203 protein-coding genes, 3 tRNA genes, 1 pseudogene and 1 riboswitch (2 of these 208 only partly in view) are annotated in these 229,571 nt (G+C 66.5%); of the genes and pseudogenes, 114 read left to right on the top strand and 93 right to left on the bottom strand.

Annotated elements, in window-relative coordinates; translation table 11 throughout:
- The 5 genes from LQF09_RS09620 to azu form a co-directional block, all read right to left on the bottom strand.
- Positions 1-1,138, bottom strand: the 5' portion of a protein-coding gene (locus LQF09_RS09620; RefSeq protein WP_270069822.1) for a PepSY-associated TM helix domain-containing protein. 467 nt of this gene lie to the left of the window's left edge; only the first 1,138 of its 1,605 coding nucleotides appear in the window; it begins with the start codon at positions 1,136-1,138; the stop codon falls past the left edge of the window.
- A 256-nt stretch (positions 1,139-1,394) separates the two neighbouring features.
- Positions 1,395-3,803: a TonB-dependent receptor gene (locus tag LQF09_RS09615; protein ID WP_270069821.1), complete on the bottom strand. Its 2,409-nt coding sequence runs from the start codon at positions 3,801-3,803 to the stop codon at positions 1,395-1,397.
- A 114-nt stretch (positions 3,804-3,917) separates the two neighbouring features.
- Entirely contained in the window at positions 3,918-4,976 is a 1,059-nt protein-coding gene (locus LQF09_RS09610; RefSeq protein WP_270069820.1) for a FecR domain-containing protein, read from the bottom strand.
- Positions 4,969-5,514: a sigma-70 family RNA polymerase sigma factor gene (locus LQF09_RS09605; RefSeq protein ID WP_270069819.1), complete on the bottom strand. Its 546-nt coding sequence runs from the start codon at positions 5,512-5,514 to the stop codon at positions 4,969-4,971. The genes LQF09_RS09610 and LQF09_RS09605 overlap by 8 nt, the downstream gene beginning before the upstream one ends.
- Before the next feature lie 173 nt (positions 5,515-5,687).
- A complete protein-coding gene (azu, locus tag LQF09_RS09600) occupies positions 5,688-6,131 on the bottom strand; it encodes an azurin (protein WP_270069818.1) in 444 nt (147 codons plus the stop codon).
- A gap of 152 nt (positions 6,132-6,283) precedes the next feature.
- On the opposite strand from azu, the gene LQF09_RS09595 reads away from it, so the two are divergent.
- The 26 genes and pseudogenes from LQF09_RS09595 to LQF09_RS09470 all read left to right on the top strand — a co-directional run bounded on the left by LQF09_RS09595 (position 6,284) and on the right by LQF09_RS09470 (position 33,270).
- Positions 6,284-6,676, top strand: coding sequence for a DUF423 domain-containing protein (locus LQF09_RS09595; protein ID WP_270069817.1), 393 nt, complete (start codon positions 6,284-6,286; stop codon positions 6,674-6,676).
- Between the two features lie 187 nt (positions 6,677-6,863).
- Positions 6,864-7,361, top strand: coding sequence for a sigma-70 family RNA polymerase sigma factor (locus LQF09_RS09590; protein ID WP_270069816.1), 498 nt, complete (start codon positions 6,864-6,866; stop codon positions 7,359-7,361).
- Positions 7,362-8,411: a FecR domain-containing protein gene (locus LQF09_RS09585; RefSeq protein WP_270069815.1), complete on the top strand. Its 1,050-nt coding sequence runs from the start codon at positions 7,362-7,364 to the stop codon at positions 8,409-8,411.
- Between the two features lie 91 nt (positions 8,412-8,502).
- Positions 8,503-10,764, top strand: a complete 2,262-nt coding sequence (locus LQF09_RS09580; protein WP_270069814.1) for a TonB-dependent receptor — start codon at positions 8,503-8,505, stop codon at positions 10,762-10,764.
- A 224-nt stretch (positions 10,765-10,988) separates the two neighbouring features.
- Entirely contained in the window at positions 10,989-11,498 is a 510-nt protein-coding gene (locus tag LQF09_RS09575) for a sigma-70 family RNA polymerase sigma factor (protein ID WP_270069813.1), read from the top strand.
- Positions 11,495-12,520, top strand: coding sequence for a FecR domain-containing protein (locus tag LQF09_RS09570; protein WP_270069812.1), 1,026 nt, complete (start codon positions 11,495-11,497; stop codon positions 12,518-12,520). Before LQF09_RS09575 ends, LQF09_RS09570 begins: the two co-directional genes overlap by 4 nt.
- A 116-nt stretch (positions 12,521-12,636) precedes the next feature.
- Positions 12,637-15,063, top strand: a complete 2,427-nt coding sequence (locus LQF09_RS09565; RefSeq protein ID WP_270069811.1) for a TonB-dependent siderophore receptor — start codon at positions 12,637-12,639, stop codon at positions 15,061-15,063.
- Between the two features lie 195 nt (positions 15,064-15,258).
- Positions 15,259-15,801, top strand: coding sequence for a sigma-70 family RNA polymerase sigma factor (locus LQF09_RS09560; RefSeq protein ID WP_270069810.1), 543 nt, complete (start codon positions 15,259-15,261; stop codon positions 15,799-15,801).
- Positions 15,798-16,799 (top strand): FecR domain-containing protein, encoded by a 1,002-nt coding sequence (locus LQF09_RS09555; RefSeq protein ID WP_270069809.1) that lies wholly within the window; start codon positions 15,798-15,800, stop codon positions 16,797-16,799. The genes LQF09_RS09560 and LQF09_RS09555 overlap by 4 nt, the downstream gene beginning before the upstream one ends.
- 292 nt (positions 16,800-17,091) lie before the next feature.
- Entirely contained in the window at positions 17,092-18,513 is a 1,422-nt protein-coding gene (locus LQF09_RS09550; protein WP_270069808.1) for a secretin and TonB N-terminal domain-containing protein, read from the top strand.
- Positions 18,514-18,593: 80 nt separating this feature from the next.
- Positions 18,594-19,724 (top strand): ISAs1 family transposase, encoded by a 1,131-nt coding sequence (locus LQF09_RS09545; RefSeq protein ID WP_270068686.1) that lies wholly within the window; start codon positions 18,594-18,596, stop codon positions 19,722-19,724.
- 121 nt (positions 19,725-19,845) lie between these two features.
- Positions 19,846-20,154, top strand: coding sequence for an IS66 family insertion sequence element accessory protein TnpA (gene tnpA / locus LQF09_RS09540; RefSeq protein ID WP_333482882.1), 309 nt, complete (start codon positions 19,846-19,848; stop codon positions 20,152-20,154).
- Positions 20,154-20,513, top strand: a complete 360-nt coding sequence (gene tnpB, locus LQF09_RS09535) for an IS66 family insertion sequence element accessory protein TnpB (RefSeq protein ID WP_270068870.1) — start codon at positions 20,154-20,156, stop codon at positions 20,511-20,513. Before tnpA ends, tnpB (LQF09_RS09535) begins: the two co-directional genes overlap by 1 nt.
- Positions 20,514-20,542: 29 nt before the next feature.
- Positions 20,543-22,159 (top strand): IS66 family transposase, encoded by a 1,617-nt coding sequence (gene tnpC, locus LQF09_RS09530; protein WP_270069126.1) that lies wholly within the window; start codon positions 20,543-20,545, stop codon positions 22,157-22,159.
- Positions 22,160-22,220: 61 nt separating this feature from the next.
- On the top strand, positions 22,221-22,796 hold the full coding sequence (locus LQF09_RS09525) for a TonB-dependent receptor (protein ID WP_270069807.1): 576 nt from the start codon (positions 22,221-22,223) through the stop codon (positions 22,794-22,796).
- 153 nt (positions 22,797-22,949) lie between these two features.
- Positions 22,950-23,237, top strand: a pseudogene (locus LQF09_RS09520) (transposase); the annotation flags it as partial.
- On the top strand, positions 23,234-23,578 hold the full coding sequence (gene tnpB / locus LQF09_RS09515; RefSeq protein WP_270068977.1) for an IS66 family insertion sequence element accessory protein TnpB: 345 nt from the start codon (positions 23,234-23,236) through the stop codon (positions 23,576-23,578). The pseudogene LQF09_RS09520 and the gene tnpB (LQF09_RS09515), both read left to right, overlap by 4 nt.
- Before the next feature lie 66 nt (positions 23,579-23,644).
- Positions 23,645-25,165, top strand: a complete 1,521-nt coding sequence (gene tnpC, locus LQF09_RS09510) for an IS66 family transposase (RefSeq protein WP_270069806.1) — start codon at positions 23,645-23,647, stop codon at positions 25,163-25,165.
- On the top strand, positions 25,165-25,422 hold the full coding sequence (locus LQF09_RS09505; RefSeq protein WP_270069805.1) for a hypothetical protein: 258 nt from the start codon (positions 25,165-25,167) through the stop codon (positions 25,420-25,422). The genes tnpC (LQF09_RS09510) and LQF09_RS09505 overlap by 1 nt, the downstream gene beginning before the upstream one ends.
- A gap of 56 nt (positions 25,423-25,478) precedes the next feature.
- The gene (locus tag LQF09_RS09500) at positions 25,479-25,937 is read left to right on the top strand and encodes a TonB-dependent receptor domain-containing protein (protein WP_270069804.1); all 459 of its coding nucleotides are present in this window, start codon (positions 25,479-25,481) and stop codon (positions 25,935-25,937) included.
- Positions 25,938-26,630: 693 nt separating this feature from the next.
- Positions 26,631-27,152 carry a sigma-70 family RNA polymerase sigma factor gene (locus LQF09_RS09495; protein WP_270069803.1) on the top strand — a complete coding sequence of 174 codons (522 nt, stop codon included), beginning with the start codon at positions 26,631-26,633 and terminating at the stop codon, positions 27,150-27,152.
- Positions 27,153-27,156: 4 nt separating this feature from the next.
- Complete coding sequence (locus LQF09_RS09490) at positions 27,157-28,179, top strand: FecR domain-containing protein (RefSeq protein ID WP_270069802.1); 1,023 nt, start codon at positions 27,157-27,159, stop codon at positions 28,177-28,179.
- Between the two features lie 144 nt (positions 28,180-28,323).
- Positions 28,324-30,717 (top strand): TonB-dependent siderophore receptor, encoded by a 2,394-nt coding sequence (locus LQF09_RS09485; protein WP_270069801.1) that lies wholly within the window; start codon positions 28,324-28,326, stop codon positions 30,715-30,717.
- 474 nt (positions 30,718-31,191) lie between these two features.
- On the top strand, positions 31,192-31,902 hold the full coding sequence (locus LQF09_RS09480) for an energy transducer TonB (RefSeq protein ID WP_270069800.1): 711 nt from the start codon (positions 31,192-31,194) through the stop codon (positions 31,900-31,902).
- Between the two features lie 55 nt (positions 31,903-31,957).
- On the top strand, positions 31,958-32,854 hold the full coding sequence (locus LQF09_RS09475; protein WP_270069799.1) for a MotA/TolQ/ExbB proton channel family protein: 897 nt from the start codon (positions 31,958-31,960) through the stop codon (positions 32,852-32,854).
- A complete protein-coding gene (locus LQF09_RS09470; protein ID WP_270069798.1) occupies positions 32,854-33,270 on the top strand; it encodes an ExbD/TolR family protein in 417 nt (138 codons plus the stop codon). The genes LQF09_RS09475 and LQF09_RS09470 overlap by 1 nt, the downstream gene beginning before the upstream one ends.
- A 65-nt stretch (positions 33,271-33,335) precedes the next feature.
- Here the strand turns inward: LQF09_RS09470 and LQF09_RS09465 are convergent, their stop codons facing one another.
- From LQF09_RS09465 to LQF09_RS09430, 8 genes are all read right to left on the bottom strand, one after another.
- Positions 33,336-34,223: a metal ABC transporter solute-binding protein, Zn/Mn family gene (locus tag LQF09_RS09465; RefSeq protein WP_270069797.1), complete on the bottom strand. Its 888-nt coding sequence runs from the start codon at positions 34,221-34,223 to the stop codon at positions 33,336-33,338.
- Positions 34,220-35,119 carry a metal ABC transporter permease gene (locus tag LQF09_RS09460; protein ID WP_270069796.1) on the bottom strand — a complete coding sequence of 300 codons (900 nt, stop codon included), beginning with the start codon at positions 35,117-35,119 and terminating at the stop codon, positions 34,220-34,222. The genes LQF09_RS09465 and LQF09_RS09460 overlap by 4 nt, the downstream gene beginning before the upstream one ends.
- Entirely contained in the window at positions 35,116-35,868 is a 753-nt protein-coding gene (locus tag LQF09_RS09455) for a metal ABC transporter ATP-binding protein (RefSeq protein ID WP_270069795.1), read from the bottom strand. The genes LQF09_RS09460 and LQF09_RS09455 overlap by 4 nt, the downstream gene beginning before the upstream one ends.
- Entirely contained in the window at positions 35,865-36,809 is a 945-nt protein-coding gene (locus tag LQF09_RS09450; protein WP_270069794.1) for a metal ABC transporter solute-binding protein, Zn/Mn family, read from the bottom strand. Before LQF09_RS09450 ends, LQF09_RS09455 begins: the two co-directional genes overlap by 4 nt.
- A gap of 76 nt (positions 36,810-36,885) precedes the next feature.
- Entirely contained in the window at positions 36,886-37,455 is a 570-nt protein-coding gene (locus tag LQF09_RS09445; protein WP_270069793.1) for a DUF6162 family protein, read from the bottom strand.
- Positions 37,455-37,781 (bottom strand): hypothetical protein, encoded by a 327-nt coding sequence (locus LQF09_RS09440; RefSeq protein ID WP_002938719.1) that lies wholly within the window; start codon positions 37,779-37,781, stop codon positions 37,455-37,457. Before LQF09_RS09440 ends, LQF09_RS09445 begins: the two co-directional genes overlap by 1 nt.
- Positions 37,778-38,332 carry a thiamine pyrophosphate-binding protein gene (locus LQF09_RS09435; RefSeq protein ID WP_270069792.1) on the bottom strand — a complete coding sequence of 185 codons (555 nt, stop codon included), beginning with the start codon at positions 38,330-38,332 and terminating at the stop codon, positions 37,778-37,780. The genes LQF09_RS09440 and LQF09_RS09435 overlap by 4 nt, the downstream gene beginning before the upstream one ends.
- On the bottom strand, positions 38,329-39,531 hold the full coding sequence (locus LQF09_RS09430) for a PepSY-associated TM helix domain-containing protein (RefSeq protein WP_270069791.1): 1,203 nt from the start codon (positions 39,529-39,531) through the stop codon (positions 38,329-38,331). The genes LQF09_RS09435 and LQF09_RS09430 overlap by 4 nt, the downstream gene beginning before the upstream one ends.
- A gap of 336 nt (positions 39,532-39,867) precedes the next feature.
- Between LQF09_RS09430 and LQF09_RS09425 the strand changes: the two genes are divergently transcribed.
- The gene (locus LQF09_RS09425; RefSeq protein ID WP_270069790.1) at positions 39,868-40,866 is read left to right on the top strand and encodes an SGNH/GDSL hydrolase family protein; all 999 of its coding nucleotides are present in this window, start codon (positions 39,868-39,870) and stop codon (positions 40,864-40,866) included.
- Between the two features lie 47 nt (positions 40,867-40,913).
- Here the strand turns inward: LQF09_RS09425 and LQF09_RS09420 are convergent, their stop codons facing one another.
- Positions 40,914-41,426 carry an RES family NAD+ phosphorylase gene (locus tag LQF09_RS09420; protein WP_270069789.1) on the bottom strand — a complete coding sequence of 171 codons (513 nt, stop codon included), beginning with the start codon at positions 41,424-41,426 and terminating at the stop codon, positions 40,914-40,916.
- Complete coding sequence (gene parS, locus LQF09_RS09415) at positions 41,426-41,896, bottom strand: type II RES/Xre toxin-antitoxin system antitoxin (protein WP_270069788.1); 471 nt, start codon at positions 41,894-41,896, stop codon at positions 41,426-41,428. Before parS ends, LQF09_RS09420 begins: the two co-directional genes overlap by 1 nt.
- 163 nt (positions 41,897-42,059) lie before the next feature.
- Between parS and LQF09_RS09410 the strand changes: the two genes are divergently transcribed.
- The 5 genes from LQF09_RS09410 to LQF09_RS09390 all read left to right on the top strand — a co-directional run bounded on the left by LQF09_RS09410 (position 42,060) and on the right by LQF09_RS09390 (position 48,245).
- Positions 42,060-43,136 carry a hypothetical protein gene (locus LQF09_RS09410; protein WP_270069787.1) on the top strand — a complete coding sequence of 359 codons (1,077 nt, stop codon included), beginning with the start codon at positions 42,060-42,062 and terminating at the stop codon, positions 43,134-43,136.
- Positions 43,133-44,824, top strand: coding sequence for a single-stranded-DNA-specific exonuclease RecJ (gene recJ, locus LQF09_RS09405; protein WP_270069786.1), 1,692 nt, complete (start codon positions 43,133-43,135; stop codon positions 44,822-44,824). The genes LQF09_RS09410 and recJ overlap by 4 nt, the downstream gene beginning before the upstream one ends.
- 244 nt (positions 44,825-45,068) lie before the next feature.
- The gene (gene pdhA, locus LQF09_RS09400; RefSeq protein WP_270069785.1) at positions 45,069-46,172 is read left to right on the top strand and encodes a pyruvate dehydrogenase (acetyl-transferring) E1 component subunit alpha; all 1,104 of its coding nucleotides are present in this window, start codon (positions 45,069-45,071) and stop codon (positions 46,170-46,172) included.
- Positions 46,165-47,145, top strand: a complete 981-nt coding sequence (locus LQF09_RS09395) for an alpha-ketoacid dehydrogenase subunit beta (protein ID WP_270069784.1) — start codon at positions 46,165-46,167, stop codon at positions 47,143-47,145. Before pdhA ends, LQF09_RS09395 begins: the two co-directional genes overlap by 8 nt.
- Complete coding sequence (locus tag LQF09_RS09390; protein WP_270069783.1) at positions 47,142-48,245, top strand: dihydrolipoamide acetyltransferase family protein; 1,104 nt, start codon at positions 47,142-47,144, stop codon at positions 48,243-48,245. The genes LQF09_RS09395 and LQF09_RS09390 overlap by 4 nt, the downstream gene beginning before the upstream one ends.
- On the opposite strand, the gene LQF09_RS09385 is transcribed toward LQF09_RS09390, so the two are convergent.
- The gene (locus LQF09_RS09385) at positions 48,230-50,896 is read right to left on the bottom strand and encodes a bifunctional diguanylate cyclase/phosphodiesterase (RefSeq protein WP_270069782.1); all 2,667 of its coding nucleotides are present in this window, start codon (positions 50,894-50,896) and stop codon (positions 48,230-48,232) included. The two genes, LQF09_RS09390 and LQF09_RS09385, sit on opposite strands and share 16 nt — an antisense overlap.
- Positions 50,897-51,160: 264 nt before the next feature.
- Between LQF09_RS09385 and prfB the strand changes: the two genes are divergently transcribed.
- From prfB to LQF09_RS09360, 5 genes are all read left to right on the top strand, one after another.
- A protein-coding gene (gene prfB, locus LQF09_RS09380) for a peptide chain release factor 2 (protein ID WP_157354493.1) occupies positions 51,161-52,265 on the top strand; the annotation gives its coding sequence in 2 pieces (ribosomal slippage) (positions 51,161-51,241 and positions 51,243-52,265; 1,104 coding nt in all).
- Between the two features lie 3 nt (positions 52,266-52,268).
- Positions 52,269-53,540, top strand: a complete 1,272-nt coding sequence (locus tag LQF09_RS09375; protein ID WP_270069781.1) for a hypothetical protein — start codon at positions 52,269-52,271, stop codon at positions 53,538-53,540.
- Positions 53,541-53,555: 15 nt separating this feature from the next.
- Positions 53,556-54,275, top strand: coding sequence for a hypothetical protein (locus tag LQF09_RS09370; RefSeq protein WP_002927874.1), 720 nt, complete (start codon positions 53,556-53,558; stop codon positions 54,273-54,275).
- Between the two features lie 4 nt (positions 54,276-54,279).
- Positions 54,280-55,368, top strand: coding sequence for a tRNA (uridine(54)-C5)-methyltransferase TrmA (trmA, locus tag LQF09_RS09365; protein ID WP_270069780.1), 1,089 nt, complete (start codon positions 54,280-54,282; stop codon positions 55,366-55,368).
- Between the two features lie 21 nt (positions 55,369-55,389).
- A complete protein-coding gene (locus tag LQF09_RS09360) occupies positions 55,390-58,182 on the top strand; it encodes an AAA family ATPase (RefSeq protein WP_002927868.1) in 2,793 nt (930 codons plus the stop codon).
- An 80-nt stretch (positions 58,183-58,262) separates the two neighbouring features.
- Here the strand turns inward: LQF09_RS09360 and LQF09_RS09355 are convergent, their stop codons facing one another.
- From LQF09_RS09355 to cbiE, 5 genes are all read right to left on the bottom strand, one after another.
- A complete protein-coding gene (locus LQF09_RS09355; protein WP_157354507.1) occupies positions 58,263-59,363 on the bottom strand; it encodes an MBL fold metallo-hydrolase in 1,101 nt (366 codons plus the stop codon).
- A gap of 196 nt (positions 59,364-59,559) precedes the next feature.
- Positions 59,560-60,345, bottom strand: coding sequence for a precorrin-6A synthase (deacetylating) (gene cobF / locus LQF09_RS09350; protein ID WP_270069779.1), 786 nt, complete (start codon positions 60,343-60,345; stop codon positions 59,560-59,562).
- A complete protein-coding gene (gene cobM, locus LQF09_RS09345) occupies positions 60,332-61,156 on the bottom strand; it encodes a precorrin-4 C(11)-methyltransferase (protein ID WP_002927859.1) in 825 nt (274 codons plus the stop codon). The genes cobF and cobM overlap by 14 nt, the downstream gene beginning before the upstream one ends.
- Complete coding sequence (locus LQF09_RS09340; protein ID WP_270069778.1) at positions 61,153-61,539, bottom strand: cobalamin biosynthesis protein; 387 nt, start codon at positions 61,537-61,539, stop codon at positions 61,153-61,155. The genes cobM and LQF09_RS09340 overlap by 4 nt, the downstream gene beginning before the upstream one ends.
- Positions 61,536-62,756: a precorrin-6y C5,15-methyltransferase (decarboxylating) subunit CbiE gene (cbiE, locus tag LQF09_RS09335; RefSeq protein WP_270069777.1), complete on the bottom strand. Its 1,221-nt coding sequence runs from the start codon at positions 62,754-62,756 to the stop codon at positions 61,536-61,538. The genes LQF09_RS09340 and cbiE overlap by 4 nt, the downstream gene beginning before the upstream one ends.
- On the opposite strand from cbiE, the gene LQF09_RS09330 reads away from it, so the two are divergent.
- Positions 62,755-63,564 carry a cobalt-precorrin-6A reductase gene (locus LQF09_RS09330; protein ID WP_270069776.1) on the top strand — a complete coding sequence of 270 codons (810 nt, stop codon included), beginning with the start codon at positions 62,755-62,757 and terminating at the stop codon, positions 63,562-63,564. The genes cbiE and LQF09_RS09330 overlap by 2 nt on opposite strands.
- On the opposite strand, the gene cobJ is transcribed toward LQF09_RS09330, so the two are convergent.
- The 11 genes from cobJ to LQF09_RS09275 form a co-directional block, all read right to left on the bottom strand.
- Positions 63,528-64,289: a precorrin-3B C(17)-methyltransferase gene (gene cobJ, locus LQF09_RS09325; protein ID WP_270069775.1), complete on the bottom strand. Its 762-nt coding sequence runs from the start codon at positions 64,287-64,289 to the stop codon at positions 63,528-63,530. The genes LQF09_RS09330 and cobJ overlap by 37 nt on opposite strands.
- Entirely contained in the window at positions 64,286-65,083 is a 798-nt protein-coding gene (gene cobI / locus LQF09_RS09320; RefSeq protein WP_002938647.1) for a precorrin-2 C(20)-methyltransferase, read from the bottom strand. Before cobI ends, cobJ begins: the two co-directional genes overlap by 4 nt.
- Before the next feature lie 2 nt (positions 65,084-65,085).
- A complete protein-coding gene (locus LQF09_RS09315; protein WP_002938645.1) occupies positions 65,086-65,715 on the bottom strand; it encodes a precorrin-8X methylmutase in 630 nt (209 codons plus the stop codon).
- Complete coding sequence (locus tag LQF09_RS09310) at positions 65,715-66,950, bottom strand: cobalamin biosynthesis protein CobG (protein WP_270069774.1); 1,236 nt, start codon at positions 66,948-66,950, stop codon at positions 65,715-65,717. Before LQF09_RS09310 ends, LQF09_RS09315 begins: the two co-directional genes overlap by 1 nt.
- A gap of 73 nt (positions 66,951-67,023) precedes the next feature.
- Positions 67,024-67,704 carry an energy-coupling factor ABC transporter permease gene (locus LQF09_RS09305; RefSeq protein WP_002938641.1) on the bottom strand — a complete coding sequence of 227 codons (681 nt, stop codon included), beginning with the start codon at positions 67,702-67,704 and terminating at the stop codon, positions 67,024-67,026.
- A gap of 42 nt (positions 67,705-67,746) precedes the next feature.
- Positions 67,747-68,244 (bottom strand): vWA domain-containing protein, encoded by a 498-nt coding sequence (locus tag LQF09_RS09300; protein ID WP_270069773.1) that lies wholly within the window; start codon positions 68,242-68,244, stop codon positions 67,747-67,749.
- A gap of 167 nt (positions 68,245-68,411) precedes the next feature.
- Positions 68,412-69,431 carry an ATP-binding protein gene (locus LQF09_RS09295; RefSeq protein WP_270069772.1) on the bottom strand — a complete coding sequence of 340 codons (1,020 nt, stop codon included), beginning with the start codon at positions 69,429-69,431 and terminating at the stop codon, positions 68,412-68,414.
- A complete protein-coding gene (gene cobN, locus LQF09_RS09290) occupies positions 69,428-73,198 on the bottom strand; it encodes a cobaltochelatase subunit CobN (protein ID WP_270069771.1) in 3,771 nt (1,256 codons plus the stop codon). The genes LQF09_RS09295 and cobN overlap by 4 nt, the downstream gene beginning before the upstream one ends.
- A 1-nt stretch (position 73,199) precedes the next feature.
- On the bottom strand, positions 73,200-74,276 hold the full coding sequence (gene cobW, locus LQF09_RS09285) for a cobalamin biosynthesis protein CobW (protein WP_270069770.1): 1,077 nt from the start codon (positions 74,274-74,276) through the stop codon (positions 73,200-73,202).
- 64 nt (positions 74,277-74,340) lie between these two features.
- A complete protein-coding gene (cobO, locus tag LQF09_RS09280; protein ID WP_002927840.1) occupies positions 74,341-74,952 on the bottom strand; it encodes a cob(I)yrinic acid a,c-diamide adenosyltransferase in 612 nt (203 codons plus the stop codon).
- A gap of 157 nt (positions 74,953-75,109) precedes the next feature.
- Positions 75,110-75,330, bottom strand: a riboswitch (cobalamin riboswitch).
- 68 nt (positions 75,331-75,398) lie between these two features.
- Entirely contained in the window at positions 75,399-77,186 is a 1,788-nt protein-coding gene (locus LQF09_RS09275) for a methyl-accepting chemotaxis protein (RefSeq protein ID WP_002927838.1), read from the bottom strand.
- A gap of 273 nt (positions 77,187-77,459) precedes the next feature.
- On the opposite strand from LQF09_RS09275, the gene lysS reads away from it, so the two are divergent.
- The 3 genes from lysS (at position 77,460) to LQF09_RS09260 (ending at position 80,730) form a co-directional block, all read left to right on the top strand.
- Positions 77,460-78,959, top strand: coding sequence for a lysine--tRNA ligase (lysS, locus tag LQF09_RS09270; RefSeq protein WP_002927836.1), 1,500 nt, complete (start codon positions 77,460-77,462; stop codon positions 78,957-78,959).
- Between the two features lie 96 nt (positions 78,960-79,055).
- The gene (locus LQF09_RS09265) at positions 79,056-79,868 is read left to right on the top strand and encodes an undecaprenyl-diphosphate phosphatase (RefSeq protein WP_002927834.1); all 813 of its coding nucleotides are present in this window, start codon (positions 79,056-79,058) and stop codon (positions 79,866-79,868) included.
- A 1-nt stretch (position 79,869) separates the two neighbouring features.
- The gene (locus LQF09_RS09260) at positions 79,870-80,730 is read left to right on the top strand and encodes a putative RNA methyltransferase (RefSeq protein ID WP_270069769.1); all 861 of its coding nucleotides are present in this window, start codon (positions 79,870-79,872) and stop codon (positions 80,728-80,730) included.
- On the opposite strand, the gene LQF09_RS09255 is transcribed toward LQF09_RS09260, so the two are convergent.
- On the bottom strand, positions 80,706-81,536 hold the full coding sequence (locus LQF09_RS09255; RefSeq protein ID WP_270069768.1) for an ion transporter: 831 nt from the start codon (positions 81,534-81,536) through the stop codon (positions 80,706-80,708). The genes LQF09_RS09260 and LQF09_RS09255 overlap by 25 nt on opposite strands.
- A 107-nt stretch (positions 81,537-81,643) precedes the next feature.
- On the opposite strand from LQF09_RS09255, the gene mnmC reads away from it, so the two are divergent.
- From mnmC to LQF09_RS09220, 7 genes are all read left to right on the top strand, one after another.
- On the top strand, positions 81,644-83,566 hold the full coding sequence (gene mnmC, locus LQF09_RS09250; RefSeq protein ID WP_002927826.1) for a bifunctional tRNA (5-methylaminomethyl-2-thiouridine)(34)-methyltransferase MnmD/FAD-dependent 5-carboxymethylaminomethyl-2-thiouridine(34) oxidoreductase MnmC: 1,923 nt from the start codon (positions 81,644-81,646) through the stop codon (positions 83,564-83,566).
- Positions 83,563-84,666: a PAS domain-containing sensor histidine kinase gene (locus LQF09_RS09245; protein WP_270069767.1), complete on the top strand. Its 1,104-nt coding sequence runs from the start codon at positions 83,563-83,565 to the stop codon at positions 84,664-84,666. The genes mnmC and LQF09_RS09245 overlap by 4 nt, the downstream gene beginning before the upstream one ends.
- Before the next feature lie 13 nt (positions 84,667-84,679).
- Positions 84,680-85,348, top strand: a complete 669-nt coding sequence (locus LQF09_RS09240; protein WP_002938624.1) for a response regulator — start codon at positions 84,680-84,682, stop codon at positions 85,346-85,348.
- Positions 85,349-85,490: 142 nt separating this feature from the next.
- Positions 85,491-85,931, top strand: coding sequence for a phasin family protein (locus tag LQF09_RS09235; protein WP_270069766.1), 441 nt, complete (start codon positions 85,491-85,493; stop codon positions 85,929-85,931).
- A gap of 208 nt (positions 85,932-86,139) precedes the next feature.
- Positions 86,140-87,867, top strand: a complete 1,728-nt coding sequence (locus tag LQF09_RS09230; RefSeq protein WP_002927815.1) for a nitrite reductase — start codon at positions 86,140-86,142, stop codon at positions 87,865-87,867.
- Between the two features lie 204 nt (positions 87,868-88,071).
- Positions 88,072-89,442, top strand: a complete 1,371-nt coding sequence (locus tag LQF09_RS09225; protein ID WP_270069765.1) for a type IV pili methyl-accepting chemotaxis transducer N-terminal domain-containing protein — start codon at positions 88,072-88,074, stop codon at positions 89,440-89,442.
- A gap of 79 nt (positions 89,443-89,521) precedes the next feature.
- The gene (locus tag LQF09_RS09220; protein ID WP_002927811.1) at positions 89,522-90,436 is read left to right on the top strand and encodes an HPP family protein; all 915 of its coding nucleotides are present in this window, start codon (positions 89,522-89,524) and stop codon (positions 90,434-90,436) included.
- A gap of 33 nt (positions 90,437-90,469) precedes the next feature.
- Here LQF09_RS09220 and gltX read toward each other — a convergent pair whose 3' ends face one another.
- From gltX to LQF09_RS09200, 4 genes are all read right to left on the bottom strand, one after another.
- The gene (gene gltX / locus LQF09_RS09215; RefSeq protein ID WP_270069764.1) at positions 90,470-91,882 is read right to left on the bottom strand and encodes a glutamate--tRNA ligase; all 1,413 of its coding nucleotides are present in this window, start codon (positions 91,880-91,882) and stop codon (positions 90,470-90,472) included.
- 1,363 nt (positions 91,883-93,245) lie between these two features.
- Entirely contained in the window at positions 93,246-94,040 is a 795-nt protein-coding gene (locus tag LQF09_RS09210; protein WP_270069763.1) for an ABC transporter ATP-binding protein, read from the bottom strand.
- Position 94,041: 1 nt separating this feature from the next.
- Positions 94,042-94,932 (bottom strand): ABC transporter permease, encoded by an 891-nt coding sequence (locus LQF09_RS09205; protein WP_002927806.1) that lies wholly within the window; start codon positions 94,930-94,932, stop codon positions 94,042-94,044.
- A gap of 96 nt (positions 94,933-95,028) precedes the next feature.
- On the bottom strand, positions 95,029-96,021 hold the full coding sequence (locus LQF09_RS09200) for an ABC transporter substrate-binding protein (protein WP_002927800.1): 993 nt from the start codon (positions 96,019-96,021) through the stop codon (positions 95,029-95,031).
- A gap of 172 nt (positions 96,022-96,193) precedes the next feature.
- Here LQF09_RS09200 and LQF09_RS09195 point away from each other — a divergent pair, with 172 nt between their 5' ends.
- The gene (locus tag LQF09_RS09195) at positions 96,194-99,442 is read left to right on the top strand and encodes an error-prone DNA polymerase (RefSeq protein WP_270069762.1); all 3,249 of its coding nucleotides are present in this window, start codon (positions 96,194-96,196) and stop codon (positions 99,440-99,442) included.
- 11 nt (positions 99,443-99,453) lie between these two features.
- Here LQF09_RS09195 and LQF09_RS09190 read toward each other — a convergent pair whose 3' ends face one another.
- On the bottom strand, positions 99,454-100,632 hold the full coding sequence (locus tag LQF09_RS09190) for an MFS transporter (protein WP_270069761.1): 1,179 nt from the start codon (positions 100,630-100,632) through the stop codon (positions 99,454-99,456).
- A gap of 125 nt (positions 100,633-100,757) precedes the next feature.
- Between LQF09_RS09190 and LQF09_RS09185 the strand changes: the two genes are divergently transcribed.
- The 3 genes from LQF09_RS09185 to LQF09_RS09175 all read left to right on the top strand — a co-directional run bounded on the left by LQF09_RS09185 (position 100,758) and on the right by LQF09_RS09175 (position 103,746).
- Positions 100,758-101,345: a TetR/AcrR family transcriptional regulator gene (locus LQF09_RS09185; protein WP_002928341.1), complete on the top strand. Its 588-nt coding sequence runs from the start codon at positions 100,758-100,760 to the stop codon at positions 101,343-101,345.
- A gap of 91 nt (positions 101,346-101,436) precedes the next feature.
- Entirely contained in the window at positions 101,437-102,594 is a 1,158-nt protein-coding gene (locus LQF09_RS09180; RefSeq protein WP_270069760.1) for an iron-containing alcohol dehydrogenase, read from the top strand.
- A gap of 54 nt (positions 102,595-102,648) precedes the next feature.
- Positions 102,649-103,746 (top strand): NADH:flavin oxidoreductase/NADH oxidase, encoded by a 1,098-nt coding sequence (locus LQF09_RS09175; RefSeq protein ID WP_270069759.1) that lies wholly within the window; start codon positions 102,649-102,651, stop codon positions 103,744-103,746.
- A gap of 34 nt (positions 103,747-103,780) precedes the next feature.
- Here LQF09_RS09175 and pdxR read toward each other — a convergent pair whose 3' ends face one another.
- On the bottom strand, positions 103,781-105,268 hold the full coding sequence (gene pdxR / locus LQF09_RS09170) for a MocR-like pyridoxine biosynthesis transcription factor PdxR (protein ID WP_270069758.1): 1,488 nt from the start codon (positions 105,266-105,268) through the stop codon (positions 103,781-103,783).
- A gap of 93 nt (positions 105,269-105,361) precedes the next feature.
- Here pdxR and LQF09_RS09165 point away from each other — a divergent pair, with 93 nt between their 5' ends.
- The gene (locus tag LQF09_RS09165; protein ID WP_002928334.1) at positions 105,362-106,009 is read left to right on the top strand and encodes a pyridoxamine 5'-phosphate oxidase family protein; all 648 of its coding nucleotides are present in this window, start codon (positions 105,362-105,364) and stop codon (positions 106,007-106,009) included.
- A 14-nt stretch (positions 106,010-106,023) separates the two neighbouring features.
- On the opposite strand, the gene LQF09_RS09160 is transcribed toward LQF09_RS09165, so the two are convergent.
- Together LQF09_RS09160 and LQF09_RS09155 are read right to left on the bottom strand one after the other, a co-directional pair.
- Positions 106,024-106,512, bottom strand: a complete 489-nt coding sequence (locus LQF09_RS09160) for a hypothetical protein (protein WP_002928332.1) — start codon at positions 106,510-106,512, stop codon at positions 106,024-106,026.
- Between the two features lie 138 nt (positions 106,513-106,650).
- Positions 106,651-107,841, bottom strand: coding sequence for a class I SAM-dependent rRNA methyltransferase (locus tag LQF09_RS09155; RefSeq protein WP_002937210.1), 1,191 nt, complete (start codon positions 107,839-107,841; stop codon positions 106,651-106,653).
- Positions 107,842-108,013: 172 nt separating this feature from the next.
- On the opposite strand from LQF09_RS09155, the gene LQF09_RS09150 reads away from it, so the two are divergent.
- Positions 108,014-109,285, top strand: coding sequence for a bifunctional O-acetylhomoserine aminocarboxypropyltransferase/cysteine synthase (locus LQF09_RS09150; protein WP_002937206.1), 1,272 nt, complete (start codon positions 108,014-108,016; stop codon positions 109,283-109,285).
- A gap of 83 nt (positions 109,286-109,368) precedes the next feature.
- Positions 109,369-109,818 carry a D-aminoacyl-tRNA deacylase gene (dtd, locus tag LQF09_RS09145; protein ID WP_270069757.1) on the top strand — a complete coding sequence of 150 codons (450 nt, stop codon included), beginning with the start codon at positions 109,369-109,371 and terminating at the stop codon, positions 109,816-109,818.
- A gap of 17 nt (positions 109,819-109,835) precedes the next feature.
- Here the strand turns inward: dtd and LQF09_RS09140 are convergent, their stop codons facing one another.
- The gene (locus LQF09_RS09140; protein ID WP_270069756.1) at positions 109,836-111,278 is read right to left on the bottom strand and encodes an MATE family efflux transporter; all 1,443 of its coding nucleotides are present in this window, start codon (positions 111,276-111,278) and stop codon (positions 109,836-109,838) included.
- 225 nt (positions 111,279-111,503) lie between these two features.
- Here LQF09_RS09140 and gstA point away from each other — a divergent pair, with 225 nt between their 5' ends.
- Positions 111,504-112,109: a glutathione transferase GstA gene (gene gstA, locus LQF09_RS09135; RefSeq protein ID WP_270069755.1), complete on the top strand. Its 606-nt coding sequence runs from the start codon at positions 111,504-111,506 to the stop codon at positions 112,107-112,109.
- A gap of 37 nt (positions 112,110-112,146) precedes the next feature.
- Here gstA and LQF09_RS09130 read toward each other — a convergent pair whose 3' ends face one another.
- A complete protein-coding gene (locus LQF09_RS09130) occupies positions 112,147-112,683 on the bottom strand; it encodes a sterol desaturase family protein (RefSeq protein ID WP_270069754.1) in 537 nt (178 codons plus the stop codon).
- A 125-nt stretch (positions 112,684-112,808) separates the two neighbouring features.
- Here LQF09_RS09130 and LQF09_RS09125 point away from each other — a divergent pair, with 125 nt between their 5' ends.
- From LQF09_RS09125 to LQF09_RS09090, 8 genes are all read left to right on the top strand, one after another.
- Positions 112,809-113,291 (top strand): SUF system Fe-S cluster assembly regulator, encoded by a 483-nt coding sequence (locus LQF09_RS09125; protein ID WP_270069753.1) that lies wholly within the window; start codon positions 112,809-112,811, stop codon positions 113,289-113,291.
- Positions 113,288-114,742, top strand: a complete 1,455-nt coding sequence (sufB, locus tag LQF09_RS09120; RefSeq protein WP_270069752.1) for a Fe-S cluster assembly protein SufB — start codon at positions 113,288-113,290, stop codon at positions 114,740-114,742. The genes LQF09_RS09125 and sufB overlap by 4 nt, the downstream gene beginning before the upstream one ends.
- A gap of 195 nt (positions 114,743-114,937) precedes the next feature.
- Positions 114,938-115,717, top strand: a complete 780-nt coding sequence (gene sufC / locus LQF09_RS09115; protein WP_002937180.1) for a Fe-S cluster assembly ATPase SufC — start codon at positions 114,938-114,940, stop codon at positions 115,715-115,717.
- Complete coding sequence (gene sufD, locus LQF09_RS09110; RefSeq protein ID WP_270069751.1) at positions 115,714-117,024, top strand: Fe-S cluster assembly protein SufD; 1,311 nt, start codon at positions 115,714-115,716, stop codon at positions 117,022-117,024. The genes sufC and sufD overlap by 4 nt, the downstream gene beginning before the upstream one ends.
- 2 nt (positions 117,025-117,026) lie before the next feature.
- Positions 117,027-118,286 (top strand): cysteine desulfurase, encoded by a 1,260-nt coding sequence (locus tag LQF09_RS09105; protein ID WP_270069871.1) that lies wholly within the window; start codon positions 117,027-117,029, stop codon positions 118,284-118,286.
- Positions 118,286-118,750 (top strand): Fe-S cluster assembly sulfur transfer protein SufU, encoded by a 465-nt coding sequence (sufU, locus tag LQF09_RS09100; protein WP_002937177.1) that lies wholly within the window; start codon positions 118,286-118,288, stop codon positions 118,748-118,750. Before LQF09_RS09105 ends, sufU begins: the two co-directional genes overlap by 1 nt.
- 40 nt (positions 118,751-118,790) lie before the next feature.
- On the top strand, positions 118,791-119,360 hold the full coding sequence (gene sufT, locus LQF09_RS09095; RefSeq protein WP_270069750.1) for a putative Fe-S cluster assembly protein SufT: 570 nt from the start codon (positions 118,791-118,793) through the stop codon (positions 119,358-119,360).
- A gap of 156 nt (positions 119,361-119,516) precedes the next feature.
- Positions 119,517-120,026 (top strand): DUF3617 domain-containing protein, encoded by a 510-nt coding sequence (locus LQF09_RS09090; protein ID WP_002928295.1) that lies wholly within the window; start codon positions 119,517-119,519, stop codon positions 120,024-120,026.
- 20 nt (positions 120,027-120,046) lie between these two features.
- On the opposite strand, the gene LQF09_RS09085 is transcribed toward LQF09_RS09090, so the two are convergent.
- On the bottom strand, positions 120,047-123,727 hold the full coding sequence (locus LQF09_RS09085) for a DUF748 domain-containing protein (protein ID WP_270069749.1): 3,681 nt from the start codon (positions 123,725-123,727) through the stop codon (positions 120,047-120,049).
- Positions 123,728-123,876: 149 nt separating this feature from the next.
- On the opposite strand from LQF09_RS09085, the gene LQF09_RS09080 reads away from it, so the two are divergent.
- Positions 123,877-125,115, top strand: a complete 1,239-nt coding sequence (locus tag LQF09_RS09080) for an NAD(P)/FAD-dependent oxidoreductase (RefSeq protein WP_002928284.1) — start codon at positions 123,877-123,879, stop codon at positions 125,113-125,115.
- Between the two features lie 15 nt (positions 125,116-125,130).
- Here LQF09_RS09080 and LQF09_RS09075 read toward each other — a convergent pair whose 3' ends face one another.
- On the bottom strand, positions 125,131-126,351 hold the full coding sequence (locus tag LQF09_RS09075; protein WP_270069748.1) for an MFS transporter: 1,221 nt from the start codon (positions 126,349-126,351) through the stop codon (positions 125,131-125,133).
- A 172-nt stretch (positions 126,352-126,523) separates the two neighbouring features.
- On the opposite strand from LQF09_RS09075, the gene LQF09_RS09070 reads away from it, so the two are divergent.
- The 6 genes from LQF09_RS09070 (at position 126,524) to LQF09_RS09045 (ending at position 128,819) form a co-directional block, all read left to right on the top strand.
- Positions 126,524-126,979, top strand: a complete 456-nt coding sequence (locus LQF09_RS09070; protein WP_002928281.1) for a hemerythrin domain-containing protein — start codon at positions 126,524-126,526, stop codon at positions 126,977-126,979.
- Entirely contained in the window at positions 126,976-127,194 is a 219-nt protein-coding gene (locus LQF09_RS09065; protein WP_002928280.1) for a DUF2249 domain-containing protein, read from the top strand. Before LQF09_RS09070 ends, LQF09_RS09065 begins: the two co-directional genes overlap by 4 nt.
- Entirely contained in the window at positions 127,191-128,462 is a 1,272-nt protein-coding gene (locus LQF09_RS09060) for a hypothetical protein (RefSeq protein ID WP_270069747.1), read from the top strand. Before LQF09_RS09065 ends, LQF09_RS09060 begins: the two co-directional genes overlap by 4 nt.
- A 57-nt stretch (positions 128,463-128,519) precedes the next feature.
- Positions 128,520-128,596, top strand: a tRNA-Pro gene (locus LQF09_RS09055).
- A gap of 27 nt (positions 128,597-128,623) precedes the next feature.
- Positions 128,624-128,700: transfer RNA gene (locus LQF09_RS09050), tRNA-Arg, on the top strand.
- Between the two features lie 43 nt (positions 128,701-128,743).
- Positions 128,744-128,819, top strand: a tRNA-His gene (locus tag LQF09_RS09045).
- Positions 128,820-128,861: 42 nt separating this feature from the next.
- Here LQF09_RS09045 and LQF09_RS09040 read toward each other — a convergent pair.
- From LQF09_RS09040 to LQF09_RS09030, 3 genes are all read right to left on the bottom strand, one after another.
- Positions 128,862-129,320, bottom strand: a complete 459-nt coding sequence (locus LQF09_RS09040; RefSeq protein WP_270069746.1) for a hypothetical protein — start codon at positions 129,318-129,320, stop codon at positions 128,862-128,864.
- Positions 129,321-129,414: 94 nt separating this feature from the next.
- Positions 129,415-130,905 carry a Fic family protein gene (locus tag LQF09_RS09035; RefSeq protein WP_270069745.1) on the bottom strand — a complete coding sequence of 497 codons (1,491 nt, stop codon included), beginning with the start codon at positions 130,903-130,905 and terminating at the stop codon, positions 129,415-129,417.
- Positions 130,906-131,001: 96 nt separating this feature from the next.
- On the bottom strand, positions 131,002-131,622 hold the full coding sequence (locus LQF09_RS09030) for an HD domain-containing protein (RefSeq protein WP_270069744.1): 621 nt from the start codon (positions 131,620-131,622) through the stop codon (positions 131,002-131,004).
- A gap of 111 nt (positions 131,623-131,733) precedes the next feature.
- On the opposite strand from LQF09_RS09030, the gene LQF09_RS09025 reads away from it, so the two are divergent.
- A complete protein-coding gene (locus LQF09_RS09025) occupies positions 131,734-132,399 on the top strand; it encodes a helix-turn-helix transcriptional regulator (protein WP_270069743.1) in 666 nt (221 codons plus the stop codon).
- Here LQF09_RS09025 and LQF09_RS09020 read toward each other — a convergent pair.
- Entirely contained in the window at positions 132,374-133,801 is a 1,428-nt protein-coding gene (locus tag LQF09_RS09020) for a DUF6880 family protein (protein ID WP_270069742.1), read from the bottom strand. The genes LQF09_RS09025 and LQF09_RS09020 overlap by 26 nt on opposite strands.
- Before the next feature lie 259 nt (positions 133,802-134,060).
- Here LQF09_RS09020 and LQF09_RS09015 point away from each other — a divergent pair, with 259 nt between their 5' ends.
- A complete protein-coding gene (locus LQF09_RS09015; protein ID WP_270069741.1) occupies positions 134,061-134,456 on the top strand; it encodes a hypothetical protein in 396 nt (131 codons plus the stop codon).
- A 64-nt stretch (positions 134,457-134,520) separates the two neighbouring features.
- Here LQF09_RS09015 and LQF09_RS09010 read toward each other — a convergent pair whose 3' ends face one another.
- The 10 genes from LQF09_RS09010 to LQF09_RS08965 all read right to left on the bottom strand — a co-directional run bounded on the left by LQF09_RS09010 (position 134,521) and on the right by LQF09_RS08965 (position 144,310).
- Positions 134,521-135,939 carry a hypothetical protein gene (locus LQF09_RS09010; RefSeq protein WP_270069740.1) on the bottom strand — a complete coding sequence of 473 codons (1,419 nt, stop codon included), beginning with the start codon at positions 135,937-135,939 and terminating at the stop codon, positions 134,521-134,523.
- Positions 135,940-136,049: 110 nt separating this feature from the next.
- On the bottom strand, positions 136,050-137,462 hold the full coding sequence (locus LQF09_RS09005) for a YdgA family protein (protein ID WP_270069739.1): 1,413 nt from the start codon (positions 137,460-137,462) through the stop codon (positions 136,050-136,052).
- 153 nt (positions 137,463-137,615) lie between these two features.
- A complete protein-coding gene (locus tag LQF09_RS09000; RefSeq protein ID WP_002928273.1) occupies positions 137,616-137,837 on the bottom strand; it encodes a VF530 family DNA-binding protein in 222 nt (73 codons plus the stop codon).
- Complete coding sequence (locus tag LQF09_RS08995; protein WP_270069738.1) at positions 137,837-139,153, bottom strand: enoyl ACP reductase FabMG family protein; 1,317 nt, start codon at positions 139,151-139,153, stop codon at positions 137,837-137,839. Before LQF09_RS08995 ends, LQF09_RS09000 begins: the two co-directional genes overlap by 1 nt.
- 115 nt (positions 139,154-139,268) lie before the next feature.
- Positions 139,269-140,021, bottom strand: coding sequence for an arsenical resistance protein ArsH (gene arsH, locus LQF09_RS08990; RefSeq protein ID WP_002928264.1), 753 nt, complete (start codon positions 140,019-140,021; stop codon positions 139,269-139,271).
- Complete coding sequence (gene arsC / locus LQF09_RS08985; RefSeq protein ID WP_270069737.1) at positions 139,999-140,421, bottom strand: arsenate reductase (glutaredoxin); 423 nt, start codon at positions 140,419-140,421, stop codon at positions 139,999-140,001. The genes arsH and arsC overlap by 23 nt, the downstream gene beginning before the upstream one ends.
- Positions 140,421-141,482 carry an ACR3 family arsenite efflux transporter gene (gene arsB / locus LQF09_RS08980; RefSeq protein ID WP_270069736.1) on the bottom strand — a complete coding sequence of 354 codons (1,062 nt, stop codon included), beginning with the start codon at positions 141,480-141,482 and terminating at the stop codon, positions 140,421-140,423. The genes arsC and arsB overlap by 1 nt, the downstream gene beginning before the upstream one ends.
- A gap of 164 nt (positions 141,483-141,646) precedes the next feature.
- On the bottom strand, positions 141,647-141,979 hold the full coding sequence (locus LQF09_RS08975) for an ArsR/SmtB family transcription factor (protein WP_002928258.1): 333 nt from the start codon (positions 141,977-141,979) through the stop codon (positions 141,647-141,649).
- A 22-nt stretch (positions 141,980-142,001) separates the two neighbouring features.
- Positions 142,002-143,261 (bottom strand): organoarsenical effux MFS transporter ArsJ, encoded by a 1,260-nt coding sequence (gene arsJ, locus LQF09_RS08970; protein WP_270069735.1) that lies wholly within the window; start codon positions 143,259-143,261, stop codon positions 142,002-142,004.
- Between the two features lie 5 nt (positions 143,262-143,266).
- Positions 143,267-144,310 carry an ArsJ-associated glyceraldehyde-3-phosphate dehydrogenase gene (locus LQF09_RS08965; RefSeq protein ID WP_270069734.1) on the bottom strand — a complete coding sequence of 348 codons (1,044 nt, stop codon included), beginning with the start codon at positions 144,308-144,310 and terminating at the stop codon, positions 143,267-143,269.
- A 243-nt stretch (positions 144,311-144,553) separates the two neighbouring features.
- Between LQF09_RS08965 and LQF09_RS08960 the strand changes: the two genes are divergently transcribed.
- Both LQF09_RS08960 and LQF09_RS08955 read left to right on the top strand, forming a co-directional pair.
- Positions 144,554-145,897 (top strand): hypothetical protein, encoded by a 1,344-nt coding sequence (locus LQF09_RS08960; RefSeq protein ID WP_270069733.1) that lies wholly within the window; start codon positions 144,554-144,556, stop codon positions 145,895-145,897.
- Positions 145,894-146,124, top strand: a complete 231-nt coding sequence (locus tag LQF09_RS08955) for a thioredoxin family protein (RefSeq protein WP_002936953.1) — start codon at positions 145,894-145,896, stop codon at positions 146,122-146,124. The genes LQF09_RS08960 and LQF09_RS08955 overlap by 4 nt, the downstream gene beginning before the upstream one ends.
- Positions 146,125-146,142: 18 nt before the next feature.
- Here the strand turns inward: LQF09_RS08955 and LQF09_RS08950 are convergent, their stop codons facing one another.
- Complete coding sequence (locus LQF09_RS08950) at positions 146,143-147,498, bottom strand: permease (protein WP_002928248.1); 1,356 nt, start codon at positions 147,496-147,498, stop codon at positions 146,143-146,145.
- 511 nt (positions 147,499-148,009) lie between these two features.
- Between LQF09_RS08950 and LQF09_RS08945 the strand changes: the two genes are divergently transcribed.
- The 8 genes from LQF09_RS08945 to LQF09_RS08910 all read left to right on the top strand — a co-directional run bounded on the left by LQF09_RS08945 (position 148,010) and on the right by LQF09_RS08910 (position 157,047).
- A complete protein-coding gene (locus LQF09_RS08945) occupies positions 148,010-149,485 on the top strand; it encodes a SulP family inorganic anion transporter (protein ID WP_270069732.1) in 1,476 nt (491 codons plus the stop codon).
- Between the two features lie 10 nt (positions 149,486-149,495).
- Entirely contained in the window at positions 149,496-150,374 is an 879-nt protein-coding gene (locus LQF09_RS08940) for a universal stress protein (RefSeq protein WP_270069731.1), read from the top strand.
- 153 nt (positions 150,375-150,527) lie between these two features.
- Complete coding sequence (gene arsS / locus LQF09_RS08935) at positions 150,528-151,490, top strand: arsenosugar biosynthesis radical SAM (seleno)protein ArsS (RefSeq protein WP_270069730.1); 963 nt, start codon at positions 150,528-150,530, stop codon at positions 151,488-151,490.
- A gap of 20 nt (positions 151,491-151,510) precedes the next feature.
- On the top strand, positions 151,511-153,655 hold the full coding sequence (locus tag LQF09_RS08930) for an FAD-dependent oxidoreductase (protein ID WP_270069729.1): 2,145 nt from the start codon (positions 151,511-151,513) through the stop codon (positions 153,653-153,655).
- Between the two features lie 97 nt (positions 153,656-153,752).
- Positions 153,753-154,523 carry a DUF3047 domain-containing protein gene (locus LQF09_RS08925; protein ID WP_270069728.1) on the top strand — a complete coding sequence of 257 codons (771 nt, stop codon included), beginning with the start codon at positions 153,753-153,755 and terminating at the stop codon, positions 154,521-154,523.
- Positions 154,524-154,568: 45 nt separating this feature from the next.
- On the top strand, positions 154,569-155,270 hold the full coding sequence (locus LQF09_RS08920; protein ID WP_270069727.1) for a TIGR04283 family arsenosugar biosynthesis glycosyltransferase: 702 nt from the start codon (positions 154,569-154,571) through the stop codon (positions 155,268-155,270).
- A complete protein-coding gene (locus LQF09_RS08915; protein WP_270069726.1) occupies positions 155,267-155,923 on the top strand; it encodes a TIGR04282 family arsenosugar biosynthesis glycosyltransferase in 657 nt (218 codons plus the stop codon). Before LQF09_RS08920 ends, LQF09_RS08915 begins: the two co-directional genes overlap by 4 nt.
- The gene (locus LQF09_RS08910; protein WP_270069725.1) at positions 155,920-157,047 is read left to right on the top strand and encodes an FAD-dependent oxidoreductase; all 1,128 of its coding nucleotides are present in this window, start codon (positions 155,920-155,922) and stop codon (positions 157,045-157,047) included. Before LQF09_RS08915 ends, LQF09_RS08910 begins: the two co-directional genes overlap by 4 nt.
- Here the strand turns inward: LQF09_RS08910 and LQF09_RS08905 are convergent.
- The 3 genes from LQF09_RS08905 to LQF09_RS08895 form a co-directional block, all read right to left on the bottom strand.
- On the bottom strand, positions 157,044-157,241 hold the full coding sequence (locus LQF09_RS08905; RefSeq protein ID WP_270069724.1) for a zf-HC2 domain-containing protein: 198 nt from the start codon (positions 157,239-157,241) through the stop codon (positions 157,044-157,046). The genes LQF09_RS08910 and LQF09_RS08905 overlap by 4 nt on opposite strands.
- Positions 157,238-157,849, bottom strand: a complete 612-nt coding sequence (locus LQF09_RS08900) for a sigma-70 family RNA polymerase sigma factor (RefSeq protein ID WP_270069723.1) — start codon at positions 157,847-157,849, stop codon at positions 157,238-157,240. The genes LQF09_RS08905 and LQF09_RS08900 overlap by 4 nt, the downstream gene beginning before the upstream one ends.
- A gap of 95 nt (positions 157,850-157,944) precedes the next feature.
- Positions 157,945-159,129, bottom strand: a complete 1,185-nt coding sequence (locus LQF09_RS08895; RefSeq protein ID WP_270069722.1) for an aminotransferase-like domain-containing protein — start codon at positions 159,127-159,129, stop codon at positions 157,945-157,947.
- A gap of 61 nt (positions 159,130-159,190) precedes the next feature.
- On the opposite strand from LQF09_RS08895, the gene LQF09_RS08890 reads away from it, so the two are divergent.
- The 8 genes from LQF09_RS08890 to LQF09_RS08855 all read left to right on the top strand — a co-directional run bounded on the left by LQF09_RS08890 (position 159,191) and on the right by LQF09_RS08855 (position 165,743).
- Positions 159,191-159,637 carry a MarR family winged helix-turn-helix transcriptional regulator gene (locus LQF09_RS08890; RefSeq protein WP_002928192.1) on the top strand — a complete coding sequence of 149 codons (447 nt, stop codon included), beginning with the start codon at positions 159,191-159,193 and terminating at the stop codon, positions 159,635-159,637.
- A 129-nt stretch (positions 159,638-159,766) separates the two neighbouring features.
- Positions 159,767-160,471: a hypothetical protein gene (locus LQF09_RS08885; protein WP_002928189.1), complete on the top strand. Its 705-nt coding sequence runs from the start codon at positions 159,767-159,769 to the stop codon at positions 160,469-160,471.
- A 51-nt stretch (positions 160,472-160,522) separates the two neighbouring features.
- Complete coding sequence (locus LQF09_RS08880) at positions 160,523-160,807, top strand: thioredoxin family protein (RefSeq protein WP_333482878.1); 285 nt, start codon at positions 160,523-160,525, stop codon at positions 160,805-160,807.
- Entirely contained in the window at positions 160,704-160,982 is a 279-nt protein-coding gene (locus tag LQF09_RS08875) for a DUF2789 domain-containing protein (RefSeq protein WP_332306956.1), read from the top strand. The genes LQF09_RS08880 and LQF09_RS08875 overlap by 104 nt, the downstream gene beginning before the upstream one ends.
- A gap of 89 nt (positions 160,983-161,071) precedes the next feature.
- Entirely contained in the window at positions 161,072-161,986 is a 915-nt protein-coding gene (yghU, locus tag LQF09_RS08870) for a glutathione-dependent disulfide-bond oxidoreductase (protein ID WP_270069721.1), read from the top strand.
- Positions 161,987-162,107: 121 nt separating this feature from the next.
- Entirely contained in the window at positions 162,108-163,793 is a 1,686-nt protein-coding gene (gene pgi, locus LQF09_RS08865; protein WP_270069720.1) for a glucose-6-phosphate isomerase, read from the top strand.
- Positions 163,786-164,529, top strand: a complete 744-nt coding sequence (locus tag LQF09_RS08860) for a response regulator (RefSeq protein WP_270069719.1) — start codon at positions 163,786-163,788, stop codon at positions 164,527-164,529. The genes pgi and LQF09_RS08860 overlap by 8 nt, the downstream gene beginning before the upstream one ends.
- A 251-nt stretch (positions 164,530-164,780) precedes the next feature.
- On the top strand, positions 164,781-165,743 hold the full coding sequence (locus tag LQF09_RS08855; RefSeq protein ID WP_002928176.1) for a TerC family protein: 963 nt from the start codon (positions 164,781-164,783) through the stop codon (positions 165,741-165,743).
- 144 nt (positions 165,744-165,887) lie between these two features.
- On the opposite strand, the gene LQF09_RS08850 is transcribed toward LQF09_RS08855, so the two are convergent.
- Positions 165,888-168,881, bottom strand: coding sequence for an ATP-binding protein (locus tag LQF09_RS08850; protein WP_270069718.1), 2,994 nt, complete (start codon positions 168,879-168,881; stop codon positions 165,888-165,890).
- 154 nt (positions 168,882-169,035) lie between these two features.
- Here LQF09_RS08850 and torT point away from each other — a divergent pair, with 154 nt between their 5' ends.
- Positions 169,036-170,175, top strand: a complete 1,140-nt coding sequence (gene torT, locus LQF09_RS08845) for a TMAO reductase system periplasmic protein TorT (protein ID WP_270069717.1) — start codon at positions 169,036-169,038, stop codon at positions 170,173-170,175.
- A gap of 68 nt (positions 170,176-170,243) precedes the next feature.
- Here torT and LQF09_RS08840 read toward each other — a convergent pair whose 3' ends face one another.
- Complete coding sequence (locus tag LQF09_RS08840) at positions 170,244-172,892, bottom strand: molybdopterin-dependent oxidoreductase (RefSeq protein ID WP_002928168.1); 2,649 nt, start codon at positions 172,890-172,892, stop codon at positions 170,244-170,246.
- Between the two features lie 244 nt (positions 172,893-173,136).
- Here LQF09_RS08840 and LQF09_RS08835 point away from each other — a divergent pair, with 244 nt between their 5' ends.
- Complete coding sequence (locus LQF09_RS08835) at positions 173,137-173,976, top strand: aldo/keto reductase (protein ID WP_002928166.1); 840 nt, start codon at positions 173,137-173,139, stop codon at positions 173,974-173,976.
- Between the two features lie 84 nt (positions 173,977-174,060).
- Here the strand turns inward: LQF09_RS08835 and LQF09_RS08830 are convergent, their stop codons facing one another.
- From LQF09_RS08830 to LQF09_RS08790, 9 genes are all read right to left on the bottom strand, one after another.
- Positions 174,061-174,606, bottom strand: a complete 546-nt coding sequence (locus tag LQF09_RS08830) for an arsenate reductase ArsC (protein ID WP_002928163.1) — start codon at positions 174,604-174,606, stop codon at positions 174,061-174,063.
- A 28-nt stretch (positions 174,607-174,634) separates the two neighbouring features.
- Entirely contained in the window at positions 174,635-175,468 is an 834-nt protein-coding gene (gene pstB, locus LQF09_RS08825) for a phosphate ABC transporter ATP-binding protein PstB (protein WP_002928155.1), read from the bottom strand.
- The gene (pstA, locus tag LQF09_RS08820; protein WP_083485751.1) at positions 175,468-176,856 is read right to left on the bottom strand and encodes a phosphate ABC transporter permease PstA; all 1,389 of its coding nucleotides are present in this window, start codon (positions 176,854-176,856) and stop codon (positions 175,468-175,470) included. The genes pstB and pstA overlap by 1 nt, the downstream gene beginning before the upstream one ends.
- The gene (gene pstC / locus LQF09_RS08815) at positions 176,853-178,229 is read right to left on the bottom strand and encodes a phosphate ABC transporter permease subunit PstC (protein ID WP_270069716.1); all 1,377 of its coding nucleotides are present in this window, start codon (positions 178,227-178,229) and stop codon (positions 176,853-176,855) included. Before pstC ends, pstA begins: the two co-directional genes overlap by 4 nt.
- A 119-nt stretch (positions 178,230-178,348) precedes the next feature.
- The gene (locus LQF09_RS08810) at positions 178,349-179,374 is read right to left on the bottom strand and encodes a substrate-binding domain-containing protein (protein ID WP_002928149.1); all 1,026 of its coding nucleotides are present in this window, start codon (positions 179,372-179,374) and stop codon (positions 178,349-178,351) included.
- Between the two features lie 274 nt (positions 179,375-179,648).
- Positions 179,649-181,001: a phosphoglucosamine mutase gene (gene glmM, locus LQF09_RS08805; RefSeq protein WP_002928147.1), complete on the bottom strand. Its 1,353-nt coding sequence runs from the start codon at positions 180,999-181,001 to the stop codon at positions 179,649-179,651.
- Positions 181,002-181,032: 31 nt separating this feature from the next.
- Positions 181,033-181,863, bottom strand: a complete 831-nt coding sequence (gene folP, locus LQF09_RS08800) for a dihydropteroate synthase (RefSeq protein WP_270069715.1) — start codon at positions 181,861-181,863, stop codon at positions 181,033-181,035.
- Positions 181,864-181,993: 130 nt separating this feature from the next.
- On the bottom strand, positions 181,994-183,886 hold the full coding sequence (gene ftsH / locus LQF09_RS08795) for an ATP-dependent zinc metalloprotease FtsH (RefSeq protein ID WP_002943801.1): 1,893 nt from the start codon (positions 183,884-183,886) through the stop codon (positions 181,994-181,996).
- 122 nt (positions 183,887-184,008) lie between these two features.
- Positions 184,009-184,632 (bottom strand): RlmE family RNA methyltransferase, encoded by a 624-nt coding sequence (locus LQF09_RS08790; protein ID WP_002928141.1) that lies wholly within the window; start codon positions 184,630-184,632, stop codon positions 184,009-184,011.
- A 97-nt stretch (positions 184,633-184,729) separates the two neighbouring features.
- Here LQF09_RS08790 and yhbY point away from each other — a divergent pair, with 97 nt between their 5' ends.
- Positions 184,730-185,185, top strand: coding sequence for a ribosome assembly RNA-binding protein YhbY (yhbY, locus tag LQF09_RS08785; protein ID WP_002928139.1), 456 nt, complete (start codon positions 184,730-184,732; stop codon positions 185,183-185,185).
- Positions 185,186-185,291: 106 nt separating this feature from the next.
- On the opposite strand, the gene greA is transcribed toward yhbY, so the two are convergent.
- From greA to LQF09_RS08755, 6 genes are all read right to left on the bottom strand, one after another.
- Positions 185,292-185,768, bottom strand: a complete 477-nt coding sequence (gene greA, locus LQF09_RS08780) for a transcription elongation factor GreA (RefSeq protein WP_002928138.1) — start codon at positions 185,766-185,768, stop codon at positions 185,292-185,294.
- Positions 185,765-188,995: a carbamoyl-phosphate synthase large subunit gene (gene carB / locus LQF09_RS08775; protein ID WP_002928135.1), complete on the bottom strand. Its 3,231-nt coding sequence runs from the start codon at positions 188,993-188,995 to the stop codon at positions 185,765-185,767. Before carB ends, greA begins: the two co-directional genes overlap by 4 nt.
- Before the next feature lie 88 nt (positions 188,996-189,083).
- The gene (gene carA, locus LQF09_RS08770; protein ID WP_002928134.1) at positions 189,084-190,226 is read right to left on the bottom strand and encodes a glutamine-hydrolyzing carbamoyl-phosphate synthase small subunit; all 1,143 of its coding nucleotides are present in this window, start codon (positions 190,224-190,226) and stop codon (positions 189,084-189,086) included.
- 345 nt (positions 190,227-190,571) lie between these two features.
- Positions 190,572-193,025 carry a response regulator gene (locus LQF09_RS08765; RefSeq protein ID WP_270069714.1) on the bottom strand — a complete coding sequence of 818 codons (2,454 nt, stop codon included), beginning with the start codon at positions 193,023-193,025 and terminating at the stop codon, positions 190,572-190,574.
- Positions 193,026-193,040: 15 nt separating this feature from the next.
- Positions 193,041-193,847, bottom strand: a complete 807-nt coding sequence (gene dapB, locus LQF09_RS08760; protein WP_270069713.1) for a 4-hydroxy-tetrahydrodipicolinate reductase — start codon at positions 193,845-193,847, stop codon at positions 193,041-193,043.
- Positions 193,848-193,924: 77 nt separating this feature from the next.
- Positions 193,925-194,338 (bottom strand): outer membrane protein assembly factor BamE, encoded by a 414-nt coding sequence (locus tag LQF09_RS08755; RefSeq protein ID WP_002928127.1) that lies wholly within the window; start codon positions 194,336-194,338, stop codon positions 193,925-193,927.
- A 225-nt stretch (positions 194,339-194,563) separates the two neighbouring features.
- Here LQF09_RS08755 and fur point away from each other — a divergent pair, with 225 nt between their 5' ends.
- A complete protein-coding gene (fur, locus tag LQF09_RS08750) occupies positions 194,564-194,995 on the top strand; it encodes a ferric iron uptake transcriptional regulator (RefSeq protein WP_002928122.1) in 432 nt (143 codons plus the stop codon).
- A 20-nt stretch (positions 194,996-195,015) separates the two neighbouring features.
- Here the strand turns inward: fur and LQF09_RS08745 are convergent, their stop codons facing one another.
- The 3 genes from LQF09_RS08745 to LQF09_RS08735 all read right to left on the bottom strand — a co-directional run bounded on the left by LQF09_RS08745 (position 195,016) and on the right by LQF09_RS08735 (position 198,830).
- Positions 195,016-196,101: an IS630 family transposase gene (locus LQF09_RS08745; protein WP_270069586.1), complete on the bottom strand. Its 1,086-nt coding sequence runs from the start codon at positions 196,099-196,101 to the stop codon at positions 195,016-195,018.
- A 77-nt stretch (positions 196,102-196,178) separates the two neighbouring features.
- Positions 196,179-197,834: a DNA repair protein RecN gene (gene recN / locus LQF09_RS08740; protein ID WP_270069712.1), complete on the bottom strand. Its 1,656-nt coding sequence runs from the start codon at positions 197,832-197,834 to the stop codon at positions 196,179-196,181.
- Between the two features lie 111 nt (positions 197,835-197,945).
- Positions 197,946-198,830, bottom strand: coding sequence for an NAD kinase (locus tag LQF09_RS08735; protein WP_002928116.1), 885 nt, complete (start codon positions 198,828-198,830; stop codon positions 197,946-197,948).
- Between the two features lie 119 nt (positions 198,831-198,949).
- Here LQF09_RS08735 and hrcA point away from each other — a divergent pair, with 119 nt between their 5' ends.
- Positions 198,950-199,978 carry a heat-inducible transcriptional repressor HrcA gene (gene hrcA, locus LQF09_RS08730; RefSeq protein WP_002928114.1) on the top strand — a complete coding sequence of 343 codons (1,029 nt, stop codon included), beginning with the start codon at positions 198,950-198,952 and terminating at the stop codon, positions 199,976-199,978.
- A gap of 53 nt (positions 199,979-200,031) precedes the next feature.
- Entirely contained in the window at positions 200,032-201,129 is a 1,098-nt protein-coding gene (hemH, locus tag LQF09_RS08725) for a ferrochelatase (protein ID WP_002928106.1), read from the top strand.
- A gap of 34 nt (positions 201,130-201,163) precedes the next feature.
- On the opposite strand, the gene LQF09_RS08720 is transcribed toward hemH, so the two are convergent.
- Positions 201,164-202,525 carry a serine/threonine protein kinase gene (locus LQF09_RS08720; protein ID WP_002928104.1) on the bottom strand — a complete coding sequence of 454 codons (1,362 nt, stop codon included), beginning with the start codon at positions 202,523-202,525 and terminating at the stop codon, positions 201,164-201,166.
- 242 nt (positions 202,526-202,767) lie between these two features.
- Here LQF09_RS08720 and LQF09_RS08715 point away from each other — a divergent pair, with 242 nt between their 5' ends.
- From LQF09_RS08715 to ubiG, 3 genes are all read left to right on the top strand, one after another.
- Entirely contained in the window at positions 202,768-204,087 is a 1,320-nt protein-coding gene (locus LQF09_RS08715; protein ID WP_270069711.1) for a TRZ/ATZ family hydrolase, read from the top strand.
- 99 nt (positions 204,088-204,186) lie between these two features.
- Complete coding sequence (locus tag LQF09_RS08710; protein WP_270069710.1) at positions 204,187-204,891, top strand: OmpA family protein; 705 nt, start codon at positions 204,187-204,189, stop codon at positions 204,889-204,891.
- Between the two features lie 120 nt (positions 204,892-205,011).
- Positions 205,012-205,716: a bifunctional 2-polyprenyl-6-hydroxyphenol methylase/3-demethylubiquinol 3-O-methyltransferase UbiG gene (gene ubiG / locus LQF09_RS08705; protein ID WP_002943823.1), complete on the top strand. Its 705-nt coding sequence runs from the start codon at positions 205,012-205,014 to the stop codon at positions 205,714-205,716.
- Positions 205,717-205,815: 99 nt separating this feature from the next.
- On the opposite strand, the gene LQF09_RS08700 is transcribed toward ubiG, so the two are convergent.
- The 4 genes from LQF09_RS08700 to LQF09_RS08685 all read right to left on the bottom strand — a co-directional run bounded on the left by LQF09_RS08700 (position 205,816) and on the right by LQF09_RS08685 (position 210,536).
- A complete protein-coding gene (locus tag LQF09_RS08700) occupies positions 205,816-206,487 on the bottom strand; it encodes a LutC/YkgG family protein (RefSeq protein ID WP_002943828.1) in 672 nt (223 codons plus the stop codon).
- Positions 206,488-207,927 (bottom strand): LutB/LldF family L-lactate oxidation iron-sulfur protein, encoded by a 1,440-nt coding sequence (locus LQF09_RS08695; protein WP_270069709.1) that lies wholly within the window; start codon positions 207,925-207,927, stop codon positions 206,488-206,490. It abuts the gene before it with no gap.
- Positions 207,924-208,754, bottom strand: a complete 831-nt coding sequence (locus LQF09_RS08690; RefSeq protein WP_002928086.1) for a (Fe-S)-binding protein — start codon at positions 208,752-208,754, stop codon at positions 207,924-207,926. Before LQF09_RS08690 ends, LQF09_RS08695 begins: the two co-directional genes overlap by 4 nt.
- Before the next feature lie 84 nt (positions 208,755-208,838).
- Positions 208,839-210,536, bottom strand: coding sequence for an L-lactate permease (locus LQF09_RS08685; protein ID WP_270069708.1), 1,698 nt, complete (start codon positions 210,534-210,536; stop codon positions 208,839-208,841).
- 334 nt (positions 210,537-210,870) lie between these two features.
- On the opposite strand from LQF09_RS08685, the gene LQF09_RS08680 reads away from it, so the two are divergent.
- Positions 210,871-211,641 (top strand): GntR family transcriptional regulator, encoded by a 771-nt coding sequence (locus tag LQF09_RS08680; protein ID WP_002928083.1) that lies wholly within the window; start codon positions 210,871-210,873, stop codon positions 211,639-211,641.
- A gap of 113 nt (positions 211,642-211,754) precedes the next feature.
- Here the strand turns inward: LQF09_RS08680 and LQF09_RS08675 are convergent, their stop codons facing one another.
- The 5 genes from LQF09_RS08675 to LQF09_RS08655 form a co-directional block, all read right to left on the bottom strand.
- Positions 211,755-212,969, bottom strand: a complete 1,215-nt coding sequence (locus tag LQF09_RS08675) for a lytic murein transglycosylase (RefSeq protein WP_270069707.1) — start codon at positions 212,967-212,969, stop codon at positions 211,755-211,757.
- A 106-nt stretch (positions 212,970-213,075) separates the two neighbouring features.
- On the bottom strand, positions 213,076-215,214 hold the full coding sequence (locus tag LQF09_RS08670; protein ID WP_270069706.1) for a M1 family metallopeptidase: 2,139 nt from the start codon (positions 215,212-215,214) through the stop codon (positions 213,076-213,078).
- A 4-nt stretch (positions 215,215-215,218) separates the two neighbouring features.
- The gene (locus tag LQF09_RS08665) at positions 215,219-216,430 is read right to left on the bottom strand and encodes a ChaN family lipoprotein (RefSeq protein ID WP_270069705.1); all 1,212 of its coding nucleotides are present in this window, start codon (positions 216,428-216,430) and stop codon (positions 215,219-215,221) included.
- 214 nt (positions 216,431-216,644) lie between these two features.
- Complete coding sequence (gene ugpQ / locus LQF09_RS08660; protein WP_270069869.1) at positions 216,645-217,445, bottom strand: glycerophosphodiester phosphodiesterase; 801 nt, start codon at positions 217,443-217,445, stop codon at positions 216,645-216,647.
- A 78-nt stretch (positions 217,446-217,523) separates the two neighbouring features.
- Positions 217,524-219,149 carry an NYN domain-containing protein gene (locus LQF09_RS08655; protein WP_270069704.1) on the bottom strand — a complete coding sequence of 542 codons (1,626 nt, stop codon included), beginning with the start codon at positions 219,147-219,149 and terminating at the stop codon, positions 217,524-217,526.
- Positions 219,150-219,287: 138 nt separating this feature from the next.
- Between LQF09_RS08655 and LQF09_RS08650 the strand changes: the two genes are divergently transcribed.
- From LQF09_RS08650 to LQF09_RS08590, 13 genes are all read left to right on the top strand, one after another.
- Complete coding sequence (locus LQF09_RS08650; protein WP_270069703.1) at positions 219,288-219,839, top strand: superoxide dismutase family protein; 552 nt, start codon at positions 219,288-219,290, stop codon at positions 219,837-219,839.
- The gene (locus tag LQF09_RS08645; RefSeq protein WP_270069702.1) at positions 219,836-220,426 is read left to right on the top strand and encodes a hypothetical protein; all 591 of its coding nucleotides are present in this window, start codon (positions 219,836-219,838) and stop codon (positions 220,424-220,426) included. Before LQF09_RS08650 ends, LQF09_RS08645 begins: the two co-directional genes overlap by 4 nt.
- Positions 220,427-220,511: 85 nt before the next feature.
- Positions 220,512-221,048: a Na+/H+ antiporter subunit E gene (locus LQF09_RS08640; RefSeq protein ID WP_270069701.1), complete on the top strand. Its 537-nt coding sequence runs from the start codon at positions 220,512-220,514 to the stop codon at positions 221,046-221,048.
- A 14-nt stretch (positions 221,049-221,062) separates the two neighbouring features.
- A complete protein-coding gene (locus LQF09_RS08635; RefSeq protein WP_270069700.1) occupies positions 221,063-221,422 on the top strand; it encodes a monovalent cation/H+ antiporter complex subunit F in 360 nt (119 codons plus the stop codon).
- Positions 221,419-221,760, top strand: a complete 342-nt coding sequence (mnhG, locus tag LQF09_RS08630; protein WP_002933590.1) for a monovalent cation/H(+) antiporter subunit G — start codon at positions 221,419-221,421, stop codon at positions 221,758-221,760. Before LQF09_RS08635 ends, mnhG begins: the two co-directional genes overlap by 4 nt.
- Positions 221,757-222,077 carry a Na(+)/H(+) antiporter subunit B gene (locus LQF09_RS08625; RefSeq protein ID WP_002933588.1) on the top strand — a complete coding sequence of 107 codons (321 nt, stop codon included), beginning with the start codon at positions 221,757-221,759 and terminating at the stop codon, positions 222,075-222,077. The genes mnhG and LQF09_RS08625 overlap by 4 nt, the downstream gene beginning before the upstream one ends.
- Positions 222,074-222,790, top strand: coding sequence for a hydrogen gas-evolving membrane-bound hydrogenase subunit E (gene mbhE, locus LQF09_RS08620; protein ID WP_270069699.1), 717 nt, complete (start codon positions 222,074-222,076; stop codon positions 222,788-222,790). Before LQF09_RS08625 ends, mbhE begins: the two co-directional genes overlap by 4 nt.
- Positions 222,787-223,098 (top strand): Na+/H+ antiporter subunit C, encoded by a 312-nt coding sequence (locus tag LQF09_RS08615; protein ID WP_002933572.1) that lies wholly within the window; start codon positions 222,787-222,789, stop codon positions 223,096-223,098. The genes mbhE and LQF09_RS08615 overlap by 4 nt, the downstream gene beginning before the upstream one ends.
- Complete coding sequence (locus tag LQF09_RS08610) at positions 223,095-224,570, top strand: complex I subunit 5 family protein (RefSeq protein ID WP_270069698.1); 1,476 nt, start codon at positions 223,095-223,097, stop codon at positions 224,568-224,570. The genes LQF09_RS08615 and LQF09_RS08610 overlap by 4 nt, the downstream gene beginning before the upstream one ends.
- Complete coding sequence (locus tag LQF09_RS08605) at positions 224,567-226,078, top strand: proton-conducting transporter transmembrane domain-containing protein (protein WP_270069697.1); 1,512 nt, start codon at positions 224,567-224,569, stop codon at positions 226,076-226,078. The genes LQF09_RS08610 and LQF09_RS08605 overlap by 4 nt, the downstream gene beginning before the upstream one ends.
- Positions 226,079-226,175: 97 nt before the next feature.
- Positions 226,176-227,969 (top strand): complex I subunit 5 family protein, encoded by a 1,794-nt coding sequence (locus LQF09_RS08600; protein ID WP_270069696.1) that lies wholly within the window; start codon positions 226,176-226,178, stop codon positions 227,967-227,969.
- A 318-nt stretch (positions 227,970-228,287) separates the two neighbouring features.
- The gene (locus LQF09_RS08595; RefSeq protein ID WP_270069695.1) at positions 228,288-229,259 is read left to right on the top strand and encodes a WD40 repeat domain-containing protein; all 972 of its coding nucleotides are present in this window, start codon (positions 228,288-228,290) and stop codon (positions 229,257-229,259) included.
- 292 nt (positions 229,260-229,551) lie between these two features.
- Positions 229,552-229,571, top strand: partial view of a flagellin gene (locus LQF09_RS08590; protein WP_270069694.1) — the beginning only. Its footprint extends 1,462 nt past the window's final position; only the first 20 of its 1,482 coding nucleotides appear in the window; the start codon lies at positions 229,552-229,554; its stop codon lies beyond the right edge, outside the window.

The following is a 229,571-nucleotide window of genomic DNA, read 5'->3' as shown; positions in this document are numbered from 1 at the left end:
TCCACAACACCAGTCCGGTCGCGATCATGGCGCAACCCAGCAAGCCCGACCCGAAGTAGACCCAACGCAACCAGGGGCCGGCAAACAGTCCCTCGTGCAAGGCATAGAGAACGTTGCGTGTCTGTCCGACCGCATGTCTGGGCTCGAGTGCTGCCAAGGGCTCTCCAGTGTGGGCGGCGAAACGGAGCGACTCCGGCTCTCGGAAATCGATCTTACTGCCATGCCGCCGTTGCGCGGTCACCGTCGCAACCGCATCGACCGGGTGACTCAACTCCAGCGCCGCAACCTGTCCGTCCCCCCACTGGGCTTCGGCCTGGGCAACGATCGCGTCCAAGGCGACGAGCGGGCGCTGCAGAGGCTCGTAGGATCGGTCGCGCTCGACCTCGAAGAACTGATCGGAGAACGCCCTCACCCCCTGCTCGGAACCGCCGTAGACGGTGTAGATCGCGCCGGGCATGTATTGCACCGGGAACAGGATGAGACCGCTGTAAGTAATCATGAGAAAGAACGGCAAGGCCATCACGCTCACCACGTTGTGCGCGTCGAGCCAGGAACGCTGCCCCTTGCCAGGCCGGAAAGTGAAGAAATCCTTGAAGATCTGCTTGTGGGTGACCACCCCCGACAGGATCGCGATCAGCATCATCATCGTGCACACGCCAACCAGCAGGATTCCCGCAGTGGTCGGCATGTAGTGCAGCAGGTAATGCATGCGGTACAGCAGTTGCCCTCCCCTGGTCGCACGCGGCTCCACATCGGGTACAGGCTCCCCGCTCCCGGCGTCGAGTCCTTCGCTGCCACGGCGCCCCTGGTCGCGACCGAACTCGGGCATTTCCTCCCAGCGCACGGCAAGTCCGCGCGCCCCACGCGGCACGACGGCTTCGCCCGGAAGGAGGATCGTCCACTCCTTCGCGCCTGGCGCCACGGACTCAAGGCGGTCAAGCGCACGCTCGAGCATTGCGGCGCGATCACCCACCTCCACCCTCGCCGACAGCGGCAGTTCGGGCTTCATCCAGCGGTCAATCTCGTCGTCGAAGTATCCGGCCGTGCCGGTCACGAACACAAAGAACAACACCCAGCCGGCAACCAGGCCAACCCAGGTGTGGAGCCAGGCCATGCACTGGCGAAATCCATCCTTCATCAATTCCTCTCGGGGAGCGTCGTTTGTTGTCGCACCGTGGCAACCACGCTGGCGACCGATGACTTCATGGCGAAGGCATCGGCTTCAGGTGCGCCAACGGTTTGCTGTGCCTTACTGTCGATGTCGTTCAAGCGCCCCAAAACGGTCACTAATTCACACTTAGTTACATTTAACCCAGACTCGACCATGACGTGCCCTTGACCCAGCGCGTCATGGTCAGCGTCGCTACGGCAGCGGAGCCTCGCGCCCCATTCGCTCAGAACCGACTCGTCAAGCTCAGGTAAGCATTCCGGCCTTTGCCGACGCGTGTGGTCGTTTCCACGTTCAAGGCGTTGATGTAAGGCTGGTCGAACAGATTGTTGACGCCGGCCGAGATCTCTATCTCCTTGCCCAATAGTGACCCATCAGCCAGTCTTGGCGCCCACCGCACACCGACATTCACCTGAGTGAAGTCATCGCGCACATACCAGAGCGTCCGCCCCCCGGACACCACGGTCTCGGGATTCTGGTCCGGCTTGCGCCAATGGCTGACGTCCACGTTCACCCGCATGCGTTCGAACGGGCTGAAATGGACGCCTACACGCACACGGTCTGCATAGGCCTGAGGCGTGAAGCGCCCGGTCGCCTTGTCGCGCTGCTTCAGGTGCTCGTAGGACAGATCGACTCCGGCACGGCGGGTGCTGTAGGCCGTCGTCAGCTCGTAGCCGCGACGCTCCACCTTGTCTACGTTCTCGTAGGTCGCGTAGTGATTGCTCTCCGGTGGCTTGGGCCCGGCGAGGTCGGGCTGCAGCTTGATCAGGTTGTCGATGGTGCCGTCGAAGTACGTCGATTTCATGCGCAGCCGGTCACCGTCAACGAACATGGATCGACGGTCAAAGGACACGCCCCACTCGAACTCCCGCACGGTCTCCGGCTTGAGATCGGGGTTCGGAAGGTAGTAGTAGTGCGGATTGAGTGGTCCGCTCGAGGAGGTCTCGTGCGGCGTCGGCGCGCGGAAGGATTCCGAATAGTTTCCCAACAGATGCCAGCCCTGCCCCACGGCCGCGCTGACGCCCACGCGCGGCGAGAAGTGACTGTTGCTGTACTCCCCTTCGTTCGCATTCACCTTGCGCTGAAAGCGGTCGTAGCGACCACCTAGATGCACGACCAACCTGTCATCGAGGAAGCTTGCCTCTTCCTGCAGGAAGAGGCCCAGATCGTTGTAGGTATTCGGAATCGAGCCGAACACCGTCGCCACGCCATCGAGCACATAGCTGGCATCCTCGTTACGGCGCTCGTAATCGACACCCACGATCAGGCGATGACGAGCGCCCAGGGCATCGAAGTACATCTGGTTGTTCAGGCGCAATCCACGGCGTGTGTCCTTGTTCTCATAGTCGAGCTTGCGTTGAGCGCCGCTGCTCAGGACATACTCGTAGCCGCGGTCATAACTGCCAACCGCGTGGTACGCCATCGCCGAGACATTCAGCCACGGCGATCCCGGCTGCAGGGTGTAGCTCGCCACCATGTCGCGCTGGCGCAGGGTTCCTCGCACCGGTCCCGTTGTCGTACTGTAGCCCGAGTGGAAAAGCGTCTGCCAAGTCACTTCGGTGTCCTCGGCAAAGTCGTAGTAGGAAAGCTCAGCGCGCTGGCCATGGGGGAGGTTCCATGCAGCCTTGATGAAGCCGACCTCGAGATCCTCGTGATTATCGACGTCACGGTTGAACACGCCGCTACCCTTGTCCACCGTGCGCGAAAGCCGCAGATCGCCAACCCGCCCCCGCTTGCCGTAGGCCAGCAGTTCGTAAGGCTTATCGGCCGGAGCGAGCGCGCCTGCCAGGTACACCTCACGATAGTTGTTGGTCTGATAAGCAAGCTTGGCGGCCACACCCCGCTCCTCGCCAGCAGCGAGGAAGTCACCGGCATCCTTGGTGGTCATCCCGATAACCCCCCCGATCGCCCCGCCGCCGTGCGAGACCGACGATGCGCCCTTCACCACTTCAACGCGCTTGAGCAGGTCGTTGTCCGACCGGAAGGTCGAAACATGGTTGGAATAAAGCGAGGACGACCGTCTCACGCCGTCCTGCAACACGATCACACGGTCCTCGGAACCATAGCCGAACCCTCGCACCGTGAACTGCGAACCAATGCTGCGCCCACTGTCGCTGCCCGAAGCGACGCCGGGCACACGGCCAAGGGCCTCGATCACATTGACCGTACCATCGAGCGCGGTGTCATCTAGCACTGCAACCGAGCCTGGGTACTTCATTACGTCCAGCGCCAGCCTGGTCCCTAGAACGGTCACCTCGGACAGCGTGGCATGTTCAGCCGCAGCCACAGATGCTGCATCTGGCACCTGGGGGCGCCTGCGCACGATGCGCCCCTCTGGCACCACCAGCACCTCGAACCCGGTACCGGCGAGCAGCATAGCCAAGCCTTCGTCGAGACTGAACTCGCCATCAAGTCCGCGAGCCGGCTTGGCGATGGCTTCGAGTTGCCCGTCATAGGCGATTGACACCCTGGCCTGGCGAGCCAGCGAGTCGAGTGCCTGCGCCAGCGTGCCCGGAGGCTCCAGGAAACGCTGGACGGGGCCCTGGGCCACCTCAACCGCAGGCGCTGCGACGGCCGGCGACCCTGTCAGCACCAGCCCGGCACCCAACAAGGCTCGGTACAGAGCCTGCTTCAACGGATTCGTGGGTGGAACGAACCCGGGCATATATACGGGGGACATACTAATGACTCCTCAGTTGGACAGGAAAAACTCGCTTTCCCTGTTTGCCGGACGAGCCGAAAAAATCCCTCACATTTTTATCCTTCTTGGCGGCGCGCCGGTATCGCGGGCCAGCAGGCGCACCGGCATTCGCGACCAGGAGGCCAAACCGGCGACGCGCACCGGGAGCATGCGGGTGAGCAGTTTCAGCGCCGCCGCCACATCGCCAACCTGAAACACACCGGAGACGGCGAGGTCGCGGATCTCGGGCGCCACGCTCACCGATGCGTGGCGGTAGCGGGACAACTCCGCGGCGAAGCTCTCCAGGCTCATGTCGCGTGCCGCCAGCACGCGATCGACCCACCCAAGCGGATCAAGCCGGGCAGATTGCGGCGCAGGCACGACACCACCACTGGCGAGTTCGTAGCAGCCCCCTGCAGGAGCAGCCAACCCATCAACATACGGACCGGCAGCCATCCCGTGCAAACGGACCTCGCCCGCCTCGACATGCACCAGGGCTCGCCCAGTGTCGAGCCGGACTGCGAAGACGGCAGCGCCCTCGCAAGCCACAGAGCCGAAGGGGCACAACACCTGCAGGGCAAGCATGTTCGCCGCGCCCCGCAGCGTCGTATCGACGTAAATTTCTCCACGTAGGAGTTCGACATGCTCCGTCCGGTCCTCAAGACTCAACCTGACGGCCGTATTGGTATTCAGCCGCAAGGTGCCTCCGCCGCCGAGAGACACCGCCCGATAGCCACCCGGTGCAGTGCTTGCATACACGGCCTGGCTGCCTGCCTCATCGCCCCAGCGGCGTCCCACAAACACGGGCAGCACAGCGGCAACCGCAAGCATGGCGACAACCTGGCGCCGACGCCTACGGCGGCCACCCGCGACGGCGAACGCATCGGCAACACCCGTCGAGGCCTCGCCCGGCGGCAAGGCGCATAGTGCGCCACACATCCACTGCACACGCTGCCATGCCAATTCATGACTGGGGTGGACCGCACGCCACCGTTCGCAGGCGGCACTGTCCGCATCACCCGAGCGCATGCGAATCGACCACTGGATGGCCGACTCGACCACCTCGGCGCTCGGCTCCGCCGCCGCGAGGGGATTGACGACACCAAGCCCCACCGTCATCTCAGCCATGAACCGGTTCGCCAAGCGGCACGTTTTCGAACACCTGCTGATAACAATGGCGCATCGCCGCCGCGAGGTCGCGCTCCACGGTCGCCCTCGACAACGAGAGTCGCTCGGCGACCTCAGCCAGGGTGCAGTTGTCGATATGGACCAGGATGAACACCTCGCGCATCCGCGGCTTGAGTCGTCCGAGCAAGGCATCGAGCCGCAAGAGCACCTCAAGCACCATAAGGCGATGCTCCGGGGACGGCTCGAAATCCTCCGGGCGCGACGCCAGGGCCTCGGCGTAAGCGCGCTCCAGATCCGCACGCCGCCAGTGATCCACCATCAAACCATGCGCAATCACTCTCAGATAGGCGCGCGGTGCCTTGAGCTTGACCGCCTCGGTCGCGCCCTGCCTCGCCTGAATCAAACGCACGAAGGTGTCTTGCGCCAGATCAGCGGCATACTGGGGGCAACCCAGCCGTACGCGAAGCCAGTCCTTCAACCAGACTCTGTGTTCTCGATACAGCAGTTCTATCGATTTCTGACGGGGAAGAGAGAGCATCGAAACAGTCAATCAAACGTGATAGGGCCAATTCTGACCAACTTGCCAGAAAGGCCTCGTCCACTCGCAAGGTGCCCTGGCGGCTCGCAGAAGCGTCCGGCGCAAGCTGCCAACATCGGGGGCCTTCAACGAGCACAGGTCGAAGACGGCACCCCGGCGCCAGCAAGGAGCGCTCAGAACTTCACCACCCCCTTCATGACGCCCCAATGCCCGGGGAAGGAGCAGAAGAAGCTGTAATCTCCCCCGTCACCTAGCCGTTCGACATCGAAGGTCACGGAGTCCGACTCGCCGCCGCCGATCATGGCGGTATGCGCAATCACCCGAGGATCGTCGGGAACCAGATAGCCATTCGCCGGCCCAGCCTTGGCGCCATCGGTGGCGACCGCCTGGAGATCGGCAGTCTTCGCCAGTACCCAGTTGTGCCCCATCGACACCTTGGCAAGCTTGCCGACGTGCTTGAGATGAACCGTGAACTGCATGCAACTGCGATCGATCGTGATTTCCTTCAGATTGAACTGCATCGCATCGTTGCTTTCGACCGTCACTTCGCAGGTCGCAGCAGACAACGGGGCCGCGCCGGCCAACAAGGCGAGCGCTAGCATCAGGTGTCGCTTCATCGAGTATCTCCTTATCAGGAATTCGGACAGGGCAGACGAGCCATGCTGAGCCGCCAAAATCGTAATGATTCTCAATCGTAACAAATTACGGTAAAACGGTGTCGACCTACGCTCTCCTGCCCGCCACACACCATCGTCTGACGAGGAAGAACATGTACCGCCTTTGGATCACCCTGACTGGGCTACTCGGCGCCATCGGCGTCGCCGTCGCCGCCTGGAGCACGCACGGCCTGCCGGCCTATGTCATGGCGGAAGACCTACCGCTTGCGCTGGAACGCGCCCGCAGCGCCAGCCTTCATCACATGCTGCACACCCTCGCCCTCTTTGGTGTTGCCCTTTGGTACCGCTGGCAACCCAGCCTGTGGCTGAACGTTGCAGGTGCCCTGTTCGCCGTCGGCATCGCAGGCTTCGCTGGTGGCATCTACCTCATCCGCATCATCGGCGGCATCGACTACGGGGCACTTGCCGAGGTCATCCCCTTGGGAGGCTTCTGCCTGATCTTTGGCTGGCTGGCGCTGGCGGCAGCGGGGTGGCGAAGGGGGTAAAGACTGTACTCTTGGGGCGGCACGGGACCTAGATGAGAGCGCTCTGGAACACGCCAGTCTCGCGGGCGGGCCGTAACGCGAATTGACGCCCTCCGAGGAAACCTACAAAATAAGAACCATTCTCGATAGCCAGCCACCCTGACCTCAGGCAGCCAGCCAGCGCTTTCCTCCCCGCCCGGAGTCGCCCGTGCCCGCTGCCCACCCCATCACCGACCTGTATGCAGACCACCACCGGTGGCTGCATGCCTGGTTGCGCAAGAAGCTCGGTTGCACGCACCGCGCGGCGGATCTCGTGCACGATACCTACATGCGCCTGCTCAACCGCGAGGAGATGCCCGTCCTCGACGAGCCCCGTGCATTCCTGGTCACCGTTGCTCAGCGAGTGCTCTCCAACCACTGGCGCCATGAACGCGTGGAACGCGCCTTCCTGGAGACGCTGGCGCAGTGGCCCGAGGCGGTAGCGCCTTCGGCAGAGGAAAAGGCCTGCCTGCTGGAGACGCTGATGGAAATCGACCGCCTGCTCGACGGCCTGCCCGCCGTCGTCAAGCGCGCCTTTCTGCATGCGCAGCTCGACGGCATGAGCCACACCGAGATCGCGGCAACGCTGGGCATCTCGATCAGCTCGGTCAAGCGCTACCTGATCAAGGCCGGTACGCAATGCTACTTTGCCCTGGCGCTGGACTGAATGTCCGGCCTGTCACCCACCTCGCCGGCCGACATGGACAACTCGCCACCGCTGGCAGGGAGTGAGGGCCGGCTTGACGGCGTTTCCGCCGATGTCGCCCGCCAGGCGGTCACCTGGCTGGTCGAACTGCAATCCGCCAAGCCTGGATCGGGCATCGAACGGGCAATCCTGGACTGGCGGGCGCGCGATCCAGCGCATGAGCGCGCCTGGCAGCGCATCGAGGCGGTCAATGCCCGGCTGGGCGGGCTCGCCTCACCGCTCGGTTCGGCGCTGGCGCAGGCGGCGCTGACGCGACCGGCCTCGCGCGGACGGCGCCAGGCCGTCAAGCTGCTGGCCGCGGCCCTGTTCGTCGGCGGTGCGACGCTGGCAACGCACGACCATGCACCTTGGCGCCCCTGGATCGCCGACGCGCGCAGCAGGACAGGAGAACGGCGTACGCTGCAACTGGCCGATGGCAGCCGCGTGCTGTTGAACAGCGACAGCGCGCTCAACATCGCCTTTTCGGATCACGCCCGCAGGCTGCAACTGGTGCGCGGCGAGATCCTCATCGACACCGGGCGTGATGAAGCCTTCCCAAGGCCCCGTCCGTTCCAGGTGCTAACCCCGCACGGCATGTTGCAGCCACTGGGCACGCGTTTTTCCGTTCGCCTGTACGACGACAGGACGCGACTTGACGTTTTCGCGGGCGCGGTCGAAATCCGTCCTGCGGGTACCGCCGCCCCCAACCTCACGGTCGGTGCGGGGAACAGCGCGGAGTTCACCGGGCACACCATTCTTGCCAGCGGCACTGCCGACGATGACCGCATTGCCTGGCAGGACGGCATGATCGTCGCCAGCCGCATGCGTCTGGCCGACTTCCTGGCCGAACTCGACCGCCATCGCCCTGGCCGCCTGAACTGCGATCCGGCCGTGGCGGCGCTGCGCCTGTCGGGCTCCTACCCCCTGGCCGAACCGGACAAAATCCTCGATGCGCTACGCAGCACGCTGCCGGTCGAGATTCACTACCTCACCCGCTACTGGGCAACGGTGCGGGCAGCACGCCGCGGTTGATCTATTTTCGATCAGGCTGAGCTGTTTTCAAATCTCGCGAGACATGGAAGGCAAGCCTCGACGCTTGCCCACCCTTCTCAAGGATTCGATGATGCGCCCACGACACAGCAACACCCCCATAGTCCAACGCACCCTGCTCAGCCTCGCCGTTGCAGTGGTCGTCACCGGAGTCTTCCCGGAGCCCGTTCACGCCGACGTGACGGCCAGCAGTGCCGCCACGGCCCGAAAGAAGTATGACATCGGCCCCGGCTCGCTCGAGAGCACGCTCAACCGCTTCGGGCGGGAAGCCGGCATCCTGCTGGCCTTTCCGAGCGACCTCGTCGCCGACCTGAACAGCGCCGGGCTGCGCGGCACCTACTCCCCGCAAGAGGGCCTCGACCGCCTGCTGGAAGGCAGCGGACTGGAGGGTTTTCGCGACAGTGGCGGCAAGTACGGGCTTCGCCGTGCAGCCCGCGCGCAGCGAGCGGGCAGCACCGAGGCCACGCTGGAGGCCGTGCGTGTAACCGCCGGGTTAGCAGACAGCACGGCCACCCCTGGACGGGTCAGCGCCCGTACGCTTGAGCGTTATGCGGCAAACGACCTGGAAGACATCCTGGCCGGCCAGCCTGAGGTCTCCGTCGGCGGTGGACATGGAATCGCACAAAAGATCTTCGTGCGCGGGGTCGAGGACACTCTGGTCAGTGTCTCGATCGACGGCACCGTGCAAGGCAACCGCGCCTTTCATCACGCTGGCCGCCTGCAGCTCGAACCCGAGCTGATCAGCCGTGTCGAGATCATGCCCGGTGTAGTGGACGCCACGGCCGGCCCGGGCGCCCTAGGTGGCGCCATCCGTTTCATCACCAAGGACCCGGAGGAGCTGCTGCGCCGGGACGAAAAAGCCGGTGCGCTCGTGAAGGGCGAATACACCAGCAACGCCGAAGGCTACAAGGCCCACACCACGGTCTTCGGCCGCCTCGGCGGCAACTGGTCGGCCATGGCCTCGATGACCCGCCTGGACCAGAGTGACTACGAGGACGGTAGCGGCGAACGCGTCCATAGCACCGGCTCACAGCAAGAGTCGAGCTTCTTCAAGGTGGTCGGCAAGCTAACCCCCGAGCAGACCCTGCGCCTGACCTACGACCGGCATGACAACGAGGGCATGCGCAACCAGCGCCCGCAATGGATCCGCAGTTCATGGAACCCGGCCTATCCGATGAGCAGCGAGCGCAGGACCTGGAATGCGGGCTACACCTGGAAGTCCGACAACCCGCTGCTCGATCTCGCGGCCAACCTTTACCAGACGCAAACCGACTTCGAGCAGAATGTGATCGACCGCTGGGGCGTCTATGTCGCACAGATGGCGTCGACAGGCTTCGATATGCGCAACACCAGTGTCCTTGGCCGGCATCGCGTAACCTATGGCTTCGACTACCGCCGCGACAAGGTCAACGCAGGCTCGCTCTCCAACCTCAATGAGGAAACCGGAAACGGCGATGTCCGCGGTTTCTTCGTGCAGGACCGTATCCAACTGGCTGCCCCTCTGCATATGGACATCGGCGTCCGTCACGACCGCTACGAGGTCACCGACGACAGCGGCACTACCATGAAGGCCAGCGGGTTCAGCCCGAACGTCGGCTTCACCTACGCTCTGACGCCGGAACTCATTCTGCTCGCGGCTCACTCACGCGCGCTACGCGGCCCGGGCAACATGGACGCCTTCAAGATGTCGGTGGCCACCAACGCTCCCGGACTCAAGGCGGAAAAGGCCCGCTCGTCCGAGCTTGGGGCCGAATACGAGCGTGATCGACTTCGGCTCGGCGCCAAGGTGTATGAGACCCTCATCGACAACGCCATTGCCGACCCTCTCGGCCGCCCCAACCGCTACGAGAACGTCGGCCAACTGAAATCGCGCGGGCTCCTGCTGACGGCAGGCTACCAGTGGAGTCGCCTGACCATGGCGGTTAACTTCCATCGCAACCTGCTTACGCTGAACGACGAAGTACCCAACGGTTACGCCCACAACGGACTCGGCATCAGCCAGGGCAACACCGTGACCGCAAGCCTCGACTACACGCCCAACGACCGCCTCGAAATGGGCTGGCAAGGCCGTTTCGTGCGCGGCATCGACAGTCAATCCACCGTCGTCGGCACGATTGACAAACCGGGCTACGGCATCCATGACCTCTATGCACGCTGGCACCCGAGCGGTCGCGACAACTACACGGTGAGCCTGAGTATCAGGAACGTGTTCGACAAGAGCTACCTCGACCACGCCACCACGGAGGACTTCCAGCACATTCCGGGCTACGAAGGCGTTGTCGGCTCGCGTGAACCGGGGCGCGAACTGCGCATCGGCCTGAGCGCACGCTTCTGACCATCCGGTACGAGCCAGCCCCTGCTCCTGGCGATGGTTCAAGTGCGGAACATCGCCAGGAGCGCAGACGACGTGCATCGAGCGCAGCGACTTGGGCGCTCCGCACCTCCCATGACCGCTTGAGCAGCGACGACACAAGTGCAATAATGAGAACCATTCGCAAAACAGATTAGCCAGCCAACCCACTCCGGGCCAGCCAGCAAGACCGCCTCCCGGAGACCCACGTGAGTACCGCTGCGACTTGTCGGGCAGCCATCGGCAGCCTCTATCGCGAACACCATGGCTGGCTGCACGGCTGGCTGCGGCGTCGCCTCAACTGCAACCAACAGGCGGCGGACCTTGCGCAGGACACCTTCTTGCGGCTGCTTGCCAAGGACGAGATGGTCGATCTTCGCGAGCCGCGTGCCTACCTCACCACCATCGCGCACGGGCTCGTCGTAAACCACTGGCGTCGCAAGGCGCTCGAGCAGGCCTACCTCGAAGAGCTGGCTAGCCGCCCCGAAGCCTTCGCACCGTCGCCCGAAGAGCGTGCCCTGGCAATTGAAGCGCTGGTCGAGATCGCCCGCGTGCTCGATGGCCTGCCGCCCCGCGTGCGGGATATCTTCCTGCTGTCGCAGATCGAAGGCCTCACCTATAGCGCCATCGGCAGCCAGCTCGGCGTCAGCGTCAACGTGGTCCAGAAGGCCATGATCCGAGCCATGGCGCATTGTTACAAAGCGCTCTACCCCGCATGACCCATTCCTTGGACCATCTGCACGATCTCCGTACGCCACCGGCTGACGATGGCCGCCCGATCGCTGAGGCAGTCGTCGATCGGGCCATACACTGGTTCGTGCTGCAGTCCTCCGGCCACACATCCGCTGCCGACCGACGTGCACTCCAGGCCTGGCGCGAGGCGCATCCCGACCACGCCCACGCCCTCGCACGGCTGGAGCACATGGGACAGATCATGCTGGGCCACAACGCCGGAGCTCCGGACCTGGCGCGCGCGACACTGACACGTGCCGGGCGCATGGGGCGGCGACGCATGCTCGGCCACCTGCTCTGCGCCGGCGCAGCGGGCGCGCTACTGTGGTACGGCCGTGACGAACTCCACGCGCTTGCTGCACCCGCGGACCTCAGCACCGCGGCCGGTGAGCTTCGCCGCATAACCCTCGCGGACGGCACTCAGTTGCGCCTTAACAGTGCGACCGCGGTCGATCTTCGTTACGACGACAAGGCAAGGCGCATCGTGCTGCGCGAGGGCGAGATCGAGGTGGTCACCGCCCCCGACCCCGCAGGCCGGCCACTGTCGATCGACACCAGGGATGCACGCCTTGTGCCGGTCGGCACCCGCTTCCATGTCCTGCAACTGGCAGACCATAGCCGACTCGGCGTAAGTGAAGGCGCTGTAGACATCGTCTTTCGCAACCGCGGCTCAACCGCACGCATCGAAGCCGGTCAGCAGGCACAGTTCGACCACGATCGGCTGCTCGCCCGCACTGGGCTCGATGAAAGCAAGCATGCGTGGACCGAAGGCATGCTGGTAGCGGCCAACCGCCGCCTCGATGACTTCCTCGCAGAGATCGCACGCCATCGCGCTGGACACCTCCAGTGGAGCCCGGAGGTCTCTGCCCTGCGCATCACCGGCAGCTGGCCACTGCACGGCGACCAGCCCACCGATACCGTGCTCGCCTCGCTCGAAAGACGGCTGCCGGTGCGCATCCAGACCCTCACTCGCTACTGGGTGCGCGTGCTACCTCGTGCCGAAGGCTGACCCCAAGCATCAAAAAAGTTGGCAGGTTCTTCGGTCTCGTTGGGCATACCAGGCTGAGGCCTCGCGGAAATCGCGTCCGCACCGGCCCGATCACTGTTCGACCACAGGAAATTTCGATGAACCAGAACCGCAGTCACCAGCCAACCCACCATCGTATGGCTCCAATTGCACGTGCGCTGTTGCTCACCTTCCTGGGCAGCGGCATTGCACTAACCTCTGCATCGGCGCTGGCGCAATCGGGCGCCGAGCATACCGTACGCCAGTTCGATGTCCCCGCGGGCAGCCTGGACCAAGCCCTGAGCCGCTTCGGGCAGCAGGCGGGCGTACAGCTCGCAGTCGATGCGCAACTCACCGCCGGTCTGTCCACCCCCGGCGTCAGCGGCCAACTGTCTGCCACCGACGCGCTGCAACGCCTGCTGCGCGGGACAGGCCTCGAGGCGGTACGCGACAGCAGCGGTGAGATCACCCTCCGCAAGCGGCCCATCGGCCCGACCACGCTGCAGGCGGTTCAGGTCAGCGCCAACCAGCTCGGCGAGATCACCGAAGGCACTGCCACCTATTCTCCCGGAGCCATCGCCACTGCCACCCGTCTGGTGCTCTCGCCCCGCGAGACGCCGCAGTCGATCAGCGTGATCACGCGCAATGAGATGGATGACTTCCAACTCACCAACATCGACAAGGTCATGCATCATACGCCGGGCATCAGCATCCTGACCTATGACAGCGAGCGCACCGTGTATTACGCGCGCGGCTTCGCGATCAACAATTTCCAGTACGACGGCATTCCGATGGAGCGCAACTCCGGCTACTCAGCCGGCAATACACTCAGCGACATGGCGATCTACGACCGTGTCGAGGTGCTCAAGGGCGCCACAGGCCTGCTCACCGGCAGCGGTGACCCAGGCGCCACCATCAATCTGGTTCGCAAGAAGCCGACGCGCGAGTTTCAGGGCCACGCAAGCCTCGGCGCGGGCTCGTGGAACAGCTACCGCACCGAGGTCGATCTGTCCGGCCCGCTCAATGCAGAGGGTACGGTGCGCGGACGTGCCGTCGCCGCCTATCAGGACCGCGAATCGCACCTGGATGGCTACCGCCGCAAGACACCGGTGTTCTACGCCATCCTCGAGGCCGATCTCGGCACCAGCACGCTGCTGACTGTCGGCGCCGACTACCAGGACAACAAGCCAACGCGCTCGACCTGGGGCGGCATCCCGATCTACGACACCACGGGCAACTTCAACAAGCGCCCGCGCTCTTTCAACAACGGCGCCACCTGGAGCAGTTGGGAACAGTACACGCGTACAGTGTTCGCCACACTCGAACATTACTTCGACAACGACTGGGTGGTGAAGCTTCAGCTCAATCACCAGATCAACGGCTACGACGCGCCGTTGGGCGCGGTCGGTGGCGGCAACCCGAACCCAGCAGACGGCTCCGGTACGCGCATGTGGGTCGGTCGGTACGTTGGCAAGACACGTGCAGACGCCGCCGACTTCTACGCCAGCGGCCCGTTTGAGCTGTTCGGCCGCAAACACGAGTTGGTGCTTGGCGGCGGCGCCAGCGACCGCCGCTGGACCAACAAGGGCGACGGACCGCAGGTCGGCTACCCAACCAGCGTAGCCGACTATTACGGTTGGAACGGCAGGGTGCCGGAACCCAACTGGAACGACCCCGCAGCATGGCATGGTCAGAACGACGAGACCACGCGCGAGAAGGGGCTCTACAGCACCGTGCGCTGGAACCTGCGCGACGACCTCAAGCTCATCACCGGCGCACGCGTTTCCAGCTACGACCGCGGCAGCATGAACGAGTCTGGTGTCGTCGTCCCCTACCTCGGCGTCGTGTACGACCTGAACGGCACCCACTCCGTATATGCCAGCCACACCGGCATCTTCAAACCGCAATCGCGGCGCGACGAGTCCGGCAACGCCCTCGATCCTCTTGAAGGCACCAACCTCGAACTCGGTCTCAAGAGTGCGTTCCTGGGCGGTCGGCTCAACACCAGCGCAGCCATCTTCCAGCTCGAACAAGACAACTTCGCACAAGCCACGGGCGGTCTGACACCCGACGGCGGCACCGCTTACCGCGCTATCAGCGGCGTCAAGACCAAGGGTTACGAACTGGAACTGTCCGGCCGGCTCGATGCGCACTGGAATCTCCACGCTGGCTACAGCCACAGTGTGTCGCGTCGGCAGGGTGAGAAGGTGTCCACCCTGGCGCCAGCCAACCAACTCTCGATCTTCGCAACCTACAAACCGGGAGGCGAAGATGGCCGTCTGACGCTCGGCGGTGGCGCACGTTGGCAGGATGAGACCTGGGGCGACGTGTTCAACCCCGCGGCCGGCGGCATGGTCAAGCACACGGTGGCCGACTACTGGGTCGTCGACGCGATGGCCAGCTATCGCTTCAACAAGCAGCTGACCGGCACCCTCAACGTCAGCAACCTGCTCGACAAGAAGTACTACACGATCTTCAATGCATACAGCACCTACACTTGGGGCGAGCCACGCAGCGTGAACGTGTCGATGAAGTACGCCTTCTGACAAGCGCGTAACCCGACGCCACCCGGCTCGCCCTGACGTGCCGGGTGGCAACGCGGCCGACGGTCCTCGCCGCTCCCGACTGCCTGACCGACTTGGCCGAGCGTACTCGGTGCTGCATTTGCGCCTCCCCACCGTCGCATGGATAATTGCGAATCATTGCTATTACGCACTCTATCCATACACTCCGGGCCGGTTGTGAGTTCATCTGCTTATGCATCATCCTCATCGGTAGAGCTTGTCTACCGCGACAACCACAACTGGCTGCAAGGCTGGTTGCGTCGGCGCCTCGGCAATGCGTCGGAGGCGGCCGACCTGGCCCACGACACCTTCATCCGGCTGCTCCGCTCACCGCAGCAGTTCGACAGCCAGCCGGCGGCACGTGCCTACCTGCGGGTCGTCGCAAATGGCCTGTGCATCGACTTGTGGCGCCACCGGGAAATCGAACGCGCCTGGCTCGACACCCTGGCAGTGTTGCCCGAGGCCCAGGCGCCGTCGCCCGAGGATCAGCACATCGTCCTGCAGGCCCTGCGCGAGATCGACACCATGCTGCGCAGTCTTTCGGCCAAGGCTGCCCGGGCCTTCGTGCTGTCCGCCGCCTGCGGCATGACGCACCAGGAGATTGCGTGCGAACTGGGTGTCAGCTCGCGCACGGTGCGTACCTACATCACCCAGGCCATGCTGCACTGCATGAAGTTGGAGGCCGCCAGTGTGGTCGGCGGGGGCGTCGAGCAAGAATGAGCGCCCTCCCGCCCGGCCTGCGTGCGCCCAGCCACGAGGCCATGGAACAGGCCGCCACCTGGTTCTCACTGCTTAACTCGGGTCATGCCACACCCGCGGACCGCGAGCGCTGGCAGGTCTGGCTCGCTAGCGGCGGCGAAAACCATGCCGCCTGGACCTTCGTCGAGCGCGTCAGCCAACGCTTCGCCCCCTTGCAAACCACCCCCACACCACGCCTGGCCGCCGATGTCCTGCAGACGGCCAACCAACGGCTGGTCAAGCGCCGCGTACTGCTGGGCGTCGCCGCCATGGCAGGCACCGGCGGCCTGCTCGGCTGGGCCGCCTGGCGGCAGGCCGGCTGGGTCGATCCGCTGCTCGCCCATTTTGCCGATCACCACACCGCCACCGGAGAACGGCGCGACGTCGTCCTTGCCGACGGCACCCAGGTCTGGCTCGCCAGCGCCAGCGCCTTTGACCAGGACTACCGCGCCGACCTGCGCCGCCTGCGCCTGCGCAGCGGCGAAATCCTGATCCAGACCGCTGCCGACACCGGCCGACCCTTCGTCGTCGACACCGCCCACGGGCGCCTGCGCGCCCTCGGCACCCGCTTCAACGTCCGTCTGGACGAAGCCGGCGGCACCCAGCTTGCCGTCTATGAAGGCGCGGTGGAAATCACGCTCGCCCACAGCGGGCAAAGCACCGTCGTCGCCGCCGGGCAACAGGTCCGCTTCACCGCCGACCGCTGGGACGACACTACGGTAGCCGACCCCGCCCGCGAAGCCTGGTCGCGCGGCATCCTGCTGGCGCAGGACATGCCCCTGGCGCAAGTCGTCGCCGAACTTGGCCGCTATCGTCGCGGTCACATCACCGTGGCGCCGGAAGTGGCTGGTCTCACTGTGCTCGGCAGCTATCCGCTGGACGATTTCAACGGCACCCTGACCATGCTCCAGAAAGCCTTGCCCATCCAGGTGCGCCAGCCGCTGCCCTGGTGGACCACCATCGAAGCCCGCGCCCGCTGAACACCCTGGCGGGCGTTCGAAGAAATTTCGCCGAAAACTTCCACATTTTTTGCCCTCATCCGGTTTACCCGATAAGGACACACAAGTCGCCATGTGCGCCGCCCCGTTTTTGCGGGGAGCAAACATGTAGCCACTGCCACCCGCCCTAGCATCCAGCCCGCCAGGGCAGCCAGGCACCCGCCAAACCCGTGACGAGACCTGCACCGCCGCTGGCGGGCAGGTTCCGGCATGCGGGCGCTGACGCGTTCCGGTCCGCTATTTGAACCAATCCGACCGAAAAGGGGTAAACCACATGTCTCGTCACCCAACACCGCAAGCCACGCGTAGCAACTCCTCGCTGCGCTTCGCCCTGCGCCCCACGGCTATCGCCGTCCACCTGCTGCTGGCCGGTGTAGCCGTCGGCGGCTGGGTCGGCGCCGCACAAGCGCAAACAGCCACTGCCGCCAGCACCCGCAGCTACAACATCCCCGCCGGCCCGCTGAACGTGGTGCTGACCCGCTTCCTCGGCGAGTCGGGCGTGCTGCTGTCCGGCAGCACCGAGCAGGCCCAGGGCAAGCAAAGCCGCGGCGTCCAGGGCAATCTGACGCCCGACGCGGCGCTGGCGGCGCTGCTGGCCGGCACTGGTTTGCAGGCGGTGGCGGATGCGCAGGGGCGGTATGTGTTGCGGGTTGCGCCGGAGAGTAACAGCCGGGGGGAGTCGACGCTGCCGACGGTAACAGTCAAGAGTGACATCCCCACCCAACAGTCTCGCCTTGCCTACTTGTCCAAACGTGCTGCGACGGGCGCATTGGGTACCAAGTCCGTTCTTGACACGCCTTTCTCCATCACAGTTGTGGACAGCTCCGACATAGTCGAGCGCGGAGCCAAGTCAATTGGCCAGATCTTCTTCAACGATCCGTCGGTCTACACGCCTACTCCCTCTTTCAACGTTGACTGGTGGGGAACACGGATACGCGGGTTGCCAGTACGCAATACCTACGTGGACGACATTTCCATGGTGCTGTCCTGGGGAGGCGACTTTCCCACAGAGGTGGTTGATAGCGTTTCGGCACTCAAGGGTTTGACTGGATTCATGTACGGTTTCGGCACCCCAGGCGGTGCATTGAGCTACCAGTTGAAGCGCCCGACTCAAACACCCGAAACCTCGTTGAGCGTCGGTTACCGCAACCCCAAGCTATTCACTGCACACGTAGACACCAGTCATAACATAGATGGTGATCTCGCCATACGCGCGAACTTTGCAACCGAACAGGGTACGGCCTATAACGCCAGCGAAATCAACCGTAACGTGGCATCGCTAGCCGTGGATAAACAGCTCGGAGGCTCACTGCTATGGCAGACCACACTGGTTTATGAGGACAGCGAGATCAAGGGAGAGCCATTCCAGTTTTACCTGAGCGAGTACGATGTCGCCGGAAGTGGCGGTCGCATGCCGACCCCGACCTACGAATATGACAATATCAACATTCACAATGCTTACTATAAGACCGACACACTGCTGGCTTCGACCGGTGTGAAATGGCAGATTGACGATCAATGGGAGTTGGATTACCAACTCGGCTTCTCGCGCAAGAATCACCGCTCGAACAAGGCATTTGCCGATCTGTTGAACGCGGCAGGCGACTACAGCGGGGGGATCTACAACTTCGCGGGCCGGCACGACACATTATTCACCAGGGCAATCGCACCGACTTCGCATAGCCCCAATCAATAACTCTTTAACTTTCATGACCTTGCGAGACCTCTGTTCACATTGTCATAAAGTGTGTAGTTTCCTACCTTTTTGGGCATCCCATGAAGGCAGGAAACATCATGCCGCTGACGCAGGTGTTCGTCTCGATTTCCGACCCGCGCAGCGCGCGGCATGCGCGCCACGACCTGGCCGAGTTGCTGACGGTGGCGGTGTGCGCGGTGCTCTCGGGTGTCGACGACTTCGTCGACATCGAGTTGTGGGCCGAGGCCAAGATCGACTGGTTGCGAGGCTTCATGAAGCTTGAGCATGGCATCCCGTCTCACGACACGATCGGACGCGTGTTCGGCCTGATCGCGCCCGACGAGTTCGAGTCCGCGTTCCGGCGCTGGGTGGGCATGGTGGTGCCGGCGCTGGCCGGGGATACGGTCGTGGCGATCGACGGCAAGACGAGCCGGCGCTCGGGCGGCAAGGGCAGGACCGACGCCAGCCCGTTGCACCTGGTGAGCGCGTTTGCGGCGGGCATGGGCGTCGTGCTGGGCCAGACGGCGACCGCCGAGAAGTCGAACGAGATCACCGCGATTCCCGAACTGCTTGCCAAGTTGGCGATCGAGGGCTGCGTGGTGACGATCGACGCGATGGGCACCCAGACGAAGATCGCCCGCACGATCCGCGAGCGCGGCGCGCATTACGTGCTGTGCGTGAAGGAGAACCATCCGAACCTGCACGACTCGATCTTGTTCGCCGACATCGATCCGCGAGGGCCGCTGACGCCGAGTTCGACCCACGAGACCATGATCAAGGACCACGGCCGCATCGAAATCCGCCGATGCCGCGCCTACGCCGCGATCGACCGCCTCTACAAGTCCGAGGACTGGCTGGATATGGCCAGTTTCGCGGTGGTCGAGCGCATTCGCACCGTGGGCGATCACACCAGCACCGAGCGCGTCTTCTACATCAGCAGCCTGCCCGCCGACGCCGAGCGCATCGCTCGGGCCGTGCGCAGTCACTGGGAGGTGGAGAATCGGCTTCACTGGTGTCTGGATGTGCAGTTTAACGAGGATCAATCACGGGTGCGCAGCGGCTACGCCGCCAACAATTTCGCCATCGTTCGTCACATCGCGATGAACCTGCTGCGGCTCAACACGACGCGCAAGGCGAGCATCAAGTCCAAGCGCATGCTGGCGGCGACGATTGACGAATTTCGCGCCGAGCTGCTTGGGGTTATGACATGAAGGTGCGATTGCCCTGCATTATTCACCCAGGCGATGTGTAACCGGTCACTGAGCGGCGTTCTTTTTCCGCTCGCGCCCACGCGGAACAATCCCTCCCATGTTCATGAGGGAGGAGCCGGCAGTGACTAGGGCGACAGCGACCAACAACAAGTGGCGGCGGCGTAGCCGTCAGGAATGGCAAGCAGTCATCGCGCGGTTTGCCGAGAGTGGCCTGGGGATCGAGCCGTTCTGCACCCGCGAGGGGCTCAGCGAGTCGAGCTTCCGGCGCTGGCGTAGCCTGCTGGGCGAGCCCAGTACGCAGTCCGCCGCGCCGGCGATGGAGCGGATCGGCTTCGTCGACGCCGGCACGCTCAAACTCGGCGGCACGGGTCGCCTCGAGCTCCGACTCGATCTGGGCGAGGGCGTGATCCTTCACCTGTCGCGCGGCTGATGTTCTTCCCCGAAGGCGCGGTCCGGGTCCATGTTTATGGCCAGCCGGTCGACATGCGCAAATCCTTCGATGGCCTGTACGCGCTCACCCGCCAGGCGCTCGGCTGCGATCCGCTGTCGGGCGAGCTGTTCGTGTTCATCAACCGGCGCGGCACGCAGATGAAGGTGCTGTACTGGGACCGCACTGGGTTCTGCGTATGGGCCAAGCGCCTCGAGCAGGGGCGCTTCGTGTCGAACTGGACGCATGTGAGCACGCGTCAGACGGACTGGACCGGGCTCAAGCTGCTGCTCGAAGGCATCGAGCCGGTCCGCTACAAGCGCCGGTTCCGACTGTCCGCAAACGCCGTGCAACCCGCATGAATGCTGGGCTCTACGGTAAAATGTGCGCTATGTCCGCACCGCACTGCACCCCTGTTCCGACCCTTGCCGAGGCCGCCCAGTGGGCGCCCGAGCAGATCGTCGAACTGGCCCAGGCGAACATCGCCTTGCAGCGCGACATGGATGCGATGCGGCTTGAGTTTGCGGCGCTCAAGCATCAGCTCGAGTGGTTCCGCCGCCAGCTCTTCGGCCAGAAGAGCGAGAAACGCGTGGTTTCACCCGACCCGGCGCAGTTGCATCTGGGCGAGCTACCGATCCCCGACACGCAGCCCGATGTCCCCGGCAAGACCGTGGCGGGACACACCCGCCGTGCGTCGCGCACCGACTACGCACAGGACAAGGACGAATCGGCGCTGTTCTTCGACGAGACGCGCGTCCCGGTCGAGACCATCACGCTCGCCAACCCCGAGACCGAGGGGCTTGCCGCCGACCAGTTCGAGGTGATCGGCGAGAAGGTCAGCCATCGCCTGGCGCAGCGCCCGGGCAGCTACGTGATCCTCAAGTACGTGCGCCCGGTCATCAAGCGCCGCGACACGCAGACGATCCACTGCCCAGCGGCGCCCGTCGGGGTGATCGAGGGCAGCCGCGCCGACGTGAGTTTCCTGGTCGGGCTGCTGCTCGACAAGTTCGCCTGGCACCTGCCGCTGTACCGCCAGCATCAGCGCCTGGCTGACGCTGGCATCACGGTCAGCCGCGCCTGGCTCACGCAACTGGCTGCGCAGGCGGCCGCGCTGCTCACGCCGATCTACGAGGCGCAGCTCGCGTCGATCCGTGCCAGTCGCGTCAAGGCCATGGACGAAACCCCGATCAAGGCCGGCCGTGCCGGCCCGGGCAAGATGAAGGCCTGCTACTTCTGGCCGGTGTATGGCGAACTGCACGAGATCTGCTTCCCGTTCTTCGACAGCCGCGCCCACAGCAACGTCGAGAAGGTGCTCGGGCTCAAGCCCACCGAAGGGGGTGTGCTGCTCTCGGACGGCTACGGCGCCTACGAGACCTACGCGAGCAAGACCGGGCTCACGCACGCGCAGTGCTGGACGCACTGCCGGCGCGAATTCATCCACGCAGAAGCGGCCGAGCCAGCGCTGGCGGCCAAGGCGCTCGAGTTCATCGGCGCGCTCTACGCGGTCGAAGCGAAGATCCGCGACGACAAGCTCAAGGGCGAGGCCAAGCGCGAGTACCGGCTCGATCACGCCCGCCCGATCGTGGCGGCCTTCTTCACCTGGGTACAGGAGCGCCTGGACGCGCAGGGGCTGCTGCCGAGCAGCCCGCTGACCAAGGCGCTGATCTACGCGCACAAGCGACGGGCGGCACTGGAAGTGTTCCTGGCCGACCCGGATGTGCCGATCGATACCAACCACCTCGAACGGGCGCTAAGGCCGATTCCGCTGGGTCGCAAAAACTGGATGTTCAGCTGGACCGAGCTCGGCGCCCAGCACGTTGGCGTCGTCCAGAGCCTGATTGCGACCTGTCGGCTGCATGAGCTCGATCCCTACGACTATCTCGTCGACGTACTGCAGCGCGTCGCCCAGCACCCGGCCGCCGACGTCGCGCAGCTCACGCCCAGACTGTGGAAGCAGCACTTCGGGAAAGCGCCGTTGCGCTCGGATATCTCAAGCCGCGCTGCGTAGCAACGACGCCGCTGGGTGAGCGCTTACGGCGATGTTGCAGGGCACAGTATCAGCGTTTGGTATGAAGCATGAGCTGGTTGCGGGCCTTGGTTTGCAGAAGACCGAAACGAGCTACAGCAACTTCAGATATCCGGACAATGATTTCCAAGGCAACATCCATGGGTCCCAGCCCTACCGAGTGAGCCACACACCTGATTTTTCGCTGAATCCCGCAAGACCCGAAGTCGTCCAGAAGAGTGTTTTCCTCAGTGACACCGTCCATTTCAACGAGCGCTGGCAAGCAATTGCGGGTCTGCGCTTCACCGATTATCACAACAAGGCCGGCTACCGAACTCGCGAGACGACGCCAACACTGGCCTTGATCTACAAGCCCGATGCTCAAACCAGTCTCTACGGTAGCTATGTCGAGGGCCTTGAGCCCGGCAGCCGTGTGGGTGACATTTACGCCAATGCTGGAGAGTTGCTGCCTGCGACGATTTCCAAGCAAGCCGAGATCGGCATCAAGGGCCAGGCAAACACGTTTGACTACAGTGCAGCGATCTTCCGGATCGAAAGAGCCAATCAAATTGATGTAGTCAGGAGTGGTGAGCGCTATCGAAGTAAGCGTCCGCCCAATGCCGTCTTCCCTTCAGCGTAGCTGTCGCTGACGATCACCCCCTCGGAGGGGGCACCCAACTTTGTGCCCACAATGGATTTCATGGACACAAATTTGGACCAACGCCCGCATCGCGGCCCGCGCGGCCCATACCGCCGCCATTCGATCGATTTCAAGCGCACCGTCGTCGAACAGTCGCTGCAGCCGGGCGCCTCCGTGTCGCGTCTCGCGCGCCAACACGACGTCAACGCCAACCAGATCTTCGCGTGGCGCAAGGCCTACCAGGAAGGTCGCCTGGGGGTGGCTGCGTTCGTGCCGATCATCCTCGCCGACACCGACGATGAGGACGCGCCCGAGATGCTCGATACCCCAGCGGCCGCGTTCGGTCGGCTGACGATCGAGCGCAAGGGCGCACGGCTGACTGTCGAAGGACGTCCCGACGCCCAGGTGCTCGCGCAGGTTCTCGCGGTGCTGCTGCGGTGATCGTCCCGCCTGCGGGCACGCGGATCTGGATCGCAGCCGGGATCACCGACATGCGGCGCGGCTTCGACGGCCTGGCCGCGCTCGTTCACACCCAACTCCAAGCCGATCCCTTCAGCGGACAGATCTTCGTGTTCCGGGGCCGGCGTGGAGATCGGATCAAGGTGCTGTGGTGGGACGGCGACGGGCTGTGCCTGTTCGCCAAGCGGCTCGAGAACGGTAAATTCGTCTGGCCGCAGGTGACTCATGGGACCGTGGCGCTGACGCCGGCCCAGTTGTCGATGCTGCTCGAGGGCATCGACTGGCGGCGTCCGGTCAGAACGGCGCCGAATCGCGCTGCATAGCGGCTTATAGGAGCTTTTTAGCGTCATTTGGCGGCGTTTGGCGGCATGCTCCGGTATCATGTCGCCATGTCGAACACCCCTGTTTCCTCTCCTGACGAAGTCATCGCCCTGCGGGCGAAGGTGAGCGAACAGGCCGCCGAGATCGAGCACCTGAAGCTGGTGATCGCCAAGCTGCGCCGCATGCAGTTCGGCCGCAGCTCGGAGCAGATGAACGAGATGCTCGGCCAGTTGGAGCTCTCGCTCGAGGAGCTCGAGACCCTGCGTGCCGAGACCCCGGCCGAACCGCCCGCGCCAGCCGATATGCGCGAGGTGCCCCCGCCCCGCAAACCGCTCCCCGATCATCTGCCACGCGACATTGAGGAGCACCTGCCTTCGGCGTGCGACTGCCCAGCCTGTGGCGCCTCGCTCAAGAAGCTGGGCGAGACCGTCAGCGAGATGCTCGAGTACGTGCCGGCGAGCTTCCGGGTGATCCGTCATGTGCGCCCGAAGTTCGCCTGCAGCCGCTGCGACACGATCGTGCAGGCGAACGCGCCCGCGCGACCGATCGCCCGGGGGCTGGCCGGCGCGGGGCTCCTGGCCCATGTGCTGGTCGCGAAGTATTGCGATCACCTGCCGCTGTACCGCCAGAGCACCATCTACGCTCGGGAGGGTGTCGAACTCGAGCGCTCCACGCTGGCCGACTGGGTGGGGCAATGCAATGCGCTGCTGCGCCCGTTGGTCGAGGCGCTGCGCAAGCATGTGCTCTCGGCCACCAAGCTGCATGCCGACGACACCCCGGTGCCGGTGCTCTCGCCGGGTGAAGGCCAGACCCGGACCGGTCGGTTGTGGACCTACGTGCGCGATGACCGCCCTGCAGGCGATGAGACACCCCCTGCCGTGTGGTTCGCCTACTCGCCCAATCGCCGGGGCGAGCACCCGCAACGCCACCTCGCGCGCTTCAAGGGCGTGCTGCAGGCAGATGCCTTTGCCGGATTCGCGCCGCTCTATCTGGGCGGGGCCATCCAGGAGGCCGCCTGCTGGGCGCATGTGCGGCGCAAGTTCTACGATCTGCACAAGGCGCAGGCCTCGCCCCTGGCGGCCGAGGCGCTCAAGCAGATCGGCCTGCTGTACGCGGTTGAAGAGGCGATTCGCGGCAAACCGCCCGAACTGCGCCGGGCCGAGCGGCAGGCGCGCGCTGGCCCCGTGCTGGTCGCGCTACGCGCCTGGTTCGACGCCACGCTCAAACAACTCTCGCAGAAATCGGCATTGGCCGAGGCGATCCGCTATGCGCTCGCCCGCTGGGACGCGCTCGTGCGCTACAGCACCGACGGGCGCATCGAGATCGACAACAACGCCGCCGAACGGGCGCTGCGCACGGTCGCCCTGGGTCGGAAGAATTTCCTCTTCGCGGGCTCCGACGCCGGGGGCGAGCGTGCGGCGGCGATCTACAGCCTGATCGGCTCGGCCAAGCTCAACGGCCTCGACCCCGAGGCCTACCTGCGTCATGTGATCGGCCGCATCGCCGAGCATCCGGTCAATCGTGTCGATGAGCTGTTGCCGTGGAAGGTCGAGCTGAAGGTGCCGGCTCCCGAACAGAAGGCCGCCTGATGAAGTATCCCGCCGCCGACCCGCTGGCAGCGCTCAAGAACGTGGACTGGCTGATCTCAAATGGGGGCCAGATCTCGCTCGGCGCTGTCGGCCCGGTTGAGTGTGCCGCAGTGGCAAGTGACGAGAGTGAATGCCTGGCGATGCTACAGCGCCGCGATGGTGAATCCCTCCACCAGCTTCTGACCCGCCTCGATGCCGCCATCGCCCGCGCATGGAATGAGGGCGAGTTCACCGACGAGATCAACCCGGACTGCTGAATAACTGGCAAGACGGCGATCGTCGGACGCTTACCTATCGAACACAGGATGGGCTGGTGCTGTATCAAGGCGCTGAACTGTCAGGCGCCTATCAATTCACCAGGAGCCTGAGTCTGGGCATGGGCGCAACCTATCTCGATGCCACGATTGATAAAGTCTCCGCTGCCAGTGCCGCGATTGAAGGGAATACGCCCGCGAATGCACCCAAATGGCAGGTCGTCGGCCATGCTCAGTATAAGGTGCCGAACATCTCGGGCCTGTCTATCCACGGTGCAGCGCGCTACTTTGGCGCCACCTACAACGACAACAAGAATCTACTGACAGTACCAAGTCGTACCATAGTCAACGCTGGTTTTAGCTACGATTTCGACGTGCAAGGCCATGCCTTGACACTGATCGGCAACATCAACAACGTGTTCAACAAGAAGTACTGGGCCAGCGGCGGATCGGAGGAGGGATCAAGCAATATCGGCGAGGCACGCAACGTTTCGTTAATGCTGAGGGCGCAGTTTTGAACCTCGTCGAGGACAAAGGACGGATATGGGCAGGGCTCCCGCAGCTACGCATTCATCATTCATCATTCATCGTCATCCTCGTCAGGCGCTTCGAAGCCCAGCAAAGGCGCACGGCTTAGAGATGAGGCCACGGGCCGCGTTGGCTCAGATACCAATCTCACAGCTGGCCTCACCTCGCTTCAGCTGAAGGGATCGGACAGCCGAAACATCTAGGAGTGGGTACCACGCCGTACGCTGAAACTGCGCGCCGACACGCACGTACCGATGTTGCCGAAGCTGCAGGTTGGTACGGGTGTGCGCCGCCAGTCCGACGTTTCGAAAAGCGGCGGTGCGTGGCAAGACGTGTATCTCCTGGCTGACCTCATTGCAGCTTATGAGCTTTCCGAGGCAGCCACCATACGGCTGAACGTCAGCAACATGTTCGAGAAGAAGTACCTGCGGACAGTCGAGTACGGAGCCATCTACGTTACCCCCGCACCGCTTCGATCACGCTGGAATATAAGCTGTGAAGGCTGTAGCAGAGTCATCGTGAGACTTCCGCACGGCATGGCTGGGCACCCCACCCAGCCATGCCGTTCTACATAGTTTGACGGCGCAACCTACGATCCGCGACAATGCGAACAATTCTTACTCTGAAATAAGCCAGCCAACCCTACCCGGGCCAGCCAGCGCTCCCGCATTCCGGAGACACACGTGAGCACCGCTGCCCGCCGCGCCGACCCCATCGCCAACCTTTACAGCGATCACCACGGCTGGCTGCAGGGATGGTTGCGCGGCAAGCTCGGCTGCTCGCAACAGGCTGCCGACCTCGCCCAGGACACCTTCGTGCGACTGCTCGCCGGGCGACGCGAACAGGTGGAAGGACTGCGCGAACCGCGCGCCTATCTCACCACCGTCGCCCGCGGCCTGCTCATCGACCACTACCGCCGACGCGAACTGGAACGCGCCTGGCTGGAAGCACTTGCACATATGCCGGAAGCCGAGACGCCCTCGCCCGAGGCGCGTCATCTCGTCATCGAGTCACTGCTGGAAGTCGACCGCATGCTAGACGGGCTGGCGCCCAGGATGCGGGCCGCCTGGCTGTACAGCCGGCTCGACGGCCTGCCCCACGCCGAGATCGCCGCACGGCTCGGCGTATCGGTTTCCAGCGTGCGCCAATACCTTGCCGAGGCGGCGCGGCATTGCTACCGGCTGCGTTTCGGTAGCCCTGCGTAAAGCCATGCCAAGCAACGTGAGCGCCCGTTCGACGGACGACCGCCCGGTCTCCGACCGGGTGCTGGACGAAGCCATTGCCTGGCAAGTCCTGCTCGACTCGGGCGACGCCTCAGACGAACACCGCGCCTGCCTCATCCGCTGGCTGGAGGCCGATACCGACCACGCCCGCGCCTGGCGCCAGCTCGGCCTGCTGGACCATGGCCTGCACGACCTGCCACGAGACGCTGCGGCACCGCTGCGCGAAACATTGATCACACCGCGCCGTCGCGGCGGTACGCGAGCGGCCGCCGGTCTGCTGTCGCTGGCGCTGCTGGTTGCCGTTGCGGCGGGTGTGCTCGACCGCCACCACCCGCTCGCCGGCTTGCTCGCTGACCACCGCAGCGGCACGGGCGAGCAGCGCAGCGTCGTGCTCCCGGACGGCACCGTCGTCGTCCTCAATACCCGCAGCGCGATCGACCTCGCCTTCGACGCCGATCGGCGTGCCATCGTCCTGCGCCAAGGCGAGATCCATGTGCGCAGCGCACCGGCGAGAGAGGCGGAGTTGCGCCCGCTGATGGTGCTGACGCCGCAAGGCAGTCTGCGCGCACTCGGCACCCGCTTCATCGTCCGCCACGAAGCCGACCTGACCACGCTTACCGTCACCGAATCCGCGGTAATGGCACGCCCCACCGCATGCGACCCTACACCCGCTCAGGCCTGCCCGGCCGAGCGCCGGGTCTCGGCCGGCCACGGCGTTTGGCTGCGCGCCGACGCAGTCGGCGAACCCACGGCCATGCGGCCGGACGCCGACGCCTGGATCGACGGCATGCTGGTGGTCGAGAACGCCGCGCTCGGCGAAGTCGTCGCCGAACTCGCCCGCCATCGAGCTGCACCGCTCACCATCGCGGCCGACGCGGCCGGGCTGCGCGTCACCGGCACCGTTCCGCAGGCCGATACCGAACGCGCCCTGACCGCACTCACTCACGCCCTGCCAGTGCGTCTGGTGAAGCGCGGCGGCGTGTGGCTGCACGTCGAGCGCGAGCGCTGAAGCCGGACGTGCCACGCCGGCGACACGAAACCTGCACCTGCCAGAAAAATTCTTCCGATTCGACTGTCACTTTCGCAACTTCGTCCGGCAGACGGGGAAAGCATCTCGCTCTCCCTTTTCAACGTCTTCGCTGGAGCTTCGCCCGTGCCCCCCCATTCCCCTGTCCTTCACCTTCGCCCCCTCGCCCTGGCCATTGCGTTCGCATTGTTGGGCACCGTACCGACCGCGGTCGTGGCCCAGAGCCAGACCGCATCACCGCATGTCGCGCAGACGGTGCGCGACTACGACCTGCCCGCCGGCCCGCTCGCTGCCACCCTCAACCGCATCAGTCGCGAAGCCGGCATCGCCCTCACCGCAGGCGCCGCAACACTCGAAAACCGCAACGCCGCCGCGGTCCGTGGCCGCATGCGTACCGAACAGGCACTGGAGCGTGCGCTGACCGGCAGCGGCCTGGAACTGGTACCCACTGGACCGGGCAGTTACACCTTGCGGCTAGCCGCGCCGTCGCCCGACGCTGCCATGCTGTCGGCGGTCACCGTCTCGGCCGCGATCGGTACTGCGACTGAGCGCACCGGCAGCTATGTCGCACGTTCAACCTCCACCGCCACGAGACTGGAGCTCTCCCAACGCGACACACCGCAGTCGGTCAGCGTCGTCACCCGCGCGATGATGGACGACTTCAGCTTGACCAATGTGAACGACATGCTCGCCTCGGTAACAGGCGTGAATGTCGAACTGGTGGAGTCCGACCGCACCTACTTTTCGATCCGCGGCTTCGAAGTCAGCAACTTCCTGGTCGACGGCATCGGCCTGCCCTTCGCCACCGGCGATCAACTCGGCGACATCGACACCGCCCCGTACGACCGCGTCGAGGTCCTGCGCGGCGCCAACGGGCTGCTTGCCTCCATCGGCAATCCCGCGGGTACCGTCAACTTCGTGCGCAAGCGCCCCACCCGCGAACTGCAGGCCTCGGCGGCCGTAACGTTTGGCTCTTGGCAGAACCGCCGCATTGACGGTGACTTCTCCTCTGCACTCGATGAGGATGGGCGCTGGCGAGGCCGGCTGATCGTCGCCGCGCAAGAGAAGGACTCACATCTGGACCGCTACTCCCTCGACAAAAAGCTGTTCTCTGCGATCGTCGAGCACGATATCGGCACTGACACGCTGCTGGCCATCGGCCACTCACAACAGCGCAACCGGCCGAAGGGTACGCTGTGGGGCGCCCTGCCACTCAGATACAGTGACGGCACACCCACCCACTACGAACGCTCGGCCAGCAGCGCAGCAAAATGGGCCTACTGGAACAGCGACGACACCCAGACCTTCGCCGAACTGAACCACCGCCTGAACGACCGCTGGCAGGCCAAGGCCACGCTGCTGCGCCGCAGCCTTGAATCGGACGGCGAACTCTTCTATGTGTATGGCACACCCGATCGCGAGACCGGCACCGGCTTGTTCAGTTGGCCTTCGAAGTACGGCCATACCGAACGCCAATGGACAGCTGACGTGAACCTCACCGGCACCGTGGCCCTGGGCGGACACGAACACGAGCTGGTGTTCGGCATCAGCCGCAGCAAGAGCGATAACTGGCTGCATTCGCGCGACGACGATACACATCTGCCACTGACCGAGAGCGAAGTGCTCGCCGGTAGCTTTCCCCGCCCCGCGTTCGACGTCGGATTGAGCGACCATGCCGACTTCGTCAACCGCCGCGACAGCATCTACGCAGCCGGACGCTTCAGCCTCACCTCCGATCTCAAGCTGCTCGCCGGCGCCAACCTGAGCCGCGTCACCAGTTCGGGCGTTCAGTACGGCGCAATACACGACTACCGCGAGACGCGCACCACTCCCTACCTCGGTGTCGTGTACGACATCGACCGCCATCACAGCGCCTACGCGAGCTATGCCGAGATCTTCAACCCCCAGCACCAGATCACCCAGTCGGGCAGCGTACTCGAACCGATCGAAGGCAGGAACCTCGAAGCAGGCATAAAGGGCGAATGGTTCGAGCGCAGACTGAACGGTAGCTTGGCGGTGTTCCGTACCGACCAGAAGAACACGGCGGAATATGATGGTTTCAGTGCCGGACGCTCCTATTACCGCGGCGTAAACGCCAGCTCCCAGGGCTTCGAGATCGATATGGCTGGACGCATCGGATCGACTTGGGACATCAATGCGGGTTACACCCAGTTCAGCCTGAAAGATGAAGACAGCCGCGACGTACGTACCCATGTCCCGCGCGGAACCTTGCGCCTGAGCGCCGTGGCCCGTGTGCCGGGCCTGCATGGATTCAAGGTTGGAGCAACAGTCAAGTGGCAGAGCGAGATCCACCGTACAGAAGCAAGCGCCATCACCAGCCGTCAGGACGCCTACGCGCTGCTCGACTTGATGGCCAGCTACGACATCTCTCCAACGCTTAACGTTACCGCCAAACTCAACAACGCCACGGACCGCAAGTACCTCAGCAGCCTGTTCTGGTCCCAGAGCTTCTACGGCGCGCCACGCAACGCCAGCTTGACCCTGAACTGGAAGTACTGATCGCAATGGGGGTTGTTGCGTCACTCAAAAGCGCCACCCATGGCTGACCTTGACGTCCACCCTATGGCGACCGAGCCAAAGCCTCGCCTGCGGCGGCCTGCAATATGTAACGCCATGTATCAAGTTGCACTTTTTGGGCATGTCAAACGACATGGCTAATAGAGACGTCCGCTCCGCGGAGCGTCATCGGGCACATGCCGCAAGCGCTTCGAACGCGCTCACATAGGGGCCACTGCGACCGACACAAGTGATCCAGCCAAGCGAACCGAAACCGGTTTTGCGCCTTCCCGCTGGTTCGATTGGATGTTCGCCGGAGGCAAGGTCCCACGAGGCAGTTTTTCGCAGCGCCTGCGGGCGCTGCATTTTTTTCGACAGGATTACAGAACCAGCAATGCGATATGGCTGCTCCCTTTTCCGCAGGAACTCTTTGGTGCCCTCCCCAAGGCAGGGGAGCCGGCGCTCAGGCGCACCGCGATGAAGACCGCCGAACGCGGGTCAACCTTCGTTCTGGTCTTGGCGCTGCATGTCGGCGCCGTGGCGTGGGCAACGCACGCCCTCGATCAGAGCCGCTCCGAACTCGTGCAGCCAACCATGCAGGGCGTGCTCGTACCGTCTGACGCCGTCGTACCCCCAACACCGGCCCCCCTCGCACCGCCGCCTCCCGCGCCCGATCCGGAGCCACCAAAGCCTGAACCGCCGAAGCCCAAGCCCGAGACGAAGCGCAAGCCGCTTCCACCGCCACCACCGCTGCCGCCATCGGAGACTGCCATCGAGATTCCGATGGACGAAGCCGAGCCGCCGCCAACGCCGCAGGCGAGCAAAGCGCCGTCGGAGGACGCGTCGACACAGCAGCATCGCCCTCCTCCGACTGGGCAGGCAGGCCCAACGACCGAAACGCCGCTTACGCCTCCACGCGTCGATGCCTCGCATCTGAACAACCCTGCTCCGACCTACCCTCCGCTATCGCGGCGCATGCGGGAAGAGGGGCGAGTGCTACTCGACGTACACATCATGCCGGACGGCTCCGTGGCGGAGGTGAAGCTGCGTGAATCCAGCGGCCACCGCCGGCTGGACGACTCCGCGATTGCGGCAGTGGAACGCTGGCGCTACGTCCCGGCAACACGGGGCGGCAAGCCGATCGCATTCTGGTATGTGCAGCCGGTCATCTTCTCATTGCTCAACTGAATCCAGGCCCAACTCTCACGCCTCCCGGGCGCACCCTTCAAGCAAGGAAACACAGATGGAAAACGAATCCGAGAACCTCCGTTCCATACCGGCTTCCGCTGACGTAGCAGACAGCGCATCGAATGCCGGCGTGGAGACCGGCACCACGCCGGCGACCGACGCCCTGCCTACTGCGGGCGAAGCGCTCGGTACAGCCACACCACCGATACCGGATACCGGCGCCGTGGATACGCTGGCCAACCCCTACGGCATCGAGGCGCTCTGGGCCCAGGGCGATCTCGTCATCAAATCCGTGGCAATCATGCTCTTCATTATGTCCATCGCATCCTGGTATGTGATCGCCACTCGCGGTATCCAGGCCATGCGCCTCAGACGCGCTGCCCGGCGCGCGCAGCTGTTCTGGCACGCGCAGAGCATCGAAGAGGGATTGAATCTGATAGGTGGCGAAACAGCCACGAACCCGTTTCGCCGTCTGGTGGACGAGGGTGGGCGGGCCTGCGACCATCACGCCGCACATCGCGAGGAGCTCCACGGACAATTGAGCCTGGCCGACTGGCTGACCGCATGCCTGCGCACCGCCATCGACGAGAGCGCAGAACGCATGCAGAGCGGCCTCTCCGTGCTCGCCTCGGTTGGCTCCGTGGCCCCCTTCGTCGGCCTGTTCGGCACGGTTTGGGGGATCTACCACGCGCTCGTCGGTATCGGCGTATCGGGCAACGCCGGAATCGACAAGGTCGCCGGCCCCGTCGGCGAAGCATTGATCATGACCGCATTCGGCCTCGCCGTTGCGATCCCCGCCGTGCTCGGCTACAACGCGCTGGTACGCACCAACAAGGGCGTCCTCGGACAACTCAACCGCTTCGCCCATCACCTTCACGCATTCCTCGTCACCGGGGCGCCTGTGAAGGTCGCCAAGCTGCATGTCGCCAACAAGACGCGTGAGGCCTCCTGATGGCTTTCGGCAACGGACTGGAGGACACGGGCGACACCGAGATGAGCGAGATCAACATGATCCCCTTGGTCGACATCATGCTGGTGCTGCTCATCATCTTCATCATCACGGTGCCGGTGATGACCCACTCGGTGAAGCTCGATCTGCCCCGCGCGGCCAACCAGCCGAACGTCGTCGAACCGCGTACGGTGACGATCGCCGTTACTGCCGCGGGCGACCTGCACTGGAACGAAGACCGGATCGACTACGAGACACTCGAGGCGCGTCTCATCCAGATCGCCAGTGAAGAACCACAACCCGAGATCCACGTTCATGGCGATCGCAGCGTCGAGTACGAGCAGGTAGTCAAGGTCATGGCCGCGGCGCAACGCGCTGGCATGCAGAAGCTGGGCTTTGTGACCGACCCCCAGCCGTAACCCTCGTTCTGGCCGCGGCGAACAAGCCCGCCCCGGAAAGGGGCGGGCGCTCGACCTGCCGGACTTCAGTTCGCGCCCAGAACGGCGGTAACGTTGTCGCGCAAGGCCTGCAAGGGATCGTTGCCTGCGCTTTCCAGCACCGCGACACGCACGCCACCCCGCTGCAGCGCCAGGGCCAACGCCTCGGGCGGCGCACGATGATGCAGTACGATGCCGACGTCGGCCGCGTGCAGGCGCTCAAGCAGGGCGGATACGGCTTGCGGCGTCCACTCGTCATCGGCGCGCAGGTCGCGCCCTTCCAGATCGAGGTTGAAGCCGGTGATGAAGTAGTCGAGCCGATCGGACAGGCTGAACACCACCGGATTGTCGAGCGCCGCGAAGCGCTGACCGGCCTCGGCCGCGAGGCGCACCACTTCGCGCTTGTACGCTGCCAGACGCTGTGCCACGGCTGCGGCATCGGCCGGTGCAAGACGTGCGAGGTCATGCGCCACGATGTCCGCCATGCGACCGAGATTGGTCGGATCGAGCCAGGCGTTCAGCCCATCCGCATCACCGGCCCGCAGCGCCACGCCGGGCAGCGTGCCATCGATCGGGCGAGCTGCATCGATCTCGACGATCCGCAGGTTGGCGCGCCGGGCATGGGGGTAGAGCACGTCATCGGCCCACACGGCACGCAGCCCCACCACGGCATCGGCCTCGCGCGCGGCGCGTTCCAGCGCCGCAGCACCGCGTCCGTTGAAGTATGCCGCATGACGCGTGGGCGGCAAGGTATCCGGCACCACGCGGCTGACGTCGATGCGCGTGCCTTCGGCCAACTGGCGCGTCAGCGCGTACACAACGGGGTGTGCCACCAGCACGGTAGCGGCAGGTTTCGCCTGCGGGGTCTCGCCGGCCCAGACAGGCGTGCTGCACGCGAGCGCGCAGGCGACGACAAGCGTCTTCAAGGTCGTCATGCAACTTGCCCTTTGAGTGCAGGTACGATGCCGCGCGCAATGGCCGCGAGCGCAAACAGCGCACCGGAGAACAGGATGATTGCGGCACCCGAGGGCACCGGTAGTTCGAGCTCGATCGGTACCAGGATGCCGGCCAGCGTGCTGAGCGTGGCAAACAGCACCGACAACCAGAAGAAGCCACGCAGCGAGCGGCTCAACAGACGCGCAGCGGCCGCCGGGATGACCAGCAAGGCCCCCACCAGGATGGCGCCGATGACCTTCACGGAGGCCACCGTAACCACCGTCACCAGCGCAACGAAGAGATAGTCCAGCAGCTTCACGCGCACACCGCGTACGGTGGCGAGCTGTGGATTGAAGCTTGCCAGCATCATGTGGTTGTAGAGCGGCAGCGCCAGCACCACCACCAGCACGGCCACCACCGCCAGGACTGCGAGGTCCTGGCCGTTGACCGTGAGCACCGAGCCGAACAGCACGTTCTCGAGGATGTGGACGTTCACCTTTCCGGACAACAGCAACAGCAGGCTGCCGCCAAGCGCCAGAGATACCGAGAGGAACACGCCGATCAGCGTATCGGGTGTGAGCCCGGTACGGTTGCGCAGGAAATTCAGCAGAATGCCAAACAGCAGGCAGTAGCCGAACAGGCTGCCATATGGGCCCGTGTAGGGTTCACCCAGCAGAATGCCGATGGCAACGCCGGTAAGCGCCGCATGGCCGACCGCCTCGGAAAAGAAGGCGAAGCGCTTGACCACCACCAGGGTACCCAGCCCGCCGAGTACGGGGCCGATGATGAGCCCGGCGAGCAAGGCACTGACGACGAAACCATAGGTCAGCGACGGCGGCAGCCACCCCGCCTCGGCCCAACCCTGCACCAGTTGGCGAAAGGATTCGTAGCTCACGCGGCCGCCTCCAGCCGGACGGCCGTCGGCGCGATGCGCGGGCGTGCCGAGAACAGCGCGAGCAGTCGCTCGGGCGCCAGCATTTCGAGCGGCGCACCGTCGAACAGCAGGCTGCGGTTGAGCCCGCTCACGCGGTCGGCAAGCCGGGCGACGGCGTCGATGTCGTGCTCGATCCACAGCACCGTGACACCGTCGCGCCGCCAGTCGGCAAGCAGATGTTCGAACACTGCAATGCCGGCTTCGTCGAGCGCGGCCATCGGCTCATCGAGCACGAGCAGACCCGGTTGTGGAATCAGGCTCTGCGCCAGCAGCACGCGCTGGCGCTCACCGCCGGACAACGCCCCCATGCAGCGCAGGCGCTTGTCGCCCATGTCCACGCGATCGAGCGCGGCATCGACAGTCGCCATCTGGCCGCGTGCACGGCCCAGGAAGGCCGGTCGGCGCTGGGTGGTGGCGCGCATGAAGTCTTCCACCGTCATCGGCAGGCCACGGTCGAACTCCAGCGCCTGCGGGACATAGCCGATGGTGCCAGGCTGCCCGGGCCAAGTGATCGACAGGCGGCCACGATGGGGCATCTGCCCGAGCAGGGTCTTCACCAGCGAGCTCTTGCCGCCGCCGTTGGGGCCGACCAGCGCGTGCACACTGCCCGCCACGACGCGCAGTGACACATCGCGCAGGATATCGGTGCGCCCGAGCGTCAGCCCGACCGACTCGAGGCGGATCTCCGGACCTGCAGGTAAGTGCGTCATTGCGCGGCCTCGCGGATCGCACGCACGACGGTAGCAAGGTTGCGGGCCGTCTCGCGCTCGAACTTGTCAATCTCGTACTCGCCATAGGAGATGTGGGTGAGCGCGTACAGGCGCACGCCAGTTTCACGCTGGATGGTGTCGACATAGGCCGAGGGGAAGTCCATTTCCGAGAAGATGACCTTCACGTCCAGTCCGCGCAAACGGTCGATGGTGCCCTTGAGTTGCGCAGGACTTGGCTCGATGCCATGCGCCGGCTCCACCACCGCCGTGACTTCGATACCGAACTCGCGCAGCAGGTAGTCGTAGGCGCCGTGTATGGTCGCCACCCGGAACTCTGCGCCCGACATGTCGGCCAGTTCGGCCAGCGCATCGGCACGAAGCTGGCGCAGACGACGGGCAAAGCCACGCGCGTTGGCCTGGAAAGTCGCGGCATTGGTGGGATCGAAACGCGCCAGCTCACGCGCAATGGTGTTGACCTGCGCGATCGATGCGGTCACCGACAGGAAGGTATGCGGATTAACAACCGAGCCCGACCCGGCACGGCCCGCCATGCCGGTGGCAGCCAGCAAGGGCACGTCGGCGTTGGCCTCGATCACGGGCAGGTCGGGCTTCTCGCTGGCAGCGATCATGCGCTCGGCGAAGTCATCGTGACCAACGCCATTGACCACCATCAGGTCGAGCGACCCGATGCGCTTGATGTCCTCGGCGCGCGGCTCGTAGGCGTGTGGATTGAAGCCGGCGGGAATCACCGGCACGACCTCGGCAAGGTCGCCGACGATGTTCTTCACATAGCTGTAGTAAGGGTGCAGCGTGACACCGATTCGCAGCGGGCGACTGCGCGCAGGCGCGCCTGCATGCGCAGCAGCGGGCAGCGCGCAGAGCGCCGCCAGCCCTGCAAGCAGACGTCGGCGCGAACGCGAGAAACAATAGGTATCGGACATGGAAACTCCATGAAGAAACAGTCGCGAACGGCTGCGGGATTGGACATCGGCGCGGGCGCCAGGCCCCGCGCTCAATTCAGTGCTTGTGGCGCGTCACACCCGCATCGAAACGGCTCACGATCTCGCGCCACCCTGCCTCGACAAGAAAGCCAGCATCGAACCGGGCAGGCGCTGCTGCATCGGACTCGCGGTGCAGCCAGATCTTTGGCGGCGAGTCAGCCTCTCCCACAAGTGGCAGCACCAGCAGGAACGAACCGGCCACTGCCGGCTCAGCACTCAGGCCCAGATAGGCGCTCATCCCCGCGTGCTCGATCAGGGACCAACTGTGTGCTCCACGCCATGCCATGCCAAGGTCGGCGACGAAGGGCGGAACGAGCGCCGCGGCCAACTCAGCCACTGCAGGTGGCACGCCCCCCCACGCCGTCAGTTCTATGGGCACGAGGCGCAGATCGGCATACAGCCCCTGTTCGGCCGCACTCAGTCCGTCACGCGCGTCAAGCTGATGCGCCTCCACAATGGTCACGCCGACGTGCGCGGCACGCACCCCGACCACCGCCCCCGCCGCTGCCAGGATCACGCAGCAGGCCAGCGCCACGAACAAGGACTCGTGACCCGCACCAGCGGGTCGAACAAGGACAGCAGCCATCAGCGGATCTCGGTGTGATCGATCTCGACCACATGTCCCGGACCTGCATCGAAGAGCACGTAGAACTCACCTTCGGGCCGCTTGAAGCGCAGCGTGGAATCGTCGCCAAGCTTGCCCTGTATGAGGATGGTCTCATCGTAGGCGACGACATCGATGGTGACACCGGGCGCCTTGCTGCCATCCGAGAATCCGCCGGTGCAGACAACGGTATCGCCATCGGGTACGCAGACGCAAACCGGGTTGTGGGCGACGGCAAGGCCCGCAAGCCCTGAAAGCAGGCCCGCCAGAATGAGGTGCAGCGGTTTGCGTGGGAAGTCGAGACTCATGTGGGGTTTCCTTTCTTTACTAGCCATCCGGCAGTGACTGGCGAGACCTCGGCAAGCGGCAGCGCCACTTGGTGCGTGGAACCGTCCCAGCCCTCCAGCGTGATCCACACCTCGGAATCCGGGGTTGCTCTATCGGGAACATGCAGGTTCGCAAACTGGCGGTAGGGCGAGCCGAAGAAGATCGCGCCTGCCGCACGCAGACTGCGCGGCTTGCCGACGCGGATGTAGACCGCCTTCACCTGCGCCGTACACTGCTCACAAAGCGCCAGGCTGAAGGTCTTCATGTACCCTGCCTCACCATCGAGCGCGGGTGGCATGAGGTTCCACTCGGCAAGGCGGATCGACCAAGGGCCGACGGCGAACTCGCCCACCATCCGTTCGCCAAGGCCCTTGGCGCCGCGGTTCATCTCGATGCGATCGAAGTAGCCTGGAAGATAGAAGAGGGGCAGCAACACCATCACGACGCTGATGCGGAACAGCCAGCGCTTGCGCGAGACGTTTTCGGGCTTCTTGCCCAGCTTGGGCGCCGCCAAGGTACTGGTCAGACTCATTCGCTCACCTCCTGCGCCATAACCGGCTGCGGTTGCCGGCGCAGCGCAGCGATGGTGGCCTGCGCCGTGCGTTTGGTCCAGATCATCATGCCGCTCAGCACCATCATGGTGAGCAGCACACCGAACAGGAAGTACACCAGCTTCAGCCACAGACCGGCGAAGTCACCGGTATGCAGCGGCCGCATCGACTCGGTGAATAATTCCAGGCCGGAGCGGTCCGAGACGCGACGCACATACACCACGTCGCCATCGTAAGGGTTGATGTGGAGACGCTCGAACAGCAGCGGATAGCCCCCGCGCCCCAGCACCATGATCGGATCGTAGGCAGTACCCGGCAGTCGCACGAACATCGGCTCCAAGCCAGGCAGATGCTCGCTCGCCTTGGCTGCGGCCCCATCGAGCGAGATCATCGGTGCGCGCAGTCCATCTGCGGTATACGGCGCATCCTCGCGCGCCACCACGGGTGGAACGCCTTCGGTCGAGATCGAGATCGACAGGTCCGAAAGCGTTGCCTGCACCAGAAACCACAGCCCGGTCACCGACATGATGAGGATGAACGGGATAGACCAGATGCCAGCCAGTCGGTGGAAATCGCCCCAGAAGACGCGCGCGCCCTGCGCGAACCGCAAGCGCGGTCGCAGGAAGCCACGCCAGAACTTCTTGTAAACCACCAACCCAGTGACTAGCGATACCAGCATCGGCAAGGCAAGGGCGGAGACCGCATACCATCCGAGATTGAAGCCGTTGTCGAACGGCATCAACAGCCAGCCGTGCAGCGCACGGATGAACTGACGGAAATCGAACCCCGAGTGCGCGCCCTGTATCTCCCCAGTGTAGGGATTCACATGCAGCGTGCCACTGGTTCCATCGGCGTAGCCTACGCGCACGCTGAGCGCGAACTGCGACTTCACCGGTCGAGAGATGGACTGCACTACGGCGTCGGGCTGCGCCCCGTTGACTGCAGCCAGGATCTCGTCGTACCCAAGCACTTGCGCATCGTGTGCCGGAGCACGAGCGCGTACCGCCGGATCCGCCAACCACACGATCTCCTGGCTTACCGTCGCTATCGACCCGGTCAGACAGACGAAGAACATGAACATCCACAGCGGCAGTGCAGCCCAACCATGGACAAGGAACCAGACGCGTGCGCCACTCCTCCGTCCCTGCACACCATCGACCATAGGGACTGTGGACTTCATCGGCGCCACTCCCATCCATGCAGGGCTCTCCAGTTCCGAACCATGAAAACTCCACTGTGCAGGCAACGCACCAATCCAGAAAACAACAAAACCCGCGCCTCGCAATCGACAGGAACGGGACTCAAAGCAAATCAGGTGCTTTCATAGGACATGTCGTTTGAACGCGCAAAATGGGCTAATTTGTTACACATAGTTACATTCAAGCCTTCAAACTGATTGATGCTTCTCCGAAGCAGGGAATCCCCTCGCTTGCCCGCGCCCCGGCGCTGGGTTAAAAGTGCCGCAGCCGGGCACGCCACCCGTGTCGGCTGACAAACAACAAAAGGAGACATCAAGATGCGCGCGTTCCTGTTGTCCTGCCTGCTCCTGGCCGGCCTGCCGGCCCAGGCTGCCTATAACGCCATGTTCGTGTTTGGTGACAGTCTCTCCGACGGCGGCAATGCCTATGCCCTGTCGTCCGCCGCCGGGGCGCCGTTCGCCCCTTGGCCGCCATCGCCGCCCTACGCCGAGCGATTCACGGATGGCCCGACAGCGGCCGAACACCTCGCGGCACAACTGGGCATTGCGCTTGCCCCATCGACCAGCGGCGGCAGCAACTTTGCGGTGGGCGGCGCGATGACCGGCCTGGGCAATTTCAACTACCTCACCGGCTCACCCTTCCCCCTGCCGCCCAGCCTTGAGCTGACCGGCGCCCAGGCGCAGGTGCTTCAGTTCATGGGCAGCCCGGCGGCGAGCTTCGACCCGGCCAGCAGCTTGTTCATGCTGTGGGCAGCGCCCAACGACTTCTTCTTCACGCTCGCAACCGGCGGCAACCTGCTTGCCGCCGCCGAGACGGCAGTGACCAATCTGGTAAGTTCGATCGGTCTGCTGGCGAGCATCGGCGCCACCGACTTCCTCATCCCCAACATGCCCAACCTGGCGAGCACCCCTCTGGGCCTGGGGCAGACCGACGAGGCACGCCAAGGCCTGGACCTCATCTCGACCGGCTTCAATAACGCGCTCGCCAGCACCTTGGCGCACATCCGTGCCGGGAGCATTCCGGGCCTCCCCGGCGGGCTCCGCCTGATGGAGTTCGACACCGCAGCCTTCCTAGATGAGGTCATCGGCGATCCCGGCACCTATGGCTTCACCAACGTGAGTGACGGGTGCATCTTCAGTGCAGTGTCGAACTGCGACGAGTATCTCTTCTTCGACGGCGTCCACCCGACAAGTGCAGCGCACCGGCTGCTCGGCGAGCGTTTCCATGCCACCGTTCCCGAGCCCGCGGTGCCGACCCTGCTCGCCATCGGGCTACTGAGCCTGCTCGGCGTACGCCGCTACACAAGGCACGCCTGAGGCAGCCACTCCGGCAGCGGCGCCTGCCCATGCGGGCAGCGCCGCCGTCACCACAAGCGTGCGTCGGGCCGATAAGGCAGGCGCCGTGTGCGCAGCCGGCGCGCATCGGGGTGAGACGGGTTGAGCAGATAGTTCCAGCCCACAGGCACAACAACCGACGGCACACGCAGCAGCAGGTTGTCATTGCGCTCAACCCAGTCATCACCCAGGTGCTGCGATGGCGTACGGCCCACCGACCAATCCACGTTGTCCATGTTCCAGCCCACGGGCGGGACAAGCGTCTCGGCCTCGAGCACGGCTGCCGCCGGAAGCGTCACCTCGACAGCCACCAGCTCCCGCGGCGGGCGCAGCGGCGTGTGCACCCGCTTCTCCAGCTGCGCAAGCGCGAGACTATCGGCGAGATAGATCACCGGTCTGCCGACACTGTTCCAGCGCCCCCCGACCGCAGCCGCACCATTGCCTGCGCAGGCGAGATCCTCGGCCGCACAGAGCAGCGCACCCGTATCGAGATCGATCCAGTCCTGCGCCAGCCGCCACAATGTCGCCGTGCGCGCCGCCATCAGGCGACGGTACCGGCCATGATTCGGCGCAGGGCGTTCATCACCGCCTGGTGCCCCGGGGTGGTGACGAGCAGTTCGATCGGTATGGCGCCACCCAGCACGGGGACGGGAGCAGCCAACCACTCGCGTGCAGCGGCCTCGTCGCCAAACACCCGGGTCGCCGCACGCTCGACGTCGATCAACCGCGCGACGCGGTCGGAATCGTCCTGCGACAGAGGCTTGCCCTCGCGCACGCGGCGGTCATAGGTTGCAGGTGCCACACCCAGCAACTGCGCCAAGCTGCGCCCGCTGCGTCCGAAGCGATGTGCGAAGGCCTCGAGCGAGCCGGTCTCGAAGCCTTCGCGCACCATGTGGTCACGCTCGAGCGCGGACGCTGCATGAAGGTAACGATCAATGTCTGCCCCGCTCAGGGTGGCGCGTGCGGCGTAGGCCGCTGAGGGCGCTCGAACCGGGGTGGGCGTGGGCTTCATGCTGGGTTCCTGCAATCATCTGATTGATATCGATAGATCAATTGAAGACCCTTCAGCATCTCGTGTCAAGCCTGATCGCGGCTGCGCCACCGCCATGACCACACAGGCAAGCAGTGCCCATCACGCGTGCTAGACTCGCGCGGCTTCCAAAGTGACGTCTCCGATGCATATCCAGCTCTTGATCCCCGGCCTGCTGTGGCCTACCGCAACCCTGCTCGGACCGGCCTCGGGCCTGACGCTCGACGGGCTGGCCGGCCTGCTTGGCCGAGGTTCGCGCTCGGTGCTCGCGTTCGAGCCCTACGACCGCCAGCTGGCGCGGCTGTTCGGACTCGAAGGCGGACCGCTGCCGCTGGCCGCATTGCGCCGCAGTGGCGAGCCCGATGCCCCGCCCCCGGCGGAGGGTGGCCACTGGCTGTGCGCTGACCCGGTCAACCTCTCCTTCGCCCGCGAGCATCTCCTGCTGCAAAGCTTCGACGACAGCCAGCTTGATGCGGAGGAAGCCGCTGAACTGGTCGCTGCGCTCAACGAGGTCTTCACCGACCTCGGCCAGTTCGAGGCCTGCACGCCGACACGCTGGTACCTCAGGCTGGCACAAGCCTCCAAGGCCACGCTATACCCACTGGACGACGTTGTAGGCCGCCCGGTGAAGCACTTCCTTCCCGAAGGCGAGGACGCCCGCCTGTGGCAGCGCACCATGAATGAAGCGCAGATCGTGTTGCACAATCATCCGCGCAGCCGCGCCCGCGAGGCATCCGGCCTGCGCGCGGTAAATAGTATCTGGCTGTGGGGCGCCGGCGCACTCGAACACGCACCACAGGCACCGGCGGCGCTGGTGCAGGCCACCGACCCGCTCAGCGTCGGCCTGGCACGCAACTGCGGCCTCCCCGTCGCCATGCCCGATGTCTCCGCCGCACTTCGACAGGACACGCTGGTCGTACTCGACGGCTTGCGACTCCCCGCCCAAGCGCTGGATCTCGATGCATGGCGCACTGGTCTCGAAGCACTGGAACGCGACTGGTTCGCGCCACTCGCCACTGCACTGAAACGCGGCCGCATCGACAGCCTGCACATCTCCGCCCCCGGCGACCGCGCTACGCTGCTCGTCGCCAACCAGCGTAACGAGCGCTGGAAGTTCTGGCGCAAGCCCTACGCACTCGACGACCTGCTGAAGTCGCTCGCCCCAGCTCCCCTGCCGCTGCCTGAGGCAACGCCGCCACCGCCCCCCCACGAAGCCCGATGACTCGCATCCAGCCCCGCCCCGTCCCCCAGCAGGCCTTCGCCCGCCTTGCCGATGCCGGCCTGCACCCCCTGCTCGCCCGCCTTTACGCCGCGCGCGGGATCAGCCGCGCCGACGAACTCGACACCAGCCTGAAGAACCTGCTGCCGCCCGAGGCGCTCACCGGCACGGCAGAGGCAGCGCAGTTGCTGGCCGACGCCATCGAAGCTGGCGCGCGCATGGTCATCGTCGCCGATTACGACTGCGACGGCGCCACCGCTTGCGCCGTTGGCATGCGTGCGCTGCGCGCCTTTGGCGCCGACGTGCATTACCTGGTGCCTGATCGCGTGACCCTGGGATACGGCCTCACGCCTGCGATGGTCGACATCGCCGCACGCCTCGAGCCAGACGTGCTGATCACCGTCGACAACGGCATCGCCAGCGTCGAGGGCATCGCCGCAGCGCGTGCCCACGGCATGGCCACCGTGATCACCGACCACCACCTGCCCGGCGACGTGCTGCCCGAAGCCGACGTCATCGTGAACCCCAACCAGCCCGGCTGCGATTTCCCGAGCAAGGCACTGGCCGGCGTGGGCGCGATGTTCTACACCATGCTCGCACTGCGCGCCGAGCTGCGCGAGCGCGGCACCTTCGCCGGTGGCAAGGAGCCCAACCTCGCCGAGTTGCTCGACCTGGTCGCGCTCGGCACCGTCGCCGACGTGGTCAAGCTCGACCGCAACAACCGCATCCTGGTCGCACAGGGTCTGGCACGCATGCGCGCCGGGCGCATGCAGGCGGGCATACGCGCCCTGTTCGCACTCGCCGGGCGCGATCCGGCTCGCGCCAGCACGATGGATCTCGGCTTCATGATCGGTCCGCGCCTGAACGCCGCGGGGCGGCTCTCCGACATGAGCCTTGGCATCGAGTGCCTGATCACCGACGACCCCGGCCGCGCGATGAACATCGCCCAGGAACTCGACAAGCTCAACCGTGAGCGGCGCGGCATCGAGGCCGGCATGCAGGAGGAGGCACTCGCCCGGCTCTCCGGTTTCGAGGCAGGCAACCGCGCCACCGTGGCGCTGTTCGAACCCGACTGGCACCAGGGCGTGATCGGCATCGTCGCCGGCCGCATCAAGGAGCGCCTGCACCGCCCGACCATCGCCTTTGCGCGCGCCAACGACGGTGAGCTCAAGGGCTCCGGGCGGTCGATTCCGGGCCTGCACCTGCGCGACGCGCTCGACCTCGTCACCAAGCGCCACCCGGAACTCATCGTGCGCTTCGGCGGCCACGCCATGGCCGCGGGCCTGACCATCCGCGAATCCGAACTCGCACGTTTCGACGCTGCTTTCGAAGAGGTCGTCAGCGAACTGCTCGAACCCGCGCAGCTCGAGCGTCGCATCGAGACGGACGGCAGCCTCGAATCCGGCTATTTCGCACTCGACGCCGCCCGCATGCTCGACAACGAGATCTGGGGCCAGGGCTTTGCGGCGCCGGTGTTCGACGACGTCTTCCGTGTCGAGCGCCAGCGCCTGCTGAAGGACAAGCACCTCAAGCTCGAGCTGTCGCGCAGCGGTACGCGCTACGAGGCGATCCGCTTCAACCACGCCGACGGTGCTGCCGCCCAGATCCATGCGGCCTTCCGTCTCGGCGTCAACGAGTACAACGGCGTCGCCAGCGTGCAATTGATGCTGGAGCATTTCGAGGCGGCCTGAGCGCGCACCAGCCGGTCATTGGCTGCTGGCGTGACACCGGTCACGGCCCGACATCGTTCGGCCCGCGGGCATGCGGGAACATCCATGCCCGCGGGCGCTCCAACCCGGCAAACGGACCAGGTCGCGGCACCGCAAACCGGTAGCCGCCGACACTCGCCCCCGGATGCGGAAGGCAGCCCAAGGAGACACCCCCCGACGGGCACAGGTGCATGCGGGATCGACCGAGACCGAAGGGGAGCGCGCCATGAGCACTGTTACCCGGTTCCAGATCGACCATCGCCGTTTCCTCGACCCGCAGGGCGAGGCGCTCGGGCCGCTGCCCGACTTCGCGCGCGATCCGGCGCAACTCGTGCCGATGTACCGCGCGATGTACCTTACCCGGACCTTCGACGCCAAGGCCATCGCATTGCAACGGACCGGCAAGCTGGGCACCTTCGCCTCGGCGCTCGGCCAGGAGGCCATCGGCGTCGGGGTGGCCAGCGCGATGCGCAGCGAAGACGTGCTCTTCCCGTCCTACCGCGAACACGCCGCACAGCTCGTGCGCGGCGTGCGCATCGACGAAAGCCTGCGCTACTGGGGCGGCGATGAGCGCGGCAGCGACTTCGCCGCGGCACGCCTGGATTTTCCCAACTGTGTGCCGATCGCCACCCAGGTGTGCCATGCCGCGGGGGCAGCCTACGCCTTCAAGCTGCGCAACGAGGCCCGTGCCGCGGTGAGCTTCCTGGGCGACGGCGCCAGCTCCAAGGGCGATTTCTACGAAGCGCTCAACTTCGCCGCCGTATGGCGAGCGCCACTGGTGGTGGTGCTCAGCAACAACCAGTGGGCGATCTCGGTACCGCGCAGCGCACAGAGCGCCACCGCCACGCTGGCGCAAAAAGCCATCGCTGCCGGTATCGAAGGCGTACAGGTCGATGGCAACGATCTGGTGGCGGTGCACCACTGCGCCCGCGAAGCACTCGCCAAGGCGCGGGCGGGTGGTGGGCCGACCCTGATCGAGGCCGTCACCTACCGCCTCGGCGACCACACCACCGCCGACGACGCCTCGCGCTACCGCGACCCGGCCGTGGTGCAGGAACAATGGTCCTTCGAGCCGCTCACCCGCCTGCGCAACCATCTGCTCAAGCTTGGTGCCTGGGGGCCGGACAAGGAAGAAGCGCTCGCACGCGAATGCGCCGATACCGTCAATGCCGCCGTCGAGGCCTATCTCTCGACCCCACCGCCTGTGACCACAGCAATGTTCGAGCACCTGTTCGCAACACTGCCCGCCGCGCTCGCAGCCCAGCGCGACGAGGCGCTGCGCTTCGCACCTGGCAGCGCGGGCAGAAACACGGGAGGCGATCATGGCTGAGATCAACCTTGTCGAGGCGGTCAACCTCGCCCTCGCCCACGAACTGGCACGCGACGAAGCGGTCGTGCTGCTCGGCGAGGACATCGGTGCCAACGGCGGCGTGTTCCGCGCCACGGTCGGGCTGCAGCAACGCTTCGGCGCCGGCAGAGTGATCGACACCCCGCTCGCCGAGACCGCAATCGTCGGCACCGCGATCGGCATGGCGGCGATGGGCCTCAGACCGGTGGCCGAGATCCAGTTCTCCGGCTTTCTTTACCCGGCGCTCGACCACCTGATCAACCACGCCGCACGCCTGCGCAACCGCACGCGCGGCCGGCTCGCCTGTCCGCTGGTCGTGCGCACGCCCTGCGGCGGCGGCATCCATGCGCCCGAACACCATTCCGAGAGCCCCGAGGCGATGCTGGCCCACACGCCCGGCCTGCGCGTGGTGATGCCCTCGTCACCCGTGCGTGCCTACGGCCTGCTGCTTGCGGCCATCCGCGACCCCGATCCGGTGATGTTCCTTGAACCGACGCGGATGTACCGCCTGTTCCGCCAGGAGGTCGCCGACGACGGCGAGGCGCTGCCGCTCGACGTCTGTTTCACCCTGCGCAGCGGCAGCGACCTGACCCTGGTGAGCTGGGGCGCGATGCTGCACGAAACCCAGGCCGCCGCCGACGCGCTCGCCGCCGAGGGCGTATCGGCCGAGGTCATCGACGTCGCCACGCTGAAGCCGCTCGACACCGCCACCATCCTCGAGTCGGTGGCACGCACCGGGCGCTGCGTGATCGTGCACGAGGCTGCGCGCACAGCAGGCCTGGGTGCAGAGATCGCCGCCTGCCTCGCAGACGAGGGCCTGTACTCGCTGCTGGCGCCGGTACAGCGCGTCACCGGCTACGACACCGTGATGCCGCTGTCGCGGCTCGAGAACCAGTACCTGCCCAGCGTCGAGCGCATCGTCGCAGCGGCGCGCAAGACCCTGGAGGCATCATGAAGATCTTCAAGCTGCCCGACCTCGGCGAAGGCCTGCAGGAAGCCGAGGTCGTCGAATGGCACGTCAGTGTCGGTGACGAGATCGCCGCAGACCAGCCCCTGGTCTCGGTCGAGACCGCCAAGGCCATCGTCGACATCCCCTCGCCTTTCGCCGGGCGCGTGCAGAAGCTCTACTGCGAGGCCGGCAAGGTCGTGCATGTGGGCGCACCGCTCGTCGGCTTCGAGGGCGCAGCCGAGGAAGAGGACGCTGGTACGGTGGTGGGCGAAGTGCAGGTCGGCCGCGAGGTCAGGGCCGAAGCACCCGCCCCCGTCGCCCACGCGGGCGGGGCCATCCGGGCCACACCCGCGGTGCGCGCGCTCGCCCGCCAGCTCAAGGTCGAACTCGAGATGGTCACGCCGTCCGGGCCCGACGGGGTCATCACCACTGCAGACGTGCAGCGCGTGGCGAAGATCCTCGCCGAGGTCGGCCCTGCCGAGCCCCTGCGCGGCGTACGGCGCGCAATGGCGCAGAACATGGCGCTGGCCCAGAGCGAGGTGGCCGCCGCCACCGTCATCGACGATGCCAACATCCACGCCTGGGCTGCGGACGCCGATGTCACCGTACGCCTGCTTCGCGCACTGGTTGCCGGCTGCCGGGCCGAGCCCGCGCTGAACGCATGGTACGAAAGCCACACCATGGCCCGCCGTCTGGTGAGCAGGATCGACGTCGGCATCGCGCTCGACTTGCCCGAGGGCCTGTTCGTGCCGGTGATGCGCGACGTCGCCAACCGTGACCCGGCCGACCTGCGCGCCGGGCTGGACCGCATGCGGGCGGACGTGCAGGCGCGCCGGATCCCGGCCGAGGAGTTGCGCGGCAACACCATCACGCTGTCCAACTTCGGCATGATCGGCGGCAAGTACGCCTCGCCGATCGTACTGCCGCCCACCGTAGCCATCCTGGGCGCCGGACGGGTGCACGAACAGCTGCGCCCGGTCGATGGCAAGCCTGCGGTGCGCCGCGTGCTACCGCTCAGCCTGTCCTTCGACCACCGGGTGGTCACCGGCGGGGAAGCGGCGCGCTTCCTGAGGGCAGTGATCGACGATCTTCAACGTGGGGACTGAGCCGCCGCCTGTGGTGACATCGCGTCCAGGAACGCCTCCAGCTGCACCGCGCCAAGCGGACGGCTGAACAGGAAACCTTGATAGGCCCGGCAACCGATCTGCAGCAGGCAGTCGCGCTGGGCTTCGGTCTCGACACCTTCGGCGACCACCACGAGGCCCAGTGTCTCGCCCAGCACCGTGATCATGGTCGCAATGGCTGCATCGTTCGGATCGACCAGGATGTCACGTACGAAACTGCGGTCGATCTTGACCTGATCCAGCGGCAAGCGCTTGAGGTAGGCCAACGAAGAGTAGCCCGTGCCGAAATCGTCGAGGGAAAAGCGCAGCCCATGCGCTCTCAGCACCTCCATGCGGGCGATGATCTGCTCGATGTCAGTGATCAGCGTGCTTTCGGTCAGTTCGATCTCCAGCCGCTGCGCGCAAGCGCCGCTGCGTTCCAGGGCTCCGAGCACATCGGCCACGAAATCCGGCTGCAGGAACTGACGCGCACTCACATTCACTGCGATCGACAATTCCGCGCGCCCGGGCACCGATGCCCACGCCGCGAGTTGGACACACGCAGTCTCGATGACCCAGCGACCGAGCGGCACGATCAGGCCGTTCTCCTCAGCGATCGGGATGAACTCGGCCGGCGACACCAGACCACGCTCGGGATGCCGCCAACGCACCAGCGCCTCCACCCCGATCACCTTTGCGCTGCCCCTCACCTGGGGCTGATACTCGAGCACGAACTGCCCCTTCTCGAGCGCGCTCCACAGCCCGGCCTCGAGCTCTGCACGGATCTGGGCGTCGGCCTGCATCTGCGGGTTGAAGAAGCGCATCGCATCACGGCCGGCATACTTGGCCTGGTACATGGCGAGGTCGGCCCGCATCAACGGCTCCTCCAACGCCTCGCCGGCCTCACCGCCAAACAGCGTGACGCCGATGCTGGCCGACACACGGCGTTCGCAGTTGCCCACCGCGAAGGTCTTGCGCAACGCCTGCAGGATCTTGCCACCAATGGCCTCTGCGACGCGGGCCGCCGCGTCCTCGCGTTCGTCGAGGTTCTCCAGCATGACCACGAACTCGTCTCCGCCGAGCCGAGCCACCGTATCCTCCTTGCGCACGCATCGACCCAGTACGCTCGCCACCTCCTTCAACAGGGCATCGCCCTGCTGGTGCCCGACCGTGTCGTTGATCGTCTTGAAGTTGTCGAGGTCGATGAACAACAGGGCACCACGGCTGCCGAGCTTCGCACCGGCCGCCTGGGCTGCCTCCAGCCGTTCGAGCAGCAGGCGCCGGTTGGGCAGTCCGGTGAGTGCATCGTAATAGGCAAGCTGCCGCACTTCGGCCTCGGCCGACTTGCGCGCGCTGATGTCCCGCGCGGAACAGAACAGCACCCGCCGACCGTCAACCTCGAGCGCAAACGCGGTGATCTCCACGGGAAACGTGCCGCCATCGCGACGGCGGTGAACGGTCTCGAAGGTCAGCACCTCCGACGACTCCAGCAAGCGCTCGGTGATCTCCCGCAACCCATCTGCCGAGAAACCTGCATCCCACTGCGTCACGTTCATCCCGATCACGTCGGCACGGGGGTGCCCGATCATGCGGCAAAAGGCATCGCTGGCCTCCACCACGGTGCCCGCGGCATCGGTGATGTGAATGCCATCGCTCGCGTTCTGCAACAGAATGCGGCTGCGCTGATTGGCGCGCTCGGTGGCCCTGACCAAGCGCCACAACAAGCCGCCTGCGACCAGCGTCACGGCGCAGAACGTCAGAAAGAACACGATCGCCTTCCAGCGGTCGTAATGCCACTGGGCAAGGTAGTCGTCCTCGCCCCAGCCCACGACCACGAAGGCCGGCATGGAGGCGAGCTTGCGGTAGGCATTGATGCGGTTGATGCCGTCTGCGGTCTGCGCACTGTAAAAGGATTGTGCCTGCACGCCCGCCGCGACGATGTCGCGCAGTTCCAGCGAACCGCCACGCGAGCCTACTCCGCCGGCATCGGTCTCAAGGGGAGGAAAGCGCGCGATCAGGCTCATGTCCAGGTCGCGCATCAGCGCAATGCCTCGGCTGCCGAGGCTGAGGCCGGACAGCAAGCGCTCGAAGTACGCCACCGGCACCACCGCGGTCACCACCCCCGCAAACTGCCCCGAGGCGTCGTTGTAGCGCCGCGAGAAGACATTGCCCCAGGTGCCCGCAACACGGTCATAGACGAGCTTGCTGGCGCGTGTGACGCCATCATCCGCGCTCCGATGCTCGTAAAAATAGCTGCGGTCGGCATAGCTGACCCGGGTATCGGACGTCACCGCGTGCCCGAGGATCACCCTGCCCTCGGCGTCGGTGACCTTGAACTCGGCAATCGGCGCCAGCCAGTCGTGGAAACGCGCGATACGCTCGCTCAGCAGTGCGTGGTCAAGCCTGCCGTGTTCGAGCAGCGAACGTTCGAGATCACCCTGCACTTCGCGCAGGCTGAGGTCGATCTCGCGGATGGACGAACTTACGCTCTGGTCAAGGAGCAGCGACAGATTCTCCACGGTCACCCGGACTTCTTCCTCCTTGCGCTCCTTCGCCACCTCAAGGGTGTATGCAAGCAAGCCGGCAATGAACAGGTTCAGCGCCAGCACCGTCGCAACCAGTGCGATATGGATCGTTCTCTTGTTCCGCTGCATGGCACCCAGTTGCAAGTAAAGGAGGCGCCCGGCCAGGACAGGGCCGCAGCACACCTGAGCGCATGTTATCGGGCAGGCGCTGCGGGTTCCAGTCCGGCTTGGCGGCGAGCGTCGGAGGAACCCGGTGCCTGACCGCCGGTCCCCGCGCTGCGCCAGGTTCATGACACGTCGTTCGAGGGTCATGGCCGTGACAGCGAGGCCTGCAGGCAGGCGCGCGCTCCGGCTATAATGCGCGGTTTCCCAGATTGAGCCGGAGCCGCAGCCATGGAAGCCGAACGCCAGAACGCCATCGCCGAAAAACTCGCCGACCTCGCCGCCCGCGGTCGCGAACTACGGAGGTATCTTTGACTACGATGTGAAAGCATCGAAGCTCGAAGAAGTTAACCGCGCGCTGGAAGACCCTGCCGTCTGGAACAACGCCGAGCGCGCGCAGGAGCTCGGCAAGGAAAAGCGCCAGCTCGAAGACGTGGTACTGACGCTGCAGAAGATCGACGCGCAGTCGCGCGACCTCAAGGATCTCTTCGAACTCGCCGAGGCCGAGGACGACGACGACACCTTCGAGGCGGTCGAGACCGATCTCGGCGAGCTGCAAGGCGAGATCGAGAAGCTCGAATTCCGTCGCATGTTCAGCAACCCGATGGACCCCAACAACTGCTTCATCGAAATCCAGGCCGGCGCCGGTGGCACCGAGGCCCAGGACTGGGCGGGCATGCTCGAACGCATGTACCTGCGCTACGGCGAGAAGAAGGGCTTCAGCGTCGAGCTGATGGAAGAGACCGAGGGCGAAGTCGCCGGCATCAAGAACTGCACGATCAAGCTCTCGGGCGAATACGCCTACGGCTATCTGCGCACCGAGACCGGCATCCACCGCCTGGTGCGCAAATCGCCGTTCGACTCCAACGCCCGTCGCCACACCAGCTTCACCTCGGTGTTCGTGTTTCCGGAAGTCGACGACTCGATCGAGATCGAGATCAACCCCGCCGATCTGCGCATCGACACCTACCGCGCCTCGGGCGCCGGCGGCCAGCACATCAACAAGACCGACTCCGCAGTGCGTATCACCCACGAGCCGACCGGCATCGTCGTGCAGTGCCAGAACGACCGCTCTCAGCACAAGAACAAGGCCGAGGCCATGTCGATGCTCAAAGCGCGCCTGTACGAGGCCGAACTGCGCAAGCGCCAGTCCGAGCAGCAGAAGCTGGAGGACTCCAAGAGCGACATCGGCTGGGGCCACCAGATCCGCAGCTACGTTCTCGACCAGTCGCGCATCAAGGATCTGCGTACCAACTACGAGGTCGGCAACACCCAGGCCGTGCTCGACGGTGACCTGGACGACTTCATCGCCGCCAGCCTCAAGCAGGGCGTCTAAGGTTTGACCGAAGCGCCCCTCACCGACTTTCTCGCTGCAGGCGTGGACGCCGACGAAGTGCCCGAACTGGCGGCACTGGCGTCGGCACGCCCATTGCTGGAGGCCTTCATCACGCTCTTCCGCGGCACCGAGGCCGAGGTGCTCATGCGCCTGCTCGTGCTGCGCGGGATCGGCCGCGAGGCCGACAGTCCGCGCTGGTCGCCCGAGGCGCTGCGTGCGCGCTTCACCTATCTCGACCCGGTCAAGCTCGAGACGGTGTTGAAGCGCCTGCGCGACAATGCACTGCTGGCCATCGGCGAGGACGGCCACTACGCCCTCTCCGACATCGGTCGCAATGCGGTGGCAGCGATCGCCATGTTGCTGCGCTTCGGCGAGGAGGAAGACGCCGAACTCGGCTTCCTCACCGCCCAGCTCGCCGGCCTGCAGGCGGTGGGCAGCATCACCCCCGAGGCGCTCGGCCACCTGCTGTCCAAGCTCAACGACCTCTCCTGGCACTTCGAGGAGGCTATCGCCTCCGGCTCGGAGTTCCGCATCCTGGACGCCCGCCGCCGCCTGTCTGCCAACGGGCGCTGGCTCGACCGCGGCACCGACATCCTCAACAAACTGCTCGCCGACCCCGAGGTCGACTTCGACATCGCCCGCATCGCGCAGCGCATCGGCCTGGCGCAGTCGCGCCTGGCGCGGGTGGACGCCTCCTTCCAGCGCGCACTCAACAAGATCGAAGCCCAGCGCGTCACCCTGGGTGGCTCGGGCATCTCGTCCTCCGATGTCGCCGCCTGGCTACGCAGCCTGGATGCCCACCGCATTGCCGGGCTCGCAGCCGACGCCTGCGCGACCGTGCCCGAACTCGCCCTGCTGGCGGGTGGCCACGAGCTGCTCGACCGCGCCGAGGCCATGCTCGAAGGCGAGTCCGCCGCGACCGATACGCAAGCGGCACTGCCGCCGCCCGATGCCGAGCCCGCAGGCGTCACGCTGCAAGCCGAAGACCTGCGCCTGCTCGAGCACTTCACCCACCGCCTCGGCACCCTGCCAGTGCCGCAGCCGCTGCATCAGGTCATCGCCGGCGGCGGCTTCGCGCCGGCGAGCTATCGCCTGTCGCTGCTTGCCCTGCTGGCCGACGGCGCCGAGGCCGGCCCGGAAGACGGCCCGGTCGGCAGCTTCATGCGCCTGCCGATCGAGGTCGCATTCAGCGACACCCTGACTGCAGTCGGTGAAGACGAAATCGCGGCGATGACGCTCGGCGAGGTGCGTCCGCGCGCCACCACCCCAGCCTGAGCCCCCAGGATTTCCATGGAACACGAACTCAAGACCCTCACCACGCGGCTGCTCGCGCAGCGCTGGCTTCCGCGCAACGACAAGCTGGTGCGGCGCGCCCTGGTCGATGAGACCTTCCGCCATGAACTCGACCGCCGCCTCGCCGATGTCGGCCTGCGCCTGCTCGACAACCCCTATGCCGCCCACGTCGGTGTTGCCCTGCAACCCGAACTCGCCGAACCGGTGTTCGGCGCCGGCCGCGAGTACGCCGCCAGCAACATGGGCCTCACGCGCGACGAGATCGCCCTGCTCGTCATCATCTGGTCGCTGATCGTGCTGCCCAAGCGCGAGCGCCAGGTCACCCGCCGCGAGCGGGTGGACGACGGCCAGACCGACATGTTCGGCGGCGACAAACCGGTCGCGCATGGAGACGCCGTCTCGGGCACGCTCACAGAGGCCTCGCTGATCGCCGACTTCGGCCCCCGCCTCGGCGGACGCACCAAGGTGCGCAACTTCATGCTCGGCAAACTCGCCCGCCTCGGCTTCATCGAACGCCGCAACGGCCTCATCAGCGAAGGTCCGCTGCTCGACCTCGCGCTCGACTACCGCGTGATGGCCGATCGCATCATCCACGGCACGCTCGGCGAGGTACTCGCCGCCGCCGGCCATCCCATGCCCGAGGCCAACGCCTTCGCCCATGCCGATCGCCTCGCCGACGCCCTGCCCGACGACGAGGTTGCCGAGGAGGCGCGCTGAACCCATGCCCCTGCCCGTCATCGACCCCGCGCACTACGAAGCGCAGCTCGCCGCCAAGCTCGCGCGCTACAGCGCCGACTTCGCCGAGTTTGCACTGCCCGAACCCACCGTCTTCCGCTCAGCGCCGCTGCACTATCGCCTGCGTGCCGAATTCCGCCTGTGGCACCACGACGGCCGCATCGACTATGCGATGTTCGACAGCGCCGATCCTAAGCAGCCCATCCTGATCGACAGCTTTCCTGCTGCCGCCGAACCCATCGCCGGCCTCATGCCGCGCCTGCGCGACGCCATCCAGGCCAGCGAGGCCTTGCGCCGCAAGATCTTCCAGGTCGAGTTCCTCGCCACCCTGAGCGGTGAATGCCTGGTGAGCCTTGTCTATCACCGTCCGCTCGACGAGGCCTGGGAGGCCGCTGCGCGCACGCTCGCCGCCGCGCTGGGCATTCAGGTGATCGGCCGCAGCCGCAAGCAGAAGATCGTGCTCGAGCGCGACTGGGTTCAGGAAGCGCTCGTTGTCGACGGCCTGCGCCTGCGCTACCAGCAGTTCGAGGGCAGCTTCACCCAGCCGAACGCTGGGGTTAACCAGCACATGCTGTCATGGGCGCGTGCGCAGGCCAGGGGCCTGGGTGGCGACCTGCTCGAACTGTACTGCGGCAACGGCAACTTCACCGTGGCGCTGGCGCCGCTGTTCGACCGCGTGCTCGCCACCGAGATGAGCAAGACTTCGGTGCGCGCCGCCCACACCAACCTCGCCGACAATGACATCGGCAACGTCACCATGGTGCGCATGGCGAGCGAGGAGATCAGCGACGCGCTGGCCGGTGGCCGCGAATACCGCCGCATGCAGGGCGTCGATCTCGCCGGCTACCGCTTCTCCACCCTTTTCGTCGACCCGCCGCGTGCCGGCCTCGATGACGGCACGATCGCGCTGGCGAAGCGTTTCGACAGCATCCTCTACATCTCCTGCAACCCCGAGACGCTGCGCGCCAACGTGGCTGCGCTCGCCGCCACCCACCGCATCGCGGCGGCGGCGGCATTCGACCAGTTCCCCTACACCCACCACCTCGAGTGCGGGCTGCTGCTGCAGCGGCGCTGAACCTCACCGCGACCCAGGCCCATGTTCCACATCAAGACCCTCGAGCTCGTCCACTGGGACTTCTGGCGGCGCTTCACCCTGCCGCTGGACGCCCAGATCATCACCATCGTCGGCCCCAACGGCTCGGGCAAGACCACGCTGCTCGACGCCCTGCGCACCCTGTTCGCACTGCGCTGCTCGGGCAAGCGCGACTTCCGCCGCTATGTGCGCCGCGCCGACCGCAGCTTCGCCTGGATCCGCGCCGTGGTCGCAAACCAGCCCGGCCACAGCGGCAAGCGCCCCTTCTTTCCCTGCCTGGCCGACGAGGTCACGCTCGCCTGCCGCATCCGCAAGGCTGGCGGCGAATGGATCCGCGACTACACGATCGTCGATGGCAACGTGCCCATCGAGGCGCTCGAACAGACCAATGACTGGGTCGGCCTGCGCGACTACCAGAACCGGCTGGCCTGGGGCGGCCTGACACCGGCCATCACCAAGGTGCTGGCGCTCGAACAGGGCGACACCGACAAGCTGTGCGAATACTCGCCCAAGGCGTTGCTGGAGCTCGTCTTCGACGTCTTCGGCGACAAGGAGGTGCTGGACAACTACCAGGCCGCACGCGAGGAGCAGAAGTCGGCCGAACGCGAACTCGACGAGCTCGGCATCGACCTCGACCGACTCAAGACCCAGGCTGAGGAGAAAAAGGCAGAGGCCAACCGCTTCCTGGAATGGAAGCAGCTCGCCGACGAAGTGCAGGCGCTGGAAGCCGAGATCGTCCCCCGACTCGAGATTGCCGAACTCGAGCGCGAGATCGCCAGCGAACGCGAAGCCCTGCAGCGCGTTGGCCGCGAGCGCGCCGAGAAGCTCGTCGAGCAGCGCGAATCGCGCCAGCGCCTCGAACTGGTGCGGTCCGAGCAGGAAGCCGTGCAGGCCGAGCGCAAGCGCCTCAGGGAGGCGGACAGCGCATCCGAGCAGCACTATCTCGCCGCCCACGACCGCGTGCGCGACCTGGAGAAACTGCTCGCCGAGCGCGACGTGCTGCGCGCCCAGCTCGCCAGCGAGCATGGCGCCGACGCGCTCGCGCTCGAGAAGGAGCACGAGGACGCCGACGCCGCGCTCGCCGGCCTGCGCCGCAAGGAACGCGAACTGCTCGCCGCCTTCGAGGACAAGACCGACACCCTGCGCGGCGAGCGCAACCGCGCCGGCCCGCCGGGCGACGCCGAGGTCGCGCGCTTCCGCGTCAAGCTGACAGCCGAAGGCATCGCCCATCGCAGCCTCGCCGAAGTGGTCGAAGTGACCGACCCGGCCTGGCAGGCTGCGCTCGAAGCCATCCTGCGTCCATACCGCCACCTCATCCTGCTCGAGCGCGAAGGCGACCGCCATGCCGCCTGGGCGATCGGCGAGCGCGAACGCTTCCGCCACTTCATCGTCGCCGAACGCGAGCACGCACCACCGCCGCGCGGCATGAGCTTGGCCGAAGTGGTCGAATTCAGCGCCGCGGTGCCGCGCTGGCTCACCGATCTGCTCAACCGCATCCGCCGCGTCGACAATGCCGAGGCGGCACGCGACCTGCCGCGCGAGCAGGAATGGATCACCCGCGACGGCTACCACCGCGAGCGCCGCGGCGCCCGCCATCTCGGCCGGCCGCAGGAGTTCCACTTCGGCGAGCTCGCCCGCCAGTCGCGCATCGCCGCGCTGCAGGACGAAATCAGCGCGCTCGACAAACAGCTCCAGGCCCTGCGCCCCAAGCTCGACGCCGCCGCCGCGCGCCTCACCACCATCCGCCAGGGCCTGCTCGGCCTGCAGTCGGCACAACTGCTCGCCGCACGCAGCGAGGCCTACGCCAGCGCCGAGGCCGAGCTGCCTGCCGCACGCAAGGCGCTCACCGAAGCCATCGCCGCACGCAGCGACACACGCGGCGAGATGGACCGTCTCTCGGACAAGCTCAACGGCATCCAGATCGAGCTCGAACGCCGCACCCGCGAGCTCAAGGCAGTCGATCTGCGCCTGGCGGACATCGCCCGCGAGCACGGCCCGCGCCGCCACGCCCAGGCCGAGCGCATCGTCAAGCTGCGCCACCGCCGGCACGGTATGGCCGCACACTGGTTGGAGCCCAACGAACTCGCCCTGCTTGCCGACAAGTACGGCGACGCACGCGGCGCGCGACTCCAGCTCGATCGCCTGCGCCGCCACCTCGACGAAGGCGACTGGATCACCGACCCTGCCGTACTGGTCGTGCGCGACCGCCTAGGCGCCGACGTCGCACTGCGCGAGCGCGACTACCTCAACCGCCAGGGCTACTGCACCACCGCACGCCTGCACACCGACAATGCGCGCGCCGCCTACATCGCCAAACTGCGCGCCACGGTGCGCCAGTACGCGAAGAACCTGAAGGCGCTCGGCGAACTCGCCAACGTCAACGTCGACTGCCCCACGCCGCACCTGGAAAACGACGACCTCTCGCTCGCCCAGGCCGGCCTGGAGGTGCGTTTCGACTTCGACCGCAAGGGCGCAGTGGGCCTCAACGACGGCGAGGCCTCGGGTGGCCAGCAGGTCATGAAGTCGCTGATCCTGCTCATCGGCCTGCTCATGGACGAAGCGCGCCCTGGCGGCTTCGTGTTCATCGACGAACCCTTCGCGCATCTGGACGTCGCCAACATCGACCGCGTCGGCACCTTCCTGCGTGCCACCCGTGCGCAGTACCTGATCACGACGCCGGTGACCCACAACGCCAACGTGTTCGCACCCGCGCAGCTCACGCTGGTGACGCGCAAGAAACAGCCGGCGAGCGACTGGGCGCCGCCGATCGGAATCCTGCAGCGCGCAGTAAACTAAGGAGCCTCCCTTACTGCCCGGTCGCCCAAACCCGAAGCCAGCAGAGCAGCCCTCATAGCGGGGAGCTCTGCTGGATGTGCTCAGCGCGTATCGCGGATCGGCCCGAACTCCGCCGGCACCCAGGCGAACCCTTCGGCCTCCGCGCGCATACGCCCCAACCCCGGGAATGGCAGATGCGCCCCGGCAATGCGCCAGCCCTCTTCGACCGCTCGGGCAAACACCGCACGCCGGGTACTGATCGCCGCGTCCTGGTCGGTGTCGAACTCCAGCGCCACTTCCGGATGGCGGAACTGCACCGAGTGGCTGTGCACGACGTCGCCCCACACCAGCAGCTTCTGACCGCCCGAATCGAATAGGTACGAGGTATGCCCCGGCGTATGCCCGGGGGTCGGTATCACCGTCACACCCGGCAACAGCGCGTCATTCCGCCCAAAGCTACGAAAGCGACCAGCGGCCTGGTAAGGCTCGACCGCCTGTCGTGCCATGGTAAAGAATGGTCGGTTGCCCTCCGGCGCCGCCTCCGCGACGGCTTCGCTCAGCCAGTAGTCGACATCCTCCTGTGCAGCCCACACGGTCGCATTCGGGAAGGCGACGCTGCCATCGGCACTCAGCAGGCCACACACATGGTCGGGATGGAGGTGGGTAAGCAGGACGGTATCCACCGCCTCCGGGGCGTAACCGGCGGCACGTATGTTGGCGACGACCTGTCCCAGGGTGGGACCGAAGCAGGCCGCCGAACCTGCATCGACCAGGATCAGACGCTCGCCGGTATGCACCAGGTAAGCGTTGACGGCCGTCTGCACGCCGTCAGTGTGTTCAAGGAACATGCGCGCCAGCAAGGACTGGATCTGCTCGACCCCCATGCCCTTGAGCAATCCGACATGCAGATCGACGAAGCCGTCGTACAAGGCGGTGACTTCGAAGCTGCCAAGCCCAAGGCGATAGTAGCCGGGCACCTGTGTCTTGATCTGGGCTGGAGGCGCGGCAAGAGCGCTCGCCCCGCCAAGCGGAACGCCGCTCAGCGGCGCAGCTGCGAACAAGGCGACGCCGAGTGCGATGCTGGCTGCCGCGCGGGCCAAGGTACCGCGTTGCGACCGCGCCGGTGCCGCTGCGCGGGCGAGGAAGAGGTGTTGAGGCCGCGGCGTACTGCCGTGCCGTGTTGCGGAGGGGGGTAAGACCATTCTTAGCTCCTTTGCATATCCTGGCGGGATTGGAAGCGTAACCCAGTCTCCATCTATTTGGGGACACGACAGACGGCAACCGGGCCGTAGTCGGCGCCGATGTCTGGGCTCCCCATTCGCCACGAGCCCACTCGTTCCCGCGAAGTCGAAAGAAGCAAGCCTCCCACACAGCACCGGCGTGCCGAAGGCTGGGCGCTCAGCCCCGGCTGCGGCGGCGCAGCAGGTAAATATCCATGATCCAGCCGTGGCGGGCGCGCAGCTGCGCACGCAGGCGCACGATCTGGTCCGCGACCTCGCCGAGCGGGCCCGCGACCAGGGCCTGCTGCGCCATGCCGACGTAGGCACCCCACCAGATCTCGATGCCAGCGCCCTCCAGGGTCGTGAAGGCACAGTTGCCATCGAGCATCACCGCCACGGTATCGACGCCGACCGGCCAGCCCTGTTCGCGCAGGCGGCGGCCGGTTGTGATCATGACCGGGGCAGCGACGTCATTGAGCGGGATACGATGCGCCGCGGTGAGCACCTGAAGGCTGGTGATGCCGGGCACCACCGACACGTGCAGCGGGCGCTCGTGCTGCACGTGAGCGGCGATGCGCAGCGTGCTGTCGTAGAGCGAGGGGTCGCCCCATACCAGCAGCGCCACCTTGCCGCCGCCGGTTGGCAGGTGCACATCGATCTGACGCAGCCACTCTGCGGCGATCGCCTCGTGCCAGTCCGCCACCGCTGCCAGGTAATCGCCGTCTGCAGCGCGCTGCGGCAGGTCGAACTCGACGATCCGCACCGGCCCGTCGAGCACGCGGGCGCAGATATGGCGACGCAGGTCGAGCAGTTCGAGCTTGTCCTCGCCCTTGCGCGGCAGCAGGATCAACGCGGCCTGGTTGAGCGCCTCGATCGCCGCCAGTGTCAGGTGTGCCGGATTGCCGGTCCCGATGCCGACCAGCTGCAGCTCGAGCGCCGCGTCAACGTCCTCAACAGCCCGCATGCTGCCTCTCGCCCCGGCCTTCATCCGCCGGCGCTGCCGTCGGGCTGTTGGCAAGCGCCGACTGCGGCCGGAAGCGGCGTTCGTAGTCCGGCGCGTACAGCCGGCTCTCGTCGAAGCCCTCGGCTGCCAGCGCGGGGCCGACCAGGATCAGCGCGGTACGCTCCATGCCCTCATCCACGGCAGCAGCGATGCTCTCCAGCGTCGCACGCACGATACGCTGCTCCGGCCAGCTCGCCCGCCACACCACCGCCACCGGGCAGGCCGGGCCGTAGTGCGGCAGCAAGCTGGCGACGACCCCCGCCAGGTTGTGGATCGAGAGGTGGATGGCCAGCGTGGCGCCGGTGGCGGCGAAATGGCCAAGGCTCTCGCTGGCCGGCATCGCGCTCGCGCGCCCGGGCGTGCGCGTGAGCACGACCGACTGCGCAATCCCCGGCAGGGTCAGCTCGGTCCCCAGGCTGGCAGCCGCAGCCGCAAACGAAGGCACGCCTGGCGTCACCGTGTACGGGATGCCGAGCGCACGCAGCCTGCGCAACTGCTCGCCCATCGCCGACCACACCGACAGATCGCCAGAATGCAGGCGGGCAACGTCCTGCCCGCGCGCATGCGCGGCCTGCATCTCGGCCACGATGTCGTCGAGCGACAGCGGGGCGGTATTGATGATGCGCGCGCCCGGCGGGCAATGGCCGAGCACGGCCTCGGGAATCAGCGAGCCGGCGTACAGGCAGACCGGACATGCGGCAATGAGGTCGCGTCCGCGCAGGGTAAGCAGGTCGGGGGCGCCGGGTCCGGCGCCGATGAAGTGAATGGTCATGTCTGGGATCCTTGGGCGAGCGCACATGTGGCGCTGCGGTCGGGGGAAATGTGCCGCGCGACAAGCAAGCGCGATAGCGGTCCGGCCGTGGCCAGCGCCGCGGCCTCGGCGACACTGCCACAGCCGCGTACGGCGAGGATGCGAAGCGAGCGCGTCGGAGTATGCTGCCCGCGCAAGGCAACTTCATCGACACCGACGAGTCGGGCCCCGAGCGCATCAGCCAGCGGCTCGAGCATGGCAAGGCGGTCGAGCGGCGCCGCCAGCACATCGGGGCCCGGCAGACCGGGGCAGCGTGCACGCACCGTGACCAGTGCCGCGTCGAGCGCGGCCTGCAAGGCGGCAGCAGACGCCCCTGCCCGGCAGCCGAAGCCAGCGACGATCATCGGCAGGTGCTCCACTGCACGACCGGGTAGGCCGACTTCCAGCCCCGGCGACTGCCGAGCGCCGCCGCCTCGGCCAGCTCGATGCGCAGCAGCGTACCGCCATGGACAGCCTGCCACTGTGCGAGCAAGGCCTCCGACTCCAGGGTCACCGCGTTGCAGACCACGCGCGTGCCCGGCCGTAGCCTGGCCCACAAGGCCTCGAGCAACGCCGCCGACAGCCCGCCGCCAACGAATACGGCATCGGGCAAGGGCTGGCCATCGAGCACGGCCGGCGCGCGCCCCTCGATGACCTGCAGGCAGTCGACGCCAAGCGCGCATGCATTGCTGCGCGCGCGCTGCGCACGCCGCGGGTCGGCCTCGAAGGCTGTGGCCGCATTCGCAGGGTGGGCAAGCAGCCACTCGATCGCGATCGATCCCGACCCGGTGCCGATGTCCCACAAATGCTCGCCGGGCCGCGGCGCCAAGGCCGACAGGGTGAGCGCGCGCATCGGCCGCTTGGTGATCTGGCCGTCATGCTCGAACAAGCCATCAGGCAGGCCGCACGCGCGCGGCACCACAGCGTGCGCCTCGGCCGCGGCCTCGATGCCCACCACCACGGGATGCGCCACATCGGCGAATGCGTAGCCTGCGGCAAGGGTGGTACGCGTGCGCTCACGCACGCCGCCGAGGGCTTCGAGCACATGCAGCGTGCTGGCACCAAAGCCTTGCGCCACCAGCCAGTGCGCCAGGCTGGCGACGGCCGCGCCATCGCGCAGGGTGACGAGCATGCGCAGCCTCGGCGCCAACTGCGCGCGCAGCCGGCCGAGCGGCGCCGCATGCAGGCCCACGCAGACGGTGCGCTCCAACGGCCAGCCCAGGCGAGCCGCAGCAAGGCTGAACACCGAGGGCGCAGGCAGCGCGGTCCACTCGCCAACGGCGAGATGGCGCGCAACCACGCTGCCGCCACCCAGGCAGAAGGGGTCGCCCGAGGCCAGCATCACCACCCGCCGGCCACGCAGCGCGAGCAGCCGCTCGATGCCGTCAGCAAACGGCACCGGCCACTCGATGCGTTCGGCATCGGGGCTGGCGACCGCGGGCACGAGGCCGAGATGGCGCTGCGCCCCGATCACGAACTCGGCACCGGCGAGCGCAGCGCGGCTTGCCTCGGCCAGCCCCGCCATGCCATCCTCGCCGACTCCGACGATGGTCAGCCACGCAGGGCTGCGCGATTCATCCATGCCCGATCTCCACCACAAGCCCCTCCCCAGAGTCTCCCCCAAGCACGCTCCCAATGTCCTTGTCCTCGGCGGTACCACCGAGGCCGGCGCGCTCGCTCAAGCGCTTGCCGCAAGCGGCATACGGGCCTGCTACAGCTACGCCGGGCGCGTGCAGACGCCCCGCCCGCAGCCCTTGCCGACGCGCGTCGGCGGCTTCGGTGGCGTCGCCGGCCTGGTGCGCTACCTGGCGGACGAACGCATCACCCATCTCATTGACGCCACCCACCCCTTCGCCGCGCGCATGAGCGCCAATGCGATCGTTGCAGCCCGCCAGGCGGGCGTGCCGCTGATCGTCCTCACCCGCCCGGCATGGACCGCGCAGGCTGGAGACCGCTGGCAAACGGTCGCCGACATGCCGTCCGCCGTCGCTGCGCTTGGCGGTGCACCCCGCCGGGTGCTGCTCGCGCTCGGCCGCATGCACCTGGCCGAATTCGCCGCGCAGCCCCAGCATCATTACGTGCTGCGCCTGGTCGACCCGCCGGCCGCACCGATCCCGCTGCCCGACCACCACGTGGTGGTCGACCGCGGTCCCTTCGATGTCGCCGGCGACCTCGCGCTGCTGCAGCGCCACCGTATCGAACTCGTCGTCAGCAAGAACGCCGGCGGCGAGGGCGCGAGCGCCAAGCTCGCTGCGGCGCGCCAACTCGGCGTGCCGGTGCTGATGGTGCAGCGCCCCATCCTGCCCGCGCGCGCAGAGGTGCACGAGGTGGACGCGGTACTCGCCTGGCTGGGTCACGGCGCTACCCTCGGGGTGGCGCGCGGGGTGTAGAGCAAGGCGCCGGCCGGACGCTGCAGCAGCCGCGTCAGGCTGGAGCCGATGATCACCACGGTGCGCATGTCGGCCATCTCGGCGTGCGCAGCGCCGAGCGGGACCACCTCGAGGTGCTCGTCCGGTGTGCTCACCGCGCGCGCGAAGAGAATCAGGCGATCGTCCGTGCACACCTCGCGCAACACCGCGAGCGTGCGCGCGAAGCCCTCGGGCCTCGACCGCGAGCGCGGGTTGTAGAGCGCGATGGCAAAGTCGGCCTCGACCGCAAGGCGCAGGCGGCGCTCGATCAGCGTCCACGGCTTGAGGTTGTCGGACAGGTTGATGGCGCAGAAGTCATGCCCAAGCGGGGCGCCAGCACGCGCACTGGCAGCCAGCATCGCAGTGATGCCGGGCAGCACCTGTACCTCGACATCGCCCCAGGCGGCCGGCCCATGCTCGAGCGCCTCGCACACCGCGGACGCCATGGCGAACACGCCAGGGTCGCCCGAGGACACGACCACCACCCCACGACCGGATGCGGCCAAGGCCAGCGCGTGCCGGGCGCGCGCCAGCTCCTCGCGATTGTCCGAGGCATGGCGGGCCTGGCCGGCGCGCACCGGCACCCGCTCCACATAGGGGAAGTAGCCCACCACGTCGCTGGCGGCCTCGAGGGCGGCGGCCACCTGCGGTGTCACCAGCGCCTGCCCGCCCGGGCCGAGCCCGGCGATTGCCAGCCAGCCGCTCATGGACGCCGCCCCTGGCCGTGGATGAGCAGGATCGAGAAATACGGCGTGGCATCGCTGGCGTCGCGCAGGCGCGTCACGCGCTCCTCGGGCATGGTCGCGTACTCGACCAGCCAGGCCTCGTCCTCGCGCCCGGCCGCAGCCACTGCGCGGCGCAGCTTGGGCAGGTTGCGTCCGACCTTCATCACCGCGAGCGCATCGGTGTCGCGGATACGGCGCGCGAGATCCTCCTCCGGCAGCGTGGCCATCAGCACGGTGAGCATGTCGTCGCCCCAGGTGATCGGCGTGCCACTCACCGTCCATGCCCCCGACATGCCGGTGATGCCCGGCACCACGCGCACCGGCACCACGCCCTGCAGACGTGCGTACAGGTGCATGAAGGAGCCGTAGAAGAAGGGATCGCCTTCGCACAGCACGACCACGTCCTCGCCGCTGCGGGCAATGGCGTGCAGGCGCTCGATGCATGCCGCGTAGAACTCGGCGAGCAAGGCGTTGTAGCGCGGGTCGCTGAAGGGGATCTCGGTGGTGACCGGGTACTCCATCGCAAACTCGACCACGTCGTCACGCAGCATACCCTCGACGATGCGCCGCGCACGCCCGGCACGCCCGGCCTTGCGGAAATACGCTACATGCCGAGTGCCGCGCACGAGACGGTCGGCGCGGACGCTCAGCAGGTCCTGCGCACCAGGCCCGAGGCCAACGCCATGGATGGTGCCTAGCGCGGTGGCCGCAGCCTGCGCGCCGCCCAGGGTGTCGGCCGGCACGCGTTCCATCACGGAAGGGGTGATCTTCAACATTGTCATTCCTTGCGACTCGCGAGCGCATTGACGGCCGCGACGGTGATCGCGCTGCCGCCCAGCCGGCCACGCACGATGCAGCTCGGCACTGGCAGTGCATCCCACAGCGCATCCTTGGACTCGACCGCGCCGACGAAGCCGACCGGACAGCCGATGATGGCCGCCGGGCGCGGGCAGGCGGTGTCCTCGAGCATGTTGAGCAGATGGAAGAGCGCGGTGGGCGCGTTACCGATGGCCACCACGGCGCCTTCCAGATGAGGCCGCCACAACTCCAGCGCAGCGGCCGAGCGGGTTGTTCTCATGGCCTGCGCCATGCCGGCCACGGCCGGATCGGACAGCGTGCACAGCACGACGTTGTCCGCCGGCAGGCGCGCACGGGTGATGCCCTCCGACACCATGCGCGCATCGCACAGGATCGGTGCTCCGGCGGCGAGTGCGGCCCGCGCACGGACGGCGAAGCCGGGCGAGAACTCGATGAACGGCGCGAGCCCGACCATGCCCGCAGCGTGGATCATGCGCACGGCCACCGGCTCCTCATCGGCATCGAACCGGCCGAGCTCGGCCTCGGCGCGGATCATGGCGAAGGACTGGCGGTAGATCGCCGCACCGTCGGTTTCGAATACATGGGGCATCAATGAACTCCAAGACGCTCGAGCACGGCAGCCGGGCTCAGCCCCGCCGCGTGCACGGGCTCGCCCGGACGGGCATCGAAGGCAAGATCGAAGGCCGTGCCGCGACCGGTCAGGCAGATGGCTGCAGGGCCCGCGTGTGCGCACCCCTTGGCGCAGCCGGAGACGTGGATCAGGCGCGGCGCATCCGCCAGTGCCGCAGGCAGAGACAGGCCACCCTGCGCAGCTGCTGCCGCCAGGCGCAGCGCGAGCGCGCGGGTGTCGACGCCCGCCTGCACGCAATACGGCGCGCCTGCGCAGGCTTCGACCTGCCAGCCGGCTGCCGCCAACGCGTCGCTGTCGGTACAGGCGCTGTCGAGCTTGTGAGAAACACCGGACCGGGCCGCCTCGAGCAGCAGCTGCCGCCAAGGCGTGATCCGCACGGCCTTGGCGCCGCTCGCGACCACGGCATCGGCCAGCGCAGCCGCATCGGCCTGGCCGAACGGCAGGCTGCATACCCACCCCAGCGGATGCGCGCCCGGGGCAAGGCGGGCTGCCGCAGCAGCAGGCAACAGCGCTCCGCAGGCCCAGGCTGGCAGGGGTGCCCGGTGGCGTACCATGCGCCCGGCGGCAGCGCCGCCACTTGCCGCGAACCAGTTAGTGAGGGCGATAAGTGCGTCAACCGCCGCATCGGCAGTGACCTCAACGCCTTGCACCCTCCCTGCGGCGCGCAGGATCAAGCCACCCTGTTCGCCACGCTCGATGCGGAAGTCGCCCGGGTCGCCGAGCAGCCGGGGCGCGTCGCCGGCATCGATCACGAAGCCGACCTTGGCCGGCAGGTCGGGGAGTTCATCCAGGCGCCCCGCCAACTCGATGGCAAGGCGCTCGGTGTCGTCGCCCGCCACCCAATCGGGCGCCACCAGCAGGTTCCGCCGCCCCTCCAGGCGAGCATCGGCGTCGAGCAGGCCGAGCTCGCCGAAGGCGTCGAGCAGCTGAGGCCAGGCCGCTTCGGGCACGCCGCGTACCTGCAGGTTGGCGCGGCTGGTAAGGTCAACCAGGCCGGCGCCATGCCTGCGAGCTGCCGCGCAGATGCCCAGGATCTGGTCGCGGGTGAAGCGGGCGAGCCGCGGACGCAGCCGCAGTACCAGGCCATCGCCCGACATCATCGGCCGCAGCGCGCCCGGGCACCAGCCCTGCACGCGCGGCGCAGCCATCGTCCCGACGCGGGCTCCTGCCAGCGCGGTCGCGTTATCTGTCATCTTCAGTCTGCCAGTTCAGAGGCGGCACGCCTCCAGCGCCGAATCGTCACGCCGCCGGAGGCTGTGCCCGAGCTCAGCGCGCGCCTTCGTACAGGCGCTTGTCGACAGCCATGCTGCCCTTGAGCTGATGAAGCGCCTTCGCCGCGGCGAGCACGCCAAGGTCAACGAGCGGCTCGAGCACGACCACCAGCATGTAGGCAGCACCAAAGCTGAACACATTGCTCAGGTTGTCCGCGCCCACGCCCTGGCCATAGAGCGCCCAGAACGCCACCCAGGCGACGATGCCGCCCTGGTAGGCCAGCGACAGCCTGAACACCTGGCCATAGCTCAGGTCCACGTAGGGCGTGTTCGCTGGGATGATGCGGCGTGCGAGCGCAGCGATGGCAAACAGCGGCACCAGCAAGGTGGTGACGTTCATCGTGTACTGCGGCAGGTCGTCGGGAGCGAAGAACAGCCCCTGGGCGAGTAGCCCGAGCGCCAGGCCGATCGCCGTGGGCGCCGCGCCGAAGAGCAGCAGCAGCGTAGAGCCAAGGATGAGGTGGACCTCGGAAACGCCGACTTCCTGCGTGGGCAGGATCTCGAAGAAGGCGAAGACCAGGGCGGTGGCAAGCACGGCGCGCAGCATGATTGCCGCTGCCCCGTCGCGCTTGACGGCATCCACGACGAGCTTGCCGGCAAAACCGATGGCCGCCGCAGCGGTGCCATAACTGAGCAGGATCTTGCTGCCCTCGACGATACCCGGTTCGATATGCATGATGTTTTCTCCTGATTCAGGCACGGGTGGTGGAACGAAACGTCAGCCGAGGGCCGACGCGAAAGCGGATGCGGACAGATGCTCCGCACCCCAAAGCTGCGCGAGCTGGCGCGCACGACCGAGGGCGAACGGCCCCTCGTCGAAATCGATGACGCTGCAGTGCGTGGCATGTAGCGGGCGCGGCGGCAGGCTGGCAAAACGCACGTCCGACAGCAGCCAGAGATGGACTGTCTCGCCTGCCTGTGCGCCCCGACGCCTGGCGAGCATGCGATCGGCGAGCACCACCGCCGAAGCGGCGGGTGAGCCACCGCCGCCGGCGACGGGCGCGATCCAGCGCGTGTTGAAGGCGACCGCCTTGCGCGGCGGCTGCAGCACGCGCGCCGCAGTGCCCGAGAAGCCGATCACAGCGAGCGACTCGCGCCGCCGGTAGAGCTGAGCGGTCCACGCCAGCAGCAAACCCTTGGCGAGCGCCAGACGGCGCCCCTTCAGCATCGAGCCCGAGCAATCGAGCACCAGGCAGTGCAGGCACGCGCTGCCCACGGGGCGCGGTCGACGACGCAGGTGGGCAGGCTCGAGCGCGCCGACCCCCTTGGCGGCAAGGCTGCGCGGCCAGTCGATGCGGCCACCGGCAACGCGCCACCCGCGTGCACGCCGCGGCGCGTTCGGCGCGCGTCCCGCAGCCCCCTTGCCGGGCGCTGCGAGACGCGTCAGGGCTTTTTTGCATTGAGCGGCCTCACGTTCTTGACTGCAGCAATGGGTACGTCCTGCGCAGGCAGCACCCCCCAGTCCTCGCCGCTGGCGGGCGGCGGCTGATCAGTGGCCGGTGCAGGCGCCGGCGGCTGTGCTGCGCGCTCGGCGTCGTCCTGGCGTCGGTGGGCGAGCACCAGTTCGGCGACCGCATCGACATCGGCGACCTCGATGCGCGTGCGACCCTCGAGCGCGGCGTGGGCGCGGGCCGCACGCAACATCACCAGGTCGGCGCGGACCCCCTCCACTGCCGCGGCATGGCAGCGTGCCGCCACGGCAGCATGGGTCTGGTCGTCGAAGCCGATGGCCGACAGCGCGGCACGCGCCGCGACGATACGTGCGCCGAGCATGCGCTGGGCTTCGTCGTGGCTGGCGACGAAGCCCGCCGGATCGGCGTCGAAGGCGAGGCGGGCACGCACGATGGCCTCGCGCGCAGCCGGCGCCAGGGCGTTGCCGATACGCACGAAGAGGCCGAAGCGGTCGAGCAGTTGCGGCCTCAGCTCGCCCTCCTCCGGGTTCATCGTGCCAACGAGCGTGATGCGCGCCGGATGCACGTGGCTGATGCCGTCGCGCTCGACGTGATTGATGCCGCTCGCGCACACGTCGAGCAGCAGATCCACCAAACCGTCGGCGAGCAGATTGACCTCGTCTACATAGAGCACGCCCTCGTGTGCGCGCGCCAGCAGGCCGGGACGGAAGCGTACGTCACCGGCCTTGAGGGCAGCCTCGAGGTCGAGCGTACCCACCAGCTGTTCCTCACTGGCCGACAGTGGCAGATTGACGAAGCGCCCGCCCGGCAGCAGGGCTGCCAGCGCGCGTGCGGCGGTCGACTTGGCGGTGCCGCGCGGCCCCTCCACCAGCACGCCGCCGATCAGCGGATCGACTGTAGACAGCAGCAAGGCCGTCTGCAGCGCAGACTGGCCATGCAGGGCGACGAAGGGAAAGGCCGGCGGCAGGCCGACGCTGGCACCAGGGCTCATCGTTCCTCCACACGCTGTTCGGCAGCGAGCAAGTGCTGCTCGACACGCCCACGGTAGTCGCCGGGCGACTGCCACAGGCCTCGGTCCATGGCTTCGAGCAGGCGCTCGCAGATGCCGGCGAGCGCCTCGGGGTTGTGGCGCTGGAGGAAGTCGCGGGCAGCGGCATCCTCCAGATAGGCGTCGGTGACACGGGCGTACTGGTCGTCGCGGACGACACGCGCGGTGGCATCGAAGGCAAACAGAAAGTCCACCGTCGCCGCCATCTCGAACGCGCCCTTGTAGCCGTGGCGCATCACGCCCTCGATCCACTTCGGGTTGGTCGCGCGACTGCGCACGACGCGGCTGATCTCCTCGGCAAGCGAGCGGATCGCCGGCGAGCCGGGGTTGCTGTGGTCGCCGAAGTACAGTGCCGGCTGCTTGCCCGAGAGGTGGCGTACCGCCGCGCTCATGCCGCCCTGGAACTGGTAGTAGTCATCGGAATCGAGCAGGTCATGCTCGCGGTTGTCCTGGTTCTGCATGACCAGGTCGATTCCGGCCAGCCGCTTCGCAAAGCTGTCGCTTGCGGGGGTGCCATAGTCGTCCTGGCCGTAGGCGTGCCCACCCCAGGTGAGGTAGGCGGCGGCCAGGTCGGCATCGCTATCCCAGTTACGGCCTTCGATCAGGCCCTGAAGTCCCGCACCATAGGCCCCGGGCTTGGCACCGAAGACACGGTGACCAGCCTGACGGCGAGCCTCGGCGGAGGCAAAACCGCGCCCCTCGAGCGCGCTCGCCTCGCCCTGGATGCGGGCGCGGATCGGGTTCACATCGGCGGGTTCGTCGAGCGCGGCGACCGCCTGCACCGCGGCATCGAACAGGCGGATGACGTTGGCAAAGGCGTCGCGGAAGAAGCCCGACACGCGCAGCGTGACGTCGATGCGCGGGCGGTCGAACAGCGACATCGGCAGGATCTCGAAGTCGCTCACGCGATGGCTGCCGTCGGCCCATTTCGGACGCACGCCGATGAGGGCGAAGGCCTGGGCAATGTCGTCACCACCGGTGCGCATGGTTGCCGTGCCCCACACCGACAGCCCGATGGCACGCGGGAAATCGCCATGCTCCTGCACATGGCGCTCGACCAGGCGCTCGGCCGAGCGCAGGCCCAGGGTCCAGCTTGTCTGGGTGGGTACGGCGCGGGTATCGACCGAATAGAAGTTTCGCCCGGTGGGCAACACGTCGGGCCGGCCGCGGGTCGGTGCCCCGCTCGGCCCGGCCGGCACGAAGCGCCCGCACAGGCCGCGCATGAGCTGGTACAGCTCCTGCTCGCCGCAGGCATCGAGACGCGGCTTGAGCTCGGCGTCGATGCGCGCAAGCACGGCACGCGTCGCCGGCCAGGCCATGTCGTCTGCAGCGGGCAGGCCGTGATCGAGCACCTGCAAGGCCAGCAATTCGAGACGTTCGCGCGTATCGCCGGTGGTGCGCCATGCGCCTGCATCCACTTGCGCCAGCGCCGCCGGGCGCGGCCCCTCCCAGGCTGCGGCCCAGTCGGCATCGAGCGGATCAAAGCCCGTACCGAGTTCGAGATCGGCGGCGAGCGCGCGCGTCAGCCCCTGGCGCGCGCCCTGCCCGTCGCCAGCGGGATGGCGTGCCAGGGCGAGCAGCGTGTCGCGGCGAAGGCGGCCGGTGGGCGATTGGCCGAACACGTGCAGGCCGTCGCGGATCTGCGCCTCCTTGAGTTCGCACAGGTAGGCGTCGGTGCGGTTGAGCAGCAGTTGCTCGTCCTCGGTCGTGGCCGGCGCGGCCAGGCCGAGGTCGCGGTGCAAGTCGTGGCGCAGGATGTGGTCGAGGATCTGGCGGCGCAGCAGGTCGGCGCGGCTGCGGTCGAGCATGACCGCCTCGTAGTACTCGTCGACCATGCGCTCGAGGTCGCGCGTCGGGCCGTAGCTCTCGGCACGCGTCAGCGGCGGCATCAGGTGGTCGATGATGACCGCCTGCGCACGGCGCTTGGCCTGAGTGCCCTCACCCGGATCATTGACGATGAAGGGATACAGGTGCGGCATCGGCCCGAACACCAGATCCGGCCAGCACGTCTCGGACAGCGCAACGCTCTTGCCCGGCAGCCATTCCAGGTTGCCGTGCTTGCCCACGTGCACGATGGCATCGCAGCGCCAGTGCGCGCGCAGCCACAGGTAGAAGGCAAGGTAATGATGCGGCGGCACGAGGTCGGGATCGTGGTAGCTCGCCATCGGGTCGAGCTGGTAACCGCGCGCGGGCTGGATGCCAACGAAGACCTGGCCGCAGCGCAGGCCGGCGATCAGGAAGCGCCCTTGACGCAGCATCGGGTCGGTTTCGGGCGCCCCCCAGCGCTGGACGATGGCCTCACGGCAGGCCGCCGGCAGGCACTTGAGGAAGCTCAGGTAGTCGGCCAGCGCCAGGCTCTGCTGCGCCGGTCGCAGCGTCCAGTTGTCGGGGTCGTTGGTGATGCCCGCGCGCAGCTGCGCCATCAGCGCCTCGCCGTCGGCAGGACGGTCGGACACCGCGTAGCCCTCGGCCTGCAGGCGATCGAGAATGGCGAGCACCGAGGCCGGGGTATCGAGGCCGACGCCGTTGCCCAGCCGGCCGTCGCGCACCGGGTAGTTGGCGAGGATGAGGGCAAGGCGCTTGTCAGCGTTGGCCAGGGTGCGCAACCGGCACCAGCGCTGCGCCAGTTCGGCCACGAAATCCATGCGCCCGGGCTCGGGGCGGTACTGCACGACGTCGCTCTGCGTCGCCTCGCAGCGGTGGTCGAGCCCCTTGAAGCTGACCGCACGCGTGATGATGCGGCCGTCGACCTCGGGCATGGCGATGTGCATGGCGATGTCGCGCGGCGCCAGCCCGTGGGGGTCGGCGCGCCATAGTGCCTCGTTGCCGCCGGAGAGCACCAATTGCAGTACCGGCACGTCGCCCGCAAGCGCATGGTCGCCGGGCTCGTCGAGCGCGGCGCGCGAGAACGCGGTGGTGTTGAGGATGAGCGCTGCGCCCTGCTCGATCGCCAGCGCACGCAGGCTGTCGATGCACTGCGGATCCTTGAGCGAGGTTACGGCGAGCGGCAGCGGATTCATGCCGCGCGCCTGCAAGGCGGCGCACAAGGCGGCGAAGGCGGCGGTGTTGCCGGCCTGCAGATGGGCACGGTAGAACAGCACGGGCACGCAGGGTGCACCGTTCTCCCAGTCGGCCTGCCAGTGCGCGAGCTCTCCGAAATCGTGCGCAGGATGGAAGACCGCCACCGCGGGCAAGGGGCGCGGCGGTTCGGGCACATCATCCAGGCCAAAGAACTGCGCACCGATGAAACGATAGAAATTGCGCGCATTCGCCGGCCCGCCCTCGCGCAGGTAGCGCCATAGCGTGCGTGCAAGCTCGACGTCGACACTGCCCTTCATGAGCAGGTTGGTGTCCTCGGTCGCGTCGCCCGAGAACATCACCAGCGCGATGCCATGTGCCCGGCACACCTGGCCAACCTGCTCGGTGCCGTAGGGCCAGTAGCTCTCACCGCCGAGATGGTCGATGACGACCACCCGCGCATGCTGCAGCACCTCGTCGAGGTAGAGGTCCACCGACGCAGGCTGACGCAGATGCAGGAGGTTGGCCAGGCGCACGCTCGGGAACCCCTCCCCGGGGCAGGCCGCGGCGAGCAGGGCCAGGGTTGTGTCGGCAGCGCTGAGGATGACGATGTCAGCCGGGTCCTGCGCGATGCGCGTGACCACCGAGTCGTCCTCCACGAAGCCTCCGGCCTGTGCCGCCAGCAGGTGCATGTCAGGCGGTCTCGACCGCTTCGGCAACGGCGAGCGCAGCCGCCAGAGCGCTGGCGTCGAGGTCCTCGCCGATCAGCACCAGGCGGGTACGCGGCGTCTCGTCCGCCAGCCAGCGCCGGTCGAAGTAGCTGTCGAAGCGCCGGCCGACGCCATGCACGACCAGGCGCATCGGCTTGCCCGGCAGGGCCACGAAGCCCTTGATGCGATAGATGGTGTGGGCCTGAACCAGATCATGGAGGATGGCAAGCAGGCGCTCGCGATCGACCGCGGGCAGCTCGACCGAGACCGACTGGAAGGCGTCGTGGTCATGGTCGTGGGCGTCGCCCTCTTCATGGTCGTGGTGGCTCGCACGCAGGTGGATGTTGTCCTCGGCGGCAGCGCCCAGGCCAAGGACGAGGTCGAGGTCGATACGCCCGTGCTCGCTCGCGACCACCTTCACTGCAGGCGGCAGTTCCTCGCGTACCAGGGCCTCGACGGTAGCGCGTGCCGTCTCGTCGGCAAGATCGGTCTTGGACAGGATCACCAGATCGGCTGCCGACAGCTGGTCCTCGAAAAGCTCGTGCAGCGGCGACTCGTGGTCGAGGTTGGGGTCGGCTCGGCGCTGCGCGTCCACCGCCTGCGGGTTGGCCGCGAACTGGCCGGCCGCGGCGGCGGGCACGTCCACCACGGTGATCACCGCGTCCACAGTGCAGGCGTTGCGGATCTCGGGCCAGTTGAAGGCCTGCACCAGCGGCTTGGGCAGGGCGAGGCCGGAGGTCTCGATGAGGATGTGGTCGATGTCGTCGCGGCGTGCGATGAGCTCGCGCATCACCGGGTAGAACTCCTCCTGAACGGTGCAGCACAGGCAACCGTTGGCCAGCTCATAGAGCTGGCCAGCACGCTCGCCTCCCTCATCCTCGCAGCCGATGCCGCAGCCGCGCAGGATCTCACCGTCGATGCCGAGTTCACCGAACTCGTTGACGATGACGGCGATTCGCCGCCCGCCCGCATGGGCGAGGATGTGGCGCAGCAGGGTCGTCTTGCCGCTGCCGAGGAAGCCAGTGACGATGGTGGCGGGGATCTTGGGGCGAATGCTCATCGGGATGCTCCGGGGGCGCGAGGGTGTGATCGCAGGATGTGTGCGGCAGGCAAGCGCCAGGCGCTCAGAAGTCGATGCCGGCCTGGGCCTTCACCCCGGCCTTGAAGGCGTGCTTGCGGTCGGCGATCTCGCTGACCGTGTCGGCCAGGTCGACGAGTTCGGGCTTGGCTGCGCGACCGGTAATGATCACGGTCTGCTTCGGCGGGCGCGCGCGCACCGCGGCGAGCACCTGTTCGGTGTCGAGGTAGTTGTACTTGAGCATGTAGGTGAGCTCGTCGAGCACGACGAGGCTCAGCGCCGGGTCGGCGAGCATGGCGACGGCCTGCGCCCAGGCTTCGTCGGCGGCGCGCTTGTCGGCGTCCCAGTTCTGCGTGTTCCAGGTGAAGCCGGTGGCCATCGCGTGGTAGCGCACGGCGCAGGCGCCCGGGTTGCGCTGCAGGAAGGCCACCTCGCCGGTAGCATGGGTGCCCTTGATGAACTGCACCACGCCCGCTTGCTGGCCATGGCCGAGTGCACGATAGAGGGTGCCGAAGGCGGAGGTCGTCTTGCCCTTGCCGTTGCCGGTGATCAGGATGACGATGCCGCGTTCTTCCTGCGCGCGCTCGATGGCCGCATCGACCACCTCCTTCTTGCGCTGCATGCGTTCATTGTGGCTGTGCTTCCTGTTCTCATCCATCGTTCCGCGCTCCAAGTCTTCCAAGGTGTAAGCGGAGGGCGGAACAATGGCGACAGCATGAACGCGTGCGATACCGCAGAGACTCGGATCGGGCAGGACGCGGGCGGATCATGGATCCGCTCAAGCAGTCGGCATTTGCCCGCACCCCGGGGCACTTACCTGTCTGATCGAGCGGGTCGGTCTTCTGGCTCACCTTCGTCCGGTTGCCATCGCCTTCCCGGAGCAGTGTGCTCCAGTGGCATTGATTGATGGCACCGTCAGGCTTACAGCAGCGGGGGCTGCGCCGGAATGGCGGGCCTATGGCCTCGCTTCACCGGACTTCCCGTTTCACACCCGGATGAGGACTCATCCAGGCGCTCCCGTTCGATACGGGGCGGACTATACGCCGCCGCAGTCCCACAGGGCAAGCCGTCTTGCTGCCGGCATGCCCCATGCGGGTATTCAGTTCAGTCGGCGATGAGGGATTCGGCAGGCACACCGACCCGCACATTGCCCCAGTGCCGGCCACCCACCATGATCGGCATGGCGATGTCGCACAGCACCTCGCCGGTGTCACGCAGATAGGTCTGCAACAACATCGACTCGGTATTGCGCGCCGCGCGCAGCTCGGGTGGGCGGTCGAACTTGCGGCAGGTACGGTTGCCGACCAGATCAGCCTCGTAATTGCCGGTCAACGGCTTGGAAAACTTGCTGTTGTGGGTCGACAGGTAGCTGTCGGTATTGACCGCCACGGCAAACGCTGCGCCTTGCGCGGCATTGAGGCTGCCGTCGAGGATGGCCTGGCAGCGGCGGGTGAACTCCTCGCCCCAGCTCACCTTGAACTTGGGCGGGTTGGTGCCGGCCATCGGCGTATAGCGACGATCGAAGACATCGACGTGGTTGGCCGCCATCTGCTCGAGCTGTTCCTGGATGCGGTCGCGGAAGATGCGGGTCTGGTCGACCACCTGGTCAAAGGTCCCGCGGCCGATCTTGAAGCGCGACACCAGTTCCTGTACCGCCTCGGTCGCCTTGGTCAGCCCGACCGTTCGCTGCTCGCTGTCCTGCATCTGCTCGCCAACCTTGGCCGACAGCTGGTTGATGGCGGTGACACTCTCGTGCACGCGGGCATTGGTGCTGCTCAACGACTCCATCGCGCTGGCGATCTGGCTCAGCTGCTGTCCCGTGGCTTCGAACTCGCCGACCATGTGCTCGAACTGACGCGCAGAGCGCTCGACCACCGTCCGCGTATCCTGCACGTCGACATTGATGATCTCGTTCTCGCTGCGGGTGTTCGCCACCAGGCCCAGCATGCCATTGATGTTGCCCACGATCTCCTCGGTGGCCTTGTTGACGCGCTCGGCCAGCTTGCGCACCTCATCCGCGACCACGGCAAAGCCACGCCCCGCCTCGCCGGCACGCGCTGCCTCGATCGCGGCATTGAGCGCCAGCAGATTGGTCTGGTCTGCGATCTCGCGAATCAGCACGGCGATCTGCTTGACACTCTCCGAACGCGTGGACAGGTCGTCCACCGTGGTGTTGAACCTGAGCACCTTGTCGCTGACGGTGTTGATCTTGCCCGCAATCTCCTGCATCTCGACCAGCGAGTCACGCGCAATGGCAAGGTTGGCGTTGGTCGAGTCGGTGATCTGGTGCGCACTGTGGGAGACGTCATCAATCGCCGCGGTGGAGGCGGTGCTGGTTTCGAAAACCTGAGTGGTCATGCGCTCCTGCTCGCGCGCGCCTGCGGCCGACTCCTCGATGCGCAGCTTGACCTGCACGGCCTCGCGCGCAATCTTGACGCTCATGTTCCGCACTTCGCCGATGATCTCGCGCATGCGGTCGGCAAAGCGGTTGTAACCGAGGGCCAGGTCGCGGAGTTCGTCATGACTGCTCACCGGCAGGTTGCGCGAGAAGTCACCTTCGCCGCGCGCGATCTCTTCGAACACGCCACAGATGGCGCGCACCGGACGCACGATCAGGTGGCGCATGTAGAGGATGTGTCCGACCGTCATCACCAGTGCAAGGGCGCTCAGGAAGACCGCAATGACGAAGCCCTTGTCCAGCATCGCCGTAATGCCGGCCGCTGCCTCGGGCCCTCGTGCAATGAGACGCTCGATCTCGGCCGACTGCCACCAGAACAGGACGAGGTAGCAGAGGTTCAGCAGCGGCAGCAACAGGAAGCTGCTGAGCTTCTTGGTCAGAGAGTTCCAGAACGTCTTTTCGACGGATTCGTATAGCTCGCGGAAACTGCTCATTTCCTGGTTCCTGGGACGAATAGGATCGGTGATACCACTATCGGAGTGCAGAGCACGCACTTTAGGGCGGTTCGCGAAATATTTCCGAGAAACAATGCACGCCCCGTTGCCGCGCCACCGTCACCCCGCGGCTGCCCCCTCCCTCTGGCAGAAGGGGATGGCAACGCTGCCCTGCCGCAATTGCCCTGCCCCCCCTCCGCCTGCGACAATCACGCCTTTGCCGCTGGCACCGCGCCGGCGCCCACGAATTTCCATCCGACCCGAATCCACACCATGTCCGACCAGACGAACACCCCGCCGCAGGACGAAAACCACCTGATCGCCGAGCGTCGCGAGAAACTCGCTGCCTGGCGCCAGAGCGGCCGTGCCTTCCCCAACGACTTCTCACGCGAGAACACCGCCGGCAAGCTCGACGAGCTGTATGGCGAGAAAGACGCCGAGGCGCTGGAAGCCATGCCGGTCGAGGTCAAGGTGGCCGGCCGCATCATGTTGAAGCGCGTGATGGGCAAGGCGAGCTTCGTCACCATCCAGGACCTGTCGGGCCGCATCCAGCTCTACGTGCAGCGCGACGGCGTGGGCGAGGACGTGTATGCACAGTTCAAGACCTGGGACATCGGCGACATCGTCGGCTGCGTCGGCACGGTGTTCAAGACCAAGACCGGCGAACTGTCGGTCAAGGCCAGCGAGATCCGCCTGCTCACCAAGAGCCTGCGTCCGCTGCCGGACAAGTTCCACGGCCTTACCGACGTCGAGCAGAAGTACCGCCAACGCTATGTCGACCTCATCATGAGCGAGCAGTCGCGCTTCACCTTCGTGGCGCGCAGCCGCATGGTGCAGTCGATCCGCAACTACATGACAGGCCACGGCTTCCTCGAGGTCGAGACGCCGATGATGCACCCGATCCCGGGTGGCGCCGCAGCCAAGCCCTTCACCACCCACCACAATGCGCTCGACATGGAGCTGTTCCTGCGCATCGCGCCCGAGCTCTACCTCAAGCGCCTGGTGGTGGGCGGCTTCGAGAAGGTGTTCGAGGTCAACCGCAACTTCCGCAACGAAGGCCTCAGCCCGCGCCACAACCCCGAATTCACCATGATGGAGTTCTACGAGGCGTACGCGAACTACAAGACGCTGATGGACTTCACCGAAGGCCTGATCCGCCACGCCGCACGCGAGGCGCTGGGCACCGAATCCTTCGTGTACCAGGGGCGTGAGCTCGACCTCTCCAAGCCCTTCCACCGCCTCACCATCGTCGAGGCGATTCGCAAGTACCACCCGGGCTTCACGCTGGAGCAGCTGGCGGACGCGGCGTGGCTCAAGCAGAAGATCAAGGACTTCGGCGAAAAGGTGAAGCCGGGCGGCCTGGGCAGCCTGCAGCTGCAGCTTTTCGAAGCCTGCGCCGAAGCCGAACTGTGGGAGCCGACCTTCATCATCGACTACCCGGTCGAGGTTTCGCCGCTGGCACGCGCCTCCGACACCGACCCCGAGATCACCGAGCGCTTCGAGCTCTTCATCGTCGGCCGCGAGATCGCCAACGGCTTCTCCGAGCTCAACGACCCCGAGGACCAGGCCGCGCGCTTCCGTGCGCAGGTCGAGGCCAAGGAGGCCGGCGACGAGGAAGCCATGTATTTCGACGCCGACTACATCCGCGCGCTCGAGTACGGCTTGCCCCCGACCGGCGGCTGCGGCATCGGCATCGACCGCCTGGTGATGTTGCTCACCGACTCGCCGTCAATCCGCGACGTCATCCTCTTCCCGCAAATGCGCATGGAATGAGCGACTGAGCACGCATCACGCCCGATCGCGTGCAGGCGCCACGGCACCTTGCCGTGAGCGCCGCACTCCCGTACACACCACCGGTAAGGGCCCCCGATGGATTTCATCCAGATCGTCATCCTTGCAATCCTCCAGGGCCTCACTGAATTCCTGCCCATCTCCAGTTCGGCGCACCTGATCCTGTTCCCAAGGCTCGCTGGCTGGGACGACCAGGGTCTTGCCTTCGACGTCGCCGTGCACCTGGGCACTCTGGTTGCGGTGGTGTGGTACTTCCGCGACGAAATCACCGCCATGACGAAGGATTGGGCTGCATCGCTCGTCCGCAGGCAGCGCGTCGGCGACAGCCGCCTGGCTTGGGCAGTCATCCTCGGCACCATCCCGGTCGGACTCGCCGGACTGCTGTTCAAGGGCTTCATCGAGCAGGCGCTGCGCTCACCGCTGGTCATCGCGTGGACCACGATCGGCTTCGGCCTGCTGCTCTGGGTCGCCGACCTGCATGGCCGCAAGGTCGCCCAGCCTCGCAGCGAACATGCGCTTTCCCGCCGCGACATCCTGCTCATCGGCTGCGCACAGGCCCTGGCGCTCATCCCCGGTACCTCGCGCTCAGGGGTCACGATGACCGCTGGGCTTCTGCTCGGACTGTCACGCTCGGGGGCTGCGCGCTTCTCCTTCCTGCTGTCGATTCCGGTGATCGTCCTCGCCGGTGGCCTGAGTGCGCTCGACCTTGTCCGGGAAGAACATGCCGTGGACTGGTCGGCAATGGCCTGGGGGGTGGTGCTGTCGGCAATCAGTGCCTACCTGTGCATCCACGTCTTTCTGAAGTTGCTCGACCGCATCGGCATGTTGCCCTTCGTGATCTATCGGCTCGCGCTGGGCGGCTTGCTGCTGGTGCTTTTCTGGGGGCACTGATGTGAGCTTCGCCCGCGCGCCCTTCACTGCGCTCGCCTGCCCACTTGATGGCGAACCGCTGCAGCACGGGGGCGCTTGCTGGCGTTGCGAGGCGGGCCACAGCTTCGACATCGCAAGCCAGGGCTACATCAACCTGCTGCCGGTGCAACACAAGCGCTCGAAGGACCCCGGCGACAGCAAGGAGATGGTCGCTGCACGGCGGCGATTCCTCGAGGCCGGCCACTACCGTCCCATCGCCGATGCAGTCGCCGCCGCACTGATCGAGCTTGGCGCTGCGCACACCGACGAGCTTGCCTGCCTGGACGCGGGCTGTGGCGAGGGCTACTACCTACGCTGCGTAGCGGAATCCGTCGGCGAGGCCCACAACCTGAGTCTCGTCGGCCTCGACATCTCGAAATGGGCAGTGCTGGCCGCCGCGCGGCGGGATCCCCACACGTGCTGGATCGTGGGCAGCAATGCCCGGTTGCCGATCCTGCCCGGCACGCTCGATGCCGTGCTGTGCCTTTTCGGCTTCCCGGTGCATGCCGAGTTCGCGCGCGTTCTCAGGCCCGGCGGCATACTGCTGCAACTCGACACCGGCCCGAGCCACCTGCTCGCGCTGCGCGAGATCATCTACCCGAGTATCAAGCCCGAGCGCATGCTCGACGATGCGCCACCTGCAGGCTTCGAGCTGATCGAGCAACGCCGCCTGGCCTTCGACTTCGAGCTCGAAGGCGCTGCACTCATCGCCGACTTGCTGACAATGACTCCGCACCTCTACCGCACCAGCCCCGCCGGGCGCGAACGCGCAGCGGCGCTCACGCGACTCGCGCTTGGCGCCGAAGTGCGCCTGCGCGCCTACAGGCGGCTCGCCAGCGCCTGATCGCCGCTTGCCGGAGCAGCACCGCCGCGCTCGGCGCGCAACTCGGCAAGCTCCGTGCGCAAGGCCTTCAGCTCCGCCATCACCAGCTCATGCTCGGTTACCACCAGTTCGCGGGTCTCCTCCTGCTCGGCATGATCGCTGGTATTCATCGCGTCCACAACGATGGCAATGAACAGGTTGAGGACCGCGAAAGTGGTGGTCAGGATGAAGACGACGAAGAACAGCCATGCAAGCGGATGCACCTCCATCACCGGGCGCACGATCCCCATCGACCATGACTCCAGCGTCATCACCTGGAACAGGGTGTAGAAGGACGCACCGATGCTGCCGAACCACTCCGGAAAGTCGGTTGCAAAGAGCTTGGTCGCCATCACCGCGGCCACGTAGAACACCAGCAGCAGCAGCGTCAGCACGGAACTCATGCCAGGGATCGCGCGCAGCAGCGCATTGACCACCTTGCGCATCGACGGCACCACCGAGATCAGGCGCAGCGCGCGCAGGATGCGCAGCGCACGCAGCACCGACACGCCCTCGCCCACCGGCAGCAGCGTGACGCCCACGATCAGGAAATCGAAAACGTTCCAGCCGCTGCGGAAGAAATTGTGCCGATACACGACCAGCTTGAGCACGATCTCGAGCACGAAGATGGCGAGCGCGACACGGTCCAGCACGACCAGCGCACTACCGGCCGCTGCCATCACGGTGGGCGAGGTCTCCAGGCCGAGTGTGATCGCATTGATGACGATCACCGCGATGATGAATTTCTGGAATCGGGAAGATTCGACGAGCGCTTTGAGTGCGGACATGGCGTTACCAGGGCGAATCGAAATTGAACGGCGCGCAAGCTACCATTACACGCTTTCAAACACCACCTTGGCGCCGGCCCTGCGCCGGAACACCTCGCCGCCGCACAATGCCGATCATCCCCGCCCGCCTCGAGCACAGCGCCGACGGCGTTCCCTACTCCAGCACCTTCGACGACATCTACCACTCGGCCGATGGCGCGCTCGGCCAGGCGCAGCACGTGTTCCTGGCCGGCAACGCCCTGCCCGAACGCTGGCAGGGCCGCGAACACTTCGTCATCCTCGAGACCGGCTTCGGACTCGGACTCAACTTTCTCGCCACCTGGGCCGCATGGCGAGCCGACCCGCAGCGTTGCAAACGCTTGCACTTCGTCTCCTGCGAACTGCACCCCTTCAGCACCGAAGACCTTGCCCGCGTGCATGCGCGCTGGCCACAACTTGCCGCACAAGCGGACGCCTTGCGCGCGCAATGGCCCGCACTGACGCAGGGCCTGCACCGCCTGCACCTGGACAACGACCAGGTGACGCTGACGCTTTACTTCGGCGATGCACGCGAGGGCCTGGCCCAGCTGCTAGCCCGTGCAGACGCCTTCTATCTCGACGGTTTCTCGCCCGCACGCAACCCTGAGCTCTGGTCAGCGCGCATCTTTCACCTGCTTGCCCGCCTGGCCGCACCGGGCGCCACGCTTGCCACGTGGTCGGTGGCGGGCGAAGTCCGCGAAGGCTTGCGCCGCGCCGGCTTCGAGGTCCGCAAGGCTGCAGGCTTCGGCGGCAAGCGCCAGATGCTGTGCGGCATCCTCGCCAACAGCGAGACGCGCTCGCAGACGGACGAACAGGCACTGCCAGCACGCGGACATGCGCTCATCGTGGGCGCGGGGCTGGCTGGGTGCAGCATGGCCGAACGCCTCGCCGCACGGGGCTGGACGATCGAACTGATCGACCAGGCAGCAGGCCCCGCAAACGGCGCCTCCGGCAACCTTGCAGGCGTGCTGCGCCCGCTACCCAGCCTGGACGACAACCGCATGAGCCGGCTCACACGCGCCGGCACGCTGCATGGCTGGGCGCACATCGCGCGCCTGCGCGCGCGCGGCCTCGCCGTGCAGGCGGACGCCTGCGGCGTGCTCCACCTTGCACGCGACGGCGCGCAAGCAGCCAAGATGCAGGCGGTGGTCGAACGCCTGGGCCTGCCCGCCTCGCATCTGAGCCACGTCGACGCGGACGCTGCCGCACGCATCGCCGGCTGCACCGTCGCCGCGGGCGGATGGTGGTTCGCTGGCAGCGGCTGGGTGCAGCCGCCCAGCCTGTGCGCGGCCAACCTGGCCGCAAGCGGGCAAAGCCTGCACACGCACTTCGGCCGCAAGCTGACTCAGCTCGAGCGCCAGGGCGGGCTATGGCACGCCTACGACGACCAGCACCGGCTGATTGCGGCGGCGCCGGTGGTCATCCTTGCGGCCGGCGTCGGCGTACTCGAACTGGACACCGGCATGCGGCTCCCGGTGGTCAGTGCCCGCGGACAGGTGTCCCTGCTGCCTGCTGCCAGTGCCAGCCCGCCGCGCGTCGTGGTGTGCCGCGGCGGCTACGTAAGTCCGGAGATCGACGGACTGCGCTGCGCGGGTGCGACCTTCGACGTCGATGACAGCGAGCCTGCGCTTCGCGCCCGCGACCATGCCGACAACCTCGGCAAGCTCGAAGCCATGCTGCCTGGCTTCACCCATGGCCTCGACGCAACTGCGCTGCGCGGCCGTGTGGGTTTCCGCCCGGCCTCCCCCGACCGCCTACCGATGATCGGCGCCCTCCCTGCGGACGGGACAGCCGCGCCACGGGCCGAACTCGCAGGTCTGGCACGCCAGGCGGGACTGCATGTGCTGTCAGGCTACGGCGCACGCGGCCTGGTGTGGACGACATTGGCGGCCGAGAGCCTCGCCAGTGCGCTGTGCGCCGAACCACTGCCGCTCGAGCGCGACCTTTGGGAGGCACTCGATCCGGGCCGCTTCCTGCTACGTCCGCCGCGCCCGGGGCGTACGGCCGAATGAGCGGCCGCAACATCGCCGAGTTGCGGGCCGCGCTCGAGCTGACCGGATGGCGGCTGGCAACGACGCAACGCCTTGCCCAGGTCGGCGACTGGACACTCGACCGCGACAGCGGAAGGATGACCTGGTCGCGCGAGCTCTTCCGCATGCTCGAGCGCCCTCAGCACCTGGGCGAACCGGACATCAACGAGGTCTTGTCCTACTACACACCGAGCTCGCTCGATCGCACCCGCGACCTCTTCTGGCACGCAATCGACACCGGCGATCGTTGTTCGCTGGAGCAAGAGGTGCTGCTGCCCTCGGGCAAGCAGCGTCACCACTTCACCGTCATCGAGCCGCACAAGGACGCAAGCGGTCGCGTCGTGAGACTCTACGGCACGGTACAGGACATCACCACGCGCAAACGCCTCGAGGCCGAGCGTATCCGCCAGCTCGCCCGCGTGGCCGAACTGTCCCGCCACATGATCGAGATCGAGGAACGCGAACGCCGCCAGCTTGCAAGCGCGCTCCACGACCGCGCCAGTCCGAACCTCGCCGCGCTGCGCATCCTGTTCGCCAACCTCGCCGACAGCCTGCCCACACAAGTGCGCGCAGCGTGCGGAACGCTGCTGGAGGACGTCGACGCACTGCTGGCGGACACCACCGCAGGCATCCGCGAGATCTGCACCGACCTGCGTCCGGCCACACTCGATTACGCAGGTCTCGAACCTGCGCTGCGGGAATATGTCGAAGCGTTCAGAAAACGCACACGGCTCGATGTGGTGTTGACAACGGCCGGTGCCGAAGCGCCCGGACTCGCCGCCGAGGCCCAGACCCTGCTGTTCAGGCTGGTGAAGGAGGCTTTGACAAACTGTGCCAAGCACGCATGCGCCGGGCAGGTTCGTATCGGGCTCGAGCGCGAGCCGACGCGCACGCGCCTGTCCATCGTGGACGACGGCGTAGGCTTCGAGCTTGCCCTGCTCGGACAACCGGGCAGCACGCCCGGACTTGGGCTGATCACGATGCGCGAACGCGTGGAGCTGGCAGGCGGCCAGTTCGTTCTGATGACCAAGCCTGGAGAAGGCACTGCCATACAGGTTTCCATCCCGCACCTGACTTGTTGACGGAGCGACCATCATGAAGCTTCGTATCGTGCTTGCCGATGACCACCAGATGTTCCGCCACGCCCTGCGTGCCCTGCTTGCCCGTGACAACGGCCTGGAGGTCGTCGCCGAAGCGGCGAGTGGCGACGAAGTCCTCGCTGTCGTCGCCCGCCAAGCGGTGGATCTCGTATGCATGGACGTCGCCATGCCGGGCATGAACGGCATCGAGGCAACCCGCAGGCTGTGTGCCAGCCACCCCGGCGTTCGTGTCATCGGCCTCTCGGCCTTCGCCGACCGCCAGTTCGTCATGGACCTGCTCAACGCCGGCGCCAGCGGCTACATCACCAAGGCAGAGGCTGGCGACGAGTTGCTGCGTGCGATCCGCACGGTGCAGCAGGGCCGTAGCTACATCTGCCCCGATGTGGCTGGGGCAGTTGCAGGCGCCCTGCGAGACCGCGACAGCCTCGAGACCGCGCTGCCCCGCCTCACCGCGCGCGAACGCCAGGTGCTCCAGCTCATTGCCGAGGGCTACACCTCACCGCGCATTGCCGAACGCCTGCATGTCGCCCCGTCCACCGTCGAGGTGCACAGGCGCAACATCATGCGCAAGCTCGACCTGCACAATGTCGCCGAACTCACACGTTACGCGATCACCAACGGCATCAGCCCAAGCACCGCAGGCGAGCTCTCTCGCCTGCCCTGACCTTGCCGGCGTCCGTCCCTGGCCGATGGCTACCGGGTTCACGGTATGCAGAACAGCGCGAAGCGGGTATGGGTGCGCAACGCGCATTCATATAGCATTGCCAGAACAAGCACTTTCCTGCAACGACCGTCCGGAGGCCTTCATGATCCACCAACCCAACGTCGAGAAATTCTCGGCAAACGCCCAAGCCAGCATCGAACACCTCGAGGCCTACGCACAGATCACCCTCTCCGCCGCGGAGAAACTGCTCGCACTCAACCTCGACACCGCACGCACCTTGTGCGAGCTGGCTTCGAACAGTGGCGCACAGCTCGAATCGGGCGACCTGCGCAGCGCACTCGCGACACAGGGCGCCACCCAGAGCAAGGGCTTCGAGCACCTCACCAGCTATTTGCGTGACGTGAGTAAGCTTTGCGTGCAGACGCAAAGCGAGGTCGTCGAAGTGGGTTCCCGCCAGTTTGCAGACCTGCAACGAACCATGCAGTCGATGTTCGAGGAGGCCGGCAAGCTGAGCAAGGTCAACCCGCTGGAGGTCATCGTGCCCGCCACAAGCACCGCGTCACGCACCCGCAAGGCAGCCTGACCAGGCGTACCAGCGCCCCGCTTCAAGCCCCGGCCTGCCGGGGCTTTTTTGTCGCCGCGATTTGCGTGCTTGATGATCATCAAGCACGCAAATCGATAGAAACCGCGCCAGCACTAGGGGTCCGAAAATATTGATGTCGATCAAAGCAGGGAACTTTCAGCCTGCAAGAGTGCGCCACCGAAGCAACTTTCACAGGGGTGAGCACATCATGATCGTAGGAAGTTCCAAGCATCTTCGCGCCATTGCAATCTCGGCCCTGGCTCTGGCCTGCCAGGCGGCCTTCGCCGAGGCTCCGGCCGGCCATAGTGACGCAGCAATGAAGGAATATCAGGCTGCAGCCTCGCCCTTGGCCGAGGTGCCGATGCACCATGACATCAACCCGCTCGCACCGCGCATGTCGGAGCCTGAGTTCGACAAAGCCAGCCGCATCTTCTTCGAACGCTGCGCCGGCTGCCACGGCGTGCTGCGCAAGGGTGCCACCGGCAAGGCGCTGACGCCTGACCTTACCCTCGAGAAGGGACTCGACTACCTCAAGGTCTTCATCAAGTACGGCTCGCCGGGCGGCATGCCCAACTGGGGCACTTCGGGCGTGCTCACCGACGACGAAGTCGACCTGATGGCACGCTACATCCAGCAGACGCCGCCCGCCCCGCCCGAGTTCGGCCTCAAGGAAATGGAAGCCTCGTGGAAGGTCGTGATCCCGGTGGAGAAGCGCCCCACGAAGAAAATGAACGACCTCAAGCTCGAGAACCTGTTCTCGGTGACGCTGCGCGATGACGGCAAGATCGCCCTCATCGACGGCGACAGCAAGCAGATCGTGAGCATCATCGAGACCGGATACGCGGTGCATATCTCGCGCATGTCGGCGTCGGGCCGCTACCTGTTCGTGATCGGCCGCGACGCCAAGATCAACCTGATCGACCTGTGGATGGAGAAGCCCGAGACTGTCGCCGAGATCAAGGTCGGCCTCGAGGCACGCTCGGTCGAGAGCTCCAAGGCCAAGGGCTGGGAGGACAAGTACGCCATCGCCGGGACCTACTGGCCGCCCCAGTTCGTGATCATGGACGGCGACACCCTGCAACCGCGCAAGATCGTGTCGACCCGCGGCATGGTGGTCGGCACCCAGGACTACCACCCCGAACCGCGCGTGGCCGCCATCATCTCCTCGCACTTCAACCCGGAGTTCTTCGTCAATGTGAAGGAAACCGGCATGGTGTACTCGGTGGACTATCGCGACCTCGAGAACCTGAGCATCAAGATGATCGAGGCCGCGCCCTTCCTCCATGACGGCGGCTTCGAGTCCTCGCATCGCTACTTCATGGACGCGGCCAACGCCTCGGACAAGATCGCCGTCATCGACACCAAGGAAGGCAAGCTCGAGAAACTGGTGGACGTGGGCAAGGTGCCGCACCCGGGCCGCGGTGCCAACTTCCTCGATCCCAAGTACGGCCCGGTGTGGGCGACCGGCCACCTCGGCGATGAAACCATCTCGTTGATCGGCACCGACCCCGAAAAGCACCCGGACAACGCCTGGAAGGTCGTGCGCACGCTCAAGGGCCTGGGCGGCGGCTCACTGTTCCTGAAGACGCACCCCACCTCCAAGAATCTGTGGGTAGACACCACGCTCAACCCCGACGAGAAGATCAGCCAGGCGGTTGCGGTATGGGACATCGACAACATCGACAAGGGCTACGAGCTGATCCCGATCGGCGACTGGTCGGGCATCAAGGCCGGCCCCAAGCGCGTCGTTCAGCCCGAGTACAACAAGGCGGGCGACGAGGTCTGGTTCTCGGTGTGGAACGGTGCGGACCAGGAATCGGCCATCGTCGTGGTCGATGACCGGACGCGCAAGCTCAAGGCCGTGATCCGCGACCCGCGCCTGATCACGCCCACCGGCAAGTTCAACGTCTATAACACCCAGCACGACGTCTATTAATATCGAGGCTACCCGGAGGGCACGATGTCCGACCGGCCTCTGGTGCCGGCACCGCCGGTCGGACAACGGACAAAAGGCCTGAATCACTTGAACACACGGTTACGACGCGGTACTTGGGCACAACGGGACTTCCTGTCCCGCTGTGCCATCTTTTTTGGACTGTCACCCCAACGCCTCGAAGAACTCGAGCGCGCAGGGCGCCTCGTGGAACTCTCCAGCCACGCAAGCCTGTATCGCAGCGGCGAGCCCGTGCGCGACGCCTGGCTGTTGTGCAGCGGCAGCGTGGTGCGCTTCCAGCCACTCGAGGATGGTGGCCGGCGGGCCATCGAAGTCGTCCAGGGCCCTCAGTTGCTCAACCTCGGTGAGACCTTCAGCGCAACGCACTACCGCTCCTCGTGCGAAAGCAGCAGCCGCTGCATTCTCGTTGCGATCGACATGCGCGTGCTGCGGCCGATGATCAGCGCCGAACCGGCCTTGAGCGCATCGATCATCGAAGCGCTCGCGCGTCGCCTGTCGGCAACGGAAACCGACAGCCGGGGGCATCATCGCAGCACCACTGGCGCCCAGCGCATCCTCGACTACCTTCTCGAGCAAGCCGGCGAGCCGGGCAGGCTGGCAGGAGAAAGCACCGTCACGCTGAATGCCACCAAGAAGGTGATCGCATCTCAGGTGGGACTCACGCCAGAGGCCTTCTCGCGCAGCCTGCGCCAGTTGATCGACCAGGGGGTGCTCGTGGTCGACAAGCGCAATTTCCACATCCAGCATGCGGCCTTGCTCGATACCGGGCTCGGTGACGCCGGCCATCGCCTGAGCTTTGCGCGCAAGACACGGCGCACGGCCACGGACATGCGTAACGGTCTCCCGCCCGGAGCGCTGATCAACCTCTGCGGTCGCCTTCGCTTCCTTTCGCAGCAGCTGGCCATCGCCTCGGCCCGGCTGGTGTGGGAGATCGCACCCGCTGATGCCCGGATCCGCCTGCGCCAGTTCGACGGCGAGTTCGAACGCACCTTGGCTCGTCTGCGCAAACTGCCACTGGAAGCGGCGTTGGAGGAGCCTCTGGCGGCTGTCCTGCGCACCTGGCCGGCCTATCGCCAAGCCCTGTTATCGACTGCAGCCACCGCCCAGGACCGCTTGAAGCTGTTCCGCCTCAGCGAAGCAGTGCTCAACGTCGCGGACCACCTCACCAGCGTGGCTGCGCAGTGCGCCGGTACGCCCGACGCACGCTATGTGAACGTTGCGGGAAGGAACCGCATGCTGTCGCAGCGCATCGGCAAGCTGTTCCTGTTCCGCGAACTGGTCGACACGCAGGAGGAGATCGACGACCAGATCAGCGCATCGATCGTCGAGTTCGACGCCAACCTCGACGAATTGCGCCAAGGCAGTCGCCGGCTGCCGGAGCTCATCGCCCAGCTCGACGAGGTCGCGCAGCAGTGGGAGCGTTTCAGCGCCGCGCTCGCGCCCGACCCCTCGCGGATGAACAGGAACCGCCACGCGCGCCTGCTGCTGGCCGAGGGCGACCGCCTGCTGCGCTACGTGGACACGGCAGTCAAGCTGTACGAACGCCTGACGAAGTAGAACCGGGCGAAAAACCGATCACCGACACCACCAAGCAGCAATGTCATCGACACGAAGACTGACCGCCATACGCGAGCGCATGCACGAGCTCGCAGGCATTCCACACAGCAGCCAGCATGGCGGCGAGCCCTGGGTGGCAAGTCTCGGAGGCCTGCTCGGAATCGCGATCGTGGTCGCGCTCACGCAGGGCATGGTGGGCAGCGAGGCGGCCGTGTTCGTGGTGCCCTCGCTCGGCGCTGCTGCGGTGATCGTGTTCGCCGCGCCGCACAGCCAGTTCGCGCAGCCCTGGCCCCTGCTGGCCGGAAACATGCTGTCGGCACTGGTCGGCGTGCTCAGCCAGCTCATCATCCCCGACCCGACGCTGGCCGGCGCAGCAGCGGTGGGCGGCGCGATCGGTGTCATGCACCTGGCACGCTGCATACATCCGCCCGGCGGTGCGACCGCACTGGCTGCGGTCGTCGGCGGCCCGGCGATCCACGACCTCGGCTTTGCCTATGCCCTCTATCCGGTCGGCCTGAACTGCCTGATCCTGGGCGCAACCGCCATCCTCTTCAACTATCCCTTCCCCTGGCGGCGCTATCCGGCCAGCCTCACCCACTACGCACCGCTGCCCCCTGGGCGTGGCGGTGGCGGCTACCCACTGCCCGGCGACGAACATGTACGCAAGGCAATGGACGAGCTCAATGTCGTGCTGGACGTCGGCACGGACGAACTTCGCCAGGTCGTCCACCGCGCGCTCGCAATCGCGCAATCCAGCGCCGACAGCAGACTGCCCCAGGTGAAGGCCGGTCACTTCTACTGCAACGACCGCCCGGGACAACAATGGTCCGTGCGCCAGATCATCGACGAGCACCGCTCGGCAAACCCGGACGAAGACATCGTCATCTATCGGGTCGTCGCCGGACGCGGCCTGGATCGTACCGGCCGCTGCACCAGAATCGAGTTCGCGCGCTGGGTCGGCAGCGAGTTTCGCCCCCGCCGCCAGCAGCGCTGAAGCGCGACGCTCAACCGCCGCGGAAAGCCTCGGTCACAGATGGCGGTCCAGGCGCGCCAGCACGCGCTCGCGGCCAAGCACTTCGAGCACCGCATCGATCGACGGCGTCTGCGGCACGCCCAGCACGGCCACCCGCAGCGGAATGGCCACCTGCGGCATCTTCAGGCCATGCTCGGCCATCGTGTCCTTGATCGCCTGCGACAGCGCAGCCTTGTTCCAGTCGGTGCCGGCAAGGCGGGCACGCAGGCTGACCAGCGCAGCACGCGCAGCGTCGGTCAGGTGCTGCCCGATCACCTCGGGTGCAGGATGAACATCGGCCACGAACAGCTCGGCCGAGTCCGCCAGTTCGTTGAGATTGGCGACACGGTCCTTGTACAGCGCCACCACGGCCTCGAGCGCCACCCCGGTCTCGGGATTGACACCGCGACGAGCGAGGCGGTTGGCAACTTCGGCAGCGAGAAAGCCGTCATCCGCCTTCTTGATGTACTGCGCGTTGAGCCAGTTCAGCTTCTCGGTGTTGAACTGCGCCGCCGAGGGGGTGATATGGTCGAGATCGAACCATTCGACGAACTGATCACGGCTGAAGACCTCGTCGTCACCATGGCTCCAGCCCAGGCGCGCCAGATAGTTGATCACGGCTTCGGGCAGGTAGCCGTCGTCGTCATACTGCATCACGCTCACCGCACCGTGGCGCTTGGAGAGCTTGGTGCCATCGTCGCCCAGGATCATCGACAGGTGGGCGTAGAGCGGCACCTCGGCGCCGAGCGCGCGCAGCACGTTGATCTGGCGCGGGGTGTTGTTCACATGGTCGTCGCCACGGATGACATGGGTGATGCCCATGTCCCAGTCGTCCACCACCACGCAGAAGTTGTAGGTCGGCGTGCCGTCGGCACGCGCGATGATGAAGTCGTCCATCTCGGCGTTGGCGATCTCGATGCGCCCCTTGACGAGATCGTCCCACGCCACCACGCCATCGGTCGGATTGCGGAAGCGCACCACCGGCTGCACGCCTTCGGGCGGCTGCGCCAGGGCCTTGCCCGCCTCGGGGCGCCAGCGCCCGTCATAGCGCGGCTTCTCGCCGCGGGCGCGCTGCGCCTCGCGGATAGCGTCGAGTTCCTCGGACGACATGTAGCAGTGGTAGGCGGTGCCGGCGGCCAGCATCTGGCCGATGACCTCCTTGTACCGGTCCATGCGCTGCATCTGATAGAACGGACCTTCGTCATGCGCCAGGCCCAGCCAGTCCATGCCGTCGAGGATGGCCTGCACCGCCTCCAGCGTCGAGCGGGCAACGTCGGTGTCCTCGATGCGGAGGACGAAGGTTCCGCCATGGCGACGGGCAAAAGCCCAGGAGAACAGCGCGGTACGCGCGCCACCAATGTGCAGGTAGCCAGTCGGGCTGGGTGCGAAGCGGGTGCGGACAGGACGGGAGGCAATGGCTTGGGACATGGCGAAAAGGAAACTGGATGCTTGAGCGAAGCGCGGATTCTAAGCGATTGCCGCGCCGCGGGGTGCCGTAGGCGCGACGCAAGTCGCGAGCTGTTCGCGGCCGCCCCCAAGCCCCATCGCCTTCAACCCCTCGCGGCTCGCGCCGCTCCCACGCGGGAGCGATGCGCGCCGCGGGGTGCCGTAGGCGCGACGCAAGTCGCGAGCCTTTCGCGGCCGCCCTCAAGCCCCATCGCCTTCAACCCCTCGCGGCTCGCGCCGCTCCCACGCGGGGGCGATACGCGCCGCGGGGTGCCGTAGGCGCGACGCAAGTCGCGAGCTGTTCGCGGCCGCCCCCGAGTCCCATCGCCCTCAACCCCTCGCGGCTCGCGCCGCGCCCACGCGGGGGCGATGCGCGCCGCGGGGTGCCGTAGGCGCGACGCAAGTCGCGAGCCTTTCGCGGCCGGCCCCGAGTCCCATCGCCTTCAACCCCTCGCGGCTCGCGCCGCTCCCACGCGGGGGCGATACGCGCCACGGGGTGCCGTAGGCGCGACGCAAGTCGCGAGCTGTTCGCGGCCGCCCCCGAGTCCCATCGCCCTCAACCCCTCGCGGCTCGCGCCGCTCCCACGCGGGGGCGATACGCGCCGCGGGGTGCCGTAGGCGCGACGCAAGTCGCGAGCCTTTCGCGGCCGGCCCCGAGTCCCATCGCCTTCAACCCCTCGCGGCTCGCGCCGCTCCCACGCGGGGGCGATACGCGCCACGGGGTGCCGTAGGCGCGACGCAAGTCGCGAGCTGTTCGCGGCCGCCCCCGAGTCCCATCGCCCTCAACCCCTCGCGGCTCGCGCCGCTCCCACGCGGGGGCGATACGCGCCGCGGGGTGCCGTAGGAGCGACGCAAGTCGCGAGCTGTTCGCGGCCGCCCCCAAGCCCCATCGCCTTCAACCCCTCGCGGCTCGCGCCGCTCCCACGCGGGGGCGATACGCGCCGCGGGGTGCCGTAGGAGCGACGCAAGTCGCGAGCTGTTCGCGGCCGCCCCCAAGCCCCATCGCCTTCAACCCCTCGCGGCTCGCGCCGCGCCCACGCGGGGGCGATGCGCGCCGCGGGGTGCCGTAGGCGCGACGCAAGTCGCGAGCCTTTCGCGGCCGCCCCCGAGTCCCATCGCCCTCAACCCCTCGCGGCTCGCGCCGCGCCCACGCGGGGGCGATACGCGCCGCGGGGTGCCGTAGGCGCGACGCAAGTCGCGAGCCTTTCGCGGCCGGCCCCGAGTCCCATCGCCCTCAACCCCTCGCGGCTCGCGCCGCTCCCACGCGGGGGCGATACGCGCCACGGGGTGCCGTAGGCGCGACGCAAGTCGCGAGCCTTTCGGGCATCGGCATCCGTGCAGGCGTTCAGCTCAGCAACAGCTTGTCGTCGTCGATTTCCTCGCCGCGCACCTTCTCGAACATCGCCAGCAGGTGATGCACGTCGAGGCCCTCGCGCTCCTCGCCCGCCACGTCGAGCACTACCCTGCCCTGATGCAGCATCACCGTGCGCTGGCCGACGTCGAGCGCCTGGCGCATGGAGTGCGTGACCATCATCGTGGTGAGCTTGTGCTCGGCGACGATGCGCACGGTGAGCTCGAGCACGAAGGCCGCGGTGCGCGGATCGAGCGCTGCGGTGTGCTCGTCGAGCAGCAGCAGGCGCGACGGCCGCAGCGCCGCCATCAGCAGGCTCACTGCCTGGCGCTGGCCGCCGGAGAGCAGGCCGATGCGATCGGACAGGCGGTTCTCCAGGCCGAGGCCAAGGGTCGAGAGCTGAGCGCGAAACTCCTCGCGCAGCGCCGGCTTGACGGCAAACGAGAAGCCGCGACGCTCGCCGCGCATGCTGGCGAGCGCCATGTTCTCCTCGATGGTCAGGTCCTCGCAGGTGCCCGCGAGCGGATCCTGAAACACGCGGGCGACGTGGCGCGCCCGCGCCCACACCGGCTGCCGGGTCATGTCGATGCCGTCGATCTCGATCCTGCCACTGTCGACCTTCTGCTCGCCGGAGACGGCGTTGAGGAAGGTCGACTTGCCGGCGCCGTTGGAGCCGATGACGGTGACGAACTGCCCGGTCGGGATCTCGAGCGACATGCCGCGCAGGGCCTGGGTCTCGATCGGCGTACCGGGGTTGAAGGTCAGGCGCAGATCCTGAACGTTGAGCATGTCAGCCTCCCTTCCTGCCGGACCAGTGGGCACGCAGCCTGGGCACCACGAGCGCGACGGTGACGAGCAACGCGGTGACGAGGTTGAGGTCCTGCGCCTGCAGGCCGATGAAGTCGGAGTTGAGCGCGACCGCGATGAAGAAGCGATACACGATGGCGCCGACGATGACCGCGATCGTCGCCAGGTAAAGCTTGCGCGAAGGCAGCAGGCTCTCGCCCACGATCACCGCCGCCAGGCCGATGACGATGGTGCCCACGCCCATCGAGATGTCGGCCCCGCCCTGGGTCTGCGCGAACAGCGCCCCGGCCAGGCCGACGAGCGCGTTCGACAGTGCCATGCCGGCGAGCACCGCCAGCCCGGTGTTGACGCCCTGCGCGCGCGCCATGCGCGCGTTGGAACCGGTGGCGCGGATGGCCAGCCCGGTCTGGGTGGAAAAGTAGGCATCGAGCCCCAGCTTCACGACGATCACGATCAGCACCAGCAGCAGCGGGCGGAACACGTAGTCCACCAGCGCCTCGGGCTGGAGCAGGTTGAATACCGTCGGCTCCATGATCAAGGGCACATTGGGCTTGCCCATGATGCGCAGGTTGATCGAGTAGAGCGCGATCATCATCAGGATGCTGGCGAGCAGATCCATGATCTTGAGGCGCACATTGAGCCAGCCGGTGATCATGCCAGCCGCGGCACCTGCCAGCGTGGCGGCAATGGTGGCGGTAAAGGGGTCCTGGCCGGCTGCGATCATGGTCGCGGCAACGGCGCCGCCGAGCGGGAAGCTGCCATCGACGGTAAGGTCAGGGAAGCGCAACAGGCGGAAGGAAATGTACACGCCCAGCGCGACCAGGCTGAAGATCAGGCCGATCTCCAGTGCCCCGAGCAAGGTGTAGAGCGACATGGGAAATAACCGTTTGAGGATGGGCGACGAGGAAACCCCGCCGCGAACACCCGGGGCGACTGCACCGCGGCAGTCGCGTACCGGGCTTGCAGCCGCTTACTCGACGACCTGGGCGGCGTCCTTGATGAGCGCCTCCGACAGCGTGATGCCCTGGCGACGGGCGGCGGCCGGGCTCACATGGAGGTCGAGCCTGTTGCTGGTTTCCGAGGCGATGTCGCCCGGCTTCTCGCCCTTGAGGATGCGCGCCACCATGTGGCCGGTCTGCACGCCGAGCGCCTTGTAGTCCATGCCATAGGCGGCGACGGCGCCACGCTTGACGCTGTCGGTGTCTGCAGCCACCAGCGGGATGCCGGCATCCATGCCGACCTTGACCAGGGCCTCATAGGCCGACACCACGTTGTTGTCGGTGCTGGTGTAGAACACATCGACCTTGCCGATCAGGCTGCGCGCGGCAGAGCCGACGTCAACCGAACGCGGCGCGGCGGCCTCGACCAGGCTCATGCCGTACTTGGGCAGCAGTTCGCGCATGCGCTCGAGCACCACCACCGAGTTGGCCTCGCCCGGGTTGAAGACCATGCCGACACGCTTGGCCTCGGGCGTCACGCGCTTGATCAGCTCGATCTGCTTGTCCAGCTCGAGCGCATCGGACACGCCCGTGACGTTGGTGCCCGATGCGGCCAGCGACGGCACCAGCTTGGCGGCGACCGGGTCGGTCACTGCGGAATACACCAGCGGGATGTTGCGCGTTGCCGCAGCCACGGCCTGGGCCGAAGGCGTGGCGATGGCGACGATGACGTCGACGCGGTCACCGATGAACTTGCGCGCGATCTGCGCCGCCGTGCCGGTGTTGCCCTGCGCGCTCTGGTACTGCCACTTGAGGTTCTTGCCCTCTTCGAAACCCGCCTCGGCCAAGCCTTGCTTGACGCCATCGCGCACGGCGTCGAGCGCCGGATGCTCGACGATGGCGGTGATGGCCACCGACTTCTGCTGCGCATGGGCTGGCGTGCCCAGCGCAAATGCCAGTGCCAGGGCGCCGAACAGTGCGGCGCGGGTCATCTCGAAGCGCATCGAAAACTCCTTGCTGGCCATATCGGCCCGAAAATGATCTGCAGACTCGGCCTGCGACAGCGCCGGCCAAAGCGCGTGAGTGTACCGGGCCCGCCCGGTTTCCGCGACAGCAAAGACGAGGCTGCCAGCGGACGACGCCCTGGGTGCAGGGCGCGCGCTTGCGCCTGAAGCTGTATTTTTTTACAGTCAACCTGTGACTCCGCAACATGCCGAACTCCACTGCCTCAGCAATTTCAGCTTCCAGCGCGGCGCCTCGCACCCCGAGGAGCTCGTGGCGCAGGCGGCGGCCTTCGGCTACACCGCCATCGCCCTCACCGACGAATGCTCGCTCGCGGGCGTGGTACGTGCCCACCGTGCGCTGCAAGCCCTGCCTGCCGACGCACGGCCGCAGCTGATCATCGGCAGCGAGCTTCAACTTGCCGACGGCCCCTGCATCGTGCTGCTGGCCGCCACGCGCGCCGGCTATGGCCAGCTGTCTCGCCTCATCACCCAGGCCCGGCGCGCAGCAGACAAGGGGCGCTACCACCTCACCCGCAACATGGTCGAGGCTGCCTGCCGCGAGGGGCTGCAGACCGACTGCCTGGCGCTGCTGGTCGCGCCGGCGGCATTTCCGCCCCGCACCGGCGTTGACGCTGCCAGCACGGCACTGGCGGCCGATGCCGCGTGGCTGGCGCGCTGCTATCCCGGCCGCAGCTGGCTGACGGTGACGGTGCGGCTCGATGGCCGCGACCGCGCCCGCATCACCCTGCTGCGCCGCATCGCTCGCACCACCGGGGTGTCCGCGGTCGCCGCCAGCGCCGCACTCATGCACGACGCCGCGCGCCGTCCACTGGCCGACGTGATGACCGCGCTGCGCCTGCACTGCAGCGTCGCCGAGGCCGGACTCGCACTCGCCCCCAATGCGGAGCTGCGCCTGCACGATCGCGACACCCTCGCCCGCCGCTACCCCCCCGCTCTGCTCGCCGAGACCCTCGCGGTCGCCGCACGCTGCAGCTTCAGCCTCGACGAACTGCGCTACGAGTACCCGGCCGAGCTCGTCCCCGCAGGCGAGACTCCGGCGAGCTGGCTGCGTCGGCTGGTGGAAGGCGGGCTGTGCTGGCGCTACCGCGGACAGGCCGGCCACGCCGCCGCCGAACCCGCGGCGGGCGAGCTGCCGCCCGCCGCTGCCGATGACCCTGCCCCACCCCAGGTGCGCCGGCAGATCGAGTACGAGCTCGCCCTCATCGTCGAGCTCGGCTACGAGCCCTACTTCCTCACCGTGCATGACATCGTCCGCTTCGCCCGCAGCGTGGGCATCCTGTGCCAGGGCCGCGGCTCGGCGGCGAATTCGGTGGTGTGCTGGGCACTGGGCATCACCGAGGTCGATCCGACATTGGGCATCATGCTGGTCGAGCGCTTCATCTCGCGCGAGCGCAACGAACCACCCGACATCGACGTCGATTTCGAGCACGACCGCCGCGAGGAGGTCATCCAGTACATCTACCGCAAGTACGGCCGCGAACGCGCAGCGCTGGCTGCCACCGTAATCAGCTACCGGGCGCGCAGCGCCCTGCGCGACGTCGGCCGTGCCCTCGGCCTGGACGAGGCGCAGATCGAGCGCCTTACGCGCGAGCACCACTGGTTCGACGGCCGTCGCATCCTGCCCGAGCGCCTGCAGGAAGCGGGCTTCGACCCCACCAGTCCGGTCACCCGGCGCCTGGTCGCACTCACCGAGGAACTCATCGGCTTTCCGCGCCATCTGTCGCAGCATGTCGGCGGTTTCGTCATCGCCCGCGGCCGGCTCGACGAACTGGTGCCGGTCGAGAATGCCGCCATGCCAGAACGCACCGTGATCCAGTGGGACAAGGACGACCTCGACGCCGTCGGCCTGATGAAGATCGACGTGCTCGCGCTCGGCATGCTGTCCGCACTGCGCCGCGGCCTGGCCCTGGTGTCGGCCTGGCGCGGGCAGGCACTGACGCTGGCGAGCATCCCGCGCGAGCAGCCCGCGGTGTACGCGATGCTGTCGCGCGCCGACTCGATCGGCGTGTTCCAGGTCGAGTCGCGCGCGCAGATGACCATGCTGCCGCGCTTGAGGCCACGCCGCTTCTACGACCTGGTGGTGGAGGTCGCCATCGTGCGCCCCGGCCCGATCCAGGGCGGCATGGTCCATCCCTACCTGCACGCGCGCGAACGCGACGCGCGCGGCGAGGACCCCATGGACGGGCTGCGCCCGGAGATCCGCGGCGTACTGGCGCGCACGCTCGGGGTGCCGATCTTCCAGGAACAGGTGATGCAGCTGGCGGTGGTGGCCGCCGGCTTCACCGGCGGCGAGGCTGACCAGCTGCGCCGAGCGATGGGCGCCTGGCGGCGCAAGGGCGAACTCGAGCGCTATCGCGAACAGCTCCTCGCCGGGCTGGCGAAAAACGGCTACGACGCCGACTTTGCCCAACGCCTGTGTCAGCAGATCGAAGGCTTCGGCAGCTACGGCTTTCCCGAGTCGCACGCTGCCAGCTTCGCGCTGCTGGTGTACGCCTCGGCGTGGATGAAGTGCTTCGAGCCCGCCGCCTTCCTGGCCGCCCTGCTCAACAGCCAGCCGATGGGTTTCTATTCCCCCTCGCAGCTCATCCAGGACGCACGCCGGCATGGCGTCGAGGTGCGCACGGCCGATGTATGCGCCAGCGACTGGGACTGCACGCTCGAAGCCGTCCCGCCCGCCAGCACGGACACAGCCGATGCCGCTCAAGCTGCTGCACAAGCGGCCGTGCGCCTTGGGCTGCGCATGATCCATGGCCTGGGCCGGGATGCGGCCACCCGCATCGTGGCAGCGCGCCACGAACGCCGCTTTGCCGATACGCAGGACCTCGCGCTGCGCACCGGGCTCGACGGCGGCACGCTGCGCAGCCTGGCGGGCGCCGGCGCGCTCGCCAGCCTCGCCGGCCACCGCCGCCAGGCACTGTGGCAGGCGAGTGGCGCGCCGCCGCTACCCGGCCTGCTGGCCGCGGCACCGGGCGGAGATGCAGCCGCCGAACTCGCCGCCCCGGATGAAGCCGAAGACCTGCTCGCCGACTATGCGCGCCTGGGCTTCACCCTCGGCCGCCACCCCTTGTCCTTCGTTCGCAAGCAGCTCGCCCGGCTGCGCTTTCTCACTGCCGCCGATATCGCAACTGCGCCCGACCGCATGCTGGCCCGCGGCGCGGGCCTGGTCACCTGCCGCCAGCGTCCGGGCACCGCCAAGGGGACGCTGTTCGTCACCCTGGAGGACGAAACCGGGCTCACCAACGTCATCGTGCGCCCCGAGTTGTTCGAGTTGCAGCGCCGCATCCTGCTCGGCGCGCAGCTGATGGGCGTGTTCGGCCAGGTCAGCCGCCAGGGACGCGTCGTGCACCTGGTGGCAAGCCGGGTGGTGGACCACTCCGCCCTGCTCGGCACGCTCGCAGCCCGCAGCCGCGACTTTCATTGAGTGCGCCGCAATCAGGACGCCTGCGCCGCCTCGCGCCGCTGGCGCAGCGCCAGCCACACCAGGGCCGCGCCCGTCAGCCCTACCGGGATCAGCGAACCGAGGTTGAGCAGCGCCCAGCCCTGGGTCGTGACCAGGGCGCCTGAGGCGAACGAGGTCAGCGCCATGACTGCGAACACCGCAAAGTTGATCGCCGCCTGTGCCTTGTCCTTCTCTTCCGGCCGGTAGGCCTGCATCGCCAGCGTGGTGCTGCCGGTGAACAGGAAGTTCCAGCCCACGCCGAGCAGGAACAGGCCGATCAGGAACTGGTGCAGGCCCTGCCCCGACAGCGCTACGAAGATGCAGGCGAAGTTGAGCGCAACCCCCACGCCCATGATCTGCAGCACGCCGAAGCGCTTGATGAGGTGCCCGGTGAAGAAACCGGGGGCGAACATGCCGATCACGTGCCACTCCAGCACCAGCGCAGCATCCGAGAACGGCATGCCGCACACGTCCATCGCCAGCGGCGTCGCCGCCATCAGCAGGTTCATCACCCCATAGCCCAGCGCCGCCCCCATCGTGGACACGACGAACACCGGCTGGCGCATGATCTCGGCGAGCGGGCGGCCGCCGTCTGCACCCGCCTTGCGCGCCGGCTCGGGCGGAAACGCGATGCCGCGCATGACCGCCATGGAGACCAGCGCCACCACGGCAAGCGCGAGGTAGGAGCCCAGGAAAGGGGCGCCCATCGACTCGCGGGTGTAGTTGGCCAGGTTGGGGCCGATCACCGCCCCGATCAGGCCGCCCGCCAGCACCAGCGACACCGCCTTCTCGCGGAACGAGGCCGGCGCCAGTTCAGCCGCAGCAAAACGGTAGAGCTGACCGTTCGCGCTGTAGTAGCCCGCCACCAGCGTGCCTGCCACCAGCAGCCAGAAGCTGCCGATCGACAGCGCAAAGGCGCACAGCAGCGCGGTCACGAAGGCTACCGCCAGGCCCAGTTGGAAGGACACCTGCCGCCCCCAGCGCCGCTGGGTACGGGCCACCAGGCCGGTCGACAGCGCGCCGCCAACCACGTAGCCCATGACTGGCAGAGTCGCCATCCAGGCCACCGGCGCCAGCGACAAGCCCACCAGGCCGTTGATGGCGATGAAGACCACGTTGTTGGTCAGGAACAGGCCCTGGGCGATGGCCAGCAGCCAGAGGTTCTTCTTCATGAGCAATTTCTTGTTTTCTGATTGGGAATGGAACTGTATCGCTTAATGCGACGGACGTCGTGCCTCAGCGTGCCAACTCGGCCAGATCTAGACGACCGGTCTAGTAGCACGTATGATCCGCCTCCATGAGTTCGCGCCACACCGATACCCGTCAGCACATCCTCGATACCGGCAACCGCATCATTGCGGCCAAGGGCTTCTCGTGCGTCGGCCTTGCAGAGCTGCTGCAGGCCTCGGACGTGCCCAAGGGCTCGTTCTATCACTACTTCAAGTCGAAGGAGGCCTTCGGCCAGGCCTTGCTGCAGGACTACTTCGACAACTACCTGGGCCAACTCGACACCCTGCTCGGCATGCCCGGGCTGGACGGCAAGACACGACTCCTGCGCTATTTCGGCCAGTGGCGCAGTACGCAGGGGCAGGAGAACTGCGACGAACAGAAATGTCTCGTGGTCAAGCTCGGCGCCGAGGTGGCGGACCTGTCGGAAGCGATGCGACTCACGCTGCGCGACGGCACCGACCGCATCATCGGCCGCCTCGCTGGCTGCGTGTCGAGCGGCGTCGCCGACGGCTCGCTGCCGGCGCTCGATCCGCTGGCCACGGCTCGCATGCTGTACCAGCTCTGGCTCGGTGCCAGCCTGCTCGCCAAACTGCACCGCGACGAAAGCCCGCTCGAACACGCCTGGGCGGCCACCCAAGGCCTGCTCGAACCCTGATCATTTTGCCTGAACTCTAGACGACCAGTCTAATTCCTACCTCTCAAAGGCCGCACATGAGGCCACACCCAAGGCGGCAACAGGAGCCCACATGCTGAACTTCGACTACTACAACCCTACCCGCATCGTCTTCGGCAAGGACAGCATCGCGCACATCGATGAGCTCGTCCCCGCCGACGCCCGCGTGCTGGTGCTGTACGGCGGTGGCAGCGCCGAACGCAACGGCACCCTCGCAGAGGTCGAAGCCGCGCTGGGCGCGCGCACCGTGCAGCGCTTCGGCGGCATCGAACCCAACCCGTCCTACGAAACCCTGATGGCTGCGGTCGAGCAGGTCCGCCGCGACAAGCTGGACTTCCTGCTCGCGGTCGGCGGCGGCTCGGTCATCGACGGTACCAAGTTCGTCGCCGCTGCAGTCAACTACCCGAACGAGCCCTGGGAGATTCTGGAAACGCGCGCCAAGCACCTCACCCAGGCGCTGCCCTTGGGCTGCGTGCTGACCCTGCCCGCCACCGGCTCGGAGATGAACTGCTTCTCGGTCGTCACCCGCAAATCGCTGCAGGCGAAGCTCGGCTTCGGCAGCCCGCTGGTGTTCCCGCGCTTCTCGGTGCTCGACCCGGTCAAGACCTTCACCCTGCCCCCGCGTCAGATCGCCAATGGCGCGGTCGATGCCTTCGTGCATGTGATGGAGCAGTACATGACCTACCCGGTCAACGCCCCTGTGCAGGACCGCTACGCCGAAAGCCTGCTGCAGACGCTGGTCGAAGTCGGCCCGCAGGCACTGGCCACGCCCGAAGACTACGATGTGCGCGCCAACCTGATGTGGGCCGCCACCCAGGCCCTCAACGGCCTGATCGGCGCCGGCGTGCCGCAGGACTGGGCGACCCATATGATCGGCCACGAGATCACCGCGCTGTACGGCCTCGACCACGCTCAGACCCTGGCCGTCGTGCTGCCCCGCCTGCTCCATCTGCGTCGCGAAGCCAAGCGCGCCAAGCTACTGCAGTTTGCCGCGCGCGTGTGGGACATCCACGCCGGCAGCGAGGACGAGCGCATCGACGCCGCCATCGCCCGCACGCGTGCCTTCTTCGAATCGCTCGGCGTCAACACCCGCCTGTCCGCCTACGGCATCGGCGCCGACGCGGTCGACCGCATCGTCGCCCAGCTCGAAGCCCACGGCATGACCGCACTCGGCGAACATCGCGACATCGACCTCGCCGCCAGCCGCCGCATCCTCGAGGCCTGCTTCTAAGCACTGCCCCCAGCCCCATACGACTCACACAAGAACCCCAGGAGAGGATCACGCATGACCGCACTGTTCCAGCCCTTCAGGCTCAAGGACGTCACCCTGCGCAACCGCATCGCCATTCCGCCGATGTGCCAGTACATGGCCACAGATGGCGTCGTCAATGATTGGCATGCGGTGCATTACCCGTCGCTCGCACGCGGCGGCGCCGGTCTCGTCATCGTCGAGGCCACCGCCGTCTCGCCGGAGGGCCGGATCACGCCTGGCTGCCTGGGTCTGTGGAACGACACCCAGGCCGCGGCGCTCGCCCCCATCGCCGCGTCCATCAAGGCGGCCGGCGCCGTAGCCGGCATCCAGATCGGCCACGCCGGCCGCAAGGCCAGCGCCAACCGCCCGTGGGAGGGCGACGACCACATTGCCGAGGGCGACCCGCGCGGCTGGGCGACAATCTCGCCCTCGGCCCTTGCCTTCGGCGCCCACCTGCCGAAAGCGCCCAAGGCGATGACGCTGGACGACATCGCCCGCGTGCGCGCCGACTTTGTCGCTGCCGCCCGCCGCGCACGCGACGCCGGCTTCGAATGGCTGGAACTGCACTTCGCCCACGGCTACCTCGGCCAGAGCTTCTTCTCGGTACATGCGAACCAGCGCGACGACGCCTACGGCGGCAACGCGGTTAACCGCGGCCGCTTCCTGCTCGAGACGCTCGCCGCCGTGCGCGAGGTGTGGCCCGAGCACCTGCCGCTGACCGCGCGCTTCGGCGTCATCGAATACGACGGCCGCGACGAGGAAACGCTGGCGGAGTCGATCGAGCTCGCACGCAATTTCAGGCAGGGCGGGCTCGACCTGCTGAGCGTCAGCGTCGGCTTCTCGACCCTGCAGGCCAACATCCCCTGGGGCCCGGCCTTCCTCGCCCCCATCGCCGGCCGTGTTCGCGCCGAGGCAGGCCTGCCCGTCGCCGCGGCATGGGGCATCGACGATCCGCAGATCGCCGATGGTACGGTCTCCAGGGGCCAGCTCGACCTCGTCATGGTCGGCCGTGCCCATCTCGCCAATCCGCACTGGCCGATGCAGGCCGCGCGCGCATTGAAGATCGACCGCCCCACCTGGGTGCTGCCTGCACCGTACGCGCATTGGCTGGAGCGTTACGGCACCCGCTGAGCCACGGGATAGCCCACGGTCGGCGGCGAGGCGCTCAGCCGCCGACCGCCAGCGCCAGGCGGCGTACGGCCTCGGCGACGTTGTCCTCATCCAGGTTGCCGTAGCCCAGCACCAGCCCGTTGCAGCGCACGGGTGGCCTGGCGTAGGCGGACAGCGCCCTCACGCCCAGGCCCAGCACGGCGGCGCGTTGCGCCACCGCCCCGTCGGCAACAGCGTCGGGCAGGCGCATCACCAGATGCAGCCCGGCTTCTCCTCCGGACAGCTCAACGTCCTGTCCGAAGACTTGCTGCATGGCCGAGCGCAGCGCCGCCTGCCGGCCGTTGTAGCGCGCACGCATACGGCGCAGGTGGGTTGTATAGTGGCCGCGCTGGATGAAGTCGGCCAGCGCACGCTGCTCGATGCCCTGCCCCGCGCGCGTGGCCAGCGCTGCGGCATGAACGAAGTCGGCCGCGATGGTTTGCGGCAGCACCAGGTAGCCCAGGCGAAGGCCGGGATACAGCGTCTTGCTGAAGGTGCCGGCGTAGACGACCGGTGCATCGGGCTGCAGGCCGAACAGCGCGGGCGGCGCCGGGCCGGCGCGGCGGAACTCGCTGTCGTAGTCGTCCTCGATGATCCACGCCCCGGCTTCGCGGGCACGCTCGATCAATGCCAGGCGGCGCGACAACGGCATTACGCGGCCGCTGGGATACTGGTGCGAGGGCGTCACCATGATCAGACGCGGCCGATGGCGGCCCCAGTCGTCCTCGTCCGGGGCCATTCCCTGCGCATCGACGGGAACGTCATGCACCCGCAGCCCGGCCAGCCCGAAGGCTACGCGGGCAGCGAGATAGCCCGGGTTTTCGGCCCACGCCGTGTCGCCATGATCGGCCAGCAAGCGCGCGCAGAGATCGAGCGCAGCCTGCGTGCCGCTGGTGACGACGATCTGACCGGCTGCCACGGCCAAGCCTCGTACGCTGGTGAGATGGCCCGCCAGTGCCTCTCGCAGCAGCGCATCACCGCCATGTGCGGCATAGCCCAGCTGGCGCCAGCCGGCATCGCGCCACGCACGCTCCAGGCAGGCGCGCCAGCTGCGGAACGGGAAGGCGCCGAAATCCGGCACTCCGGGCGAGAACGGTAACGCCTCGGCATCACGCGCGGGTTCGCGCCGCACCGCCAGCGCGGCCCGTTCGGCAAGCCCTGGCGCGTTCGTGGCCGCCACTGCAGCCGGTCGCGCCGCGCACGGCGCCGGCAGCGGCGCCACGCGGGTGCCCTGACGGTCGGCGACCAGACAGCCCTCGGCAACCAGCTGCTCGTAGGCAAACAGCACCGTGTTGCGCGCAATACCCAGCGTCGCCGCCAGGCTTCGGCTGGCTGGCAGGCGCGTCCCGGCGGGAAGCCGCCCCGCCAGCACAGCCTCGCGCAAACGCAGATAGAGCATGCGCTGGCGCGGGATGGCCTCGGCGCCCGCGCCACCTCCCTCACCGGGCGTGGTCCCAGGCACGGTCTCGGGCGAGAGCAGGGCCAGCAGCCAGTCGAACTCCATCGTGGCTCCATTGAGAGTGGTCGTTGTGGCACCACGCAAGGTACCACCGATACCCTAGGATGGCGCCATCGAAACCACTGCGAGCACCTTGCCATGCCCCAATCCGCCTCAGCCGCCGCCCCATCCTCCCGTGCCCGCATCCGCCGCCTGCCCGAGCGCGCGCACTACGATGCGAGCACGGTCGCCGCCATCGTCGACGCGGCCATGATCTGTACCGTCGCCTTCCAGATCGACGGCGTCGTGCATGCGATCCCCACAATCCACTGGCGCGAGGGCGATCATCTCTACATCCACGGCGCCAAGGCCTCGCGCATGCTGAAGGCGCTGACCGCAGGCGAGGCCTGTGTGACGATCGCACTGGCCGACGGGCTGGTACTGGCGCGTTCGGCGATGCATCACTCGATGAACTACCGCTCGGTGGTCATCTATGGCCGTTTCGAACTGGTGACCGACCCCGCACACAAACTCGGCAGCCTGCGCGCCTTCATCGAAGGCTTCTACCCCGGCCGCTGGGACACGCTGCGCCCGATCTCCGACAAGGAGCTCAACGCCACCGGCCTGCTGCGGATCGCGCTAGCCGAGGCCTCGGCCAAGGTGCGCGACTGGGGCGTCAAGGACGATGCGGAAGATCTCGACTGGCCGGTGTGGGCAGGCGTGATCCCGCTCCGCACGGCAACTGGCGAGCCGCTGACGGAGGCCGACAGCGTCGGCGAGCGCGTGCCGGCGACCCGCTTCGGCTGAATGCAGGCGCGGTGTCAGGCGCGACGGCGGGGGCCACCAAAGGGACGACGGCCTTGCGGACGGCGCGGGCGGTCGTCGTCATCGCGCTTGGGCTTGGGCATCAGCAGGTTCTTGCCACCCTGCTGTGCGAGCGCGGCATGCGCCGCAAGGGCGGCCTCGAACTGCGCCTCGCTGACGACGACGGCCGCGCTCGCGGCAGGTGCCTTGTAGGCAGACAGTCTCTCGCGCACGAGAAAGACACGCTCATCGCTCTCCGCCTTCTTCGGCAGACCGGATGCCATCTCCTGAGCGGCCGGCGCAAGGGCGTAGCCGTCGCCCGCAGCCACCAGCAGGCCATGCGTGGAGAGTTGCTCGAATGCACTCGCCCATGCTCTGGGTGCGGTCACGGGGCAGCCCATGAACTCGGCGGCAGCCACGATCTCCGCCAGCGCCGCTGGCCGCCTCTTCGAAGCCATGAAGGTGGCCAGCAGCAGCTGGGCGTCGGTATCGTGAATGGGGTACATGCGGAGCCTTGTTTCCGGTTATCGGGGAGTGAGGGGCGCCATGATGCCTGAGGGCGGACGATCGGACACGACCAAGTCAATGCGCGCCGACGTCCTTGCCGCCTGATGCCGCCTCAACCTTTGCGCCAAAGCGCCGGCTCAGCCGACCTGGCAGGCGAGCCCCTTCAGGTACTCGCCTTCGGGCACGGCCAGCCCAATTGGATGGTCGGGTGCGGCTGCCAGGCGGTAGATGATGCGCGCATCGACACCGGCATCGTTGGCCGCGCCTGCGACGATCTTCTGGAACAGTTCCTGGCCGATACCGCCCGAGCAGGAGTAGGTCATCAGGATGCCGCCCGGGTTGAGCAGGCGGAAACCGAACAGGTTGATGTCCTTGTAGGCACGCGCAGCACGCTCGGCGTGTGCGGCCGAAGGCGCGAACTTGGGCGGATCGAGGACGATCAGGTCGAACCTGCGGCCTTCGTCCTTGAGCGCGCGCAGCGCCTTGAACACGTCGGCCTCGTGCCATTCGGCACGGCTGGCATCGAGCTGCGGGTTGAGCGCGAGGTTGCGTTGCGCCGACGCCAGCGCCGGCCCCGAGGAGTCGATCGACAACACCGACTTCGCCCCGCCGGCCAGCGCCTGCAGCGAGAAGCCGCCGGTGTAGCAGAAGCAGTTGAGCACCTCGCGCCCGGCGGCGAGTTGGCCGGTCAGCAGGCGGTTGTCGCGCTGGTCGAGGTAGAAGCCGGTCTTGTGGCCGCCTTCCACGTCCACCTCCATGCGCACCCCGTTCTCGACGATGGTCAGCCCGCCCGCCGGAAGTTCGCCATGCACGCAGCCGGTACGCGGTTCGAGGCCCTCCAGGCCGCGCACTTCGGAGTCCGAGCGCTCGTAGATCGCCGCACAGCCGGTGGCCTGCACCAGCCCGGCGACAATGGCCTCGCGCCATTTGTCCGCGCCTGCGCTGGTGAGCTGCAGCACCACGACATTGCCGTAGCGGTCGGCGATCACCCCGGGCAGGCCGTCGGATTCGCCATGGATCAGGCGCACGCCTTCCTGCCCCTTCAGCGCGGGAATCGCGGAGCGGCGCGCGACCGAAGCCGCTACCGCACGCTTGAAGAAGGCATGGTCGATCGCCGCCTCGGCCTCGAAGCTCCACACCCGCGCGCGGATCTGCGATTCGGGCGACCACGCCGCGCGCGCCAGCGCCTTGCCCTCGGCCGTCACCACCGTCACCGTGTCGCCCGGCCGCGCGCGGCCGTCGAGACGGTCGACCGACCCGGCGAAGATCCAGGGGTGGCGGCGGAACAGCGAGCGTTCCTTGCCGGGCTTGAGGATGAGTTGGGCCATGGGGTTCCGGGTGATATCGCGTAAGTCAGGCCGCGGAGTGTACCGGGTCATGCGGCATTGGCCCATAGCGAGCGCACGCTTGAGGCAGCGCCCTGGATTGTTCCGCTATTTCGATATCCCCCATGCGATGGCTATACTCCCCGGCACTTTCACCGTAGGGGAGACCTGACACATGAAGCTCGAAACCATTGCCGTGCATGGCGGCTACTCGCCCGACCCCACCACCAAGGCCGTCGCGGTGCCGATCTACCAGACCACCTCGTACGCCTTCGACGACACCCAGCACGGCGCGGATCTCTTCGACCTCAAGGTGCAGGGCAACATCTACACCCGCATCATGAACCCGACCACCGCGGTGCTCGAACAGCGCGTCGCCGAACTGGAAGGCGGCATCGGCGCGCTGGCCGTGGCCTCGGGCATGTCGGCGATCACCTACGCGATCCAGACCATCGCCGAAGCCGGTGACAACATCGTTTCGGCGTCGACGCTGTACGGCGGCACCTACAACCTGTTCGCCCACACCCTGCCGCAGTTCGGCATCCAGGTGCGTTTCGCCGACTACCGCGACCCAGAGAGCTTCGCTGCGCTGATCGATGAGCGCACCAAGGCGATCTTTTGCGAATCGGTCGGCAACCCGCTGGGCAACGTCACCGACATCGGCCGCCTGGCCGAGATCGCCCACAAGGCCGGCGTGCCGCTGATCGTCGACAACACCGTGCCTTCGCCCTACCTGTGCCGTCCCTTCGAGCACGGTGCCGACATCGTGGTACACGCACTCACCAAGTACCTTGGCGGCCACGGCAACTCGATCGGCGGCATCATCGTCGATTCGGGCAAGTTCCCGTGGGCAGAGCACAAGGCGCGCTTCAAGCGCCTGAACGAGCCGGACGTGTCCTACCACGGCGTGGTCTATACCGAAGCGCTCGGCGCAGCGGCCTTCATCGGCCGTGCGCGCGTCGTGCCGCTGCGCAATACCGGCGCGGCGATCTCGCCGTTCAACAGCTTCCTGATCCTGCAGGGCATCGAAACGCTGGCACTGCGCATGGACCGCATCTGCACCAACACCATCAAGGTGGCCGAGTACCTGAAGAAGCACGCCAAGGTCGACTGGGTGAACTATGCAGGCCTGGCCGACCACGCCGACCACGGCCTGGTGCAGAAGTACATGGGTGGCCGCGCCTCGGGCATCCTGTCGTTTGGCGTGAAGGGCGGGCTCGAAGCCGGCGGCCGCTTCCAGGACGCCCTCAAGCTCATCACTCGCCTGGTCAACATCGGCGACGCCAAGTCACTCGCCTGCCACCCGGCCTCGACCACCCACCGCCAACTGTCGCCGGCGGAACTGGCCAAGGCCGGCGTATCGCCCGACATGGTGCGCCTGTCGATCGGCATCGAGCACATCGACGACATCATCGCCGACCTGGAGCAGGCGCTGGCCGCGGTCTGACCCCACCTGCCGTCGCCAGCGCGACGGCCGCAATCGCTTTCGACGCCACCTCCGGGTGGCGTCCTATTTGTAGAGGAGCCCGAATGCTCGCAGTGCTGCAACGCGTCTGCGAAGCGCGCGTGATCGTCGACGGTGAAACAATCGGCGAGATCGGCCCAGGCCTGCTCACGCTGGTGTGCGCCGAGCGCGGCGACACCCCCGCCGAGGCCGACAAACTGCTCGCCAAGGTGCTGAAGCTGCGCATCTTTTCCGACGCCGCAGGCAAGATGAACCGCTCGGTGCAGGATGTGGAAGGCGGCCTGCTGATCGTCAGCCAGTTCACCCTCGCTGCCGACACCGCGGGCGGCAACCGCCCGAGCTTCACCAACGCCGCTGCCCCTCACGCCGGCAAGGCGCTGTACGAACATTTCGTCACCCGGGCGCAGGCGGCGCATCCCGTCGTCCAGACCGGGTGCTTCGCCGCCAACATGAAGGTGGAGCTGGTCAACGACGGGCCGGTGACGATTCCGCTGCGGGTTGCGCCGCCCGCCTGATCATCAGCCCCCCATCATCAGACCTTTGCCGTCTTCCAGCGGCCACGGCTGAACAGCCACAGCGTAAACAGCCCGACCGCGGTCTCCGACACGAACACCCCCCAGAACACACCCGAGTGCGCCCACCCCAGGGGCAGTGCTAGCGCCCAGGCGAGCGGGATCTGGATCAGCCAGAAGAACACGAGGTTGATCCAGGTCGGCGTCATCGTGTCGCCCGCGCCGTTGAAGGCCTGCACCGACACCATCCACCAGCCATAGACGAAGTAGGAATACGCCAGAATGGCCAGCCACTCGCCACCGATGGCGATGACCTGCGGGTCATCGGAAAACAGTGCGACGAGTTCGTCGTGGAGCAAGAAGAAGGCCACCGACACGGCGAGCGTGAAGGCCATGTTCATCCAGCCGATACGCCACACGGCGGCCTCTGCGCGCTCGGGCTCGCCCGCGCCGAGGTTCTGCCCGACCAGCGTGGCCGCAGCATTGGACATGCCCCAGGCCGGCATCAGCGTAAACATCATGATGCGTATCGTGATCGTCGCCCCGGCAACCGCTTCTGTCGATACGCTGGCGAGGATGCGCATCAGGAAGATCCACGCCGTCATCGAAACAATCATCTGTCCAATGCCGCCCAGTGAGGTGTGCACGATCTGCATCAGGGTGGCACCATGCCAGCGCAGGCTGGCTCGGCAGATACGCAAGTGTTCGCTGCCGCGCACAAGGATCCACAGCTGCATCAGCACGCCCACGCCACGGCCGATGTTGGTTGCGATCGCCGCGCCCTCTATGCCGAGCGCCGGGATCGGCCCGAGACCGAAGATCAGGATCGGATCGAGCACGATGTTCAAGGCGTTTGCGACCCACAGCACGCGCATCGCCGCCGCTGCATCGCCCGCACCGCGAAAGATGGCGTTGATGACGAACAACAGCATGATCACCGCGTTGCCGCCGAGCATCCACTGGGTGTAGCGGTAGCCGTGCTCGACGGCCCAGGCGTCGGCCCCCATCAAGCGCAGCAGATCCTGCGCCCAGACGATACCCACCACGGCAAACGGCAGCGACACCAGTACCGCCACCGCGATGGCCTGCACCGCCGACAGTGCGGCCTCGTCGCCCCGATGCTCGCCGACCCGCCGCGCGACGATCGCCGTGACTGCCATCGCCAGCCCCATCGCGATCGAGTAGAGCAGGAACAGATAGGTCTCGGTCAGGCCGACGGCCGCCACCGCGGACGAGCCGAGCTTGGCGACGAAGAAGATGTCGACCACTGCGAAGGTCGACTCGAGCACCAGCTCCAGCATCATTGGCACGGCCAGCAGGAACACCGCGCGCTTGAGCGGAATGCGCGTGTAGTCGGCGTTGGTGCCGCGCAGCGCGGCGCGCAGGTCGGCCCACAGGCTCGTGGGTGCTCCGCCAGGGAGCTTATGCGTTTCAGCCTCCGGAGCCGTCTCGCGCGAGGTCATACCACCGCCCGCTGTAACGCAGGGATCATGTCGGAGCTCCAGGGGTGTGAGGTTTTCAAGGGTTGAGCCAGCCGCGGCACTGCGACTGCGGGCGGCCAGGGTACAGTCTGACTGGCTCGAGGTTCAAGCGCACAGACGTACCGGCGGTGAGCCCCCGACCGGTGCCTCGGGAATGCCCGCAAGGGCATAATAGGCAGCTCCTTCCCCCTGGTGGAGACAGCCCCCATGAAGCTCTATTTCAAGCCCGGCGCGTGCTCGCTGAGCCCGCACATCGCCCTTGAAGAGTCCGGACTCGACTACGAGACGGAATCGGTCGACCTCAAGACCAAGCGCACGGCCCAGAACGAAGATTTCAATGTCATCAACCCGAAGGGCTACGTCCCTGCCCTGCTGCTCGACGATGGCGTGCTGCTGACCGAAGGGCCGGCGATCCTGCAGTACATCGCAGACCAGGCCCCCGGCAGGAAGCTCGCCCCCGCCAACGGCACGATCGCCCGCTATCTGCTGCAGGGCTGGCTCAACTTCATCGCCACCGAGCTGCACAAGTCCTTCAGCCCGTTCTTCAACCCGGCCGCAAAGGACGACTGGAAGGCGCTGGCACGCGCCAACCTCGAACGCCGGCTGGGCTACACCGACGCCCAACTGGCCGGCAAGGCGTATCTGATGGGCGATGACTTCAGCGTCGCCGACGCCTATCTGTTCACCGTCCTGAGCTGGGCGCGCTATATCCAGCTCGACCTCGCGCAGTGGCCTCACCTGAGCGCCTTTGTGGCACGTGTATCCGAGCGTCCGGCAGTCCAGGCCGTGCTGAAGACCGAAAGCCTCGGCTGAGCCCCGCCACCGCATCCGCCCCCCGCCGCCTTCTCCCTCACCGTGCGGGCGGTGCGGTGCCAAGACAGCGATCCCAGAACAAGGTCAGCGTCCCGAACGCCCGCTCGGCGTCGCACTGATGGTGGTAGGCGTGATGCGCGCACAGGCGCGCCAGCCCCGCGCCCGCACCAGCCGGTGCATGCAGCCTCACATGCACGCTCTCCTGCACGACCTGCCCCAACAGTAGCCCCGCGGACAATGGGCCGGCCATCCCGTCCGCCCCGAGCAGCAGCACAGGCACCCCCAGGACCGCCAGCAACAACCCCAGGCTGAAGGCGACCGGTACCCGGATCGGGCCCGATGGGTCGGCGTGGTGGGCCAGATGCCAGGTACGAAAGGGCTCGATGCGATGCAGCACGAAACGGTGCAGGACATACTCGAGCAGGGTCCAGCCAGCCAGGCCGGCGAGCGCGCCGACAAGGGCTGGCCAGCGCCAGAGCGACACAGGCCACCACACCACGAGCCCGGCAAGACCCAGCAAGGGGAATGCAAGTGAGACGGGATAGGGCCATTCGAAGCGCGTGATGTGGCGCATCGGCAGCAAGGCCTCCACTTGAGAAGGATGAGGTTGGATCGCACTCCTTTCTTTATAGACTGCAGCGCTTGACTATATCGCACCATTTTCGTACTCTTTGAACACAGACCCCGGAACCCACAGACATGTTGCGCATCAGCAAGCTCACCGACTACGGCACGCTCATCCTCACCCACATGGCCCGCGACCCCGCCAGGGTGTTCAGCGCCGCGGGGCTGGCCGACGCGCTTGGGCTGGGAGTGCCGACGGTCAGTAAGGTCCTCAAGACGCTTGGACGCAGTGCGCTTGTCACCAGCCAGCGCGGCGCGCAGGGCGGCTACAGCCTGGCGCGCCCGCCGCAGCAGATCAGCGTCGCCGAAATCATCGACGCACTCGAGGAGCACCCTTTCGGGCTCACCGAGTGCAGTGCGAGCAGCGGCCTGTGCAATATGGAAGACGGTTGCCGCATCCGTGACAACTGGCTTCGCATCAACAAGGTGGTGCGCCACGCACTCCAGGACGTCAGCGTCGCCGACATGATCCAGCCGCAGGGCTGCGGCAAGGGTCCGGACGAACACCTCATCCTCGGCCCGCACGCAGTAGCCACCGACAAGGAGAAGCGAGCATGAACGCCCCCACGAGAAACGAAGCACTCGGTGCCTTTCTGGAGCAGGACTACGTTGCCGGCTTCGAAACCCGGCTCGAGGCCGACACCGTGCCCAAGGGGCTGTCCGAAGACGTCATCCGCACGATCTCGGCGCGCAAGGGCGAGCCGGAATGGCTGCTCGACTGGCGGCTCGAGGCCTATCGCCACTGGCTGACGATGACGCCGCCGCTCTGGGCCGCGGTGCAGTTTCCGCCGGTCGACTTCCAGGACATCGTCTATTACTCGGCACCCAAGTCGAAGACGGACGGCCCCAAGAGCCTGGACGAGGTCGATCCGGAACTGCTGCGCACCTTCGAGAAGCTCGGCGTGCCGCTGCACGAACGCGCACGCCTGGCTGGCGTGGCGGTGGATGCGGTGTTCGACTCGGTGAGCGTGGCCACCACCTTCAAGAAGGAGCTGGGCGAGCACGGCATCGTGTTCTGTTCGTTCTCCGAGGCGGTGAAGGAGCACCCGGCGCTGGTGCGCCAGTACCTCGGCACGGTGGTGCCGCCGGGCGACAACTTCTACGCTGCGCTCAACTCCGCAGTGTTCTCCGACGGCTCCTTCGTCTTCATCCCCAAGGGCGTGAAATGCCCGATGGAGCTGTCGACCTACTTCCGCATCAACGCCCGCGATACCGGCCAGTTCGAGCGCACGCTGATCATCGCCGAGGAAGGCGCCTCGGTCAGTTATCTCGAAGGCTGTACCGCGCCGATGCGCGACGAGAACCAGCTCCACGCCGCGGTGGTGGAGCTGATCGCGCTCGACGACGCCAAGATCAAGTATTCCACCGTGCAGAACTGGTACCCGGGCGACAAGGACGGCAAGGGCGGCATCTACAACTTCGTCACCAAGCGCGGCGACTGTCGCGGCGCGCGCTCGCACATCTCCTGGACGCAGGTCGAGACCGGCTCGGCGATCACCTGGAAGTACCCGAGCGTGATCCTGCGCGGCGACGACTCGGTGGGCGACTTCCACTCGGTGGCGCTGACCAACAACCTGCAGCAGGCCGACACCGGCACCAAGATGATCCACATGGGGCGCAACACCCGCAGCACCATTCTCAGCAAGGGCATCTCGGCCGGGCGCGGCAGCAACACTTTCCGCGGCCTGGTACGCGTCACGCCCAAGGCGGAAGGTGCGCGCAACTACACGCAGTGCGACTCGCTGCTGATCGGCGATCGCTGCGCGGCGCACACCTTCCCCACCATCGAGGTACGCCACCCCACAGCGCATGTCGAGCACGAGGCCACCACCTCGCGCATCGGCGAGGACCAGCTCTTTTATGCGATGCAGCGCGGCATCAGTGCAGAGGACGCTGTGTCGATGATCGTCAATGGCTTCTGCCGCGAGGTGTTCAAGGAACTGCCGATGGAATTCGCGGTGGAAGCGCAGAAATTGCTGGGCGTGAGCCTCGAAGGCAGTGTCGGCTAAACCGAAATGGGATAGATCGGCCCCGCAGGTCCTCGTAGGAGCGGCGCCAGCCGCGAGGGGTTCAAGGCGACGCGGCGCAGCCTATCCGCGGGAAAGGCTCGCGGCTGGCGCCGCTCCTACGGCGGAGCCGGTAGCCGCACGCTTGTCGTGCAGGGGCCTCAGGCGAGATATGGAATTGAAATCGGGAGAGAAAACATGCTGAAGATCAACAACCTGCACGCGGCCGTCGACGGCAAGGCCATCCTCAAGGGTCTGAACCTGGAGGTGGGCAGCGGCGAGGTGCACGCCATCATGGGCCCCAACGGCTCGGGCAAGAGCACGCTGGCCCAGGTGCTCGCCGGGCGCGACAGTTTCACCGTCACCGACGGCAGCGTGGACTGGGACGGCACCGACCTGCTCGCCCTGCCTGCCGAGGAACGCGCGCGCGCCGGGCTCTTCCTCGCCTTCCAGTACCCGGTCGAGATTCCCGGCGTGTCCAACGCCTACTTCCTCAAGGCTGCGGTCAACGCGGTGCGCCGCCACCGCGGCCTGCCCGAGTACGACGCGATGGACTTCCTCGCGCGGGTGAAGGCCGAGATGAAGGCGGTCGGCATGAAGGAGGAATTCCTCTACCGCTCGGTCAATGAGGGCTTCTCCGGCGGCGAAAAGAAGCGCAACGAAGTCCTGCAGATGGCGTTGCTGGAACCCCGGCTCGCAGTGCTGGACGAGACCGACTCGGGCCTGGACATCGACGCGCTCAAGATCGTCGCCGAGGGCGTCAATCGCCTGCGCTCGCCCGAGCGCTCGATGATCGTCATCACCCATTACCAGCGCCTGCTCGACTACATCGTGCCCGACAAGGTGCACGTGCTGTCGCAGGGCCGCATCGTACGCTCGGGCGGTCGCGAACTGGCGCTGGAGCTGGAAGCGCACGGCTACGGCTGGATCGACGCCGACGGCAAGGCCGCCGCGGCTGCATCAGGAGCACGGTCATGAGCACGATCGACGCCTGGGCCGCCCGCCAGCGCGAGCGCGCCAGCCAGCTGCCCGGCGCTACCCTGCCCTGGCTGGCGCGTCGCCGCGCCGACGCGATCGCGCGCTTCGCCGATCTCGGCTGGCCGACGAGCCGGCTGGAAGGCTGGCGCCACACCTCGCTCGCCTTCCTCGATCAGCAGGCGCTGGCGGCGCCGGCGTTTGCCCCCCACCCTGCGTTCGCGCTGGCCACGCTGCGCGCGGCCTTCGATGAGGGCGACCACTGGCTGGTGTTCGTAGACGGACGGTTCGCGCCAGCCCTGTCGGTTACCGGCATGCTGCCGGCCGGCGTGAAGGCAGGCGCACTGTCGGAGGCGCTGAACAGCGCACCCGATGCGGTCGAGGCCGCCTTCGGCAGCGCTGACGACAGCGCCAGCCCCTACGCACTGAACCTGGCGCTATGCAGCGACGGCGCCTTCGTGCATCTGGCGCGCGGCACCGCGCTCGAGCAGCCGCTGCACCTGGTGTTCATCGGCGCCACCGGCGCGGCCGACACCCACCTGCGCAACCTGATCGTGGCCGATGCCAATTCAGAGGCAACGGTTGTCGAGCACCATGTCGGCGGCGGCGCCACGCTCGGCACCATCGTCACCCGGGTGCAGGCGGCGCAGGACGCCCGCATCACCCACGTGAAACTGCAGCAGCAGGACGCGCAAGCCATCCATCTCGCGCAGATCGAAGCCGAACAGGCAAGCGGCGCCTACTTCGCCTCGCACTCGCTGTCCTTCGGCGCCCGCCTGGCGCGCAACGACATCCGCACCCGCTTCGCCGGCGAAGGCTGCGAGACACTGTTCAACGGCCTGTATCACGTCGATGGCAGGCGCCATGTCGACCATCACACGCTCATCGAGCATGCCAGGCCGCTGGGTACCAGCCGCGAGTACTACCGTGGCCTGGTCGACGGCAACGCGCGCGGTGTGTTCGCCGGACGCATCATCGTCGCCCAGGACGCACAGCGTACCGATGCCATACAGCGCTGTGACAACCTGCTGCTGTCCAGGCTGGCCGAGGCCGACGCCCGCCCGGAGCTCGAGATCTATGCGGACGACGTCAAATGCGCCCACGGCGCCACTGTCGGCCAGATCGACGAGGACGCCCTCTTCTACCTGCGCGCGCGCGGCATCGACACCGACCATGCGCGCCAACTGTTGACCTATGCCTTTGCCGCCGAGGTCATCGAACGCATCGCCCACGCCGCCGTGCGCAAGCGCGGCCGTGGCCTGCTGCTGTCGAGCCTGCCGGGCGGCGCACGGATGGAGGCCCTGCAGTGAATATGCACACCCTTCAAAGCGCACCGGCCACCCGCCCTGCCCTGCTCCAGCGCGCGGCCGACTTTCCGATCCTGTCGCGGCCGGTGCACGGCAAGCGCCTGGCCTACCTGGACAACGGCGCAACCACGCAGAAGCCCGATGCCGTGATCGAGGCCGAGCGCGGCTTCTACCGCCACTCGAACGCCAACATCCACCGCGGCGTGCATTGGCTGTCCCAGCATGCGACCGAGCTCTACGACGCTGCGCGCACGAGCGTGCAAGGGCTGCTCAATGCCGCCAGCGCAGACGAGATCGTGTTCACCCGCGGCACCACCGAGGCGATCAACCTCGTCGCACAGAGCTGGGGGCGGCCACGTCTCACGGTGGGCGATGAGATCCTGGTGACCCACATGGAGCACCACTCCAACATCGTGCCCTGGCAGCTCCTGTGCGAGCAGACCGGCGCGGTGCTCAAGGTCGTGCCGGTGGAGATCAATGGCGAGCTCGACATGCTCGCCTTCGACGGCCTGCTCGGCGAGCGTACCCGCCTGGTCGCGATCACCCATGTGTCGAACGCGCTCGGCACGGTGCTGCCGGTCGCCGAGCTGACCGCCAAGGCGCACGCCGCAGGGGCTGTCGTCCTGGTAGACGGTGCGCAGGCCGTCGCCCACACGACGGTCGACGTGCAAGCCATCGGCTGTGACTTCTACGCCTTCTCCGGGCACAAGCTCTACGGCCCGACCGGCATCGGCGCCCTCTACGGCCGTCGCGCGCTGCTCGACGCCATGCCGCCCTGGCAAGGCGGCGGCGACATGATCCGCACCGTCGCCTTCGAGCACACCACCTTTGCGCCCTCGCCACAACGCTTCGAGGCCGGCACCCCGAACATCGCCGGTGCGGTCGGCCTCGGCGCGGCGATCGAATACGTCCGCGGCATCGGGCTCGAACGCATCGCAGCCCACGAGCACGCCTTGCTCGAACAAGCCACCGCCGCGCTCGCCGACATCCGCGGGCTGCGCCTCGTCGGCACCGCGGCCAACAAGGCGGGCATCCTGTCCTTCCTGGTCGATGGCATCCACCCGCACGACCTCGGCACCATCCTGGACAGCGAAGGCGTGGCGATCCGCGCCGGCCACCACTGTGCGATGCCGCTGATGACACGCCTGGGGATCCCCGGCACTGCGCGCGCCTCATTCGCCCTCTACAACAGCCCGGCCGACATCGACGCGCTCGTCGCCGCCATCCACAAGGCGCAACGCATGTTCGGCACCAGGGGCGCGTGATGAACGACAAGGACGACATGCTGCGCGAGCTCTACCAGGAGGTGATCTTCGATCACAACCGCAGCCCGCGCAATTACCGCCCCATGCCCGGCGCCAACCGCCACGCCGACGGCCACAACCCCCTGTGCGGAGATCAGCTCACGGTCTACCTGCAGGTATCCGATGGCATCGTTCATGACGCCAGCTTCGTCGGCCACGGCTGCGCCATCTCCACCGCCTCGGCGTCGCTGATGACCGAGGCGATCAAGGGCCGCCCGCTTGCCGAGGTGGAAGCGCTGTTTCGCGACTTCCACGCCCTGCTCACCGCAGCGCGCGACGAGCCCGGCCCGCAGCGCGATTTCGGCAAGCTCGCGGCACTCGCCGGTGTGCGCGAGTTTCCGGCGCGGGTCAAGTGCGCCACCCTGGCCTGGCACACGCTGCACAACGCCTTGACCGGTGAGGCATCCACGGCACATACCGAATGAACCAAGGCCGCCAACCGATGAGGCGGCACAGGAGCAGATCATGGGCGAACGCTACGGCGAAACCGACACCCGCATCCTGCAGCGCGACTGCGCAGCGGTGAGCGTGCCCTGGGGCCAGCCCCAGACGCTGGAGGAAGGCAGCTACGCGCTAGTCACCCAGCGCCTGGGCGGCTCGATCACGGTCATGAGCGGGGGCAACCTCTACCGTATCGATGAGCGCAACGCCGACGCGCTCGGCCTCGCGCCGCAGTTGCCCCCGCCACCCCCGCCCGCTGCCGACGGCGCACTCGACGCTGCAGGCATCGAACGCGCGGCATGGGAACAGCTCGGCACCTGCTACGACCCCGAGATACCGATCGACATCGTCAATCTCGGCCTGGTCTACGCATGCACGGCCGAAGCGCTGGCAGATGGGCGCTTCCGCCTTGCCGTCAACATGACCCTCACCGCGCCGGGCTGCGGCATGGGCACGCTGATCGCGGACGAAGCGCGCGACAAGCTGCTGACCATCCCCGGCGTTGCGGAGGCGACGGTGAGCCTGGTGTGGGATCCGCCCTGGAGCCGGGAAATGATGAGCGAGGCGGCACGCCTGGAAATGGGGATGCTGTAGGGGGGCGGGGCAAGGCCTCCAAATGCGCCAGTCCCTGCCCCTCGTTGCACGGACGCGCACTTCTTGCGCTGGCTCAAATCGCCTGCCGGAACACGCCTGATAAGCTGTCGCCGCTACGTTTCGCCCCCATCAACCCGCCCCCCCCGGAGACCGGCCATGCGCCCAGTCCTGCTCCTGATTGCCACCCTGTCCAGCACCGCAGCCCTCGCGGCAACCCCGATCGACGCCCCTGCACGCCTGCCGGGCTTGTGGCTGATCAACACGGCGCCGGCCACGGAGGCGGCTGGGGTCGCCAGCTTCCATGTCTGCCTGGGCTCGACGCCCGCGCCGATCCTGCGCCGCCCGGGGCACGAAGAGCCGGCCTGCAGCGGCGAATCGTGGTCCAAGGACGCGCACTACCGCTACTACCGCGCTGAATGCACGGTGCGGGGGAGCCAGGCCCGGATCGAGGCGCGCTTCACCGGCGACTTCGAGTACAACTACCACGGCGAACTCACCGCCACCTATTCCCCGCCGCTCGACGGTGTCGAGCTGGCGCGCTTCGAGATGGACGGACGCCGCCTGTCGCCGTGCAAGGCGGAACATCCGGTCGGCAAGATGCTCATTCAGGGCAAGGACGGCGTCGGCAACCTCAACCTCGGCGAGCCCGTCGTGAAGCTGCGCTGAGCGCCACCACTGCAGCCCGTTCAGCGCAGCGAGAACTGCACCTGGCCGCCCTCGGCCACGGGCTCGACCTTGGGCTCGAGCACGAAGATGCGCTCGCCCGGGATGCCCCCCTGCGCAATCATCCACTCGCGTACAGCCTGCGCGCGCCGTTGGGCAAGTGCGCGCAACTCCGCCTCCGACGCGCTCACGCTGGCGCGCAGCAGCGCCTCCATGTCGGCGGCGGGGATATCCTTCACCAGGCCGACGAGGTTGCGCGGCTTCTTGATGTCGGCCGCCTTGTAGGCTTTCTCGAGCAAGGCCGGATACTCGTCTGCGCCAACCTCGATGTCGTCGAGAGACGGCGCCTCCTCGCCACGTGCGATCAGCGCTTTCAGCTTCTGCGCCCGCAGCGCATTGTCCAACCCGGCCTGGCGCAGGCCGTCGAGGTCGGAGGCGGGGTCGGCACGGCCAATCACGTCGAGCCGCAGCGCAGGACGTTCGGCCAAGGCCTGCGCCAGCTTGGCGAGCTTGTCCTGCTGGGCCTCATCCAGTCGACCGCTACCGGGCGCGAGCTCGAGATGCGACAACTCCTCGCCACCGCCGAACGCCGCGCCGAGCAGGGTGAAGGGCGAGGTGATGGCCTTGCCGATCAGGTTGAAGAACATCTTCACGACCAGGCCGAACACGCTGAACTCGGGATCATCCAGGGTGCCGCTCACCGGCAGGTGCAGATCGATCTCGCCACGGCTGTTCTTGAGCAGCGACACGGCGAGCTGGACCGGCAGGTTGACCGCATCCGGGCTGTCGACCTTGTCGCCGAAGGTGAGCTGGTCGAGAAAGATCTGGTTGGTGGCGGTGAGCCTGCGGTCCTCGATCTTGTAGTTGAGCTCGGCGGACAGCTTGCCACGTGCGATACCGTAGCCGACATACTTGCCCGAGTAGCTGGACAGGCCGGTGAGCTCGAAGTCCTTGACCTTGGCGACGATGTCGAGATGGGCGTCCTGGCGGAACGGGTTGAGCTCGCCGCTGATGGACAGCGGCGCGGTCTTGTCCACCTCTCCGCTCAGTTCGACCCGGGCAATGGTGTCCGACGAGGTCGACAGGCCGACGATCTCGCCGGCAAGGCCGGTCAGGTTGGCGTCGTAGTTCGGCCGTATGAAGCGGTCGCTGAACGCGACATTGCCACGCTTGATCTCGATGCGGTCGATACGCACGGGCGGCGGAGGCGGCCCGTCTGCCGCTACCGCATCCGGGCCTGGCACTGACGACGCGGCAGCTGAGCCCCCCCCCGCGCTGGAGGTCGGTGGCGCCGACTGCGTGGCTGCCGTTTGCGATCCGCCGCCACCGATCTCGCGCAGGTTCAGGCGCCCCTCCTCGTCGAGGATGAGCCGGGTATGGAAGTCGTCGATCGCCACGCGCCGGATGGCCAGTGAGAAAGGCTCTAGGCGGGCATCGATGCCGCCGACGCGCAGGGTGCGCCAGCGCACGAAGTCGGTCGCGTTGAGGCGGTCGACCGAGGCAAAGTTGGCCACCCCGAGGTCACCGCGAAAACTCGCCAGCAACTGTCCCCGCCGCCCGGTCTGCAGGTTGAGCCGGCCCTGCGTGGTGAGATTTCCTCGCGAGATCGCGATCTTGGTCTGCTCGAGCACATAGGGCTGCAGGGGCATGAGGTCGACGCTGCGCAGGTCGAGCCGGAGTTCGGCCTTCAGCGGCGTCAGCGAGAGCGGCCCCGAAACCGCCACCCGTCCACGCTTGTTGAGCCGCGAGTCAAGCTTGAACTGGCTGGTGTTCCCTTTTGCACTCGAAAAGCCCTCGAGCTCGAAATCGATGTCGTCGATCGTGGTAAGCACCGGGCGCCCCACGCTACGATCCTCCAGGCGCAGCGACGCTGCCTTGAGCGCGAGCTTGTCGAGCTCCACCACCCAATCGGGCTGAGGCGGCTGGGGCTGCTTCCGTCTGCCAGCAGCGGCGCGGGGCTCGGGAGCCGGGCCCGACAGCGCCCGCACCAGATCGAGATCACCGTTGCGCAGTCGCACTGCGGCCACCGCCGCCCCCTTGACCTCCACCGTCCCCAGCCGCAGCCTGCGCCCCTCGAGGTCGAGCACCGCTTCGCTCAGATCGAGTTCAGGCACCCGAACCGCTGGCTCCTTGGCGCCCTTCAGGGCAAACGCAAATTCGCGCAATACCAGCGTACCGAAGCTCAGGTCCACCTTCGGCTGCCCATCCTCACCCAGCACGACGCGGTAGTTCGCCGCCCCCGACAGCGTCCCCGCGCGCAACTCGCCACCCGGCAGCGCAGCCGCCAGGTAAGGTGCATAGCGGGCGAGCTGCAGCGCATCGAATCGAGTCTGCCCGGCAAACTCGAAGGGCAGGAGCCGCAGCCGGTCTTCGTGCACGAACTGCTCACCCGCGTCAGTGCGATAGTCGAGCCGCAGCTCGGCGGGCAGATCGCCACTGCTGGCAAGGTCACGCATGTCAAGGTTGATGGCTTCGATGCGCATGCGGAACGGGCCACCCACGCCTTGGTCCTCGAAGCGGATCACGCCATCGCGGACGCGCGCCAGCGCAAGCAGAAAATCCACCGCCGGTGCCGGAGATGCGGCAGCGGGCGCAGGCTGGCCGCCGCGCTCCGCCGGCACGGCTGCCGCGCCACGAGTCGTCGCCCCGTGCGCGGGCGGCATCAACGCAGCGAGGTTGAGGCTGCCATCGGCTCGCCGGATGACATCCACCTCGGGTTGTGCAAGCCGCAGCCGGGTGAACTGCCAACGGCCGATCAGCGGCTGCACATCGGCGAACTCGAGCTCCGCCTCGGCCACCTTGGCAAGCGGAGCGCCATCGCGATCCTGCAGCACGACCTGTTCGAGCTTGAGCGGCCCGCGCAGCGCCAGCTCAGGGGCTGCCCCCGCTGGCTGGCGGAAGGAGATCTCGACATTGGTCGTGAGCAGTGCAGACGGCAGGCGCACCCCCACTTCCGCCGGGAGGTAGGCGAGCCAGGGCGCGAGGTCGAACTGCTGCAGCACCACATCCAGAATGGTCTCGTGCGAATCCGCGAAAGGCTTGGTGCGCGCACTGAGCAGGAGGGGATCACCGTTGAGCTTGGCCGACAGCGAGGGTTGTACGAACACATCGACACGCACCGGCAGGTTGGAGAGGAATGGCACACCCAGCCCGATCTCGCTCAGCTCGTGCGTAAGTCCACGCGCCTTGTCGTGCACCGTGAGCAGCCCGCCCGCGATGCGGATGTTGCCCACCGAGAACAGCGTCGGGCCGGCATCGCCCTTGTCCTCACCGCCAAGCGCAGCCAAGCGCTCGATGACGTCGGCCCAGTTGTGTCCGCCCTGCTCATCGACCGCCACGCGCAGTCTCGGCCCGATCAGGGCCAGCTCATGCAGCACGACTCCGCCCCGAACGAGCGACTCCAACTCGAGATTCACACGCAGGGTCTCGAACGCCAGCGCATCGGCGCTGCCATCGGCCTCCTTGACACTGAAGCCACCAACCTCAGCCGTGAGGCGGAAGGGATTGATCAGCACACGCTCGACACGGACCTCGCGGCCGAGCTTTTCGCTAAGGATCGTCTCCGCCTGCTGGCGCGCCAGCGGCGGCACGACCAGGTAAAGCAGCGCGGCGAGTGCGAGCAGGCCGCCGCCGAGCCACAGCGCCCGACGAGGCCGGCGACCGCTGAGAGAGGCCGGATTCGGGTCGGTCGTGGGATCGGGCATGTGTGTACTCCTCTGGGTCCTGAATTTGTTGGATGACTTCAGAAGCTTGAAGCATGCAGGTCATGCTGATGACCGGCCAAGGCCGCTCCTGATTGCCGCACTGCGGAACAAGGCGTATTCTGCGCCGCTTTGCAGCCACAGGTAAGGCCGTGAAGCACGCCAGCAAGCCATTTCCGCAATCCGGCCGGCGCAGTTTCGACGTCATCGTCATTGGTGCGGGTGCTGCAGGCATGATGTGTGCAGCGACCGCCGGCCTGCGTGGCCGCAGCGTGCTGCTGGTTGATCACGCGACCCGGCTCGCCGAGAAGATCCGTATCTCCGGGGGTGGGCGCTGCAACTTCACCAACCGCCGTGTCAGTGCCGACAATTACCTGAGCCGCAACCCGCATTTCTCGCGCTCGGCGCTGTCGCGCTATGGTGCGCGCGACTTCATCGAACTCGTCGAGCACCATGGCATCGCCTATCACGAGCGCGACTGGGGCCAGCTGTTCTGCGACGACTCCGCACAAGACATCATCGACATGCTGCGCGCGCGCTGCGATGACGGCGGCGTCGAGTGGGCCATGCCCGCCACGGTAGAAGGCATCGCACGCAGCGGCGACGAAGCGGAGCGCTTTGTCGTCGCCACCACGCAGGGCAGCTTCTCCGCCCACAGCCTGGTTATCGCGAGCGGCGGCCTGGCCATCCCCAAGATCGGCGCCACCCCCTTCGGCTACCGTGTGGCCGAGCAGTTCGGCCTGCCGGTGGTGGCGCCCCGCCCTGCCCTCGTGCCGCTGACCCTGCCGCCGGAAACGCTCGCACTGCTCGCACCGCTTGCGGGGATCTCACTCGAGGTGGAGGCCCAGTGCCGCGGCCCTGTATTCCGCGAGGCCGCCCTTGTCACCCATCGTGGCCTGTCCGGCCCGTCGATACTGCAGGTGTCGAGCTACTGGCAGCAACAGGCCTATGAGGCCGGTGACTGGGCCCCGGTCAGCCTGGACCTGCTGCCCGGCATCGACGCCGAAGACTGGCTGCTGGCACACGCCCAGGACAAGACGCTGCTCGCCAACCTGCTCGCCGAACGCCTGCCGCGGCGTTTCGCCCACGCCTGGTGCGAACTGCATGACTGGCAGCGCCCGCTCAACCAGTACCGCCATGCCGAGCTGCGCACGATCGCCGCCGCCTTGTCGGGCTGGCAGCTGACGCCCTCGGGCACCCAGGGCTACGCCAAGGCCGAGGTCACGCTGGGCGGGGTCGATACCCGCGCACTGTCGTCAAAGACGCTGGAGGCACGCGAGGTACCTGGCCTGTACTTCATCGGCGAGGTTGTCGACGTCACCGGGCACCTGGGCGGCTACAACTTCCAGTGGGCGTGGTCCTCGGGCGTGGCCTGCGGGCTAGCCGCCTGAGACCACGCGCACGACTCAGGCCGCGGGGCGCCCGCCCTTGCGCAGCAGGGGCAGGAAGGCCACCGCCTGCAGCGCGATCAGCCCTGCAAAGCTGACCCACAGCGCCGCCTCGATCGAGTGCCCACTGGCCTGCAACAGGTCGAGTGCCCCGCCCAGCCCCCACTGCACGGCAAAGGCACCGGCAAAGGCCATCAGGTTGATCGCCGTGCTCACGCGGCCGAACAGCGCCGGCTGGAAGTCCCTCGACGCCGCAAGATAGGTCTGCGAGTTCACCGCGGAGAACATGCCGTAGGCGAACCAGAGCACTGCCGGCGGCGCGACCGACCACAGGATCGCGCACTGGATCAGCACCAACAGCGCATAGCCCCAGCGCAGCAAGGCCATGGGCCCGACACCGAGGCGTGCGAGGCGCACGCCCAGGAAACCGATCGACAACTGCCCGACCAGACTGCCGAGGTTGAGCACGACCAGCATGCGCGCCGCCCCTGCAAGGTCGAAGCCATTGACGTTCATCAGCCAGGGCACCGCCCACAGGCTCTGCATCGCCATGAAGCCACCCACGAAGAAGGCCGACGATGCGGCATAGCGCAAGAATGCGGGAGAGACGTAGATCCCCGCGACCACGCGCAGGCCGTCGCCCAGGCTGCCCCGCGGACCGCTCGAGCGCGCATCGGGCAGCGAGCGGTGGATGGTCAGTGCGGCCACCACTGCAAGTGCAGCGACCACCCAGAACGCGCCGCGCCAGCCCAGGATCGGCAGCACGGCCTCGAGCGGTGCGCTCGCCACCAGCGCGCCCATCGCGCCGGAAGCCATGATGAATCCGGTCATCGAGCTCTGGCGCTCGGGTGGGTACCACAGCGCAAAACCCTTGAGCGCTGCCATCAAGCAGGCCGAAACCCCCAGCCCGATGAGCGCACGCCCGGCGCCGAGCACGACGAGCGATTCGCCGAGTGCGAACAGCACCGCGCCCGCCGCGGTGACCAGCAGCAGGATCGCCTCCACCCGCCGCGGGCCATAACGATCGAGTGCCATGCCGACCGGGATCTGGGCCAGCCCGAAGGCGAGGAAATAGGTGCTCGTGAGCAAACCGAGATTGGCCGCCGAGAGGCCGAGCTCCCCGGTGAGCGCAGGCGAAATCACGGCATTGACCGTGCGCAGCAGGTAGGAGAGGAAATAGCCCAGCGCAAAGGGCAGGAAGATCCTGCCCCAGGCGCTCGGCCCCGTGGAGTCATGCATCTGAAACATCCCGTGGAAGGTCGAGGCAGGATTGTGCCTGCAGCGCCGCGCGCAGGCCATCCCACCTCGCCGGGGGCCTGCGCGCGGCCGATCAGCACGCCCTAATTGACACTTATCAATGCTGATGAACACGCGGTAAGGAGAATGAGCGCATCCACCGTTGGAGCGCAAAATGACCTCGATCGCCGAACTGATGACGCACGACCACCGCAGTTGCGACCATGAGTTCGCAGCGGCCGAGACCCTTGCCGCCCGCAAGGACTGGCCGGCTGCGACCAAGGCGCTGAACCGCTTCACCTCCAGCCTCGAGACCCACTTCCAGGCCGAGGAGCAGGAGCTGTTCCCGCGCTTCGAGGCGGCGACCGGAATGACTCAGGGGCCGACCCAGGTGATGCGCGGCGAGCACGTCGAGATGCGCGCAACACTCGAACGCCTGGCCTCGGCACTCGAGAACCAGGACGCCGACGAGTTCGCGGGCGAGGCCGAAACGCTGCTGATCATGATGCAGCAGCACAACATGAAAGAAGAGAACATCCTCTACCCAATGTGCGATACCCGGCTCGGCGCGCAAAGCGAAGCCGTTGTGGGCAACCTGTCGCACCGTCTCGCAAGGGAGCACGCTGCATGAGCAACAAGACCGTCGACGCCCGCGGCCTGGAGCCGCCCCAGCCCTTCGAGCGCGCCATGGAGGCCATCGCCGACCTCGCCCCCGGCAGCAGCTTCACCCTGCTGATCGATCGCATGCCGCATCCGCTGCTGCGCATGCTCGATCGGGACGGCTATCGGCACGAGGCGAACTTTCGTGACGACGGCGCGATCGAGATCCTGATCGGTCGTCCATGAGCAGCGCCAATCCCGGACTCGCCTACCAGGACACGCCACCGCTCTCCGCCCCGCTCCGCTTCTTCCTCACTGCACCGCTGTTCGGTCTCGCAGCCGGACTGCTGCTGCTGTTCGACGCCGAGCTACTGAGTTCACGGTGGACACCGGGCGCCCTGGCAGTCGTCCACCTGTTCGCTGCCGGCTTCATGCTGCAGGTCATGCTGGGCGCGCTGCTGCAGATCCTCCCGGTGGCAGCGGGCGCCGCGCTCCCAGCGCCGCGCCGCATCGCGGCGACCACCCACGCGCTCCTCGCGTTTGGAGCCGCCAGCCTCTCGCTAGGGCTGGGTGCGGGCATCCCGGCCGCGATCGTCACCGGGGCCATGCTGTTGGCCGGCGGGCTCATCGCCTTTCTCGTCTCGAGCCTCATCGCCTTGGCAAAGGCCGCGCCCAACCACGGTGCCAGCCGAACGCCGCGCGACCTGCGCCTGGCCTTGGCCGGACTGACGGTGGCCACCCTGCTGGGCACGCTGCTGGCGTTCGCCCTTGGGCGCGGTCTCGCCCTGCCGATCGACCTCCCTACCGCTGTGGACATGCATGCGGTGTGGGCCTGGATGGGCTGGGGTGGCATCCTGCTGGCGGCAACAAGCTGGGTCGTGGTGCCGATGTTCCAGATCACGCCCTCCTACCCCGCGGATTTCACCCGCGTGTGGTCCCCGGCCACGCTGGCGCTACTGGTGCTGTGGTCGATCTGCATGATCAGCGGACTGAGTACGGGCGCATTGCTGTGCGGAATCGGCCTGCTCATCGCCGCCGCCGCATTCAGCCTGCAGACGCTGCGGTTGCAGATGCGCTCGCGGCGCGGTGTGCCGGATGCACCCTTCCGAGCCTTCCGCCTTGCCATGCTCGCCCTCCTGGCGAGCCTTGGCGTGCTGCTGCTGGCCCAGTTCCATGACGGCTCCCAGTGGCCCGTGCTGGCCGGCGTGCTGATCCTGCACGGGACCTTCGTCGGCACGATCAGCGCCATGCTCTACAAGATCGTCCCCTTCCTCGCCTGGCTCAACCTGACCCAGTCGGGCGTGCGCGCGCCAAACGTCAAGAAGCTGCTGCCCGACCCACCGGTACGCCGCCAGTTGCAACTCCACGCAGTCGCCCTCGGCGCCCTTTGCGCTGCCGCGGTGATCCCCGCGCTGGCGCCGCTTGCCGGCGTACTCATCGTCGCGGAGTTCTCGTGGCTGTTCGTTAACCTGGTTCACGTCGTACGTGAATGGCATCGCGCATCGACACTGTAAATTTTCTGCTGATTTGGTTTGACGCGGCAAAAAGGACTCTGTATAGTTCGCGGCTCTCGGGGTGTAGCGCAGTCCGGTAGCGCGCTTGCTTTGGGAGCAAGATGTCGGGGGTTCGAATCCCTCCACCCCGACCAGCTCACACCTCGATATGCCCGCGGGATCTGCCCGTAGCTCAATTGGATAGAGCACCGGCCTTCTAAGCCGGGGGTTGCAGGTTCGATCCCTGCCGGGCAGGCCAGGACGAGTTTTCTGGGCTTCGGTTTTACCGGGGCCAAGTAGTGGCGGCATTAGCTCAGTTGGTAGAGCGTTGGATTGTGGCTCCAAAGGTCACCGGTTCGAAACCGGTATGTCGCCCCACAAGATCAAGGACTTAGCGCAATTTCTGCAAGGCGCGAAAAGTCACAGTAAGCGTGTAGTAAGCAGACGAACCCACCCAAAGCGGTGGGTTTTTCGTTTTCGGATAGCTTGCTTACTGTTGTGTATGCGCAACAAAAGCTCGTTTCGGGAAGCGCTGACCATCCTTTTGCGCGCCTCAAACGCCTCGCGATACCAGCGCAACTCGCCCCCTTCGACCACCTCCTTGACCGTGTCGCTTACGGCATGCATGACCGCGGCGCCACTACAGACAATAGTGGTCGAGCGTGGAAACCCGTTTTGACACAAGGCAGAAAAGCCCTCTCGGGAAGGTTTTTCTCGTTGCATGACCTGAGCATCCAATGGCGGGCCGTGCGAGGCCAGCCTCGGCTGGGCCGGGTCCTGCATGGCGCTCGAACGGCAGGTGACCAACACATTGCTGCCTGACTGCGCCATCAAGCCACCGGCAGTTGAGGCCGACAAGCCGATTTTCGGATCCGACACGCCTCACCCGCTGAACTCGAAAAATCATCACGACGCTCGAATTTTCCTCACAACAACGAGCTCTTGCAGCACTCGAGTCGAAAAGCACGAAAAACTAGCCCTCCTCGGCCTCCTCCCTCACGCTGAGGCCGAACGACTCGCGCACAACTTCTTCAACACGGTCCAACACGTTGGCAGGCAGATGAAAATACTGCTTTCGCCGCCTCGAAGAGAGCCGTCCCTGACTCGACTGCGCCATGCGGATCAAGGCCGACAGGTCCTTCCTGGGCAGATCGAACTCTGCATCAAGCTGCGCGAAGGCCTTGTCGTAGCCGCTCAGCCACGCCAGTTCGCGGGGGATCTCGTCTTCCACGGCCTGCTGGATCATACGGTGCAGGAAAGCCACTTCCCTGCTGGCGTCGAAGAATCGGTAGGCTCTGCTCCCCGGATGCGCGGTTACATGCGGAGCCTCCTCGGCGCGCATGTAGTGCCAGAGCCGCGTCACCGGCTGGGAGAACGCCGAAAGTACCTCGACGTAGGCAGGGATGTTCTTCAGGATGACGGCCGACACGGGCACCACCGTTCCTGTCGGCAGCAGCCCCGAGTGCGTCAGCACGTGGTGGATGAGAAACCGGTGCAGGCGCCCGTTACCATCCATGAAGGGGTGCAGGTAGACAAAGCCGAACGCGGCGGCGGCTGCCTTGACCAGTAAATCGGTGCAGCGGAGGTCATCGTTGATGAAGGCCTCCCAACCCCTCATCGCGCGCGCAAGCTCGGCCTGCGGCACCGGAAAGAAGGTGACGCGACCGGTGGCGTCCTCCAGCCAGTTCTGCTTTGTCCGGTAGGAAGCCTCCTGGCTGTACACGTCGCGCACGACGGCGTTCTGCAGGCTCACCAGCCAGTCCTCGGTGACCTGTGTTGTTTCTCCGGCACGCCGGAGCAGTTGAACGAAGCGCTCCTGCTTGTCCGAGCTCGGATGCTCGCGCTCGATCTCGAAGCTGCTGCGGGTCTCTGAAAGGTACAGGTAGCTCAGCGCGCGTTCATGGAGCGACGGATCCGTCACGGACGCCAGGGCCTCGCGCGCCTTGTCGAGGAGTTCCGGCAAAGACGGCGCGCTCGGCAGCGCCGCGCGCCGTACAACCGGGGAAAAAGCGGCCGTTCCCAGTGCGTTGTTGCGCACGCGGAATCTGCGGTCGTTGGTGGGCTTCCCGGCGGTGACGTAATCGTCGGCAGGAAACAGGTCGACGTAGCCTCCCGCCGGCAAGGCCTCCGGCGGGAGCTCCTGTCCCGTCAGCCACTCCCAAAGATGGCACGCCCGCCGGATGTGCGCGCCGTTGGGCGCCGCGTTTAACCGTGCCAACAAGTCCTGCGGCGGGAGATGCTCGAACAGGGCGTCGATGACTTCAAGATTCACGCCCTCATGGCGCAAGGCAAACTCGAGGTGCCCGACCAGCGTGTCCTCGACGGCAACGCCGCGCGGAAAAAGGACGCTGTCGGCCGAATCCACACGCCGATTGACCGAACCGCTGACCTCCGCCCGCTTCACCAGCGGTCGGACGACCAGAGAGAGTCGGCTGATGAGTTCTGCGTAGCCAATGCTGGGCATCGAATCCTCGAAATCTGTTTGCACAACTCGAAATTAACTAACGGACGTTGGTCTTTCGAACAGTCTATTCGAGAATTTATCGTTACCTCTGATCAATCAGCACTGCCGGACAGGTGACGCCACCCGGCTCTTCGCTTCGGCAAGCTCCAGCACCGCCGCCAGATCGCGCCGCAATGCAGCTTCCAGCGCCGCCGGCACCCGTCCGCCAAAGGCCTCGACCAACTCCGCGTAGTACCACAGCGATCCCTCCTTGCCTCCGGTGAAGCGCGTCCACACCGACTCACCGATCTCCGTCAGATCGAGCAGGATTGCCTGCAGGTTGGCCAGCTTGTCGCAGGCAGAGACGAGAACGCCGTCGCCTTCCGCCGCGCGCAGGTGGGCGAGGTAGCGCTCCTTCCGCTCGCGCCAGGGGCTTTTCTGCCCCTGGGCATCCGGCAGGCCATCGGTACAGAACTGCACGAGGTCGAGGACTTGGCCACCAAAGGCGTCGCGGATCGGATCCGCCCACTGCGGACCACCGTCTTCAAGGACGTCGTGCAGCAGCGCGGCGATGACTTGGTCCTCTTTGCCACCATAGCGTTGAACCAAAGTCGCCACCGCAACCGGGTGCGTGATGTACGGCAATGGCAAGCCAAGAGCGTTCTCGGTCCCTTTGCGAATCTGGCCCGCGTGAGCTTCGAGGGCGAGCGACAGGGCGGTGTCGAACTTCTGGGTCATGAAATGGGCTCCTGAGTGGTCGTTTTTTCGATTGGCATTTTCCGACATCCAGGGCTCACCCGGTGCGCCCGCTTCGGTATGCTCACCGTATTTCACCGAACAGCTTCCCCCATGAACCGCAGCGAACGCTTCTACAGGATCGATCAGTTGCTGACCGCCCGGAAGGTGGTCACGCGACAGGAACTGCTCGATGAGCTCGAGATTTCCTGGGCAACCCTCAAGCGTGATCTCGCATTCCTGAAGGACCGCTTCAACGCCCCGATCATCCACGACCGGGACGCCGGCGGCTATCGCTTCGCGGAGCCCGGCGCAGGCCCGAGTTATGAGCTGCCCGGCCTGTGGTTCAACGCCGACGAGACCTACGCGTTGCTGACGATGCACCGTCTGTTGTCGGACCTGGAACCGCGCCTGCTCGCTCCGCACGTTGCTCCGCTTCTCTCCCGGCTGGAGAGCATCCTCGGCCAGGAGGGCCAGCGCTTCGACGAGATCGCCCAACGGATCCACCTGGCTCGCATCGGTCACCGGTTCAAGGATGCCGAGCATTTCAGCGAGCTCTCGCGGGCACTCCTGCAGCGGCGGCAAGTTCGCATCACCCACTATTCACGCGAGCGCGACGAGCATACGGCCCGCACAGTCTCGCCGCAGCGGCTCACCTTCTATCGCAATAACTGGTACCTGGAGGCCTGGTGCCACACCGTGCGGCGTTTATATTCGGTGCAGACAGCTCCCCCACCTGCGCACCAGAGCCGCTTCAGAGCCCCTCGAGCCGTTTCATGAAATTGCGCTTGCGCCTCCACTCGACCCGGATTTCACGAAGCTCGTTCTCGAATTTCCAGGGCTGCCCTTCTTGGAGGCGTAGCTGCCGGATCGCGGCGACAATCTCGAACGCGCGGTCGTAGCGCGCGCCCGGCCCTTCGGCCTCGACCACGTGCGGGAGCAGCCGACGGTAAAGCGCAACGGCCTCGTCGGGATGCGTCTTGCCTCGCATGGCCGCCACCGCCTCCCAGAGCTTCACGGACACGGGACCTCCGCAGAAGACGGCCCACATCGCCTCGACGTCTCCTTCCTCCCGGTGAATGCCGACCAGGTGATCACGTTCGAAGCCGAACACTGCCGACCGTCGGGAAGATTCACCTTTTGATGATTCGGACTCCTGTTTCTCGACCCGGGACCACAGCAGCCCCAACGCCCGCTCACGCAAACTGCACTCTCTTCCGATCAGCTTGCCAATCTCGAGCAGATCGAAGAAGGCCTTGCACCCGGCGAGACGCTCGAAGCGTTGCCAGGCGACCTTCTCGACCTTTTCGTAATCCCCCCTTTCGCGATAGAGCTCGACCAAGAGACTCTCGAGCGGGTAGGACTCGTTAACAGGAAACGCTTCGAAGCCCTCCTCCGCCCAACGAATCGCCTCGTCAAGCCGCCCATGTTCGCGGCAAAGCTTTGCGAGCTCCAGATGGCGACCACTTCGGGAGAGATTTCTGGCTTTCGCCCGGATCAGGGCGTCCAGATCACCGACCTGAGCCAGCTTTCCCTCCACGATTGCTTCGATCGCAAGACGCCTTGAACTAACCGAGGAGCTCCTGTCCCCGGCCTCAAGGTCCGGCACGGCTTCCCAGGCTTCGAAGGCGGCCCCCCAGTACGCAGACTGGCCGGCTTCACCGATCAGTTCGAAGTAGTCGTCGATGATTTCGGGAAGAAACCCCCAGCGGTCCTCGAGTTGCCGTCGGAAGAGCGCGCGCCCCACGTCCTCCGGAGGAATGTGCAGTGCAGCGCAGGCGTCGAGATGTGTTCTGTGAAGGGCGCGGATCGCATCATCGAGGAGTCCAGAGGACTCGTGGAATTGCTCGACGGAACGTTCGACGAGATCGATGAGCCCCTCGACGAGCTCGAGCAAGGCGGGATCGCCGTCTTCGATGCGCGCGTCGAGCAGCCGGACTGCATCCTCCACACGATCAGCGTAGCCGGCATCATCCGCCCAGCCGAAATTGCCTTCAGGCGTGAGGCTATGTCGAAGAGTCTTCTCAAGCACGCCCAATCCCGGACGTTTGGCTGCCGTCGCCTGAGTCAGCAGACGCTTCCACAGTTCGGCGTTGTTGAAGGCGGCCTCAAGTAGCATCTTGCGCAATGCTGGGGCACCGAGGGTTTCAAGGTAGGCAATGACCTGTTGCTGGTTATCCATCGGCTTCGGTATCGGGACTCAGGGCAGTGCGATGCAAGCTCATCTGCTTGCGGTGAAGCTGGCAAAAAAGGGCGCTTCATTCAGCCACGATCAAAGAGTCGGAATGGGTAGAAAATGGCGATGTTGCTGGACCACGCAGGACCTACGCACCCCCGCGCCGGAAGACTATCCGAACAACGCAGCTGCGCAGCATGCGTTCGGCTTCTTCCCGGTGTCGCCGGCTTCCGGCCCCTGACACACCGGACAATACCGCAATTTCATGAGAACAAAGACCGACAAGCCCACCAGGGAATTCGCTGCGCGCTTTCGGCGCCACACCTTCGGCTGGAAGTCCCAGCCTGCCATCACCCGAATCCGCGAAGCCGTTTCCGAGATCAGGGCGGTGGCCCGCAAGCACCCCGTGCGCGGCGCCGAGGGCGCGGTGAAGTTTCTGGTGCGCCTCTCGCCAGCGATCGAACACGTGGACAGCTCGTCGGGGTCGATCGGCAACGCGGTAAACAGAGCGATTGATGCCTTGGCGCCCATGATCGCGGATGCCCCGGCCGATCTGGCGATACGCCGCCGATGGCCCGAAGTGCCCCTTCCACAGCCTGGGCGTGAGCTGTGCGGCGTCGGCGCCCGGGTGCTGGCCGACGCGCACCGCCATGCCGGCTGATTGCAGGAGTCGCACGCCCGCCGCCCGAGGGACGGCGGGTGTAAAGACAAGCTGTACGCTCAGCTCAGCCGCGACGGCGACGGCCGACGAGGCACAGCCCGCCGAGTGCGCCGAGCAGCAGCGGCAGGGTGGCCGGCGCCGGGACCGCGTTCGAGCCATCGAAACGGCTGGCCAGCGTGAGCGTATCGAAGCGCGCGTCATCGACGCCGAAGTCCCACTGGCTGAAGTTGCGGAAGGCGCCGCTGACCTTGCCGAAGGCAGTCATGAACGACAGCTCCACCCGCTCGTCTTCGTATACGAAGGACAGCAGGTCAGACAAGGCATAGCTCACGAAGCGCACGCTGTTGATGCCCAGGCCGCCGTCGATCACCCCTGAGCTGAGCACACCGGCCGCGCCGAGGCTGTCGATGAAGACGCCATCATTGCCGGCGCCGAAGAAGACGTCGCCGAAGATCTCGCTGCCGCCGGTGAGGGTCAGCGTGCTATCGCCTTGGCCCGGCGCGAGTTCGATCGCTGCCCCACTGCGGCCGACGAGTGTGCCGCTGTTGATGATATCCACGTTCGACTGCGCGGCGGGGTCGGCACCGATGGCACGCGGGCCTTCGATGTAGCCCTCGTTGATGATCGTCAGCGGACCGCTGGGGCGAATCGGATCGACGCCGTTGTCGAATTCCGGATCGATGTCGACGCCGCTGCCCGTGTCGCCGGTGGAGATGATGCGCCCAGTCGCGTAGTTGCGCACCAGGCCTTCGTCGATATCCACGCCGTCATCGCTGCCCTGGATCAGCCCCCAGTTGTGGATCTCGCCAGATGCGAACTGCACGCCGTCCTCGTCATCGATGCCATCGCGCAGCAATACCGTACCGTAGTTCTCCATGTAGAAGTTGCCGCGCGCCTCGACGACCTCTTCGCCGCCGATCAGGGTGCCGTGGTTGATCACACGGGCGCCATCGCCACGCAGTTGCAGGGCGCGTCCGTCGCGCGACTCGATGAGACCGTGGTTGATGACCTCGGCGTTCTCGAAGCCCTCCAGCGAGCGCACGGCCTGACGGCGCGCCAGGATCTCGCCGGTGTTCTCGACCCGCATGCCACCCGTGCCGCCGAGCACCTCGATGGCGCGGTCGCCGCTGCTGATGACGCCGCTATTGACGATGTTCGCGTTGGCACCGTTTACCGCAATCGCGTAGCCGTTGTTGCGGGTGTCGGTGTTCTCGATGCGGCCTGCGTTGGAGACCTGCTGGCCGGCGCCGCGAAGGTCGAGCGCAGCAGTATTGCGGTTGGTGCTGGTGATCCCCGCGCCGGCCTGGACCTGCACCTGGAGCGCGTCACGACTGTCGCTGACCGGCACCGAGCCCGGCTCGGCGCAGGTCAGCACAGGGGTGCCGTCGATGGCGGTACTCGACGCACAGGTCGGTGCCGCATGAGCAGGATTGAAGGCGAAAGCGGAGAGCAGCGCAACCGAAACGGCGGTCAATCGATTCATCATGGTTCCCTGAGGGGTGTGGGTTGGCGGAGACTTCGCATGAAGTCGAACCGCGCACCTTACTCAGGGAAGATGACCTCGCAGTTACACGGGGATGACAGCGTCCGCGCTCAGCGCCCGCCCAGCCCGAACAGGTCGAGCGGCTGGCCATTGATGGTGAGCTGGCCCTTCGAGAGCGCGGCACGGCTGCTGAGCTGGCCACCCTTGCGCACGATGAAGCCCTGGGCCTCGAGCATGTCGAGTTGCTGCTGCAACTGAGCAGCGACGACCGCGGCCTCCTGCGGGGACTGAGCCTGAGCGCCGATGAGGGCGACGACGAGGCCCTGCGGCAAAGAGGCTTCCGCGGCGGCGTTGATCTTGGCGAGCAGCATCATGGGGTTGTTGAGCTCGTCGGGCTCGATGCCCTTGAGATTGACGTGAGCAGACAGCGATGCCGTCCCATGCGGGCTGGTAAAACTGATGCGGTCGATGCTGAACTCGGGGTCGTGGGCCAGCAGGGTGAGCGCCGGCTCGGCAAGGGGCGCGAACATTGCCGCCGGATCCTCAGCCTGGAGCGCAAGCTGGGCAGGGTCGCTGCTGACCTCGATCAAGCTGCGATACAGCTCCATCAGCGTCCGCCCATGCAGATGCTTGATCGAGAAGTCGTAGTGCGCGGGGCCGTAATCGCTGCCCCCGACACGCAGCACCTCCGTCCCCAGCATGGCGATGACATCCACGTAGTCGCCATCGGCCGGGGCATCGACCTCGTAGCTCAGGCGCTCGAGCTGCAGGTCGGTCCCCGCCATCTCGCCATCATCCTTGCCCTCGGCGTGCAGGGAGGCGATCGTCGCACGCTGCTTGCCGACATAGAGCCAGGCCTCATCGTCGAACAGGCGACGCTGGTCCGCATCGAGCGCCAGCTCCGACATGACGATGCGCAGGCTCGGATCCTCCATCGAGAAGCGGTCGATACCGAGCTTCATCGTGTACTGGCGCATGCCTGGACCGAAATCGATGTCCGCTTGAAAGGCGCTGAAGGCGACGCGCAGGGCTCGCTCCGTATCCGCCGCGAGTTCGAGCTCCAGGGCCGGTGTCGTCATCCGCGAATGGCCGCTGCCGTCGAACCGGACCACGGTCTGCGCCTGCAGTGCTGGTTTGTCACCAAGCGTCTCCCGCAACTTGGCGCCCGCCTCCCCTTCGACGTCTAGCTCGCTGTCGAGCGTTGCCGCCGCCAGGGTTCCGAGTCGAGGCAGGGGGCCGTGCTGGATGCGGTTGAGCACGCTCATGCGCAGGGGTTCGCCCATCTGCAGCGAGCCATCCTCGGCCGTGACCGTCATGGCAATGTCGAACTTCAGCTTTTCCGTGCTGCTGAAGAATCCACGCTCGTAGACGCGTTCGCTGACCTTGAGCGCCGGGTGGGACTTCATGTCCGCGTAGTGCTCGTCCAGGACTTGCTGGATGCGCGTGCCGGAATACCAGCTTGCGGCGGGATAGATCAACGCGACCGCGGCCAGCGCGGCGACGATTCGGGTGGGGCGGCTCATGTGGTGAAACTCCGTGTCTTTGAAGTAATCCAGGGATAGGGGCAGGCAGGTGCGTGGCCGTGCCCCGCGAGCACCCTGGCGCGGCCGAGTATATGCCAAAGCGCTAATCCGGAGACAGCCCCGATGACGACCAAGCGATGCGGGCGCCCCCTGCTAGCGCCGCAGCGACTCCAGGTAGAGCGCTTCGACCTGCTCCCGCGCCCACGGAGTTCGGCGGAGGAACTTCAGGCTCGATGCGACACTGGGTTCGTGATTGAAGCAGCGGATGCTGACCCGCCTGCCGAGCGTCGCCCAGCCGTAGCGGGCGACCAGCTCGGTGAGCATGCGCTCAAGGGTGAGGCCATGAAGTGGGTTATTGGGCTGGGCCGGTGTCATCAGGCGTGCAGCTGGTTGAGCTGGCGCGCCACGATGTCGTGGTTGAGCCACAGCACCGGGCCGGCGGGCGCCGCGGACTCGCGGAAGATGAGCGCCCCGCTGGCCTCGAGCACCAGCGTGCTGAGCAGGTCGGTGACCAGGGCCTTGCGGTCCTTGTGCATCTGCACGATGTCCTCCGAGGTACCGATCTGCAGGTCGGCCTGCTGCGGGTTGTTCGGCATCGGCCAGGCGTCGAAGTCGTGGAAGGGCTGCATCACGTCACTGGTCTGGAAATCGGCGACCTTTTTCAGCACGTCTTCCAGGGTAACGCCGTCGACCAGCAGGTCGCGACATGCCTGCCACTGCGACTCGGCCCAGGCGCCGCCGCCTTCCTTCCTGAGCGCCTCGAGCAGTGCGATCAGGGGCAGCTCCACGCCGGCGAACACATCGGTGGAGTTGGTGCGGATCTCGGGGCAGTTATAGACCGTGGCCTTTACACCCTGCTCCCACGCCGCCCGCGCAATACGCTCGAGGCGCATCTTGGCGTAGCCCTGGGTGTAGTTGGTGTAGGTCTGCCACTGATAACGCCCGTCGATGAGGATCTCGGTGCCGTGGTAGCCGTACGCGGTGTAGCGCACCTGGCCGCCCGTGGCCTCGACGCGGGCGCGGATCGCCGCGCTGCCTTCGATCAGGTGCAGGAAGGTGTTGGCCGAAACCTCGTCGAAGTTCTGCAGGATGAGCTTGCCCAGGTCACTGTCGAGCAGGGTCTGCGACGACATGAAGCGCTCGCCGCGGCCCTTGTAGATGCGGTTGGCGATCACCATGAACACCTTGGCCTTGGGAATGCCGCCCGCCATGGTGTGCGCGAAGAGGACATTGCGCCCGTCGGCGATCATGCCATCGAGCACGGCCATGACCTCGGCCACCCCCTTGCGGAAGCGCTCGGTGCCGATCGCACGGCACTTGTCGATATGCGCCCAGTCGAGCTTGTCCTGCTCCCAGGTCTTGAGCGTCATGGCGTTGAGCAGTTCGGTCGGGGTCGGCTCGCCAGCGGGCGCGTCGAGATCGAAGCCGGCCATCAGCGGCACGTTGATGATCCTGCCGCCCAGGTTGGCCTCGGCCGCTGCCAGTTCCTCGTCATTGAGCGGACGCAGGGCGTTGTTGTCGTCGCGCCGCCCCACCGTGATGCCGACGATCTGCATGCCGGCCGCACGCGCCTGGTCGACGAGGCCGGTGGCGTATCCGCGCCCGAAGAGCTCGCCGAAGAGCACGAACACGTCATCCTTGCGAAAGAGCTCGGACTGCGGAAGTTGAGTCAGGGGAATCGGCTGGGTCATGGTCTTGCGGGGCGTGGCCCGGGGCTGGTCTGGTTGGAATCGCGTGATTCTACATCGGCAGCGGCTCGTCCCCTCATTGCCGAGCAGCAAACGCAGATGTGGGTACGGCGCCGACTCAGATAGCCGGCAGGCTCACCCGCGCCGACAGCTCGGCTGCACTCTCCTTGCGCTCGCTGTAGCGATCGACCAGGTAAGGCGCGATGTCGCGCGTGAGCAGGGTGAACTTCACCAGTTCCTCCATCACATCCACCACGCGGTCGTAATAGGCCGAAGGCTTCATGCGGTCATGCTCATCGAACTCGAGGAAGGCCTTTGCCACCGAAGACTGGTTGGGGATCGTCAGCATGCGCATCCAGCGCCCGAGCACGCGCATCTGATTGACCGCATTGAACGACTGCGAGCCGCCGCACACCTGCATCACCGCCAGGGTCTTGCCCTGGGTCGGGCGCACCGCGCCGACCGACAGCGGTATCCAGTCGATCTGCGTCTTCATGATGCCGGTCATCGCGCCATGACGCTCGGGCGAGCACCACACCATGCCCTCGGCCCACTGGGTGAGCTCGCGCAGTTCGACCACCTTGGGGTGGGTGTCGGGCGCATCGTCCGGCAGCGGCAGGCCGCTCGGGTTGAAGACCCGCGTCTCGGCGCCCATGGCGCGAAGCACGCGGGCGGCTTCCTCTGCCAGCAGGCGGCTGAACGAGCGCGCCCGCAAGGAACCATAAAGCAGCACGATGCGCGGCGGATGGGTCGACGGCTGGGTAGCCTGCAACTGCGCGGGATCGGGCTCACGGAACAGCGCCGCGTCCACGTTCGGCAGGTCAGGCAGGGAATGGCCGGGCAGCGGCTCAGACACGACGCCCCTCCGCATCGACGACCTTCTCGCCATCCTCCTTGGTGAAAGCGCCGCGCTGCGGCTGCGGCAGGATGTCGAGCACAAGCTCGGACGGCCGGCACAGCCGCGTGCCAAGCGGGGTGACGACGATCGGCCGATTGATGAGGATGGGGTGCGTCATCATCGCCTCGATCAGCTCGCCGTCGGTCTTCGCCGGGTCTGCAAGGCCCAGTTCGGAGAACATGGCCTCCTTGGCGCGCATGATGCCGCGCACCCCGAGACCGGCGGCCGCGATCAGCGCGACAAGCTGCTCGCGGCTGGGCGGGGTCTTCAGGTACTCGATGACGGTCGGCTCCACCCCGCTGTTGCGGATCATCGCCAGCGTGTTGCGCGAAGTACCGCAGCGCGGGTTGTGGTAGATCGTGATGTCGCTCATCAGCGTGTTTCCTCTTTCATGACAGCCCGCCGCGCGGCAACGGCGGCAGGGGCGAACCAGTGCGGCGTGCGGTTGACGATGGCCACCAGCGACAGCATCACCGGCACCTCGACCAGTACACCGACCACGGTCGCCAGCGCCGCGCCCGAATTGAGCCCGAACAGCGAGATCGCCACCGCCACCGCCAACTCGAAGAAGTTCGAGGTACCGATCAGGCAGGCCGGGCCGGCCACATTGTGCGGCAACTTGAGCGTCTTGGCGGCAAGGTAGGCGATGAGGAAGATGCCGTAGGTCTGCACCATCAGCGGCACCGCGATCATCGCGATGACCAGCGGCTTGTCGACGATGGTGTTGGCCTGGAAGCCGAACAGCAGCACCACGGTGGCGATCAGGCCGACGATGGACCAGGGCTTGAGCCGGGCGACGAAATCTGCCACCGCCGTCGGCGAACGCCGCTCCAGCGCATGCCGCGTTGCCATGCCGGCAAGCAGCGGCAGCACGACGTAAAGCACGGTGGACAGCACCAGTGTTTCCCAAGGCACGGTGATGTTGGTGACGCCGAGCAGGAAGGCGGCGATCGGCGCGAAGGCGAACACCATGATGATGTCGTTCACCGACACCTGTACCAGGGTGTAGTTGGGGTCGCCCTTCACGAGCTGGCTCCATACGAAGACCATCGCGGTGCACGGCGCCACGCCGAGCAGGATCATGCCGGCGATGTATTCGCTGGCCGACTGCGGATCGACCCAGGGCGCAAACAGGTAGTGGAAGAACAGCACCCCCAGCGCCGCCATCGTGAAGGGCTTGATCAGCCAGTTCACCACCAGGGTCAGGATCAGGCCCTGGGGCTTCTTGCCCACATCGCGCACGGCGTGCCAGTCGATCTGGATCATCATCGGGTAGATCATCACCCAGATGAACACAGCGACCACCAGATTCACCTGCGCGAACTCCAGTCCGGCGATGAGCTGGAACGCACCCGGTGCGACCAGCCCCAACCCCACGCCAGCGAGAATCCCCAGCCCGACCCAGACCGTCAGGTAACGCTCGAACAGCCCCATATCAAGCCTCCGTCGGCAGATGGCCAATGTGGCCAATCTCGTTATTGATGACCAGGCGGTCGTGATTGATCGAGGTCAGGCCGCGTGAGGGCACGCAGTAGATCCTGTCGAACATGGAAGGCCCCTTTTTCGTTATGAGCCCGGATCGGGCGATGTGATTCGACTCAGCAATCGAGCCCGTCGGCGCAGGTATCGACCCCGCACAGTTCAGGCATGCCGGCACAGCATTCTTCGGTGAGATAGGCCACCAGTTCGCGCATCAGCGCCATGTTGGCGCGGTAGCGCTGGAAGCGCCCCTCCTGCTCTGCCGACACCAGGCCCGCATGGGTCAGCGTCTTGAGGTGGAAGGACATGTTGGTGGGCGGGATGTCGAGCGCGGCCGACAGCTCGCCCGCCACCATGCCGGCCGGTCCGACGCGCACGAGCAGGCGAAAGACGTCCAGCCGGATGCCGGAGGACAGCGCCTCGAAGATCGGCAGTGCAGTGTTCTTTTCCATGTTTGTTCTCCAGACCGTCAGCTCAGGTCTCCACCCGGGCGGCGGCGTCACGCACGAGCGGCAATGCCAGCGTCGCCAGCCAGCAGATCAGCAGCATCAGCGCCGAACCCGCAAGCGCGTAAAGCAGCCCGCCCCACTGGTACAGCAGCCCCGACAGCAGCGTGCCGATGAAGCGGCCGAGCGCATTGGCGGCGTAGTAAAAGCCTACGTCCTCAGCCGCCTTCTCCGAGCCCGCGTAGGCGAGCACAAGATAGGAATGCACCGAGGAGTTCACCGCGAAGGCAAAGCCGAACAGCCCCAGGCCGCACACCACCACCCATTCCAGGCTGGGCAGCTGCAGCCACACCGCCACTGCCAGCCCAGCGGGGATCAGCGCCAGCAGCGCCGACCACAAGCGCGCCGCCGGCACCTCACGGCTCAGGCCGTCGGCGCTGCGGCGCACGATGTGCGGCGCGGCTGCCTGCACCAGGCCGTAGCCGATGGTCCACGCGGCGAGGAAGGTACCGACCATGGTGAAGGACCACCCTGCCGAGTACAGGAACACTGGCACACCGACCACGAACCACACGTCGCGCGCGCCGAACAGCACCACGCGCGCCGCGGCCAGCGCGTTGATGCCGGGGTTCTTGGCAAACAGTTCGCGCACCGACTTCGAGGCCTTCCTCTTGCCCATCATCGGCGGCAAGGACAGCAGCACGCCGGCAAGCACCAGTGCCAGCAAACCCGCCATCGCCCACAGCGCACCACGAAAGCCCAAGGTTTCCAGCAGCAGACCACCGAGAAAGAACCCGAAGCCCTTCATCGCGTTCTTGCTGCCGGTGAACCAGGCCACCCACTTGAAGAGCTGGCCCTGATCCCCGCCCTGAGCCTTCGCCTCGGCCTGAGCCTCGGACTGGGTCAGCTTGATCGCCGACTTGCTCGCGGTCTTGGTCAGATCCTTGGCCACGCCGCAGATGCCCTGCGCCACCACCACCCACGCCACCGCCATCGCCGCCGTCCACCCCGGGTCGAGCAGCGACAACAGCACGAAGCCGACGATCTGCGTCACCAGCCCCACGCTGAGCATGCGCGCGATGCCGTAACGCGTCGCCAGCCAGCCCCCGACCAGGTTCGCCAGCACGCCCGCCGCCTCGTAGAGCAGGAACAGGAAGGCGAGCGTGAACGGCGAATAGCCCAGGCGGTAGAAGTGCAGCAGCACCAGCATGCGCAGCGCGCCATCGGTGAGCGTGAAGCCCCAGTAAGCGGCGGTGACGATGGCGTAGTTGCGCGCAGCGTGTTGCATGATGTTCAGATACCCACGGTTTCCATATGGCAGGCGAGGTCGACCATGCGGCAGGCGTAACCCATCTCGTTGTCGTACCAGGCGTACACCTTGAGCAGCGTGCCGTCGGTGACCATGGTGGAGAGTGCATCGACGATCGAGCTGCGCGTATCGCGGGCGTAATCGACGCTCACCAGCGGGCGCTCCTCGTAGCCGAGGATGCCGGCGAGCTCGCCTTCGGCCGCGGCCTTGAACAGCGCGTTGACCTCTTCCGCCGTGGTCGCGCGCTCGAGTTCGAACACGCAGTCGGTGAGCGAGGCGTTCAACACCGGCACGCGCACCGCGTGGCCGTTGAGCTTGCCCTTCAACTCCGGGTAGATCAGCGCGATCGCGGTGGCGCTGCCGGTAGTGGTGGGCGCCAGGCTCATCAGCGAGCTGCGCGCGCGGCGCAGGTCCTTGTGCGGCGCATCGACCACCAGGTTGGTGTTGGTGGGGTCGTGGATGGTGGTGATCTGCCCGTGGCGGATGCCCAGGTTCTCATGCACCACCTTCACCACCGGCGCCAGACAATTGGTGGTGCACGAGGCCGCGGTCACGATGCGGTCGCGCGCCGGATCGTAGGCCTCATGGTTGATGCCGACCACCATGTTGAGCACGCCGCCGGTCTTGACCGGGGCAGCCACGATCACGCGCTTGGCGCCGCGGTCGAGGTGGCCCTGCAGGGTTTCGGGGGTAAGGAACTTGCCGGTGCACTCCAGCACCACATCCACACCCAGATCGCCCCAGGGGATCTCGGCCGCGGTAGCGTGCGCGGAGAAGGACAGCCGGCGATCGTCGATGCGGATCGCGCCCTCGCCTTCGGCGGCGATATCCGCACGCCACTTGCCCTGCACGCTGTCGAAGGCGAGCAGGTGTGCGGTAGCCGCCGCGCCGCCCTTCAGTTCGTTGAGGTGCACCACTTCCAGCCGGTTGCCCGCGCGCGGGTCGTCCACCTGCCGTTCCGCAGCCCCCATCGCGGCGCGCAGCGCCAGGCGGCCGATGCGACCCATGCCATTGATGCCAATCCTCATGTCAATCTCCAATAACACAACACTTTTAGAATAATTGAAATCTTAGCAACGATGTGTGACACGCAGGTTACTGACCAACACCCCGTCCCTTCGTACAGCGGTCACGCCCTGACCGCATCCCCCACGCACCTGCCCCGGCCTGTGCTCGACTAAACTTGCAGCGTTAGCCACATCGCGAAGAACTGCATTGCGGCAACGTCAGCCGCGCCGACCTGCACTTTTAGTCCGCCCAGTGAGACCCTCGTGATACCAACCGCCGTAGCGCCCGAACAACACCGCCCCAGCGCCACGAGCAGTGCGCTGGCGGTAGCGCAGGCGCTGAACCGTAGCTGCGACTGCCGCAGCCTCGACCCCCTGCGCCTGCGCCAACAACTCGAAGCCGAACCCGCACTGCTCGGACTGGCGACCGAGATCGAGCGCAGCCGCCCGCACATGTTCTCGGCTACCGCGGTGTTCATGGCCCCGGAGACGCTGCAGGCCATGGCCGACATCGTGGCGGCGATCGAAACCGTGATCGCCCTGCCCGGCTACGAGGCCGAGGTGCTCGCGCGCGCGCCGGCAATCGCCCGTTTCGATAACGGCCCGAAGGGTGTGTTCATGGGTTTCGACTTCCATGTCTGCGACACTGGCCCACAGCTCATCGAAATCAACACCAACGCGGGCGGCGCCCTGCTAAACCGAGCACTTGCGTGCGCACAGCAGGCCTGTTGCACGCAGATCGTGCCGCATCTGCGCCCCACGGCCAGGCTCGACGCGCTCGATCAGCGCTGGCTGGAGGCCTTCTTCAACGAATGGGCGCTACAGGGCCATCACGGCAAGCCGGAGTGCATCGCGATCGTCGACGAAACACCCGAACAGCAATACCTACATCCCGAGTTCCTGCTTTTTCAGCACCTGTTCCGCAGCGCAGGCATCGACACGGTCATCTGCGATCCGGGCGAACTCGCCTTCGACAGCCGCGCGCTGACACACAACGGCCGGCCGGTCGACCTCGTCTACAACCGCCTGACCGATTTCTACCTGCAATCGCCCGCTGCAGTAGCCTTGCGCGCCGCCCATGAGGCCGGAGCAGTCGTGCTCACGCCCCACCCACGCGCACATGCGCTGTACGCGGACAAACGCAATCTCGCGCTGCTCACCGACGCGGCTCGCCTCGCAGCCCTCGGTGTTCCGCAGCATACGATCGACTGCCTGGTGGCGGGCATCCCGCGTACGGTCGAGGTCATGCCCGAGCGCGCCGACGCCTTGTGGACCGCACGCCGCAGCCTGTTCTTCAAGCCTGCCAGCGGCTTCGGCAGCCGCGCGGCGTACCGCGGAGACAAGCTCACCCAGCGGGTGTGGAAGAGCATCCTCGACGGCGGCTACGTTGCCCAGAGCCTTGCCCTGCCCTCCGAACGGCGTGTCCGGGTCGACGGCGCCGGTAACGATCTCAAGCTCGACATTCGCGCCTATGCCTATGCAGGCAAGATTCAGCTTGTCGCAGCAAGGCTCTACACGGGGCAGACCACCAACTTCCGTACCGCGGGTGGAGGCTTTGCGCCCGTGTTTCTCACCGACACAATGACCAGCGAAGGAGAAGCATCATGAAGGACATCAAGGTTCTCGGTACCGGTTGCGCCAACTGCAAGAACACGGTCAAGCTCATCGAAGAGGTCGCCGGCGAAATGGGTGAGCAGATTGCGCTCGAAAAGGTCGAGGAGTTACAGAAGATCATGAGCTACGGCGTGATGGCGACGCCAGCTGTCGTAATCGACGGCAGCGTAGTTCATTCCGGCGGCGTACCCGCGCGCAGCAAGGTTGAGGGCTGGTTCTGATCGCAGCGGACCAGACGATCAGCCGGGTAGCGAGGAAACCGGCAGCCCCCTCTCTACCCACATGCCGAACAGCATCCCGCTGATCGTCGCCATCACCACGACCATGGCGACGAACGTCAGCGTCTTCTTCGTGCCCAGTACGCTACGGATCACCAGCATGTTGGGCAGCGACAGCGCCGGGCCGGCAAGCAGCAGTGCAAGCGCTGGGCCCTCGCCCATGCCATTGCCGATCAGGCCCTGCACGATCGGCACCTCGGTCAGGGTGGCGAAGTACATGAAGGCACCGGCAAACGCAGCAAAGAAATTCGCCGCCAGCGAATTCCCCCCCACCGCCCAGGCCACCCATTCCGAGGGAATCAGGCCTTCCTCGCCAGGTCGGCCGAGCAGTGCGCCGGCAATCAGCACGCCGACGAGCAGCAGCGGCAGGATCTTCTTGGCGTAGTCCCAGGACGAAGCGAACCAGCCGGCGCCCTCGCCCTTGTCGGTGCTGGTGATCCACGACAGACCGATGATGAGCAGCGCAAAGGGCACGAGTGGTTGTTCGCCGAACACGACCGCCGCTGCCACGCCAGCGGCGGCCACCAGCAGCACGCGGGTGTGCGACATCTTCATCCAGCCAATGAGGATGGCCGCAAGCGCAATGCCGAGCGCCCCCGTGACCCACCACTTGGCCGCGTAGATCGCGTGCCAGGCCCCCTCTTCCACCGCCGGCTTCGCCCAGTTGGCAAACACCAGGATGGCGACCAGCACACCGAAGAACAGCGCGTTCTGCCACAGCGGCCGACTCGGGCCTTCGTCAGGCATCACGATCTTGCTGTTGAGCTTCTCGAGCTCCTCCTTGCGGTACAGGAAAGCCATCATCAGGCCGATGACCACGCTGAACACCACGGCACCGATGCCACGCGCGATGCCGAGCTCCGGCCCCAGGATGCGGGCGGTGAGAATGATCGCCAGTACATTGATCGCCGGCCCGGAATACAGGAAGGCGATCGCCGGCCCCAGTCCGGCGCCCATGCGATAGATGCCGGCGAACAATGGCAGCACCGTGCAGGAGCACACGGCCAGGATCGTCCCCGACACCGAAGCCACGCCATAGGCCATGCCTTTGTGCGCGGTCGGCCCGAGGTATTTCATCACCGCCGCCTGGCTGACGAAGACCGCAATCGCACCGGCGATGAAGAAGGCAGGGATGAGGCACAGCAGCACATGCTCTTCGGCATACCAGCGCACCAGATAGAGCGCTTCCCAGAAGGCATTGTGCAGCCGGTCCCAGCCCTGCAGGGCCTCGACCGGCAGGTAGAAGCAGGCGATGAAAACGCCCACGATCAGCGCCAGCGGTTTCCACTCGTTGCGCCAGAAGCTGTTGCCATCCATGGGACACCCCACACAAGAAGCCTCACCGCAATGATGCGACTATTTGGCCGCAAATAGGGCGTCGCCGCGACAACGCCCGTCGGGTGCCATGACTTCGTTCAGGCCTCGATACAGCCTGCCGATCTGGCGTCGCAATTCAGCCCCCGATCTTGCTGCAGCGCAGCAGCATTGCTAGAATCCGCCGCACTTGCGCGATCCAAGTACTTGCGCCGAACCGCGCCCCCCAACAAGCCTCCCCACAAGCGACCCATGTAAGCCCTGCCCCAGCCTGCGAGTTGCTCCACCCCTTTCCGCTCGCGCGAGGCTGCTGCAACGTGTTCGCTTGACTCATCCGTGCACGGGCTGCGCAACACGACCCGTTACATGGCTGGCGCGCATCTGCCCCAATCCATACGACCAGGCTGCGTACCCGGTCGTCGAGGGCTTCGCGCTTAAAGGCGAATCCACCTCGCGTGAGTTCATCGCGCCCCTGTCCGGGACGCGCGCAAACTCGATGGACTCATAACGACAAATGAAATCTCTCCACCAGGACTGGACGTCCAACATCCGCAACGATCTGCTCGCTGGTCTGGTCGTCGCGCTCGCCCTCATCCCCGAAGCCATTGCGTTTTCCATCATCGCCGGTGTCGACCCCAAGGTCGGCCTCTACGCGTCCTTCTGCATCGCAGTCGTCATCACCTTTACCGGCGGCCGCCCGGGAATGATCTCGGCGGCCACCGGCGCCATGGCGCTGGTGATGGTGACGCTGGTGAAGGATCACGGTCTCCAGTACCTGCTCGCTGCCACCATCCTCACCGGCGTGCTGCAGATCATCGCCGGCTGGATCCAGCTCGGCCGGCTGATGCGCTTCGTGTCGCGCTCGGTGGTGACCGGCTTCGTCAACGCGCTCGCCATCCTCATCTTCATGGCGCAGTTGCCCGAGCTGATCAACGTCACCTGGCACGTGTATGCGATGACGGCCGCCGGCCTGGGCATCATCTACCTGTTCCCGTATGTCACCAAGGCAATCCCCTCGCCGCTGGTCACTATCGTGGCGCTGACCGCGGTGGCCATCGTGCTCGACCTCGACATCCGCACCGTGGGCGACATGGGCGAGCTGCCCGACAGCCTGCCGATGTTCCTGCTCCCGGACGTGCCGCTCAACCTGGAGACGCTGGCGATCATCTTCCCCTACTCGCTGACGCTGATGGTGGTGGGCTTGCTCGAGTCGCTGATGACCGCGACCATCGTCGACGATCTCACCGACACCACCAGCAACAAGAACCGCGAATGCGTCGGCCAAGGCGTGGCCAACATCGCCAGCGGCTTCATCGGTGGCATGGCCGGCTGCGCGATGATCGGCCAGTCGGTGATCAACGTGAAGTCCGGCGGCCGCGGCCGGCTGTCGACGCTGTCGGCAGGCCTGTTCCTGCTCGCATTGCTGATGCTGGTGGGCGACTGGGTGGCGCAGATTCCGATGGCGGCGCTGGTGGCGGTGATGATCATGGTGTCGATCGGCACCTTCGACTGGAACTCGATCCGCAAGCTGCGCGAACACCCGCCCAGCTCCAGCATCGTGATGATGGCCACGGTGGCGGTCACTGTCGCCACCCACGATCTGGCCCAGGGCGTGCTGGTCGGCGTACTGGCCTCGGGCTTTTTCTTCGCGCACAAGGTGGGGCGCATCCTGAGGGTGCGCTCGATTGCCGAGGACGAAGGGCGTCAGCGCCGCTACACCGTCACCGGGCAGGTGTTCTTCGCCTCGGCCGACGCCTTCATCGCCAGCTTCGACTTCCGCGAAGTGATCGACAAGGTGGTGATCGACGTCTCGCGCGCCCACTTCTGGGACATCACTGCGGTCAGCGCACTGGATAAGGTGGTCGTGAAGTTCCGCCGCGAAGGCACGGATGTCGAGATCGTCGGCCTCAACGAAGCGAGCGCGACGCTGGTCGACAAGTTCGGCGCGCACGACAAGAGCGACGGCGCCGACCTGCTTACCGGCCACTGAGGAGAACAGCATGAACAAGCAAGACAGGAAAGTGCTGGCCTGCGTGGACCAGTCGCACTTTGCAGACACCGTCGCCGACTACGCAGCCTGGGCCGCGCGCCGCATGGACGCACCGCTCGAGCTCCTGCACGTGATCGACCGCCACCTCGAGCAAGGCTCGGGCGACGACCACAGCGGTGCCATCGGCTTCAACGCGCAGGAACATCTGCTGCACAGCCTCAGCGACAAGGACGCCGCCCTCGCCCGCAGCAAGCGCGAGCAGGGGCGCATCTTCCTCAACCATCTGCGCGAACGCGCACTGGCTGCAGGCGCCCCCTCGGCCGACATGCGCCAGCGCCACGGCGCGCTCGACGACACCCTGGCCGAACAGGAGGACAACGTACGCCTCTTCGTCTTCGGTCGGCGCGGTGCCTCGGCCGCAAAAACGCGGCCGGAAGGATCGAACACGCTCGGCCGCAATGTCGAGCGCGTGGTGCGCGCCATCCACAAGCCCATCCTCACCGTCACCGAGGGCTTCAAGGAGCCCGAACGCGTGATGCTCGCCTACGACGGCAGCGCAGTGACGCGCAAGGGCGTGGACATGATCGCCGGCAGCCCGCTGTTCAAGGGCCTGCCGATCCACATCGTAATGGCTGGCAAGGACAGCGCAGACGCACCGAAGCAGGTCGCCTGGGCAAAGGATACGCTCACCGCCGCGGGCTTCGAGGTCGTGGCCGACATCCTGTCGGGCGACCCCGAAGCGGTGATTGCACGCGAGATCAAGGCGCGCGACATCGACATGCTGCTCATGGGCGCCTACGCCCATTCGCCACTGCGCGCGCTGCTGTTCGGGAGCAAGACCACCGACCTGCTGCGCGCCGCCACCATCCCGACCCTGCTGTTGCGCTAAATTGGGCAGGCCTTCGAGCCGGACAGGGTCGCAGCGGATCATGAGCCGCGGCCCGCTCCGGCCGTCGGCCCTTGCTTCGGTCGTTTCGTGAAATTTCCTGTAAGGATTCGCGCGCGCCTCCGACCAAGGTAAAAACCGACCCGGAGCACTCCAATGCGCGACACCTTCCCCCTGCTGGTCAAGACCGACTTCCCCGCGCTCACGCGCGGCCGTCTCGAGGTACTGCAGGCCAACCTCGGCTACCGCTGCAACCAGGCCTGCCTGCACTGCCACGTGGCCGCCAGCCCGCGCCGCACGGAAGAAATGAGCTGGGACACGATGGCGCTGCTGCTCGAGGTGGCGCGCCGTCACCGGGTGCGCACCCTGGACCTCACCGGCGGCGCGCCGGAGATGAACCCCAACTTCCGCCGGCTCGTGGCCGAAGCACGGGCGATGGGGCTGAATGTCATCGACCGCTGCAACCTCACCATCCTGAGCGAGCCGGGCTACGAATGGCTGGCCGATTTCCTCGCCGCGCAGCGCGTCGATGTCGTCGCCTCGCTGCCGTGCTACCTCGAGGACAACGTAGACGCCCAGCGCGGCGAAGGGGTGTTCCGGCAGAGCATCGACGGATTGCGCACGCTCAACGCGCTCGGCTACGGCCAGCCCGGCTCCGGGCTCGTGCTGAACCTGGTCTACAACCCGCTCGGCCCCAGCCTCCCGCCCGAGCAGCACGGGCTGGAGCAGGCGTACAAGCGCGAGCTGGCGGCACGCTACGGCATCGTGTTCAACCAGTTGTTCGCGCTCGCCAACATGCCGATCCAGCGCTTCGGCAGCCAGCTGATCTCACGCGGGCAGTTCGACGGCTACATGGCCCTGCTCAAGGGTGCCCACCGGCCAGAAAACCTGGTCGGGGTGATGTGTCGGGCGCTGGTATCAGTGAGTTGGCAGGGGCAGGTTCATGACTGTGACTTCAATCAGATGCTGGGGCTGCCGCTCGGGGCCCGGTCACAGGCCACGCATCTGTCCGATCTTCTGGGCAATGACATGGAGGACGGCACAATCCGGGTTGGCGAGCATTGCTATGGCTGTACCGCCGGCCAGGGCAGCAGTTGTGGCGGCGCGCTCGAGCATTGAGCGCATTGGCAGACATCCAGATGAATCCTCGCAAACTCGCCGTCCTCGTGATCCTCGCCGCCGCGATCGGCAGCTTCTTCCTGTTCGATCTTGGCCAGTACCTCAACCTGCACACGCTCAAGGCGCAGCAGGCCGCCATTGCGGACTATCGCGACCACAATCCGGTGCTGAGCATCGCCGTGTATTTCGTCATCTACGTGGTCGTCACCGCCTTGTCGGTGCCCGGGGCGGCCTTGCTGACGCTGGCCGGCGGCGCCGTGTTCGGGCTGCTGTGGGGGACGGTGATCGTCTCCTTCGCGTCCACCCTGGGCGCCACTGCCGCCTTCGTGATCGCGCGCTTCCTGCTGCGCGACTGGGTCGGGCAGCGCTTCGGCCAGCGCCTGGCGGCCATCGACGAGGGCATCAAGCGTGAAGGTGCGTTCTACCTGTTCACGCTGCGCCTGGTGCCGGTGTTTCCGTTCTTTCTGGTCAACCTGCTGCTGGGCCTGACGGCGATGCGCACCTGGACCTTCTTCTGGGTCAGCCAGCTCGGCATGTTCGCGGGCACCGTGGTGTATGTGAATGCCGGCACCCAGCTCGCACGCATCGACAGCCTGGGCGGCATCCTGTCGCCCGGCCTGATCGGCTCGTTCGCCATCCTGGGCGTGTTCCCGCTGATTGCGCGGCGCGTGGTGGAGCGCATCCGCCGCAACCGGGTCAATGCGCGCTGGCCGCGGCCGACGCGCTTCGACCGCAACCTGGTGGTGATCGGCGGTGGCAGCGCGGGCCTGGTCACGTCCTACATCGCCGCGGCGGTCAGGGCCAAGGTCACGCTGGTCGAGCGCCACAAGCTTGGCGGCGACTGCCTCAACACCGGCTGCGTGCCGTCGAAGGCGCTGATCCGCTCGGCGAAGTTCCTGTCGTACGTCGCGCGCGCGCCCGAGTTCGGCATCGCCGCCGCCGATGCACGCTTCGACTTCGCCGAGGTGATGGAACGCGTGCAGCGCATCATTGCCCAGGTCGAGCCGCACGACTCGGCCGAGCGCTACACCGGGCTGGGGGTCGACGTGGTGCAGGGCGCTGCGCGCATCGTGTCGCCGTGGGAAGTCGAGATCGATACCGCCGACGGCGAGCGCCGACGCCTTACCACACGCGCCATCGTCATCGCCACAGGCGCCCGCCCGACGGTGCCCGAACTGCCCGGTATCGAGGACATGGACTACCTCACCTCCGACACGGTCTGGTCGCTGCGCAAGTTGCCACGTCGACTGCTGGTGCTGGGCGGCGGGCCGATCGGCTCGGAGCTGGCGCAGGCCTTCGTCCGCTTCGGCGCCCAGGTCATCCAGGTCGAACGCGGGCCGCGCCTGCTGCCGCGCGAGGACGCCGACGTCTCAGAACTGGTGATGCAGCGCTTTCGCGCCGAGGGCATCGACCTGCGCCTCGAGCACCAGGCCAAGGCCTTCATCACGGACGGCGAACAGAAGATCCTGATCGCCGAGCATGCGGGCAAGGAGGTGCGCATCCCCTTCGACACCGTGCTGATCGCGCTCGGGCGCAGCGCCAACCTGAAAGGCTACGGGCTGGAGGAACTCGGGGTGCGCTGTGGCCGCACGATCGAGACGAACGCGCTGCTGCAGACCAACTACCCGAGCATCTACGCCGCGGGCGACGTGGCCGGGCCTTACCAGTTCACCCACACCGCCGCGCATCAGGCCTGGTACGCCGCGGTCAACGCGCTGTTCGACCCGATCAAGACCTTCAGGGCGGACTACCGCGTCATCCCCTGGGCCACCTTCATCGAGCCCGAGGTTGCCCACGTCGGACTCAACGAGCAGGAAGCACGCGAACAGGGCATCGCCTACGAACTCAGCACCTTCGGCATCGATGACCTCGATCGTGCCATCGCCGACAGCGAGGCACACGGTTTCATCAAGGTGCTGACGGTGCCCGGCAAGGACCGCATCCTGGGCGTGACCATCGTCGGCGAGCACGCGGGCGACCTCATCGCCGAGTATGTGCTGGCAATGAAGCAGGGCATCGGGCTCAACCGCATCCTCGGCACCATCCACATCTATCCGACCCTGGCCGAAGCCAACAAGTACGTGGCCGGCACCTGGAAGCGGGCTCACGCCCCCGAGCGCCTGCTGCAGTGGGTGGAGCGCTTCCACACCTGGCGCCGCGGATAGGTGTCGACACCCGGATGCGGTGCAACTCCGAACACAGGCGCATCAACACCCCGCTCTTGAACACCCGAGGCATGAAGACCCAACTCGAGGCCATCGAATGAATCGGCACCGTCACGTCTCATGGGCCGCAGGCCTGCTGCTCATGCTGGTCGCCCCTGGCACGCTGTCCGCCACCGTCTGGGTAGGACGCTTTGACGGCGCAGGACCGCTGCCCGAGCCCTGGCGCATCCAGCAGCTCGACGAGCGCATCCCGCCCACTCGCTACACGCTGCGCGAGTGGGACGGCGTGCCTGCCGTCGAGGCGCTGGCCGAGCGTAGCATGGCGCTGCTCGGCCGCCCGCTCGAGGTGGACCTCGCGGCAACGCCGCACCTGTGCTGGCTGTGGCGGGTCGATGCCCCAGTGGCAAACGCCGACATGACGCGCAAGGCGGGTGACGATTACGCGGCGCGCGTGTATCTGAGCTTCGACGTGGCACCCGAGGCGCTCGGCTTCGGCACCCGCACCAAGCTGGCCCTTGCGCGCTCGATCTACGGCAACCAGGTACCCGACGCCGCGCTCAATTACGTGTGGGACAACCGCCACCCGATCGGCACGCTGCGCGACAATGCCTACACCGATCGCACACGCATGCTCGTGCTGCGATCGGGCGCGGAGGATGCCGGGCGCTGGGTGCTGGAGCGGCGCAATGTCGCCGAGGACTTCCGGCGCGCGTTCGGCGACCTGCCGGCGAAGCTCAGCGGCCTGGCGCTGGCTTCCGATACGGACAACACCGCGAGCGTGGCGCGTGCCGGCTTTGCGCAGTTCCGCTTCGTCGCCGATGCAGGCGACTGTGACACCCCGCAGCCTGGGGCCGTGGATGGAGGCTGAAAGTTGAGTGATCCGATGCAGGCGCCGGAACGGACGCCAAGGTCCGTGCACGATGGCGCTGAGAACCACGTGTTGATCGTGATGCCGGTGCTCGATGAGGCCGCCGGCATCGTCGCGCGCCTGCAGTCGCTGCAGGCGCTGCGCAGGCAGGGGGTCGAACTCATCGTGGTCGACGGTGGCAGCCGGGACGGCACCGTCGAACTGGCCGCTCCCCTGGCAGATCGGCTTTTGAGCACAGGCCGTGGACGCGGGCGGCAGATGAACGCCGGTGCAGCCTGCGCGCGCGGCGGGGTGCTGCTCTTTCTTCATGCCGACACCACCCTGCCCCCCGACGCGATGTCGGCCGTGCGCCAGGCACGCGCCAGCGGTGCCGCGTGGGGGCGCTTCGACGTTCGCATCGTGGACGGGCCCGCGGGGATTGCGGTGGTCGCCTGGGCAATGAACCTGCGCTCGCGCATCACCGGCATCGCGACCGGAGACCAGGCCATGTTCTGCACACGCGAGGCCTTCGCGGCGGCGGGTGGCTTTCCCGAGATCGCGCTGATGGAGGACATCGTGCTCTCGCAGCGGTTGCGTGCGCGCTCACGCCCGGCCTGCCTGCGCCAGCGGGTGGAGACGTCCGGCCGGCGCTGGGCGCGTCATGGGCTGGTGCGCACGGTGCTGACCATGTGGTGGCTGCGGCTGCGCTTCTGGCTCGGCGCCTCGCCGGATGCGCTTGCGCGCGCCTACGGATACACCCCGCGATGAACGACGACGCCTCGACCCGCATCGAGCTGGCAATCCTGGCCAAGGCGCCGCTGCCCGGCCTGTGCAAGACCCGCTTGATTCCGCACCTCGGCGCGGCCGGCGCGGCGGCGCTGCAAGGCTGGCTGCTGCAGCGCACGGTGGCCACCGCGGTGAACGCCGACATCGGGCCGGTCAGCCTGTGGTGTGCGCCCGACGAAACCCACCCCGACTTCCAGCGCTGCCGGGCCTTCGGCGATGTCCGCCTGCTGCCCCAGCCACAGGGCGATCTTGGCGCACGCATGCATGCCGCAGTTGCCGCAGCGCGCACGCCGGCGGGCACGCTGATCATCGGCACCGACTGCCCGGCGCTGACGCCCGGCTTGATCCGGCAGGTGGCCGACGCCCTCGGCCGCCACGACGCGGTGCTTGTCCCCGCGGAGGATGGCGGCTATGTGCTGGTCGCGCTGCGTCGTGCAGATCCGCGCCTGTTCGAGGCCATCGACTGGAGCACGGATCGCGTCATGGCGCAGACGCGCCTGCGCCTGCAAACCCTCGGTCTCGACTGGCACGAAACCGCGCCCCTGTGGGATGTCGACCGCCCGGCCGACTTCGAGCGTCTGACCGCAGGCATGCCGGCGCTACGCGCGCTGGTCGCCACGCCGGAGCAGGCATGAAGCGCCTCGTCCTCGCCGGCGCCGGGCACGCCCACCTGCACGTGCTGCGCACGCTCGGCGCGGCGCGCTGGCCGGGCGTGGAGGTCGTCCTCGTCACGCCCTACCCGCGCCAGATCTATTCCGGCATGGTGCCGGGCTGGATCGCCGGGCACTACCGCCTCGAGGACTGCGTCGCCCCCGTCCTGCCGCTGGCGGCTGCCGCGGGTGTGCGCGTCGTCCAGGATGCCGTGTGCGCAGTCGATGCGAAGCGGGGCCATGTCACGCTGGCAAAAGGCGGCCGCATCGACTTTGACGTGCTGTCGCTGGACACCGGTGCCGGCCTCGCCATGGATGAAGGCCTGTCGGACCACCCTGGGCTGCTGCCGGTACGCCCGCTCGAGTCCTTCGTGACGCGATGGGAGCGGGCGCTGGCAAGGCTGCTTGACGACGCGCAGGCGCGGGTGGCCGTAATCGGTGGCGGCGCGGCGGGCGTCGAACTCGCGTTGGCAGTCGCCTACCGACTACGTCGCGAGACCGGCGCCGCAGTGCAGCGGGTGACACTTGCATGCGGGGGAGGCTTGTTGCCGGGGCACGCGCCCGGGGTCGTCAAGCGCGCGCGCGCAGCGCTGGCACGCCAGGGCGTCGAACTCGTCGAGCAGCGGGTGCGGGCCGGCACATCCGCACTGGAGACCGAAGCCGGGACGCCGCTTGCCGCAGCGTGGGTGATCGCGGCAACCGGCGTGGGCCCACCCGGCTGGCTCGCCCAATCGGGGCTGGCGCTCGCGCCGGATGGCTTCATCGCAGTGGGTCAAGGGCAGCAGAGCGTATCGCATGCGAATGTGTTCGCCGCGGGCGACGCCGCCTCACGCATCGATGCTCCGCATGCCAAGTCGGGCGTCTATGCGGTGCGTGCGGGCCCGGTGTTGAGCGGGAATCTGCAGCGAGCCCTCGCGGGGCGTCCCCTCGAGGCCTATCAGCCGCAACGCCGCAGCCTCTACCTGCTCGCCACCGGCCCACGCGAGGCGATCGTCTCCTGGGGGCCGGTGGCGGCAAGCGGGCGTCTGGCGTGGCGATGGAAGGACTGGATCGATCGGCGTTTCATGCGCCAGTATCAGCCCGCGTCCCAGCGCGGGCAGCCCACTTAAGGCTCACCGCCCGTGTTGCCCTCGCGCAAGCGGGCCGTGGCCTTGCGCAGCACGTCCAGGTGGCGGCCATAGTTCGAGCAACCCTTGCACATCGCGGTGTGCATCTTCAGCGCCAGGCGCTCGCGCAGGTCGAGCGTGCGCTCGTAGCGTTCGGACATGAGCCGGGTCGCGTCCTTGCAACTCATCATCTTCATCTACGCTCTCCCTGGAACCAGCGATTCTCCAGACACTCCCTCAGGCCAAGCCGCGCGCGGTGCAGGATCACGAAGCAGTTGTTGCTGGTGATGCCGAGCTCCGCACAGATCTCCGTGGTCTCGAGTTCCAGAAGTTCACGCATCGTGTAGACGCGAGCGATGTGCTCGGGCAGGTTGTTCATGCAGACGTCGAAAACCGTCCAGAACGCCTCCTGTTCGAAAGAGGCCTCCGGGTCCGACCAGGTCGATGGCCGGTCATCGGGGTTCCAGTGACCGCGCTGCTCGAACAGCGCGTCGAAGTCCTCCAGGCCGGCATCGACCTCTGCGCGCGCAGCGAGGTCGCTTCGGCTGATCTCGCGCGCCGACGCGCGGATGTGATCGACGATCTTGTTGCGCAGGATCGCGAACATCCAGGTCTTGAAGGCCGACCGCCCGGCGAAGCGCTTGGCGCCGGTCATCGCCGCCATCAGCGCCTCCTGCACCATGTCCTCGGCCGCGCCGCTGTCGCGCAGTTGCAGGCGTGCGAAGCGCAGCATGTCGCGCCGGATCGCGGTGATCGAGGCGTCGTCCCAGGGCGGGCTCAGGGCCTGCGCGCTGACCTCGGTCATAGATTGCTCCTGTCTTTTGTCTCCGCAAGAATACCGCGATCGCGAAGACGACAGCTCCGTGCGCAGTTGCAGCAGACCCGCGCACGAGCTGGTGCTCAACGCGCCGCCACCCTGCCGGCTTCCGGGTGCTCGATCGCGCGCCGGACAAGCTCGGCCAGCACGGCCAGCCCGCGCTCGATGCCCGCCTCGTCCGCATGGCTGAAGTTGAGCCGCATGCTGCCGTTCGCGGCTGGCTCGCCGGCATGGAACAGCTCGCCCGGCATGAATGCCACGCCGCGCTCGATCGCTGCGGGCAACAAGGCACGGGTGTCGATCGGCGCCAGCAGGTCAATCCAGAAGAACAGCCCCCCAGGCGGCGTCTGCCAACGCGCGAGCTCGCCGAAATGGCGCTGCAGCGCGGCGGCGAAGAAGTCGCGCTTGCGCCGATAGGCGTCCACCACCCGCTGCATGCGCTCTGCGCGGTCGGGCGAGCGCAGTTGCGCCAGCACGACATGCTGGCTGACGCGGTTGCTGTGCAGGTCGGCCGCCTGCTTCAGACGCACCAGCAGCGGCACCAGCGCGGGCGCGGCCACCAGATAGCCCAGGCGCAGGCCGGGCGCCAGCGTCTTGGAGAAGGAGCCCTGGTAGATCCACGGTGCGCGCTCGAGATGAGCGCACACCGGCGTGCGCTCGCAGGCGTCGTAAGCCAGGTCGCGATACGGATCGTCCTCGAACAGCGGCACGCCCAGGGTGTCGCAGGCGCGGGCGAGCACAGCGCGCTCGGCGGCGTCGTAGCAATGGCCGGTGGGATTCTGGAAACTCGGGATCGCATAGGCCAGCGCGGGCGGCACATCGGCGTCGAGGCCAGCGAGCGCCTGCCGCGGGCGCAGTGGCGCAAAACGGGCTCCGAAGAAGCGGAACACTTGCAGCGCTGCGAGGTAGGTCGGCTCTTCCACCGCCACCGTCGTACCCGGATCGATGAAGAGCTTTGCCACCAGATCGATGCCCTGCTGCGATCCCGACAGCACGAGCACCTGGTCGGCCGTGCAGCGCAGGCCGATGGCGGCGACCTCGGCCGCGATCTGCTCGCGCAGCGCCGGCTCGCCTTCGCTTGGACCGTACTGCAGCACCTCCCGCGGCAATGGCATGCCCGACAGATCGGGAAAGCTGTCTGCCGACGGCAGGCCGCCCGCGAACGAGATCATGCCGGGACGATCGATGACGGCGAGTATCTCGCGGATCGCGGAGGGTTGGAGGCGATCCACGCGCTCGGAAAGCTTGGGCTGCTGTCGGCTGTTCATGGCTAAGCGTCAATGTTGTTGACCTTTTGCCAAGATAGGCACCTCCGCCTATCATGTCAATATGCTTGACCAATCAACAACCGACGCATTCGACGACAAGGACCCGCGTCGCGCGATCGAGCGCTTCTACTTCGCCTACCGCGCCTTCACTGCGGGCGCCGACCAGTTGCTGGAAGCGCGTGGCCTTGGGCGCGTTCATCACCGCGTGCTCTACTTCATCGGCCGCAATCCCGGGATCTCCGTCGGCGCCCTGATCGACGCCCTGGGTGTCAGCAAGCAGGCCCTCAACGCCCCGCTGCGCGAGCTCGTCGAACGCGACCTGATCCGTGCCGAGCCTGCCGCCGAAGACCGCCGCGTGCGTCAGTTGTCGCTCAGCGCACAAGGCCAGGCGCTCGAAGCCCAGCTCACCGAGATCCAGACCGACCTGCTCGGCCGCGCCTTTGCCGATTGCGGCGGCGAAGCGACCGATGGCTGGCACGCAGTCATGAAGCGACTCGCCGCCAACTGAACGGGCCGGACGGCAAGCACCGGCGCGACATCCCGGCGACGCTCGACGACGCAGCATCCGGCACGGACACCTGAGGTGTTCCCCACTCCTTAAACTGTATAAAATATCAGTCACCCAGGAAGACTGATGATGACTCACGACCAGATGACCCTGTTCGCGGTCCCGACCGCCCCAACCGAGTCGCAGCCCGCGCGTCAGGCACTACCTCGGCGAGCGGTCCGGACACGCTCCGCGCCCGACGATGCGCCCCAGGCTGCGCTGCTGCCCCTGCAACTGATTCCCCACGAGGCCACACCCGCCATGACCGATAACGAGCCCCTGCCCTCCATCGCCCCCGCTCCCGACGACACCCCGGACGCCATCCGCAGCGACCGCCTGTGGCAGCTCGACGGCTGGACCGCCCGCGTGATCAAGAACGAGGACGACGACGGCTGGGCAGTGGAGATGCTCAAGGACGGCGAGGCCGAGCCGGCGCTGGTCGGCCCATGGACCATGGGGCGTGACAAGAAGAACCCCAAGCCGCTCGACCAGGCGGCCTTCAACACCCTGGTCAAGACCGCGACCGAAGTGCTGCAGCGCCATGCCCAGCAGGCCCACGCAATGCTGCACAAGTCGCTCACGGTGTTCGCACTTGACGCCCAATGGGACGTTCGCCTCGACATCACGCCGGACGAGTACGAGCCCTTTGCAACCCTGAGCGCGTACGACGAAGCCGGCGATGAAGTCGCCCAGGTACGCGTGGCGCCGGACTTTCGCCTCAACACCACGAGCGCGACGGCCTGGATCGTCAGCGGCTTCGCCCGCCCTGGAGGCCGGGGGCCTTTCGACGACTGAGCCAAGGGCAAGCAGGTCGCGCTCGAGAGGGTTGAGGACATACAGAGAATCATGAACTATGGCGTGATGTCGACACCGGAAGTGGTCATCGACGGTACTGTAGTGCACACCGGCAGAGTGCCCGCACGCAGCAAGGTCGAAGGCTGCTTCCGAGCATGCCCGGCTGTGCAGGACTGCCGGGCGAGCGCAACCATTGATGGCGGAAAACGCGGCTGTCGCAGCCTTTCGGCTCATCGTCATCCTTGCAACAGGATTCAACGAAAAGGAGTTCACCATGGAAACCGGTATCCACGCCTTCAGGGACCTATTCGCTCAACTTGGCTTGCCAAACAGTGACGCTGAGATCGCCGATTTCATCCGGGCTCACAGCCCACTGCCCGACTTCGTGAAGTTGGCGGACGCGCCATGCTGGACGCAATCACAGGCGGCCTTTCTGCGCGACGAGTTGGCAGAAGACGCCGACTGGGCCGAGGTCATCGATCAGCTCAGTGCAGCGCTGCGGCGCACTTGAGCGGGAGAATTAGCGGCCGACATGGCGCGCACCAGATGGCCTATCATGCCGCGAACGGCTTGGCCGGAGAGCCCCGGGAACGATCGATCATGAGCAACTCGCAGTCACAAGCCCCAAGTCAGGGCCTCAGCAACACCGACGCCGACACTTACACCCCGCCCAGGGTGTGGACCTGGAACAAGCCCAATGGCGGACACTTCGCCAGCATCAACCGTCCGATCGCCGGCGCCACGCATGAGCGCGAGCTGCCGCGCGGCCGGCACCCGCTGCAGCTGTACTCGCTGGCCACGCCCAATGGCGTGAAGGTGACGGTGATGCTCGAGGAACTCCTCGCGCTCGGCCATGCCGGGGCGGAGTACGACGCCTGGCTGATCCGCATCAACGAGGGCGACCAGTTCGGCAGCGGCTTCGTCGGCGTGAATCCGAACTCGAAGATCCCCGCCCTGCTCGACTGCAGCAGCCCGCAGCCGACCCGCGTGTTCGAGTCCGGCGCCATCCTGATGTACCTGGCCGAGAAGTTCGGCGCCTTCCTGCCCACCGCGCCGGCACAGCGCGCAGAGTGCCTGTCGTGGCTGTTCTGGCAGGTCGGCAGCGCGCCCTACCTCGGTGGTGGCTTCGGCCATTTCTACGCCTATGCGCCAACCCGGATCGAGTACGCCATCGACCGCTTCTCGATGGAGGTCAAGCGCCAGCTCGACGTGCTCGATCGCCGCCTGGCCGAAAGCCGCTTCGTGGCCGGGGACGACTACACCATCGCCGACATCGCGATCTGGCCCTGGTACGGTGCGATGGCGAAGGGGCTGCTCTACGACGCGGGCGAGTTCCTGCAGGTCGAGGACTACACCCATGTCGTGCGCTGGGCCGATGAGATCGCGCGTCGCCCGGCGGTGCGGCGCGGGCGCATGGTCAACCGCGTCACCGGCCCGCTGGAGCATCAGCTGCACGAGCGCCACGACGCAAGCGACTTCGACACCCGCACCCAGGACAAGCTGCAGGAAGTCTGAATGGCGGACCCGCAAGGGGGCTGAAGCCCCCTGGCCAGTGTTGCGGACGCGACGATTTCAAGCGTACGGGATAGACGATAGAATGGCCGCCCACCCAGTCACGGCCGATCGAGTGCCCGCAATGAACCAACCCGCGCCCCGCCCCAGTACCACGCAGCTGCCGGCCTGGCAGGCCCTTCTGGCCTGCTGCGAGGCCGCGGCCGGGCGCCACATCGCCGATGAGTTCGCTGCCGACCCCGGGCGCGCCGAGCGCATGCACACCGAGGCCTGCGGCATCTTCCTCGACTATGCCAAGAACCGTGTCGATGCGCCCACCCTGGCCCTGCTTTTCCAGCTCGCACGCGAGGCCGGCGTCGCCGAGCAGCGCGCAGCCATGTTCGGCGGCGAACGCATCAACCGCACCGAGGGGCGCGCGGTGCTGCACGTGGCGCTGCGCATGCCGGCAGGCAGCACGCTGATGGTCGACGGCGACGACGTGGTGGCGGACGTGACCGCGGTGCGCGAACGTGTCCGCCGCTTCAGCACGGCGGTGCGCAAGGGCGAATGGCGCGGCCATGATGGCCGTCGCATCACCGACGTGGTCAACATCGGCATCGGCGGCTCCGACCTCGGTCCGCAGATGGCCTGCGAGGCCCTGCGCGACTTCGCCCACCGCGAGCTGAGGCTGCACTTCATTTCCAACGTCGACGGCATCGCACTCGACCGCCTGCTGGGCACGCTCGATCCAGGCACGACGCTGTTCATCGTCGCCTCCAAGACCTTCACCACCCAGGAAACCCTCACCAACGCCAATGTCGCACGGCGCTGGCTGCTCGGCCATGCGGGCAGCGAAGCGGCCATCGCCCGCCACTTCGTCGCCGTGTCGACCAACACCGAGGCCGTTGCACGCTTCGGCATCGACACTGCCAACATGTTCGGCTTCTGGGACTGGGTGGGCGGGCGCTATTCGATGTGGAGTGCGATTGGCCTGCCGCTCGCGCTGCAGATCGGAGCCGAGCGCTTCGACGAGTTGCTTGCGGGTGCGCACGCAATGGACGTGCACTTCCGCGACACGCCCTTCGAGCACAACCTGCCCGTCATCCTGGCCTTGCTCGGGATCTGGAATGTCGACTTCCTCGACGCGCCCACCCAGCTCATCGCCCCCTACCACCAGGGCCTGCACCGGCTGCCCGCCTACCTGCAGCAGCTCGACATGGAATCCAACGGCAAGTCGGTGCGATCGGACGGACACGCGGTCGGCTGCCACACCAGCCCGGTGATCTGGGGTGAGACCGGCATCAACGGCCAGCATGCCTACTTCCAGATGCTGCACCAGGGCACGCGCCCGGTGCCGGTGGATTTCATCGGCGTGCTCGAGCACCCCGCCCATCTGCACGCACAACACCGCATCGCTTTCGCCAACATGGTGGCGCAGGCCGAAGCCCTGATGCGTGGCAAGCGCGCAGCCGAGGCCGCCGCAGAAATGCACGCCGCCGGCCTGCCGCAGGAACGCATTGACGCACTGCTGCCGCATCGGGTGTTCGCCGGCAACCGCCCGAGCAACACCCTGCTGCTCGATCGCCTCGACCCTCGCACCCTCGGCGCCCTGATCGCGCTCTACGAACATCGCACCTTCGTGCAAGGCGTGGTGTGGGGAGTCAATCCTTTCGATCAGTGGGGCGTCGAACTGGGCAAGCAGCTCGCCGGGCGAGTGCTCGAGGACATGGATCGCAGCACCGATATCAACGCCCATGACGCCAGCACGACGGCCTTGATCGACCGCTACCGCCGTGGCGCGCGCACGACAGACCCCGCCCAACATGCGTGAGGCCCGCGTCCCCACGCTCCTGGTGGTCGATGACGACCTCGTCGCGCAGGCAAGGCTCAAGGCCTATTTCAGCCAGGAAGGCTATCGCGTGCTCGCTGCCGATGACGGTGAAGGCTTCTGGGCTGCACTCGCGCGCGACGCAGTCGACCTGGTGCTGCTCGACATCAACCTGCCTGGGCAGGACGGCCTGTCGCTTGCCCGAGCGCTGCGTGCACGCGACGCCGGCATCGGCATCATTCTGGTCACCGCGCGCAATGACGACATAGACAAGATCGTCGGCCTCGAGGTGGGTGCCGACGACTACGTGACCAAGCCCTTCAACCCGCGCGAACTGCTGGCGCGGGTGAAGAGCCTGCTGCGGCGCAGTGGTGAACACGCAGCTACAGCCGAGGCCAGCACGCGCCCGCTGTGCTTCGGCGGCTGGACCCTGGATCTCGCAAAGCGCCGCCTCATCGATATCAACGCGAACGAAGTCGCGCTCACCCGGGGTGAGTTCGAGGTACTGGCGCTGCTCGCACGCCACCCCCAGGAGGTACTGAGCCGCGATCGCCTGTCGCGCGCCGTTAGCGGTCGCGACTGGGATCCGCAGGATCGCACCGTGGATGTCCTGGTCCGCCGCCTGCGCGGCAAGCTCGATGGCGGAACGGGCGATGACGGTGCCCCCTCGCTGATTGCCACCGTACGCGGCGAGGGCTACCGGCTGGCGGTAGACGTCACGTCAGCGCCCTCTGCCTGAGCGCTCACAACCCACCTCTTGACTTCGCCGCGGCGCGGCATACACTCGCATTCCATCAAGGGGAGTAGCTTTTTCGCCCCGGCATCGTCATCACGGCAGACCGGTCTCCAGACCGTCTCCCGGTGCCGGGGGCAACGATCGAATCCGTTGCAAGCGAGACCTTGCCCAAGGGCAAGGTCCGTGCTGCGACAGCACGCAAGGGTCTGTGTCCTTCGGGAACAGGCCCTTTTTCGTTTTTTGCGGAGTGCGCGGTGGACTCGATCGGTACGTGGTGGATGTGGGTGGCGTTCGCCACCATCGTGGTGACGATGCTGCTGGTGGATCTGGTCGCCTTCGGCGGCGGCAAGCAGCATCGAGTATCGCTCAAGGAGGCGGCCGGCTGGTCGCTGGCCTGGGTCACCATGGCGATGCTCTTCGCAGGCGGCTTGTGGTGGTACCTGGACGGCGCATTCGGCCGCGCCATCGCCAACGAGCAGACGACCGCCTTCGTTACCGGTTACCTGGTGGAGAAGTCGCTCGCGGTCGACAACGTCTTCGTGTGGATGATGATCTTCAGCTTTTTTGCGGTGCCGCTCGAACTGCAGCGCCGTGTGCTGCTGTATGGCATCGTCGGCGCGATCGTGCTGCGCACGATCATGATCTTCGCCGGCAGCTGGCTGATCAGCGAGTTCCACTGGATCCTGTACATCTTCGGTGTCTTCCTGATCGCCACCGGCATCAAGATGGTGTGGTTCGCCGAACATGACCCCGACCTGGACAAGAACCCCTTCATCCGCTGGATCCGCAACCACTATCCGGTTACCGAAAAGCTCGAGGGGGAACGCTTCTTCGTAGTGCGCGACGGCGTGCGCATGATGACACCGCTCTTCCTCGCGCTGGTGCTGGTCGAGATCTCCGATGTGATCTTCGCCGTCGACAGCATCCCCGCGATCTTCGCGATCACTACCGACCCCTTCATCGTGCTGACTTCGAACCTGTTCGCCATCCTTGGGCTGCGCGCGATGTACTTCCTGCTCGCCGACCTCGGTGACCGCTTCGAGCTGCTCAAGTACGGCCTGGCCGCGATCCTGGTCTTCATTGGCACCAAGATGCTGATCGTCGAGTGGATCAAGATCCCGGTGCTGGTATCGCTATCGGTGGTCGCCACCATCCTCGCCTGCTCGGTATTCGCCAGCTTGTGGCACGCCGCGCACAAGTCAAAACCGGCTTCCTGAGCAACCGCGGGCGCTGCGGTCGCTACGCATCCTGGGTGCGCTCAGGCTTATCTGGGTCGTACCCTCGATGCACAAGGTCATCAGTGCGCCATTGAGAAGCCATTCCCGGCCTTCAGGCCAGCGCTCGTGGCCGCCTGCCGCCCTTCAGCCACCACTGCCCAACACCTGGTGCAGCGCCCGCAACGAGCATTGGTAAGCGTCCGCCAGGCTGGCGACACCCAGGCCAAGCGGTTCGCCACCAGCCTTGCACTCCAACTCGAAGTCTGCTGCCAGTTCGCCAAGGCGAACCAGCCCCATGCTTTGCGCCGCGCCGCGCAACTTGTGCGCGTGGCGCGCGCATCCCATGGCGTCGCCCTGCGCTGCCGCTTGCTCGAGTTCAGCCAGCAGGGTGTCGCCCTGGCGCTCGAACACTGCGGCGATGTCGGCAACCACCGCAGTACCCAGGGCCGCCTGCTCGCTGCGCAGGAACGCCAGATCCACCCAAGCCGATACCGCCGCAGTCGGGTCCAGGGCGGACTGCACCTCCCTGTCTGCCATCACCGCCCGTACAGGAGCAACCGGTGCCGCACCATGGAGCAGTCCGCTCAGCAGACTACGCAACTGCGCCCGCGAGAAGGGCTTCGGCAGAAAGGCGGCGAAGCCCGCCCGCAGCAGGGCTTGCACCTCTTGGGCGGGTACATGGGCAGACATCAGCACCGCCGGCAGGTCACGCGTGGCCGGCGAGCTGCGCAAACGGGCGAGCAGTTCGCGCCCATCGCCATCGGGCAGGTTCATGTCGATGAGCGCAAGCGCAAGCGGCTGGCTCGCCGCGATCTCCAGCGCGTGGTGGATATCGGGCGCGCTCAGCACCTCTTGCCCCAGCGCCTCGAGAAAACGCTCGATCACCATCCGGTTGACCGCGTCGTCCTCCACCACCAGCACGCGCTGACGCGTCGGCAGGGCGTACGGGCTGGATGCGTTGGCGGCTTGCACTCTGTCTTCCCCTGCACGCTCGCCCTGCTCCCCCTGCGCTTGCACCTCATCCACTCCAACCTGGCGCTCGAAGTACAGCTCGAAGTGAACGGTCGTCCCCTCGCCCAGTCTGCTTTGCAGGCCGATCTGCCCGCCCATCGCCTCGACCAGACGCTTGCACACCGCCAGTCCAAGCCCGGTGCCGGCATGGTGGCGACCACTGTCGCGCACCTGCACGAAGGGTTCGAACACCTCGCGCTGGCGCTCGGGATCGATGCCGATGCCATGGTCCTGCACCGCAAAGAACAAGGTGTCCGGACGAGCGCCACGGGTGATGTGCACCGTTACGGCGCCCTCGTCGCTGAACTTGATCGCATTGCCAACCAGGTTGAGCAGGATCTGGCTGAGCTTGCGGCGGTCGCCGTGCAACAGGTCCGGCACGGCGGGTGCGATGTCCGCCACCAATGCGAGCCCGCGTGCCGCTGCGCGCGTGCCCTGTACCGCGAACACATCGTTGACGGTGTCGCGAAGGCTGAAGACGCTACGCTCCACATGCACGCCGCCGGCCTCGATGCGAGCGAAATCGAGCATATCCTCGAGCAGCTCGAGCAACAGCACCGCGGCGGCGCGCATCTGCACCGCATACTGGTGCTGCTCGGGCTGCAACGGACTATCCTCGAGCAGTTCGAGCAGGCCGAGAATGCCCGCCATCGGGGTCCGCAGCTCATGGCTGACCGTGCCGAGGAAGGCTGTCTTGGCGCGGTCGGCACGCTCCGCCGCAGTGCGGGCACTGGCGTGCTCCGCCGTCTCGATTGCCAGTGCGGCATTGCTGCTGCGCAGCTCGGCAGTGCGCTCCGCGACCTGCCGCTCCAGCGCCTGCTGCTGCTCGCGCAAGGCCTCGGCGAGGCGATCGCGCTCGAGGGCATCGTTGCGAAAGTGCACCAGGGCACGCGACAGCGAAGCGATTTCGTCATCGCCGGCGGTGTCGATGACGACGTCGCGCCGGCCCGCGGCCAGCGCCAGGGTCGCCTCCTCCAAAGCCAGCAGGCGGCCGAGCGTGTGGCGACGCAGGACATGGATGATGACGAGCGCCGTGACCAGCAGCAGCGCGCCGCCAATGGCACCGAACGCCACCAGGCCGGAGGTGGCGCTGCGCTCGGCGGCAAGACCAGCGGCGGCGAGCAGACGGCCGCCACGGTGAATCAGCTCGCCGGCGAGGGCGTCGAGCTCGGTGGTGAGCTGACCGATCTCGGCCTGCAGACCCTCGGCGCTGCTGCGCAGCGCGATCTCCTGCCCGCGCAGGGCGAAAGCACCCGCCGGCGCCAACGCAGCCCCCAGGCCTGCATGCAGCATCTCACCCTCGGCCCTGCCCGCTGGGTCGGCGATATCACGCAGGCGCCGCCCGAGCAACACCCGTTCGGCGTCGAAGGCCTGGCGTGCGGCCCGCAGGCGGTCTTCGCCGTCCACCTCATCGAGCCGGTCAAGCAAGCCCCCGAGCGCATGGGCAGCGAGCACGAGCTCGTGCATGCGCTCGAGTGCATCGAGGTCCAGATCAAGCAGGCGGTCACGAGCACCCGGCCGCACAGCCTCAATCGCAGCAGAGGACGCCTCCCCGTCCTGCAGCAGCACAGTCAGCGTGGACACGAGCAAGGCCGTAGCGTTGTCGGACTGCGTGCGGGCCAGCGCGTCGAGTGCATCGACCTGGACGCGCAGGCGCTGACCCTCTGCCACGCTGGCCTCACGCAGCAGCAGGCGTGCACCGACCGTATCGGCCATTGTGCGCAGGCGTTCGGCAAGACGGCTGGCGGTGGCCATCAGGCGGCTGCGCAACTCGGCCTCGACGTGGGCGGCCGACAGGCTGTCCAGGCGCTCACGCACTAGGGCAAGATCCTTCTCCAGCGCTGCCTGCAGTTGCGCCAGCTCATCCCTCGACTCGACACGCCCCAGGCGCGGCGCCAGCGCTGCCAAGCGGGCGTTGCCGCGCACCGTCTCATGCAGTGCGTCAGCCGCCGGCAAGGTATCGCGTACGATGGCCTGCTGGCTTGCCACCACGCGCTGGAAACTGACCCAGCCCACCACGGCAACCATCACGGTGCCTAGCGCAGCCAGCAGCAGCCCGAGCAGCAGGCGCTCACGCAGGCCGAAGCGGCGTCGGGGCGGGGCTTTGACGTAAGATGAGGCGTCCATAGTCAGGGCAAGCGCGGGCGGTGGGGAAGGACGGCAGAAGGTGGCCATCACACGCTCGCGCGTCCGGGCGCTGGAGCACGACCAACCGCCTTACATTCATGCGACGAGCAGTAAAGACATGGTTTCATCTTACCGGCACCGGAGCACGGGCAGCATGTCCATGTGCGCACTATGCGCACCGATCCTCGCCGCGCTGCTGTCCCTCGCCCCGGTGCCGGCCGCATCGGCGTCAAACGGCATGGAATGGGCGCTCGAGCGCTGGGAGGGTGATGGCCCAGCCCGCCTGGATATTGGCGCCCCAGAATCCACCCGCGCGCCGCCACAGCTGCCGCGCATCCCCGCATCACGGCCGTGGACCTTGTGTGCGGTGTACCCGCATCTGAAGGACAGCTATTGGCTGGCGGTGAATTACGGCATGGTCGATGAAGCACGCGCGCTCGGGCTGGGCTTGCGAGTGTTGATGGGCAAGGGCTACGAGAATCTCGAAAGCCAGCGCGCGGGCGTTTCGGACTGCATCGCCGACACGCGCACCGATGCGCTGCTGGTCGGCACGGTGAGCTTTGCCGGCCTCAACGACCTGCTCCGCCCTTATGCGGCGCAGCACCCCGTACTGGGGTTGGTGAATGACATCGATGCCAGCGTGGTGCGCAGCCGGGTGGGCGTGCCCTGGTACCAGCTCGGCTGGCAGATCGGCCGTTGGTTGGCCGAACGCCACCCGGCGGGCAGTGCGGAGGCGACCGTGGCCTGGCTCCCCGGGCCGCTCGAAGCGAGTTGGGTCAACTTCGTCGACCGTGGCTTTCGCGCCGCCCTCGACGGCAGCGCGGTGCGCATCGTGGTCGTTAGCGGCGGCGACACGGGGCGCTCCATTCAGCGTCAGCTGATCGAGGCGGTGCTCGACGCTCACCCCCGGCTCGACTATCTGGTGGGCAACGCGCCAATGGCCGAGGCGGCAATTGCCGAACTGCGCCGACGTGGCCGCGAGGACAGCGTCGGCATCATCGCCTCCTACATCACGCCGGGCGTGCACAGCGGCCTCGCACGCGGTCGCATCCGTGTATCGGTAAGCGATTTCCCGGTGCTGCAGGGTCGCCTGGCCGTGCGCCAGGCCCTGCACCTGCTCGAAGGCCGGGCTGTCGAACCCTACCTGGGCCCCAGGGTTGAACGCCTGGATGCGGATAATCTGGCTCAGTATCCGCTCGACTGGATGCTGCCGCCAGCCGGTTTCGTCCCCATCTACGAGGTTATCCCCGTCGAGCCGGAGAAGCCTCGTACGACGACGCCGGCCCGGCCATAGGCCACTACCGGCGTCTCGCAGATGCACGCCCTGGCTGCTCACCCGGGCGTGCCATCAGGCTCACGCGCTCAATCAGCGCGTGCGTTCTTGTGCAGGAAGTCCAGCACCAGCTTGCGTTCGTCCTCGGTCAGGCCGGCGCGCGGGAACATGCTCTCGGTGATGCCCTGCCACTGCTTGACCGTGAAGTCGCCCGGCTCGCGCGGCACATGGCACAGTGTGCAACGCTCGTAGAACAGCTTCTCGCCCGGCGTCATGCCTGCGGTGGCCGAGGCCTTGGCCTTGGCTGCACGCTCGGTGAGGCTGAAAGCTGCGGCATCGATGCGACCGGAGGCGTTTTCGACCAGGGGTGGCTCGTACGCACGGTTCGGCCCCTCGACGTCGGTGCATTTGCGGAAGGACGCCAGGCAGGTGTTGGCGCTGGTCGCCTGGCTGAGATCGCTCGCTGCCACGCTGGTGGTGAGCACGTTGATCGCCCCGCTGTTGCAACGGCCCTTGCTGTCTTTCGACAGCCAGGCCCCTTCGTAGATGCTGATGACACCCTTCATGATGTTGGGCGACACGCGGGCGCCGACGATCAGCGCGCCGCGGTCGTTGTAGACCTCGATCAGGTCGCCGTCCTTGATGCCGCGCTCACGGGCATCCTCCTCGCTGACCAGAGCGAACTCCCGGCCGTCGATGTTTAGATGCTTGGCACACTCGGCGTTGGCCATCTGCGAATGCACGCGCATGTAGGGGTGCGGGCTGACCACGTGCACCTGGCCGGGCTTGGCGTTGCCGAGAAACTCCGCGGGCTCGAGATACTTCGGGATCGGCGGACATTCCTCGGTACCGAAGCGGGCAAAGCTCTCGCAGTAGAGTTCAATCTTGCCCGATGCGGTGTGCAGCGGGCTCTTCTGCGGATCGGTGTAGAAGTCACCATGGCGCACCCAGCCGCGTGCGGACTCGGGCACCTCCATCTCGGCAACACCGGCTTCCCAGAACGCCTCGAACGGGATCGTGGCGTCGGTGTTGGCATAGCTGTTCTTGACAATGTCCATCACGGTCAGGCCTTCGGTGAAGCCGTACTCGACACCGAAGAGCTCGGCCAGGCGGCGGAAGATCTCGAAGTCGTCCAGGCTCTCGCCGTAGGGCTGGATCACCTGACGCATCGCCCAGATCTTGTCGTTGCTGTAGGTGCCGCCCGTGCTGATGTCGTCGCGCTCGAGGTGGCTGGTGGCCGGCAGCACGATGTCGGCATAACGCGAGGACGCGCACCACCACGGGTCCTGATTGACCACGGTGTGCACCTTCTTCGCCATCGCCTCGATCAGCTCGTTGGTGTTCTGCTGGTGATGGACGAAGTTGTTGCCGGCGTTGTAGATCATGTGCACATCGGGGTATTCGAAGTGCTGGCCGTCGCGGGTATAGGCCTTGCCCGGGTTGAGCAGCATTTCCGAGATGCGCGAGGCCGGGCAGCGCCCCTTGGCCGGGTTGCGCCCCTGCGGAATGCCGACTGCACCGCGCTTGCCCGACACCGGCATGCCGCCACCGCCGTAGTGCCAGGAGAAGCCGACGCCTTCGCCTGGCTTGCCGATCTTGCCGGTCATGGCGGCGAAGGCGATGATCGCCCAGTGGCTCATCTCGCCGTGGTGGGCGCGCTGCAGCGACCAGGCACCGGCAAACTCGGTACGCTTGCTGGCGAACAGATCGGCCATCTCGACGATCTTGGCCGCCGGGATGCCGGTGATCTTCTCGGCCCATTCCGGGGTCTTGGGCGGGGTTCCGTCGGCGTCCTTGCCCAGCAGGTAGGGCAGGAATTTCTCGAAGCCGACGGTGTATTTGTCCAGGTAGGCCTTGTCGTACTTGCCGGTCGTATACACATGCCAGCACATCGCCAGGAACAACGCGGTATCGGTGTTGGGGATGATCTTCACCCACTCCGCGCGCATGGCCTCATCGGTGGTGGTGCGCTGCGGGTTGATCGACACGAACTTCACGCCGGCATCGCGGATCGCCTCCCAGCGCGAATACATCTGGTGGTCGGCCACCGTGTATTCGATGCGGTTGTTCTTCCACGGGTCGCAGCCGACCAGCACGAACACCTCGGTGTGGTCGCGGATCACCTCCCACGAGGTCTGCGGCGAATACACCTCCATGTCGCCGATGATGTGAGGCAGGCTGATCTGCGAAGCGCCGCCCGAGTAGTCGCCGGTGGTCACGCTGTGGCCGCCGATGAGACCGAACAGGCGACCTTGCAGCACTTGCGGGCGCAGCACGCCGGCGTGCGACCAGCCGCCATAGGAGGAACTGAAGAGCGCATCGTTGCCGTGCTCTTCGATCGTGCGCAGGCTGGCGTCGGCCACCAGGGCCAGCGCATCTTCCCAGGACACGCGCACGAACGGCTCCTTGCCGCGCAGGTGGGGCTTGGTGTCACCGCGTGGATTGGCGAGGTAGGAGCGACGCACCATCGGGTACTGCACGCGGGTCGGGTGGTAGGTGCGACTGAGTACGCCCTCGAGCAGCATCTGCGTGGGCATGGGGTCGAAATCCTTCAGCGGCTGCACGCCGATCAGCACGCCGTTCTTGACCACCGCCTTGAAGGGGCCGTAGTGCGAGGCGTGCGGAATCAGTATGGTGTCCGAACCGAACACCTCGTTGACGCCGAAAAGCTTGAGGCCACCCGTGGCAATGGCGATGGCGGCGGTGGATTTCAGGAAGGCGCGGCGGCTGAGCGACATGACGATTCTCCTCGAGCGGATCTGGTTTGCGTAAGGCCTCGCTTGGCGAGTGCCTTTGCTGAGGATCATCTTCCACACCCACGGTTAACACCGGCCGGAGAATTGCGAATGGACGCTGCGGATGTGTTAATCACATTCACATGGCGGCACACGCCACCACGGCTGGCGGCAGCGGACAGCCCTGCGTTATGCTCGACGCCACTCCCCCCGGCGCTCCGCGCCAACGATCTCAGAGAACGAGACCATGACCCAACGCATCCAGCCCGCGCCCTGCCTCAGTCTGTTCAATGGCGTGCAGATTCCACAGCTTGGACTCGGAACCTGGCCGATGAACGATGCCGAGTGCGCCGTCACCGTGGCCGCCGCGCTGCAGATGGGCTACCGCCATATCGACACCGCCGAGAACTACGAGAACGAGCGCGGCGTCGGCGAAGGCATCCGCAACTCGGGCGTCACGCGCCGCGAGGTGTTCGTTACCACCAAGTTCAATCGCAAGTGGCACAGCGTGGACGGCGCCCGTCAAGCCTGCGAGGCCAGCCTGAAACGCCTCGGGCTGGACTACATCGACCTGCTGCTCGTGCACTGGCCCAACCCTGACCAGGACCGCTACCTCGAAGCTTTCCAGGGCCTCGTGAAGCTGCTCGAGGCTGGTGTCGTGCGTGCAATCGGCACCTCCAACTTCAAGCCCGCCCACCTGCAGCGCCTGTTCGACCTCGGCCTGGTGCCGCACCTCAACCAGATCCAGCTCGACCCCTACCACCTGCGCGACGACCTGGTCGCCCTCCACCGCGAGCGCGGCATCGTCACCGGCGCCTGGCGCCCGCTGGGCTGCGGCAACGCCATGCTGGCCGACCCGGCGATCACCGCGATCGCCGAGCGTCACGGTCGCACGAGTGCGCAGATCGTGCTGCGCTGGCTGGTGCAGCAGGGCTTCGTCGCCACGCCAAAATCCTCCAACCCGACGCGCATGGCGCAGAACTTGGCCATCTTCGACTTCGCTCTCAGCGATGACGAGATGGCGGCGCTGGGCAGGCTCGACCGCCCCGACCCCGAGATGTTCGACGCCGATCGCTTCGGGCACTGAGCCACCCGCACAGCACGAAGGGGCGCCGCGGCGCCCCCTCTTGTATTCAAGCCCCCGGCGGCCCAGCATGGGCCTGCCCCTAGCTCAGCCTGCGCGCTCGTCGTCGATCGCACCGACGCGCGGATCCTCGAACCCGATCTGCCCGATCTCGTCCATCCGCTTCTTCAGGCTGAGCCGATCGAGACTCGCAATCGGCAGGTTCACGAACACCGCGATTCGGTTGCGGAGCATCCGGTAGGCCTCCACGAATGCCAGTTGCTTTTCTGCGGCGCTGCCTTCGACCACCACTGGATCGGGAACCCCCCAATGCGCCGACATCGGCTGCCCGGGCCATACCGGACACACTTCCTGCGCCGCTCTATCGCAAACCGTGATCACGAAGTCCATCTCGGGCGCCTCGCCACCGGAGAACTCGTCCCAGCTCTTTGAACGCAACTCAGCCGTAGGGTAGTTCGTCTTCTGCAGCAGTTCCAGCGCGCGCGGATGAATCTCTCCTTTGGGCTCACTACCCGCAGACCACGCCCTGAAGCGTCCCCTGCCCTCCTGGTTCAGGATGGCTTCGGCGAAAATCGAGCGCGCGGAATTGCCCGAGCACAAGAAAAGGACGTTGAAGCACTCTTCGTTTGCCATGCGTTCTTCCTGAGATCTCTTGCTCGTGTCAACCGAAACGGCCGGTGATGTAGTCCTCGGTGCGTGTGTCCTTGGGGGAGGTAAAGATCACCTCTGTCTTCCCGACCTCAACCAGGTCCCCCAGATGGAAGAAGGCCGTGCGGCTGGAGACGCGCGCCGCCTGCTGCATGTTGTGGGTGACGATGACGATGGTGTAGTTCGAGGCCAGCTCGGTGATGAGCTGTTCGACCTTCGCAGTCGCGATCGGGTCCAGCGCCGAACAAGGTTCGTCCATCAGGATGACCTCGGGGCTCACCGCTACCGCACGCGCGATGCACAGGCGTTGCTGCTGGCCACCGGAGAGACCCGTACCGGGCTGGTCGAGGCGGTCCTTGACCTCTTCCCACAGGCCAGCCCGCCGCAGGCTGCTCTCTACGATGTCATTGAGCTCGCTCTTGGATGCGGCCAGGCCATGCAGGCGCGGGCCATAGGCGATGTTCTCGTAGATGGACTTGGGAAACGGGTTGGGCTTCTGGAACACCATACCGACGCGCGCGCGCAGAAGCACCACGTCCAGAGAGCGGTCGTAGATGTCTTCGCCGTCGAGCTCGATCTTGCCGGTTACCCGGCAGCCATCGATGGTGTCGTTCATGCGGTTCAAGCAGCGCAGGAAGGTCGACTTGCCGCAGCCCGAGGGGCCGATGAAGGCAAGCACTTCCTTCTCGTAGACATCGAGATTGACGCCGTGCAGCGCTTCCTTGTCGCCGTAGAACACACGGGCGTCACGCGCCTGCATCTTCACTGCCGGCGTCTCAGCCGACTTTGCCGCTTCACCGACGGCAGCGGGCGCCTGGCGCAGTACATTCGATTCCATTTTCATCATCACCACCTTTGTTCGAACCGTTTGCGCAGGAGGATCGCCAGCGCGTTCATGCTGATCATCACCGCGAGCAGGACAACGATCGCCGCGGAGGTTCGTGCTTCGAAGAAGTTACGCAGTTCGTTGCCCTGCCACAGGTAGATCTGCACCGGCAGCGCGGTAGCCTGATCGAAGGGCGTCGCCGGCACCGATGCGACGAAGGCGCTCATGCCGATGAGCAGCAGCGGTGCGGTCTCGCCGATGGCCTGGGCGACACCGATGATCGCGCCGGTGAGGATGCCCGGGAGCGCCAGCGGCAGCACGTGGTGGAAGATCGTCTGTGTCTTCGAGGCGCCGATGCCGAGCGCCGCCTGGCGGATCGACGGCGGAATCGCCTTCAGGGTCGAGCGCGTGGCGATGATCACCGTCGGCAGGGTCATCAGCGACAGCACCAGGCCGCCAACGATGGGCGCCGACAGCGGCATCTTGAACCAGTTGATGAACACTGCCGCGCCGAGCAAGCCAAAGATGATCGAGGGCACAGCTGCGAGGTTGTTGATGTTCACCTCGATGAGATCGGTGAACTTGTTGCGCGGCGCGTACTCCTCAAGATAGATGGCACTCGCCACACCGACCGGCACGGCAATCAGGATCACGATCAGCATCATGTACAGCGAGCCCATGATCGCCCCGGCAAGACCCGCAGAGGCCAGGGAACTGCGCGAGTCCGGGTTCATGAACAGCGAGGTGCTGAACTTCATCTCGATCACGCCGCGCTCGTAGAGCGCGTCGGCCCACTGGCGCACCTCGGGCGGCAACTGCTGCTGGCTGTCGGGCAGGTCACGGTCGATGTTGCCCTTGAGCCAGACATCCACGTTGGCATCGGCGAGCAGGCGCAGGGTGACCCGCTGACCGAGCAGCTCAGGATTGGCGACAAACATGTCGCGCAAACCGAAACGCTCTCCGCTCGTCACCAGCCGGCGCACCAGAGGACGCTTGGAGGCGGCCTCGGGAAGGTGCTCGATCAGCGCATTCTCGATGACGCGGTTCCAGTTGACCATGGTCACCTGGGTCTGCCAGGCAAGGTCGCGGTCGCGCAACTGTGCGGGCGTCTCGCCGGGCTGCGCCTGCGGACGCGGCTCGACCTTGACGATCTCCGGGTCGAAATAGACGGGGATATTGAAGGTTGCCTGCCAGAACGCCGGGATGCCCTTGGCGAAGATGGTAACGAACAGCAGGGCCACCATGGCCAGGCCGAACAGCACCGCCGACATGCCGGCCGCACGGAAGCGCATTTCAGCGGCATGGCGGCGCCCGAGCGATTTTTTAACCAACTCGTGCTGCGGCGTCCGCTGTCGGCCGGACTGCGGAGGAGCGTGGGGGGTGTCGTGGGTCACGGCTTGATCACTCATTCATATTGCTCGCGATACTTGCGCACGATATAGAGCGCGACGACGTTCAACGCCAGCGTGATGACGAACAGCGTCAGACCCAGAGCGAAGGCGACCAGGGACTGCGGGCTGGCGAAATCGAGGTCGCCGGTAAGCTGATTGACGATGGTCACGGTGACCGTCGACACCGCTTCGAAGGGGTTCGCATGCAGCACCGGGCTGTTGCCGGCAGCGAGCACCACGATCATGGTCTCGCCGATGGCGCGGCTGGCGGCAAGCAGGAAGGCGCCGACGATGCCTGGCAAGGCTGCCGGCAGCACCACGTTGCGGATCGTCTCGGCCTTGGTGGCGCCCAGGCCCAGCGAGCCGTCGCGCATCGCGCGCGGGACCTGGGTGATGATGTCGTCCGACAGCGAGGACACGAAGGGGATGATCATGATGCCCATCACCACACCGGCGGTCAGCGCGCTGGTGGCGCGGACATCGAGGCCGACCGCGAGGCCGAGGCCGTGGAAGAAGGGGCCGACGGTAACAAGGGCGAAGAAGCCGTAGACGATGGTCGGAATGCCCGCCAGCACCTCGATCACCGGCTTGGCGACCGAGCGCAGCCAGCCCGGCGCGTATTCGGCCATGTAGATGGCGGTCATGAGGCCGATCGGCACCGCAATCAGCAGCGCGACGATGCTGACCATGATCGTGCCCCACAGCAAGGGCAGCAGCCCGAACTGGCCCTGATCCCCACTGCCAACCGTGGAGAAGCGCGGATTCCACACCGTGCCGAAGAAGAAGTCGACCGGATTGACGAACTGGAAGAAGCGCATCGCTTCGCCCAGCATCGACAGCACGATGCCGATGGTGGTCAGGATGGCGATGGTCGAGCAGATGATCAGCAGCGTCTGTACGACACTCTCGACCTTGTTGCGCGCGCGCAGCGCCGGCGAGATGCGACGGAGCGTAAAGACCAGCCCTCCGACTGCGAGCGCCGCCATCAGGGCGATCATGGACATGCGGCCCGTACCCTGGAGTTCACTCACACGCGCAGCCGCCGCAAGCTCGTAGGCAGCAGGCTGATCCGAGACCCCAAAGCCGCTCGCAATCGACTCCACCCGGCGCAGGATGACGTTGATCTGGTTGCCGTCGAGTGCAGCCACCTCGGGCGGCAACTGCTCGATCACCACTGACCGGATCATGCTCGGCTCGATCATGGACCACAGCAGGAACACCGCCAGCGCAGGCAGTCCGCACCACAGCGCGACCAGCAAGCCGTAATAGCCGGGACGGGAGTGCATCCTCACCGCGCCACCAGCCGCCACCGAACGGCTGCGCAGGACGCCGAACTGATAGGCGAAGCCCATCAGCAACAGCAGCGCACCGATCATGATCCAGTTATCCATGTTTTCTCCGCAGCCGATGCCCTGGATTAAGGCCCCGGAAACAGGTTTCGTTTCACGGGGCCGGGCATCATTTACTCAAGCCGGGGGCGTCAGCACACTGGCGACGCCCCCGAGGTGCATCACTTGACGACTTTCTCAGCACGCACGTCGGCGAGGATGCGGGCACGCTCCTCATCGCTGAGCGGGATCAGGCCAGCACCTTCGAGCTTGCTGCCTGCGCCCGACACGTCCTCGCTGAGGAAGAACTCGGCGTACTCCTTGAGGCCGGGAACGACACCCAGATGCTCGCCCTTGACATAGAAGAACAGCGGGCGCGAAACCGGGTACTCGCCGCTGGCGATCGTCTGCAGGCTCGGGGTGACGCCATTGACCGTCGCCACCTTCAGGCGGTCGCGGTTCTGGTCGTAGAAGGACAGGCCGAACACGCCGACAGCATCGGCCTGAGCCTGCAGGCGGGCCAGCGTCTCGGTGTAGTCGCCGGCGATCTCGATGATGCGGCCATCCTGGCGCAGCGTGTTGCAGAAGGTCTTCTGTGCATCCTTGTCGAGCGCCTTCACCTCGGCGAGCGATTCGCAGCCCGGGTGGGTGACCTTCTCTTCGAAGACTTCACGCGTACCGTGGTTGGAGGCCGGAATCACCAGCACGATTTCCTGGTCGGGCAGTGCGCTGTCGATCTGCGACCAACGCGTGTTGGGGTTGGCGACCATCTTGCCACCAACCGGCACCTGGGCTGCGGCAGCCAGGAAGACCTGCTGCGGCGTGAGCGCGAAGCTGCCCTTGTCGGCGCGCGAAGCGAACACGATGCCGTCGTAACCGAACTGGACTTCGATGATCTTGGCGACACCGGCCTTCTGGCAGCTCTCGACCTCGGCGGGGCGGATCGGACGCGAGGAGTTGGCGATGTCGATGGTATTGACGCCAACACCCTGACAGAACTGGCGCAAGCCGCCACCCGAACCACCGGAACCGACCACCGGCGTCTTGAACTGCGGGAAAGCGCTGCCGAACTCTTCCGCCACGATGCTGGCGAAGGGCAGGACGGTGGACGAACCTGCGATCTGCAGGTTGTCGCGTGCCATGGCAGGCGCGGCGACCGAGGCGGTCATGGCCACGACGGCGGTTGCGATCAGGCTCTTCTTGAACATGTACAGACTCTCCAGATTCGTGAATTCATCTTGCCACTGCGGGCCGGTGCCCCCGTCACACGGGGAACGGACTGGATTATCAGGACCCAAGATGACAGTTCTGTTAAACGTCACGAAACAATCGCAGGGGCAGCATCTGCAATACTTCCAGATGACATTAAACCCCTCGACTTGAGAACCTGAACCTCATATGTGACAAGGGCTTGCCGCGATTCCGCAGCAAGCCCTTGCTTGGCGACGCCGCATGCTGCGGCGCAAGAAAAATAATCGGCGATCAACCGATCGCGTGCTCAACCGCCGAGGCGATGGACTTGGCAAGGCGGTCCACCTGCGCCCCGTCACACCCCTCCACCATCACTCGCAGCAGCGGTTCGGTGCCCGAGGGGCGCAGCAAAACTCGCCCGCTCTCGCCCAGCTCGCGCTCGGCGTCGTCGCGCGCACGTGCAATCGTGGCGTCGGCCTGCCAGTCGAAACCCGCTGCCATGCGCACGTTGATGAGGCGCTGGGGGTAGAACACCAGGTCGGCGCAGGCATCAGCCAGCGTCTCTCCGCGCTGCTTGAGCGCGGCCAACACCTGCAGGGCGGAGACCATGCCATCGCCCGTGGTGTGGCGATCGAGACAGATGATATGGCCCGAGTTCTCGCCGCCGAGTTTCCAGCCGCGCTCGTGCAAGAGCTCGAGCACATAGCGGTCGCCCACCTTTGCGCGGGCGAAGGGGGCACCGAGGCGGCCGATTGCGTGCTCGAAGCCGAGATTGCTCATCAGCGTCCCGACCACACCATCGAGCCGGTCTTCGGCATGGCGCGCTCGCGCGATCACGTAGAGCAGCTTGTCGCCGTCGTAGATCTCGCCGCGCGCATCGACCATCATCAGGCGGTCTGCATCGCCATCGAGCGCGATGCCGAGGTCCGCTCCCTGTGCCAGCACTGCGCTGCGCAGATTCTCCGGACGGGTCGCACCCACGCCGTCGTTGATGTTGAGCCCGTTGGGCTCCACCCCGACGGGCAACACTTCGGCGCCAAGCTCGTGCAACACCTTGGGCGCAATGTGGTAGGCAGCGCCGTGTGCGCAATCGACCGCGATGCGCAGGCCGCGCAGGTCGAGCTCATTGGGAAAGGTGCTCTTGCAGAACTCGATGTAGCGCCCTGCCGCATCCTCCACCCGGCGCGCGCGCCCGAGCTGCGCCGAATCCACGCAGCCCATCGGTTCGTCAAGGTGGGCTTCGATCTCGGCCTCTACCGCATCCGGCAGCTTCGTACCACCAGCGGAGAAGAACTTGATGCCGTTATCGTAGAAGGGGTTATGCGAAGCGGAGATGACGACCCCGGCCTGCAACCGCAGGGCGCGGGTGAGGTAGGCCACGGCAGGCGTCGGGATGGGCCCGGCGAGCATCACGTTGACCCCCGCCGCGGCAAAACCGGCCTCGAGCGCCGCTTCGAGCATATAGCCCGAGACGCGCGTGTCCTTGCCGATCAGCACTGCGGGGTGCTCTCCCGCAGGCAGCTTTTCCCGCGCCACCAGAGTCACGCCCGCGGCGTAACCCAGGCGCATCACGAACTCGGGTGTGATCGGCTCCTCACCCACGCGGCCGCGCACCCCATCGGTACCGAAATACTTGCGCCCCATCCTTGCTCCCGTGAACTAGACGAAAGCACGATTATGACACTGCCGACACCGCCCGCCATACCTTGAGGACGTCCACCGTGGGCGCAACGTCATGTACACGCACGATGCCCGCCCCACGCTGTACCGCGATCAGGGCCGCGGCCACACTCGCTGCCGTGCGCTCGCCGACCTCACGCCCCGTGACGGCACCCAGCATCGACTTGCGCGACATGCCCGCCAGCACAGGCAGCCCGCCCGCGCCGAAGCGGGCGAGTTCGCGCAGCAAGGTGTAGTTATGCACCGTGCGCTTGCCGAAGCCGAAACCGGGGTCGAGGACAATGCGCCCGCGATCGACGCCCGCAGACTGAAGCGCCGCCACCCGTTCATCGAGAAAGGCCGCCACCTCGCCCACGACATCGTCGTAGCGCGGGTCGAGCTGCATGGTGCGCGGCTCGCCCTGCATGTGCATCACGCACACGGCTGCGTCGCCGGCAGCCACGGCATCGATCGCGCCAGGGGCACGAAAGGCGTTGATGTCGTTGATCATGTCTGCGCCGGCCGCAAGTGCCTCGCGCATCACTGCGGGCTTCAAGGTGTCGATCGACAATGGCACCTGCCAGCCGCGCGCGTGCTCGACGAAGCGCACCACACGCTCCAGTTCCTGCGCCTCGGTCACCGGTTCGGCACCCGGACGCGAGGACTCGGCGCCAATGTCGAGCATGTCGGCCCCCTCCTCGATCGCTCGCTCGGCGCGACCAAGGGCGGCGGCAACGTCGCCATGCACGCCATCGCCCGAAAACGAGTCATCGGTCAGGTTGATGATCGCCATCACCTTGGGCTGGGCAAGATCGAGGCGGAAGCGACCGCATTGCAGGATGCTCATGAACACTCACTCGGCAACGGAGGAATCGGAATGGGCTGCATCTTCATCGGCCCATCATGAAAAAGGGCCGGATCGACCGGCCCTTTCAGGGGACGGGCCCGGAGGCCCGCAAGCAATAAGACGTATACGCTCAGGCAGCAGGCGCAGCCGCGTTGGGTGCTGCACCCGGCGCATCGTCCTTGGGACGGGGCGTCGGTGCCGCAACCGGCTTGGGCGGACGCGGCGGGCGACCGTCCATGATGTCGTTGACCTGGTCGGCGTCGATGGTCTCCCATTCGAGCAGCGCCTTGGTCATGGCCTCGACCTTGTCGCTGTTGTCTTCGATCAGACGCCGGGCCAGACCGTACTGCTGATCGATGATGCGACGAATCTCGGCGTCGACCTTCTGCATCGTTGCCTCGGACACGTTGCGGTGCGTGGTGACCTGGCGGCCAAGGAAGATCTCGCCTTCCTCCTCGCCATACACCATCGGTCCGAGATTGTCGGACATGCCCCACTGCGTGACCATGCGACGCGCCAGGTCGGTGGCACGTGCAAAGTCGTTCGACGCGCCGGTGGTCATCTGCTTCATGAAGATCTCTTCGGCGATTCGACCGCCGAACAGCACCGCAATGGTTTGCAGCAGACGCTCGCGGTCCTGACTGTAGCGATCTTCGGTGGGCAGCTGCATGGTCACGCCCAATGCACGACCGCGCGGAATGATCGTGACCTTGTGCACCGGATCGGTCTTGTCGAGCAGGCGGGCAACCACCGCATGGCCCGACTCGTGGTAGGCCGTGTTGCGGCGCTCCTCTTCGGGCATGACCACCGAGCGGCGCTCGGCGCCCATCATGATCTTGTCCTTGGCGCGTTCGAAGTCGTCCATGTCGACCAGGCGCTTGTTGCCGCGCGCAGCGAACAGTGCTGCCTCATTGACCAGGTTGGCGAGGTCGGCGCCGGCAAAACCTGGCGTTCCACGCGCCAGCACCTGCGGGTCGACATCGGGTGCAATCGGCACCTTGCGCATGTGCACCTTGAGGATTTGCTCGCGACCACGGATATCGGGCAGCGAAACGACGACCTGGCGGTCGAAGCGCCCCGGGCGCAGCAGCGCGGGATCGAGCACATCAGGCCGGTTGGTGGCCGCGATCACGATGACGCCGGTCTGGCCTTCGAAGCCGTCCATCTCGACCAGCAGCTGGTTGAGGGTCTGTTCGCGCTCGTCGTTGCCACCACCCAGGCCAGCACCGCGCTGGCGTCCAACGGCATCGATCTCGTCGATGAAGATGATGCAGGGGGCGTGCTTCTTGGCCTGCTCGAACATATCGCGCACACGTGCCGCACCCACACCGACGAACATCTCGACGAAGTCCGAGCCGGAGATGGAGAAGAACGGCACCTTGGCTTCGCCCGCGATCGCTTTGGCGAGCAAGGTCTTGCCGGTACCCGGCGAGCCCACCATGAGCACCCCCTTGGGGATGCGTCCGCCGAGCTTCTGGAACTTGGAGGGGTCACGCAGAAATTCGACCAGCTCGAAGACCTCTTCCTTGGCCTCGTCGCAACCGGCGACGTCGGCAAAGGTGATGGAGTTGGCCGACTCGTCGAGCATGCGCGCCTTGCTCTTGCCGAAGGAGAACGCACCGCCCTTGCCCCCGCCCTGCATCTGACGCATGAAGAAGATCCATACGCCGATCAGCAGCAGCATCGGGAACCAGGAGACGAACACGCTCGCAAGGAAGGACTGCTCCTCGTCGGGCTTGGAGGCGTTGACCTGCACGCCGTAGCGCATGAGGTCGGACACCATCCAGATATCCTGCACGCCCGGCGTATAGACCGTGATGGTGCGTCCTTCCTGCGTGGTTGCCTTGAGCACACGACCGTCCACCGTCGCTCTCGTGATGCGTCCCGCCTTGGCTTCTTCCAGGAACTGGGAGTACTCCATGGTGTTCATGGGAGCCTGGCGCGCATTGAACTGGTTGAATACCGTCATCAGCACGACGCCGATAACCATCCAGATCGCGAGATTCTTGAAGAGATTGTTCAACTTTCTATTCCCCGAAAGCCATTCCGGCCATGTACGCGACAGACCGATTCTAGTGGTGAACGTTCCCACCGGCAAACCAATGACGGCGATTGGCAAAGGCAATCCCCGCGCCGGCATGCCGGTCAGGCTGTCTGCGGCCCCTTGCCGACGAGATAAACCTCGGCACTGCGGTCCCTCGAGGCCTTCGGCTTGCGCACCTGGACCGACGCAAATGCGCCCTCCATCTGCTTGCGAAAATCCATGAAGCCCTCGCCCTGGAAAACCTTTACGACAAACTGCCCCCCCGGCTTGAGATGCCGCGCCGCGAAATCGAGTGCCAGTTCGCACAGATGGATCGAGCGCGCCTGGTCAACGGTTGCAACACCCGACAGGTTGGGCGCCATGTCCGAGAGCACGACGTCGACCCGCGCGCCCTCGAGACGGGCCTCGAGCAGTTCGAGCACGCTATCCTCGGTGAAGTCGCCAAGGATGAAATCAACGCCCGCAACAGGCTCCATCGGCAGCAGATCGAGCGCGAACACCCTCGCCTTCGGCCCGCAGCGCTTGACCGCCACTTGGCACCACGAGCCCGGCGCCGCGCCTAGATCGACCACGACTGCGCCGGGGCGCAGGAGGTGGTCGCGTTCGTCGATCTCGAGCAGCTTGTAAGCCGCGCGAGCGCGGTAACCATCTGCCTGCGCCCGCTGGACGTAGGGATCATTCACATGGTCATGGACCCAGGCCCGGCTCGTCTTGTTCTTTTTCATCGCTCCATCCGCCACTAAGGGGCATTTCCACACGGCCGCTAGGCCTTCGTCGGAGTAGAATCCGGTTCCCGATGCTTCAAGTATCCAGAGAATCTCAATGACCGAGCTTACCCCGGCGCAGCGCCGCGACCTGCGCGCCCGCGCCCATCACCTCAACCCGGTGGTCACCATCGCCGGTAACGGCCTTACGCCTGCCGTCCTCGCCGAGATCGAACGCGCGCTGCAGGCGCACGAACTCATCAAGGTCAAGGTCCAGGGCACCGAACGCGAACAGCGTGACGCCCTCATGCAAGCGCTGTGTGCGAGCCTGGAAGCCCAGGCTGTGCAGCACATCGGCAGCATCCTCGTCGTCTGGCGCGAACGCCGTGAGCAAGACAAGCCCGCTGCTGCACCCGAAAAGAAACCCGCCCGAGCCGCGACCGCCAAGTCCGCTGCGGCCTTCGCCGCCGCTGCGCGCCGTGCCGCCCTTGCCAAGGCAAGCGCAGAAACCCGTCGTTCACCCGCCCGCGCGCCGGCTGCACGCGGCCGTACAACTGGGGCACGCGGCCGCTGAAGTATGGCGCCGTTATCGGCACCACGCCTGAGCCATCGGCGCCACGCCTGAGCCGGCCACGCGAGAAGGCGGTGCATTGCACCGCCTTCTTCACGTCCGGCGACAATCAGACGTAGCGTACGTCGATGATCTCGAATTCGCGCACGCCGCCCGGAGCCTGAACCTCCGCAATATCGCCGGCGAACTTGCCAATCAGCGCACGCGCGATCGGCGAGCTGATCGAGATCTTGTTCTCCTTGATATCGGCCTCGTCGTCACCGACGATCTGGTAGGTCACGACCTGCCCGGCATCCATGTCCTCGAGCTCGACCGTGGCACCGAACACGCAACGGCCATCGGCATCGAGCAGCTTGGGGTCGATGATCTGGGCATTGGCGAGCTTGGCCTCGACCTCCATGATGCGGCCTTCGATGAAGCCCTGGCGGTCCTTGGCAGCCTCGTACTCGGCGTTTTCGGACAAGTCGCCATGCGAGCGCGCTTCGGCGATCGCCGCAATCACGTTCGGACGGTCCACGGTCTTCAGGCGGTGAAGTTCGGCGCGCAGCTTCTCTGCACCTGCGACGGTCAACGGAGTCTTGTTCATGCTTGCTGCTTCAGCTCGGTATGCAGATCCTGCACGGAATAGACATCGAGCCCGCCAGCGAGATGGCGCATGCCCATGCACGCGGCGCGAGCGCCCTCGATCGTGGTGAAGATCGACAGCTTGGCGGCCAGCGCGCTGGTACGGATCGAGCGCGAATCGGTGATCGCCTGGCGCTTCTCCTCGACCGTGTTGATGACCATGACGATCTCTTCGTTCTTGATCATGTCCACGATGTGCGGACGCCCCTCGTTGACCTTATTGACCACAGCAACCGGGATGCCTGCGGCCTCGATTACCGAAGCGGTGCCGCGCGTGGCAACCAGGGTGAAGCCAAGGTCGTGCAGCTCGCGTGCCACTTCCACCGCGACAGGGCGGTCGCTCGGCTTGACACTGATGAACACCGCGCCGCTGGTCGGCAGCTTGACGCCCGCGCCGATCTGGCTCTTGACGAAGGCCTCGGCGAAGCTGCGGCCGACGCCCATGACCTCGCCGGTGGACTTCATCTCCGGCCCGAGGATGGTATCCACGCCCGGGAACTTGACGAAGGGGAACACCGCCTCCTTGACCGAGTAGTAAGGCGGCACGATCTCGCCGGTGACGCCCTGGCTGACCAGGCTCTGGCCCGCCATGCAGCGCGCCGCGATCTTCGCCAGCGGCAACGAGCAGGCCTTGGACACGAAGGGCACCGTACGCGAGGCGCGCGGATTCACCTCCAGCACATACACCACCGCGTTGTCGCCCTCGCCCTGGATCGCAAACTGCACGTTCATCAGGCCGACGACGTTGAGCGCGCGCGCCATCGCCTCGGTCTGGCGGCGCAGCTCGTCCTGCAATTTGGCCGACAGCGTGTAGGGCGGCAGCGAGCACGCGGAGTCACCCGAGTGCACGCCGGCCTGCTCGATGTGTTCCATGATGCCGCCGATCATCACCTGCTTACCGTCGGACAGCGCATCGACGTCCACCTCGGTGGCGTCATTGAGGAAGCGGTCGAGCAGCACCGGCGACTCGTTGGACACCTTGACCGCCTCGCGCATGTAGCGCTCGAGATCCTTCTGCTCGTGCACGATCTCCATCGCGCGGCCACCCAGCACGTAGGACGGGCGCACCACGAGCGGGTAGCCGATCTCGGCCGCGAGGCGCACGGCCTCTTCGGGCGTACGCGCGGTACGGTTGGGCGGCTGACGCAGGCCAAGGTCGTTGAGCAGCTTCTGGAAGCGCTCGCGGTCCTCGGCGGCGTCGATCATGTCGGGGCTGGTACCGATGATGGGCACGCCGTTGTCCTGCAGCGCCTGGGCGCGCTTGAGCGGCGTCTGACCGCCGAACTGCACGATCACGCCGACCGGCTTCTCGATGTGCACGATCTCGAGCAGGTCCTCGAGCGTGATCGGCTCGAAGTACAGGCGGTCCGAAGTGTCGTAGTCGGTGGACACGGTCTCGGGGTTGCAGTTGACCATGATGGTTTCATATCCATCCTCGCGCAGGGCGAGCGCGGCATGCACGCAGCAATAGTCGAACTCGATGCCCTGGCCGATGCGGTTCGGACCGCCGCCAAGCACCATGATCTTCTTCTTGTCGGTCGGACGCGCCTCGCACTCGTCCTCGTAGGAGGAGTACATGTAGGCGGTCGAGGTGGCGAACTCTGCCGCGCAGGTGTCGACGCGCTTGAATACCGGGCGCACGCCGAGCGCATGGCGATGCAGGCGCACCGCGGTCTCGTCGGCGTTGAGCAGCTTGGCTAGGCGGCGGTCGGAGAAGCCCTTGCGCTTCAGGTCGCGCAGTTCGGCAGCCTGGATCGCCTTCAGCGAGCGGCCGGCAAGCGCCTTCTCGGACAGCACGATGTCCTCGATCTGGGCGAGGAACCAAGGGTCGATCTTGGTGAGGTTGTGCACCTGCTCGAGGCTCATGCCCTCACGGAAGGCCTGGCCGACGTACCAGATGCGCTGCGGGCCGGCGCTGGAGAGTTCGTGCTCGAGGTCTGCGCTGTCGGCCTCGATCTCGTCCAGGCCGTAGGCGCCCACCTCGAGGCCGCGCAGAGCCTTCTGGAAGGACTCCTGGAAGCTGCGGCCCATGGCCATGACCTCGCCCACCGACTTCATCTGGGTGGTGAGGCGGTCGTTGGCCTGGGGGAACTTCTCGAAGGCGAAACGCGGAATCTTGGTGACGACGTAGTCGATCGAAGGCTCGAACGAGGCTGGCGTGGCGCCGCCGGTGATGTCGTTCTTGAGCTCGTCGAGCGTATAGCCCACCGCCAGCTTGGCCGCGACCTTGGCGATCGGGAAACCGGTGGCCTTGGACGCCAGCGCCGACGAACGCGACACACGCGGGTTCATCTCGATGACGATCATGCGACCGTCCTGGGGGTTGATGGCGAACTGCACGTTCGAGCCCCCGGTATCCACCCCGATCTCGCGCAGCACCGCGATCGAGGCGTTGCGCATGATCTGGTATTCCTTGTCGGTCAGCGTCTGCGACGGCGCGACGGTGATCGAGTCGCCGGTGTGCACGCCCATCGGGTCGAGGTTCTCGATCGAGCACACGATGATGCAGTTGTCGGCGCGGTCGCGCACGACTTCCATCTCGTATTCCTTCCAGCCGAGCAGCGACTCTTCGATCAGCAGTTCGTTGGTCGGGCTGGCCTCGAGACCGCGCTTGCAGATCTCGTGGAACTCTTCCATGTTGTAGGCGATGCCGCCGCCGGTACCGCCGAGCGTGAAGCTCGGGCGGATGATGACCGGGAAACCGATGCCGCCCTGCACCTGCAGCGCCTCTTCCATGCTGTGGGCGATGCCCGAGCGTGCCGAGCCGAGACCGATCTTGGTCATCGCGTCCTTGAACTTGAGACGGTCCTCGGCCTTGTCGATGGCCTCCTCGGAGGCGCCGATCAGTTCCACGCCGTACTTGGCCAGCACGCCGTGGCGGCCGAGGTCGAGCGCGCAGTTGAGCGCCGTCTGTCCACCCATGGTCGGCAGGATGGCGTCGGGGCGCTCCTTCTCGATGATGCGCTCGACGACCTGCCAGGTGATCGGCTCGATGTAGGTGACATCGGCCGTCTCGGGATCGGTCATGATCGTGGCCGGGTTCGAGTTGACCAGGATGACGCGGAAGCCTTCCTCGCGCAGGGCCTTGCAGGCCTGGGCGCCGGAGTAGTCGAACTCGCAGGCCTGGCCGATGATGATCGGGCCTGCGCCGATGATCAGGATGCTCTTGATGTCTGTACGTTTCGGCATTGTCTTGCCTCGATGATTCCTCGACGGCGCGCAGGATGCGCGCGCGTCCAAAACAGTAGCGGCAGGCCGTGGCCTGCCCGGTGACGGCTTACTTGGCGGCTTCCATCAGACCGATGAAGCGGTCGAACAGATAGGCGACGTCGTGCGGACCGGGGCTGGCTTCCGGGTGTCCCTGGAAGGAGAAGGCCGGCACATCGGTGCGCGCGATACCCTGGTTGGTGCCGTCGAACAGCGACACGTGCGTCACCCTCAGGTTCGCCGGCATCGTCGACGGATCGACGGCGAAGCCATGGTTCTGGCTGGTGATCAGCACCTTGCCGGTGTCGAGGTCCTTCACTGGGTGGTTCGCACCATGGTGGCCGGTGGTCATCTTCATGGTCTTCGCCCCGGAGGCGAGCGCCAGCAGCTGATGGCCAAGGCAGATGCCGAAGGTGGGCGTGCGCGTGGCGACGATCTCGCGGATGGCCTCGATGGCGTAGTCGCACGGCTCGGGGTCACCGGGGCCGTTTGACAGGAACACCCCATCAGGCTTGAGCGCCAGCACGTCGCTGGCCGGCGTCTGCGCCGGCACCACGGTCAGGCGGCAGCCACGTTCGGCCAGCATGCGCAGGATGTTGAACTTGACGCCGAAATCGTAGGCGACGACGTGGAAGCGCGGCTCGGCCTGATCGACGTAGCCCTGGTCAAGCTTCCACTCGGCCTGCTTCCAGTCGTACGACTCGGTCGCGCTCACGACCTTGGCCAGGTCCATGCCGGCCAGGCCCGGGAACGCGCGCGCCTGGGCGATGGCGGCATCTGCATTCAGCGCCTCGCCGTCTGCGGCAGTGGCGATGCAGCCGGCCTGCGCCCCCTTCTCGCGCAGCACGCGTGTGAGCTTGCGGGTATCGAGCCCGGCGATCGCGACGATGTTCTCGGCGCGCAGGTAGGCGTCCAGACGTTGCGTCATGCGGAAGTTGGAGGGCAGCAGCGGCAGGTCGCGAATGACGAGGCCGGCTGCGTGGACGCGGGTGGACTCGACGTCCTCGGCATTGACACCGGTATTACCGATGTGCGGGTAGGTCAGCGTGACGATCTGGCGGGAATAGCTCGGGTCGGTCAGGATTTCCTGGTAACCCGACATCGATGTGTTGAACACGACCTCGCCAACCGTGCTGCCAACCGCGCCGATACCCTTGCCGTGGAAGATCGTTCCGTCGGCAAGCGCAAGAAGGGCGGACGGGTATGCACTCACGAGAAGCTCCTGGATTCAGCTTGTAGATCCGGGACACGCATGGCGCGCCCCGATACGAGAAAAAGCAAGACGTACAAAAAGCGGGACGGGCCTCGGGGCCAATCCCGCTTGTTGAGCCGGCAGTCATCGCCACCTGGCTCCAATTCGCCATGACCCGAACGATGGTCGTCAATCACGACGACAACCGATCCGCGGCCGCACCGCAGACGAAAGTGTTTGATTCGGGGAAGAAACCTTTCATGCCCGGGTCGATGAAAACTGCGGAATTGTATATTTTTGGGCCTTTGAAGGCAAACCCCACGATGGATTCGACACCCGAGCAAGCCGTCCGGGATGGCCAGCCCCCTACGCCGAGTCGTTACGCAACACGCGCGCGAGCAAGCCGAGCTCGGAAATGAGGATGCGCGCCTGCGAGGTCGCCGCCTCTGGATCGCTGGCACGCGCGAGCGACTCGAGCTTGCGTGCAGCCTCGACCGCCCGATTGGCAGAGAACAAGCCCACCGACCCCTTGACCGCGTGACCGATCTCGGCGAGCTGGGCGTAGTCCATCGCCGATGATGCGCGCTGCAATTCGACCACCGTGCGCTCGTGATCGCGGAGAAAGACGTCGACCAACTGGCGGACGATATCCTCGTCACCGTCGAACATCGCACGTGCCTCGTCCAGGCAGGCGATCCGCCTGCGCCCCGCCTCGCCGAGCTCGAGCAGGCTGACGTCGGCCTCTTCATCCGCTTCGCCCCCTGCGCGCTCATCACAGGCGCGCTCGATCGCGGCCAGCAGCTCGTGGGGATGAACCGGCTTCGAGACATAGTCGTCCATACCGGCGTCCAGGCAACGCTGCCGGTCGCCCTCCATCGCATGCGCAGTCATGGCAATGATCGGCATGGGCCGCCAGTCACCCTGCACGACCCAGCTGCGACGGGCCTCGCGCGCGCGAATGGCCTGCGTTGCCTCGAGGCCGCCCATCACCGGCATCTGGACGTCCATCAGGATGAGGTCGAAGCGCCCCTGATCGAAGGCTTCGAGCGCCTCCTCGCCGTTATTGGCGAGCGTGACCGAATGGCCAGCGCGTTCCAGCATGCGCTGAGCGACGGTCTGGTTCACCGGGTTGTCCTCCACCACCAGCACTTCCAGCCGCCGTCCTCCACCCACCGGCTCGGCGCCAACACCCTCACCCAGGTCGAAACGCAGGTTCGCCATCAACACCGAGCCCTGCACGTCCACAGCCTCGCCGCCCGCGCGCGCCATCCGCAAGACGTCGAGCAGATCTTCCTGGGAGAAGGGTTTCACGAGCCTCGAGTTCAGGCCTATCTCCGCGCAGCGGGCTGCATCATTGCGCTGCGAATGGCTCGCCATCATCATGACGATGCGATCGAGGCGCGAATCTGCATCGGCAAAGCGCTGAGCCAGGGCAAAGCCTGCCGGATCGGGAAGGCCGGCATCCATGATAAGGAAGTCGTATGGCTCCGAGCCATCGCGGGCCGCCACCAGCGCTGCAAGGACATCCCCGCTGCCGGCAACGCGTTCGGCACGCGCACCGAACGCGCTCAGCTGGCGGCAGATCGATGCCGAGAACGCCTCGTTGCGCGCGGCCACCAGCACCCGCGTGGCCCGTAATGCAGTGGCGTCCAGCGGAGTCGGCCCCGCCACGACTTCCAGCGGCAGCGTGAAGCGAAACACGCTACCGCCCCCTGGCGTGCTCTCGACCTCGATCCGGCCGTGCATCAAGTCGAGCAATTGACGGGTGATCGCCAGGCCAAGACCGGTGCCGCCGTACTTTCTCGTTGTCGACGTATCGGCCTGCGAGAACACACCAAAGATCGATTCCAGTTTGTCCGCCGGAATACCACAGCCGGTGTCACGAACAGCCACGGCCAGCACTGCTGCACCTGCGGCATCGTGGGCACGACCGACGCTGACCTCAACTTCGCCCGCGTCGGTAAACTTGATCGCATTGCCGATGAGGTTGGTGAGGATCTGACGCAGACGGGTAGGATCCCCTCTGAGAACGGCCGGCACATCGGGCGCAATCTCGTAGAACAACTCCAGCCCTTTCTGGCTCGCCCGCAGGCCAAGGCTGCGCACCGTCTCGGAGACCACCGCAACGACCGAGTAGTCGATTGCCTCGACATTGAGCCGACCAGCCTCGATGCGCGAAAAATCAAGGATGTCGTTGATGATCGTGAGCAGCGCCTGCGCCGACGTCCTCACCGTCTCAAGATACTCGCGCTGCTCGCCGACGATGCCCGAATCGAGAAGAAGCTCGGTCATGCCGATGATGCCGTTCATCGGCGTGCGGATCTCGTGACTCATGTTGGCGAGGAAGTCGCCCTTGGCCCGACTGGCGGCCTCCGCCGCCTCCTTGGCCTCGAGCAACTCGAGCTCTCGCCGCTTGCGCGCGCTGACATCGCGAAGCGTGCCGACCACGCGCAACCAGCGCCCGTCTGCAGCACGATCGAAAGCCTCGCCCTCGATCTCGAGGGAACGCCACTCACCCGCGGCCGACAACGCTCTGATCTCCGCACGAAACTCTGGCGTGACACCACGCAGATGATCGACGAGGCGGCGATGCAGCAGCGAGCGGTCTTCCTCGTTGACCAGCTTCAACCAGTCCAGCGCCACCCCGGGACCATGCCCGAGTACGACCGACAGGCCGCGGTCGAAATCAATGCTGTCATTTTGTAGATCGAGCTCCCACACGCTCGCGCCCGTATGGCGCTCGATCAGTTCGAGCTGCGCGCGAACCCGCCGCAACTGGGCCAGCGCCTCATCGCGGTCAAGTTGCGGATCTGCGCTCATCAGCAGTCCTGCCGCTCAACGCAGACCGAGAACATCCTGCATGTCGAAAAGACCGGACGAATGGCCGCCAAGGAAGCGCGCGGCGCGCATTGCACCAGTGGCGTAGGGCATGCGACTGCCCGACTTGTGGGTGATCTCGATACGTTCACCGAGGCCGGCAAACAGCACGGTATGGTCGCCGACGACATCACCGCCACGAATGGTGGAAAAGCCGATCGTCTCGGGCTTGCGCTCTCCGGTGTAGCCCTCGCGGCCGTAGATCGCACACGCATCCAGATTGCGACCCAGTTCGCGGGCAACGACCTCACCCATGCGCAGGGCGGTACCCGACGGGGCATCGACCTTGAAGCGATGATGCGCCTCGATCACTTCCACGTCGTAACCTTCGTCGAGAATGCGCGCAGCGACCTCGAGCAGCTTGAAAACGGCGTTGACGCCGACCGCCATGTTGGGCGCGAACACGACCGGAACCTGCTGCGCAACTTCGGCAATGGCCGCCTTGCCGGCAGCGTCGAACCCGGTGGTACCGATCACGACGGCCTTGCCCAGCTCACGCGCGAGGGCGAGATGAACGAGCGTACCCTCCGGGCGCGTGAAGTCGATGACGCAATCGGCCGCAGCGATGGCTGCAGCCGCGTCATCGGTGATCTGCACCCCGGTGTTGATCCCGGCCATCTCACCGGCGTCACGGCCGATGAAGGGGGTCTGCGGACGGTCGAAGGCCGAGGCGAGCACGACCCCCTCCTCCTTGAGCGCCGCCTCGATCAGCATGCGCCCCATGCGGCCGGAGGCACCGGCAATGGCAACCCTGACATCGGACATTCTGTTGCAATCCTGGAATAGATGATATGAGCGCTAGCCGGCGCCGCGTCGTGCGCGCTCGCCGGGCTGAGCGGTATTCAGTCGCGCCGGGCAGGCCCTGGCACCTCGACGACACGGACACGCGTCGACGGCTGCGCGCCCTCGCCCGTCGCATCGGCGGCCTGCACATCACCTTCGACGCGGTCGAGCACATCATTGACGAAGAACACCGAGATCACGCGCTGCTGGGGCGCAGCACGACCCGAACGGTGGTGATAGACGTAGTCCCAGCGGTCATTGCGGAACACGTCCGCGACCAGCGGCGACCCCAGGACGAAGCGCACCTGCTCGCGCGACATGCCCTTGCGCAGCTGGGCAAGCATGTCCTGATCGACGTAATTACCCTGACGGATGTCGATCCGATACGGGTCTACGACTCCGATCGCGGAGTCTAGAGAGCAGCCGCCAAGCAGGACGGCAGTGACGGTTACCGCAGCGATGTAGGAACGCATGGATGATTTCAAGCCTGACGCGACCGGGTCGCGGTTCTCAGAAGGGGGTAAAAAATATAACATACGCCGTGTTGCCGAGGCGCTGGCGCATGAAGACCTTCGGGTTCCGCCCCTGCGCAAGCCTGCACCCCGGATACCGGCCCGCACACTTGCGGCATGCATGCTCCGCGACGCACACAGACTCCGGGCCAATCTCTCTTCCACTTGCACGCAATTCAGGCTCCCATGTCCGACAACTCGAAGAACCTCAAAAGCATCGGCCTCAAGGCGACCTACCCCCGCCTGAAGATCCTCGATCTCTTCCAGAGCTCGGATCAGCGCCACCTCACCGCGGAAGACGTCTACCGCTCGCTGATGAACGAAGGCATGGACATCGGGCTTGCCACGGTTTATCGCGTTCTCACCCAGTTCGAACAGGCCGGACTCCTCGAGCGCCATTACTTCGAGTCGGGCAAGGCCGTGTTCGAGCTCAACGAGGGCGGCCATCACGACCACCTGGTGTGCATGCAGTGCGGCAAGGTCGAGGAATTCTTCGACCCGGAGATCGAACGCCGGCAGAACAAGGTCGCCGAAGAACGCGGCTTCTCCATCCGAGAACATGCGCTCTACCTGTACGCCGACTGCAAGCGCGAGAACTGCCCCAACCGCGAAACCTGACGCCAGGTGCCTGCAGGCACCTAGTGTAGTGCTGCATTTTGTTTGGAACTTAAGCGGCTGTTTGCGCGGATGACCTTCTGCAGGATGTCGCGAGCGCTCTTGGTCCAGATGAAGGGCTTGGGGTCAGTGTTGTGGTGAGCGATGTATTGATCAATGGCGGTGATGAGTTCGGAAACGCTGGTGAAGACCCCACGGCGCAGTCGCTCGGTGGTGATGTCACGAAAGAAGCGTTCGACCATGTTCAGCCAGGAGGTCGAAGTAGGCGTGAAATGCATGACGAAGCGCGGATGCTTGGCCAGCCACTCTTGCACGACAGGATGCTTATGTGTCGCGTAGTTGTCGGCGATCAGGTGCAAGGTCTTGTCCTTGGGCGTTTCACGGTCGATCTTTTTCAGGAACTTCAACCATTCGGCGTGGGTGTGCCGCTGCTGACATTGGCCGATGACTTGCCCATCGAGCACGTTGAGCGCGGCAAACAGGGTCGTCGTGCCGTTGCGCTTGTAGTCATGAGTCATGGTGGCTGCCCGGCCCTTTTTCAGCGGCAGTCCCGGTTGTGTGCGATCCAGCGCTTGCACCTGGCTTTTCTCGTCGCAGCACAGCACCAAGGCGTGTTCGGGCGGGGCCATGTACAGACCGACGATGTCTTCAAGTTTCTCGACAAACTTCGGATCGCGCGAGACCTTGAAACCACGCACGATATGCGGCTTCAAGCCGGCCGCTTTCCAATGGCGCGAGATGGTGGTCGCGTGAACGCCCAGTTTCGCCGCCATCTTGCGGCTACTCCAGTGCGTAGCCGTTTCCGGTTTGCTCTGCGTGGTCAGCTCCACCAACTGCGCCAACTCCACCTTCTTCGGCGGCGCACCCCGTGGCAAGTCGCGCTCGATTCCCGCAAGCCGCATCTCGGCATAGCGCCCACGCCAGCGGGCCGCTTGAATTCGCCCGATGCCCAAATGTTCCGCAATCTGCAGGTTCTGCATGCCCTCGGCGGCCAGCAACACAATGCGGGCGCGCTGCGACAACCTGACGCTCGTGAGCCGCGAACTCGTCAGCTTCATCAACTCCGCTCGTTCGTCCTCGGTCAAAACAATCTCTGGCGCAACCCGCATTCGACCCTCCGCTCCGCATGCATGAAGCATGATAGCGGAAGTCGTCAATTAAGTATGCTTAAGAGCGCAGCACTACACTAGCTGCGGTTCAACATTTCTGCCGCGTGCTCTCGGGTGGTGGCCGTTATATTCACCCCGCCGAGCATGCGCGCGATCTCCTCAACCCGCTCGCTCGCCCCCAGCGCCACCACCTCGCTGACGGTAGCGCCATCATGTTCGCGCTTGGCGATGCGCCACTGCCAGTCCGCACACGCCGCCACCTGCGGAAGGTGGGTCACGCACAGCACCTGGCGATCGGCGCCAAGGCGCGCCAGCAAGGTGCCCACGATTTCCGCGACGCGACCGCCGATACCGACATCCACCTCGTCGAAGATGAGTGTCGGCACTGCCGAATCACGGCTGGTCATGACCTGAATCGCCAGCCCGATACGGGACAATTCGCCGCCTGAAGCGACCTTGGCCAGGCTGCGCAGGGCCTGCCCCGGGTTGGCCGCAACACGGAACTCGACAGTTTCCACACCGTTCGCGGAAGGCTCGCAGGCCTCGAGGGCGACCTCGAACCGTCCACCGGCCATCGCCAGGGTCTGCATCGCCTCGGTAATCTCCACCGACAAACTCTGCGCGGCCGGTGCCCGGCAGGCGGACAACTCGGCGGCTGCGGCATCGAAGCGCCTGCGCGCCTCGGCCTCCGCAACAGCCATGCGCTGCGGATCGGCACTCGCCTCGAGCGCCTCCAGTCTTGCCTGCCATTGCTGCCTGAGCTCGCCGAGCGCCTCGGGCGCGACCCTGTGCTTGCGCGCCATATCCAGCACGGCAGCGATGCGCTGCTCCACCTCGGCAAGGCGGCCGGGGTCGAGATCGAGACGGTCGCGGTAGCGGCGCAGCGCATGCAGCGCCTCGTCGGCCTGGATCGCGGCCGCAGCAAGAAGGTCGCGCACGTCGGCGAGCGTCGGATCGTAGTCGGCCAGCGCTGCAATACGAGCATCGACGTGGCGCAGCACCGAACACACCGCGCCATCCCCCTCGGCGAGCGCCACCAAGGTCTCCTCCGCCCCCTCGATGAGGCCGGCTGCATGCGCAAGACGGCCGTGCTCGGCATTGATCTCCTGCCACTCGGCGGGGTCGAAGCCCAAGTCGTCAAGCTCGCGCAACTGCCAGGCGAGCAGCTCGCGCTCGCGCGCCGAGCTCTCCGAGTCGGCTTCGGCCTCGCGCCGCAGCCGCACGAGGCGCTGCCATTCGCGATGACACCTGGCGACCTCGGACGCCAGTGGCAACGCGCCCGCATGGGCATCGAGCAACGCGCGCTGAGCATCGGCGCGCAGCAATGCATGATGCGCATGCTGGCCATGGATGTCGGCAAGCCACTCTCCCGCGCAGCGCAACTGCGCGAGCGTGACGCTGCTGCCATTGATCCAGGCCCGGCTGCGCCCGCCCGCATCAAGCGTGCGACGAAGGATCAACGCCCCATCGTCAATGGGCAAGGCCTGCTCGCGCAGCCAGTCAAGCAGTTCGCCGGCAGCAGGCAGGTCGAACTCCGCGCTCACCTCCGCACGCTCGCAGCCCTGCCGCACCATCGCCGCTTCGCCACGGCCGCCGAGGGCGAGCCCCAGCGCGTCGAGCAAGATCGACTTACCGGCGCCGGTCTCCCCGGTCAGGGCGCCGAAACCGGCCTCGAACTCCAGCTCGAGGCGATCGACGATTACGAAGTCGCGGATGGTCAGATTACGCAGCATGGGAATCGATCAGTCGAAGGCAAGGCGCGGTGGAAACAACCCACGGCAGCGTGCTCGACCCGGCGCAGCCCGGGCGCTCACTGGCCGCAAGGTCACGACCACCGCGGGGAATCAGTTGTGTCTGGGCGAAGCACTCCAGTGCAGCTTCTCGCGCAACATCGCAAAATAGCTGTACCCCTCCGGATGCAGCAGACGCAGCGCGCGCGACGATCGCGTCAGGCGCACACGATCCCCTGAGCGCAGATCGAAACGCGTCTGGCCGTCGAAATGCACGCGCGCATCCTGGTGCGGCAAGAGGTCGATGTCGATCCGGCAGGTATCGGGGATGGTGATCGGACGCGCCGTGAGCGCATGCGGACACAGGGGCACGAGGGCGATCCCGCCCACGCTCGGATGCAGGATCGGACCATTGGCGGAGAGGACATAGGCGGTCGACCCTGTCGGTGTAGACACGATCATGCCGTCCGAGCGCTGGGTGTAGACGAACTCACCGTCGATGGAGAGATCGAATTCGATCATGCGCCCCAGGTCGCCCTTGTTCACCACGACATCGTTGAGCGCCAGAGTGTGGAACACGCGTTCGCCCGCGCGCAGCACCTCGGCGTCGAGCATGAAGCGGGTTTCCTCGCTGAAGCGGCCATCGAGCATCTCGCCGAGGCGCTCGCAAGCGTCGGTGCGCGAGATGTCGGTCAGGAAGCCGAGGCGCCCGAGATTGACCCCCACCAGCGGAACGCCGTGTTCGATCAGCCGGCGCGCACTGTGCAGCATGCTGCCATCGCCGCCGATGACCACGGCCAGATCGGCCTCGGCACCGATATGTTCATAGCTGGCGACCGGAAAGTCGGGCGTGCCGCCGATGAAACTTGCCGTGCCTTGCTCGATCAGTACCTTGAGCCCGCGCTCACGTAGAAAACGCGCAATCGAAGTCACCGACTCGGCAACGTCGGCGCTCTGGTATTTGCCAATCAGGGCGATGGTCTGGAAGCTGAAGCTCATGAGCGCGGATTAAACCACATTCATGCAAGCCGCCGACAACACCCGACGTGGAAGATACCCCGCTCAGTGCGCCTGCACGCGGCATTCCGGTGCATTTCGAAGTATAGTTCTCGACTGAAATGAACGCCCTCGACGCCCGCTCCCAGATCCTGCTCAAGACCCTGATCGAACGCTATATTGCGGACGGTCTGCCGGTCGGTTCGCGTGCACTGTCCCGCTTCTCCGGTCTCGACCTGTCGCCGGCCACGGTGCGCAACGTGATGAGCGATCTCGAGGAGATGGGCCTCATCGCCAGTCCGCACACTTCTGCCGGGCGCATCCCCACCGCACGCGGTTACCGCTTCTTCGTCGACTCGCTGCTCACGGTGCAGCCGCTCGAGAACGCCCGCGTGCGCGCCCTTGAGGGCCAGTTCCTGCCCGACCAGCCCCAGCGCCTGATCAACTCCGCCTCGCACCTGTTGTCCGAACTCACCCAGTTCGCGGGCATCGTCGTGGCGCCGCGCAAGGAAGCCATCCGCATCCGCCAGTTCGAGTTCGTCAGCCTGGCCGAGACGCGCATCCTGCTCATCATCGTCACGACCGCCGGCGACGTCCAGAACCGGATTCTGGTCACCCGTCGCGGCTACAGCGGCGCCGAACTCAGCGCGGCCGCAAGCTACCTCAACGAACACTTCGCCGGCCTTGGCTTCGACGAGATCCGCCGCCGCCTTGGCGAGGAACTGCGCCAGTTGCGCAGCGACATGACCGAACTGATGACGGCGACCGTGGATGCCGGCACCGAGGCTGCAGAAGAGAACGCTTCGAGCTACGTGATTTCGGGTGAGACCAACCTGCTCGACTTCGAGGACCTGTCGTCAAACATGTCCCGCTTGCGCGAACTGTTCAAGCTGTTCGAGCAGCGCACCGGCCTGATCCAGCTGCTGGACCTTTCCAACCGTGCCGACGGCGTCCAGATCTTCATTGGCGACGAATCCGGCCTGGCCCCGCTCGACGGCTGCAGCGTGATCACCGCACCCTACGAGGTCGACGGCCGCATCGTGGGCTCGCTCGGGGTCATCGGCCCCACCCGCATGGCCTACGACCGCGTGATTCCGATCGTCGACATCACGGCACGACTGCTCTCGAACGCCCTGTCTTCGAACCATTGATGGGCCGTAGCCGGCCTTCGGCCCGGCTCGCCCGCCCGCCGACAAGGACCCCGATGTCTCGTTACTGGACCGAACCGCCGTTCAAGCACGGCTCCGAAACCCGCACCGGCGTGCTGCTGGTAAACCTCGGCACACCCGACGCCCCCACCGCTGCCGCACTACGCCCCTACCTCAAGCAGTTCCTGTCCGACCCGCGCGTGGTCGAGATCCCGCGCCTGATCTGGTGGCCGATCCTCAACGGCATCATCCTCAACACCCGTCCCAAGGCCTCGGCGCGCAAGTACGCGAGCGTGTGGATGGACGAAGGCTCACCGCTGAAAGTCCACACCGAACGCCAGGCCAAGCTGCTGGCAGGCTACCTGCTCAAGGCCGGCCATGGCGAACTCGACATCGCCTACGCCATGCGCTACGGCAAGCCCTCCATCGCCGACACGCTCAATGGCATGCGCAGCCGCGGCTGTACGCGCATCTTGGTGGTGCCGATGTACCCGCAGTACTCGGCCAGCACGACGGCGACCGTCATTGACGAGGTCGGGCGCTGCCTCGCGCACTGGCGCAACCAGCCAGAGATCCGCTTCGTGCGCAGCTTCCAGGACGATCCCGGCTACATTGCAGCCCTGGTCGCGAGCGTACGCGAGCACTGGGCTGTCCATGGCGAACCAGATCGACTCCTGCTGAGTTTCCATGGCGTACCACGGCGCTCCCTCGACCTCGGCGATCCCTACCACTGCGAATGCCACAAGACCGGCCGCCTCGTGGCCGAAGGCCTGGGCGTCGCACCCGAGCGCGTACTGGTCACCTTCCAGTCCCGTTTCGGCAAGGCCGAGTGGCTCAAGCCCTACACCCAGCCGACACTCGAGGCGCTTGCTGCCCAAGGCGTCGGACGCGTCGATGTGATGTGCCCCGGCTTTGTCGCCGACTGTCTGGAAACGCTCGAGGAAATCGCCATGGAGTGCAAGGAGGCCTTCCTCGAGAAAGGCGGCAAGGTGTTCCACTACATTCCCTGCCTCAACGAGCGTCATGAATGGATGCAGGCCCTCTCCGAACTCACCTGTCGCCATCTCGGCCACTGGCTCGAGATCCAGGCGCCTGACGCGGCCGCGCGCGAAGCCAGCGCCACCAGGGCACGCGCGCTCGGCGCGGCCCGCTAGGCAGGGCCGCTGCCCGGCCTGGCCTGGCAGGCCTTCAGTTATCGAGCAGTTGCAGATCGAAACCCGTTGCGGTGTGTTCCGCGCGCAGCGCGGCGGGCGCAGTCGCGGAAAGCTCACGCGAAACCTGTGCCAGGCGCCGCACTACCACGGTCGAGATCTCGCGGCGGAAGCGTTCGAGCACCTCCTCGCTGGCGAGCGCGAGTGCAGCCGGGTTGACCTCCAGATAGCTCAGCTCGCCGACCGACACAACGGTCATCATGTGCCTGCGCTCGAGCTGGTCGAGCCAGGCCTGCACCCCGAACACCTCGCCCGGCCCGAGTTGCATGACGCGGCGCCCCTCGATCGACAGCTCGACCTTGCCCTCGAGGACGATCCCGAAGCGCTGGTCGTTGTCGCCCTCGCGCATCAAGGCGACCTGCGGCCCGACCTTGCGCCACGCGCAGATGCGCATCACCTCCCACAGGTCGATGTCCTCGAACTCGGTGAAGAACGCGAGCTTGCGCAAGCGTGCAAAGCGGGCCTGGTCAAGCGGAGCCTGGTCCTCATCGAGGATCTGGTAGCGCACCGCAGCAAGATCCTTGGCGAACTCGGCGCCATTGCGATAGCGTGAGTACAGATCCTTCTCCAGCGCCTTGCGGATCACCGCGTCCATCTGCTCGGGCACATCCGGATTGAGTTGCGACACCGAGGGCGGATCGGCATTGATGATCTTGTACACCAGCTGGGCAGGGTTGCTGGCGCGGAAAGGCAATCGGCCCGTGAGCAGATGGAAAAGCAGGACGCCCAGCGAATAGAGGTCGGTCTTCTGGTTGAGCGGGTAGCCCTTGATCTGCTCCGGGCTCATGTAGGCCGGCGAGCCCACACCCATGATGAAGGTCGAGTCGGTATCGAGCTTCTTGTTGATGTTGAGCGCAAGCCCGAAGTCGGTGATCTTCACGTTGTCCTCGTCGTCGACAAGGATGTTGGCCGGCTTGATGTCGCGATGCACGATGCCCTGCCGGTAGGCATGATCGAGCGCCATGCAGCACTTGAAGACGATGCCGATCGTGCGGTGTATCGGCAGCAGCTTGTCGAAGCTGCAGTAGCGCTCCAGCGAGCCACCCGGAAAGTACTCCATCACCACATAGGCCTGTGTCGGCTCGATCGAAGCATCGTGGATGCGGATGATGTTGGGGTGGTTCAGACGGCTCGACACCACCTGCTCGGCCCTGAGCAGCTTGACCAGGCGGCGGTTCCACTTCGCCTCGTCCTTGACCTTGTCATCGAAACGCACATGCTTGACGGCGACAGGCTCGGGCCGGTCGTCAGACTCGGCGAGGTAGACGATCGCGGTAGCACCACGTCCGACCTCCTTGATGATCCTGTATTTGCCGATCCGGCTTGGAGTCGCGTTCATACATTCGCGGTGGCCGCAGAGCCGCCATCAGTCCAATAGGAATGGCCGAATTGTTGCATGAAGCGATGCGCTGCGGGCGAACCGCCGGCGCATTTCTCACATCCCCCTGGCCACAGGGCCAGCGGTCGTGTTGTTGGCCACGAACGCCCATGCTAATAATGGTCGATGCATTCGCCGCCCAACCCTTGCGACAACCTGCCCGGCACGCCACCTGATCGACCGGGACATTGCGGAGCTCCATCTTGAACGAGATTGCCGACCTGCTAATCCACGCACGCTGGGTCATCCCCGTCCAACCGGCGGGCGTCGTCCTCGATGACCACACTGTCGTCGTCTCGAAAGGCCGGATCACCGACATCCTTCCCAGCGCGGACGCACGCGGAAGGCTCGCCGCCCGCAAGGTGTTCGACCTGCCGGACCATGTACTCATGCCCGGCCTGGTCAATCTGCATGCCCATGCAGCGATGAACCTGATGCGCGGACTGGCCGATGACCTGCCGCTCATGCGCTGGCTCCAGGAGGCGATCTGGCCGACCGAGTCGCGCCACGTTTCGGCCGCCTTCGTGCATGACGGCAGCCTGCTCGCCGCCGCCGAGATGCTGCGCGGCGGCATCACCACGTGCAACGACATGTACTTCCACCCCGAAGCCGCCGCCGAGGCCTTTGCCACCACGGGCATCCGAGCGGTGGTCGGCATCGTCATGCTCGAGTTCCCCACCCCTTACGCGAGCGACGCCGACGACTACCTGCGCAAGGGCCTTGCCGCACGCGACCGCTGGCAACGCGAGCCGCTGATCGACTTCGCCATCGCCCCTCACGCGCCCTACACGGTCAGCGACAGGAGCTTCGCACGCGCGCTCGCCCTTGCCGAGGAGCTCGAACTACCAATCCACATCCATGTGCACGAGACCGCGGGCGAGATCGCCGACTCGATCACGACGCACGGCCTGCGCCCGCTCGCCCGCCTGGCCCGGCTGGGGCTGCTCGGCGAGAACCTCATCGGTGTGCATGCGGTGCATCTTGACGACGCCGACATCGAACTGCTCGCGCGCCACAACTGCAGTGTCGCCCACTGCCCGACCTCGAACATGAAGCTGGCCAGCGGCATTGCCCCCATTCCCCGCCTGCTCGAAGCAGGCATCCGTGTCGGCCTGGGCACGGATGGCGCAGCGAGCAACAACCGACTCGACCTTTTCCAGGAGATGCGCCATGCCGCCCTGCTTGCCAAGGTAGGCAGCCTGGATGCGAGCGCAGTCCCCGCCCACGCCGCACTGCATATGGCCACACTGGGCGGAGCCGATGCGCTCGGCATGGCGGACCGTATCGGCTCGATCGAGCCGGGCAAGGCAGCCGACCTGTGTGCGGTGGACCTTGGCGGCCTGCACTGCCGGCCGTGCTTCGACCCGATCTCGCATCTGGTCTATGTCGCCGGTCGGGAGAACGTCTCCCACGTCTGGGTAAACGGAGAAACCCGCGTGGACAAAGGCGTTCAGCTGTTGCATATTAGAGACAGCGAATTGCTGCGCATCGCGTCGGTGTGGCAAACTAGGTTCGGTAATTGAACTGGATACACTGGTGCAAACCAACGCGAAAGCTGCTTAACGCACGTTTTCAATCCGTCCTGTGGAAACTCCGGCGACTCGCCCATCAAAGAGGAAACCATGATCAAACAAACCAAGAAGCAAGTGCTCATGCTGGCCGCCATCGCATCCCTCGGCGTGTCCGCTCCCAGCGCCTTCGCGCAGGCTGCCGACGTCGTCGTGGCCGGCCAGGGCGAAATCCCTTACGTGATCGACGCGCGCAATGTCGTCGCCCGCAGCGGTGCCGGCCTGTGCTGGCGTACCGGCTACTGGAGCCCGGCTGCCGCCTCGACCGCCCTTGCTGGCGAGTTCCCGGTCGGCTGCGCCTGCGACTCCGACATCGTTCCCGCCGACAAGTGCGCAGCTCCGGTCGCTGCTGCCGCCCCGGCTCCGGCTCCGAAGCCCACCGCTGACAAGATCAAGCTGTCGGCTGACGCTCTGTTCGACTTCGACAAGGCCGTGCTCAAGCCCGAAGGCCAGGCCCGCCTGAACGACCTCGCCGCCCAGGCCAAGTCGCTCAAGCTGGAAGTGATCCTTGCAGTCGGCCACACCGACCGCATCGGCTCGGCCGCCTACAACCAGCGTCTGTCGGAGCGCCGTGCCGCTGCCGTCAAGACCTACCTGGTCGCCCAGGGTGTCGACGCCAACCGCATCTACACCGAAGGCAAGGGCAAGACCCAGCCCGTCACCGGCAACCAGTGCGACAACGTTCGTGGCCGTGCTGCGCTGATCTCCTGCCTGCAGCCGGATCGTCGCGTGGAAGTGGAAGTCATCGGCTCCAAGTAATCACGAGCCCGATGTCCGAAAAGCCCTGCCTCGGCGGGGCTTTTTCATTTGGACGGCACGCCGGAACGCCCATCGAGCGCCACGGTCCATCCTGCACCCTCATCAAGCTGGCCTTAGATCATGAGCACCCTTAACGCCGACCCCGCCGAACTGCAGAAATTCAGCGAACTTGCCCACCGCTGGTGGGACCCGGCCTCCGAGTTCCGCCCCTTGCACGAGATAAACCCGTTGCGCCTGGGCTGGATAGACGGCAAGGCCGCGCTCGCGGGCAAAAAGGTGCTCGATGTCGGCTGCGGTGGCGGCATCCTCGCCGAAAGCATGAGCGCCGTCGGTGCGGACGTAACCGGCATCGACCTGTCCGAAAAGGCACTCAGCGTGGCACGGCTGCACCTGTTCGAGAGTGGCCACAAGGTCGATTACCGACTGGTCAGCGCGGAAGCCTTCGCCGACGAAAACCCTGCCGCCTTCGACGTCGTGACCTGCATGGAAATGCTCGAGCACGTCCCTGACCCGGCCAGCACCATCGCCGCCTGCGCGCGCCTGGTCAAGCCCGGCGGCCACGTCTTCTTCTCCACGCTCAACCGCAACCTCAAGTCTTATGTGTTTGCGATCATCGGCGCGGAATACGTGCTCAAGCTGCTCCCTGCCGGGACGCACGAGTACGCCAAATTCATCAAGCCGTCCGAACTCACCCGCTACTGCCGCCAGGCTCGCCTGGACACGCAGGAACTGATCGGCATGAGCTACAACCCGCTCACCAAGGTGTACTCACTCGGTCGCGACACCGACGTCAATTACCTGCTCCACACCCGCCGGCCGGGCTGAACGAAGGCACGGCGAGCCCACGCCATGAAAACGGGCCACGACATGCGCGCGTGCGCGTGTCGTGGCCCGGTCTACTGCACAGCAAGGTCGGCGAACGGCTCAGGCGTCCTCGAGGATGAGCACCAGCAGTTCCTTGGGGCCATGGGCACCGTAGGCGAGCGTTTGCTGGATATCGGCCGTCTTCGAGGGCCCCGACACCAGCAAGGCGTTGGTCGGCATCCCCGACGCCCAGTGCTGTGCATGCATCAGCTCATACAGGTTGTCGCGCACCTCGCTGGCCTTGAGCAAGGCAATGTGCAGGGGCGGGACCAGGCTCATCAGCCGCGGTTCCTGCGGCGTCGGCCACAGCACCAGGCTGCCTGTGGCGGCGATACCGCCCAGTGTGCCGGTGAGCGAGGCGGGCGTGCGGAAGAAGAGCTCCTCCTTCCACGCCTCGACGGGCTGGTCGTAGGCCTTCAGGCGCAGACCCGCAGCACTGGCGGCGACATGCGCTGCCAGCTGCTGGCCATGCGCAGTGTCCGGAGAAACCAGCAACTCGCCGATATTGCGCGCAGCCAGTGCTTCCAGTGCGCGTTGCGGCCAGTCGGCCTGGGTCGTCAGCTGTGTCTCGCCATGCACGGCCTCCAGCATGCTGCGCAGGCGAGCGATACGATCGTCGGCCGCGTAGCGCCAGGGCTCGGTCAGCAGGCCAGCGTCGTAGTCGTCCGCGACCGGGGTGGTGCCAACGAGGCTGCCGCGCAGCTTGGCAAGAATCCTGTCCTTGGCGCTCATTCAATCTTCTCCCAGATGCTCGCGGGCGAGCTCGTGCAGGCTGCGCGCGGCAGGCTTGGGCGCGCTGCGGTGTTCGGTCCACGGGCCGATGTTCGAGGGCATCAGCGCGCTCAAGCGTGTGCCCGCGAAGCTGAAGGCACGATAGAGCGCGGGCGAGGTGTTGAGCTTGCGCCAGGCCTTCCAGAGCATCGCCTCCTTCTTCGAGTACTTGCTGCCCTGCCCACGCATGTGATGCGGTACCGCCTCAGGCGCACGCACCGCCTCCTCGCGCAATCGGCGCAGCAGCGCGGGAATCGGAATCTTCACCGGGCAGACCTCGCCGCAGGCGCCGCACATCGACGACGCCGTGGGCAGGTCGCGCGTGGTGTCGAGGCCCAGCATGTGCGGGGTGACGATCTTGCCGATGGGGCCCGGGTATACCGTCCCGTAGGCGTGACCGCCGATGCGGGTGTAGACCGGGCAGTGGTTCATGCACGCTCCGCAGCGGATGCAGTTGAGCGTCTGACGCAGCTCACCGTCGGCGAAGGCCTGGCTACGGCCGTTGTCGAGCAGCACCAGGTGCACTTCCTGCGGGCCGTCCAGTTCGTCGGCCTTGCGCGGGCCTGAGATCATGTTGACGTAGGTCGTGATCGCCTGGCCGGTCGCGGAGCGTGTCAGCAGCGACAGCAGCGGGATGACATCGCGCAGGTTCTCCACCACCTTCTCGATGCCGGTGACCGCGATGTGCACCGGCGGTACGGTGGTCGACATGCGGCCATTGCCCTCGTTCTCGACCAGCAGCAGCGTGCCGGTCTCGGCGATGGCGAAGTTCACCCCCGAAACACCGATGTCTGCTTCGAAGAAGTTGCGCCGCAGCGTCTCGCGACCGATCTGGATCAGGCGGTCGACGTCCTCGGTGTAATCCACTTCGAGCTTGTCGTGGAACAGCGAAGCCACCTGGCCAACGTTGAGGTGGATCGCCGGCATGATGATGTGCGAGGGCTTCTCCTCGCGCAGCTGCACGATGAACTCGCCCATGTCGGACTCGAGGCAATCCACCCCGCGCTCGCCGAGGTAATGGTTCATCTCCATTTCCTCGCTGACCATGGACTTGCCCTTGATCACCTTCTTCGCCGCGTGCTGCTCGACGATGCGGTGGACGATGGCGTTGGCCTCCTCTACCGTCTCGGCCCAGTGCACCTTCACGCCGTTGCGGCTCAGGTTTGCATCCAGCCGCTCGAGCAACTCGGGCAACTTGGACAGCGCCCGCGCGCGCACGCGGTTGCCGAATGCGCGCAAACGCTCGAGTTCGTCGCCATCAGGGAACTGGACGCGGCGCTTGTCCATCAGGAAGTCCATCGCGCCACGGAAGTTGCGTCTTAGCTGCGGGTCGGCAAGCGCCTCGCGCGCGTTGCGCCTGAAGGCGATCGGCACGGCAGGCACGTCGGTCATCGCGCTCATCGCCCGTCTCCCTTGTGCCCGCCGGTGCGACGCAGCAGGAAGCTGGCCAGGTGCTCACCGCGGAGGCGCTCACCCTGCTTCTCGAAGCAACCATTGATGTTGAGCAGGCAGCCACAGTCCGCGCTCACCACCTCGGCCGCACCGGAGCCCTTGAGCGCCGCAGTCTTGTCCTTGACCATCGCTCCGGAAATATCCGGCATGCGCACGCTGAAGGCGCCGCCGAAGCCGCAGCACTCGCTCTCGTGGTCATGATCGACGCGCTCGACAGCGGCGAGCTGCCCCAGCAACGCACGGCCATGCACGTGGGTATTCATCTCGCGCCGCGCACTGCACGATGTATGGAGCGCGACCTTCACCGGTGCGCCGCTGTCGTGCAGTTGCACGCGACACACGTTCAACAGGAACTCGGCCAGTTCGAAGGTACGCGCAGCCAGCGACTCAACCTGCTTCAAGGTCTGTGGCTCGTCCTTGAACAATTCGAAGTAGTGGTGGCGGAACATCCCCGCACAAGAGCCCGACGGCACGACCACCGGCCAGTCGCCGGCAAACAGGGCCAGTTGAGCACGCGCCACCACGCGCGCCTCGTCGGTATAGCCGGAGGTATAGGCCGGCTGCCCGCAACAGCTTTGCGCCTGAGGAAAGTGCACCCTGATGCCCTCGCGCTCGAGCAGGCGGATCGCATCCATGCCGGCATCAGGGAAGAACAGGTCCAGCACGCAGGTGCCGAACAGGAACACGTCCGCGGGCTTGTCGGGGTACTGGCGCGGCGGCTCGATCGCCGGGGCTGTCCGTGTGGCGTTCGGCGCCACGGAAGAAGCGTGACTCATGCGAATCGTCTCCTTGGGGATTACGTCTTCATTCTGCAGCAGCGCGGGTCGCCCCGCGACTGCTGCTATTACCTACTTGCCGCCCTATTGCGCGACCAGCGGATCGGTGACACCGAGCACATAGATGGCGATCATCGCCACCACGCCCGTCATCAGCACGTAGTACACCGTCGGCCAGAACGTCTTGCGCAGGATCGCACCCTCGCGGCCGAGCAGACCCACCGTTGCCGAAGCCGCCACCACATTGTGGATCGCCACCATGTTGCCTGCAGCAGCGCCAATCGCCTGGACGGCCACGATCACCGCGCCGGAGATGCCGAGCGTGCTGGCGACACCGAACTGGAACTGGCTGAGCATCATGTTGCTCACGGTATTCGAGCCCGCGATGAAGGCGCCCAGCGCCCCCACGGCCGGCGCCAGCAGCGGATACACCCCGCCCACGCTGTCGGCCACCCACTGCGCCATCGCGATCGGCATGCTTGGCAGCTCGGCGGCATTGACGCCCGAATTGATCAGGATGCGCACCATCGGCACCGTAAACAGCAGCACGAAGCCGGCACCGAGCAGCACCCGCGACGACTCACCCATCGCCTTGGCCAGCGAGCGCGCATGCATGCCGTGCAGCGCGACCGTGGCCAGCACCACCGCAACCAGGATGCCACCCGGCAGATACAAGGGCTGGAAGTTGGCGCTGATGCCCTTCTCGCCAAGCAGGTTGGGGAAGCTCAGCACCACAGCCTTGAGCGCATTACCAAACTCGGGCATGACGCGGCTGGCGACGAGCAGCGCACCCACCAGCACATAGGGCAGCCAGGCACGCACGATGCCGATCTGCTGATGGCGCGGCAGCTGGTCCAGCTTCATCTCGACGCTGCCCATCCACTCGCTCGGCCAGTCCTTGGGCTCGGCAAAATCCCAGGCCTTCTTCGGCACCAGAAAGCCAAACCGCGCCGCCGAGGTGACGATCGCCAGGCCCACCAGGCCACCCAGCAGCGACGGGAACTCGGGGCCGAGGAACACACCAGTGATGGCGTAGGGAATGGTGAATGCAAAGCCGGCGAAGAGCGCGAACGGCAACACTTCCAGCCCGGCCTTCCAGCTCTTCTCCTTACCGAAGAAGCGCGTCAGCATCATCGCCATGATCAGCGGCATCACCGTACCGACGATGGCGTGGATGATCGCCACGTTGCTGGTCACCAGCTGCAGGAACACCTCCCAGCTCGAACCGCGCTCGACCAGCTGCGCACCGATCGTCGCCGTGTCCAGGCCGCTATTGACGCCGATGATGATCGGCGTGCCGACCGCGCCGAAGGACACCGGCGTGCTCTGCACAAGCATGCCGAGCAACACCGCCGCCAGGGCTGGGAAGCCGAGCGCAACGAGCAGCGGCGCGGCGATGGCGGCCGGCGTGCCGAAGCCCGACGCCCCCTCGATGAAGCAGCCGAACAGCCAGGCGATGATGATGGCCTGAATGCGGCGGTCGGGGCTGATGGTGGCAAAGCCGGAACGGATCGTCGAGATCGCCCCCGAGTACTTCAGCGTATTGAGCAACAGGATGGCGCCGAAGATGATCCACAGCACACCGATGGTGATGATCAGCCCCTGCAGCGTCGACGCCAGGATGCGGTTGAAACTCATCTCCCACACGAACAGACCGATACCTGCCGTCAGCACATACACGACCGGCATGGCGCGCCGCGCTGGCCAGCGCAAACCGACAAGGAGGATGGCGGCCAGCAGGATCGGGGAAAACGCGAGCAGCGCGAGCGTTCCGGATTGCATCTCAGCACCCCGCCCGCAACGGCAGGTTGTTTGCACCCGCCACATTCACAAGGACCAGACCGGACATAGAAGTCTCCAGCAAGGATTCAAAGAGGACTCATGATCGCTAAATTGGTAAGACCACTATACCAATTGCTGAGCTAGACTAAGGGTGCCCTGGAGTGCTGTCAATCAAAAACATCAATTTTTCGGATACATGCATAAGGGGGCGCCAGCTCGACCTGCCTGCGGCAGCCGCAGCTGTTCATCCACCGCTTGCCGGCAGCAGCCACAGCAGCTAGATTCCAGCCGCCGACCAAACACTCAGTGCGTGCCGGCCCTCGGAGAAGGATCCATGAAAGCCACCCCCCTGCAGCAACGCCGCCTCGCCGACGACATCATCGACCGCATCGAGACCCTGATCCTCGAGGGCAGCCTGCGCCCCGGCGAGCGCCTGCCGGCCGAACGTGCGCTGGCCGAGCAGTTCGGCGTGTCGCGGCCGTCGGTACGCGAGGCACTGCAGAAGTTGATCGCGCGCGGCCTGCTCACCAGCCGCCATGGCGGGGGCACCTTCGTCAGCGAGACGCTGGGCTCCTCATTCCGTGACCCGATGAACGATCTGCTGGAGCGCAACCCGGAGGCGCAGCGCGACCTGATCGAATTCCGTCACACGCTGGAGGGTTCCTGCGCCTACTATGCGGCGCTGCGCGCCACCGAGCCCGACCGCGAGCGGCTGAGCGCGGCATTCGAGCGCGTACAGGACTGCTACCTGCGCAAGGGCCGGGTCAGTCGCGCCGAAGAAGGCGCGGCTGACGCCCACTTTCACCTTGCCATCGCCGAAGCCAGCCACAACGCAGTGCTGCTGCACACCATCCGCAGTCTGTTCGACCTGCTCGAGCGCAACGTGGTGACCAACATCGGCGGCATGATCCCCCTGGGCAGCGACATCCGCGACGCCCTGCTCGACCAGCACCGCACCCTGTACCGGGCAATCATGGACCGCCGTGCCGAGGATGCACGCCAGATCGCCTGCGCCCATCTCGACTATGTTCAGGAAGTGCTGGCCGAGACACGCGATGAAGCTCAGCGCGTCGCCCGCGCCCAGCGTCGGCAGGCAACAGCCTGACCCTCAGCCGGCGCGATCGCCGCCGGTCGAGCCGGCAACGCCCCCTACGACGACCCTGACGGGCCGAGGGCCCTGCTCCGGCTCAGCGATCAGCATTCTTCCATCACCAGCACCTACTGGCGCCCGGCCTGCGCGCGCAGCGCGACCAGCGCACGCTGGCCGGCACGACCGTCTGCCGTCAGCCCCAGTCGCAGTTGCTCCAGCTTCAGGGCCTCGCGGGTGCGTGCGCCGATCATGCCATCGGCGGCACCGATGTCATGCCCACGCTCGATCAGCAGTTGCTGCAGTTCGCGACGCTCGGCACGCGACAGTCCAGGATCATCGGTCGGCCACGCCGTCACGAAACTGCCCGCGCCGCGCAGCCGGTCGGAGAGATGGGCGATCGCCAGTCCATAGCTCTCGGCGGCGTTGTAGGAATACAGCGCATCGAAATTACGCGTCACCAGGAAGGCCGGCCCAGGCTGCCCCGCAGGCAGCAGCAGGCCGACCGGGGTTGCGCCGGCTGGCAACGGCGAACCATCGACCCGCCTTACGCCGCGAGCCGCCCAGTCGCTCATCGGCTGCTTGTTGCGCCGGCCCGCGCCCGCGGTGTCGAAGCCGCGCGGCAGGCTCACCTCGAAGCCCCAGGGCTGGTCGCTGCGCCAGCCCGCGCTCTTGAGGAAGTTGGCCGTCGAGGCGAGCGCATCGGGCACGCTATCGACCAGGTCGCGGCGTCCGTCGCCATCGAAATCCACCGCCAGACGCATGAAGGTGCTGGGCATGAACTGGGTGTGGCCAAACGCACCGGCCCACGAGCCGGTGAGGCGCTCGGGCGCAACGTGGCCATCCTGGATGATCTTGAGCGTGGTGAAGAACTCGCCGCGGAAGAAGGCCTGCCGACGGCCGAAGCAGGACAGCGTCGACAGCGAGGTCAGCAGCGGCCGGCTGCCGAAGTTGCGTCCGTAGTTGCTCTCCACCCCCCACACCGCAACGACGGTAGCGGCATCAACCGCATACTCGGCCTCGACGCGTGCGAGCACCGCACGCCATTCGGCGAGCATGGCGCGGCCGTCGGCCACGCGCTCCTCATCCACCAGGCCAGCCATGTAGTCCCAGATCGGGGTGATGAACTCGGGTTGAGCGTCGAGGAAGCCGAGCACCGCCATGTCCGGTGCCAGCCCCGCAGCGTGCGCATCAAAGGTTGTGCGACTCACCCCTTTTGCGGCCGCCTCGGCACGCAAGCCCGAGAGGCAGGCGGCAAAGGCAGCCTCGTCAGCAAGCGCGGGGGTAGCGGTGGAGAGCAAGCAGAGGCTCAGGGCGGAGGAGAGAATGGAGCGGCGCATGGACATTCCGTTGCTGTCGAAAGGGGCGCATGGTGCGCAGAAGGGTCAAGAGCGGTGAGGCATGCGGGACATTACCGGCCGAGGGACGGGCAAGCGCACATGGCAGTCTATATCAGCGCCCGACCGCCACCGCCCGGCCAGGTGCATCCCACACGCCGCGCGCCACGACACGGCTGCCTTCGAAGACAAGCCAGCTCTGGCCGCCGTAATGCGGCAACGGACGCAACAGGGCCTCGAGTGCGGCGGGATCCTGCGCCGACACCACCGCCAGCGGCGGGCCGTCGCCTTGCGCCAGCGTCCATACCTGGGCGGTTCCCCTGCCCCGCAAGGCCTCCGGCCGGGCAGGCAGGCCGTGATCGGCGAGCACGGCATCGATGGCGTCATGACTGCCGACGAGCAACACCGGCTCGCGACCACGCGTCAACGCTTCTACCCCGGACGCCTTGGGCGAGCGCTCGAAGATGCGCTGCGCCAGCGCGCTGGCCGCCTGCACCATATCGGCTTGCGCATCGGCAATCACCAGGTGTGGCGAGCGCGCCAGCACCCATTGGCGCAGGATCGGTGGCAATTGCTCGGCCTCGGGCAGGCGCCAAACCCGCAACTCGGGGTCGAGATGCAGCTGCACCGGCTCGAAGTCGAAGTCAAGTTCGACATCGGCCGACGCAGCCTCCAGCCTCACCCAGCGCATCTCGCGCGCGGACTCGCCGTGGACCACGAGCGGCAAGTCAAGCGTATGCAGGGGCTCGTCCTGCGCCAGGCTGATCCGTACCCGAGACCCGGACGTATCCTGAGAACGGCCGCCCGCCAAGCCAACATCCGCCCTCGCCTGCCCACCCCCAGCATCGACGATGCTCGCCGCGACGACGCGCACCTGCGGCCCGCCGGGCAAGGCGACCCACTGGCGGAAGAAGCCCTCCAGGCTCTCCCCCGACACCTGCTCGAACGCCGCCTGCAGTTCAGCCCAGCCGGCAATGCGGAAACGCTGCTGCGCCCAGAACAGGCGAATGCCACGTTCGAATACCTCCTCGCCCAGTCGGTCACGCAGCATCACGAACACCATCGCCGCCTTGCCATAGCCCACCGCCGCCGCAGCAGCATGGGTGCGCGACCGGAAGGCCGCCAATGGCTGGTGCCCACCGGCCGGCACCGCGACGAAGTCGCGCAGCCAGCCCAGGCGCATCTCGCGCGCCGCCTCAGCGGACTCGGCCTCCTTGTAGGCGTAGTCGGCCATGAAGGTCGTCAGCCCCTCGGACCAGTTGCCGCGCATGTAATCCACCAGCACGCCGTTGCCCCACCAGTTGTGCAGCACCTCATGGCCGAGCGAGGTGGCACGGATGAACGGCAGGCGCAGCACCTGCTCGCCGATGTAGGTCAGCGTCGGCATGCCGAAACCGGTCGGCAGCGGGCTGGCAACCACCGAGAACTCGGTGAAGGGATAGGCGCCGATACGCTCGCTGTAGTGCTCGATGTAGCGCAGGCTGTCGGCGAGGTAGCCTTCCGCCAGCCCCGTCTCGGTGTCGAGCGCGTGCGGGAAATAGGTGCGCAGGCGCAGGGGCCGGCCATCGGCCTGTACATGCTTGTGCTCGCGTACTGCCCAAGGCCCGGCCATCAGATCGATACCGTCGCTGCGCTGGTCGAACTCGAAAACAGCGCGGTAGCGCGGGTCGGCAGCCGAGGGCAGCGCCTCCTCCACCAGACGCCCGGCGACAAGTGCACGCTGCTCTCCAGGCACGGACAACTCGACCCGGTAGGAGAACAGCTCGGCAGGGCGCGGATACCAGGCGCTGCCGGCGGGCAGGAAACTGCCCTCGGGCGCCGCCATTGGGGGCATGCCCTGCAGCACGCCGCGATGGTCGCGGCCCCTTTCGAGCACAGCGAGCGTGCCCGAGTACTCGATGCTCAGGGGCGCACCGTCGGGCACCTGTATCCGCCACCCTCGCAGGCTGCCGCGCTGCCCGGCGGGCTGCAGCTTCAACGGTCTGCCTGCCGCACTTGCAGCCCGCGGCATCAGGCTCTCATGAAGCACGAAGCGAAAGTCGCGCTCGGCAGGCTGCACCTCCGCACGCACGACGAGCATGCGCGCCGCCGGATCGAGGCGGACATCCAGCCTGAGTTCGAAGGCATCGGCCTCGCTGCCGCGCTGACCGTCACGCAGCGCGGCGGTGCCAGTGGCCGCCGATGCCGCAAGAGGCGCGACCAGCAACCAGCCCAGCACAAGCAGCCACAGGGCGCGCGCGACCTGCACCGCCACGCCCTCAGCGCGCCTGCGCCGGGAAGCGGACCACCAACTCCAGCACCTCATCGCCGCGCCTGAGCTTGAGCGGCAGCCAGGTGCCCGGCGGTTGCTGGCGCACGGCAGCGATCAGGTGGATGTTGCGCCTGACCGGCGCACCGGCGGCTTCGGTGATGACATCACCGTTCAGTAGCCCACTGCGTTCAGCCAGGCTGCCGGCGCTGACCTCGGCGATACGCACCCCGTCGGCCTGCTCATCCAGCGACACACCAAGCCGCGGCGGGGGCGGTGGCGCCTGGACAGCGTCGGGTACCGCGAACACGGCGTCAGCCAGGCGCGGCGCCAGGAGCCGGCAATCGGTGCTTGCCGGCATCGGTAGCAATTGCCCTATCGAGCCCACGCCCAGATCATCGAGCTGGTGCGCGACGCCATGCCCGAAGCGGACATGACCGCTGCCCATGATGCCCACCGCCAGCGGGCTGTCGCCATCCGGCTTGGTGTGGGCCTTGCGCGCCGCCGCCAAGGCCTCCGCCATTGCGCGATCCCAGGTGAGCTGGGAGTCGACAAAGTTGCGGAAAGCGGCATCGCGCCGGCTGCTCGTGCGCGGACCGTGGCCGCGCATGCCGGCATGCTGACGATGGATCTCGTACAGGAAGTCCTCGTAGTCGCGTGAGGCGGGCGCAGGCGTGCCCACGCCCTCGCGCTCGGCCTCGGGCACTGCATTCCAGCCCTTCTGCGCCACGTTGCGTGTCAAGGCGGCCTCGACATTGAGCGCCACCATCGGGATTCGATGCAGGCGCGCGAAATGGAACAGCGGCAGGTAGAGCTCGGCCGGCATGCTCCACACCTTGCCCCAGTCGGACGCCGTCAGGAACTCGGCTTCGCTCAGTTCGCCCGCTACCCAGCGGTCAAGCACCGGCTGCACCCGGCGCGGGAACATCTCGAAGCCGATCACCATGTGCGGCCGCTGCGCATGCAGCGCTGCAAGCGTGTGCAACTGCCAGCGGTGATGATCCATGTCGTCGTGCTGCTCGCCCAGCAGCACGACATCGCGCCGCGCCATGGCAGCAAGCAGCGCGCTCGACTCGGCCCGCTCGGGCTGTGCGGCATCGAGCCTGGTCCAGGCGCCGGGTGCAAGGCATGAACCATCCGGCTGAGCAAGGGCTGCGGAGGGGGCCAGTGCCAGAAGGCCAGCGGTAAGAATGAGGGCGCTGGCGCGGATCGTCGGGGACATGATGAGCAGCTCACAGAAGAGACTAGCGGTAGAGCACACGGCGCTGGCCGAGTTCCGGTAAGGGCCGGCGGGGAAGCCTCGTCGCTTGAGCTTGAATGATGAACGCATTGACTTCAACAGCTCGCGGCTGGCGCCGCTCCTACAGCAAAGCCAGCCGCCGCGGGGGTCCCCCGTAGGAGCGGCGCCAGCCGCGAGCTTTTCGGTAAGCGGCCCCCTACTGCAGGCACTGCCCCGGCGCCCCATCCGGTGAGAAATGGTCAACCCGGTCGGTGATCAGCCCGTCGAGGCCCAGGCCAAGCAAGCGCTCCGCGTCTTCATCGGTATTCACCGTGTAGGCCAGCATGCGTAAGCCCGCGGCGCGTGCCTGCGTCGCCCACTGCGCATTCCACGCCGACTGCTCGCCGATCACGGCCACGCAACCCAGGCGCTGCGCGGTGGCCAGCCAATCGCCGCAGAAGCGTTCGAGCAGGAGCCCGCGCGGCAGCGCGGGTGCAGTGACAGCCGCGGCCTCGAGGGCGATGACGCTGAAGGAGGACAGCAAGGGCGGAGGCGTGCCACGCCAGATCCGCGCCAGCTGCGCGCCGACGACGCGCGCGGTGCGCAGCTCGTCGCCCGGTGCAGGCTTGAGCTCGACGTTGAGCGCGCAGCCATGGGCATGGCAGAACGCCACCACAGCCTCGAGCGTGGCCAAGCGCTCGCCGGCATGCCGCGGCGCATGCCAGGCGCCGGCGTCAAGGCGCGCGAGCGCCGCCCAGTCATGCCCGAGCGCCTCGCCACGGCCGTCGGTCGTGCGCTCGAGCCGGTCGTCATGGAGCAGAAAGGGCACGCCATCTGCGCTCAGGCGCACATCGCACTCGAACATGCGATAGCCATGGGCATGACCGAGCGCAAAGGCGGCGAGCGTGTTCTCCGGCGCCAGGCGGCCCGCACCGCGGTGCGCGATCCAGCGCGGATAGGGCCACGACGGCAGTCCGTCGGCCCGGGAACGCGCGATGACTCGACTGCTCACGTGCATGCGTCCTTCGTCAGTCAGGCCACCGCGCCCGGTACGCAACGCGAACCAGCTGCGCCCGCACTTGAGGCGCGGCAAGTCTCACTCGGCAGCATCTGCCTTGGGCTTGCGCGGACGGCGGCTGCGTGTGGCGGTCTTGGCCGCAGGCCTCGTGTTGCTGCCCTCACCGCTGAGCTCACCAACAGGCTCGCCTCCGGTTACCGCACTGGTCGTCGCATCGCCTTGCTCCGCAGCGCGCGCAGGTCGCCTTGCCTTGGTGCCAGATGTCTTGGCGTCAGAAACCTTCCCTGCCGACCCTTTCGGCGTGGATGCATCAACGGCAGCCAGCTCGGCCACAGGCGCCTGGGCCGGCTTGGCTTTGCCGCGCACCGCGGGCTTGCGCCCTTTGCGCGGTTCCTCTTCCACAGCGGCTGGCGCAAGGTCAGCTGCAGGGCGCTCGCTCGCGGCGGCAACGCCAGCCTCGGCAGGCGCATCGCTTTGCTTGCGGGCACGGCGGGCCTGCTTCTTCGGTTCGGCGCGCGGTGCAGCCGCTTCGAGTGCAGCGGGCTGGTCCACCTTGCCCTCTGTCGCCGCCTGCCCTGCGGCCGGAGGTGGTGATACCTCCTTCACCACTGGCGCCTGTGTTACGTCAGCAACGGCTTGCGCCATGTGCTCGACCTGCACCACACCGACATCCCCCCCGCGGCCAGACGGCGCAGCCGACCTGCCCTCGGCCTGTGCGGCCGCCCTGCCACTCCCGCGCCGCCGCCCGCTGCGCGCCGAGGCCTTGCCGGCCTGGGCGGGCTTGTCCTCGGTTGTCGCCTCTGCGTTGGCCTGCTGCGCCTCGGCAGTCGTCGCTGCCTGCATCTGCGCGGCCTCGTTCTCCGCAGCGGCGCTCAGCACCGCCGCACTCGGGCGGCTGACATAGGTGCCCGACTTCTCGTCGCGGCCCAGTTCGAGCAGGCCACGGCTCTGTGCCTCCTCCAGCAGGTTGCCGAAGGCACGGAAACCGAAGTAGCTCTCGTTGAAATCCGGCTTGCGGCGCTTGATCGCCTCCTTGAGCATCGATGCCCAGATCTTGCCGCTCTCGCCGCGCTCCGCGAGCAGGGCTTCGAAGGTCTCGACGGCAATGTCGATCGCCTGCCTGCGCCGGCCCTCGATCTCATCCTTGCGCCGCTTTTCTTCCTCAGGCGAACGCTTGGGCGCCGGCGCGCTGTCGCGCGCATCGCGCTTGGCGGCAGCACGCTGGCTGTCACGCACGAGGTCATCGTAGAAGATGAACTCGTCGCAATTGGCGATGAGCAGATCAGAGGTCGATTGCTTGACCCCCACGCCGATCACCTGCTTGGCGTTCTCGCGCAGCTTCGACACCAGCGGTGAGAAGTCCGAATCGCCGCTGATGATGACGAAGGTGTCGACATGCGACTTGGTGTAGCACAGGTCGAGCGCGTCGACCACGAGCCGGATGTCTGCGGAATTCTTGCCTGACTGGCGCACGTGCGGGATCTCGATGAGCTCGAAGTTGGCCTCATGCATCGCCGCCTTGAAACTCTTGTAGCGGTCCCAGTCGCAATAGGCTTTCTTGACCACGATGCTGCCCTTGAGCAGCAGGCGCTCGAGCACGCGCTTGATGTCGAACTTCTCGTAGTTGGCATCCCGCACGCCCAGCGCCACGTTCTCGAAGTCGCAGAACAGCGCCATGCTGATGCTGTCAGGGGATGAAGCCATGGGGGTCTCCGTTGCAGTCAAGATGTCGATGTTAAGGCCTGCGACCGGGCGGCGCCAGCCGGCGCAATCGCCTATCATGCTGCAGGCCCGGAACGCGCCGGGCCGACCACGAAACCTTTATTCGATGGAGATATGCAAATGCGCACAACCCGTTCCCTTGCCCTGACCCTCTCCCTGTCCGTGCTGACCGTATCGCTCGCCATACTCTCATCTCCAGCCACGGCCGCCGAACGTGCCACGGCCACGATCATCGACCGTGACGGCAAGGCGGTCGGGGCCGCGACGCTGACCGAGGGCCCGCACGGCGTGCTCATCCACGTCGCGGCCAAGGGCCTGCCGCCGGGCCCGAAAGCCATCCACATCCACAGCGTCGGCACCTGCGAGGATCCGGACAAGGGCTTCGTCGCCTCCAAGGGGCACCTCAACCCGCACGCCAAGCCTCACGGGCTGATGAACCCCGAAGGCCCGGACGCGGGCGACCTGCCCAACCTCTTCGTTCATGCGGACGGCTCGGTCGAGGCTGAGTTCTTTAGCACGCTCGCCAGCCTCACAGGCGCTGGCGAGCGCGCGCGCATCCTCGACGAGGACGGTGCTGCGCTGGTCATCCACGAGAACCGCGACGACCACCTCAGCCAGCCCATCGGCGGCGCCGGTCCGCGTCTGTTCTGCGGCGTGATCGAGGCGCAGTGAGCGGGCGCTGCACCGGCACTGCGGTCGCCCGCCTTGCGCTGCTGTGCAGCGTGGGGCTGGGCGGTGGAGCGAGTGCACAGGGTGACGAGCCTGGCGTGGTCAGCTACCAGACTCAAGCCCCCATGGCCGCCACCGCCCCCCTGCACGCCAACGGAATCGGGCCGCTCGTGCTCGGCGCGCGCCTGACCACGGCCGCCCGCCGCACCCTGCCACTCGACGCCGCCGCGGCACAGATCGGTCCGGGCTGTGACGAACGCGACCAGATCAGCGTGTTGTTGAAGGTCGAGAACCACACGCTGACAGTGATGGCGATGGCCGGCACCGACGGCCGTATCGACGAAGTCCTCGCCCTGCCCACCGACGGCGCAACGCGGCTCGACAGCATCGCGGCCTGCCAGGCCCATGGCGAACGTTTCGCGCAGACACTGTCTCATCGCCTGGGCACAGCCACGCCGCAAGCGATGGAGCGCAAGGCGGTTTCCGACGAGTTCCGCTTCCGCTTCGGAGGCGGCGCTCAGGTCGCCGCACGCTGGTTCGCAGGCGGCCTCAGCTGCGACCTGCTGCTTCAGTTCCGCAACCGCCAGTAAACACCGGGCAAGCCCTGACTGCGGGGTCGTGCCGCCTTCGGCTACGCTGCCACGAATTCCGAACGACAAGCCTCCTTCATTGCCGATGCCCAACTCGCTGCAGGCCTTCAGCTTTCGTGCCCTTGCCCTGCTCCTGCTGTGGTGGACGCTGAGCGGCGGCGAGGGGTTGCTGTTCGGGCTGGCCACCGCCTCACTGGCAGCCGCACTGAGCTTGCGCCTGACGCCACCGGCGACTCATCGCCTGCACGCGCGCCGGATTCCGCGCTTCGCCGCCTTTTTCCTGCTGCAGTCGCTGCGTGCCGGCTGGGACGTGGCACGACGAACGCTACATCCGGCGCTACCGCTCGACCCCGGCTTGCTCAACATGGCAACGAGGCTTCCCGAGGGCGCACCCTGCTGGTGGCTGATGCTGGTCATCAGCCTGCTGCCGGGCACGCTGAGTGTGCGGCGCCATGGCAACAGCCTGGAGATCCATTGCCTGGACGCTGGGCTGGATGTCGATGCCGACCTACGGCAGGCCGAGACGCAGGTTGCCCGCCTGTTCGGCCTCACGCTCGCTCGCATCGCACCGGATCCTGCGTCGAGGGGAGAGGCAACACCCCCCGCAGCAGCAAGGCAGTGAGGGCGGCACGCATCATGGACACCCTGCTCGAAACCTTCTCCCTCCTGCTGCTGCTGTCGCTGGTCCTTGGCCTGCTGCGCGTCTGGAAGGGGCCGGGTTTCGCGGATCGCATGCTCGCGGCGCAACTTCTGGGCACGACCGGCGTCGCGATGCTGGTCCTGCTCGCCGACCCGCTCGGGCTGGCGGCGCTGCGCGATGTAGCCCTGGTGTTGGCGCTGCTTGCGGTACTTGCAGTCCTCGCTTTCGTGGCCCGGGTCTGGGACCCCGATGAACAAGTGCCGGACGGTTCGGAAAACCCGAGCGACACACGCACGGAAGCAGCCCCAGCGCAGCAGCAACGCGCTGCAGGCACAGCCGGGAGGCGACGCGGATGACGGCGGTCGCACTGTTCCAGTCCCTGCTGATCGGCGCCGGGGTCGCCTTCTTCGTCGTCGGATCGATCGGCGTGCTGCGTTTTCCCGACGTCTATACCCGCATCCACGCCCTGACCAAGGCGGACAACCTCGGCCTGGGGCTGGTCGTGATCGGGCTGCTGCCCGGCGCCGGCTCGGTGGCGGCCGCGCTCAAGCTGCTGCTGATCTGGGGCCTGGCCCTGCTCGCCAGCGCCTGTGCGGGCTACCTGGTGGCGCGCGCGGCACGCCGCCGCGGCGTCGAACCCTGGCGGCGAGGACAGCCACGCCAGCGTCCCGAGCGAAGCGGAGACCCGCGGTGAGCGCGCTGCCGGCCAACGCCTTCGATCTCCTCCTTGGCCTCGGCCTGATCGCCTGTGCCGCGGGTGCGCTCCTGTCGCGCGAACTGTTCCGCGCCATCGTCATGTTCATCGTCTTCGGCCTGCTCATGGCGCTGGCCTGGGTTCGGCTGCGCGCACCCGACATCGCGCTCGCCGAGGCGGCGATCGGCGCCGGGCTCACCGGCGTGCTGCTGCTCGACACCCTCGGCTACCTGCGCCGCCGCTTCGAGCGGCCACGCCCCTCCCCACCCTCCGCACCCGCAGCACACACCTCGGACAAGGAGCAGACGAGGTCATGAAACGGTACCTGCTCATCCTGCTCGCAGCGCTCGCAAGCCTGGCGGTCTGCGCCGCACTTGCCCTCGCCGTCATCGAGCGCCCCGAAGCGCGCACAGACCTGCCACGAGTCGTCGCGCACAGCACCGAGCACGCCGGCGCGCCGCATCCGATCACGGCGGTCCTGCTCGATTTCCGCAGCTACGACACCTTGCTCGAAGTTGCCGTGCTGCTCGTCGCCGTGGTCGTCGCGCTGGCGCTGCGCGAGGCCCAGCCCGACGGCCCCGACCGCATGGGCCTCGACAACCCGCTGCTGCGTGCAGTGATGAGCTGGCTGTTGCCGTTGATGGTGCTGGTCGCCGCCTACCTGCTTTGGGCGGGCAGCACGCGGCCAGGGGGCGCCTTCCAGGCGGCGGCGGTGCTGGCCGCCGCGGGTGTGCTGCTGCGCCTGGCAGGCGTGCGCCTGGGCGGTTTCGCCGGAGAACGCGGCGCCCGGCGGTTGCGCGCGCTGCTGGTGCTCGGCCCGGCGGTATTCGTGGCCGTGGGTGCCGGCACGGCACTCGGCGGGCGCGCCTTCCTCGACTACCCGGCGGATTGGGCCGGCGGCCTGATCCTGGCGATCGAGCTGGCGCTGACGCTGTCGATCGCGCTCGCGCTGCTGTCGCTGTTCCGGCTGGCGCCGCCGCAGTCGGACGTCGAGCGTCTGCCCGAGCGCAGGCGGAGGGCCCGCGAATGAGCGCAACAGTGCTCGCCACCGACGCCCTATACGCTTGGGTCGGGGTGCTGCTGTGCGGGCTTGGCCTGTTCGGCTTCATCATTCATCGCCACTTGCTGCGCCGCCTGCTCGCCTTCAACGTCATGGGCAGCGGCAGCTTCCTGCTGCTGGTGGGGTTGGCACAGGACGGGCGTGGCATCGACCCGGTACCGCAAGCCCTCGTGCTAACCGGCATCGTGGTGGCGGTCGCGTCCACCGCACTCGCACTCGTCATCTTCCGCCGCTGGCATCGCGTCAGCGGCGAGAGCACGCTGCCGGAGGACGTGTGAGCCTGCTGCCTGCCCTGGTCATGCTGCCACTCTCCGCCGCGCTGGCAAGCACGCTGCTGCCGCTGCGCTGGCGCGGGCCGCTGGGGGTGGCGCTGGCCGTATTGCTTGCCGGCGTGGCTTGCGGCCTGCTGCGCACGGTGGTGGGCGACGGGCCGCAGGCGCAGGCGCTGGGTGGCTGGGCGCCGCCGCTGGGCATTGCGCTGGTGGCCGACGGCCTGGCGGCAGGCATGGTGGTGCTGACCGCGACTGTCGCCCTGCCCTGCGCGCTGCACGCTGCACTCGGCCTGCGCGGCGAGGCGGTGGAGGACGGCTTCTGGCCGCTGTTCTGGTTCATGTGGGCGGCACTCAACGGCATCTGGCTGTCGGCGGACCTGTTCAACCTCTATGTCGGCCTCGAGTTGCTCGGCCTGGCGGCGGTGGGCCTGGTGGCGCTCAAGGGCTCGGCCGGCGCGCTGGCTGCGGCGATGCGCTACCTGCTGGCAGCGCTGCTCGGTTCGCTCGCCTACCTGATCGGCGTCGCCCTGCTCTACGCCGCCTGGGGCAGCCTGGCGCTGGCGGACCTTGCAGGCTTCATGGCCGAGGCTGGCGTAGCACAGTCCGGCAGTCTCACCACGCTGGTCGCACTCGGCCTGATGAGCGCCGGGCTGCTGCTCAAGACCGCCCTGTTCCCGCTCCACGGCTGGCTGCCGCCCGCACACGGCGGGGCACTGCCGCCGGTCAGCGCGCTGCTCTCGGCGCTGGTCATCAAGGCCTCGCTGTACATCCTGATGCGGCTGTGGATCATGGCAGGCCCGGCGCTGACCCCGCTCGCGCTCGGTTGGCTACTCGGCGCACTGGGCGCCGCAGCGGTGTTCTGGGGCGGCTGGATGGCGCTGCGCCAGGCACGCCTCAAGCACCTGGTGGCCTACTCCACGGTGGCGCAGATCGGCTACCTGTTCCTGTTCTTCCCGCTCTTCGGCGTGGCGAACATGGACGCCGCGCGCCTGGCATGGGACGGCACGCTGCTGATGCTGGCCGCGCATGCGCTGGCCAAGGCCGGCATGTTCCTCGCTGCCGGCAACCTGGTGCTGGCGGTGGGCAGTCCGCACATCGCCGACCTTACCGGCATCAGCCGCTTCCGACCGCTGTCTCTGATGAGCTTCGGTCTGGCAGGGGTGAGCCTGATGGGCCTGCCGCCGAGCGCCGGCTTCACCGCCAAGTGGCTGCTGCTGCAAAGCGCGCTGGCGAGCGGGCAGTGGGTGTGGATCATGGTGCTGGTGGGGGGCGGGCTGCTGAGCGCGGCCTACGTGTTCCGGGTGTTCCGCCACGCCTTCGTCGAGGGCCCGGCGCGCGACCGCTTCGCCTCGCCGCCGCTCGCGCTCGAGCTGTCGGCGCTGGCGCTGGGCAGCGCCAGCATCGCGCTCGGCCTGGTGGCACAGGCGCCGCTGGAATGGCTGCGCATCGGCAGCCCACTCGCTACGGGCGTGCCATGAGCGGCGCGAGCTCACTCCTCCACGCCTTGCTGCCGCTGGCAGTGATCGCCACCTCGCTGCTGGCCGCGGTAGGCATCTTCGTGCTCGCCGAGCACCGTCACCGCCTGCGCAGCAGCCTCAACCTAGCAGCGGCGCTGGCCAAGCTGGCGCTGGTGGTGTGGATGGGGCTGGGCGTGCTCGAAGGCGAACGCTACGCGTTGCGCTACACCCTGGTCGACGGGGTCGCCTTCGTGCTGCGCGCCGACGCCCTCGGCATCATGTTCGCCGGCCTGTCCTCGGTGTTGTGGCTGTTCACCACGATCTACGCCATCGGCTACCTTGAGAACGCGCCCAACCGCAGCCGCTTCTTCGGTTTCTTCAGCCTGTGCGTGGCGAGCACGGTCGGTATCGCGCTCGCCGGCAACCTGTTCACCTTCTTCCTGTTCTATGAACTGCTGACGCTGTCGACCTACCCGCTGGTCGTGCACCGCGGCAGCGCAAAGGCGCTTGCCGCCGGACGCACCTATCTCGTCTACACGCTCGGCGGCGGCGCGGTGCTGCTGCTCGGTATCGCCCTGTTGCATGCGCTGGCGGGCGACGTGGCCTTCGGCGCCGGGGCGGGCCTGGCGGCGCTCGAGGCCGTATCAAATCCGCAGCTGGTGCTGATCTTTGCGCTGCTCGTCGGTGGCCTGGGCGTGAAGGCCGCAATCTTCCCGCTCCACGGCTGGCTGCCGACGGCGATGGTGGCGCCGGCACCGGTGAGCGCGCTGCTGCATGCGGTGGCGGTGGTCAAGGCCGGGGCCTTCGGCATCGTGCGCGTGGTGTATGACGTGTTCGGCATCGAGCTGGCTTGGCAGCTCGGCGTGCTCGGGCCACTGGCAGCGCTGGCCAGCTTCACCATCCTGTACGGCTCGCTGCGCGCGCTGGCGCAGACCGACCTGAAGCGCCGGCTGGCGTTCTCAACCGTCAGTCAGGTGTCCTACATCGTGCTCGGCATCTCGCTGTTCGGGCCGCTCGGCACTGCCGGCGGGCTGGTGCACCTGCTGCATCAGGGGCTGATGAAGATCACCCTGTTCTTTTGCGCCGGCAACTACGCCGAGACCCTGGGCGTACACCGCGTGGACGAGCTCGACGGCGCCGGGCGCTGCATGCCGGCGACCAGCATCGCCTTCACCATCGGCGCCTTCGGCATGATCGGCGTCCCGCCGCTGGCGGGCTTCGTCACCAAGTGGTACCTCGGCCTCGGCGCACTCGAAGCCGGCATGGGCTGGGTCATCGGCGTGCTGGTGGCAAGCAGCCTGCTCAACGCCGCCTACTTCCTGCCCATCCTGCACCGCATCTGGTTCCGCCCGCAGCGCGGGCCGTGGCCGGACGAGCGCTTCCGGCAATGCCACGACACCCACCCGCTGCTGCTGATACCTACGCTGGCGACCGCCGCCTTCAGCGTGGTCGCAGGCCTGTTCGCCAGCCTGCCCTACTCCCCGCTGTACTGGGCGACCGTGGTGGTCGGGCGGGAGTACCTGCCGTGATCGCCGCGGCGAGGTCGTCGCCCCCGCCGTGGCAGCTGGCGAGGTCCGCCACGCGGTCTGTGATGATGGCATCCGCTACCGTCGAGGAGGCCCGCTGATGGAGCGCGCAATCGACGCTTTCGGCTTGGTGCTGGTCCCGACCTTGCCACTGCTGATGGTGCTGGCCTGGTGCGTGCCCGGCTGGCGCTGCCGCATCGAATGCTGGACGCCATGGGCAGCACTGCCCGCGTTGTTGCTGGGGCTGGGCGGCGCGCAGGGGGTGAGCGTGCAGCTCGATGCGGTGCTGTACGGCACCGTGCTGGCGCTGGACGGAACACGGCGGGTGTTTCTCGCCTTCACCGCCCTGCTGTGGCTGGGCGCGGGCCTCTACAGCCGTGGCACGCTGGCGGGCGACGCGCGGGCGAGCGGCTTCCGGGTGCTGTGGCTGGCAACGATGGCGGGCAACTTCGGCCTCATCCTCGCCCACGACCTGGCGAGCTTCTACGCCAGCTTCGCATTGATGAGCTTTGCCGCCTACGGCCTGGTGATCCACGACCGCAGTGGCGCGGCGCTGCACGCCGGGCGGGTGTATCTGGCAATGGCGGTCGCCGGTGAAGGCCTGATCATCGCCGGCCTGTTGCTCGCGGCCAGCGCCAGCGCGGCGCCGCAGGCACCGCTCTTGAGCGACCTGGCGGACGCAATCGCGGCCTCGCCGCGGCGCGACCTCACGATCGCCTGCCTGGTCGCCGGTTTTGGCGTCAAGGCCGGGCTACCGCTGTTGCATATGTGGCTGCCGCTGGCTCACCCGGTGGCGCCGGTACCGGCGAGCGCAGTGCTGTCGGGGGCGATGATCAAGGCTGGGCTGCTGGGCTGGCTCGTCACCTTGCCGCTGGGGGTGGTCGCGCTGCCGGGCTGGGGCCTGGGCCTGATCACGCTCGGCTTCGCTGCCGCCTTCGGCGCCGCGGCCATCGGCATCCACCAACGCACACCGAAGACGGTGCTCGCCTACTCCAGCGTCAGCCAGATGGGCCTGATCACCGTCGGCGTGGGCGCCGGCCTGCACCAGCCAGCGCTGTGGCCCGCGCTGGCGCCCGCGATCGCGCTCTACGCCCTGCATCACGGCCTGGCCAAGGGTGCGCTGTTTCTCGGCGTGGGCATCGCGCCCGCGCTGGCCCAGGCGGGCAGCATACGCCGGCGGGCGTTGTGGCTGGCGCTGGCGCTGCCCGGGCTGGCGCTGGCCGGGCCGATGGTGAGCGGCGCGGCCGCCAAGATCAGCCTGAAGACCGCGCTCGCGGGCGGCATCGTCACCCCGGCGTGGTGGCAGCACCTGCCGCTGGTACTGAGCCTGGCGGCGGCCGGCACCACAGCGCTGGTCGCGCGCTACCTCTGGCTGCTGGCGCAACAAGCCGACGACGGCCACCATGCGCCCCCGACCACCGCCCAATGGCTGGGCTGGGCGCTGGTGCTCGGCGCGAGTGTGGCCGGCCTCATCCTGCTGCCCTGGGTGCCGGTGCCCGCGGGTTTGCCGCCCGACCCCGCCTACCTGCCCGAGCTGCTGTGGCCAGTGCTCGCCGGCAGCGCACTCGCCGTGTTCGCCGCCCGCCGCCTGCGCGCCTGGCCGCTGCCGGCCGGCGACGTGCTGACGCCGCTGCTTGGCCTGCTGCAGGGACTGCGCAGGGTGGCAGAGGCGTGCGTACGCCAACTCACTGAGTTGGCCGGTCGCATCGCCACCGGCCATGGTTGGCACGCTCCGGGCGCGGCAGACACGCGAGACGAGGCGATCGCACCGCCGCCTGCAAGTGCACTGGAGCAGGCGCTGCGCCGGCATGCCGCCCTGCTCTTTGCACTGCTGACAGCGCTGGGCCTGGGGCTGGCACTGGGTGCGTGGCTTGCGGGGCAGCTAGCGCGGTAGGCGCAGGTTCCGGCCAACAACAGGCATCGCGCCGGGCACAGGAAAAGCACGCGGCTGGCGCCGCTCCTACGGGGGAGACGCGCCACGGTCTGCTGTAGGAGCGGCGCCAGCCGCGAGGGGCTGAAGGCGACACCGCCAGGGTCGGGACCAGAAAAGCTCGCGGCTGACGCCGACACAGACAATGCTGTATCCAGGCTGGCCTGACCCACCGTGAGGCGATAGGATTCGGGCATCGAGGCGCCTCATACCAGCCATGCACCATGAAGCCTCCCTGGCTCATGCCCTAACCCGAGCCCGCAGCAATGCGGCGCTGACGCCATGAAGATGAACATCCTTCCCGTGCGCCCCCTGCTGCTGTCCCTCGCACTGGCCCTCGCGGGCTGCAGCGACACCCCACTGCGAGAGTGGCGCACCACGGAAAAAGGGGGGGTGTTCTCGCTCAGCATCAGCCAGGATGCCGAACACGTGCTGGTCGGCGCGGTGCAGCACGGTGGCAGCCTGTGGCGCACGACTGACGGCGCACGCCTCTACGACTGGAACCACAAGCCGGACCAGGTCTCTGCGCTGGTAGCGACTGCCTTTTCGGCCGAAGGGCGCTTCGCAGCGACCGCCGAGCGCCATCAACTCGCGCTATGGGACGTCGCCAGCGGCCGTGCCATCGCCACCTGGGCGATGGAGGCTCCGGTACTGTCGATCGCCGTCTCGGGCAACGGCCAGCGCCTGCTCGTCGGCCTGCAGGACAACTCGGCGCTGCTCATCGACACCGCCCGCGACGAGCCGCTTGCGCGCATTCGCCATGGCAACGGCGTACAGGCGGTGGCCATCACCGCGGACGGCCGCATCGGCATCACCGGCGCCGACGACGGCATGCTGCGCGCCTGGGATCTCGATACCGGCAGCACGCTGCTCGCACACAAGTTTGCCAGCGGCATCTCGACGCTGGCACTGTCCGCGGACGGCAGCCTGCTCTTCGTCGGCCGCCATCACGGCAAGGGCATGGTCTGGAACCTGCAGCGCAACCAGGCGGTCAGCGCGATCGGTCATGACCGAACCTCCATCGTCAGTGCGCGCTTCGCGCCTGACGGCCTCACCCTGCTCGCCGGCCTGCCCGCAGGCCGGATCCAGGAGTGGAACGTAAGCGCAGGCACACTCGTCAGGCACTGGCAGGCCGACGCACCCTCCGCGGTGCGCAGCAGCGGCCTGACCACGACCGCGGTCGCACACGACCTCCGCAGCCGCAGCATCATCGCCGGTTTCTCGGACGGGTCGGTCAGGGTGTGGTCACGCTGAACCGCCTGCCATGCACACTCCGCTGCCTGCCGGCAACCGGCAGCGCGGCACGGGCAGGCGGCAAACTATGCGCAGTGACCATGACAAAACCGGCAAGCTTTGCCGAATAGCCGCTGATTTACCGGCATTTTCCGGCCTTTGATCGCCGATCCGGCCCCATAGAATCCGCTTTGACCACCTGGCACGGAATTCGCTGAGAGCCGGTCAAGCACGACCACGCTCTACCCCGGACCTGGCATTCCGACAACGCTGGCCGTACTGCAGACGCAACGGACACCCTCGGAGATCAATCATGGCTCAAGTCATCAACAC

Origin of the sequence: Thauera sp. WB-2 (assembly GCF_027594845.1) — a bacterium.
Taxonomy (GTDB): Bacteria; Pseudomonadota; Gammaproteobacteria; order Burkholderiales; family Rhodocyclaceae; genus Thauera; species Thauera mechernichensis.
The sequence above is the reverse complement of the archived record's forward strand: the minus strand, read 5'-3'. Positions and strand labels throughout refer to the sequence as shown.

Excerpts from the sequence above, each read along its gene's own strand:
- LQF09_RS09610 (WP_270069820.1), bottom strand. The coding sequence starts at position 4,976 with ATGGCTGAGATGACGGTGGGGCTTGGTGTCGTCAATCCCCTCGCGGCG.
- LQF09_RS09605 (WP_270069819.1), bottom strand. The coding sequence starts at position 5,514 with ATGCTCTCTCTTCCCCGTCAGAAATCGATAGAACTGCTGTATCGAGAA.
- azu (WP_270069818.1), bottom strand. The coding sequence starts at position 6,131 with ATGAAGCGACACCTGATGCTAGCGCTCGCCTTGTTGGCCGGCGCGGCC.
- LQF09_RS09595 (WP_270069817.1), top strand. The coding sequence starts at position 6,284 with ATGTACCGCCTTTGGATCACCCTGACTGGGCTACTCGGCGCCATCGGC.
- LQF09_RS09585 (WP_270069815.1), top strand. The coding sequence starts at position 7,362 with ATGTCCGGCCTGTCACCCACCTCGCCGGCCGACATGGACAACTCGCCA.
- LQF09_RS09580 (WP_270069814.1), top strand. The coding sequence starts at position 8,503 with ATGCGCCCACGACACAGCAACACCCCCATAGTCCAACGCACCCTGCTC.
- LQF09_RS09570 (WP_270069812.1), top strand. The coding sequence starts at position 11,495 with ATGACCCATTCCTTGGACCATCTGCACGATCTCCGTACGCCACCGGCT.
- LQF09_RS09565 (WP_270069811.1), top strand. The coding sequence starts at position 12,637 with ATGAACCAGAACCGCAGTCACCAGCCAACCCACCATCGTATGGCTCCA.
- LQF09_RS09555 (WP_270069809.1), top strand. The coding sequence starts at position 15,798 with ATGAGCGCCCTCCCGCCCGGCCTGCGTGCGCCCAGCCACGAGGCCATG.
- LQF09_RS09550 (WP_270069808.1), top strand. The coding sequence starts at position 17,092 with ATGTCTCGTCACCCAACACCGCAAGCCACGCGTAGCAACTCCTCGCTG.
- LQF09_RS09545 (WP_270068686.1), top strand. The coding sequence starts at position 18,594 with ATGAAGGCAGGAAACATCATGCCGCTGACGCAGGTGTTCGTCTCGATT.
- tnpB (WP_270068870.1), top strand. The coding sequence starts at position 20,154 with ATGTTCTTCCCCGAAGGCGCGGTCCGGGTCCATGTTTATGGCCAGCCG.
- tnpC (WP_270069126.1), top strand. The coding sequence starts at position 20,543 with ATGTCCGCACCGCACTGCACCCCTGTTCCGACCCTTGCCGAGGCCGCC.
- LQF09_RS09525 (WP_270069807.1), top strand. The coding sequence starts at position 22,221 with ATGAAGCATGAGCTGGTTGCGGGCCTTGGTTTGCAGAAGACCGAAACG.
- tnpC (WP_270069806.1), top strand. The coding sequence starts at position 23,645 with ATGTCGAACACCCCTGTTTCCTCTCCTGACGAAGTCATCGCCCTGCGG.
- LQF09_RS09505 (WP_270069805.1), top strand. The coding sequence starts at position 25,165 with ATGAAGTATCCCGCCGCCGACCCGCTGGCAGCGCTCAAGAACGTGGAC.
- LQF09_RS09490 (WP_270069802.1), top strand. The coding sequence starts at position 27,157 with ATGCCAAGCAACGTGAGCGCCCGTTCGACGGACGACCGCCCGGTCTCC.
- LQF09_RS09480 (WP_270069800.1), top strand. The coding sequence starts at position 31,192 with ATGAAGACCGCCGAACGCGGGTCAACCTTCGTTCTGGTCTTGGCGCTG.
- LQF09_RS09475 (WP_270069799.1), top strand. The coding sequence starts at position 31,958 with ATGGAAAACGAATCCGAGAACCTCCGTTCCATACCGGCTTCCGCTGAC.
- LQF09_RS09470 (WP_270069798.1), top strand. The coding sequence starts at position 32,854 with ATGGCTTTCGGCAACGGACTGGAGGACACGGGCGACACCGAGATGAGC.
- LQF09_RS09465 (WP_270069797.1), bottom strand. The coding sequence starts at position 34,223 with ATGACGACCTTGAAGACGCTTGTCGTCGCCTGCGCGCTCGCGTGCAGC.
- LQF09_RS09455 (WP_270069795.1), bottom strand. The coding sequence starts at position 35,868 with ATGACGCACTTACCTGCAGGTCCGGAGATCCGCCTCGAGTCGGTCGGG.
- LQF09_RS09450 (WP_270069794.1), bottom strand. The coding sequence starts at position 36,809 with ATGTCCGATACCTATTGTTTCTCGCGTTCGCGCCGACGTCTGCTTGCA.
- LQF09_RS09445 (WP_270069793.1), bottom strand. The coding sequence starts at position 37,455 with ATGGCTGCTGTCCTTGTTCGACCCGCTGGTGCGGGTCACGAGTCCTTG.
- LQF09_RS09440 (WP_002938719.1), bottom strand. The coding sequence starts at position 37,781 with ATGAGTCTCGACTTCCCACGCAAACCGCTGCACCTCATTCTGGCGGGC.
- LQF09_RS09435 (WP_270069792.1), bottom strand. The coding sequence starts at position 38,332 with ATGAGTCTGACCAGTACCTTGGCGGCGCCCAAGCTGGGCAAGAAGCCC.
- LQF09_RS09430 (WP_270069791.1), bottom strand. The coding sequence starts at position 39,531 with ATGAAGTCCACAGTCCCTATGGTCGATGGTGTGCAGGGACGGAGGAGT.
- LQF09_RS09425 (WP_270069790.1), top strand. The coding sequence starts at position 39,868 with ATGCGCGCGTTCCTGTTGTCCTGCCTGCTCCTGGCCGGCCTGCCGGCC.
- LQF09_RS09420 (WP_270069789.1), bottom strand. The coding sequence starts at position 41,426 with ATGGCGGCGCGCACGGCGACATTGTGGCGGCTGGCGCAGGACTGGATC.
- parS (WP_270069788.1), bottom strand. The coding sequence starts at position 41,896 with ATGAAGCCCACGCCCACCCCGGTTCGAGCGCCCTCAGCGGCCTACGCC.
- LQF09_RS09410 (WP_270069787.1), top strand. The coding sequence starts at position 42,060 with ATGCATATCCAGCTCTTGATCCCCGGCCTGCTGTGGCCTACCGCAACC.
- recJ (WP_270069786.1), top strand. The coding sequence starts at position 43,133 with ATGACTCGCATCCAGCCCCGCCCCGTCCCCCAGCAGGCCTTCGCCCGC.
- pdhA (WP_270069785.1), top strand. The coding sequence starts at position 45,069 with ATGAGCACTGTTACCCGGTTCCAGATCGACCATCGCCGTTTCCTCGAC.
- LQF09_RS09395 (WP_270069784.1), top strand. The coding sequence starts at position 46,165 with ATGGCTGAGATCAACCTTGTCGAGGCGGTCAACCTCGCCCTCGCCCAC.
- LQF09_RS09390 (WP_270069783.1), top strand. The coding sequence starts at position 47,142 with ATGAAGATCTTCAAGCTGCCCGACCTCGGCGAAGGCCTGCAGGAAGCC.
- LQF09_RS09385 (WP_270069782.1), bottom strand. The coding sequence starts at position 50,896 with ATGCAGCGGAACAAGAGAACGATCCATATCGCACTGGTTGCGACGGTG.
- LQF09_RS09370 (WP_002927874.1), top strand. The coding sequence starts at position 53,556 with ATGGAACACGAACTCAAGACCCTCACCACGCGGCTGCTCGCGCAGCGC.
- trmA (WP_270069780.1), top strand. The coding sequence starts at position 54,280 with ATGCCCCTGCCCGTCATCGACCCCGCGCACTACGAAGCGCAGCTCGCC.
- LQF09_RS09360 (WP_002927868.1), top strand. The coding sequence starts at position 55,390 with ATGTTCCACATCAAGACCCTCGAGCTCGTCCACTGGGACTTCTGGCGG.
- LQF09_RS09355 (WP_157354507.1), bottom strand. The coding sequence starts at position 59,363 with ATGGTCTTACCCCCCTCCGCAACACGGCACGGCAGTACGCCGCGGCCT.
- cobF (WP_270069779.1), bottom strand. The coding sequence starts at position 60,345 with ATGCGGGCTGTTGAGGACGTTGACGCGGCGCTCGAGCTGCAGCTGGTC.
- cobM (WP_002927859.1), bottom strand. The coding sequence starts at position 61,156 with ATGACCATTCACTTCATCGGCGCCGGACCCGGCGCCCCCGACCTGCTT.
- LQF09_RS09340 (WP_270069778.1), bottom strand. The coding sequence starts at position 61,539 with ATGATCGTCGCTGGCTTCGGCTGCCGGGCAGGGGCGTCTGCTGCCGCC.
- LQF09_RS09330 (WP_270069776.1), top strand. The coding sequence starts at position 62,755 with ATGCCCGATCTCCACCACAAGCCCCTCCCCAGAGTCTCCCCCAAGCAC.
- cbiE (WP_270069777.1), bottom strand. The coding sequence starts at position 62,756 with ATGGATGAATCGCGCAGCCCTGCGTGGCTGACCATCGTCGGAGTCGGC.
- cobJ (WP_270069775.1), bottom strand. The coding sequence starts at position 64,289 with ATGAGCGGCTGGCTGGCAATCGCCGGGCTCGGCCCGGGCGGGCAGGCG.
- cobI (WP_002938647.1), bottom strand. The coding sequence starts at position 65,083 with ATGTTGAAGATCACCCCTTCCGTGATGGAACGCGTGCCGGCCGACACC.
- LQF09_RS09315 (WP_002938645.1), bottom strand. The coding sequence starts at position 65,715 with ATGCCCCATGTATTCGAAACCGACGGTGCGGCGATCTACCGCCAGTCC.
- LQF09_RS09310 (WP_270069774.1), bottom strand. The coding sequence starts at position 66,950 with ATGACAGATAACGCGACCGCGCTGGCAGGAGCCCGCGTCGGGACGATG.
- LQF09_RS09305 (WP_002938641.1), bottom strand. The coding sequence starts at position 67,704 with ATGCATATCGAACCGGGTATCGTCGAGGGCAGCAAGATCCTGCTCAGT.
- LQF09_RS09295 (WP_270069772.1), bottom strand. The coding sequence starts at position 69,431 with ATGAGCCCTGGTGCCAGCGTCGGCCTGCCGCCGGCCTTTCCCTTCGTC.
- cobN (WP_270069771.1), bottom strand. The coding sequence starts at position 73,198 with ATGCACCTGCTGGCGGCACAGGCCGGAGGCTTCGTGGAGGACGACTCG.
- cobW (WP_270069770.1), bottom strand. The coding sequence starts at position 74,276 with ATGAGCATTCGCCCCAAGATCCCCGCCACCATCGTCACTGGCTTCCTC.
- cobO (WP_002927840.1), bottom strand. The coding sequence starts at position 74,952 with ATGGATGAGAACAGGAAGCACAGCCACAATGAACGCATGCAGCGCAAG.
- LQF09_RS09275 (WP_002927838.1), bottom strand. The coding sequence starts at position 77,186 with ATGAGCAGTTTCCGCGAGCTATACGAATCCGTCGAAAAGACGTTCTGG.
- lysS (WP_002927836.1), top strand. The coding sequence starts at position 77,460 with ATGTCCGACCAGACGAACACCCCGCCGCAGGACGAAAACCACCTGATC.
- LQF09_RS09265 (WP_002927834.1), top strand. The coding sequence starts at position 79,056 with ATGGATTTCATCCAGATCGTCATCCTTGCAATCCTCCAGGGCCTCACT.
- LQF09_RS09255 (WP_270069768.1), bottom strand. The coding sequence starts at position 81,536 with ATGTCCGCACTCAAAGCGCTCGTCGAATCTTCCCGATTCCAGAAATTC.
- mnmC (WP_002927826.1), top strand. The coding sequence starts at position 81,644 with ATGCCGATCATCCCCGCCCGCCTCGAGCACAGCGCCGACGGCGTTCCC.
- LQF09_RS09245 (WP_270069767.1), top strand. The coding sequence starts at position 83,563 with ATGAGCGGCCGCAACATCGCCGAGTTGCGGGCCGCGCTCGAGCTGACC.
- LQF09_RS09240 (WP_002938624.1), top strand. The coding sequence starts at position 84,680 with ATGAAGCTTCGTATCGTGCTTGCCGATGACCACCAGATGTTCCGCCAC.
- LQF09_RS09235 (WP_270069766.1), top strand. The coding sequence starts at position 85,491 with ATGATCCACCAACCCAACGTCGAGAAATTCTCGGCAAACGCCCAAGCC.
- LQF09_RS09230 (WP_002927815.1), top strand. The coding sequence starts at position 86,140 with ATGATCGTAGGAAGTTCCAAGCATCTTCGCGCCATTGCAATCTCGGCC.
- LQF09_RS09220 (WP_002927811.1), top strand. The coding sequence starts at position 89,522 with ATGCACGAGCTCGCAGGCATTCCACACAGCAGCCAGCATGGCGGCGAG.
- gltX (WP_270069764.1), bottom strand. The coding sequence starts at position 91,882 with ATGTCCCAAGCCATTGCCTCCCGTCCTGTCCGCACCCGCTTCGCACCC.
- LQF09_RS09210 (WP_270069763.1), bottom strand. The coding sequence starts at position 94,040 with ATGCTCAACGTTCAGGATCTGCGCCTGACCTTCAACCCCGGTACGCCG.
- LQF09_RS09205 (WP_002927806.1), bottom strand. The coding sequence starts at position 94,932 with ATGTCGCTCTACACCTTGCTCGGGGCACTGGAGATCGGCCTGATCTTC.
- LQF09_RS09200 (WP_002927800.1), bottom strand. The coding sequence starts at position 96,021 with ATGGCCAGCAAGGAGTTTTCGATGCGCTTCGAGATGACCCGCGCCGCA.
- LQF09_RS09190 (WP_270069761.1), bottom strand. The coding sequence starts at position 100,632 with ATGAAGAAGAACCTCTGGCTGCTGGCCATCGCCCAGGGCCTGTTCCTG.
- LQF09_RS09185 (WP_002928341.1), top strand. The coding sequence starts at position 100,758 with ATGAGTTCGCGCCACACCGATACCCGTCAGCACATCCTCGATACCGGC.
- LQF09_RS09180 (WP_270069760.1), top strand. The coding sequence starts at position 101,437 with ATGCTGAACTTCGACTACTACAACCCTACCCGCATCGTCTTCGGCAAG.
- LQF09_RS09175 (WP_270069759.1), top strand. The coding sequence starts at position 102,649 with ATGACCGCACTGTTCCAGCCCTTCAGGCTCAAGGACGTCACCCTGCGC.
- pdxR (WP_270069758.1), bottom strand. The coding sequence starts at position 105,268 with ATGGAGTTCGACTGGCTGCTGGCCCTGCTCTCGCCCGAGACCGTGCCT.
- LQF09_RS09165 (WP_002928334.1), top strand. The coding sequence starts at position 105,362 with ATGCCCCAATCCGCCTCAGCCGCCGCCCCATCCTCCCGTGCCCGCATC.
- LQF09_RS09160 (WP_002928332.1), bottom strand. The coding sequence starts at position 106,512 with ATGTACCCCATTCACGATACCGACGCCCAGCTGCTGCTGGCCACCTTC.
- LQF09_RS09155 (WP_002937210.1), bottom strand. The coding sequence starts at position 107,841 with ATGGCCCAACTCATCCTCAAGCCCGGCAAGGAACGCTCGCTGTTCCGC.
- LQF09_RS09150 (WP_002937206.1), top strand. The coding sequence starts at position 108,014 with ATGAAGCTCGAAACCATTGCCGTGCATGGCGGCTACTCGCCCGACCCC.
- dtd (WP_270069757.1), top strand. The coding sequence starts at position 109,369 with ATGCTCGCAGTGCTGCAACGCGTCTGCGAAGCGCGCGTGATCGTCGAC.
- LQF09_RS09140 (WP_270069756.1), bottom strand. The coding sequence starts at position 111,278 with ATGACCTCGCGCGAGACGGCTCCGGAGGCTGAAACGCATAAGCTCCCT.
- gstA (WP_270069755.1), top strand. The coding sequence starts at position 111,504 with ATGAAGCTCTATTTCAAGCCCGGCGCGTGCTCGCTGAGCCCGCACATC.
- LQF09_RS09130 (WP_270069754.1), bottom strand. The coding sequence starts at position 112,683 with ATGCGCCACATCACGCGCTTCGAATGGCCCTATCCCGTCTCACTTGCA.
- LQF09_RS09125 (WP_270069753.1), top strand. The coding sequence starts at position 112,809 with ATGTTGCGCATCAGCAAGCTCACCGACTACGGCACGCTCATCCTCACC.
- sufB (WP_270069752.1), top strand. The coding sequence starts at position 113,288 with ATGAACGCCCCCACGAGAAACGAAGCACTCGGTGCCTTTCTGGAGCAG.
- sufC (WP_002937180.1), top strand. The coding sequence starts at position 114,938 with ATGCTGAAGATCAACAACCTGCACGCGGCCGTCGACGGCAAGGCCATC.
- sufD (WP_270069751.1), top strand. The coding sequence starts at position 115,714 with ATGAGCACGATCGACGCCTGGGCCGCCCGCCAGCGCGAGCGCGCCAGC.
- LQF09_RS09105 (WP_270069871.1), top strand. The coding sequence starts at position 117,027 with ATGCACACCCTTCAAAGCGCACCGGCCACCCGCCCTGCCCTGCTCCAG.
- sufU (WP_002937177.1), top strand. The coding sequence starts at position 118,286 with ATGAACGACAAGGACGACATGCTGCGCGAGCTCTACCAGGAGGTGATC.
- sufT (WP_270069750.1), top strand. The coding sequence starts at position 118,791 with ATGGGCGAACGCTACGGCGAAACCGACACCCGCATCCTGCAGCGCGAC.
- LQF09_RS09090 (WP_002928295.1), top strand. The coding sequence starts at position 119,517 with ATGCGCCCAGTCCTGCTCCTGATTGCCACCCTGTCCAGCACCGCAGCC.
- LQF09_RS09085 (WP_270069749.1), bottom strand. The coding sequence starts at position 123,727 with ATGCCCGATCCCACGACCGACCCGAATCCGGCCTCTCTCAGCGGTCGC.
- LQF09_RS09075 (WP_270069748.1), bottom strand. The coding sequence starts at position 126,351 with ATGCATGACTCCACGGGGCCGAGCGCCTGGGGCAGGATCTTCCTGCCC.
- LQF09_RS09070 (WP_002928281.1), top strand. The coding sequence starts at position 126,524 with ATGACCTCGATCGCCGAACTGATGACGCACGACCACCGCAGTTGCGAC.
- LQF09_RS09065 (WP_002928280.1), top strand. The coding sequence starts at position 126,976 with ATGAGCAACAAGACCGTCGACGCCCGCGGCCTGGAGCCGCCCCAGCCC.
- LQF09_RS09060 (WP_270069747.1), top strand. The coding sequence starts at position 127,191 with ATGAGCAGCGCCAATCCCGGACTCGCCTACCAGGACACGCCACCGCTC.
- LQF09_RS09035 (WP_270069745.1), bottom strand. The coding sequence starts at position 130,905 with ATGCCCAGCATTGGCTACGCAGAACTCATCAGCCGACTCTCTCTGGTC.
- LQF09_RS09030 (WP_270069744.1), bottom strand. The coding sequence starts at position 131,622 with ATGACCCAGAAGTTCGACACCGCCCTGTCGCTCGCCCTCGAAGCTCAC.
- LQF09_RS09025 (WP_270069743.1), top strand. The coding sequence starts at position 131,734 with ATGAACCGCAGCGAACGCTTCTACAGGATCGATCAGTTGCTGACCGCC.
- LQF09_RS09020 (WP_270069742.1), bottom strand. The coding sequence starts at position 133,801 with ATGGATAACCAGCAACAGGTCATTGCCTACCTTGAAACCCTCGGTGCC.
- LQF09_RS09015 (WP_270069741.1), top strand. The coding sequence starts at position 134,061 with ATGAGAACAAAGACCGACAAGCCCACCAGGGAATTCGCTGCGCGCTTT.
- LQF09_RS09010 (WP_270069740.1), bottom strand. The coding sequence starts at position 135,939 with ATGAATCGATTGACCGCCGTTTCGGTTGCGCTGCTCTCCGCTTTCGCC.
- LQF09_RS09005 (WP_270069739.1), bottom strand. The coding sequence starts at position 137,462 with ATGAGCCGCCCCACCCGAATCGTCGCCGCGCTGGCCGCGGTCGCGTTG.
- LQF09_RS09000 (WP_002928273.1), bottom strand. The coding sequence starts at position 137,837 with ATGACACCGGCCCAGCCCAATAACCCACTTCATGGCCTCACCCTTGAG.
- LQF09_RS08995 (WP_270069738.1), bottom strand. The coding sequence starts at position 139,153 with ATGACCCAGCCGATTCCCCTGACTCAACTTCCGCAGTCCGAGCTCTTT.
- arsH (WP_002928264.1), bottom strand. The coding sequence starts at position 140,021 with ATGCGGAGGGGCGTCGTGTCTGAGCCGCTGCCCGGCCATTCCCTGCCT.
- arsC (WP_270069737.1), bottom strand. The coding sequence starts at position 140,421 with ATGAGCGACATCACGATCTACCACAACCCGCGCTGCGGTACTTCGCGC.
- arsB (WP_270069736.1), bottom strand. The coding sequence starts at position 141,482 with ATGGGGCTGTTCGAGCGTTACCTGACGGTCTGGGTCGGGCTGGGGATT.
- LQF09_RS08975 (WP_002928258.1), bottom strand. The coding sequence starts at position 141,979 with ATGGAAAAGAACACTGCACTGCCGATCTTCGAGGCGCTGTCCTCCGGC.
- arsJ (WP_270069735.1), bottom strand. The coding sequence starts at position 143,261 with ATGCAACACGCTGCGCGCAACTACGCCATCGTCACCGCCGCTTACTGG.
- LQF09_RS08965 (WP_270069734.1), bottom strand. The coding sequence starts at position 144,310 with ATGAGGATTGGCATCAATGGCATGGGTCGCATCGGCCGCCTGGCGCTG.
- LQF09_RS08955 (WP_002936953.1), top strand. The coding sequence starts at position 145,894 with ATGAAGGACATCAAGGTTCTCGGTACCGGTTGCGCCAACTGCAAGAAC.
- LQF09_RS08950 (WP_002928248.1), bottom strand. The coding sequence starts at position 147,498 with ATGGATGGCAACAGCTTCTGGCGCAACGAGTGGAAACCGCTGGCGCTG.
- LQF09_RS08945 (WP_270069732.1), top strand. The coding sequence starts at position 148,010 with ATGAAATCTCTCCACCAGGACTGGACGTCCAACATCCGCAACGATCTG.
- LQF09_RS08940 (WP_270069731.1), top strand. The coding sequence starts at position 149,496 with ATGAACAAGCAAGACAGGAAAGTGCTGGCCTGCGTGGACCAGTCGCAC.
- arsS (WP_270069730.1), top strand. The coding sequence starts at position 150,528 with ATGCGCGACACCTTCCCCCTGCTGGTCAAGACCGACTTCCCCGCGCTC.
- LQF09_RS08930 (WP_270069729.1), top strand. The coding sequence starts at position 151,511 with ATGAATCCTCGCAAACTCGCCGTCCTCGTGATCCTCGCCGCCGCGATC.
- LQF09_RS08925 (WP_270069728.1), top strand. The coding sequence starts at position 153,753 with ATGAATCGGCACCGTCACGTCTCATGGGCCGCAGGCCTGCTGCTCATG.
- LQF09_RS08915 (WP_270069726.1), top strand. The coding sequence starts at position 155,267 with ATGAACGACGACGCCTCGACCCGCATCGAGCTGGCAATCCTGGCCAAG.
- LQF09_RS08910 (WP_270069725.1), top strand. The coding sequence starts at position 155,920 with ATGAAGCGCCTCGTCCTCGCCGGCGCCGGGCACGCCCACCTGCACGTG.
- LQF09_RS08905 (WP_270069724.1), bottom strand. The coding sequence starts at position 157,241 with ATGAAGATGATGAGTTGCAAGGACGCGACCCGGCTCATGTCCGAACGC.
- LQF09_RS08900 (WP_270069723.1), bottom strand. The coding sequence starts at position 157,849 with ATGACCGAGGTCAGCGCGCAGGCCCTGAGCCCGCCCTGGGACGACGCC.
- LQF09_RS08895 (WP_270069722.1), bottom strand. The coding sequence starts at position 159,129 with ATGAACAGCCGACAGCAGCCCAAGCTTTCCGAGCGCGTGGATCGCCTC.
- LQF09_RS08890 (WP_002928192.1), top strand. The coding sequence starts at position 159,191 with ATGCTTGACCAATCAACAACCGACGCATTCGACGACAAGGACCCGCGT.
- LQF09_RS08885 (WP_002928189.1), top strand. The coding sequence starts at position 159,767 with ATGACTCACGACCAGATGACCCTGTTCGCGGTCCCGACCGCCCCAACC.
- LQF09_RS08880 (WP_333482878.1), top strand. The coding sequence starts at position 160,523 with ATGAACTATGGCGTGATGTCGACACCGGAAGTGGTCATCGACGGTACT.
- yghU (WP_270069721.1), top strand. The coding sequence starts at position 161,072 with ATGAGCAACTCGCAGTCACAAGCCCCAAGTCAGGGCCTCAGCAACACC.
- pgi (WP_270069720.1), top strand. The coding sequence starts at position 162,108 with ATGAACCAACCCGCGCCCCGCCCCAGTACCACGCAGCTGCCGGCCTGG.
- LQF09_RS08860 (WP_270069719.1), top strand. The coding sequence starts at position 163,786 with ATGCGTGAGGCCCGCGTCCCCACGCTCCTGGTGGTCGATGACGACCTC.
- LQF09_RS08850 (WP_270069718.1), bottom strand. The coding sequence starts at position 168,881 with ATGGACGCCTCATCTTACGTCAAAGCCCCGCCCCGACGCCGCTTCGGC.
- torT (WP_270069717.1), top strand. The coding sequence starts at position 169,036 with ATGTCCATGTGCGCACTATGCGCACCGATCCTCGCCGCGCTGCTGTCC.
- LQF09_RS08840 (WP_002928168.1), bottom strand. The coding sequence starts at position 172,892 with ATGTCGCTCAGCCGCCGCGCCTTCCTGAAATCCACCGCCGCCATCGCC.
- LQF09_RS08835 (WP_002928166.1), top strand. The coding sequence starts at position 173,137 with ATGACCCAACGCATCCAGCCCGCGCCCTGCCTCAGTCTGTTCAATGGC.
- LQF09_RS08830 (WP_002928163.1), bottom strand. The coding sequence starts at position 174,606 with ATGGCAAACGAAGAGTGCTTCAACGTCCTTTTCTTGTGCTCGGGCAAT.
- pstB (WP_002928155.1), bottom strand. The coding sequence starts at position 175,468 with ATGATGAAAATGGAATCGAATGTACTGCGCCAGGCGCCCGCTGCCGTC.
- pstA (WP_083485751.1), bottom strand. The coding sequence starts at position 176,856 with ATGAGTGATCAAGCCGTGACCCACGACACCCCCCACGCTCCTCCGCAG.
- pstC (WP_270069716.1), bottom strand. The coding sequence starts at position 178,229 with ATGGATAACTGGATCATGATCGGTGCGCTGCTGTTGCTGATGGGCTTC.
- LQF09_RS08810 (WP_002928149.1), bottom strand. The coding sequence starts at position 179,374 with ATGTTCAAGAAGAGCCTGATCGCAACCGCCGTCGTGGCCATGACCGCC.
- glmM (WP_002928147.1), bottom strand. The coding sequence starts at position 181,001 with ATGGGGCGCAAGTATTTCGGTACCGATGGGGTGCGCGGCCGCGTGGGT.
- folP (WP_270069715.1), bottom strand. The coding sequence starts at position 181,863 with ATGAGCATCCTGCAATGCGGTCGCTTCCGCCTCGATCTTGCCCAGCCC.
- LQF09_RS08790 (WP_002928141.1), bottom strand. The coding sequence starts at position 184,632 with ATGAAAAAGAACAAGACGAGCCGGGCCTGGGTCCATGACCATGTGAAT.
- yhbY (WP_002928139.1), top strand. The coding sequence starts at position 184,730 with ATGACCGAGCTTACCCCGGCGCAGCGCCGCGACCTGCGCGCCCGCGCC.
- greA (WP_002928138.1), bottom strand. The coding sequence starts at position 185,768 with ATGAACAAGACTCCGTTGACCGTCGCAGGTGCAGAGAAGCTGCGCGCC.
- carB (WP_002928135.1), bottom strand. The coding sequence starts at position 188,995 with ATGCCGAAACGTACAGACATCAAGAGCATCCTGATCATCGGCGCAGGC.
- LQF09_RS08765 (WP_270069714.1), bottom strand. The coding sequence starts at position 193,025 with ATGAGCGCAGATCCGCAACTTGACCGCGATGAGGCGCTGGCCCAGTTG.
- dapB (WP_270069713.1), bottom strand. The coding sequence starts at position 193,847 with ATGTCCGATGTCAGGGTTGCCATTGCCGGTGCCTCCGGCCGCATGGGG.
- LQF09_RS08755 (WP_002928127.1), bottom strand. The coding sequence starts at position 194,338 with ATGCGTTCCTACATCGCTGCGGTAACCGTCACTGCCGTCCTGCTTGGC.
- fur (WP_002928122.1), top strand. The coding sequence starts at position 194,564 with ATGTCCGACAACTCGAAGAACCTCAAAAGCATCGGCCTCAAGGCGACC.
- LQF09_RS08745 (WP_270069586.1), bottom strand. The coding sequence starts at position 196,101 with ATGCGGGTTGCGCCAGAGATTGTTTTGACCGAGGACGAACGAGCGGAG.
- recN (WP_270069712.1), bottom strand. The coding sequence starts at position 197,834 with ATGCTGCGTAATCTGACCATCCGCGACTTCGTAATCGTCGATCGCCTC.
- LQF09_RS08735 (WP_002928116.1), bottom strand. The coding sequence starts at position 198,830 with ATGAGCTTCAGCTTCCAGACCATCGCCCTGATTGGCAAATACCAGAGC.
- hrcA (WP_002928114.1), top strand. The coding sequence starts at position 198,950 with ATGAACGCCCTCGACGCCCGCTCCCAGATCCTGCTCAAGACCCTGATC.
- hemH (WP_002928106.1), top strand. The coding sequence starts at position 200,032 with ATGTCTCGTTACTGGACCGAACCGCCGTTCAAGCACGGCTCCGAAACC.
- LQF09_RS08720 (WP_002928104.1), bottom strand. The coding sequence starts at position 202,525 with ATGAACGCGACTCCAAGCCGGATCGGCAAATACAGGATCATCAAGGAG.
- LQF09_RS08710 (WP_270069710.1), top strand. The coding sequence starts at position 204,187 with ATGATCAAACAAACCAAGAAGCAAGTGCTCATGCTGGCCGCCATCGCA.
- ubiG (WP_002943823.1), top strand. The coding sequence starts at position 205,012 with ATGAGCACCCTTAACGCCGACCCCGCCGAACTGCAGAAATTCAGCGAA.
- LQF09_RS08700 (WP_002943828.1), bottom strand. The coding sequence starts at position 206,487 with ATGAGCGCCAAGGACAGGATTCTTGCCAAGCTGCGCGGCAGCCTCGTT.
- LQF09_RS08695 (WP_270069709.1), bottom strand. The coding sequence starts at position 207,927 with ATGAGCGCGATGACCGACGTGCCTGCCGTGCCGATCGCCTTCAGGCGC.
- LQF09_RS08690 (WP_002928086.1), bottom strand. The coding sequence starts at position 208,754 with ATGAGTCACGCTTCTTCCGTGGCGCCGAACGCCACACGGACAGCCCCG.
- LQF09_RS08685 (WP_270069708.1), bottom strand. The coding sequence starts at position 210,536 with ATGCAATCCGGAACGCTCGCGCTGCTCGCGTTTTCCCCGATCCTGCTG.
- LQF09_RS08680 (WP_002928083.1), top strand. The coding sequence starts at position 210,871 with ATGAAAGCCACCCCCCTGCAGCAACGCCGCCTCGCCGACGACATCATC.
- LQF09_RS08675 (WP_270069707.1), bottom strand. The coding sequence starts at position 212,969 with ATGTCCATGCGCCGCTCCATTCTCTCCTCCGCCCTGAGCCTCTGCTTG.
- LQF09_RS08665 (WP_270069705.1), bottom strand. The coding sequence starts at position 216,430 with ATGTCCCCGACGATCCGCGCCAGCGCCCTCATTCTTACCGCTGGCCTT.
- ugpQ (WP_270069869.1), bottom strand. The coding sequence starts at position 217,445 with ATGCACGTGAGCAGTCGAGTCATCGCGCGTTCCCGGGCCGACGGACTG.
- LQF09_RS08655 (WP_270069704.1), bottom strand. The coding sequence starts at position 219,149 with ATGGCTTCATCCCCTGACAGCATCAGCATGGCGCTGTTCTGCGACTTC.
- LQF09_RS08650 (WP_270069703.1), top strand. The coding sequence starts at position 219,288 with ATGCGCACAACCCGTTCCCTTGCCCTGACCCTCTCCCTGTCCGTGCTG.
- LQF09_RS08640 (WP_270069701.1), top strand. The coding sequence starts at position 220,512 with ATGCCCAACTCGCTGCAGGCCTTCAGCTTTCGTGCCCTTGCCCTGCTC.
- LQF09_RS08635 (WP_270069700.1), top strand. The coding sequence starts at position 221,063 with ATGGACACCCTGCTCGAAACCTTCTCCCTCCTGCTGCTGCTGTCGCTG.
- mnhG (WP_002933590.1), top strand. The coding sequence starts at position 221,419 with ATGACGGCGGTCGCACTGTTCCAGTCCCTGCTGATCGGCGCCGGGGTC.
- mbhE (WP_270069699.1), top strand. The coding sequence starts at position 222,074 with ATGAAACGGTACCTGCTCATCCTGCTCGCAGCGCTCGCAAGCCTGGCG.
- LQF09_RS08615 (WP_002933572.1), top strand. The coding sequence starts at position 222,787 with ATGAGCGCAACAGTGCTCGCCACCGACGCCCTATACGCTTGGGTCGGG.
- LQF09_RS08605 (WP_270069697.1), top strand. The coding sequence starts at position 224,567 with ATGAGCGGCGCGAGCTCACTCCTCCACGCCTTGCTGCCGCTGGCAGTG.
- LQF09_RS08600 (WP_270069696.1), top strand. The coding sequence starts at position 226,176 with ATGGAGCGCGCAATCGACGCTTTCGGCTTGGTGCTGGTCCCGACCTTG.
- LQF09_RS08595 (WP_270069695.1), top strand. The coding sequence starts at position 228,288 with ATGAAGATGAACATCCTTCCCGTGCGCCCCCTGCTGCTGTCCCTCGCA.